We start from the raw sequence: 230,686 nt of genomic DNA on the forward strand, positions 1-230,686 counted from the left end.
AACTTTTTTGACAGCTGCCAAAAATTCTCCTTCCATAGAATACACCGTCAGCACATCGCCTTTAGGACCCCAAGTGCCCACCAATAAGAAGACACTTTTGTCATCCCGCGTTTTGACAATCGTCCGCGCGGGGCGTCCTAAATATTTTTTTTGAATGAAATATTCTGTCATCACGCATCTCCTATTCTTATGGTCGGTAAGGTTTAACTATCAGTTAAAGTTGGTCTTTAATCACTTGATAAATCGCGTCAGCTACACCATCTTCGGCATTACTTTTTGCTAAAAATTTGGCATGCTTGTGCACTTCTTCAGGTCCATTGGCCATGGCAAAACTTATGCCAGCCACTTCTAACATGGAAATATCGTTAAAATTATCACCGATTGTCATAACATTTTCCATAGCAATGCCACGACTTTCAGCGACTTTTTTTAAAGCCAAACCTTTTTGGGCATTAATATGATTAATTTCAATATTATTTTTAGCAGAACTTGTCACCGCCAAATCAGGCAATAAATTAATTTCAGCGGCTGCTTGGGCTAAACGTTCGTCTTCATCCATACTAAAAACAATAAATTTTAAAATCGAAATATGTTTATCTGCTAAAATGCCAGAAAAATCATCAACAAATTGAACGTTCAACATTTCCAAATGAGCCGCCGTCATGGCAATCGCTAATTTAGGTGAAACGTAAGGGCGGTTGCTGTGAATATAGCGGGTGGTGCTTTGAATCCGCCGAATGTGACTATCCGAATATGTGCCTTGTGAGGTAGCCAATTCAAAATACAATTGATGTTTGCGCAAAATACTAACGATTGTTTCAACAGCATCTTTTTCAAAAGATATTGTAAATAAAATGTCGCCACTTTGATCATAGACTTGGGCACCATTGACGGTAATCATTGGCAAATGCAAACCTACGCGATCTAAAACAGGATATGCTTCCATCCGACCGCGACCAGTCGCCACCATAAATTCAATCCCTTGTTCTTGGGCAAAAAGAATTGCTTCTTTGTTCTTGTCAGAAACGAGAGAACTTTCGTTTAATAAGGTTCCATCCATATCTGAAGCTATTAATTTAATCAAAAAATCCGCTCCTTATTTGTGTCGTCAATCTAAATCCATTCTAACACTTTTCTAGCGTCTTTAAAAATTTCTGCTTGGTTTAAATTTCCAAAAAGCTTAAACTAAAAGAGGAGGTGACGTGATGAACGTACTGACAGGTTGGCCACAATTGAGTCAAGAAACGGCTAAAAATTATTTTCAAAATCTCCAACAATTTTTAAAAAAAGAATACGCCGAACAAATCGTTTTTCCACCAGAAAAAGAAATCTTTCAAGCACTAGAGCTGACTTCTTTAAATCAAGTAAAAGTAGTAATCTTAGGCCAAGACCCTTATCACGAAGAAGGGCAAGCTAATGGCTTAAGTTTTTCCGTGACAGGTGAGGCGAAGATTCCACCGTCACTTAGAAATATTTATCAAGAATTACAAAATGATCTAGGTATCTCGCCGGCAAAATCTGGTGACTTAACTCCATGGGCTAAACAAGGCGTTTTACTACTGAATGCTGTCTTAACTGTTCGAGCACATCAAGCAAATTCTCATAGTAAGCGGGGCTGGGAACAATTTACAGATGCAATTATTTTAGAATTATCCGCCAGAAAGCAGCCGATTGTTTTTATTTTATGGGGCGCTTCAGCTCAAAAAAAAGCGGCTATGATTGCGCCACAACATATGATTCTTAAAAGTCCACATCCTTCACCATTATCAGCATATCGAGGATTTTTTGGTTCCCGACCATTTTCAAAAGCCAATGCCGCTTTGATTCAATTAGGGCAAACGCCGATTGACTGGCGCTTAGAAAAATAATACAACTGTCGTTAAAAATGACAACATCATTTTGTGTATTAATATAGGAACAAAGCTATTTACTATAAAAAAATGAATACAGCAAGTTATCCTGTTTTTTTAAAACAATCTAGTGTATGATTAATAGGTAAATAAATTTTTGGAGGGAACACATTTGGAACTTTTTGAAAGCTTAAAAAACAAAATTACGGGAAAAAATATTAAAATCGTCTTCCCGGAAGCAACGGATGCACGTATTTTAGGAGCAGCCGTTCGTTTGAAAGCAGACGGATTAGTAGAACCTATTTTGATTGGTAATGGCGAAGAAGTAAAAAAAATCGCTAATGAAATTGGCTACAAAACATCTGGATTTACAATTCTTGATCCTAATAATTATCCTAAATGGGATGAAATGGTCGAAAGTTTTGTCGAACGTCGTAAAGGCAAAGCAACTAAAGAACAAGCTGAAAAGATTTTGAAAGATGAAAATTATTTTGGCACAATGTTAGTTTATATGGGACTTGCTGATGGCATGGTTTCTGGAGCAATCCATTCAACCGGCGATACCGTTCGCCCTGCATTACAAATTATTAAAACAAAACCTGGCGTTTCTCGGACTAGCGGAGCCTTCATTATGATTAAAGGCCGCGACCAAGAAAAATATTTGTTCTCTGATTGTGCTATTAATGTTAATCCAGCAGCTCAAGAACTTGCTGAAATTGCTGTTGAATCTGCAAAAACAGCTGCTCTTTTTGATATCGAACCTAAAGTGGCAATGTTAAGTTTTTCTACTAAAGGATCAGCAAAAGCTGACGAAGTAACGAAAGTTCAAGAAGCAACTCGGATTGCTAAAGAACTTGATCCATCTTTAGAATTAGATGGCGAGTTACAATTTGATGCAGCTTACGTTCCTTCAGTTGCTGCTCAAAAAGCACCTGACTCAAAAGTAGCTGGTAAAGCAACCGTCTTTGTCTTCCCAGAACTAGAAGCTGGAAACATTGGCTACAAAATTGCCCAACGTTTTGGTGGCTTTGAAGCGATTGGACCAATTTTACAAGGATTAAACAAACCAGTTTCTGACCTTTCTCGTGGAGCCAATGAAGAAGATGTTTACAAATTAACTATTATCACGGCTGCTCAAACTTTAATGAACGCTTAACATAAAGAGATATACTAGATTTTAAAAAAAAGTTCGCCAGAAAAAAATTCTGGCGAACTTTTTTTTAAAGTAAAATATACTTTTTATATTTTTTTGTTATTTTTTGCAAGCTTATGTTTTCAAAAAGACCTTAACAATAAGCCGGTTTAGAGCTGATTTTATGAAAACGAACCCAAACAAAAGCATTCGAGTATGTGATTTTTTTCGCGAATTTCAAAAAAAAGATTGAAAAATAAATCTGCAAACGGTATACTTCACTTGTGCTTACTAATATATCAGTTCGACGAGAATCGAAAAGTATTAGAAGTAACAAGTGGTCTTTTTATTTCGAATTGCTTTTTCAAAAAAATGAGCAGCGGGAGGGTTGAGATTTCTTATTTGGAAAACAGTTCACATGCTACGCTAAATCACTTATATATGGAGGGTTAAAAATTGGTTAATGTAATTATTGGTTTAATTTTAATTGCATCCTTCGTTTTCATGGTCTGGTACTGTGTCAAAGGATACAATTTAATGGTCGGATTTTTCATTATGGCTACTGTTTGGACACTTCTTGCGGTCATTGGTAATTTCTTTGATCCATCAGAAGCAATGAAAGGACGAGATTGGCTTGAGGTTCTAACGTTTGTTTATGCTGACGGTCCTGCTGAATATTCTCGTTCGATTTTAGTTAACGTCTTCTTTGGTGCTTTCTTCGGTCGTGTGTTAGTTGACACCGGGATTGCTTCAACATTGATTCGGAAAGTTACCGAATTAGGGGGAGACAAACCAAAAATCACTATGGCTTTATTATGTATCTTAACATCTGTTATCTTTATGGTTAACACCGGTATTGGACCAGTTATTTCCATCGCCGTTATCGTTATCCCAATTCTTTTATCATTAGGAATTGCCGCTCCAGTTGCTTTATTTGCTTTTATGGGTTCCATCATGGCCGGGATTTTCTCAAACCCAGTCAACTTCCAACAATATCAAACAATTTACAAAGGATTTAACGAAGCTGCTGCTTCATATGACTTTGGTACTTATTTCAAATGGTCAATTATCGCAACAGTCGTTTCCTTAGTTGTTGTCTTCATTGTTTCTAGTCTTTCTATGGGTAAGAAAAAATCTTACGCTTGGGCAGCTAATGCACAATCTGGCGCTGCTAAAGATGCTCCTGCAATTTCATGGTTAGCTGTTATTTTACCAGTTATCTTAGTTTTATTCGTACCAAAAGGTGGCGAACTAAACAACGTTAACTTCCCAATCATCTTCGGGTTTATCGTAGCGGCTTTATGGGCTATGCTTTTCACTGGCCGATTAAAAGGTGGATTCATTGAAGTTTGTCGTCGTTTTGCAAAATTATTTACAGATGGTTCTATTGACGTAGCACCAATGATTGGTTTCTTATTAGCACTTGCTATGTTTAATAATGCAGCTACTTTTGCAGCTCCTTACTTTACCGCTATTTTAGGAGACTTCATTCCACATTCAGCTATTATTTTAGCGATTGTCTTTGGTGTGTTAACTCCACTAGGATTCTTCCGGGGACCTTTGAACTTAGTTGGTTCAGGTTCAGCTATTTTAGCCGTTGTTTTAGCAGCTAATCCTACTATTCCAGTTGAATTCTTATTCCCATTATTTGCCATTACAACGATTGCACCTCAACATTTAGATATTACTCAATCATGGGTTGCTTGGGGCTTTGGTTATACTAAAGTAGCTTCCGGGGACTTCATGAAAAAATCCATCCCAACTGGTTGGATTATCGGAATTATTATGGCCGCCATCACATATATCATGTATGGTAACCTTGTTTAAAATTTTATTGTAATTAGCATTTAAAAGATTTTTTGAAAAAGGGGATTTCTCATGAATCGATCAGTCAGAATGGGTATCGACGTAGGTGGTACCCATACAAAAGCGGTAGCCATCGATAATGCTACCCACGAAATTATCGGTAAAGCCTCTGTTAAGACCACCCACGATGATCCTCGTGGGGTGGCTGCAGGGGTTGTCCGGTCATTTGAAAATTGTATGAATGAAAATAATATTTTGCCTGAAGATGTGGTCTTTGTAGCCCACTCCACAACACAAGCAACCAACGCCTTAATTGAAGGTGACGTGGCCACTGTTGGGGTTATCGGAATGGCAAAAGGTGGTTTGGAAGGTTTCTTAGCCAAACGCCAAAGCCGGATTGATGATATCGATCTTGGTAATAACAAAACAATTAAAATCGTCAATTCCTTTATTCCTTTGAAACAATTGAATGAAGCAAAAGTAGAAGAAACTGTTGGTCAACTCCAATCAAAAGGCGCGCGCGTCTTGGTAGCTTCCATGGCCTTTGGGGTAGATGACGGCGAACCAGAAAAAATCGTTCACCAAGCAGCTGAAAAGAAAAATATTCCAACGACTATGGCTTCAGATATTACTAAATTGTATGGTTTAACTCGTCGGACAAGAACGGCCGCTATTAATGCGTCTATTTTGCCTAAAATGTTAGACACAGCCAATTCAACTGAAGCTTCAGTTAGAGAAGCTGGCGTTAATGTACCATTGATGATCATGCGTGGTGATGGCGGGGTTATGGAAATTTCTGAAATGAAGAAACGTCCAGTATTAACTATGCTTTCAGGTCCGGCAGCTTCTGTTATGGGTTCATTAATGTATTTGCGGGCATCTAACGGGGTTTACTTTGAAGTTGGTGGTACAACGACTAATATCGGAGTTATCCGTAATGGTCGACCAGCGATTGATTACTCAATTGTTGGTGGACATCCTACCTACATCTCTTCTTTAGATGTGCGGGTTTTAGGTTGTGCTGGTGGATCAATGGTTCGGGCAGATAAATCTGGGGTCATTGATGTTGGTCCTCGTTCAGCCCATATTGCTGGACTTGATTATTCCGTCTTTACAGATACTGATAAAATTGTTGGACCACACGTTGAATTTTTCTCTCCTAAAGAAGGCGATCCTGCCGACTATGTAAAAGTAGTAATGGAAGATGGTTCAGCGGTAACAATTACTAACTCTTGTGCAGCGAATGTCTTAGGTCTTGTACAACCAGAACACTTCTCTTATGGGAATGTGGAATCAGCTAGAAAAGCAATGCAAGCTTTAGCTGACTACTGCGGAACAACCGTTGAAGATATTGCTAAACAAATCATGGAAAAAGCTTATGCTAAAATCGAACCAGTGATTTTATCATTAGCTGAAAAATACAAATTAGAAAAAGATCAAATTTCTCTTGTTGGTGTTGGTGGCGGTGCTGCTTCATTAATCGTTTACTTCTCTAACAAAATGGGCGTTAAATATTCTATTCCAGAAAATGCCGAAGTTATTTCTTCTATCGGTGTAGCTCTTGCTATGGTTCGTGACGTGGTGGAACGGATTATCCCTTCACCAAGTAAAGAAGATATTAAAAATCTGAAAAACGAAGCTATGAACAAAGCAATTGAATCTGGTGCAACACCAGAATCCATTGAAATCCATATTGAAATTGATCCACAAACATCAAAAGTTACGGCTATTGCAACAGGATCAACTGAAGTGAAAACAACTGACTTAACTAAAGAAGTCGATGCTGATGAAGCGCGAGAAATTGCTGCTGAAGATATGCGGATGACCGATAATAGTCAAGCTGAACTTCTAGCATCTTCTGATTTCTTCTTTGTCTTTGGTGATAAAAATGCCAATGGACAAGCTGGTCCTACTCGGATTATCGACAAAAAAGGTTTCATTAAAGTTCAAGTAGGTAACGGGATGGCCGTTCGCACGACAGCCGCTAATTATTTGACTGAAATGGAACGCTTATGGGATGAAATGGCCGTTTACCAAACAGAATTAATTGCTCGTCCTGAGTATTACTTATGTATTGGTGCTCGTGCAATGGACTTTTCGGCAACTGAATTTGATCAACTTGTCTTGTTAACTGACTTAGAAGTTTCATCACTAGAGCCAGACGATGAGGTGATTGTCGTTGCCGCTAACATCAAGCAAACCTAATTTGGACATTCAACAAATATTCCAAGACTTATCTAAAGTTTCCGATGAGTCTTGGGGGCGTTATGCCATGAGTCGTGAACTCTTAAAAGATAAATTGACAACGGATCAAGTCACCACATTGATTACAGAATCTGAGGCTGCCGGGAAAAAAGCAGCTGAAGATATATTAGAACAATATCCAAACTTATCTGTTAGTGAAATTATTGAAGAACTGGGGATTGAATTTAAATATATGCCGGATGAAATTATCGGCGGTCGGGTGATGTTTGCCTTATTCACTTCGCCTAATTTAATTCAAGTAGCCCATGAACCGATTGAAAAAGTAGCTTCTTATGAGTTGCCGGAATTGCCTAAAGAAAAGGTCCAAGATTTAATTTTGGCTCACGAACTTTTCCATTATGTGGAAACGCATGATCCAGAAATCTTTACCCAAAAAACAGAAATCACATTGTGGAAGTTCGGATTTTTTTCACAGAAATCAACCGTCCGAACGACTAGTGAAATTGCCGCCATGGCTTTTTCTCAAACACTTAATCAGTTATCTTTTTCACCTTTTGTAATGGACACGTTATTGATTCATGCCTATAATGTTAAAGACGCACAAAACATGTACCAAGAAATAATGAGCTTTACTTAAAAAAATCTATTCATGAGATTTTTCTTCAAGTCCAAGTCTAACTTGGGCTTTTTTTTTATAAAATAATTCAAAAAAACAGGCTGACCGCTATGTATAAGCGATCAGCCTGTTTTGTTATCTTAGTTATTTGCCTTCTTTTTCAATGGCTTCCCATAAACCGTTGATATACGTTGCGCCTAATGCACGGTCATAAAGTCCGTAACCAGGGCGACCTGTTTCTCCCCAAATCATCCGACCGTGGTCAGGACGAATATAGCCGGTAAAGCCATTATCGTGAAGAGCTTTTAGAATTTTGTACATATCTAATGAACCGTCACTAGACAAATGTGGTGCTTCGTAGAAATCACGATTTTGGATATATTTGATATTTCTAACGTGAGCAAATGGAATCCGGTCACGTTTCGTAAATTCAGCTAAGATGGCATAAACATCGTTGCTTGGATCTTCAGCAATGGAACCAGTACATAAAGTAATCCCGTTTGATGGAGAATCCACTGCGTTACATAACCAGTCAAGGTCATTGCGATTTTTCACAATCCGAGGAAGACCGAAGATGGAGTAGGGAGGATCATCAGGGTGAATGGCCATCTTGATGCCGACCTCTTCACAAGTTGGGATAATGCCTTCTAAGAAATATTTCAAGTTTTCCCGAAGTTTATCGTCGTCGACGCCTTCGTAAGCTTTGAACAAGCTTTTCACGTGCGCCAAACGTTCTGGTTCCCAACCTGGCAAAGTATATTCGCCAGCTGATTCTTGCACTTCTTTAATAATATCTTCTGGATCGCGTTCAATCCCTTTTTCCTCAAAAGCCATAGTGGAAGAACCATCTGCTAAAATATAATCTAAATCAGTTTTAATCCAGTCAAAAATAGGCATGAAATTATAACAAATGACTTCAACCCCAAATTCAGCTAAATTACGAATCGTTGTTTTGTAGTTTTCAATATATTGATCGCGACTTGGCAAACCAATTTTAATGTCATCGTGGATATTTACACTTTCGATAACTTTCAAAGTTAAACCATGGCTTTCAACTTCTTCTTTTAAAGCTTTAATGCGATCTTTAGGCCAAACTTCACCGGCCGGGATATCAAACAAAGTCCCCACGATGCCTTTCATGCCAGGAATTTGCCGAATTTGTTCTAATGTGACTTTATCTTCATTTTGGCCGTACCAACGGAAGGTCATTTCCATATTATAAAACTCCTTTTGCTAAATATTTTTGTAAAGTGGCGCGGATGCTGCCGGGTCCTTGCAACATTTCTAGCAAGAAACCTTCAATTTTTTCACCAAGACCTGCTTGATACAAATTAAGGCTGAAAATTGTTTCGTTACTTAAGATGTCTTTGACGATGGGATGAACATCGCCGTCAAATCCTAAATGTAATGGGGCAAGTTTTTCTTGTAGTTCGCTTAAAAGTGGATCTGGAGAAGGGGTGAAACTTTCGCCATTGTCGTCAACAGCTAATAAGTAGCGGAGCCAACCGGCGATTGTAAGTGGGATAAATGTTAAATCACTAGCATCTAAAGTGGAACTTTCCACATATTTACGAATCGTTTCGCCATAACGAATGGCAACTTTTTGTGAAGTGTCAGAAGCAATCCGTTGCGGTGCATCGGGAATATTTGGATTAGGGAGACGTTTTTCTATTAATTCGTCAATAAAGTTTTGCGGATTAATAATTTTAGGATCATCTACGACAGGCAAGCCTTCATGGTAGCCGATTTGTTTAATCAAACCAACTAGTTCAGGATCGGTCATTTCAGCAGAAATGGCTGTGTAATCTAGCAGGCAACCAAAAACGGCCAGAGCGGTGTGCAAAGGGTTCAAACAAGTCGTTACTTTCATAGCGTCAGCTTTATCAACAGTAGCCCGGTCCGTTAAAATCACGCCGGCAGCAGCTAAATCTGGTTGGCCATTAGGGAAGCTGTCTTCAATAACTAAATAATGAATCACTTCAGTATTAGCGAAAGGCGCAATGTTGGTATGTTTTTCAGTGTGAATAATTTGCGCATCAACAACACCTAGTGCTTCTAATTTTTCGACAACACTTTCAGCAGGATTTGGTGTGATGCGGTCAATCATTGACCAAGGGAAGGAAACTTTTTTATCGTCTTTTAAATAATCTAAAAAGGCGGATGGTGCAAAATGATTATCGACCCAACCTTGGGCAATTGTTAAGACGGCTTCTTGGAATTTTTTACCGTTATGAGAAAAATTATCGGTAGAAACCATAGCAATTGGTAATTGACCGGCATTAAAACGAGCCAACAATAATGAAGCGACGATTGACATAGTATTTTGTGGGAAATCTGGGCCGTTTGTTAAGTCAGCTTCCACAATTGGGAAAAATTTGCCAGCGGAATCTTTTAAGCTATAGCCTTTTTCAGTAATCGTAAAAGTGGCTAGTTGTAAAGAATCTTGTTCAAAAATATGTTTCACGGCATTGAAACTTTCGGGACGCGTTGGATTGCAATAGTAGCTTTCTGCTGTTGACGCCAAGAGACGATTGTCCAAAGTGCCATCTTCGTGCATCACAACTTGTAAAAATTGGTTGTTATAAGGTTGATAAGCTTGATCGATGACCGCTTCATCATAAGTTTCACAAACTACCACACCACTATTAAGTTTGCCTAAATCCAGCAAATCTTGGGCTGTGGCAGCATGAAAGCCGCGATATAAATTACCGCCACCAAAATGGATCCATTGGGTGTCGGCTTTTTTTTTGTCAGCAGCAACTTTTGGTAAAACAATTCCTGCCTTTTGATACTCGGAAACCTGTTGAGACCAAGCTTTTTTTAGAGAAATCATAGAGAACTCCTTTCGAAAACTGATATATTAGTTTCACCTACAGACTTAATTATAGCGAAAATCCAGCTGAAGTCAATCGCTTACAGCTAAAAAATTAGATTAATTTGATGATGTTTGTCTGCTAACTAACAATCTGATATAATAGTTTTAAAGTCAAGCGATTACAAAAAGCGTAAGAAAAGAGTAGAAAAGACGATGGTAATAAATAGTGAAGGTCCAAACGAAACAAATAGCGAGGCCAATAATTTACAAGAGCAAGCTTATGAAGCAATTCGTCGCTTAATCATTCACGGCGACTTGGAACCGGGACGGAAAGTGTCGGAAAAATCATTGGAAGATATTTTGAAAATTGGGCGTACGCCAGTCCGTGAAGCGTTGATTCAATTAAGAAAACAAAAATTAATTTATGCGATTCCCCAAAGTGGGACGTATGTTTCAAAAATCGATTTGAAATCTGCCGATAACGCTCGCTTTGCCCGGGAACAGTTAGAGCGGAAAATTTTTATGGAAACGACAGCGAAAATCGATGATCAAGGGAAAAAAGTTTTAGAGGCGATTTTAGAAGAGCAAGGTGCGGCCGTTCAACGTCATGATCGGCGAAGTTTTTTTCATTTAGATAATGTCTTTCATCAAACGTGTTTTGAAATTGCCGGTAGATCAGAAATTTGGCATTGGTTAGATGCCAATAATACGAATTTGGATCGCTTCCGCTGGTTGCGTTTATCGGTGCCTGACTTAAAATGGGAAGGGATTATGGATCAACATTACGCATTACTGATGGCGATTCAAGAACGGAATGTGGATGAAGCGGAATTTTTGGCGATTTTGCATTTGCATATGATGTTAGAAGAAAAGCAAGCTGTAACAGAGGCTTATCCGGATTATTTTACCGACGAGTCGCTGATTTATTGAGGATCTTAATAAAAATATAGGAGGAACACAATGAAAAAAATTAAATTTGGAACAACGAATGAAGAAGTCTCCGCGGTCGTTTTTGGGTGCATGCGGATCAATGGTATCGAGGAAAAGGCCGCCCAATCCATCGTGGAAAAAGCGGTCGAAGTGGGCATTAATTTTTTTGATCACGCCGATATTTATGGCAAAGGAGAATGTGAAGAAATTTTTGGTCGGGTATTGAAAAATTCTTCATTAAAACGAGAAGACTTATGGCTCCAAACTAAATGTGGGATTCGTCCTGGAACGTTTGATTTTTCTAAAGAACATATTATTTCTTCAGTGGAAGGCAGTTTAAAACGATTGGGCGTGGATCATCTGGATTCATTATTATTGCATCGTCCAGATACTTTAATGGAACCTGAAGAAATTGCCGCCGCCTTTGATCAGTTGCATCAAGAAGGAAAAGTTCGTTATTTTGGTGTCTCTAACCAAAAGCCACTCCAAATAGAACTTTTGAAAAAATATGTCGGCCAACCATTACAAGCCAACCAATTACAATTTGGCATTAAGCACACCGGAATGATCGACTCAGGCATTTATGTCAATATGACCAATGAACCAAGTGTCGATCATGATGGCAGTATTTTGGAATATTCACGCCTGAATGATATGACGATTCAAGCTTGGTCGCCGTATCAATATGGATTTTTCGAAGGTGTTTTTCTAGATAATGATAAATTCCCAGAATTAAATGCGGTCTTAGCTGAAATTGCTGAAAAATATCAAATCACTAAAAATGGTTTAGCGAGTGCGTGGATTTTGCGCCACCCAGCCAAGATGCAAGTCATCACCGGAACTATGAAAGAATTCCGGATTGAAGAAATCGCCGCAGCTGCTGAAATTAATTTAAGTCGCGAAGACTGGTACAAAATTTACGAAGTAGCCGGCAATAAACTACCATAAAAAAATATGTATTTCTAAAGCTAAGAGATGCGGCCATTTGTTTGCTGTATCTCTTGGCTTTTTTTGCTGAAAACTTTTAGAAAACATGCTAAGATAAAACGTGCTGGACAATTAAAATTTTAAAGTAGATAAAGGACGTGGATTTGGTGGCAAAAGATTTGCGACGATTAGGGAAATTAGACACTGAGGCGATGTTTAAACTCGTGAGCTATGCGTTTAATAAAGAACAAACGGTGGAGCGCCGGGAACATTTTGCCCGCTTGGCTGATAACTCGTGGAATTATGGTTTATTTATTGACGAAAAGTTGGCTTCGCAAGTGATGTGTACACCATTTACCGTGAATTTTCACGGGACGCGCTATCAAATGGGGGGCATTGGCTATGTGGCTAGCTATCCTGAATTTCGCGGACAAGGCGGCATTAAAGAAACGATGCGTCAAATTATTGAAGATATGCAAAAAGAAGGCTTGGCCTTGTCTTATTTAGCGCCATTTTCTTATGGTTTTTATCGTCAATTTGGATACGAGCAAGTGTTTGAAAATCTACGCTACGAAATTACCCGCAATGATTTGCCAAAAGGACGTAAAGTGGCCGGTCAAGTGGAGCGGATGAAATTAAAAAAAGCTGAACCATTTTTAAAAAAATTATACGAAAAAAATCCTCACAATCGCCGCGGTGGCTTAGAACGCCCTGAGTGGTGGTGGCATTATATTTTATTTAAAAACAAAGAACGGAACTATGCGATTTATTTTAATGAAGAACATCAGCCAGAAGGTTACGTTGTTTATCAGATGGAAAATGCGACTTTTAAAATTATTGAGTGGAATTATTTAACAGCGGCGGCTTTTCATGGTTTAGGGAAATTTATTTTATCCCACGAAAATGCCTTTAGTTCTTTTGTTTATGAAGCACCTAATTCGGAACATTCTTTAAGTTACTTGTTAGACGAACCGTCTGCTAAAGTCGAAGTCGTGCCTTATATGATGGCCCGAATTGTAGATTTATCTTTATTTTTAACGGATTATCCTTTTTTGAAAACCGGTCAGGATCACGTCTTTTATTTAGGTGTGGACGACAATTATGCTCCGTGGAATACAGGAATTTGGCAATTATCTGTTGATGCCACTGGACAGGCGAGCGTAAAAAAAGTCAGCGAAAAATTTGCCGATGCTAAACATTTTGAACAACCTGTTTTATCTGGGGCGATTCAGGAGTGGACCCAATTATTTATGGGGTATCGCCGACCTAAAGATTTGGCATTTTATGGCCGCTTGCACGGACCACTAGCCGCCTATAATGTATTGGAAGAATTAATTCCCCGCGGCTTACCTACTTTGGTGGATTATTTTTAAAATTCCCTTTAGTCCTTAAGAAAGACTTGCCGAAAATAGGCGCGTTTTATATACTAAAGTGATTGAAGAAAGGAAGTTGTCTGTGGAAAATAAAAAAAGTGTAACAAATACAAATGGCACATCCGGCATGCGTGATTGGGTGCTCCGTTTTGTTAAAGGAATGTTTATTGGCTCGGGATTTATTTTGCCAGGAGTTTCCGGGGGCGCGCTGGCTGCGGTCTTTGGTATTTATGAAAGAATTATTACTTTTTTAGCCCATTTAACGAAAAATTTTAAAGAAAATGTTTTATATTTTATTCCCGTTGGTCTGGGTGGAATTTTCGGCGTTTTCTTGTTGTCATTTGCGGTTAGTTTTTTATTAGGCACGTATACGACAATTATTTTATGGTTTTTTGTCGGCTGTATTATTGGAACGGTGCCGGGTTTATGGCAAGAAGCTGGGAAACACGGGCGCAGTTCCAGCGATAAAATATTAATGGGAATTACTTTTGTCGTGGCTTTGATTTTACTTATTTTAGGGAATCAAAAAATTAACGGTTCCGTCGATCAAAACTTTTTCACTTGGATTATTGCCGGTGCTTTAATTGGCTTAGGGATTATCGTTCCAGGCTTGTCACCATCTAATTTTTTAGTTTACATGGGGATGTATCAGGCGATGTCTGATGGAATTAAAAATATCGATTTTAGCGTTTTGTTGCCGCTAGCTATCGGGGGTCTAGTCTGTGTTTTAGGACTTTCTAAAGTGATGGATTATATTTTTTCAGTCGCGTATAGTAAATTATTTCATTTTATTTTAGGTGTCGTCTTTGCCTCAACAATTATGATTATTCCGCTAGATTATAGTGGCATTGGTGCCTTTGGATTTGTGATGTGTGGCGTCTTGTGTCTGGCGGGGATTTTGCTAGGGCGGTTTATGTCGCAACTTGAAGAACGATACAAGTAAGTTAAATAAATGCTGTGTTTAAAGGATTTTCCTTTTTACACAGCACTTTTTTTATAAAGCGTGTATACTAGATAATTAAAGAAGTAGTAAAACGGTGAAGAAGGTGTTGAAATGGAAAAATATTTGGCGAAAATGCAAAATGAATTACCTAAAGCGAATATGCGGATCAAAGCCGGAAAATTCGCTGGCATTATTGGTTTAACTTCAAACTTATTGTTGGCTTTTGGTAAAGTGATATTAGGTTTTTTCACTGGATCGGTTTCCATTTTAGCCGATGGGGTCAATAATTTTGGCGATGGTCTTTCTAGTTTATTGACTTTGATTGGCTTTGCTGTGGCTGGAAAACCTGCGGATACGAAACATCCTTATGGTCACGAGCGATTTGAGACGATTTCTGGTTTATTTATTTCAATTATCGTCACTTTTGTCGGGCTGCAATTTTTAAAAACTTCGCTTGAACGAATTATTGATCCAGTGGCAACGAAAATTTCTTGGCTTGTTTTACTCGTTTTATTGATTTCCATCGGGGTAAAATTTTGGCAAGCGTGGGCGTATCGTAAAATTGGCGAAAAAATCACTTCTGAAACTTTGCTGGCCGCGGCCACAGATAGTGTGAATGACTGTTTAACGACAGGGGTTGTTTTATTATCAGCAGCGGTACAAATGTTTACTTCCTGGACAATTGATGGGTACGTCGGCTTGCTTTTGGCAGCTTATATTTTGTATTCAGGAATTAAGTTGTTAAAAGAATTCGTCGATTCATTGTTAGGAGAAGTGCCAGCAGAAGAAAAAATCGTCGCCATTGAAAAACAATTAAAATCTTATCCGAAAATTCTTGGCTTTCACGATTTGAATTTTCATAGCTATGGCCAGAATCATCAATTTGCTACTGTTCATATTGAAGTAGATGATCGTTACAGCTTGGAGCGCGCCCACGACATGATTGATATTATCGAAAAAGATTTCTTGGAGACGCTGAATATTCAGTTGGTCTGTCATGTGGATCCGGTTGATGTAAAAAATGCCCGCCGACAAAAAATTAGAAAAAGTTTGCGGAAATTTTTGCGTTATTTAGATGATGATTTAACATTGCACGATCTGCGTCTAAGCCAAGATGCGGATGGAGAACACTTAAGTTTTGATGTGGTGATTCCTAATAAAAGCCACTTTACAGATGAAGAGTTATTGTATCGGATTAAAAAATATTGTTTGGCGGAATTTAAATTAAGCGATGTAGAGATTGTGTTTGACCATAATTATTTACTGCAAAATTAAGACCGGGATCTCAGGTCTTAATTTTTTTAAAAGTTATTATCTAGTTTTGAAAACTAGATTGCATAGTTCTATAAATTCTGATACAATATTTTTGAAATGACTAAGGAGGTTTTCAGATGGATAAAGTCCTTCCTGCTAAAAATTTGGTTGATCGCGGTACCGAATTAAATGGATTTTCTTTGCCTCGCTGGGAAGATCTTCCAGATTTTGAATTGTACATGGATCAAGTAGTCACTTTGGTCAATCGTTTTTTACAACCGATTTTGCCAGAAAAAAGTTTACTAACCGCGGCGATGGTCAATAATTATGTCAAACAAAAATTATTGCCACCACCACTTAAAAAAAAATATCGAAAAGAACATCTGGCTTATTTATTAGCCATCAGTGCTTTAAAACAAGTTTTGTCTTTGCCAGAGTTAAAAGAGGCGTTAACGTATCAAATTAGTTTCCAAGAGAAAACTGAGAGCTACGATGCATTTTGCGCCATGTTGGAACAAGCTTTACAAGAAGTCGCTCAACAAATGAAAGAACCTCAAGCAGCGCAACTGCCATTTGACGGCACCGTGCAACGGCGGATTTTTTTACGCAGCATCACCTTATCTTTAGCACTGAAATTATTCTCAGAAGGGGTTTTGGCCTTTCCTGAAACTAAAGGAGCAAGTAATGATGAATAAACAAAAAATAGCTTTACTCGTAGATTCAGGATGTGATTTGCCAGAAAAATTTGTTAAACGGGACGATGTTTTTGTCCTACCTTTAAAAATTAGTTTTCATGACGGCCATTTTCTAGATGGTGTGGATATTACCGGCGATGAGGTTTTAGCTCGCCTGTCACAAGAAGTGCCCAAGACCGCCTTACCTGATGGACAAATGATTTTCGATACGCTAGAAAAAATTTGTCAAAAAGGGTTTGAAAAAGTGATCGCCATTACAATTTCAGCTGGGCTTTCCGGAACAAATAACGCAGTTAGACTACAACTGGCGGAATTTCCTCAATTAGAAACTTTATTAGTAGATACAAAAAATATTGGGATTGGCGCCGGATTTTCTGCGATATTAGCCTGCGAACTGATCGATAAAGGGGCTAGTTTTGAAGAAATCTCGACTCAGATTAATAAAGCCGTGCCCAAGTCAAAAATATTTTTTAGCGTAGCCACTTTAGAATATTTGAAAAAAGGCGGGCGAATCGGCTTAGTTTCGGCGATTTTAGGCAATGCACTTTCCTTGAAACCAGTAATTTCTTGTAATGATGAAGGTGTTTATTATACAGTCACCAAAACACGTGGACTTAATAAAAGCCGCGAAAAATTGCGTCAACTTATTTTAGAACGTGTTCCGCAAAAAGGACAGTTTCGTTTTGCAGTAGCCATGGCGGGTGCTAAAGAAGAAGCCGCCGCCGCTTATGCTTGGTTAAAAGAAAAATTTCCCGAAACGGAAGTTATTTATGCCCCGATTTCGCCCGCTCTTTCGGTCCATACCGGTCCAGGACTTTTAGGCATTGGTATTCAAGAGTTTTAAATTTCTAATTAGGTAAAGACAGTTTGAAAATAAAAAAGTTCCAAGAAAAAATTTCGAGATAAAAGAGTTTCAGTGAGTGAAAGGAAGTTTAAGATGGCTGAAAAAAATGTTCAAGCACCCGTGTTTTCCAAAAAATATTTAATCGTCAATGAAGTGTTAAATTCAGTGACCCACGGCATCGGCGTTGGATTTAGTATTGTCGGATTAGTTTTGCTGTTGCTTAAAGGCGTTCAGCTACACTCAACTATTCACGTGGTCAGCTATGCAATTTACGGTGCCAGCTTAATTTTACTTTTTTTATCCTCGACACTATTTCACAGTTTAATTTTTACCCGCGCTAGAAAAGTTTTCCAAGTATTTGATCACTGTTCGATATTCGTCTTGATTGCCGGATCGTATACACCATTTTGCCTGCTGGCCTTACCAAAAAAAATCGGCTGGCCAATTTTAATTGGCATTTGGGCGCTAGCTATTGCCGGCATCGTTTATAAATCTTTGACTTTACACAAAAAAGAAACAGTTTCTAAAGTTTCGACGATTATTTATTTGATCATGGGGTGGGGCGTTGCTTTCACGATTCCTGCTTTGATTAAAAGCATCGGACTGCAAGGCGCACTGCTTTTATTGTCTGGCGGGGTGGCGTATAGCTTGGGCGCTTTTGTTTATAGCCTGAAAAATGTCCGCTTTATGCATGTCGTCTGGCACCTCTTCGTCCTCCTGGCTGCCGCCTTAATGTACGCCTCAGTTTATATGTATACTTAAGGTTGTCGCAGAGTCGTTAAGAGACGTAGAGAAATAGGAAAATTTTTCGAAAATCACGCTTTTAGATTTTTAAAAATTTTATCTTTTCTCCTAGTCTCTGACTCTAAGCCACCGTCAAATAAGGTTGTCTTTTAGCTGATTTGCGCTGTAGAAAATTAGGAAAATTGAACACGAATGGAACATTCGCTGGAAATTTTATCTATTTTCCTAAGTGCAAGCTAAAAGATACCGTCAAATAAGGTTGTCTTAGAGTCGCCAAAAGACGTAGAAAATTATAAAAAAGGTCGCTAGCTCATGACGAGTTAGCGACCTTTTATTTGACCTAAGAAGTAAAAATTTATTTTTCAGCCGTCAATTCAATCAAGTTGCCTTCAGGATCTTTGATGACTGCTTCGTAGTAGCCATCGCCAGTCACCCGAGGACCGTTTAGCAAATTATTTTCCTTTTTGAAAATTTCTGTCAGCTGATCGACCTCAGATTTAGAACCTACAGATAAAGCTAAATGGGCGTATCCAAAGCAATCGACGCCGTTGTTTTCTAATTCGGGTTTATTCATTAGTTCAATGCGAGCACCGGTATCAAAGGCTAGAAAATAAGAGCGAAAATTCGTTTTAGGATTATGATACAAGTCAGATGCGTTCGTGTGAAAATTGTCATGGTAAAATTTTTTCATTTTTTCCAGATCTTTGACCCAGATGGCGAGATGTTCGATTTTGATTTGTGACATTTGAAATCCTCCAATTTTACGTGATACTCAAGTTGTACCATACTTCGCAAATCTAATACAGTCCGAACTTCTAAAATAATTTAAAATCCTCTTCTGATTTAAACACGAACAATAAAAATGTTTCTCTAACTTTCACGCGATTATTTTTGATTAATTCTAAAGCACAACGTAAACTAAGAGTTGCTTTTAAAATATAGTTCGTTTTTTGAAAGGACGATCCAGATGAAAGTTTTTGATTACGAAGATGTGCAACTGATTCCTAATAAATGCATCGTCAATTCCCGCAGCGAGTGCGATACGCAAGTGAAACTGGGAAAATTCACCTTTAAATTACCAGTGGTGCCGGCGAATATGCAAACAATCATTGATGAAACAATTGCCGAAAATTTAGCCAAATCGGGCTACTTTTATATAATGCATCGCTTTGATGAAGATCGACGGGAAAATTTTATTAAACATATGCACGACCAAAATCTGATTGCTTCCATTTCTGTTGGCGTCAAACCGACTGAATATACTTTTGTTGAAGACTTAGCTGAAAAAAAATTAATTCCCGAGTTTGTGACGATTGATATTGCTCATGGTCATGCCAATTCTGTTATCGAGATGATTGGCCATTTGAAAAAAAATCTTCCGGATACTTTTGTCATTGCTGGTAACGTTGGGACGCCAGAAGCCGTGCGGGAACTAGAAAATGCTGGAGCGGATGCCACGAAAGTTGGGATTGGCCCAGGGAAAGTTTGTATTACTAAATTAAAAACTGGTTTTGGGACTGGCGGTTGGCAGTTGGCGGCCTTAAGATGGTGTGCTAAAGCGGCTCAAAAACCAATTATCGCAGATGGTGGTATCAGAACCCACGGCGATATTGCCAAATCCGTTCGTTTTGGCGCAACTATGGTGATGATTGGCTCACTTTTTGCCGGACATGAGGAATCTCCTGGCGAAACGAAAGTGGAAAATGGCGTGTTTTACAAAGAATATTTTGGCTCAGCTTCGGAATTTCAAAAAGGCGAGCATAAAAATGTCGAAGGGAAAAAAATCTGGGTGCCGTATAAAGGGAAATTGCAAGATACGTTAGACGAAATGCAACAAGATTTGCAGTCCAGCATTTCTTATGCCGGCGGTCGCGATTTGGCGGCCTTGCGCACGGTAGATTATGTGATTGTAAAAAATAGTATCTTTAATGGCGATCAATACTAAAAAAAATCAGCTAACTTTTTTAAGGTTAGCTGATTTTTATTTTTCTTAATTGATAACGAGCGAGCATTTTTTCTAATGGTAGAAATAAAATGGTTACTAAAACAATGGTGACCGCCACATTAATAAAAGTTGCCGGCAATCTGGTGGTCGCCGAGGTGAAAGCTACTGGAAAATCAGCGCCAGCAAATAAAAAGACGACAATGTTTTTTACTTGCGTCATAAAAATTTTAGCAAGACCAGTAAAAATAGCAGTGACGGTAATTTTCCACAAATCTTTAGTAGTGGTCACTTTTTCTTTAAAAATCCCGTGGAAAAAAATCCAAGCAACGCCGCCAACAATTAAACTTTCCAAAATAAAATAAGGAGCTTCAGTGGCGTATCCGTTCATCAAATCAAAAATCGCCAGACCCATTCCGCCAGCCAAAGCACCACCGGGATAGCCTAAAAGCAAGACAGATAATAAAACGAGAACATTTCCCGTGTGAACAAACGCATTGGGTAATGGGATGCGCAACGATTGGGTGGCGATGAAAGTAAGAGCTGTGAAAAGAGCTATCATGACTAGTTTCAACGTTTTTTTATTTTGCATTTTCACTATTCTCCATCCGATTTTGGGCCTGATTATAAGCACCATGCCAAACGTGACCGACGAAGCGATTGATTTTTTGTCCATCTAAAATTGCTGCTGCGACAAAATCTTTCGCTAAACTGGTTGCTTCAAGTGGGGTCTTTCCTTTAGCAACGCCGGCACAAATAGCTGCCGCCATTGTACAACCGGCGCCATGATTATATGACGTTGCGATTTTTTCTCCCGTGAGCACTACAAAATCAGTGCCATCATGAAAAAGATCAGTCGCTTCTGGCGTGTTTAAGCGATGGCCACCTTTAATCAACACATTTTTTGGTCCCAATAAATAAATTTTACGAGCAGCTTCTTTCATTTGTTCAAGAGTGGTAAGTTCGCCGAGTTCTGATAAAATACCAGCTTCTACTAAATTAGGAGTAGTAATTAGTGCTTGCGGCAATAATTTTTCAATCATAACTTGTGCGAGTTCCGGTTGCAATAATTCAGTGGGCCCTTTGCAAGCTAAAACTGGATCAATCACGACATTTTGTTGATTGAATTTTTTTAAATAAAAAGCCGCCACTTCAGCATTTTCCGTCGTTCCAAGCATGCCGGTTTTCGCTGCGGCAATTTCGTCAATGGCAAAAATTGTTGCTAATTGTTTTTCTAAAAGAAAGGAATCGGTTGGTGTAATTGTATGATTCCAAGTTTCTGGATCCATGGTGACAAAGCTAGTAATCGCTGCTAGGCCAAATGTTCCGTATTCTTGAAATGTTTTTAAATCCGCTTCTAAACCGGCGCCGCCTGAGACATCGGAGCCAGCAATGGTCAATGTTTTTTTAATCATCAAATCACCTCCACTTTATTATACAAGATAATCAGTTGACAAAAACAGCCAATTGGCTTATTTTTACCTCAGCCAATTTTTCAATTAAGTTATAAAGGAGAGCCCATGGTTAAGAAAATAGCGAAATATCAAGAAATTATGGAAGATATTTTACAACAAGCATTAACTGGCAAAATTTTGGTCGGCGATCGTCTGAGTTCCGAGCGAAAGTTAGCCCAACATTATCAGGTGAACCGTTCCACAATTACTCATGCCCTTGATGAATTAACCGCGCAAGGTTTTTTACTTAGAAAAATTGGCAGCGGGAGCTATTTAAATAAAATCCCCAGTTCAGCGCAACTGCCGGTCTGGCGCAATTTTCCCACCAATTCTTTCCATCAACTGCTGCCTAATTTAGTCAAAAAATTACCCGAAAATGCCATCGATGGCTACACCGGCGAATTGCCGCTAGATTTAATTCCTAGAATTCCTTTGCCAAAATTCAACTGGCAAGATTTTTTACAAGCCGAAGATCACCAAGCACGCGGTTATTTACCTTTAAGACAACTGCTGGCTGAAAATAATCAAACGAAAGCTGACGAAATTTTAATTACTTCAGGAGCGCAGCAAGGGATTTTTTTGATTTTGCAAGTTTTATTAAAACCTTTAGAAAAAGTCGCGGTCCTGGCTCCTTCATTTTTTTGGAACTTGCCGATTTTTACCGCCGCTCAAATTCAAAAAGTCGCCATTCCTTTTCATCAAGGAAAAATTGATTACGAAGTTTTTGCCGAAAAAATTCAACGTCACCATCTGAAAATGCTCTTTATTAATCCGACATTTCAAAATCCCACCGGCTACACGATGTCGGTTACAGCGCGCAGAGAATTAATTGCCTTTGCCAAAAAGCAACAACTATTAATAGTAGAAGACGATGCTTTTGCCAAACTTTATTTCCCTGAAACGCCAATGCTACCCACGCTACACGAGTTAGCACCAGAGTATGTTTTACATTTAGGATCACTTTCTAAAATTCTCGGTACGACCACTAAAATCGGCTGGCTACTAGGTCCTGAAAAAATTATCCAACAACTGAGTTTTGCCCGCCAACAGTTAGACTTTTCTTTAAGTATTTTCCCGCAAGTATTTGCCACAGTTGCTCTTAGTCATCTCGAATTTCCCCAACAGTTAAGACAACTCCAAGAAAAAATCCAGCAAAGAGGCCAAGCGTTATATCTAGCCCAACAAGAAAGTCGACTAGGACAAGCCCAAAAGCCCACTGGTGGTTTTTATTTATGGCTAACAGATTTGCCAGCTGAGATTAATGAGGAATTACTAGAAAAAATGCGTCAACAAGGGATTATGGCCGCCCCCGGTTTTTTATTTGCCGGACCTAATAATAGTTTGCGAATTAATTTCACTCGGATTCCTGCAAAACTTGCGCCAATCTTTTTCCAGAAACTGCAAGCTTGTTTTTGACAAACGTATTTTTAAACACTACACTAGTAATGCAAACAAAATTAAATAACCCCGTTAGGTGAGGCTCCTATACAGAAATAGGCTACTGCGCAGAAATGTCGAGAGACACCAATGTGTAAAACAGGTCGGATCGTCAAGGTCCAACATAAAGTAGCTGAACGCTTGTTCTAAGCTGTATAGTGCTAAAGCTCAACGGTGAAAGACTGTCATTTAACTTCCTTCACCGTTGAGGGAAGTTTTTTTGTCTTAAAAAATAAAAAAGAGGTGACCGCAATGGACGACCCGGAAACGACAAGTAGCTCAAATGCACATAGACCAATCAAAAATTGCGGAAGCTTTGCGGCTTTCGCCAAGGAGGCCCATTATGAAAAAAGTAACCAAAGATCAAGAATTACAAAAACTCGCCCAACTATCCAAACGCGAATTATATATGGAACTACGGACATCAAATAACGGTTTAACTAGTGAAGATGCCAAAAAACGGCTGGAAGAATTTGGCGAAAATAAAGTCCAAGCCCAAAAACCAACGCCAGCGATTCTTTTATTTTTATCTGGCTTTAAAGATCCGTTTGTTTTAGTTTTACTACTATTAATAGTCGTTTCCAGTTTAACTGGAGATTTTGAAGCGGCCACAGTTATGATTGTCATGGTATTTCTTTCCGTGGGCATTAGTTTTTGGCAAGCTTTCAAATCGCAAAAAGCGTCTTTAGCTTTAAAAGAATTAATCGAAAATACCGCCAGTGTCAAACGCGATAATAAAATTCAAGAAATTCCCATGGAGCAAATTGTTCCCGGAGACATTGTCCAATTATCCACTGGCGACTTAATTCCCGCCGATGCCATTTTAATTTCTACTAAAGATTTATTTGTTAATCAAAGCTCACTAACTGGCGAGTCGATGCCGGTGGAAAAATTTGTCGAAGCCAATGTCAGCCACGAAACGCCAGCCAATGCCCTTGATTATCAAGATTTAGTTTTTATGGGTTGCGATGTTTTATCCGGCATCGGCGAGGCAATTATTTTAAAAACCGGGCCTCGCACTTTCTTTGGCGATGTGGCCAAATCAGCGATGGAAAAACGTGGCAACACGAATTTTGATCGGGGACTCAATCAAGTTTCCAAACTGTTATTAAAAATGGTCGCCATTTTATTTCCAATTGTCTTTTTACTAAATGGCTTTACTAAAGGAGACTGGTCGCAAGCTTTCTTCTTTGCTATTGCCGTGGCGGTAGGTTTGACACCGGAAATGTTGCCGATGATTGTTACTAGTAACTTAGCTAAAGGATCGCAAACGATGGCTAAAGAAAAAGTCATTGTTAAAGAATTGGCCGCTATTCAAAATTTAGGCGCTATGGATGTTTTATGTACCGACAAAACCGGGACCATCACGGAAGATCGCGTAGTTTTAGTAGAACACGTGGACCCGTTAGGTAAGACAGATTTAACTGTTGCCGATTATGCCTATTTAAATTCGCATTTTCAAACTGGTTGGAAAAATTTAATGGATAAAGCGGTCCTTAATTATTTTGACGAAAAAAAACGGACCCCTGCTGAAGAAAATTTTAAAAAAATCGACGAAATTCCTTTTGATTTTTCCCGCCGCCGGCTCACCGTGGTGATTGAAAATGAACAACATCAGTTAATGATTACTAAAGGCGCCGTGGAAGAAATGCTGGAAGTCACTGGGTTTGCCAAAGTCAATGGGGAAATTCAACCAATCACCCCAGAACTTTTAACTCAAATGACCAACGTCAATCAACAAATGAACGAAAAAGGGATGCGGGTTATTGCCGTGGCCATTAAAGAAAATGTCCACACCAATCCAACTTATTCCGCAAGTGACGAGTCGGCGATGATTTTAGTAGGCTTTGTGGGCTTTTTGGATCCCGCTAAGAAAAGCGCAAAGTCGGCCATAAGTGATTTGCAACGCCATGGAGTAACTGTCAAAGTTTTAACAGGCGACAATCCTATCGTGGCTAAAAAAGTTTGTCTTGATGTGGGCATTCCAGTGGATCGCGCCTTGACGGGTGCAGATATCGATCAAATGACCGCTGAAGAATTAAGTCAGGCCGTCAAAGATTATCATCTGTTTGCCAAATTAAATCCTATGCAAAAATCCCAACTGATTGAAGTCTTGCAAAAAAATGGTTCGACTGTGGGTTACATGGGCGATGGAATTAATGATGCGCCGGCTTTGCGGAAAGCGGATGTAGGTATTTCTGTTGATACGGCCGCCGATATTACAAAAGAAGCTAGTAATATTATTTTGCTAGAAAAAAGTTTGGACGTCTTAGAGGCTGGAGTGCTAGAAGGTCGAAAAGTTTTTTCTAATATGATGAAATATATTAAAATTACCATTAGTTCTAATTTCGGGAATGTTTTTTCAATTTTAGTAGCGGCCATTTTCCTACCATTTTTACCAATGCTTTCTATTCAACTCCTCGTCCAAAATTTAATTTACGATTTGTCACAACTTTTGATTCCTTTTGATCATGTAGACAAAGAAGAACTAGCAAAACCTGTCAAATGGGAACTCACCGGCTTAGTGAAATTTACTTTAACGATTGGACCAGTGTCATCGATTTTTGATTTGCTGACTTTTGCCGTCATGTGGTTTGTTTTTTCAGCCAATACAGTTGGAGAGCAGGCACTTTTTCAAACAGGTTGGTTTATGATTGGTATCACCACCCAAACTTTAGTCTTTCATATTGTCCGAACAAAAAAATTACCATTTTTAAAATCAATTGCTTCTTTACCCGTTTTATTAGGATCAGTCGGCGCAATTGGCTTAGCCTTTATACTTGTTTTAACACCGCTAGGGACATTTATTGACTTTACCTCGCTACCAACAAATTATTGGCCATGGTATTTTCTAATTGTTTTAAGTTATTTAGTCGTTACCGAATTGGCCAAACGACTTTATATCAAAATGGAGGGCGGATGGCTATAAGCCGACAAGGCACACGACCTTCGACTTTGCTCATAGCTACACGTAATTGCCTGATTTTAAAAATTGCCACACCAAATTTTTCTGTCGCACTATAAATTATACAAAAATTATATAAAACCTAGAGCTAGAAAGAGTCGCGGTCCTTTTTAAAAATAAGGACAGCGACTTTTCTGTATTAACATACCAACTGTTCTATTTTGATTTTCCTCGGACTGTATTATAAAATTATCGACTAGCAACTGAAAAGGTTTCATTGTTCAGTTAATCATTTCACAAACCTTTATTTGACAAGTCTTCGCCGATTACAAAAAAGATTTAAAAAAGTGAGCTTTTTTGCTTGCCTGTTCTAAAGAAAGATGATACTTTTAAGAAGTAGTGTTTAAATAGTAATACAGTTTTTGCATCTGTTTAAACAAAAATTATTTCTGAGAGGAATGTGTCGAAATGGCAAACAAGAAAAAACAGGCCTTAGATTTTGCTAAAATTCTTGAAACAATCAACGCAGACTTTCCGCTTTATCAAGCAATCGACAAAGACGGAAAAGTAGTGAACGAAGCTCTAATCCCTGATTTAAGTGATGAAGAATTAGTAGAATTAATGAGTCAAATGGTTTGGTCACGTATTTTAGACCAACGATCAACGGCTTTAAACCGTCAAGGACGCTTAGGATTTTATGCGCCAACTGCCGGACAAGAAGCAAGTCAATTAGGAAGTCATTTTGCTTTAGAAAAAGAAGATTATGTTTTACCAGGTTATCGTGATGTGCCTCAATTAGTACAACACGGTCTTCCATTGAGTCAAGCATTCTTATGGTCTCGCGGTCACGTTGCCGGGAACCATTACCCAACAGATTTAAAAGCAATGCCACCACAAATTATTATTGGTGCGCAATATGTTCAAGCTGCTGGAGTTGCTTTAGGACTTAAAAAACACAATAAGAAAAATGTAGTAGTTACTTATACTGGTGATGGCGGTACTTCCCAAGGGGACTTCTATGAAGCTTTGAACTTTACAGGGGCTTATAAAGGAAATGGTGTTTTCATCGTCCAAAATAACGGATTTGCTATTTCTACACCTCGTGATAAACAAACAGCTGCTGTTACATTGGCTCAAAAAGCTGTTGCTGCTGGAATTCCTGGTATTCAAGTTGACGGGATGGACGCTTTAGCTGTTTACACTGTAACGAAAGCTGCACGTGAATGGGCAATTGCTGGTAATGGTCCTGTTTTAATTGAAACAATTACTTTCCGTTATGGTCCTCATACTTTATCAGGTGATGATCCAACCCGTTACCGGACAAAAGATTTAGAAGATGAATGGAAACAAAAAGATCCATTGATTCGGATGCGTAATTATTTGACTGAAAAAGGTCTTTGGTCAGAAGCTAAAGAAGAAGAAGTCATTGAAGCAACGAAAGAAGAAATCAAAAAAGCAATTACCGAAGCTGATACAGTTGGCAAACAAAAAGTATCTGACTTCTTGAAAAATATGTTTGAAGTACAACCACAAAACATTAAAGAACAAATTGCCTACTACGAAGCGAAGGAGTCGAAATAATCATGGCACAAAAAACAATGATTCAGGCGATCACAGACGCCTTAGCGCTTGAAATTCAAAATGATGAAAATGTTTTGGTTTTCGGAGAAGACGTTGGTAAAAACGGCGGTGTTTTCCGGGCAACAGAAGGATTACAAGCAAAATTCGGTGAAGACCGGGTTTTTGATACACCATTAGCTGAATCAGGTATTGGTGGATTAGCATTTGGTTTAGCTCTTGAAGGATTCCGTCCTGTTCCAGAAATCCAATTTTTCGGCTTCGTTTTTGAAGTAATGGATGAAATTGTAGGACAAATGGCGCGGACACGTTACCGGATGGGTGGCACTCGTAATTTACCAATTACCGTGCGGGCTCCATTTGGTGGTGGTGTGCATACACCAGAACTACACTCAGATAACTTGGAAGGTTTAATTGCCCAATCTCCTGGTATCAGAGTCGTGATTCCTTCAAATCCATATGATGCTAAAGGTTTATTAATTGCTTCTATTCGCTCAAATGATCCAGTTGTTTTCTTGGAACATATGAAATTGTATCGTTCTTTCCGCGAGGAAGTGCCGGATGAAGCTTATGAAGTGCCTCTAGATAAAGCAGCTGTTACTAAAGAAGGTAAAGATATTTCAATTATTACTTATGGCGCTATGGTGCGGGAAGCTAAAAAAGCTGTCGACAACTTGGCAAAAGAAGGTATTGATGCAGAAATCATCGACCTTAGAACAGTAGCTCCTTTAGATATTGAAACAATTATTGCTTCTGTTGAAAAAACAGGCCGCGTTGTTGTCGTGCAAGAAGCACAAAAACAAGCTGGCGTGGGTGCTCAAGTGGTTTCTGAAATTTCAGAACGGTCTGTCTTATCCTTACAAGCTCCAATTGGTCGGGTAAGTGCACCTGATACAGTTTTCCCATTTGGTCAAGCCGAAAATATCTGGTTACCAAATGCAGCTGATATCGAAGAAAAAGTAAAAGAAATCATGAGTTTTTAAGGGGTAACCCAAGAAAGGAAGGATATTGAATGGCTTTTCAATTTAAAATGCCAGACATCGGCGAAGGAATTGCTGAAGGCGAAATCGTTAAATGGTTCGTTAAAGTAGGCGACACTATCAAAGAAGATGACAGTTTATTAGAAGTACAAAATGATAAATCCGTTGAAGAAATTCCGTCCCCAGTTACTGGGACGATTAAAAATATTTTAGTTCCAGAAGGCACCGTTGCAAATGTAGGGGATGTCCTGATTGAAATCGACGCTCCTGGATTTGAAGGCAACGATGCACCTGCCGCTGCTGCTCCAGTTCAAGAAGCACCAAGTGAAGTTGCGGCCCCTGCACAAGCAGCTGCTGCTGCACCTCAAGTATCTGGTGGTTTTTATCAATTTAAATTACCAGATATTGGTGAAGGAATTGCTGAAGGCGAAATCGTTAAATGGTTCGTTAAAGCAGGCGACACAATCAAAGAAGACGACAGTTTATTAGAAGTCCAAAATGATAAATCCGTTGAAGAAATTCCATCCCCTGTTACTGGGACAATTAAAAAAATCGTCGTTGAAGAAGGTACAGTCGCTAATGTTGGTGACGTATTAGTCGAAATCGACGCACCAGGACACAATACAAGTGCTGCCGCTCCTGTTCAAGTAGAAGCTCAAACAAGCCAAGCTGCTGGTCAAAACGTAGCTGCAACTGCTGCTGCGGCTCCTGTTGTCGAAGCAAAAGCTGGTTTAGATGAACCTAATAAACGCGTTTTAGCAATGCCTTCAGTTCGTCAATTTGCCCGGGAAAAAGGCGTTGACATCACTTTAGTTGCTCCAAGTGGTAAATCCGGTCGGACAACTAAAGAAGATATCGAAAGCTTCTTAGCTGGTGGTTCAAAAGCTACAACGACAAGTGCTGCTCCAGTTCAAGCTGCAAGCGCACCTGCAACAGCTTCTGCACAAGCTACAGCTCCTGCAGAAAAACCAAAAGCCTTTAAATCTAATTTATCTGATCAAGAAACACGCGAACCATTAACACCAACGCGTAAAGCTATTGCCAAAGCGATGGTGACTTCAAAACATACTGCACCACACGTTACATTATTTGATGAAGTAGAAGTAACTAAATTATGGGATCACCGCAAGAAATTCAAACAATTAGCAGCTGATAATGGCACGAAATTAACTTTCTTGCCTTACGTTGTTAAAGCTTTGACTTTAACTGCCAAAAAATTCCCAGTTTTAAATGCTTCAATTGATGATTCAACAAATGAAATCGTCTATAAACATTACTTTAATATCGGCATTGCTACTGATACAGATCATGGTTTGTATGTTCCTAACGTTAAAGATGCTGAAACAAAAGGTTTGTTTGCTATCGCCGATGAAATTAATACAAAAGCCGCTGCTGCTCATGATGGAAAATTAGCTGCTGACGATATGCGTAATGGTACCATTACTATTTCTAATATCGGATCAGTTGGTGGTGGATTCTTTACACCGGTAATTAACTATCCAGAAGTTGCCATCTTAGGTGTTGGAACAATTGCTCAACAACCTATTGTCAATAGCGAAGGCGAATTAGCTGTCGGTCGGGTCTTGAAACTTTCTCTAAGTTTTGACCATCGAATCGTTGACGGCGCTACTGCCCAAAAAGCAATGAACAATGTAAAACGTTTGTTAGCTGACCCTGAATTATTAATGATGGAAGGATGATAAAAAAATGGTTGTAGGAGATTTTGCCATTGAATTAGATACAGTTGTAGTTGGTGCCGGACCTGGTGGCTATGTAGCCGCCATCCGCGCTGCTGAAATGGGTCAAAAAGTTGCCATTATTGAACGGGAATTTATTGGTGGTGTTTGTTTAAACATCGGCTGTATTCCTTCTAAAGCTTTGATTTCTGCTGGACATCGTTATCAAGAAGCTTTAGATTCTAAAATCTTTGGTGTTTCAACGAAAGATGTAACTTTAGACTTCAAACAAACTCAAGACTGGAAAGAAAATAAAGTTGTTCATAAATTGACTTCTGGTGTTGAAATGCTTTTGAAAAAACACAAGGTTGAAATTTTACGTGGAGAAGCATTTTTCGTCGATGATCATAATTTGCGCGTGATGCATCCAGAATCTGCTCAAACATATTCCTTTAATAATGCGATCGTGGCTACTGGTTCTCGTCCAATCGAAATCAAAGGATTTCCATTTGGTCCCCGGGTTCTAGATTCCACTGGTGGTTTAGGATTACCAGAAGTTCCTAAGAAATTCGTTATTATCGGTGGCGGTGTTATCGGTACTGAACTTGGTGGCGCATATGCTAACCTTGGTTCAGAAGTAACAATTTTGGAAGGTTCACCACAAATCTTACCAACTTATGAAAAAGATATGGTGAAAGTTGTTGAAGATAGCTTCAAGAAAAAAGGCATGACGATTGTTACAAAAGCCATGGCTAAAGAAGCAATTGACAATGGCGATTCCGTAACTGTGAAATACGAAGTCGAAGGTAAAATGCAAGAAATTACTGCCGATTACGTTATGGTAACAGTTGGTCGTCGTCCTAACACTAATGATTTAGGTCTTGAACAAGCTGGTGTTACTGTTGGCGAACGTGGCTTAATTCCTGTGGACAAACAAGGTCGGACCAATGTGAAAAATATTTTCGCAATTGGCGATATTGTTCCTGGAGCTGCATTAGCTCACAAAGCTTCTTACGAAGGTAAAATTGCCGCTGAAGCTATTTCTGGCAAAGCTGCCGAAGTAGATTACAAAGCAATGCCTGCTGTAGCCTTTACTGATCCAGAATTGGCTTCTGTTGGGATGACTATTGCTGATGCAAAAGCTGCTGGTATCGATGCTAAACAATCGAAATTCCCATTTGCCGGTAACGGTCGGGCATTATCATTGAACGCAACAGAAGGTTTCTTCCGTTTGGTAACAACTAAAGATGACAATGTCGTTATCGGTTGCCAAATCGCCGGCGTCGGCGCTTCAGATATTGTGTCAGAATTATCTCTAGCTATTGAATCTGGCATGAACGCTGAAGACATCGCGTTAACTATTCACCCACATCCATCTCTAGGTGAAATCGTCATGGATACCGCTGAATTAGCACTAGGATTACCAATCCATATTTAAGAAAAAGGTTGTGAAAATAGCGGTATGTGACGTAGAGAATTAGGAAAATTTTTTGAAAATCTCGATTTTGGATTTTTAAAAATTTTATCTATTCTCCTAGTCACAGCAATTTTCACACCGCTAAAAAAAGGTTGTGTTTTGAACGGTTAATGGCGTAGAAAATTAGGGTAATGGTGTATGACTGCAAAGCAGGCAGAAGGCATTACGTCTATTTTCCTAGCCATTGTTCAAAACACACCGTCCATTAAGGTTGTCGAAGGCACGGTTAGGGACGTAGAAAAATAGGAATTCTAAGAGCGAATGGTACATTCGCCGAAAGAATTATCTTTTTTCCTAGACCCTCTGCCAGAGACACCGTCCATTAAGGTTGTCGAAAAGCCGGTTTGCGCTTTAGAAATTTAGAAAAATGGAGCAAGTCAGCTTGCTGACTGAAGGCATTTTATCTAATTTCCTAAGTGCAGGTTTTAAGACACCGTCCATCACAAACCCAACACCCGTCGATTCCAAATCGACGGGTGTTTTTTTATTTGAATTTGTTCGATTTTTAACAAGATATTTGTTAGAATAAAAGAAGTTTGAGGATATAGGGGGAAAAGAGATTGAAAAAATTTGGAATGGTTACATTAATTAGCATGAGCTTCGTGTTATTGGGCGCTTGTGGAACGGGAAATAGTGCTGATGAAGATACTTCGGCTAGTTCAACTGCGAACACAACCCAAACAAGTGAGGCAGAGGTGGTTTATTTGTCACTGGGAATGATGCCAGCGACTAATAATATTCCATTTATTGTGGCCCATCAACAAGGATTTGATGTGGAAAATGGTGTTAGTATCGATTTGGAAAATTTTAAGGCAGCTAAAGATCGGGATGCAGCCTTTCAAGCAGGCCAAGTGGATGGCGTGTCGACAGATTTAGTAGCTGTGGCGATGTACCAAGAGGCTGGTTTTGATGTGAAAGTCACTGGCGCCACTTGGGGTCAATTTGACTTAGTAGCAGCCAAAGATGTCACCGAAGTTGCTCAGTTGAAAGGGCAAAAAGTAATTTATGCGCGGAATACCGGAACAGAATTTGCAGTGGAACAAATTTTAGAGACAGCTGATTTAACGGAAGATGATATTGAAATTACCGAAGTGGCGCAAGTGCCAACTCGCTTAGAATTATTGCAAAATGATCAAGCAGCAGCGGCTATTTTGCCAGAACCATTTGTTACTATGGGGAGAATGGCCGACTTAAATGTGTTGTCTTCCACGTTAGATATTGGGCGCAATCCATTTGTGCTAGGATTCAGTGCGGAAACGATTGAAAAAAAATCTGACGCAATTATTGGTATGTATAAAGCATATGACCAAGCGATTGAATATATTCAAAGCCACGATAAAAAAGATTTTATTCAATTATTTATTGACGAAGTAGGATTTCCTGATAATATAGCGGATGAAATTGTTGTTCCTGATTATCCAAAAGCTGTGCAAACAACTGAAGAAGATTTCAATATTACATTTGCTTGGGCCAAAGAAAAAGGATTAATTACAAAAGATTTGACGAGTAAAGATGTGTTAAGCGATGTCTACTTCAAATAATCTCGTTCTTTCAGATCTTAATGTAGCCATTGGCGGCCATGATTTAATTGCTCAAATTAATTTAACTTTGAAAAAAAATAAAATTTACACAGTGATTGGACCATCGGGGACTGGAAAATCTACCTTGTTGCGAGTGTTAGCTGGTTTACAGAAAAAAACGAGTGGTACCATGACTATTAATGATCAAGCATTCGTGCCTAAAGACAAAATGATTGCGCTAGTGCCACAAAATTATGGTTTATTGCCTTGGGAAACCGCTTGGCAAACAGTTGAAAATAGTATTTTAATTGCCCAGAAAAAACGTCATTTAACTAAGGCAGAAAAAATGACAATTGAATTAATTTTTACTAGTATGCAGCTTACTGGATTGGAAAATGCTTATCCAAAACAATTATCTGGCGGTCAACAACAACGGGTGTCTTTAGCTCGTGCATTTGCTTTGTCGGCGGACTTATTGTTATTGGATGAACCATTTTCAGCCTTAGATGCATCTACTCGTGAGTCGATTCAGCAAGTTTTTTATGAAAATTGGCAAAAAAATCCCACTACGACGATTTTTGTGACTCACGATATTGAAGAAGCTTTGCTGTTGGGACATAAGATGGTGATTATGCACGATTTTCCAGGGACCGTCAAAAAAGTGATCGACAATCCTTTTGCAAATTTAAAATTAGACCAGCGCAAAGCAAGCCCCGATTTTTTCTCCACGGCGCAACGTTTGAAAAAGGAGATTGCCCCTGATGAAAATGAATAAACCAACCCAAAAAGTTGTCGGCTTAATTTTGGCTCTGTTAGCTTTACATTTTTTCTGGCAGCTGGCGGCCATCTTATTAAAAAATCCTATGTTACCAACGCCGCTTACTGTTTATCAAAATTTTCCTAAATTAGGAACTCGAGAAATTAACGTGCATCTGCTAACTAGTCTGCGCCGCGTTTTGTGGGGGATGGGCATTGGTGTGGCGGTTGGATTTATTTTAGGAATTTTAATGGGTCGGGTCGTTGTCTTAAATAAATTATTAGATCCATTGCTCTATCTGACCTATCCCATTCCCAAAATGGCTCTTTTACCGATTATTATGCTCTTGTTTGGCTTAGGTGATGCCTCAAAAATAACTTTAATTGTTTTAATTGTTATGCCGCAAGTGGTTTTAGCCGTGCGGGATGCTGTGCGCAATATTCCGGAGCACTATTATGATATTTACCGCTGTTTAAAGGCTAGTCGTTGGCAAAAATTTCGCCATATTACGTTGCCGGCTTCAGCGTTTGCTTTATTTAGTACGAGTCGGATTTCACTAGGAACGGCGATTTCGGTTTTATTTTTCACGGAAAATTACGGAACGAATTATGGGATGGGTTATTTTATTATGGACGCTTGGATGCGGCTTGATTATCCGTCCATGTACGGCGCCATCTTATTGTTAAGTTATCTCGGACTAACGTTATTTTTATTATTGGATTTTGCTAGCTGGTTCTTTTTGAAATGGGAACGAGCAGCTGACTAAGGAGGTTACGAATGAAAATGTTTGCTAAAGCATTGGCGCTGTCACTAATTTATGGCGCTATTGTGATTTTTATTTTGCGATCGGGTTTGTTTCAGACGGAAAATCTCCCAAAATTATTTGTTGGGTGGGCTGGCGTTATTTTTGTTATGGGACTTTCTACGTGGCAAAATCTTCGGCGTTTTAAATGGGAGGAAATTTTTTCTGCTTATGTAAATAAATTTAACCTAACGCCAGATGTATTGGCGCGACTCACCAATCGCAGCCTTTATGATTTTGTGACGACTAAAGATGGAACGGTGAAAATTTTTGCCAAAAGTCAAAAAGAGCGCACAGAAATCTTACGACAATTGGAAAAACAATTTGGTCCGCTAAAATAAATAAAACAAAAAAAGTTGCCGACTTGGCAACTTTTTTTATACGGCTTGAAAATTTTCGCTAAAACCAATTTCTAAACCTAAATATTCAGTTAAGTAGTCGGCTAAGCCATCTTCATCGTTAGTAAAACGAGTCGCATCATTGGCGGCACTTAGCGCTTCTTTAGTACCATTTTTCATAGCTACGCCCCAACCAGCCCAAGCGAGCATTTCCACATCATTATGTTCATCGCCAAAAGCTATGACATCGCTTTGCTTAAAGCCTAATGATTTGGCCAAATAAGCAAGACCGCTAGCTTTTTGGACACCTTTTTGTGTCATTTCCAAAATCGCATTAGGACCACCCCAGGTGCGGACGTCAACAAAATTTCCGTAGCGTTCTTGTAAAGAAGTTGCCAATTGGACGGCGTTATCCATCGTTGTTCCCAACATAATGGACGCTGGATCAGTAGTTAAATTTTTCGGCGTCAATAAATTTTCGACTGTCGCTGGACCGGCAAAGAAAGCTTCATCAAAATGATCTAAAGCATCGATGAAATAAGTTTCTTTATTTTCAGCAGCCACAAAGTTAATTCCTAAATTTTGCCGTTGTTCAATTAAATCAAAAACCAAATCACGAGCGACAAGCGATTGTTTTTCTAATTGCCAGCGTTGTTCAGGGATATGGATGATGGCGCCATTTAAATTCACCATCGGATTATTTAATTGTAATTGTTGATAAAATTGATGACTCATACGATAAGGGCGTCCGGTAGCGATAATTACTTCGTGTCCTGCTTTTTTGGCAGCAAGTAAAGTCAGTTGAGTTTTAGGACTGATAAGTGAGCGGGCATTTAAAGTAGTGCCATCAAGATCAATCGCGATAATTTTTTTCATTAAAGTAGGACTCCTTCCAAAGTTCAGCCGATTTTTAAGCGGTCGTTCGCCATTATTTTCGGCTTTGGTTTCGTTGTTTCATGATAGTGTAACAGATTTTCATAAAGATTTCCAATCATTTTTCTCATTTGTTTCTGAAAATGACAGGAAACTCTTGACGTCAAGGCCGATTTTTGATAAGATATTACTGTTGTATGTGTGTGCTAATGCCCATCTGCAACCGCTCGAAGACAGTATTAAGTCCAATTGGCGCTGTGTGAGGCGAGTCTAAGTCTAATAAAAGGAGGTGCGTTATGTACGCAATTATCAAAACAGGTGGAAAACAATTAAAAGTTGAAGCTGGTCAAGCAATTTACATTGAAAAATTAAATGTTGAAGCAGGATCTCAAGTGACTTTTGATGAAGTTATTTTAGTTGGTGGCGAATCAACTACAGTTGGAACTCCATTGGTTAAAGGAGCAACAGTTGTCGGAACCGTTGAAAAACATGGTAAAGAGAAAAAAGTTGTTACTTTCCAATACAAACCAAAAAAACATTCCCATCGTAAACAAGGCCATCGTCAACCTTATACAAAAGTTGTCATTGATGCCATTAATGCTTAATTTTTTCAGAAAGTAGGGCAAGAGATGATTAAAGGAAACTTTAAACGCGACGCTGATGGTCACTTGGTTCAATTTACGTTGACCGGTCACGCCGATTCTGGTCCTTACGGGAGCGATCTTGTGTGTGCCGCAGTATCTGCTTTAGCGATTTCGACGGTTAATGGCCTCGAAGCTTTGGCTGGATTTACACCAGAAGTGATTAGTGATAATCAAAACGGTGGATATCTTTCCATGTCGTTAATTTCAGGAATGTCCGGTGAGCAAGTGAATATCTCGCAAATTTTACTGGAAAATCTTTTATTAGGGCTACAAAGTGTAGCTGCTGAAAATCAAAAATATTTAACAGTACAGACGATTAACGAGTGAGGAGGTCAAATCAATGTTATTACAAATGAATTTACAATTTTTCGCCCATAAAAAAGGGGGCGGTTCGACTACTAACGGTCGTGACTCCCAATCAAAACGTTTAGGTGCTAAACGTGCTGATGGCCAAGTTGTTTCCGGTGGTTCGATTTTATATCGTCAACGGGGCACAAAAATTTATCCAGGTGTGAACGTGGGTAAAGGTGGCGACGATACTTTGTTTGCTAAAGTTGACGGTGTTGTTCGTTTCGAACGTTTAGGCCGCGACAAAAAACAAGTTTCTGTCTACCCAGTAGCTCAAGAAGCTTAATTTTAAAAAATGAAAACCGTGGAGCTGATGCTTCGCGGTTTTTTTTAATCAAAAAAGCGACGTCTGAAAAAAATTCAGACGCCGCTCTTTTTTATTTTTTTTCGTAAAGATGTTCTTGTTGATGGGAAAATGGTAACTGTGTTCCTTTAACAAACAGGCTCACTTGATGCATTCCCCGCGTAATCATCGTGTATAAAATTAAGCGATCGGCAGGATTGGCGAAGTTTTCTTCGTTAATGCCATAACAAATCACCGCGTCAAATTCTAATCCCTTGGCTAGAAATGCCGGCATAATGACGAGATTTTTTTTGAAGAAGTCGTCTTCTTGCGTGATTAACTGCAATTGCTCGATTTCAGGCGCTAAATCAGCATAGAGAGCTTCAGCTTCTTCAGTGGTTTTCGTTAAAATCGCCCGGCGTTTAATTTGCGGGGAGTAGGGCTCGTTTATAAAGGCGAGTAATTTTTCGTTTAAATCACTCGTGGACTCACCTAGATAGACGGCCGGTTTTTCCCCATGACGAGGGGCGTTAGTATTTTTTGTTTCCAATAAAAAGCTTTCAGCAAAAGCAGTAATTTCAGCAGTGGAACGATAGCTAGTGGTGAGTTGGTAATGTTGCAAAAACTTGCTAGGGAAAATATCTTCAATGCTGTTGACCAAAGTGGGATTGCCAAAAATTTGTTGATTTAAATCGCCACAGAAAGTAAAGTTTCCATTTTCGTGGAGTTCTTTTAAAACTTCGGCTTCTAAAGGCGTCACATCTTGCATTTCATCAATAAATAAGAAGCGGGCTTGTTGGCCGGCGAAAAATGGTGCCAGACGACGACGCAATAAAATAAATAACGGCGCGTCCGCTAAAAGCAGTTGATGATTTCTAAAATTATCTTTAACGGCTTGATGTTCAGCGGTCCATTGATCACGCGTTAAATTGTATCGTTGTAAAAATTCAGCTGGCAAATCTGATAAAAAATGCAAATATTGGCGGTTAAAAGCAATAAAAGAAAATTCATCAATTTGACGTTTGGTTTTTTTGAAATATTTCTTGACAATTTTTTGGGCGGTTTGTTTTTGTAATTTATTTAAAGTAGCAGGATCGTCGTCTAAAGAAAGGTCTTTAGAAAAAAGTTCGTTTAATTCATGCTCCACCAATTCTTTGACCCAAGTTTTTTTCTGAGCGTCTTTCATTAAACCGCCGAGTTTTTTTTGCAATTTCGTTTGCAATAAAGAAATACGTTGGTATAAAGGAAGTAACGGATTAGTTTCTTGATAATAGCCGCGAATTTTTTCTTTAGCTAAGACTACTTCACCTTTGATTTTCAAATCAATAAAGAGCGGACCTACCGGCGTAATTTTAGCGATATAATCATTTAAAATGTCCACCAAATCAAGACTTGCTTTTAATTGGGTGACGGCTGATTTTTGTCCGGAAAGGAAAGTTTGTTCAGCAGCAGATTCTTTTGTAATGGAAAACTGGGGAATCAACCGTTGAAAATAAGAAATAAATGTTTCAGTGGGAATTTCACTTTCTCCTAGTGATGGCAGGACGTCAGCGATATACTCACTAAACAGATGGTTAGGTGAAAACAGCAAAACTTGATCAGTTTTCAGCCATTTCCGATGAGTATAAAGAAGGTAAGCCACCCGTTGCAAAAGGGCGGAGGTTTTTCCGCTACCGGCGATTCCTTCAATCATCATCACTTGGCTAGCCGTGTTTCGGATAATCGCGTTTTGGGCTTTTTGAATGGTAGCGACGATATTTTTCATATGGTTATTGGAATTTTCGTCAAGAATTTCCAGCAAAAAGTCATCATTAATAGCTTCAGTCGTGTCCACCATGGAAACTATTTTACCTGCGACAATTTTAAATTGCCGTTTTAACAAAAGGTCGACAAAAATTTTGCCATCGACAGCTTCGTAATAAGTTTTCCCTGGTTCTGATTCATAATAAAGATTGGCAATCGGCGACCGCCAGTCCACCACTAAAGCTTGGTCAGCGGCATCTCTTAATGAGGCGATGCCGATATATAATTTAGTTAATTCGTCGTCTTCGGAAAAATCAATCCGGGCAAAATAAGGATTTTTTTCCATTAAAGCCAATGTTTTTTGACGGCGAGCTTGTTCTTCTACGGTGTGATAGCGAACCAACAGTTCATTTTCATGTTGACGTCTAGCAAAATAAGATTCCCATAAGGATTCTTGGGAAAAGGCGTTGACTTTATGTTCGCTATCGCCATTTTCTAAACTAGCTTGGCGAAATAAATTCTGCTCTTCTTCCTTCAACTTTTGCAATAAAACTTCCTCGCGGGTAATGAGCGCTAAAGTTTGTTCCAACTGTTGTTCTTCTAATTGACGCTGTTTCAAATAGCCATCCCCTTTTCTCAAACTACGAGGTAAAATTATAGCACATAAAAGGGTGATTGTGGGAAATATTTGTTTGGGGATATTTTTTAGCCTTAATTTTTTGATAACAAAGAAAAATTGCTGGGCAAAAAAATAGCGAAAGTATGTTCCCTATGCTATACTATTTAAGGAATTTTCTCATTTATTTAATGAAGGAAAGAGGTTTTTAGATGATTACCAGAGAAGAAAATAATACGTTTCATGTGGTTTCGAAATACCAACCGGCCGGGGACCAAATCACGGCGATTGCGCAATTAACCCAAGGAATTGAAAACCACGAAAAAGCACAAATTTTACTTGGCGCCACCGGAACAGGAAAAACTTTTACCGTTTCGGAACTAATCGCCGAAGTCAACAAACCAACTTTAGTAATTGCCCATAATAAAACATTAGCCGGCCAACTGTACGGCGAATTTAAAGAATTTTTCCCCAATAATGCGGTGGAATATTTTGTTTCTTACTATGATTATTATCAACCAGAAGCCTATGTGCCAAGCTCGGATACTTTTATTGAAAAAGATGCCAGCATCAATGAGGAAATTGATAAATTACGGCATTCCGCCACCAGTTCTTTACTGGAGCGCAACGATGTGATTGTGGTGGCTTCGGTGTCTTGTATTTTTGGTTTAGGGAATCCGCAAGAATATCAAGATCAAGTGATGTCTTTAAGAGTCGGTATGGAAATGGAACGCAATCAGTTATTAACGCAACTCGTTGAAATTCAATTTGATCGCAACGATATTGATTTTCAACGGGGGCGTTTTCGGGTGCGGGGCGATGTGGTGGAAATTTTCCCCGCTTCTAGAGACGATCGCGCCTTAAGAGTTGAATTTTTTGGCGATGAAATAGAAAAAATTCGCGAAGTCGATGCTTTAACTGGAGAAATTTTAGCTGATGTTGAGCATGTTTCAATTTTCCCAGCGACCCACTTTGTAACCAACGAGGAACAAATGGAGGAAGCGATTGTCCGGATTCAAAAGGAATTGGAAGGTCGGCTAGTTGTTCTCCGGGCTGAAAATAAATTAATTGAAGCCCAACGTTTAGAACAACGGACCAACTATGATATTGAAATGATGCGAGAGATGGGCTATACTTCGGGGATTGAAAATTATTCTCGCCAACTTGAAGGGCGGGCACAAGGCGTGCCACCTTATACGTTACTAGACTTTTTCCCGAAAGATTTCTTGCTAATTATTGATGAATCACATGCTACGATGCCACAAATTCGCGGCATGTATAATGGCGACCGAGCCCGCAAACAAATGTTAGTCGATTACGGCTTTCGTTTGCCATCTGCCCTGGACAACCGGCCTCTGCGCTTAGAAGAATTTGAAGAACATGTCAATGAAATTGTCTACGTTTCAGCCACACCAGGTCCTTATGAATATGAACAGACAGATAAAGTAGTGGAACAAATTATTCGCCCAACTGGACTGCTAGATCCAATCGTTGAAGTGCGGCCAATTATGGGGCAAATTGATGATCTCGTTGGGGAAATTAATGACCGCGCTGAAAAAAATGAGCGGGTTTTTGTCACGACCTTAACTAAAAAAATGTCGGAAGACTTGACGGATTATTTTAAAGAAATGGGCATTAAAGTCAAATATCTCCATTCAGATATTAAAACATTAGAGCGGACGGAAATTATTCGTGATTTGCGTCGGGGTGAATTTGACGTCTTAGTCGGAATTAATTTACTTAGAGAAGGAATCGATGTGCCGGAAGTTTCTTTAGTGGCGATTTTGGATGCCGATAAAGAAGGATTTTTGAGGAGTGAACGTTCACTCGTGCAAACGATTGGCCGAGCTGCTAGAAATGCCAACGGGAAAGTTATTTTATATGCCGATCGCGTGACAGATTCCATGGAAAGAGCCATGAGTGAAACGTCTCGGCGCCGGGCCACCCAAGAAGCGTATAATAAAGAACACGGCATCACGCCGCAAACGATTATTAAAGAAATTCGCGATTCCATATCCTTCACTAAAGAAGTGACCGGGACAACCGGGAGCGAAGTGCCACCGTTGAAAGATTTGTCGAAAGAACAACGCAAAGCACTAGTGAAAAAATTAGAAGAAGAGATGAAAGCTGCGGCTAAGGCCCTTGATTTTGAAACGGCTGCCACTTTGCGGGATTCGATTTTAGAAATCCGCGCTTTATAATATCGAAGAAAAATGAAGACACTTTGAAAAAGATAACGGAGGAACTATTTTGGCAAATGACCAAATTGTGATTCACGGCGCTCGCGCCCATAATTTAAAAAATATCGACGTGACGATTCCCCGGGACAAATTAGTAGTCGTTACCGGCTTATCTGGTTCGGGAAAAAGTTCGCTAGCTTTTGATACTTTATATGCAGAAGGACAACGGCGCTATGTGGAAAGTTTGTCAGCTTATGCGCGGCAATTTCTCGGCCAAATGGATAAACCAGATGTCGACTCGATTGACGGCTTGTCACCGGCGATTTCCATCGATCAAAAAACGACTAGTAAAAATCCCCGCTCAACGGTGGGGACGGTCACGGAAATTAATGATTATTTAAGACTTTTATATGCTCGAGTCGGGCATCCTATTTGTCCTAACGACCATATTGAAATTACTTCCCAATCCGTGGAACAAATGGTGGACCAAGTCTTAGCTTTACCAGAAAAAACCCGCGTCCAAATTATGGCGCCAGTCGTCAAGGCCAAAAAAGGCCAACATAAAAAAGTATTTGAAACGATTCAAAAAGAAGGTTATGTGCGAGTTAGAATCGATGGCGAACTTTACGAAATTTCTGAGCTTCCGGAATTAGAAAAAACTAAAAAACATGATATTGCCATTGTCATCGATCGGATTGTCGTCAAAGAAGGGATTCGTTCCCGCTTGTTCGATTCATTTGAAGCCTGTTTGCGTTTGGCAGATGGCTATGCTTTGGTGGATGTGATTGGCGGAGAAGAGATGCTCTTTTCTGAACATTATGCCTGTCCTTATTGCGGCTTTACGGTAGGAGAACTTGAACCACGCCTGTTTTCTTTTAACGCGCCATTTGGGGCATGCCCTGAGTGTGACGGATTAGGAATTAAATTAGAAGTGGATCTAGATCTGGTTATTCCCGATGAAAATAAAACATTGCGGGAAGGTGCGATTGCTCCGTGGAATCCCATCAGCTCCAATTATTATCCGACTATGTTGCAACAAGCTTGCGACGATTTCGGTATTGATTTGGATCGTCCTTATAAAAAATTGCCAGCAGAACATCGAGAAATTATTTTAAATGGTTCGAACGGTAAAACGTTTCATTTTCATTATGAAAATGAATTTGGTGGTGTCCGGGATGTAGAAGTGCCGTTTGAAGGGGTGGTGACTAATATTTCTCGCCGCTATAAAGAAACCAATTCTGATTTCACTCGCGGGCAAATGAAAAGCTATATGGCAGAACTCACTTGTCAATCTTGTCACGGTCTGCGGTTGAATCCCCAAGCATTGTCTGTTCAAGTCAATCACAAAAATATCGGGGAGATTTCCCAATTAGCAATTCAAAAAAATCTTGATTTTATGACAAATCTGACTTTAACGGAACAAGAAACGATGATTGCAAGTCCGATTTTAAAAGAAATCGGCGATCGGTTAACTTTCTTGAAAAATGTTGGTCTCGATTATTTAACATTGGCGCGCTCTGCGGGAAGTTTATCTGGCGGGGAGGCGCAACGGATTCGTTTAGCTACGCAAATCGGTTCGAATTTGTCAGGGGTTTTATATATTTTAGATGAACCTTCGATTGGTTTGCACCAAAGAGATAACGACCGCTTAATTGAGTCGCTGAAAAAAATGCGCGATCTCGGCAATACGTTAATTGTGGTGGAGCACGATGAAGATACGATGATGGCTAGTGATTATTTGATTGATGTCGGACCTGGGGCTGGGGCACTTGGTGGAGAAATTGTCGCCAGTGGCACGCCTGAAGAAGTCAAAAATAATCCTAACTCGATTACCGGACTTTATTTATCTGGCAAGAAAAAAATTCCTGTACCAGAAAAACGCCGAAAAGGGACTGGTAATAAAATCCGAATTACTGGCGCAACTGAAAATAATTTGAAGAATTTATCGGTTGATTTTCCACTAGGGAAATTCGTGGCAGTCACTGGTGTTTCTGGTTCCGGGAAATCGACGTTAGTCAATCAGATTTTGAAAAAAGCATTGGCGCAAAAAATTAACCATAATTCAGAAAAACCGGGGAAATTCAAAAAAATTACTGGTTTTGAAAACATTGAAAAAATTATTAATATCGATCAAAGCCCCATCGGCCGCACGCCGCGAAGTAATCCGGCAACGTATACGAGTGTTTTTGATGATATTCGCGATCTTTTTGCCAAAACGAATGAAGCAAAAATTCGCGGGTACAAAAAAGGGCGCTTTAGTTTTAATACGAAAGGCGGACGTTGTGAAGCTTGTAAAGGCGACGGCATTTTGAAAATTGAAATGCACTTTTTGCCCGACGTGTATGTGCCTTGTGAAGTTTGTCATGGCACCCGTTATAATTCTGAGACGCTAGAAGTGCGCTATAAGGGCAAGAATATTTCTGATATTTTAGAGATGACGGTAGAAGATGCAGTGGAATTTTTCCAACCCATTCCAAAAATCGCCCGCAAATTACAAACAATCTTAGACGTTGGTTTAGGCTATGTAAAATTAGGCCAACCGGCGACAACTTTATCTGGTGGTGAGGCCCAACGGATGAAGTTAGCTTCTGAGTTACACAAAATTTCTAACGGTAAAAACTTTTATATTTTGGACGAACCAACAACTGGTTTGCACACGGACGATATTGGACGCTTACTGGAAGTCTTGCAACGTTTGGTGGACAAAGGCAATACCGTCTTAGTCATTGAACATAATTTGGATGTCATTAAGTCAGCCGATTATCTGATTGACCTAGGTCCAGAAGGCGGCGATGGTGGCGGCATGATCGTTGCTACCGGAACACCAGAACAAGTTGCCAAAAATAAAGATAGTTACACCGGGTTTTATTTGAAGAAAGTTTTGGAATAGAAAAAAAGAAAAAGCGAAAATGCTGCGGCATTTTCGCTTTTCTTGATTTAGATCAATTTTTTTGACGAGATGAGGCGCTATACTTAGTTCAGAAAGAAGGAATTGAAATGAATCGACAAACATTTATTAAAGAAGAAATGCCTAAGTTAGAATTTTTCACCAGCCAAATTTTGAAAGTACATGGTGGACACCATCCAGAACTTGCCGATGTGCGGAAAGAATTTATCTTGCTAAGAGATAAAATTAGCGCGGATGCAAATGCCGACGTGACCCCGGAACTTAATCAACTAGCTCAAATTAGTAATAATTTCGCCGTGCCAGCTGATGCATGTCAGGCGTATGCGGCAACGTATCAATTGCTTTCTGAATTTAAAGAAATCGCTTAAGACAAATTCCTCGCTAACTACTGCCAAAAAAATTATAATGAGGGCAGAAAAGAAAGCGAGGGATTTTTATGTTAGAAATTGATTTTTCAAAAGACGGTCAAAATTGGCAAAAAGCAGAGTACAAAACAGCCGCTGATTTTTTGGCAGCAGAATACTTGGAAGTACCACCGTTTGAAGATTATTATCGCGTGAAACAAGTCTTGCTAGACGGTGAGGTTTTAATTTTAGAAGATGCCACAATTGGCGGATTGTTCAATGCACTGAATCACTAGAAAGTAGGTCGAAAAATGTTCATCACGGTTAGTCCAAAAGCTCGAGAAAAATTTCCGCAAAACTATCAAAATTTTTTGCTCTTGGCAAATGACGGCTCCAATCCATATTCTTCAGCAGAAGGTTGTTGTATGATTGGCGATCGCTTTTTGCTAGTGGCCATAAGTCAGGTTCCGGAGCAATACACCATTGAAATAACCGATAAAGACTTACATTTTTATTTTTCTGCTTACGAGGAAAATTTTTTGAGCGGACACTTGGTGATTGACGTGTCTGCTTCAGGGTTTCTCGTTTTGAAAAACGAAGGCGGGCTTTTGGATAATAATTTGGAAATAAAAAGAGCGTAAAATAACCGCCGAAAACAGCGAAAGTTGTTTTCGGCGGTTATTTTTTTGGTATTGTTTGACATCTTTATTGACGGTGTCTCAGCGTCAGAAACTAGGAGAAAAGATAAAATTATTTTAAAATCAAAAAACGATTTGAAAAAATTTTCCTATTTCTCTACGTTTCTAAATGACGCTTCGACATCCTTATTCAACGGTGTCTCAGGTGCAAGGCTTAGGAAAAAAGATAAAATTTCCGGAGAATGTACCATTCTTCCTCAATTTTCCTATTTTTCTACAGCCTTAATCACACCCTCGACAACCTTATTCGTCGGTGTCTCGAAGGCAATGGTTAGGAAATTAGACAAAATACTTTCAGTCAACAAGTTGACTTACACCATTTTGCTAAATTTCTACACCATTAAACGCCTTCTCGACATCCTTGGTTTTTAATCTTCTTCCATGATCATGGATAAAATCATTGGGTGGCGTTCGGTTTTTTCGAATAGGAAGGGTTGTAAGGCGTCGTTCATGGCGTCTCTTAGGCGGGCGGGGGTAACTTGTGGTTGTTGCAAGGCGCTCAAGAGGGCGTTATACAAAATGCGTTGGCCTTCTTGAATCATTTCGCCAGATTCTCGCATGTAGACAAATCCCCGCGATAAAATATCTGGTCCAGCAATCACTTCTTTTTTAGCAATATCAACAGTGACAACAGCTAAAACGAGACCTTCTTCAGATAAAATTCGGCGATCGCGCAAGACAACATTTCCAATGTCGCCAATTCCAGAGCCGTCGATGTAGACATCGTCTGCACCAAAGTGACCAGCGAAACGAACGGAGTCAGAAGTCAGTGCTAATACATCGCCATTTTCTTGGATAAAACAATTTTCCTCAGGGACACCCGTTGCTTGAGCTAAACCGGCATGCACTTTTTGCATTCGATATTCACCGTGAATGGGCATAAAGAATTTTGGTTTCATTAAACGAAGCATTAATTTTTGTTCCTCTTGACCACCGTGACCAGATGTATGGACGTTGTTGACTTTGCCGTGAATCACTTCAGCACCGGCTTCAGAAAGTAAATTAATTAAGTGATTAACACTTGTAGTATTTCCGGGAATTGGCGAACTAGAGAAAATAACTGTATCGCCAGGTTGCACAGTGATTTGACGGTGGGTCCCGTTAGCAATCCGACTAAGAGCAGCCATGGGTTCACCTTGTGATCCGGTACATAAAATCATCGTCTCATTAGCTGGCATCCGATTAATTGTTTGAGCATCGACAAAATTTTCTTCTGGAATAGTAATGTAACCAAGTCTTTGACCATTAGCAATCGCATTTTCCATGGAGCGACCAAAGACGGCGATTTTCCGACCGTTTTTCACAGCGGCTTCAGCGGCTTGTTGCAAACGGAAAATATTGGAAGCAAAGCTGGCAAAAATAATCCGGCCTTCAACTTTTTCAATAATTTTTGAAATAGATTGCCCAACAACTTGTTCTGATTTTGTAAAAGTTGGAATTTCGGCATTGGTGGAATCAGACATTAATAAAAGCACGCCTTCTTCACCGATGCGAGCCATTTTATGCAAGTTAGCAGGTTCGCCAACTGGAGTGAAGTCAAATTTAAAATCTCCTGTTTCCACGATATTACCACTTGGGGTTTTCACAACAACGCCTAAAGCATCAGGAATCGAGTGGGTGGTGCGGAAAAAACTAACGGAAGTTTTGCGGAATTTAATAATCGTTTCTTCATTAATTTCATGCAATTCAGCATCACGCAGCAAACCGTGCTCTTCTAATTTATTAGTAATTAAAGCTAACGCTAGCGGACCAGCATAAATTGGAATATTGGCTTGGCGTAACAAATAAGGGACGCCGCCGATGTGATCTTCGTGTCCGTGAGTGATGACTAAAGCTTTGACTTTAGCCAAATTTTGGATGATGTAACTGTAATCAGGAATTACATAATCAATGCCTAACAGTTCATCTTCAGGAAATTTAATACCGGCATCGATAATAATAATTTCATCTTGAAATTGAACGCCATACGTATTTTTCCCGATTTCGCCGAGTCCGCCAATGGCAAAAACAGCTGTTTCGTTATTTTTAATCGATAGTTTCATTTTAAAACTCCGTTAATGAGAAGTTCGCATTCTCTTTTTCATAAGCAAGATGTTTGTCATCTAACTCCTGGACAAATTCAATATTGTAAGGTGTATTTTGTTCCACGCGGGCGCGGGCGTCAACAATATTTTCTGCTTCGATATATAGTGATTGTGTTTGTTCCCGTTTAGGGTTCCGTTCTTTACTTACTTGATAGTAGACTTTGTATATCATATACATTCTCCTTTAAATAGTTAATTTTACTCGCATTAAGGCAACACAAATCAGGTGTACACGCCACCTGTTCATTTATCTTCGTTAAAAAGAAAAGTTTTTAACGAACAAAGACGCCTGTCTTCGTTTTTCGTAAAAATAAATTAGCAATACCCGTTTACTCGTTGCTTATATTTTAGCATATACAATTTTTATTGTATAGCGTCGGACTTTTATTTGGCGGTAAAAAAGTTTTACTCTCGGGCTTCTTTGTGCTAAATTGGAAAAAGGCGAATTTTTTTAGATTTTAGATGTCAAGAGGAGATGAGTAAATGAAATTAATGATGCGGTATTTACTACGCTACAAAAAATTATTGTTGGCCAACTTTTTATGTGTCTTTGGTTTTATTTTAATTGAACTTGGACTGCCAACCTTACTGGCGCAAATGATTGACGGCGGGATTGCCGATAATAATCCAAGCGAAATTTATCGCACCGGCGGCTTAATGGTGGTGGTCGTTGTAGTAGGTATTGTTTTAAATATTTTGCTAGGACTTATCGGCGCTAAAATGACCACCAATGTGATTCGCGATATTCGGGATGATTTATTTGAAAAAATGCAAACTTTTTCTCATACCGAATATGAAAAATTAGGTGTCAGTTCATTAATTACCCGGACCACTAATGATCCATATCAAATTATGCTTTTTTTAGGGATGGTTTTAAGAACGGGCTTTATGACGCCCATGATGTTTATTGCCAGTCTTTACTTGGTGATGCGCACTAGTCCTAATTTATCTTTGACGGTTTTAATTGCCTTGCCCTTTTTATTAATCGGGGTAGTCGTTGTAGCTAAAATTTCGGCGCCATTATCTGATCGGCAACAAAAAAATCTCGACAAAATTAATAGTATTTTGCGGGAAAACTTATCAGGTTTGCGAGTGATTCGGGCTTTTGTAAATGAAGATCACGAAGAAAAAAGATTCCAAAAAGTCAACGACGAATATACAAGTAGTTCGAAAAAATTATTTAAATTAATGGTCTCAGCGCAACCGGGATTTTTCTTTTTGTTTAATATTGTCATGGTTGTAGTAATCTGGCTTGGCGCTCGTCAAATCGGGGCCGGCACCTTGCAAGTGGGGAATTTAATTGCCTTTATTGAATATATTTTTCACGCTTTGTTTTCCTTTATGATGTTTGCGACAGTCTTTATGAGTTATCCGCGAGCTAGCGTTTCGGCGCGGCGGATTGAAGAAGCTTTTGCCACAGAACCTTTGATCACTTCCCCAGTCAATGGAGTGACGGAAACCAAAACGCATGGCGAGGTTGTATTTAACCATGTGACTTTTGCTTATCCAGGACATACGGAGCAACCGGTGATTCGTGACGTCTCATTTACCGCTAGCCCCGGTGAAACGGTGGCCTTTATTGGGAGTACCGGTTCCGGAAAATCCACGCTTATTCAATTGTTGCCAAGATTTTTTGATGTCACTTCCGGTGAAATTACAATTGATGGTGTCGATGTGAAAGAGTATAAATTAGATGCTTTGCGAAAAAAGATTGGTTACATTCCGCAAAAAGCGACACTATTTACCGGCACGATTGAAGAAAATTTACGGCAAGGGAAAATTGATGCTACGCCTGAAGAATTAGATGCAGCAATTGATATTGCTCAAGCGAAAGAATTTATTATGGAAAAACCTGGTCAACTGCAAGAAGAATTAGCAGAAGGCGGCAGTAATTTTTCCGGTGGACAAAAACAACGATTGGCCATTGCTCGAGCAATTATTCGCCGACCAGATATTTATGTTTTTGATGATTCTTTTTCAGCTTTAGATTATCAAACCGATGCCATATTAAGAGCGCGCCTAAAAGAAGTGACTCTGCAATCGACAGTCTTTATTGTGGCGCAACGAGTTTCAACAATTATGCAAGCTGATCGAATTATTGTTTTAAATGAAGGCGAAGTGGCGGGCATCGGTAGCCATCGTGAGCTATTAGAAACTTGTCCCCTTTATTATGATATTGCCTCATCGCAATTAACGGAGGAGGAATTAGCATGAAAAAAAATCTTGCAAGTTTAAACCGCCTCTTCACTTATATTAAGCCTTACCGTGGTAAATTTATTTTGGCTTTACTGGCGACTGTTTTAACAGTGGCGACTAATGCGGCGTTGCCGTATATTTCCGGCTTGCCGGCTACTAAAATTCAAGAAAATTTGACTGCCGGAGAGTCGTTAGATTTTACGTATATTTTAAAAGTATTAGGTTTGTTTTTGGCGATTGGTATTGCCAATACTATCGTGCAGTTGGTGGCCGGATTTGCCATGACCAATGTGGTGCAGTCGGCGATGGAAGATTTGCGTAATGACATTTCCAAAAAAATTAATCGCTTGCCGGTTTCATTTTTCGATACCCATCAACAAGGTGATTTACTTTCTCGGGTAACCAATGATGTGGATGCGGTCAGCGGGGCGATGCAGCAAAGTTTTATTGCCATCGTTTCAGCGTTTCTGTCGATTGTCACAGCAGTTTCCATGATGTTTTATATCAATGTCAAAATGGCGCTGTTGGCGATGTTGATGATTCCGTTGTCTTTGATTATTTCCCGAACGATTATTCACTATTCGCAAAAATATTTCAAAGGCCAACAAGATGCTTTAGGAGATCTCAATGGTTTTGTCCAAGAAAAATTAACTGGCTTTTCCGTTTTGAAATTATACGGACAAGAAGAAGAAACGTTGAATGGTTTTAAAAAAATTAACCATACTTTAAATTACTTCGGCTTTCGTTCGGCATTTATTTCTGGCTTAATGATGCCACTAGTTTCTTTAACCGCTTATAGCGCCTATATCGGAATTGCGATTTTAGGATCGCTGTCGGTGATTTCAGGCGCGATTGTGGTAGGGCAATTGCAAGCCTTCGTTCAATATATTTGGCAAGTTTCCCAACCCATGGGCAATATCACCCAGTTGTCTTCTGTTTTGCAAAGTGCATCGGCGGCGACTGAGCGGGTGTTTTCGATTCTTGATGAAGCCGAAGAAGTAGTTACGATGGACAATGTGCAACCGGCTAGTGCATTTCCAGTCAGTCAATTTTCTGGTCGGGTAGATTTTGAACAGGTCAGCTTTTCTTATAAAAAAGAGCAACCACTAATTGAAGACTTGAATTTTTCTGTCCTGCCTGGGCAAACGGTGGCCATTGTTGGACCAACGGGAGCGGGTAAAACGACTTTGATTAATTTATTGATGCGTTTTTACGATGTTGACGAAGGCGCCATTAAAATTGACGGCGTCGATACAAAACAAATGCCGCGCGAATCGGTGCGGGCCTTATTCGGGATGGTCTTACAAGATGCTTGGTTATATCACGAAACGATTATGGAAAATATTCGCTTTGGGAAACTAGACGCCGATGACTATCAAGTGGTCGACGCTGCCAAAACCGCTAACGTGGATCATTTTATTCGCACCATGCCAGACAGTTATGAAATGGAAATTAATGAAGAAGGTTCCAATATTTCTTTGGGACAAAAACAATTAATGACCATTGCTCGAGCTGTGATTAAAGATCCGAAAATTTTAATTTTGGATGAAGCAACCTCTTCTGTCGATACACGATTAGAAGGATTGATTCAAAAAGCCATGAATAAAGTGATGGAAGGACGAACGAGTTTTGTGATTGCTCACCGTTTGTCGACAATTCGCGAGGCTGATTTAATTTTAGTTATGCAACACGGGCATATTATTGAACAAGGGACACACGAAAGTTTATTAGCTAAACAAGGCTTTTACGAAAAATTATATCATGCCCAATTTCAAGAAGATGCTCCCGAATTAGTGTAAAAAGGATCATAAAATATAGTTTAAAAAGAAGGACCGGCGAAATGATGCTGGTCCTTCTTTTTAAACTAATTCTAAAGAAGAAAACACTTTCGGCTCTTTTAAGTCGTTTTCAATTCTGATGTTTGAGAAATGGTCTCAATTAGGTTAAAATAGGTCTGTTGTTTAATTGTGCGTTGAAGCATTTTTAGGAGGAAATTATGTCAGTTCTTGAAATAAAAAATCTTCACGTTGGTGTGGAGGACGAAGAGGGTACAAAAGAAATTTTAAAAGGGGTTAACCTCACCATGAAAACCGGCGAAATTCACGCCATCATGGGACCAAACGGCACAGGGAAATCTACTTTGTCGGCGGCTATTATGGGCAATCCTCATTATCAAGTGACCCAAGGGGAAATTTTGCTAGACGGTCAAGATGTTTTGGCGATGGCTGTTGATGAACGCGCGCGGGCGGGTTTATTTTTGGCGATGCAATACCCAAGCGAAATTGCCGGAGTAACTAACGCTGACTTTATGCGGGCGGCAATGAATGCCAAACGCGGAGAAGACGATAAAATTTCGGTGATGAAGTTTATTAAAAAATTAGATGAAAAAATGGAACTATTAAATATGCCTGAAGAAATGGCCGAACGTTATTTAAACGAAGGATTTTCTGGCGGTGAAAAAAAACGAAATGAAATTTTGCAGTTGTTGATGATTGAACCAACTTTTGCCATTCTTGATGAAATCGACTCCGGACTTGATATTGATGCGTTGAAAATTGTTTCTCGCGGTGTCAATGCTATGCGGGGCGAAAATTTTGGGGCGATGATTATTACCCATTACCAACGTTTGCTAGATTATATTACACCTGATGTGGTGCATATTATGATGGAAGGTCGCGTTGTTAAAACCGGCGGCGCCGAACTTGCAAAACAGTTGGAAGCACAAGGGTACGCTACGATTGCTGAAGAATTAGGCATTGATTACCGAGAAGAATTGTAGAGGTTATGATGGAAAATTTAAAAGAAAAACTCAACCTATTTTCACTGGGAAAAGAAGAGCCGGCTTGGTTTTTAGAAAAACGTCAGGAAGCTCTGGCCTTAATCGATACCTTGAAGTTGCCTTCTTTTCAAAGAGCGAAATATAATGATTTTAAATTATTGAATCAACCACTTGCAGAAAATGATTTTGAAACAAGTGAAGAATTATCAGCGAATATCTTGCCTGATTTTTTGGGGATGGAAAATCAACCTTTCTTATTTCAAACAGATAGCGTGACGAATTTTTCCCAATTACCGCAGGATTTAATTGATGCTGGTGTGATTTTTTGTGATTTGCAAAGTGCGATTGCCGACTATCCAGAGCTTGTTAAAAAATATTATATGACGACTGCGGTGAAAGCTGATGAAAATAAATTAACAGCTTTTCATTCTGCCTTTGTGGATAACGGTTCGTTTTTATATGTGCCAGACAATGTTGAAATTAAAGAACCGATTGAAGTAGTTTTTGCCCAAACTGCCACTAACCGAGCTTATGTAAAACACGTCTTAATTGTGGCTGGACGGAATGCGAAATTTTCTTATTTGGAACGATTTATTGCACCGACTGAAAGTGAGGTGGAGATTTCCGCCAATATTATCGCCGAAGTTATCGCCGGACCTGGTTCAACGGTGAAATATTCCGCTATGGATCAACTAGGCAAAAATGTGACCGCCTATGTGAATCGCCGTGGTTATTTGTTAAAAGATGCCATGATTGATTGGGCGATTGGTGTGATGAGTGATGGCAATATTTTAGCCGACTTTGATACGGATTTGGTAGGCGACGGCGCCCACTCAGAAATTAAAGCTGTAGCTATTAGTTCCGGTCAACAAAAACAAATTATCGATACCCGAGTGACAAATAAAGCTCCTCATACAGTAGGACATATTTTGCAACATGGGGTGATTATGGATCAAGCCACGTTAACTTTTAATGGGATTGGTCATATTTTAAAAGGGGCGCACGGTTCCGATGCGCAACAAGAAAGTCGAGTGCTAATGCTTTCTGACGGTGCTCGTGGCGATGCGAATCCGATTTTATTAATTGACGATAACGACGTCACGGCTGGACACGCTGCTTCGGTTGGCCAACTGGATCCATCAGAATTATATTATTTGATGAGTCGTGGCTTAAAAGAAGATCAAGCTCAACGTTTAGTGATTCGCGGATTTCTCGGTTCAGTCATTACGGCCATTCCGGTGAAAAAAACCCGTGATGAATTTATTGAAGTGATTGAAGGGAAATTACATGCCGAAATTTGATGAATTAAAAAAAGATTTTCCAATTTTATTTCAAGAAGTCAACGATGAGCCACTCGTTTATTTAGATAACGCGGCTACCACCCAAAAACCGCAAGCCGTTCTTGATGTTTTGCAAAAATATTATCAAGAAGACAACGCCAACGTTCATCGTGGCGTCCATACTTTAGCGGAGCGGGCTACTAAAGATTATGAAGACGCCCGAGAAAAAGTGCGAGCCTTTATTAATGCGGGAAGTACGAAAGAAGTTTTGTTCACCCGCGGCACGACGACTAGTTTAAATTGGGTGGCCGAAAGTTTTGGTGGTGCTATTCTTAAAGACGGCGATGAAATATTAATTTCATATATGGAGCACCATTCCAATATTATTCCTTGGCAACAAGTGGCCAAAAAAACGGGCGCCAAATTAATTTACACGAATTTAACGGCAGACGGGCAACTGGATCTCGCTGATTTCAAAGAAAAATTATCAAGCAAAACGAAAATTGTTTCTTTAGCTTACGCTTCAAATGTATTGGGTGTCGTTAACCCCGTTGAAGAGCTAACCACACTGGCCCATCAGGCTGGTGCGGTTATGGTAGTGGACGCTGCGCAAGCTGTGCCCCATTTGCCAGTGGATGTTCAAAAAATCGATTGTGATTTCCTCGCTTTTTCCGGCCATAAAATGTTAGGACCTACTGGAATTGGTATTTTATATGGCAAAGAAAAATATTTAGAGCAAATGGAGCCAATAGAATTTGGTGGCGAAATGATTGATTTCGTTTACGAAGATCATTCCACTTGGAAAGAATTGCCTTGGAAATTTGAAGCAGGGACGCCAAATATTGCCGGAGCCATTGGATTAGGTGCGGCGATTGATTATTTAAATGCGGTGGGAATGGAAAATATCGTTGCCCATGAGCAAGAATTAATCAATTATTTGTTGCCTCAATTAGAAGAAATTCCCGGACTAACGATTTACGGACCGCAAGATTCTAGTTTACATACCGGTGTCGTGGCGTTTAATCTGGTAGGATTGCATCCCCATGATGTGGCGACGGCTCTTGATATGGAAGGCATTGCCGTGCGCGCCGGACATCACTGCGCGCAAGTTTTAATGCGTTACTTAGACACGCCGGCGACTTGCCGAGCTAGTTTTTATTTATACAATACGAAAGAAGATTGCGACAAACTTGTTGCTGCGATTTATGCCACAAAGGAGTTTTTTAACCATGGGACTTTCTAAATTAGACACGTTATACCGCCAAGTCATCTTGGAACATTCAGCCCAACCTCATCATCACGGAAAATTATCCGGCGATGCGACTAACGAAATTGAGCTGAACAATCCAACTTGCGGCGATGTGATTTCTTTACAAGTAAAAATAGACGACGGGAAAATATCTGAAATTGCTTTTGACGGATCCGGCTGCTCGATTTCCACCGCCTCAGCGTCCATGATGACGGATGCCGTCTTAGGAAAAACAGTGGAAGAAGCCCAACAATTGGTTTTAGATTTTTCCAAAATGGTTCAAGGAGAAATTGAAGCACCAGATGAACTTGGCGATGCCGGCTTATTATCCGGTGTAGCAAAATTTCCAGCGCGAATCAAATGCGCCACATTGGCCTGGAAAGCTTTATATCAAGCTGTTGACAAGGAGGAACAAGATGACTGACATTAAAAATGAAGAAAATGAATACGAATATGGCTTTCACGATGACGTCACTCCTGTCTATACGACTGGTGTAGGCTTATCAGAAGACGTCATTCGCAAAATTTCTGCGGCCAAAGAGGAACCAGAATGGATGCTGGAATTTCGTTTGAAATCTTTAGCCATTTATAATAAATTAAAAATGCCGAGCTACGGACCCGATTTATCAGAGTTGGAACTAGATAAAATTAATTATTTTATCCGCTCAGCAGATCGAAAAGCCCGCTCTTGGGACGATGTACCAGAAGATATTAAAAAAACTTTTGAACGTTTAGGTGTGCCAGAAGCAGAACGGGCGCATTTGGCGGGCTCTTCCGCGCAATATGAATCAGAAGTTGTTTATCACAATATGAAAGACGAATTTTTGAAGTTGGGGATTATTTTCACCGATACTGACTCGGCGCTCAAAGAATATCCAGAATTATTTAAAGAATATTTCGCGACCTTGGTGCCGGCAGCCGATAATAAATTAGCTGCTTTAAACTCAGCATGTTGGTCAGGCGGAAGCTTTATTTATGTACCAAAAGGCGTTCGGACCGAAACACCGATTCAATCGTATTTCCGAATTAATTCGGCTAACACGGGTCAATTTGAACGGACGTTGATTATTGTCGATGAAGGAGCCAGCGTGAATTATGTCGAGGGCTGTACGGCGCCCACTTATTCGTCAGATAGTTTGCACGCGGCTGTTGTGGAAGTTTTTGTGAAAAAAGATGGTTACTGCCGCTACACAACGATTCAAAACTGGTCCAACAATGTTTACTCGCTAGAAACCAAACGCGCTGTGGCGATGGAAAATGCCACGATGGAATGGGTGGACGGCAACCTGGGCAGCAAAGTTACTATGAAATATCCTTCTGTTTATATGAATGGACAAGGCGCTCGGGGAACCATGTTGAGTATCGCTGTGGCCGGCAAAGGAATTGTTTTAGATAACGGCGCCCGGATGCTTCATAACGCACCCAATACTTCCAGCACGATTGTCAGCAAAAGTATTTCTAAAAATGGCGGCGAAGTAGATTATCGCGGCGAAGTAAAATTTGCCAAAAATTCCGCCGGCAGTATGTCACATATTGAATGTGACACGATTATTATGGATGAATTTTCTAAATCGGACACGATTCCGTTTAATGAAATTCATAATTCGAAGGTCAATCTAGAACACGAAGCCAAAGTTTCCAAAATTTCCGAAGAACAATTATTTTATTTGATGAGTAGAGGTTTGACTGAAGCCCAAGCCACTGAAATGATCGTGATGGGCTTTGTGGAACCATTTACCAAAGAATTACCCATGGAATACGCCGTTGAACTCAATCGATTAATTGGGATGGAAATGGAAGGGTCTGTGGGATAACCCTTAAATAATAGCTAGGATTGGCTTTATAGAGCCTTTCCTATCTTTTTTATTTTGTCTTAAATTAGAAATCCTATCTAAAATCCTATCTATTTGTTTATTGTGCAAGATAATTTGCTAATTTTTGGCTAGTATTTTCTGCTTGTTTAGGGGTAACGTGGCTATAAATGTTCATTGTGGTTTTAACGTCTTTGTGTCCTAAACGTTTTTGAACCTCATTAATACTTGCGCCACTTTCAAACATAAGAGAACAAGCCGTATGCCTAAAACCGTGAGGAGTTATCCTTTTAAAGGTTATTCCTTCTTTTTCTGCTTTGTCATATACCCATGTTAACCAATCGTTAGCAATCTGAGGGTGAAATGGCAACACTTTTTTTGACAAAATTTATAAGGTGTCATTTTTTGTCTCGTGTTATTATTCCGATTGCCCTTGACAATGAGCCTCCTCGGATATGATTCTCTACGGCAGAAGCTCACTCAAATGAATGAAGCCGCCTCACTCGGTGTATCATATCCGCGCTCATTATCAAGGGTTCGCTTCGCCAATCTCTGATAACGAAATCCAATTGGTGTCTCGTAACCAAGTGTCCCATGCAATCGTAAATGATTCCACCAATTGACGTAGTCAAATAATTCTAATTCTAACTGTTCCAAAGACTCAAACCGAAATTGATGAACAAATTCTACCTTCACTGACTTGTATGTAGATTCAGCTACTGCATTATCATAAGGACAACCTTTTTTGCTCAGAGAGCGAGTAATGCCAAAGGCTCCAATAATCTCTTCAATCGTTTGATTGTCAAATTCTTTTCCACGATCGGTGTGGAAGAGCTGCACTTCTGTCAATGGATAAGAAATACGAGTAAAAGCCCGCTTGACCAAGCTTGCATCTTTTCTTTTGCCACAAGAATACCCAATAATTTCTCGATTGAACAAATCAAGAATCAAACAAATATAATGCCATTTTTTCCCAACACGTACATAAGTTAAATCAGTGACAATAGCTTCCAGAGGCTCTTTATTTCTAAAATCTCGAGCTAAAATATTATCTGTTTTTGATTCATTACAGGAAGAGGAATGGTTTTTGAAATGAGCCAAAGTATAGCTCGATTTCAATCCCCGTTGTTTCATGATGCGACCGATTCTCCGACGACTCACTTGGATGTCGCGATTCGCTAAGATTTGTTTTAATTTTCTTGTGCCGTAAGCCTTGCGATTACGAACAAATTCTTCTGTGATAGCTTCTTCCAATTCAGCTTCATTTTTTACGAGTTTTGGCTGGTAATAATACGTTTGACGGGAAATTCCTAAGACTTTACACATCGCTGATATCGAGTATTTGTGCTTATTGGCATCAATTACTTGTCTTTTCGTCCGAATATCAGCGCTGCTTGCTTTAAAATATCATTTTCCATTTCTAGCTGTTGGTTTCGCTTGCGCAAAGCGATCATTTCTTTTTGTTCTGGGGTCAAGTTATCTTTCTCTTTGAAAGAACCAGAGGTTTCTGCTTGTTTAATCCATTTATCAAAAGAAGAAGCGGTTAATTCATACTCACGAATAATTTCTACCCGTGATTTTCCGGCTAGATATAGATCGACTACCTGTTGTTTAAATTCTTTTGAATAAGTTCTTCGTGGACGTCTTGACATAAAAATTCCTCCAGTGTGTTTTTTTCTATTCTACACACCTTATTTTTTTTGTCTAGTCTAGTGTAGCCGATTCAGTAACTGAAAATTGGGGTTTTGGCAAAGGTATGATGATTTCCTGGACCCGATGTAAAAGTCTGATGCCCATCAAATGCAATGGGTATTAAAAACCGTTGCACTTCGCAGGTATATGTAAATTATTTAACAAATTAAGTTAAGAAGCTCGAATTGGATTGAAATTTTGGGCTTTTTTTTTGGAGATTTTCTCTGGATGGAATAGATCACCAGGAATAAAGCTTCAATTGCTCACTTTGGAAACTGGTGAATTACTGAAATTATTTCAATGTTAAACAGTATTTTGTCATATGAGAACAGATAATAATTTTCCTAATTTAGGCTCGTAAATCGGAATAATCTACCACAGGAAAAGAAAGTAGGATCACTAATGGCAGTAGTGTGGGACAGTAAAACAACATTAGAATGGTTGCTAGAATTGAAGAAAGAAATTGAAAGGTTGGGATTGCAAGATTATCCTTCTCGAACTATTTACCAAGAGAAGTATGATAATGAAAAATTGCCGTCACCTAACAGCTACCTCAATAATACCGGGATGACTTGGTCAGAAATTTTGGAAACAATTGGTTACCCGATTGAGAAAATCCGAAGGGCTAAGTATAAGATAAAAAATACGGAAAACATGGGAAGACCTGTATTGTTTGATAAAACTAAAAGAGAAACAAAGTACGGTTTTGTTAATGATAAGCTTTTGTTCAAGGTTGGAGAACTAATTTTTAAAGAGGGAATCGTTACAAAAGAAACTTACGGTGAGAAAAGAAATGGGGAGCTACCTTCTTATGGCCCTTTAATTAAAGAGTACGGTTCCTGGAAACATGTTAAAGAATTATCGTTAAAAATTTATAGAGATGAAATGGAGTAAAAAATGGAAGAGAAAAGATTTGAAATTGAAACAGATGAGAGATTTAAAGAGACTTTTGGGAAATTACTTGGGGCATTTGGGTTAGATGTTTCGAATAATTTGTGGCCTAACGACATGGAAAAAGAACACTTTGTTATTTTGGCCAACAATATTACAATGCTTGGTTCAGAAAAAGGTAATTTTTATTGCACGGTTCGTGACTTGGAAACAAAAAGAGAATATAGCTATCAATTCAACTATTATGGACTATTAAAATATCTCTTTTTGATTTATTACTCTAAAGTCTTTGTCGAAAAACCACTCTTCTTCACTTTTTACAATTTTTTGATTGAAGTAGAAAAACAAGAAAAATCTGCTCAACTTCCTGTATGGGAGTTTTCACGTAAAGAAGTCGATCAATATGTTGAAGCGAATATCATTAGCGCTGGGATAGATGGCATGTCTACCAGAATGAGAATGCTCAACGAAATGCAAGAATTCATGGTGAATTTTGCACATATTCATAACCAAGACAATGTTAAAGGGTCACCTTGGAGACCAAAAGATATTGGGAAATATGTGAATGAAGCAAAATCTAGAGTCACAGCCCGATTGCAACTTGAAGATATTTATGAGTTAGCTAAAATTGCCGATGATATGCAGTCGGTGGTTGTTCCGCTACTTATTTTTGAAGGTGTCCGTTTTACCATCGGTGCCAAGAATGACGAATTGATTTTCATTAAAAAAACTGATATAAATGAAGATGATCGAACGATTTCTATAAAAGGTAGAGGCAAATCACCGTTGAATAGAATCATAAAGTTAACTGAAAAATCTTTCGAGATAGTTAAAGCTGCATTGCTACAAAATACTAGTATTAGCTGGGACTATTTCTCAATGGAATTCACGGATTCGCCGTTGCTAGATTCTCCATATTTGCTAAGATCCAGTCATACGCCTCGTTTTAATGAAGAAAATAAGCCAGTTTCTTCTGCTATGATAACAAGTCGAATCAGAGAAATGAGAGAACTGGTGAAAGAGATTGGAGTTGTGGAATTTACAGGATCATCTATCGCTGAAGACGGCAAAATATTTTACATCAAGAAATTTCTAAAAGAAACAGATGATATAAAAAAAGCCATAATTATGACCTTAAAGAGATTTGGAGAATGGAATTATGACCATTTAGGAGAAGCTAGTTTTGAACTAACCAACGATGGAAATAAAACAAGATTTTTTAGAATGAAAAGAAAGTGGGATGCAAAAATGCAAGAGGATGAAAGTTAGCCAGGAAGTAGTATAATTATTCTCAGCATCTATTAAGAAAGAAATGTTGAAAAATGAACTCAATGGAAAAAATCAAACAATTTATCAACGATCGTAACTGGGGTCAATATCATAACGAAAAGGATCTGGCTTTATCCATCACTTTGGAAGCTAGCGAGTTGCTGGAATTATTTCAATGGAAAACAGCTGAAGAAGGTCGAAAAGATACCGAGCGCCTGAAAGAAGAATTAGCAGACGTAATTATTTACTCGTACCAAATGGCTGATAAATTAGGCTTTGACGTCGATGAAATTATCGCTGAAAAACTAGTAAAAAACGCCGAGAAATATCCGATTGAAAAAGTTTTAGCTGAAAATGCCAAAAATCAGGAGTAAAGATACAAACGACGATTGATTTTATAAAAGGAGTTGATTATTTTATGGTCTTAGAAAATAAACTTGGGATTAATGATTCAGCCCAGCTTAGACGACAAGAAGAATTATTGACCAAGAGACGTGTTAAACAAATGTTTGAAACTGGTCAACTTAATCAGTTTGAGGTGGGTACGTTCAAGGGTTTGTCTGAGATTCACGATTACATTTTTCAGGATGTTTATAAGTTTGCTGGTCAGATGCGCAGTGTGAATATTGCTAAAGACCAGTTCAGATTTTCTCCGGTAGTATACCTGAAAGTGGCGCTGGCTAATATTGATCAGATGCCACAAAATAATTTCGATAATATTGTGGAAAAATACGTTGAGATGAATGTTGCACATCCTTTTCGTGAGGGAAATGGGCGAAGTATGCGTATTTGGCTGGATTTGATTTTCAAAAAATCGCTAGGGAAAATTATCGACTGGAATGCAATTGATAAGGATGATTATTTAATGGCGATGCAGCGTAGTCCGATTAAAGATATCGAGATTAAACATTTACTGCGTCACGCATTGGTTGATGATTTGAGTAAGGAAACTTTCTTCAAAGGCGTGGATGCTTCCTATAATTATGAAGGATATTACGAGATTAAAACAGAAGATTTAGATGGTGAGTTTGAATAAACATATCAGGATATGTTTCTGAAAAATATACTATGTTGTCCAACTGTCAATTATTAGTTGACAGTTGCGAACCACTCCGTCCATTATCTAATGAAAAAATAAAAAATTTGCCAACAAAAATGAGCTGGGAGTACTCGTTCTTGTTGGCAAGTTTTTTTAAAATAGCATAGAAAGGAGTCTCCATCATGAAAAGGATTGTTGTATCAGGGAGCATGGAATTTATCGAGAAGATGAAAAATTGTGCCAACATTTTGAGTCAAAGGGGATTTTCCGCTGTTACGCCTGAGGAGGCTGACTGGAAAAGTATTGATAAAAATAAAATGAACCAATTTAAGCGTGCGATGTCTGCCAAATATTTTAATGAGGTGGCCCATAAAACGACTGGCGCTGTGCTGGTGGTGAATGAAACGAAGATGGGAATTCCCAATTATATTGGCGCGAACACTTTTGCGGAAATCGCGATTGCTTTTTTTTCAGGCAAGAAAATATATTTGTTAAACGATTTTTATCCGCCATATTTAGATGAACTGGCGGCGTGGGGGGCTATGCCGTTGCTTGGTAAAATTGAAAATCTCTTTGAAATGGAAAGTTGATACTCTATTTCAAATTGCCGTAAATTTTTAGAGAGGGAATTTTTGAGATTCCTGCCGATTCATTTCTTAAGTTTTTCTAAAGTGCGTAATTTCGTAAAACATTTTACCTCCTTCATTTCGTATCAATAGGTGAGAAGACTTGAAATGGAGGAGAAAAATATGGAAACTACAAAACTTTCGGCGCGGCAATTTATGAATTTGAAAATGACCACCTTGGAAAAAAGAATCGTCAAATTTTATCGGGAGGACCCCAGTGATCTGCGTTTTTTAAAAGAAGTAGCATTGTTAAAAATTCGCCAGACGTTAACTGATGGCCAGAAAAAATATTTCCCACTAGGAGCGATGGTCCGCAGTATTTTGCGGCGTTTGTTAAAACGCCAGTGTCTGACAAAAATTGTCCAACGGCTGTGGCAGCTTTTAAAGCATTATTTTAAACGGGCGGAGATCTTTTTGCTGGAGAAAAAATTTCTGAAAAGCGGGCGGGGATTGTGGCAGAGACTTACGGGATTTTTGCGCCGACACTTTTTGAAAAATACTAGTGAAGTTGACCCAAAAAATAGTGAGATATTAATGCAACCACAAAACTCAGCGCCATCGTCGCTCTTTGAAAACAGCAGCTCAATCTCGCAACAGGCAAACCCGATGACACTCCCGCAACCACCACCAGCTGAGGAATTGCCAAAATTTCGCTGCTTGATCAACGGCGTAAATAAAAAGTTGGTTAGTTGAAAAAAAGTAATAACGTGTCTTAATTTTTAAACAAAGTTCGCCCAACTATCCCCGCAAATAAAAAAACTCGCCGGGCAAACGCCCGACAAGTTCCGTTTTAGTTTTTATAACAATTTTGTATATGGTGAAGATCAATCGGTTATTCTAATGTGATCAATCCACAAAAGCAATTAATCTAAAGGTTTCTCTGCTGTAACTGGAACTTTTCTGAAGATTTTCCCCTTCAAATAAAGGGACAGACCCACCACATGCCCGGCGTAAATTCCCACTAGCAGCCAGCGTAACCAAGTAAAATCCACTAGTAGAATCGGAATCAAAAAGACTAGACCCATGACAAAAAACATTTTGATCATGCTTTTAGTAGTCATTTGTTTTTGAAGAAATGGTTTTTCTACGTATTTTTGATAGTGTGGGGAAGTTACGAAACGTTGATGTAATTTTTCTGAGCTGCGGATCCAGAAAAAGCCAGTCAATAAGTAAAAGCCGGTAGTTGGTAAAATCGGCAAGAAAATTCCTAGTGTCCCTAGCGTAAAGAAAATTCCGCCAAGTGCTATGTATAAATATTTTTTCATTATTTCCATCCTTTCATCAGTTCGTCTGATTATAACAAAAATGTATAATTAAAGAAAGCTTGCAGGAAAAAATTTTATTCGCAAGTCCCAATCTCATCCAGCCCTTAATCCCTAGAAAAATTTCCAACTTTAGACTGATGTTGTGCTTCGCTTATTTTTGTATGCTTATTTCAACGAGAACAGGACAAAAATTTGGAGGTATTATGATGAATGAAAAAAGTTTAGGGCGCGGATTTTTACTAACAATGTTAATCGGGGCAGTTTGTTTGATTTTTTCTTTGACCATTATTGGCAGTTTTTTAATTATCGCCGGCTTGTCGATTCAAGCGCTATGTTTATCCGCCAAGCGCGCAGCAGCTAAGAGAGTGTCCAGCATCCAACAAACGGAAAATGAGCGCGCCTATCAACATTTAATGTAAGGCGTGATTTCATCAATGCAATGTGAAATAGCCAACACAAATAGCCCAACACAAAAAGTCTCAGCTTGAAAGAACTATCATTTAATCATGGTAATTCTTTCAATAGCTGCGGCTTATTTTTTTCGACAAAAAATTACTTTTGTCACAAACTACCTTGCCAGAAAAATTTTTCTGTGGCAAAATAACCAAGGTATGCTTTCAGAAAAGTTTTCACAAAAGTTTCATAACTTTTTCACCGAAGCTTTCATACATTTTTCAGATGCGGATTTTCCTAAAATTTCCCAACTGAAAATGATTTTACGTGGCGCTTAGACGTCAAAAAAGGAGAGAATGATGAAAAAAATTTCTACAGTATTGGGTTTGGCCGCTAGTTTATTATTTTTAGCGAGTTGCGCCCCCGACCAACCAAAAGATTCCGCAAGTTCTAGCAGTTCAACTTCCACTAACGCTAGCACTACCGAAACTTCTGCTGAAGTAGCCAGTGGCGCGTCAGCGAAAACTTACAGCGATCCGTCCACGATGGAAGATCAATACGATATTATTATTGTCGGTTCTGGCGGCGCCGGAATGTCAGCGGCAATTGAAGCCAAAGATGCCGGGTTAAATCCTGTTATTTTTGAAAAAATGCCCGTCATTGGCGGGAACACGAATAAAGCTAGCTCTGGGATGAATGCTTCTGAGACGAAATTTCAAGCAGCAGAAGGAATTACTGATTCCAACCAAGCCTTTTTCGATGAAACGTTAGCAGGCGGACATGGGACCAATGATCAAGAAATGCTTCATTATTTTGTCGATAATTCTGCAGATGCCATTGATTGGCTGGATTCATTGGGGATTCGCCTCAATAATTTGACCATCACCGGCGGCATGAGCACCAAGCGGACCCATCGCCCTGAAGATGGATCGGCTGTGGGTGAATATCTCGTGACTGGTCTTTCAAAAAATGTGCAAGAGCGGGAAATTCCGATTTTTGTAAATTCCGACGTTCTTGGTTTAATTGAAAAAGATGATCAAGTTACCGGCATAGAAGTTTCCGTTGAAGGTCAAGATGCGAAAAAAATTAATGGGTCAGCTGTGATTGTGGCAACTGGTGGATACGGCGCCAATTCGGAAATGATCGAATCGGTTCGCTCTGATCTTAAAGGGGTGGTGACTACCAATCAAGAAGGTTCCACCGGCGATGGCATTAAAATGATTGAAGCAGTCGGCGGCTACACTGTCGACATGGATCAAATCCAAGTCCATCCAACCGTTCAACAAGACAAAGGTGTTCTAATTGGCGAAGCCGTTCGTGGTGAAGGGGCGATTTTAGTTGACGCTACTGGCAAACGGTTCGTTAATGAATTAGACACCCGCGACAATGTCACTGCGGCGATTAATAATTTGCCAGAAAAATCCGCCACGCTAATTTTTGATCAAGGCGTTAAAGACCGCGCCACGGCGATTGAATTTTACCAAGAGCAAGGTTACGTGGTAGAAGGGACGACCATCGAAGAACTCGCCGAGAAAATGGAAATGCCCGCTGCTAATTTAACAGCGACTTTAAGTACGTGGGATCAAGCCGTTAAAAATCAAGACGACGCTGAATTTGGTCGGACGACGGCGATGGAAAATGATCTAAGTCATGGTCCATTTTATGCCATCACTATTGCTCCAGGGATTCATTACACTATGGGTGGCGTGAAAATTAATACTAAAACTGAAGTTCTAAAAACTGACGGCAGTTCGATTCCGGCCTTATATGCAGCCGGTGAAGTTACTGGTGGCTTACACGGTGAAAATCGTATCGGCGGAAATTCTGTTGCTGAAATTATTATTTTTGGCCGACAAGCAGGCGTTCAAGCAGCCGAATATGTAAAAAATTTAAAATAAAAATTTTTAAGTAAACTTTGTAAACTGAAAAATTTCAATGTATCTGGCGGGCCGGCTCGGTTCGTCAGATTTTTTTTGCGAAAAAACTTTTCTTTGGCGGCAATTTATGCTAAGATAGGCTTGTTGTATTATGAAAATCAACTCTGACTCAGCAAATGATTCAGGGCAAAGGAGAGAAACACATGAAAGCAGAAATCCATCCAAATTACCAACCAGTTGTCTTTATGGACTCAACAACCGGCTTTAAATTTTTGTCCGGCTCTACCAAAAAATCTAACGAAACCGTTGAATGGGAAGATGGCAACACTTATCCATTGATCCGTGTCGAAGTAACTAGCGACTCTCATCCATTCTACACCGGCCGTCAAAAATTCACCCAAGCCGATGGACGTGTCGACCGTTTCAACAAAAAATACGGTCTCAAAGACGACAACGCTCAAGCAGCAGAATAATCAAAATATCGTTTCGGCGATGTTTAATTTTAAAGAAGACAGACCACAGAAAATTGTGGTCTGTCTTTTTTGTTACTATTTTTTTTCGACATCTTCTATCAGTAATTTTTTCCGTTGTAAAATAATTAAAAACAAATTTGAAAAAACGAGTAGGACGAGGCCACTATTAATAAAAATTGGGGAGGTGGCGAAATGGTCAAATAAAAAGCCGAAAACTAAAGTACCTAGGGGCATCAGAATCATGCTAATGGTACCGACTAATGAAAAAATGCGGCCTTGCATTTGAACAGGGACTTGTTTTTGCATAAAGGTGTAAGTTGGCGTGTTAATGAAGACAAGAATCACGCCGTTTGCCAGATTGAGTAAGAAAAAGAAAATAGTATTAGCATAATTGGTCCAATTAAATAGGGCCGGTACTCCAGTCAAAACCAGAATGACGGAAAGTAAGATAATATTTCTAACGGAAACTTTGATCGGATGGCTTTTTAAGACGAGACGGCTAAGTAATAAGCCGCCAAAAAACATGCCAAGAGCAAAACCTGACTCGGTTAGGCCGTATTGTTGGTCATTGATTTTCAAAACTTCGACTAATAAAAATGGTTGGCCAACATTGACGGCTCCGAAGATAAAGTTGATGCTCGGCGTAAAAATCATTAAAGCTAGCAGCAATTTTTGTGACCTCATGTATTTGAAGCCGGCGCTAAAATTTGACCAGACGGATTCTTTTTCTAGTAACGCGGAGTCTGATGTTACTTGGTTTCTTGCAGTATTTTCCATTGCGTCAATTACAACGGGACCATTTTCAGGTACGGAAATTTCAGTCAAATCAAACCGCAAACGCAAAACCGCCCACAATGCCAGAAGTTCGAAAATTATTTCCAAAAGGGCAAAGGTGTCAATGGGCACCCAAGTGTAAATTACGGCGCCAATAATCGGAGCTAAAAAAACGGCCAACGATTGAACGGATTGGTTTAAAGAATTTACTTGTTGCAGTTGTTCAGGATCGAATAATTGTACGAGGCTGGCGGTTAAAGCGGTGCTTAAAAAATTATCCGTCACTTGCAACACAATAATTAGCCCGATTAATTCAGGATAATAATGTTGGGGCATCGCCTTAAATAACCCAGCAAAAAGAAGGAGACCGAGGCTGGTGGCTATTTGGGCGGTGATAATAATTTTGCGGCGATTTTTGGTATCCACTAAAAAACCGACAAATGGCGTCAAAACCAAAGCAACAACGGGGCCGGTAATCATGGGAATACCCATACTTAAAGCCGATCCTGTTTGGCGCAAAATATATAAACCAATCGCAAAATTTAACATACCGGAGCCAAAAGTCCCGGCGAATTTTAAAATTAACATATAAATCATTTGAGGGGACCAATTTTTAGGGTGGATCATTTTACGTCACTTTCTTTCTGACCGGTGTTGGCCTGGTAGTTAAGGATTGCAAAGTTAGGCATTGTAAAATTCGTGAAAATTAGATATAGTGGATGACAATTTCGGCGACTTTTAAACGACCGGTTAAATATAAATGCGGGCCGGTTGCTGCAAGTTTGGGCGCATTTTTTTCGCTAAAATCAATCACGGAACTTTCCAACTGATTTTCAATTTGCCAATGATGAGGAACGTAAAGATCAATTTGTCCCACCAGACCGTTAATTTCTAATTGCGCGGAATCTTGGCTAATTGTGGTGGCATCAAAAAATATTTTAATTTCGCCAATGAACAGATTTACGTTGCCATAGCGAAAGTCATCGGATTGAATGTAACGAGTGGTGCTGCCGAAACGTTGGCTGATTTCAATAGTTTGTCCGTCAGCTGTTCTAGTACTTTTAAATTTTTTCTTGGCGCTAGTCGAGAATGTCTGATCGAATTGGGTCCAGTCATCATTATCGTCGTCGTCTTTTTGCATGAAATCCTCATCGAAAACATCATCGAAATCTCCATCATCTTCGTCGTCAATAAACTCATCCTCATCTTCTACTTCATGATGGGAAACACTAGCGACAAATTGGTGGCGATTTTTAGATTGTCTTTTGCGTTTAAGTGGTGCAAAAAGTAAATTCAAACCGACAGCCACCAGTAAAGCGGCCAAAAGAATTGTCCACGGCACTAAATTTTCAATGCCCAAGTTTTTTGCGTGTAAAATTGCCAAAAATCCAAGTGAAAAGCTAAAGCCACCAAAGTTTAGATGGAATAGACTTTTTAAAGTCGTTGTTGCCAGAATTAAAGTCAATAATCCAGTCCAAAAACCAATTTTCAAATCAAACCAATCAAGTTGTTGGCCGACTAGAACAATGGCGCTAGCCACCAAAAAGATGCCCAAAAACCAATTGTCCGCTGTTTTATTTTTCATTTAATTGCCTTCTTTCTTCTGATTTTTCCCGAAATGCACGATAGTATCGACGTGCCACGTAAATTTGTTTGTGGCTATTTTGAAACGAAACCAAACAATTGGAAAGAGAACGAGTGATGGCAGAAACTTGCGGCAAAGAAACGAGAGCAGATTTTGAAATCTGCATGAAAGTTCCCGGCAGTTGATCGGCCATTTTATAAAGTGGCAGGCGACTTTCATAAATCGCTTCACGAGTGTGCACATTTAGCCGACGCTCGTTCGTTTCAATAAAGAGGATCTCACTTATCGGCAAAAAATATTCCCGTTCATTTAAAAAAACAGCGATTGTTTGCGGAGTTTTCACTGGCGAATAAATTTCAGAAAGGTGCGGGTTATTGGGATGGACGTGGAGGATAATGTCATTGGGCGGGATAGTTTCATCTAAAATAATTTCAACACTCATTTTTTCTCCTCCTTTAATAAGTATTAAACGCTAAAATAACGGCCTTGACAATAGGCTACGTCCCAACGGTCAAAAAATCCGCGTGAAAGGTTCACCAAATAAAAATACACCGACCAAATGACTTCGGCGGGGTGTATTTAAAGTTTGCTTATAGCTAGCATTAATCTAGCGTTAATGGCTGTTTTCTTCTTTTATTTAGCTCCGTAAAAGGCCTTAATAAATAGAGCCAGGTGTTCTTGATCATTTATTGAGAGCTGGCCAATTTTTTTAATTTTTAATTGGTTCAAGTCAATTGTTTTAGCAGCACCAATATCAATCCATGATTTCTTTTTCAAGCCAGCTTCTTCCCAATTTTGGATTTGATAATATTGTTTTTTAATGTGTTTCGATTTGCTTTCATACTGAGAAGTTATTTTAAAAACATGGACTAATTCGTTCTCTTTGGCAATGAGCAGAACAGGCCGTATCTTTCCTGTATTCAGCTGATTTGAAAAGGGAAGATAGCCGATAAAGATGTCATTTTTATTCATCATCATCGAGCCAGTCGTTAAGTTCCTCTAAGCTATGTGCATGAGTTGTTGGTACTAACTCGATAGCAGAAGCTAGCTGAAGCGTAATTTTTTCTTCTTTAGTCAGCGCCAAATCAAAGGGAATCGCGCCTTTTGCGGCTACACGTTTATAAAGTGCCGTAATGAGAACAGTGGGGTTCATTCCTAAAGATTTTAGAACGCTATCTACATCAGATGCTAAAGTTCGATCGATATTTACTTGAATTTTTTTCTTTTTTTCTTTTGTTTCCATAACAATCACCTCTTACTCATATTATACTCCTAAAGAGATGCTTTTTGAATGAAAATAGCTTAAATAAATTATTTTTATAGTTTAGTTTTTAAGACATCGTTGAAAAAACATTCTATCAGAGCACACCAAAAAACGCCTACCGTCTGGAATCGGTGGGCGTTTTTATAAGCAGTAATCATTCATTGGTGAAACTCACTCCTTAAGCAAATTTTTTTAATGCGCGAACTGCTTGTTCAATGGTAATACCTGAGGCGGATTTGGCTTCGTCGTTTTTATCTAATACGATAAAAAGATTATTTGCTAAATCGAACATCACACGGTATTCCAAAAGATTGTTTTTAAAAGTCATCTTAAATCTCCTTTCTAGTGTTTCGAAAGGTAACGATAACGTTCATAACGAAATTCCTTAATCAGTATAGCACATTTGTTCGCCTAATTCAAATGGAGCCAACAAAGTGTCGTTTAACTTAAGAAAAAAGCAAAGACTCGACAGATTTTCTGCCGAGTCTTCCTACAACTTGATTGACGGTGTCTCAGGAGCAACGGCTAGGAAAATAGATAAAACTTCCGGCGAATTTTCAATTCGTCCTCGGTTTTTCTAATTTTCTACGCCGTTACCGCTCCTTTGACATCCTTATCCAAAGATTTGTAGTGCTTTTGGTGTTTTAGTAAATGGAATGCAGCCATCTTTTGTGACGGTGACGCAATCTTCAATCCGCACGCCAACTTTACCGGGGATGTAAATGCCTGGTTCTAGTGAGAAGCACATGCCTTCTTCTAAAACTAAATCATTTCCTTCTACTAAAGAGGGAAATTCATGAACAGTAGTCCCGATGCCGTGGCCGAGGCGGTGATTGAAATATTCACCATAGCCGTACGAGTCAATCGTATTGCGGGCTACTTGATCTAATTTTTCTGCAGTAATGCCTGGCCGAACAGCGGCTTGGGCATTGAGTTGTGCTTCAAGACAAATTTGGTGAATTTTCCGGTCAAAATCATTTGGTTCTTTAAAACTAACGGTCCGCGTAGCATCACTACAATAACCTTTCCAAACAACCCCAAGATCAAACAAGACAAATTTATTTTCTTCTAGGACGGTGCTGCCAGGATTGCCGTGAGGTTTAGCCGCGTTGGCACCACTTAAAACAATCGTGTCAAAGCTCATTTGAGCGACACCGCGTTTTTTCAGTTGATATTCAATTTCAGCTACAACTTCGCTTTCGGTGGCACCGGCTTTAATCGCTGAAAAACCAATTTCAAAGGCGACGTCGGCCCATGATCCAGCTTCCAATAATAAAGAAATTTCTTCTGGCGTTTTCACCAATTGTAATTTTTGAATAACCGGCGTCAGATCTGCTGAAAAATCGGCGGAAAAATAACTGGTGAACAATTCGTAGTTTTTCAAAGTCAGTGAACCTTTTTCAAAGGCAAATTTATTTAAAAAATGGCTCCGTTTTTTAATGGTATCGGCAATGATTTGATATGGATTTTCAGAATCGAGATAACCGAAAATTTCATAAGGCCAACCACTTTCGCCTGCCGCTTCAACTTCTAAAGCCGGTGTGAACAAGAAAGGCTCGCCTAGTTGGGGCACAAAGAGGGCCAAAATCCGTTCATGGGGTTCAGAATGATAGCCGGAAAAATAAGCAATGTGACCAGGATCGCTCAAGTAAGCCCAGTCAATTTCATTGGCTCGTAAATGTGCCTGCAGTTCATTTAATTTATTTTGATTCATCAAAAGACCTCCTGATTTTTTATGGTGATAAAATATGTCTTAAGCATAGCACTTTTTCATAAATTTGCCGAAAAAAATGGGCGGAAATATGAATTTTTTCTGAAAACGACATAAAGCGCTTGCGAAAACGGTTCTTTTTTGTTACTATTTTCATTGAAAGAAACTTTCAGAAATCATTTTCAAGTAGAGGAGAAAAGAAAGATGATTGATAAACAAACTATAACTATTTATGACGTTGCTCGTGAAGCTGGCGTGTCCATGGCCACTGTATCGCGCGTGGTCAACGGCAACCCTAATGTGAAACCAGCGACACGCAAAAAAGTATTAGACGTAATTGAACGTTTAGATTACCGGCCAAATGCGGTAGCTCGGGGACTAGCCAGCAAAAAAACTACGACTGTCGGCGTATTAATTCCAGATGTTTCCAATATGTTTTTTGCTTCATTGGCGCGGGGGATTGACGACGTGGCTACCATGTACAAATACAATATTATTTTAGCTAACTCAGATTCTAACGATGAAAAAGAAATCAACGTGTTGAACACGTTATTAGCTAAACAAGTGGATGGAATTATTTACATGGGCCATCACATCACTGACCAATTGCGCTCAGAATTTTCCCGTTCTCGGACGCCGGTTGTTTTGGCTGGAACGGTTGATCCTAAAAATGAATTAGGTTCAGTTAACATTAATTACGAAACAGCGACTAGCGATGCGATTAATCTTTTGGCTGACAATGGCAATAAAAAAATTGCTTTTGTTTGCGGCGAATTAGCTGATCCAATTAATCATGAAAGTCGTTTAATTGGTTATAAAAATGCTTTAGCTAGCAAAAATTTGGAATACGATGATGCTTTAGTTTTTGAAAGTTCATTAACTTTTAAAGATGGTGTAAAACTATCTGAACAAATTTTAGCAAGTGGCGCAACGGCGGCATTTATCACTGATGATGAGTTGGCTTTAGGCGTGCTAGACGGCGTGTTAGACAAAGGCGTGAAAGTGCCAGAAGAATTCGAAGTAATTACTTCCAACAATTCCTTGTTAACCGAAGTCTCACGTCCAAAAATGACTTCCATCACGCAACCTTTGTATGACTTAGGTGCCGTATCGATGCGTTTGTTAACAAAATTAATGAACAAAGAAGAGACCGACGAAAATGTCGTTGTCTTACCTTACGGATTAGAAGAAAAAGGATCAACGAAAAAATAAGGTTGTCAAAAAAGCGGGTTGCCTCGTAGGAAAATAGTAAAATGGTGAATGATTGCAACGCAATCAGAAGGCATTTTGTCTTTTTCCCTAGAGGCAGCTCTTTTGACACCGTCAATAAGATTGTTGAAAAATAAAAAATCCATCACTGGAATTTCTGGTGATGGATTTTTTTTAAAAATTTTAAGATTAAAAGGTTTACATTCTTTAGTAAAAGTTTTACAATAAGTTTACTAAATAAATTTAAGAGGTGACATGATGAAAGATTTACAAGAAATTTTCACAGCAAGATTTGGAGAAGGATCAAAACCAACAGATTTTTTCTCGCCAGGACGAATTAATTTAATTGGCGAACACACAGATTACAATGGCGGTCACGTTTTTCCAGCGGCGATTACTTTAGGCACTTATGGTGTGGCGCGTCGTCGTGACGATCAAAAGATTCGTTTGTACTCAGAAAATTTTGCTGATCTTGGCGTGATTGAATTTTCTTTAGACGATTTAAATTACAAAAAAGAAGACAACTGGGCAAATTATGCTAAAGGAATGGTAAAATATTTACTAAGCGACGATTTTGCCATCGACTCCGGTTTTGAAGTGGCATTATGGGGCAATATTCCAAACGGTGCCGGCCTTTCGTCATCGGCTTCACTTGAATTATTAATCGGCGTGATTTTGCAAGAATTATTCGTTCTTCCTACTACGCGCTTGCAATTAATTTTAACTGGGAAACGAGTTGAAAATGAATTTATCGGCGTGAATTCCGGTATTATGGATCAATTTGCCATTGGTATGGGCAAAGCAAACCACGGAATTTTTCTTGACACCAATACGCTGGATTATGAAATGGTACCGGTGGAACTTGGCGAGTATGTCGTTTGCATTATGAATACTAACAAGCGTCGCGAGTTGGCCGATTCCAAATACAATCAACGTCGCGCCGAATGTGAAGAAGCGCTGAAACGTCTGAAAAAAGAATTGCCGATTGATTCTCTTGGTGCTTTAGATGAAGAAACGTTTGAAAAAAATACCGGCTTAATCGGGGATGAAGTTTTAATCAAACGGGCTCGTCATGCCGTTTACGAAAATCAACGGACCATTCAAGCAAAAAATGCTTTAACTTCTGGCGATTTGGAAACATTTGGCAAATTATTAAATGAATCCCACGCTTCTTTGAAAAATGATTACGAGGTGACCGGCTTAGAATTAGACACATTAGCTGAAACCGCACAAAAAGTTCCTGGCGTTTTAGGCGCGCGGATGACCGGCGCTGGATTTGGCGGGTGCGCCATTGCTTTAGTTCATCACGATCACTATCAAGATTTAACTGACGCAGTTGGCAAAAAATATTTGGATACAGTCGGTTATGCGGCTGATTTTTATGAAGCAAAAATTGGCGATGGCACCAAAAAGTTGTAAGATAAATTGAATGAAAGATCTTAAACAATGTTTGAATGATAGACGGTGTGTTTTGAACAATGACTAGGAAAATAGATACCATGACTTCTGCCTGCTTGGCAGTCATACACCATGGTCCTAATTTTCTACGTCATTAACCGTTCAAAACACAACCTTATTCACGGTGTCTCAGGCGCAATGGTTAGGAGATTAGATAAAATTTTTAAAAATCCGAGTTCGGGATTTTCGAAAAATTTTCCTAAATCTCTACACCATTAAGCGCGCCTTTGACAACCTTATTCACGGTGTCTCAGGCGCAATGGTTAGGAGATTAGATAAAATTTTTAAAAATCCAAGTTCAGGATTTTCGAAAAATTTTCCTAAATCTCTACACCATTAATCGCGCCTTCGACAACCTTATTAGAGGAGGAATTATTTTGACAATTTTAGTATTGGGTGGGGCTGGGTATATTGGTTCACACGCTGTGGATCAATTGATCGGCAAAAATTATGATGTAGCGGTTATCGACAATCTCGTGACTGGTCATCGCAAAGCAATCAACAAAAAAGCGCGCTTTTATGAAGGGGATATTCGCGACAAGACCTTTATGCAAAAAGTTTTCTCAACAGAAAAAATTGAAGCTGTGATGCATTTTGCAGCATTTTCTTTAGTTGGCGAATCTGTAGATAAACCTTTAAAATATTTCAACAACAATGTTTACGGGATGCAAATTTTGCTAGAAGTGATGAAAGAATTCGAAGTTAAAAATATTATTTTCTCGTCAACGGCGGCAACTTACGGCGAACCAACGGAAAATCCAATTACCGAATTAACACCAACTAATCCGAAAAATCCTTATGGCGAATCAAAATTAATGATGGAAAAAATGATGAAGTGGTCCCACTTGGCATATGGCATGAATTATGTTGCCTTGCGTTATTTCAACGTGGCTGGCGCCAAAGCCGACTCAACAATTGGGGAAGATCACGATCCAGAAACCCATCTTGTTCCGATTATTTTGCAAACAGCATTAGGCCAACGTTCCGTCATGAAAATTTTCGGGGACGATTATGATACGCCAGATGGCACTTGCATTCGTGATTATGTGCAAGTTACTGATTTAATTGCGGCTCATATTTTAGCGCTAGAATATTTGAAAAATGGTGGCGAATCGACTGCCTTTAATCTTGGCAGCGCCCAAGGTTACTCCGTAAAAGAAATGGTGGAAGCTGCACGCGAAGTCACTGGTAGAGAAATTCCAGTGGAAATCGTTGCTCGCCGTGCCGGAGATCCGAGTCGTTTAGTGGCTAGTCCTAAAAAAGCGAAAGAAATTTTAGGATGGAAACCTGAGTATCAAGACGTTAAAGATATTATTCAAACCGCTTGGAATTGGCATTTGTCACACCCAGCCGGCTACGATGATAAATAGGAAGGAAGATTTCATGTCCATTAGTCAAACGATCGCCGATTTTGTAACCGTCGCTATTGAAAATGGCGGCTATATGGAAATGGATCGACTTTATTTACAAAATAAAGTGCTAGGTCTGATCGGTGAAACAACTTTTGAACCCAGCCAACCAAAAGGCGCTGGCGTGGAAGTTGCGCCATTAATTACTGCATTATTAAATCAAGCTATCGAAAATAAAGTCGTCGGAAAAACGGCGAGCGCCCAAGATGTTTTGGTCGCGCAACTGACTGACCTTATGACGCCGCCACCTTCTGTTGTGAATGCTTTATTTGCTGAACATTATCACCATTCACCGGAAGACGCCACGAATTATTTCTTCGATTTATCCCAGAAAAATGATTACATTAAAACTGCGGCGATTGCTAAAAATATTATTTTTCCAGCAAAAACAGAATACGGCGACCTTGAAATTACAATTAATTTGTCGAAACCTGAAAAAGACCCTAAAGAAATCGCCGCAGCCAAAACGGCGCCGGCTCATGTCTATCCAAAATGTCTTTTATGTATGGAAAATGAAGGCTATTTAGGTGGCGGAGCAGCCAATTATCCGGCCCGCACAAATCACCGCTTGATCCGGTTGAATTTGCAAGGGGAGAGTTGGGGTTTCCAGTATTCGCCCTATGCTTATTACAACGAGCATTGCATTATCTTGGCCGAAGAGCATCGCCCAATGAAAATTAACGAAGACACTTTCCGTCGCTTACTGGAAATTGTCCAAGTTTTTCCTCATTATTTTGTGGGTTCTAACGCTGATTTGCCGATTGTGGGCGGATCAATTCTTAGCCACGATCATTATCAAGGGGGCCATCATGAGTTTCCAATGCAAAAAGCTGCAGCCGAAAAAAGTTATACTTTGACGGAATTTCCTGATGTTTCTTTAGAAAAAGTTCGCTGGCCCATGAGTGTCTTGCGCCTCCGTTCTGAAAATAAAGACCATCTGATTCAAGTGGCTAGCCATATTTTAACCAAATGGAAAAATTATTCTGATCCATCTGTCGACGTTCGGGCTTATTCTGGCGATGGCACCCGCCATCACACGGTCACACCGATTGCTCGCAAAGTTGGTAAGAATTTTGAAATGGATATTGTCTTGCGGGACAATAATATTTCGGCGGAATTTCCTGATGGGATTTTCCATCCACATCCTGACGTGCAACATATTAAAAAAGAAAATATCGGCCTAATTGAAGTGTTAGGACTGGCTATTTTGCCACCGCGTTTGAAAGATGAATTAGCTGAAGTGGAAAAATATTTACTAAGTGAAAAAAATCAAATCGCCGCAATCCATGTACCATGGGCGGAAGAAATTTCCAAAAAATACGCGACGATTACTTCAGAAAATGTTGAAAAAATTGTTCAAGCTGAAGTGGGCGCAGTCTTTTGCCGCGTCTTAGAAGATGCCGGCGTCTTTAAACGCGATGAACAAGGTGAAGCTGCTTTTGAAAAATTCATTGCAACACTGTAAAAATAAGATTTGCAAAAAGGAGGAAATCTGATGGCCACCATTAAAGATATCGCCGAAAATGCCGGTGTGTCTTCAGCAACGGTTTCCCGCGTATTAAATTACGACAAAGATTTATCAGTGACTGAAGAAACGAAGCAGAAAATTTTTGAAGCCGCCGAAGCTTTAAATTACACGAAACATTTGAAAAATATTCGCAACGTGCAAGCTTCACTTTTGTTGGTCCAATGGTATAACACGCAAGAAGAACTGGAAGATTTGTATTATTTGGCGATTCGTTTGGGGATTGAAAAAAAAGCTCAAGAATTGGGATTTTCCATTACTCGTTGGACTTGGGATGAAGCAGCGTTACCGGAGAAAAATTTTGACGGCGTGTTAACATTAGGCAAATTTGATCAAGCGCAACTGGCGAAATTAAGTCGCTTGAGCGAAAATTTTTTAGTAGTCGATTTTGATGGATATCAGTACGGCTATAACGCATTGATGATAGATTTTCAACAAGGCGTGGAGCAAGCGTTGAATTGTTTAGCCCAAACCTCTGCGCAAACAGTGGGAATTTTGGCTGGTGAAGAAAAAACCGCCGCTGGTCAAACACCATTGACTGATCCTCGCTTAGATTATTTTTTAAGTGAGGTTCCTTCCACTCGTTTTCAAAAAAGTGATGTAGCATTAAGCGCGCCATTTACTATTAATGGTGGCTTTAATGCCGTGAAAAATTATTTAACTGACGGGGGCAAAATGCCTGGCGCTTTATTTTGTGCCAGCGACGCCTTAGCGTTGGGCGCTTTAAAAGCTCTCCAAGAAGCAGGAATTGCCGTGCCTGATGAAGTTGCGGTGGTGGGATTCAATGACGTCTCAGTGGCAAAATACGTCACGCCGCCGCTTTCCACAGTCAAAGTTCACACCGAGTGGCTAGGGGAGATGGCGATTTCTGTTATGCAAGAATTATTAACCGAAAATCCGCCCGTTGCTAGAAAAATTATTGTTGGAACCACCTTTGTTAAACGAAAATCAGCATAAAAAAAATCGCTAGATGACGAAAATTGTCATTTAGCGATTTTTTTATCGGGTTGCGCTTATTTTAACGGGCAAATTTCTTGCAAGGTCTAGGGAAAAAGACAATCCCCATCAATAATCAAAAAGCGATTATCAACGGGGATTTCTATTTTCCTACGCCCTTAAGCGCAAAAAATTGCCCCTATTTTTTCAAGTTGTTGTTTTCCATGACGGCGTCGATTAGGCCGTAATCTTTGGCTTGTTGGGCGGTCATGTAGTTGTCGCGGTCGGTATCTTTTTCGATAACTTCTAGCGGTTGGCCAGTTTGTTCAGCCAAAATTTTATTCAAACGTTCCCGTGTTTCTAAAATATGTTTGGCAGCAATTTCAATTTCGGCTGCTTGACCTTGGGCACCGCCCATTGGTTGGTGAATCATAATTTCAGCATTTGGCAAGGCGAACCGTTTCCCTTTGGCACCGGCTGTGAGTAAGAAGCTTCCCATCGAAGCGGCCATGCCAAGTACGATCGTTTGGACATCGGCTTTAATAAAATTCATCGTGTCAAAAATCGCCAGACCGGCTGAAACTGAACCACCTGGTGAGTTGATGTACAAGAAAATATCTTTTTCAGAATCTTGAGCATCTAAGAATAATAATTGGGCAATCAAACTGTTGGCCACATCATCGTCGATGGCACCAGACAGCATAATAATCCGATCTTTTAATAGGCGCGAATAAATATCATAAGCCCGTTCGCCGCGGGAAGACTGTTCAATGACTGTGGGAATTAAATTCATAAGTTTTTCCTCCTAATGTTCAACTGACTTCTTAGCTATTTTAGCATAAAAAGAAATCATCTACGAAAAAAGTATACTGAATTGGTCAAGAAAGGTCAAATTATTTGCGCTGAGAATTCATTTTGTCGTAAGCTATTTTATACAAGCAGATTATAGTAAGTAAAAAGTTTGTAAAGTATCTATCATAGTGTATACTTTGCTTGGGGTGATTAGAATGGAAAAAATCGATACAATTAAAAAATGGGGAAACGGAAATGCCATACGAATCACAAAAGATTTGCTACTTGTGGCCCAATTTTCGGAATCTGAACCGATTGAAATCACAGCAACAAAAGGACAAATTGTTATTGTCAAACGAAATAGGAAAACGGTGCAAGAACTACTAGAAGATTATGATGGTTTCTATGAACCAAATAAAGAAGGTCAAGAATGGTTGGATATGAAACCGGTGGGAGAAGAAATTAAATGAAAAATTATTCTCCCGAAATTGGCGATATTATTTTGATGGATTTCAGTCCATCATTAGGCCATGAACAAAAAGGAAGGCGACCAGGGTTAATTGTTAGCAGCAATATCTTATCCAAAACTTCTACATTTGCTTGGATCATTCCCATCAGCTCGGGTCCGTTTGAATATCCGCTTCATGTAAAATTGGATAATCGAACCAAAACTTCCGGAACGATTTACGTGGAACGGCTGACGTCCATTGATTATAAAGCAAGAAATGTCCTATTTTTGGAGAAATTACCCAATGATTTGTTAGAAGAAGTTTTATTAAGAATACACGAGATGACGCAAGTATAGTCAATCTAGAATTCTAAATTTTTTCCGAGAGGACGTGAAGAAAACGAAAAAAGTGGGTCGTAAAGCAAAAGTTGGTATTGGCTTAGGGATTGCATTTGCCATCGTTATTGGGATTTCAATTGTAGCTGCCAACAACAATCATCAAAGTGCTGTGAAAAAATATCAAGCGCAACTGACGCAAGAGACGCAGCGCTTAAGCGGGCTAAAACAAGAGGTGGACAAATTATATCTTAATGATCAAAAAGATTTTTTAGCTCAAGAGGTCACTGGCGAAAAATTAACAGCTATGGAAATGAAAATCAATCAAAATTTTGCTATCCAGGACAAATACGCTAAAGATTCGCAAGTAGGGCAAGCAACAGCTGAAATGGCCAACTTAAAAAATGAACTGCAAGCTGATTTTTTGGTCATTAATTTAAAATACAACTTTCAAGAAAAAGCCAATAGTGGTTTTGAAAAAGAGGTTCTTTTAAGTGATGCCTATAATCCAGAGATTGCGGTAAAAGGCGACAACGATGAAAGTTTCTTCACGACACTTAAAGAAGATTTTTCGAATGATTTTCCAGTAGAAAATGATGCTTGGGTGTCTTCCATGAACAAAATTATTGCCAATGGAGAAACGCAACTGGCTGATCTAACGACGGCTCAAGAGAAAGTTTCCGCTCTATTAATCGGTGATAAAGCTAAAGAAAATGTGAACCGTGCTAGCTACGACGAGGCCAACGAACTTTTAGGCAAGGTGAAAGATAGCGCCACAAAAACAAAACTTGTGAATCATTTGAAAATTGTTTTAGCCAAAGTGGATCAAGTAGAAAAAGAATTATCTAAGTCTCAAGCTGAAAAAAAGGCGCTAGAACTAGGCGGCGTGGTGGCCGAAAATCCGGACGGGACTTTTACAGTGAAAGTAGTGGACGGCAGTGAATATTTGGCTGACAAAAATGGGAATATCACGCAAACTGTTGTCGCCAAAGTTCCAGAAGAACCGACGCCGACAACGCCACCGGTTTCAAATCCCAATCAACCGACTGAAACAGAAATTCCATACGCCCTTATTCCTTATACAGGCTTTGGCGAATTATTTTATGATTTTGGTCAGGCCGCCACCACCGCTCAGGAACGAATCGACAAATGGCACGAAAGTTACTACGGTTCAGCGAGTTACACGATCGTTCCAGAACAGTGGAGCGACGGAACAAAAAGGTATTATTTGGAAATCACTTATAAAAAATATTAAAAATCTAGCGGCGGGTTGGCAGATTTTGCTTGGCTTTTTTAAAAAATCGGCAAAAAACGCAAAATAAAATAAATTATCGAAAGTCATGTATAATAAGGATAAGTGATTTTGGCAATCATTACTTGAAGAAAATTAGAGGTGAAGTAGATGGAAAATGTGTCTTGGATTATTACAGGTGGAGCAGGGTTAGCGGGTGTTGTTGTTGGTGCACTCTTAGTTTTAGCGGCGATAAAATCTCAACGAAAATGGCAAGAGCGCCAAGAAAATAAAAAAGAAGAGATGAAAAGAGTCACTGAAGAAATTGATGTTTTACTTTTGCTGAACAAAAAAATCAATGAAATTTTGATGAAACGAAATTTGCTTTTGCCAAAATATGTTAGTTTCGATGCTTTTGACGACTGTTTTATTACAATTGACGATTATGTCTATTTGCAAAGTTTCGCGGCCCAAAATCATTTTTTGCTGCCTAATTATTTGGTGGAAGAATTTTTCAAAAATATTGCGGTGCGGCAAGTGGTATTATCACCCGAAGAAACGACTGATATCGGGGGCTACACGTATAAAGGTGGCCGGCTACTGGTGGAACAATTTTCCGACAACTTAATCTCAATTATTGAAGATCGCAAAATTCAATTAAAAAAAATGAAAAATAATGACGTGAAATAAAGTTAAAAAAAGTTTTGAAAAAATGTACGGAAAAAAGTACGAAAAAAAATTACCGTAAAATAGCAACCAGTTAAGGAGGCATTTATTGCTTCCTTTTTTAATTAAAAAAATTGGCATTGGACTAAAACTAAAGTCCAACGCCAATTCTTTTAATCATTCTTTTTATTCTTCTTTTAATTCTTCTTCGTAAACATTGGCTTCAATTTCTGCCCGTTGTTTTTGTAAAAATGGTGGCAAGGCAAAGCTTTCGCCTAATGTTTCTAGCGGTTCGTCAATGGTGAACCCTGGTTGTAAAGTGGCAAATTCCACCCGATTGCCGCCGGGTTCGCGAATATATAAGCTCTTGAAATAGCCGCGAGAAATCATTTTTTCAATATTCCAGCCTTGCTCTTTAGCCTTGTCATGGAGCGCTCTTAAGGCTTCGTCGTCTTTAACGGCAAAGGCCACGTGATCCATTGAGCCGCGACCCATATGACTTTTTTCATCAGAATTACTTTGAGTAATCGTAATAAATTCTGTCTCGTTAAAAATAATTTTATCGCCAGTCATCTTCCAGCCGAGCAATTTTTCAAAAAAGTCAGCAGTTTGCACTACATCAGGTACGTGAAATTCAGTCGAGGCTAGTCCGATGATTTGTTTGTCTTGCGGAATATCGGTGTGAGTGGCGACTTTTTCATCAGTTAAAGGGGGCAAAGTTGTTTCATTTAAAAAGACTTTCACATTATCTTCATCGAAAAATTGTAAAGTATGGTTATTTTTTTCAAAAGAAATGCCGGCGTCATTTAAACGATTTTCCCAAAAACTTAGGGAGTTTACTGGAAGTTTTAAGCCAATCGTTTGTAACGAATTTTTATTATCTTGGCGCGCACCAAGGCGCGGGACGACAAAAAAAGTCACCACTGAACCGGGACTGCCTGTGTAATCACCATAATACCAGTGGAGCATGCGGTGGTTATCTTGATTGACGGTATTTTTAACAAAACGGAGACCTAAAAGTTCCGTATAAAAGTTTTTATTGTCGTTAGCGTAGCGAGTTAAAAGTGAAACGTGATGAAATGCATTCATTACAAAACCTTCTTTCGATTTATTACTTACTAAAAATAAGTATAATAGCTGAAGGAAATTTCGTCAACTATTTGTGTTTGCCTAAAATTCTGGTGTACAATAAGGCAAGATTATAGAAAATGTGGCAAGATTTTAGAAAAGAGGAGAATCATGTTAAGCACGGAAGATTTTGATTTTAATTTACCTGAAGAACTTATTGCGCAAACGCCATTGGAAGATCGCTCCAGCTCGCGCCTGTTGGTCTTAGATCACAAAACGGGCGAAGTTACCGATCAACATTTTACCCAAATTATTGACCAATTAAATCCAGGCGATGCGCTAGTCATGAATAATACCCGCGTTCTGCCGGCACGATTGTACGGCGTAAAACCGGACACTGGCGGACATTTGGAAGTGTTGCTTTTAAATAATACCAACGGCGACACTTGGGAAACATTAATTAAACCGGCCAAACGGGCCAAAGTTGGCACCGAAATTGATTTTGGCGAAGGAAAATTAAAAGCGGTCGTTACAGAAGAATTAGAACACGGCGGCCGAATGATTGAATTTTCTTATGACGGCATCTTTTTAGAAATTCTTGAATCACTTGGCGAAATGCCGTTACCTCCATACATTAAAGAACATTTGGAAGATCCCGAACGCTATCAAACTGTTTACGCCAAGGAAAATGGATCCGCCGCTGCTCCCACAGCCGGTTTGCATTTTACAAAAGAATTATTAGCCCAAATCGAAAATAAAGGCGTTCATCTTGTGTATTTAACTTTGCACGTCGGTCTTGGCACTTTCCGACCAGTCTCAGTGGAAAATATCGCCGAACACCACATGCACTCTGAATTTTATAACTTAAGTGAAGAAAGTGCGCAAAAATTAAATGAAGTTCGGGCTAGTGGTGGCCGAATTGTCGCTGTTGGAACGACTTCGATTCGGACGTTAGAAACGATTGGCACGAAATTTGATGGAAAAATTCAAGCCGACAGTGGTTGGACGGAAATTTTCATTAAACCAGGGTATCAATTTAAAGTTGTCGATGCTTTTTCCACGAATTTTCATTTGCCAAAATCAACTTTAGTGATGCTGGTGTCGGCCTTTGCTGGTCGGGAAAATGTTTTAAATGCTTATCAACACGCCATTGACGAACGTTATCGCTTCTTTAGTTTCGGCGATGCGATGTTTGTTAAATAAAAAATTTGCACAATTGACTAGCGAAAGGAGGGCTACGACATGATTACCGCCAAAGATAATCCAAAAATCAAGCAGCTGAAAAAACTGCATTTACGGAAAAATCGCACGAAATTTCAACAATATATCATTGAAGGCTTTCATTTAGTGGAAGAAGCTCATTTTGCTCAGGCCAAAATTGAAGAAATTTATGTGACGGAAGATTTTTTACAAATAGCACCTGCTTGGCTCAGCGATTATTCTGTGCAAATTGTGGCAGAAAATATTTTACAACTGGCCTCACAATTACCCACAACACCAGGGATCATTGCTTTAGTTAAAAAAAATCCACCAGCAACAATCGCAACTCTTTCTGGTGGATTTTTATTGTTGGACCGCATTCAAGATCCTGGTAATCTCGGCACGATGATTCGCTCAGCCGATGCCTTTGGTTTGTCTGGCGTTGTGTTAGGTTCAGGGACGGTTGATTTATATGATCAAAAAGTGCTCCGGGCACTGCAAGGCTCACTTTATCATTTGCCAATTTTTGAAGGGGATTTGAACACTTGGATCCAAAAAGCCCAAGGACAAAATATTCCAGTTTACGGCACAGAATTGAATGAACAAGCGATTCCTTTGCGAAAAGTTGTCCCGACAGAAAATTTTCTAGTAATCTTAGGCAATGAAGGTCAAGGAGTGGACGAGGCGCTGTTAAAACAAACGAATGAAAATATTTATATCGAAATGAATGGCCAAGCCGAATCATTAAATGTTGGGGTAGCTTGCGGTATTGTTTTATATCATTTGTGTCAAAAGTTTTAAGAATCAGTAAAACTCACAAGAAATTTTTTTAATCCCTAGGTTTTTGAAAATTGCCGTGCTATACTTGCGGAGTTGACAGTTTGTATTATAAAATTCTAGCCAGCCAAAAGGGGAACACTGAATGACAAAAAATTGGGAAAATGATGCAGAATACTGCGCTTTAGTTGAGGATTTACTAGCAACACCAGAAGTCCAAAAACTTGCTAATTATAAACAACATATTCACTCGAATCGTTTGGAACATTCTATTTCCGTTTCTTACCGTTCTTATTTATGGGCCAAAAAATGGCACGTGGATGCCAGTGCTTGTGGTCGGGCGGGGTTGTTGCACGATTTATTTTACTACGATTGGCACACTACCAAGTTTGATGAAGGCAGTCATGCCTACATGCATCCACGGATTGCTTGTAAAAATGCGGAAAAAATTACTACATTAAACAAAGTTGAAAAAGATATTATTATTAAACATATGTGGGGCGCCACTTTGGCCATGCCTCGGTATAAAGAAAGCTACATTGTGACGCTGGTGGACAAATATTGCGCCATTCAAGAATCAATGGCACCATTTAGCCAAAATCTGCGCAAAAAATGGCACCATATGTTTGCTAAACAAAGTGTTTAAATAAAATCATTTAAATTTAAGAAAAGTTGTGCTAAAAAGAATCTTTCTTTTAACATGGCTTTTTTTGTTTGGGCAAAAATTGAATTATGCTATAATGGAAAAGTTGAAAACATCAAGGAGGTAAGGCATGGAAGGAATACTAGGTGTTTGGAAAGAAGCTGGCATGACAAGCTTTGATGTCGTTTTTAAATTACGAAAAATTTTACATATGAAAAAAATTGGCCACGCCGGCACATTGGATCCCGAAGTTTCTGGGGTGTTGCCGATTTGTTTAGGGACCGCCACAAAAATGGTAGAATTTCTGCAAGATTCCGGGAAAATTTACACCGGTTCAGTGACATTAGGAAGTACCACGACTACCGAAGATGCTCAAGGAGAAGTCGTTGAAGAATTATTTTTGACAGAAAAACAAGTTCCAGTGGAAGACGTAATCGATGAAGCTATGCGTTCATTTCTCGGAGAAATCACGCAAATTCCACCTATGTATTCGGCAGTAAAAGTCAACGGTCGCCGTTTATATGAATACGCCCGGGCCGGAGAAACGGTGGAGCGCCCGCAACGTAAAGCACAAATTACTGAATTTGTCCGGACCAGTCCATTACGTTACGATGCTGAAAAAGGAACCGTAACTTTTGATTTTCGCGTGCAGTGCGGCAAAGGAACTTACGTGCGCACTTTGGCTGTAGACTTAGGCGCTAAGCTGGGATTTCCTAGTCATATGAGCGCACTAGTTCGCCAAATGGCTGGCGGAATTACTAAAGAAAATTGTTTAACCCTTGATGAAATTCGCGAAAAAATGGCCGATGACACGTTAGCCTCGCATTTACTGCCGTTTGAATTTGCCTTAAAAGATTTTCCAAGGCAAAATATCTCGCCGGAAATTTTTGCAAAAATTAAAAATGGCGCTGTTTTGACAAATCAAGAATTGAACACGTCAGAAGAAGTGCTGGCTTTATTTTACCAAGATCAATTAATGAGTTTGTATCATCGTCACCCTGAAAAAAAAGGATATTATAAACCACTGAAAGTATTTAGAACGGAGTTGTCCTCTTGAAAATCATTCATTTGCACCATCCATATCAAAAGTCAGAAATCCCTGACGGTCCTGTTGTCTTAGTGCTAGGTTTTTTTGACGGACTGCATCGGGGCCATCAAAAAGTTATTGACGCCGGTCGCACTGAGGCTAAAGAAAAAAATGTGCCGCTAGCTTTAATGACTTTTAATCAACATCCTTCCATCGTTTTCCAAAAATTAAATCGCGAGATTACGCAATATTTAACAAATTTACCAGAAAAAGAGCGGCTCCTAGCTGATTTTGGAATCGATATATTATATGTGGTGGAATTTACATCGGCCTTTGCCGCTTTGCCGCCGCAACAATTTGTCGATGATTATTTAGTCGGACTCCATGCGCAAAGTGTGGTGACTGGTTTTGATTACACGTACGGACCAAAAAATATTGCCGACGTGGACCATTTGCCAGATTATAGTCAAGGTCGTTTTAAAATGATTACAGTCCCAAGTCTTGATGAAGAAGGAAAAAAAGTCAGTTCCACCCGGATTCGTGCCGATTTAGCTCAAGGGGCGATGGATGAAGTGACCGAATTATTAGGTCGGCCGTATCAAGTGCGGGGAATCGTGGTTCATGGCGATGCTCGCGGCCGTTTGTTAGGTTATCCTACAGCGAATTTAGAAATTGAAAAAGATGTTCGTTTGCCAATGGAAGGCGTGTACGTCACTAAAATTTTTGTTAACGATCAGTGGTATGAGGCGATGACTTCAGTAGGTCACAACGATACTTTTGGTGAAGGACGTAAGCTGACCGTGGAGGCAAATATTTTAAATTTTGCCGGCGATATTTACGGCGAACAAGTTTTGTTGGAATTTTACCATCTGATTCGCAAACAAGTTAAATTTAATTCAGCCGATGAATTAATTGAACAATTGGCCGCCGATGCTGTAGTCACGCAAAAATATTTTGGATAATAAAAAAGACACAAACAAAAAGGAGAAATTTTTGTTTGCGTCTTTTTTTTTGATCTTTGACAACCTTGCTTTACGGTGTCTCAAAGGCAACTGCTAGGAAAATAGATAAAACTTCCGGCGAATGTTCCATTCGTCCTCAGTTTTCCTAATTTTCTACGCAGTTAAGCGCCTTTTCGACAACCTTGTTTATTGTGTTAGTTCTAGTAATTTTTGTTTTAACTGGTCTTCCATTTGGGCTAGTTGGCCTTCTGCGTCGCGGCGTTTGGTTTTGCCTTCTTGTTGGATGCGCAACGTTTCTTGAATAGTTTCCACGAGATCGTCTTGGGTTTTTTGCAAGGTTTCGATATCGACAATGCCGCGTTCGTTTTCTTTGGCAGTTTCAATAGCAGAAATTTTTAGCATCTCAGAATTTTTCTTCAAAAGTTCATTAGTCGTCTCAGATACTTGGCGTTGGGCAGTGACGGCGTCTTTTTGGCGCAGTAAAGTCAAAGCAATCACCACTTGGTTTTTCCAAAGGGGAATCGCCGTATTAATCGAAGCCTGAATTTTTTCAGCCAGCGCTTGGTTGGTATTTTGAATGAGGCGAATTTGTGGTGCTTGTTGAATAGTAATTTCGCGCGCCAATTTTAAATCGTAAGTTCGTTTGTCGAGGCGATCTAAAAATTGTGTATAGTCATTAGCGATTTGAACATCCATTTGGTCGCCAGATTGTTGGGCTTTTTGCATCGCTTGGGGAATAATTGTCGTTTGGAGTTCTTCCATTTTTAATTCGCCCGCGGCAATGTAAATATTTAAAGCATCGAAATAATCTTTATTTTTATGATAAAGTTGCTCCAACATCAGATTATCTTTCAAAAGACCATCTTTTTCGTGGTCGAGTTTGACGGCGATTTTATCTATTTGAGCGCCGACTTTTTGATATTTGGCAGTCACTTCATAAATACTTTGCTTCACTTTGCCGAAAACACGTTTGAAAATATTATTTTCTTGGGCCCGTAATTCTTCGGGGTCGGCGGCGTTCAGCTGGTACATCAGTTCATTTAATGAATCGCCAACTGGTCCGATGTCTTGAATTTGGACGGCGTTAAGCATCGTTTGGGAAAATTCGCTCAGTTTTTCTTGAGCGATGGCCCCGTAACTTAAGACTGCCTGGGCGTCACTTGTATCGATTTTTCCGGCTAATTCCCGAGCTTGTTGTTGATAGTCGGCTGGTAATTTGTCAAAAACGCGGGGGGCTGTTTTTTGAGCTTTTAAGGCGTTAATTTCTGTTTGTTGGGTGGAAGTTAGGGCGTCCACCGGTGTTTGGTAAGGGCTATTTAATAAATCGTCTAACGTGTTGTTAGCTGTTGTGGCGGGTTTATTATTATCCATAAAGATCTCCTCTTTATTAATTTTTTTTGAAAATTATTTTTTCTCGGAGCTATTTTTTTCTAAACTTTGCTTAGCAATGGAAATTTCTACATCTAAATCATCTAGATCATCAGACACTAAAAATTGGTAATCTTTTAGGATTAGTTGGGCTACTTGCTCAATAATTTGTGTTGTTTCGGCCAGTGATTCATAGGTTTCTTTGTCTTTAATCGGGCGACTAGAAATTTCTAAGAATTTATCCGTCAACCCGACTAGATTTGGCAAATGGGTGTATAAAAAGTGATTGGCAATATGCAACTTTTGCGGATCTTTAACAATTTGTTGGAAAATACTTTTAGAAGCTTTGACCGTTTGATGCCGTAAGTCAATGGCTTTTAACTTGGCCGAACCATTGATATTTTTCTCCAAATGCAAAATAGCTAATTTTGTTTGGGCCATTGTTTCTCTGAAAAATTCAATATCTTCTTTTTGCAATCCTTCTTCTTGATAGTGGGATAATTTTTTAGCGGTCAGTTGCGGCAAATCGGCTGGTGTTTCCGGGGCGCGTTTGAACAAAGAAATCACCACAGCGACAATCCCTAAAACCATAGCGATTCTTAATAACGAATTGTCCACTTGAAACAAGATACCGACTAATACTAAAAGTAATCCAATTTTCATGAATAAATTTTTTTTCAAATGTTCCAACCTTCCTTCCTTCCTAACCCTCTTTTATTTTAGCATAGTCAATGATTTTTGCGGTCGGTCTAAAGTTGGATTTTAGATTCTTACAAAATTCATTAAAAAAGCACGAATTACTTTTTCATTTCGCCAAAAATCTGCTAGAATAAAGGCCAGTAGGAAGGATGTATATAATGCTAGAAGATGATTTAATGTTACAAATGGAAGAAAAAACAATCAAACGAGAAACTATTTTTAAAGGAAAAATGATTGATCTTTATTTAGATACTGTCGCCTTACCTGCAGGAGGCACAGCGACGCGGGAACTGGTTTTCCATCCGGGGGCCGTGGCGATTGTGGCCATTAACGACGAGGATCGGATTATTTTAGTGAAGCAATTTCGCAAACCAGTGGAGCAAATTTTATTAGAAATTCCCGCTGGTAAAATAGATGACCGTGACCACGATTCACCAGAAGAAACAGCTTTGCGGGAATTGGAAGAGGAAACAGGATTTACAACGGATCATTTGGAATTGGTGAGTGCAGGCTTTATGTCACCAGGTTTTTCAAATGAACGCTTATGGATTTATTTTACCGACCGATTGCAAAAAGTCGAGCATCCACGCCCCCAAGACGACGATGAAGTGTTGGCTGTTTCCACTTATTCATTAGAAGAAATACTAGAATTAATGGCTGCTGGTGAAATTGTCGACGCCAAAACGGTGATTGGCTTGCAATACTGGCAATTGAAAAAACAGAAAGGATGATCAAATGACCGAAAGTCGAAAATCCCGGAAAAATATGCGAGATGCGCCAGACAATCGAGAAGATATCCAACTTTCTAAAAAAGATGTGGCCAAAGTTCAGCGTGCGCTAGCCAAAGTTGAAGCGCAAGAAAATCGACAAATTGATAAAAAATATGAAAAAATTGAAAAGAATAGGCCGACGATTAAAAAGTCTCGTTTTCAACAACAAGAGAACAGTCGCAAAAGAAACCATTCATTAAATGTAGCAATTGCGGTGGTGGTTGTTTTACTAGCTGTGTTGGTGTATTTAGTTTTCAATTGGTAAGGAGATCCTGGTGAAAATTGGAATTATCGGCGCAATGGCCGAAGAAATTTTATTATTGCAAGAAACGTTGCAAGATGTTGCTACAATCGATGTGTTAGGTCGGAATTATTTTACCGGTCAATATTTGCAACATGAAATTATTTTTGTCGAATCTGGGATTGGCAAAGTGATGTCCGCGGTAACGACAACGATTTTAGTAGAAAAATTTGGCGCAGAATTAATTATTAATACCGGTTCTGCCGGCGGAATCGGAGCAGGTCTACAAGTCGGTGACGTGGTAATTGCTGAAAAATTGGCCTACTTTGATGCCGATGTGACGGGATTTGGTTATGCTTATGGGCAAATGCCCGGCCAACCGCTTTACTACGAGACGGCGCAAAATATTTTGCAAAAAGCTCAAATAGCCGCCAAAGCAGTAGGACAAAATGTTCGCTCTGGTTTAATTGTCACCGGCGATTCTTTTGTAGATCATCCAGAAAAAATTACGGTCATTCAAAAACATTTTCCCGAAGCTTTAGCTTGTGAAATGGAAGGAGCCGCCATAGCGCAAGCGGCTAGTTCTTTGCATGTGCCTCATTTGGTGATTCGGGCCATTAGTGACACCGCCGACCACGAGGCAACCGTCAGCTTTGACGAATTTATTATCACAGCGGGGAAAAAATCTGCTACCATGGTCTTAACTTTGCTAGGGGAACTTTAAAAATTTTATTTTTAATGAAAATGGAGATGCTGGCTAAAATTTTGGCTAGTATCTTATTTTTTTTCTTGAAGAATATGTTGTAAGACAACAGCATTATTGTGCGCTTCATCTTTGGCGGCAAATAACAAAGTAACCACTGGCTCTTTTTTGACAATTTCTTTTAATTGTTTTAAAGCTGGATTGGCGCTAAGTTCTCCTTGATATTTTTTTTCAAATTCAGGAAATTTTTCAACATCGTGGTTAAACCATTTGCGTAAATCTGTCGTTGGACCGATTTCTTTTAGCCATAAATCAAGCTGCGCTTCTTCTTTACTTTTTCCGCGGGGCCAAAGTCGATCGACTAAAATTCGATAGCCGTCGCCATGTTGAGCCGCTTGATAAATCCGTTTGATTTTTAACATGATAATCACCTCTGAATATAGTCTAGCGCAAAAGTAAAAATTTAGCTAAAGGTGGCTATTCGGCGCTTATTTTTCTAATTCTATGCTAAAATAATGGTACGATAAAAAGTAGTAAACAATAAAAAATCGAAAAAAATAATAGGTGAATGATGAAAAAAATAGTAATTCAAGGCGGCCGTCCGCTAAAAGGTGAGCTGACAATTTCTGGGGCTAAAAATTCGGCGGTGGCACTAATTCCAGCAGCTATTTTAGCTGACGATGTAGTGACTTTAGAAGGTGTGCCGGTTATTCAAGATGTCCACTCCCTAATTGAAATTTTAAATATTATGGGGGTCAAGACTAATTTTATTGGTGAAACTTTAACGATTGATTCTCGTCAAATGATTTCCATTCCTATGCCCAGTGGGAAAATTAATTCTTTGCGCGCTTCTTATTATTTTATGGGGGCACTTTTAGGAAGATTTGGCGAAGGGGTGGTGGGTCTTCCCGGGGGATGTTATCTCGGTCCGCGGCCAATTGATTTACATATTAAAGGGTTCAGAGCGCTAGGGGCCACCGTGGATAATGAATTAGGAGCGATGTATTTGCGGACGCCTGCAGGTTTAAATGGCGCGCGAATTTTTTTGGATAATGTGTCTATTGGAGCGACGATTAATATTATGTTTGCTGCTGTGAAAGCACAAGGCGTCACTGTGATTGAAAATGCCGCCAAGGAGCCAGAAATTATTGACGTGGCAACTTTGTTAAATAATATGGGGGCTTCAGTTCGCGGTGCGGGAACAGATGTGATCCGAATTACTGGCGTTTCAAAACTTCACGGAACACATCATGCTATGATTCCTGATCGAATTGAGGCGGGTACTTATTTGGCGATGGCCGCAGCGTGTGGACAGGGGATTCGCCTTAAAAATGTGATTTACGAACACCTCGATAGTTTTATTGCCAAACTCACTGAGATGGGAGTGGATTTGACGATTTCTGAAGACGAAATTTTTGTTAAACAAAGTGATAATTTGCTGCCGGTTAATATTCGCACTGCACCTTATCCAGGTTTTGCGACGGATTTACAGCAACCTATCACCCCTTTATTATTGAAAGCTTCTGGTGAGTCGGAAATTATCGATACTATTTATCCGCAGCGAGTGAATCATGTTCCCGAAATGGTTCGGATGGGAGCAGATATTTCAGTGGAAGGCGCAACCATTGTGATTAATGGACGAAAAGATGTTAAACTTGGCGGCGCTGAAGTTATGGCTAGTGATTTGCGGGCTGGCGCGGGCTTAGTATTGGCCGGCTTAATGGCCAGCGGAGAGACGACTATTTATAATGTCGATTACATTTTACGCGGCTATGATCATTTGATTGAAAAATTAAGAAATTTAGGGGCAGAGATTTCTTTAGTGGAAGAATAAGCTCAGTGCACGTCTAGTTTTTAAGTAGAAATAAAAATAAAAAATAATTAGCAAAAAACGTGGCCCAAGTGCTCGCGTTTTTTTGTTTTTATTGGCAATAAAAAAATTTTTGGTAAAGATAAAGGTTTTGCAGTTTAGTAAGGTTAATTGTTACAAAAAGATTACTAAAGCATTTCAATAACGATTGTTTTATAAAAATTTACGCAAAAAACGTCGACCTGACAAAGTTCCAACAGTGATGCGCTCTGCAAGTTAAATAACAGACGTTGTTTATTTCAGAAATTTTACATTTTAAATTTTGATGTAAAATAACGAGGATATTTCTTTTTTTCTGAGAAATTCGGCGTATTATATTTATTGTAGGGGAAAATCATGTGGGTTACCTTAATAAAAGTACAGCGGAGAGGAAGCTAAAAATGCATAACTGGATTCAAGATGTTCGACAAGGCGATGAAGATGCTTTAGTAGACAATTATCGTAAATATCATCCGTTAGTATTACGTTTGCGCAGTAGTTATTATTTACGTTTTTTTGATTTAGATGATTGGCTGCAAGAAGGATTGATTTTATTTCATCGTTCCGTTATGAACTATGACGATTCTCTGGGCGTGACATTCGGTTTGTATTTTAAAAAAAATTTCACTCGCCATATCATAAGTATTCTACGTAAAGAACAGGCTTTAAAACGGCGCGGTGATCTACAAGCAGCAAGTTTTGAAGCTGAGTTGGAATTAGGAGAGATGAATATGAAAATGAATAATTATCAAAATATTAACGACTATGCCGATATGCTCCATGTTGCTGAACAAGTTCGGAGTTTTTATCAAGTGTTAACCCCAATTGAAATGAAAATTGCTGACTTCCATTTTTCAGGCTTTGATGCACCTGAATTGGCGCTACTCTTTGGTATTACGGATGATGAAGCTAAAAAGAAAATTAAATCAATTCATAAAAAATTTCGGCAGCGGTTACGTGGAGATATTTAAAGAAAGAAGAATTGAAAAAAATTAAAAAAAATAAAAGCAATACGAAAGGAACAAAGCTAAATGACGTTATGGATCGAGGAAATCAAAGCTGGGAACACGGAACTTTTATTAGAAAAATATGTGCAACATTTCACTATTGTTAATCAACTGCGGCGAAGTTTTTACATTCAAGCTTGGGATTATTCAGATTGGCTAGATCAAGGCTTGACCGTTTTTCATGAGTCTATTCAACATTTTTCTGACCAACGAGTCATGAACTTTGAACTTTATTTTGAAAAAAGATTAAAACGAGTTGTGGTCAACCAGTTACGTAATGAAATCATCCAAAATTGGGAAAATGATCAACAATTAGATCTATTTGAAGTAGGAGAAGAGCCAGGATGCGAATCCACCCAGCTGGAACAATGGCCGCAAGAACTCCCGAAAAATTTACATCTTCATCGGATGCTAACAAATTTCGAAAAAAATATTATCGACTTTTATGTAAATGGAGTTCAAGTAGAAAAAATTGCTGCCGCTTTTTCTTGTAAAGAAGAAAAAATCCACGGTGCGCTGCAAAAAATAACTGAGAAATTCAGAAGATTAGACGACTGAAAAATAAGACATACTAAAATAAATAAAGGACAAAAGACTGGTAATAAGTGTAAGTGAAGCAAAAAAAGAGGCATTTTTATGCTTCTTTTTTTTGGTTCAAACGTCAAGGCATTCTTTTTAAAGTGCCAAAAGCTAATCAAGTTTCCTATTTATATAAAACGAATTTTTTTTTGAAAACCTCGTCCTTTTTTTTGCCGTTAAAAGTATGCTATAATCCAAGTAAATCAACAAAATAAAAAAAGATGCCATCGAAATGACATCCTAAATTGTGCTATAAACGCGCCCTGAGGGAATCGAACCCCCGTCGCAAGAACCGGAATCTTACGTGATATCCACTACACTAAGGGCGCAATGCAATATTTACTTTATACTATTTTCGGAAAAAAGACAAGGAAAATTTGAAAAAAATTTTCAAGGAGACGAACATGAGTCAGGAATTGAATTTCAGCCAAAAATTAAAACAAGGCCAAAAACTGGCCATGAATTTACAAATGCAACAATCGATTGCCTTATTGCAAAAAAATCAAGAAGAGCTTACTGATTTTGTAATGGAAAAAGCCAATGAAAATCCGCTGCTGGAAGTTGTGCGGACGATTGGACCAGTACCTGAGTCTGGCAGTAGCGCTGGAACTGGGACTGATTTTCAAACGGTGCCTGATCAATATACTTCTTTATTTGAGTATTTAATTGATCAAGTTCATCTCAATTATCGCGATACACCGATTCGCCGGGCGATGCTTTTTTTAGTGGAATATATTGACTCTAATGGTTATCTGGCCATGACCACCGCTGAGGCGATGGAAAAAACGGGCGCCGATTATTTGGTTGTACTCGATGCTCTAACGCTCTTGCAGCAATTGGATCCGGCCGGAATTGGCGCCCGCAACTTGCAAGAATGTCTAATGTTACAAACCGAGCGCGACCCAGAAGCACCGACGCTTACTTATGTAATTTTAGAAGAATGTTTTGAACAGCTAGCCAGTCGACTTTGGAATGAAATTGCCACCCGCTATAAAATAACTTTAGCCGACGTGCAACAAATTATGGATTACGTCCAAACCTTATCGCCAGCGCCTGGTGCTCACTTTGGTCAAATCGAACGCCTTTTTATCATCCCCGAAATTGAGGTCCAAGTGAAAAATGGTGAATTAAATTTAACTTATTTGCAGACAGGATTGCCGAAATTAAAATTTCAAGAAAATTATTTTAACCAAATGTCTAAAGTCGATGATCCCGAGGTTCAGGAGTACTTAAAAGAAAAAAAGCAAGAATTTCAGTGGCTGAAAAAAACTTTAGACCAAAGAAAAAATACCATTTTTGAAGTAGGACAGGCAATAATTGACTATCAAGCAGACTTTTTCTTAAAAAAAGAGCATCCGTTAAAACCATTGACTTTAAAAATGATTGCCCAAAAAGTAAATCTCCACGAATCTACCATTTCCCGAACTGTAAATGGGAAGTATTTAAAAACGGATTTTGGCATTTTTGAATTGCGGACTTTTTTTGCGTCGGCCATCGCGGGTCAAAGTACGTCCAACCAAGAAATTAAAAAACGTCTGATTGAATTGATTCAACAAGAAGATAAAACTCACCCCCATGCGGATGATAAATTAGCCGAACTTTTTGCCGATGAAGAGGTAAAAATTTCTCGGCGAACCGTCGCTAAATATCGAGAACAGTTAGGAATTCCCACTTCTAGCAAAAGAAAACGGTACGAAACAAAAGCGTAAAATTTTTGGGTGCTTTGCTTGTCAGACAACTCATTTAGTGCTATTATAATAATCGTGAATGGCAGTTGAAAAGTAAATTTTCTAGCAAGTTCACGATTTTTTTTGGGCTTGATGGGTCGTTATCAGTCTTAGTTGGACATAAAGTGCCCAGCAAAGGAGGCTCTTATGGAGCAAGAGTGGAAACTTTTTGAAATGATCGCCCCGGAGCTCACCCGCACAGTGCTGGAGCGTTATACGATTTTACGTAATCTTTATTGGATGCAACCGGTTGGTCGGCGACTTCTCGCTGAAAAAATCGGCGTCACTGAAAGAAGTTTGCGGACCGACACTGACAGTCTTAGACAACACGGACTTTTGACCGTTACTAAGTCGGGGATGCAGTTAACAGATGCTGGGACGAAAGTTTTTCATGGCTTGGAAAATTTGATGGATACCATTGCTGGTCGCAATCAGATGGAACAACGTTTAGAAAAATTTTTCAACATTCAACAATGCGTGATTGTAGCTGGCAATTGTGATACTGAAAAAAAAGTGTTGGCTGAGTTTGGAAAAATGGTCGGACAGTTATTGGACAATCATTTACCTCACAAAGACAACGTGATTGCTGTGATGGGTGGTACAACTATGGCTAGTGTGGCTGAAAATTTGCCAGCATTAGAACATGATCGGCATAATATTTTTGTGCCCGCTCGTGGTGGAATTGGTGAATTAGTCAATATTCAAGCCAATGCCATTTCGTCAGTGATGGCTCAAAAATCTGGTGGCAGTTATCGGGCGCTTTATGTTCCGGAACAAGTCAGTCCAGAAACCGCCGAATCATTAACGAAAGAGCCAACGATTCAATCTGTGTTACAATTGATTGACCAATCCGATGCCGTGATTTATAGTATTGGTAAAGCGATGCATATGGCCGCTAGACGGAAAATGCAGGCGCAAGAACTTTCCATGTTAAAAGCTAAAAACGCCGTTGCCGAATCATTCGGGTATTTTTTCAACGAGCAAGGGGAAGTTGTTTACAAAATTCCTCGTTTAGGATTGCAACTGGAAGACATTCAACGGATCCCTTTAGTGATTGCCGTCGCTGGTGGCAAATCAAAAGGCAAAGCCGTCAAAGCGTATATGAAAAATGCGCCGCACCACACACGCCTCGTCACAGATGTTGCGTGTGCAACAGAGATTTTAAGAGGGGCAACCCTTTAAAATAAAAAAACTTTTTCGATTTTCTAAAGGAGGAAATCTGCACATGACAGTAAAAGTAGGGATTAACGGTTTCGGACGTATTGGACGTTTAGCATTTCGTCGGATTCAAGACGTTGAAGGAATTGAAGTAGTAGCTATCAACGACTTAACGGATACCGCTCAATTAGCACATTTATTAAAATATGATACAACACAAGGTCGTTTCAACGGAACAGTTGAAGTTCACGACGGATTTTTCACAGTAAATGGTAACGACGTAAAAGTTTTAGCTAACGCTAAACCTGAAGAATTACCTTGGGGCGAATTAGGTGTTGATATCGTCTTAGAATGTACTGGTTTCTTTACTTCAAAAGAAAAAGCTGAATTGCATTTAAAAGCTGGCGCAAAACGCGTTGTTATTTCTGCTCCTGGTGGAGACGATGTTCCAACAATCGTTTATAACGTTAACCATGAAATCTTGACTGGTGACGAAACAGTTATCTCTGGTGCTTCATGTACGACTAACTGCTTAGCTCCTATGGCTAAAGTTTTAAATGACGAATTTGGTATCGTTGAAGGTTTAATGACAACAATTCACGCTTATACTGGTGACCAAAATACGTTAGATGCTCCTCATAAAAAAGGCGATCTTCGTCGTGCCCGGGCTGCTGCTCAAAGCATTATCCCTAACACAACTGGTGCTGCTAAAGCAATCGGCTTAGTTATTCCTGAATTAAAAGGTAAATTAGACGGAGCTGCTCAACGTGTTCCTGTTCCAACTGGTTCATTAACTGAATTAGTAACTGTTCTTGAAAAAACAGTAACAGCTGACCAAATCAATGCTGCAATGAAAGCTGCAAGCAATGAATCTTATGGTTACAACGTTGACGAAATCGTTTCTGCTGATATTATCGGCATGACTTACGGTTCATTATTTGACGAAACTTTAACTAAAGTTTTAACCGTTGGCGACAAACAATTAGTTAAAACTGTTGCTTGGTACGATAACGAAATGAGCTATACTGCTCAATTAGTTCGTACTTTGGAATACTTTGCTAAACTATAATATTGATTTTTAGCAACTGTTAAAAATGAAAAGCGGGAAAGAAATTTTTCCCGCTTTTTTAAATATTTTTTTAAATGAATTTTTAAAATGAGGAGGAATTTTTCATGGCAAAAGTAACAGTCAAAGATTTGCAAGAACGCGGCGAAATTAAAGACAAAAAAGTTTTAGTCCGCGTTGATTTTAACGTGCCGGTTAAAGATGGCGTTATTACGAACGATAACCGGATTTCAGCAGCACTACCAACGATTCAATTTATCGTTGATAATGGTGGGAAAGCAATTTTGTTCTCTCATTTAGGTCGAGTAAAAGAAGAAGCGGATAAAGCTGGTAAATCTTTAAAACCTGTCGCAGCTCGTCTTGGCGAGTTACTTGGTAAAGAAGTGACTTTTGTACCTGAAACCCGCGGCAAAGAATTAGAAGACGCCATTGCTAAAATGAACGACGGCGATGTTTTACTTGTTGAAAATACTCGTTTTGAAGATATTGACGGTAAAAAAGAATCGAAAAATGATCCAGAACTTGGCAAATATTGGGCAAGTCTTGGCGATGTTTTTGTTAATGATGCTTTTGGAACGGCACACCGGGCACATGCTTCTAATGTAGGAATCGCAACACATTTACCAAGTGCAGCTGGTTTCTTAATGGAAAAAGAAATTAAATTTATCGGCGAAGCAGTCGACGAACCTAAACGTCCTTTTGTTGCTATCTTAGGTGGCGCAAAAGTTAGTGATAAAATCGGCGTTATCGAAAATTTAATTGCTAAAGCTGACAAAATTTTAATCGGCGGCGGTATGACTTATACTTTCTACAAAGCAAAAGGAATTGAAATTGGTAATTCCCTAGTTGAAGAAGATAAAGTTGAACTAGCTAAAGAAATTATTGAAAAAGCTGGCGACAAATTAATTTTACCTGTTGACTCAATTACAGCTAAAGAATTTTCTAATGATGTACCTAATGAAACGCACCCTTGGGATGTTCCAGCAGGTCAATTAGGATTAGATATTGGACCTGAATCCATTGCTTTATTTGCCCAAGAATTAGATGGCGCAAAAACAGTTGTTTGGAACGGACCAATGGGCGTTTTTGAAATGAGCAACTATGCTCGCGGCACAATTGGTGTTTGCGAAGCGATTGCTAATCTCAAAGATGCGACTACTATTATTGGTGGGGGCGATTCTGCAGCAGCTGCGATTCAATTAGGCTTTGCTGACAAATTCACTCACATTTCTACTGGTGGCGGAGCTTCAATGGAATTACTTGAAGGCAAAACATTACCAGGTCTTGCCGCTATTTCTGATAAATAGGAGGAAAAATCATGCGTAAACCAATTATTGCCGGCAACTGGAAAATGAACAAGACAGTAGCTAGTGCTAAAGAATTTGCTGAAGCTGTAAAAAATAAAATTCCTGCAAGTGATAAAGTTGATTCCGTAATCGGCGCTCCAACTTTATTTTTACAAGAATTAGTTGAAGCTGCTGAAGGCACAGAATTAAAAATTGCCGCTCAAAATTGCTACTGGGAAAATGAAGGAGCATTTACTGGCGAAACATCACCTGCGGCCCTTTCAGATCTTGGGGTGGATTATGTGATTATCGGACATTCTGAACGTCGGGAATATTTCCACGAAACAGATGAAGAAATCAATAAAAAAGCGAAAGCCATTTTCTCAAATGGCATGTTACCAATTATTTGCTGTGGTGAAACATTAGAACAACGTGAAGAAGGCATTACTGCTGACTGGATCGCTGGACAAATTACAGGAGCGTTAAAAGATTTAACTCCTGGACAAGTTTCTTCATTAGTTTTAGCTTATGAACCCATTTGGGCTATCGGTACAGGTAAATCATCAAGCGCTGAAGATGCTGATGAAACTTGTGGCGTTGTTCGTCAAACAGTTGCTAACCTTTATGGTGGCGAAGTGGCTGAAGCAGTCCGGATTCAATACGGCGGTTCAGTAAAACCTGGCAACATAAAAGAATATATGGCCAAAGAAAATATCGACGGCGCTTTAGTCGGTGGCGCTTCTTTAGAAGCTGATTCATTCTTACAATTATTAGACGCAGTCAAATAATCCGCGGGAAAATTTGCTTTTTTAGCCGAAAAAATTTATCATAGTAGTTGAGGGAAACCCCTTAATCATACCAACACTCAAAGGAGAGGTTAAGAATATGTCAATCATTACTGACGTTTACGCACGCGAGATTTTAGACTCTCGTGGCAATCCAACAATTGAAGTAGAAGTTTACACAGAAAGTGGCGCTTTTGGTCGTGGTTTAGTTCCAAGTGGTGCTTCAACTGGTGAATATGAAGCAGTTGAATTGCGCGATGGCGACAAAGCTCGTTACGGCGGCAAAGGGGTTTTAAAAGCAGTTGATAATGTTAATAACATTATTGCTGAAGAAATTATCGGTTACGATGTCCGTGACCAAATGGCTATCGATAAAGCAATGATCGCTTTAGACGGTACACCAAACAAAGGTAAATTAGGAGCTAACGCTATTTTAGGTGTTTCTATTGCCGTAGCTCGCGCTGCTGCTGATTACTTGGATTTGCCATTGTACCATTACTTAGGCGGATTCAATACTAAAGTTTTACCAACACCAATGATGAACATCATCAACGGCGGATCTCATGCTGACAACTCTATTGACTTCCAAGAATTCATGATTATGCCAGTTGGCGCTCCAACTTTCAAAGAAGCTTTGCGGATGGGCGCAGAAGTATTCCACGCTTTAGCAAGCATTTTGAAAGCAAAAGGTTTAGCTACTTCTGTTGGGGACGAAGGTGGGTTTGCACCTAACTTGGGTTCTAACGAAGAAGGATTCGAAGTTATCATCGAAGCTATTGAAAAAGCTGGCTATGTTCCTGGTAAAGACGTTGTTCTTGCTATGGATGCTGCTTCTTCAGAATTCTACGATGCAAAAAAAGGAAAATACGTTTTAGCTGATTCTGGCGAAGGCGAAAAAACTGCCGATGAAATGATCGAATTGTACCAAAGCTTAGTTGAAAAATATCCAATCATCTCGATTGAAGATGGCTTAGATGAAAACGACTGGGAAGGCACGAAGAAATTAACCGAAGTATTGGGCGACAAAATCCAATTAGTCGGCGATGATTTGTTCGTAACTAACACTGAAAAATTAGCAAAAGCAATCGACATGGGCGTTGCTAACTCTATCTTAATCAAAGTAAACCAAATCGGTACTTTGACAGAAACCTTTAACGCTATTGAAATGGCTAAACAAGCAGGCTATACAGCTGTTGTTTCTCACCGTTCTGGCGAAACTGAAGACTCCACCATTGCTGACATTGCTGTAGCAACTAATGCTGGACAAATCAAAACTGGTTCTCTTTCACGGACTGACCGGATTGCTAAATACAATCAATTGTTGAGAATTGAAGACCAATTAGGTGATGTTGCTGAATACCGTGGTTTACAATCTTTCTACAACTTGAAAAACAAATAATCTTTAAACAAAACGAAAGCGTCGCTACTCTTCATTGGGTAGCGACGCTTTTTTCGTATTTTGAATTGTTAAATTAAGCGCAACGGTACTCCGAAAATTACCTCATAAAGATTTTTCCAGTTTAAACATTTTCTTGGTCGTAAATTTAATTTCTTAAGGTAATTGTTGTATGTTCAGAGATATGGTTCATTGACCTTGCCGTTGGTAAATACTCTCTTAATAGACCATTCGTATTCTCGATGAGCTAATTTTTTCTCAATCTTGCCACCTAATAAATATCTAGTTTTTAAATCAGTAAGGGTTAATAAACATGCACCCCCATCTTACTAGCTACGGTATCTGCCTGCCAATGTATGATTTTTAGAACAAGTATCCGAAGCCTCTGACCGTTCATGAATAGTGGGTGTTCCACTTAAAGTTTAAATTTAAGGGATAAAAAAACTGATCAAAATAATGATCAGCTTTAAAATGGTTTGCTAAATATTGATTAATGATCAGAGCTGGGCCTTTTCTTTTCATCTTTACGTCGTTCTTTTAGTTTGGTCTTTTTGACGCGGCCAATGGTTAGAGGGACGGTTTCGTATAAGACGTCAGAATATTCTAGCCCGAACCAATTTTCCGGTTGCATCGTGTGTTCTTTAATGAAGAGTTTGGCTTGCATGACTTGGCGATCCCATTTGCTTAAGACGGTATTGCTGGATAGAGATTCTTTAATCACAACAAATTGGAAATCGCCCACCTCGCGTCCTGGGGTGATGGAATAAGTTTGCGGTTGTTTTGGTAAACGGTGATATTTCATTAAGTCATGGATGATTTGGTGTAAGTAGACATTGACTTCTTGTTTGACGCGGAAGCCTAAAAATAATTTTACTTTGACAATAAAATCGGTGTCCATCATATCAATTTCAAATTCTTGGGTGTAAGGTTCGTCGGTGACCACAACATTGACAAACCAGTAGACTTTCGCCCGTTTCGGCCGTTTATCTAAAATTGAATATAAAAATTGGCGGCCAATATAATCGCCATCCATTTTAGGAACTAGAAAAACGACATTGGTTTGATACATCGGTAAACTTTCATCATCTTTTAATTGTTCCAGTTGTGGAATTTGCCCCCGCAAGTTCATATCAACAGCGGCGCGTTCTTGGATGCGATTGCCCCATTCCCAAACCACCATGAAAAATAAAATTACTAAAGCAATAGCTACGGCAACAAAACCGCCATGGAAAAATTTGGCAACACTGGAAATAAAGAAGACTGATTCGATCACGGCAAAAAATCCGGTAATCAAAAAGGAAATAATTTTTGGTTGACCACTTTTAATTAAGTAGAAAAACAGTAGGAAAGTAGTCATTAACATAGTGACGGTAATGGACAGCCCGTATGCTGCTTCCATCCGGGAACTAGTCCGGAAAGCTACCACAATTAAAGAACAAGCAATCCATAAAATCATATTGATACTTGGAATATACATTTGACCAATGGATGTTCCAGGATACATAATTTTTAAGCGCGGTAAAAGTTTCAGCTTAATTGCTTCAGATACTAAAGTGAACGATCCGGAAAGTAAAGCTTGACTGGCAATTACAGCCGCAACTGTGGCAAAAATAACGCCAAAAATCATAAGATTATTCGGGATAATTTGGAAAAAAGGATTGAGTTGTTCGATTTGTTGTAATTGAGGATTTTGGTAAGCATTCATTAACCAAGCGGCTTGGCCAAAATAATTCAGCATTAAACAAATTTTGACATAAGGCCAGGAGATGCGGATATTTAATTTGCCTACGTGGCCCATATCAGAATACAACGCCTCAGCACCGGTAGTCGCTAGAAAAATATTTCCTAAAATAAAAATGCCTAACTTGTTATCAGGACTGAACAAAACTTTGATGGCGTAGTACGGATTTAAGGCGCGAATGACTGAAAAATCTTGGGCAAAATTTACAAAACCGATAACGCCGATAAAGGTGAACCATAAAAACATCACAGGTCCAAACGCTTTACCCACCATATCCGTGCCAAAGCGTTGCAAGGAAAATAAAATTAGCAAGATGACTAAGGTGATAATCACAATCACATTTTGATTCATGGCAAAGCGATCAAAGAAAGCCGGAATTCCTCGCAGTCCTTCAATGGCGGTGGTGACAGTAACCGCCGGCGTCAACACACCATCGGCCAGTAAAGCCGCGCCACCAATCATGGCGGGGATAATGAGAAACTTTCCACCTTTGCGAACTAAGGTGTATAAAGAAAAAATTCCTCCTTCGCCGTGGTTATCGGCATTTAAAGCAATGGTGACATATTTAATCGTTGTTAAAAGAGTTAAAGTCCAAAAAATTAAAGAGACCGTGCCAATCACAAAATCAGGATCCATTTGAGCTAAGCCGCCATTGCCAGCGACAATCGCCTTCATTACGTATAACGGGCTCGTACCAATATCGCCGTAAACGACGCCCATGGCAATTAAAAGCCCGGCGGCAGTATATTTTTGGCGCACATCTTTTTTCATTTTTTTCCTCCAAGTGTGTGATAATTTACCGCAAATATCTTTTGCAAGCAAATTTCCATTTATTCAAGTGTAGCATGATGCACTTATTTAGGCTAAGAAAGCCAACGAAAGCTATTATCACTAGTTTTCATACTTTTGTCAAATAAATACGCAAAAAAAATAAGATCCCAAAAAATCCGGTGGAAATTGGATTTTTTGGGCTCTATAATTTATTGGACTGATAGAATAAAAATTCTATCGGTCCCTATTTGTATAAAAAAACAAGAAAACATACAAATTTTCCGTTAGAATAGAATCACCATCATCACATTCTGGGGAGGAAAATTTGTATGTTCGAATTAAATGATATCAAAAAATTGCTTAGAATAAAAGACTCAAATATTGAAATTCATAGTGTTGAGGAAGAAAGGGACAAAAAAGGTGGGCATCTCGTCGTCTAGGCTTCTTTAATAAATCAGGTTTCACGCTGTCCTGAGTGTGGTCAGGCGGATAAAAAAACGATTGTTAAAAATGATGGAAAACAGTCTCGAATCCTTTTGAATTCTGCGGGCAACCAGAGGACTTATCTCAATCTCAAGAAACAAAGATATCTCTGTCGCAACTGCCATAGTTATTTTACCGCCAAAACGTACCTAGTGGATCGCTTTTGCTTTATTGCTAAACAAGTATTTTACAAGGCCTTTGAGGAGCTCACTGAAAAAAATACGGCTAAAAATATCGCCAAACATTGTTTTGTTTCCAGTTCTACTTTACAAAAATCAATCGACTTATTAGCTCATGAAATCAACATTAAAAAGAATTGGTTGCCCAAATGTTTACTATTTGACGAATTTCGTTCTTTAACCACTTACAAAGGAAAATTTGCTTTTTCTTGTATGGATGGTGATACGGGCAAACTGTTTGATATTCTTCCTAGCCGCAGAAAGAACGACCTAGTGGATTATTTTATGAGCTTTGATCGACAGGCCCGGCACAGTGTTCGTTACGTGGTGTCGGATATGAATGCCCCGTATCTAAAAGTTGTTAAAATCTGTTTCCCTAACGCTAAGCTTATCATTGACCGATTTCATATTGTCCAGCACATGAACCGTTGCTTTGATAACCTGCGGGTCAGAGTGATGAAAAGCCTCAATCAAAACGATCCCGAACAGGCCAAACAATACCGGCAATTAAAAAAGCTCAATCGTCTCCTTTTAATGAGTCACGATAAATTAGATTTTCAAACATTTAAAAAAAGAGCCAATTTTAGTTGGAGCTACTTAACACAAACCGAAATCGTGGACCGACTTTTAACCATTTCTGAGGATCTTTCCCTGGGCTACAACTACTACCAAGATTTGATTTACGCCTTCAATCATAAGGATGGCGGCGAATTTTATCGTCTTTTAAGTGAGATGCCTGAAGAAATTCCCGCCGAACTACAAATATTAAAACGTACTTTCCGTAAACATGAAGCAGGCATTCGCCTGTCCTTAGAAAAATCCTATTCCAATGCGAAACTAGAAAATATTCACACCCATATAAAAGTCCTCAAAAGAGTCGCTTACGGTTATCGAAACTTCTCCAACATGCGCGCCCGTATCTTCTTAACTAACAACCTTATTTCTATTAAATAAAAAAACAGCCAAAGCAGAAAATACATTCTGCCTTAACTGTTTTAAATAATCCTATCAGTCCGATTTGACATTGAGCCATTTTTTGGGACTTGTTTTGAAGTGTTTTTGACAACCTTTTTAACGGTGTCTCAAGCGCAGCGGTTAGGAGAAAAGATAAAATCATTTAAAATCCAAAAGCGTGATTTTAATGATTTTCCTATTTCTCTACACCGCTAAACGCGCTTTTGACAACCTTTTTGACGGTGTCTTTTGGGTTGCACTTAGAGAAAAAGAGAGAATACTTCCAGAGCGCTTCACGCTCTTACACCATTCTCCTATTTTCTTACAGTGCAGAACACCCAAAAGACAACATTGTTTCGGTGTCTCAAGCGCAGCGGTTAGGAGAAAAGATAAAATCATTTAAAATCCAAAAGCGTGATTTTTAATGATTTTCCTATTTCTCTACACTGCTAAGCGCGCTTTCGACAACCTTGTTTTACAATTGGAGTTGTTTTAGTTGGTAAAAGGCGCCTTTTTTAGTGATTAGTTCGTCGTAGGTACCAAATTCTACAATGGTGCCGTGGGAGACGACGGCGATTTTATCGGCGTCACGAATTGTTGAGAGGCGATGGGCGACAATTAAAGTGGTGCGATCTTTAGTTAAATGTTGGAGCGCTTCTTGAATTTTTTTCTCAGAAACATTATCTAAAGCACTAGTGGCCTCATCTAAAATAATCACGTCAGGATGGCGAATCAAAGCGCGAGCAATGGAAACGCGCTGGCGCTGACCGCCGGACAATTTATCACCATGTTCGCCAATCATCGTTTCTAATCCTTCTGGCAGTTGCTGAATCATTTCAGATAAATTGCTAGCTTTTAAAATTGTCTGAAGTTCCTCAGAGGAAACATTTGGCAGGCCGTAAGTAATATTGTCTTGAATCGTCCCGGAAAATAAAATGGTGTTTTGCGGCACAACGGCGATTTTTTTACGGAAAGTGCGCATGTCGATTTTTGTGCTATCTTGATCATCTAAGAAAATTTTTCCTTTAGTCGGAGCAATAAAACCAATTACTAAATTAACTAAAGTAGATTTCCCAGAACCAGATTCACCGACAAAAGCAATCGTTTCACCAGGATCAATCGTTAAATTAAGATCTTGAATAATATCTTTTTCACTTTTAGGATAACGATAAGAAACGGCGCGAAATTCTATTTTCCCGCGAACAAGTTTCAGCTTAGTTTTATTTTTATAATCTTCCACTTCACCGGCATTAAGAATTTCGCCAATCGAACTGACGGACTCCATTCCTTTAGCAATGGTGGGAATTAAGGTGATAATGCTGGAAACGGCATTGACAATCGTCGTAAAATACGTCTGATACATAACGACGTCCCCCGGCAAAATTTGTCCTTTTAAAGCCAATGCGCCGGTAAAAACAAGACAAATAATTTGGAAATATTGAAAACTTGCCCAACTGACGGAACCAAAAACTGATTGTAAAACATCTAAATGAAATCCTTTTTCGTAAATTTGGTAGAAGTGATCATTCAGGCGATTGATTTCTTGCTTTTCTAAGTTGTGCGCCCGGGCAATCGGGGCTAGTTCGATGACCTCAATTACTTTAGCGCTAGTTTCTTCCATTTCCTTACGAAAATCTTGGTTGCGGGTTTTAATCCGTCGCCGGAAAAAAACGATAATTAAAGCCGCAATCGGAACGGTCAACAAGAAAAACATAAAAACTAGCGGACTTTTATACAAAGTGATGGCTAAAGCGACAATTAAGTTAATGGCGATGTTTAAACTACTAGTGAATACTTGTGAGGACAAAGTTTGTACCGCCTCAACATCCCGCATAATTTTTGATTGCAGGCGGCCGGATTGTAAATCTTTTTGGTAAGGAATGGAAAGCTCCTGTAATTTTTTAATTAAGCTACCTCGGAGCCCGGCTTCCACTTTGCGAATGGCGCGGCTTTGAAATTTCACGTAAAAATAATTAGTTAATAAATTTTGCAACACTAAGACTGCCATCAAAACGGCATTAAAATAAATAGTGCTTAACTGATTGAGATCTTTAGTAGTTGCGGCATTGATAACATTGGCAATTGTGATGGGCATTACCCAAGAAGGAATGTGTTTAATAGTAAAAAAGAGCGTCGAAAGGGCGAGATTGCTATAGTTGCCCCGATAAAGTCCTAATAAAGTTTTAAAGGTCGATTGAGGATTTTTGCGGTAACTTTCTTCAACAATTTTTTCCATATTAACGACTAGGCTTCCTGATATTTTTGCAAAATAAAAGAGCGGCTTTGTTCCAATTGATCTTCTTTGACCCCTTCAAGAGAGGCAAACATCAAAGGGCGCTGCGTTTTCATAAATTGCAATAATGGCGTGTAGTCCATTAGACCGGTGCCCACGGGAACGATTTTCACTTGATTATTTTCCATTACAAAATCTTTTAAATGAACAGCAGCAATCGCATCGCCAAAATGATCCAGCGCATCGGTGGTAAATTTCACTTGGTCTTTAAAATTATCCGGACGCACGAGATTGGCAGGATCAAAAATAATTTTCAAATTAGGACTTTGGACGTCTTGTAATAAGCGTTCAATCCGTTGCCAAGTGTGAAGGGGATGATTCAATCCGCCTTCAATGCCGACTGTAACGCCGAGTTTCTCAGCGGTTTCCACCATTTCTATTACCGAGTTTCGGGCGGTGATATAGGCTTCTTCGGTGAAATTTTTTTCAGTGTAGCCTGTTTCAACGCTACCAGTTTCCGTGCCTACTACAGTTGCACCAAAGTCGCGGGCCAAAGTTAAATGATGTTTGAATTGGACTAAAGCTTCGCGGCGAATTTCAGGATTAGCTGAAGAAATATTAACATAACAACCAAGGACCGAAATTTTAATTTGTGAAGCTCGTAATGTGTCACCTAAAAAACTAGCTGCACCAGGCGTAATTGCAGATAAAGTTGGCGCAAGTTCTGGAAAAGATTTTTTTACTGCTAATTGAATGTGGGTCATTTGAGATTGATTTAATTTTTGAGTCAGCTCGTTGATATCTTTAGCCACCAGATCATGGGCGCGGATACCTAAATTTAAGGGAATCATCTTATCTCCTTAGTAAAATTTATTTTAAAAAATTTTTTAGTTCGCCAGCCGATTTTTTAAGCTCTTCAATAACAAGCGCGGCATTTTGTTGGGCGCCTTTTTCATTGGAATGGGTATTATCCATCACGCCATCTGGATAATTGGGATGTTGGCCAGGTTGCAACTGCAAGAAAAATTGACGGCTCGTAGCATCATCGAATTGATTGAGAAAATCAATTGTCGCTTGATGAAGATCTAAGCAAACCAAATTATTTTTTTTCGCCGTTTCCATGGCGGCTGCCGGATAATCTCCTAAAAGGGTCGGGTCAATTTGTCCATTGAGATACTGGCGGCGCGTTACGGAAGTTAACATGATCGGTGTCACTTGGTGGGCGCGACAAACATCAATCATTTGCTGCAAATTTTCTTGATAAGTTGAAAAAGGTAGCGTCCCACGTTCCGGACTTTCTAATTTTTGATCATTATGACCAAATTGTAAAAATGAAAAATCTCCTGGCACCATTTCTTTAGCCAATTGAATTAAATAACCATCGGTAATAAAACTTTTGGTGCTGCGGCCGTTTTTAGCGTAATTGACCACGAGAACTTCAGGGACGAAAAAGTCTTGTAAATATTCACCCCAACCAGCTTCAGGTCGCTTATTTTCCGCTTTGTTAGCAGCAGTGGAATCGCCGGCAATAAAAATTTTCATTTATTTTCTTCTTTCTAATAACCAATTTTGGGCTAACTTCACCCATTGAAACGTGTGGGGGACTTCAGGGAGCATCCCTAAACCGTGATGACCTTGCGGGAAAATGTGAAGTTCAAAAGGAACTCCAGCGTCAGCGTAGGCTTTAGCCAATAGCAAACTATTAGCTACGGGAACGGCTTGATCGGCGGCGGTATGCCAAATAAAAGCCGGTGGTGTTTGTTTAGTAATTGCATTTTCTAAAGAGAATTTTTTTTCAGTTTCTAGATTTTGACGAGCACCTAAAAAGTTTTCCGCCGAACCTGAATGGGCAAAAGGCGGGCTAAAAGTAACCACCGGATAACAATAAAGCGTGCCGGCAATTTTTTCATGATGAAGGGCACTAAAAAGTCCTGCTAAATGAGCACCTGCTGAAAAACCCATCACAAAAATTTCGCCCACTTCTTTTTGGCTTTGTAAAAAATCAAGCACTTCAGAAATTTCCACCAGCAAGTTTTCAGTTTCAACCGGATTTACTTGGTAAGCTAAAACCGCCGCATGAAAATCCAAACTTTCTGCCCATTTAGCAATCGTTGAGCCTTCCTTTTCTCCAGATAAATGCGCATACCCGCCACCAGGTAAAATTAAGAGCAACGGTTTTTTTTCAGATGAGTTAAAGCGATAAAACAATGTGGAGTGCGTCGGGGACATTTGACTAGTTAACGTATTAAATTGATCGACAATTTTTTCCATCTTACACCTTTTCTAATACCGGAAAAGAGCGAAGCGTCATCGTTGCGCTTCACTCTTTTCTTTGTTTTTTATTGCTTAAAATTTGAAATAATGTTCAGCGTTATTGTAAGAAATAGCTTCGACTAAATCGCCAAGTAATTTTTCATCTTCAGGCGCTTCGCCACGTTCCACCATTTCACCGATAAATTCGCACAACACGCGACGGAAATATTCATGACGCGTATAGCTTAAGAAGCTACGAGAATCAGTTAACATTCCGACAAAATGTTTCAAAACAGAACCATCAGCAAATAACGTCAATTGATTGCGCATGCCAGCTCTAGTATCGTTATACCACCAGCCAGAACCAAGTTGCATTTTACCAGCGACATCTTTTTGGTAACAACCCATTAAAGCAACAAGGGCAGGGAAGTCGTTAGGATTTAAGGAATACAAAATCGTTTGTGGCAGATCATCGGTCATTTCAGCGCGGTCTAATAATTGTTGCAACTGAATCGTTAAACTCAAATCATTAATGCCATCGTAACCTGTGTCAGCGCCTAATTTTTCAAAAGCCGGCGTGTTTGTGTTGCGGTAAGCGTGAATGTGCAGTTGCATCGTCCAGTCATGTTCTTTGTAGAAATGGAATAAAGCAACTAAAATTTCTGTCCGATATTGATGAATTTCTTTTTGAGTTAATTTTTCACCAGCGAGTGCTTTAGTGAAAATAGCATCCAAAGTATCGACATCGGCTGCTTCATAAACTAAAACATCTAACGCATGGTCAGATAAACGGCCGCCATTTTGATGGAAATAATCGACACGATCGCCTAAAGCCGCAGCCATTTCAGCAAAATTCGTAATGGGTTGTTCCACTACTTCGCTCAAATGTTTTACATAGTTCGCAAAATCAGGTTTATCGATATTCATTGCTTTATCAGGACGATAGGAAGGCAAGACTTTAAAACGCGTCTCTTCGTCAGCTAATAATTGATGGTAATGCAAATCATCAGCAGGATCATCAGTAGTGCAGACAACTTTTACATTGGAATTGGCGATAATATTGCGTTTTTTGAAATCTTTGCTAGCTAATTTTTCATTAACGGCATCCCAAATAGCTTTCGCATTTTCAGGATTGACTAAAAGATCAACGCCGAAGAAACGTTTCAATTCAAGATGAGTCCAAGTGTATAAAGGATTGCCGACAGTATTAGGAACTGTTTGGCACCATGCGTAAAATTTATCCCAGTCAGAAGCTGAACCAGTAATTTTTTCTTCAGGAACGCCATTTGCCCGCAATAAACGCCATTTGTAATGGTCGCCGCCAAGCCAAGCTTCCGTCAAATTTTTAAATTGGCCATTGTCATAAATTTCTTTGGGATCTAGATGGCAGTGGTAATCGATAATTGGCATTTTAGATGCATGATCGTGGAATAATTTTTTAGCCCATGGTGTTGATAGTAAGAAATCGTCATTTAAAAACAAGTAAATCCCATCCTTTATAAATAAATTTTTTGTTGTAAACAGATTATAAGGTAACGCCATTTTTGAAAATAGCTACTTCCCGCACATCATTTTCTTCGTTACGGGTAGGTTTGCCAGAAGCCACATCGATAATAGTTTGGATAAATTCTTCCAAAACATCAGCTAACGGACGATCCAACAGTTGACCGGCGTTGAAATCCATCCAGTGACCTTTCTTTTCAAAAATTTGATTATTGGTGGCCACTTTAACTGTTGGCACATAAGCTCCAAACGGCGTGCCGCGTCCAGTGGTGAAAAGAACCATTTGGCAATCAGAAGAAGCTAAAGCAGAAGCTGCTACCAGATCATTTCCTGGTGATTGCAAAAGTGATAAACCTTTTGTACGGATTTTTTCACCGTATTGCAAGACATCAACTACCGCTGATGTACCGGATTTTTGCGTACAACCAAGACTTTTATCTTCCAAAGTCGTAATCCCGCCTGCTTTATTGCCAGGTGATGGATTTTCATAAACAGGTTCGCCGTAACTCATAAAGTAATGTTTGAAATTATTAATTAAATGAACAATTTCGTCAAATACTTTTTCATCTTTAGCGCGAGCCATTAACATTTGTTCAGCGCCAAACATTTCTGGTACTTCGGTTAGAATAGTCGAACCGCCTTGAGCAATAAGAAAATCAGAGAAGGCACCTAGTAATGGATTGGCAGTAATTCCAGAAAAACCATCGGATCCGCCACATTTTAAACCAATATTTAATTCAGAAATAGGAACAGATTGGCGCACATCATCTTTAGCAGTTTGGGCCAATTCTTCTAATAACGCTACGCCAGCTTCCACTTCATCGTCGACTTCTTGAGCAATTAAAAATTTCACCCGATTAGGATCGACTGGACCAAGTTTTTCTTTAAATTCAGTGACTGTATTATTTTCACAACCTAAACCAAAGACTAAAACACCACCAGCATTAGGATGTTTCACCGCATCAATTAACACCGAACGAGTATTGGCATGATCGTCGCCTAATTGTGAGCAACCATAAGGATGTTTTAAAATCGTAATATTATCAAATGGTCCAAGGTCTGGATGAAGACGAGAAAATTCTCGCAACATTAGTTCGGCCATACCATTGACACAACCAACTGTAGGCACAATTAGTAAATCGTTACGAATTCCGACTTTGCCATTGTCCCGCACGTAACCTTCAAAAGTTAAGTCGCGTTTATCATAATGCACTTGATGAGATAAATCAGGTGCATACGTATATTCCAACTCGCCATCTAAATTCGTTTTTAAATTATGGGTATGCAACCAATCACCAGCGACAGCATCAGCAATCGTGTGACCGATCGGAAAACCATATTTAATTACATTAGAATTAAGCGGCAAATCAACTAAAGCAATTTTGTGACCTTGGGGAATTTCTTGATTAGCAACAACCGTAAAATCACCAATCGTCAGTTTTTCTCCTTGTTCAATGGGGCGTAAAGCAACCGCCACATTATCGCGTTTATTTAAACGCATCAGAGTTTGTGTCTTTTCCATTTCTTAATGAGCTCCTTTATTTAGATCTTTAACAATTTCCCGAGCGCCTTTTGTTTGCAGCTGATCGATAAACTGTTGGACATCGCTCGTCAATCCTTTAACTTGCGTTAAATCTTGGCCCCAAAGTTGGCTACTAGCTAAAATTGTTTCGACAACCGTACTTGGATTTTTCCAAGCCTCAGCAAAAATTTCTTTAACTTCTGGATCATCATGGACTTCAAATTCATCGCCACGGTAAGCCAAAATCGTTGAAGCAAGAGCTAAAGTAATATAAGGGGGATTGGTGCCGTTGGTTTCATTAAAACGTAATAAAATTGGCAAAATCCGCGCCCGATATTTAGAAATACTATTTAAAGCGATGCTTGCTAGTTCATGTTTAACAAAAGGATTTTTAAACCGTTCTTTAATTTGTTCAGCATAAGCTGTCAGTTCAGCTTCTGGTAAAGAAAGCATTGGAATTAATTCTTGAGTAAATAATTGATCCACTAAAACGGAAAAATCAGGATCTTCCATGACTTCACCGACTGTTTCAAGTCCTGCTAAACGGGCGGTTTCTACCATAGTCGTGTGCGGTCCATTAAGCAAATGCACTTTGCGTTCACGATAAGGCGTCATATCGTCAGTCACCACAACATTTAAGCCAATTTTTTCTAAAGGCAATAATTCTTTAACCGATTGTGGTCCTTCAATGACCCAAAGTAAAAATGGTTCCGCTTTGACCATCAGATTATCTACGTAGCCATGTTTTTCATTTAACTCAGCGGCCCGATCACGAGGGTATCCAGGAACAATCCGGTCAACAAGTGAGCAGCAGAAAGTATTTTCATTTTCTAGCCAAGTAATAAAGTCTGCTGATAAATTCCATTCTTTAGCGTAACGCTCCACAAGTTGTTGCAGTTTTTCACCGTTACGATCAATGAGTTCGCAAGGAATAATCGTAAATCCTTTTTTGCCAAGTTCAAAACGACGATATAAAAGAGCCGTCAATTTAGCAGGATAACTTACAGGAGGGGTGTCATTTAATTGGTCACCAGCGTGATAACTGATCCCAGCTTCTGTTGTATTAGAAACAATTATTTCTAAATCATCATTTTCAGCAAGCTGCAAATAACTTTGATAATCTTCATAAGGATTGATCACCCGTGAGACAGTAGTAATAATTTCAGAGGTGGCAACCGTTTGACCATCCAAGAGGCCTTCTAAAATAACGGTGTATAAATTATCTTGTTCAGCGAGCATTTTGCCAAGACCTTGGGCGATGGGTTGAACGACAACAGCCGAACCTAAAAATTCGCCGTGATTATTCAGTTGTTGCAGTTGCCAATCTACAAAGGCCCGCAAGAAATTGCCTTCACCAAATTGAATGACTTTTTCCGGATAATAGGTAAAGTCGGACCATTTTTTTGATAATTGTTCCAAAGTTGTGCTCCTTTCCGTATGCTTTTTTGCACACGTAAAAATTATATTTAAACCTTAAAAAAGGTTTGTAACGAATGTTATGGAAAATAAATTAAAAATAAGATTACAACGATTGCCGAAAAATTAAACGGGTAGCTAATAATTGTTGCGGCTCTTCAATATATTTGTGTTGCAACAATTTTAAAAGCATTTCCGTGCCCACTTGAGCTATTTCAAAAATCGGTTTTGCTACTGTCGTTAAAGCAGGGGTTGTATAGCTGGCAAATAAAATATTATCAAAGCCGACAATCGCCACTTCTTCCGGCACTTTTTTATTCATGGCCGAGCAAGCTTTTAGTGCACCGATGGCCATTTCATCATTGGCACAAAAAATTGCGGTGGGCGGTTTAGCTAGTGAAAGTAATTTTTCTGCTGACGTGCGGCCAGATTCAATCGAATAATCTCCAGGGACAAAATAAGCGGGATTTTCTGACAGGCGCGCGTTTTTTAAAGCAGAAGTGTAGCCTTTTTTCCGTTCACTCGAAGAAAAGAAGCCAACCTTGCCGCCAATCATGGCAATTTTTTTATGCCCGCGAGAAACTACTGCTTCAATGGCTAGTTGCACGCCTTGTCGGTCATTACTGGCCACATTATAAATATCAGGTTGATTTAACTGGCGATTCAAGACGACAAAGGGAATATTGATTTCTTTTAAAAAGGCAATAAAGGGATCGTCATCTTCACTTTGACTCATAATAATAATTCCGTCGTAAAGCTCCGGGCGAATTGCCGTAAAGCTGACAAAATTATCGAGACCATTCACCGATAACGTATATTGATTGCTCAAACGAGCGTTAATTCCTTTAATAACTTCCACTAGAAAAGAAGCGCTCGTCCCTTGATCAATACTTGAAAAAAACAAACCAATTCGGAAGCTTCGTTGACTAACCAAACTTTTGGCTGAAAAATTCGGCACATAATGTAATTCTTCGGCCAAAGTTTTAATTTTTTCTTTCGTTTCATCTTTAATGAGGGGCGAGTCATTTAAAGCGCGAGAAACGGTGGTATGGGAGACCCCAGCCAGCCGGGCAATGTCTTTTATTGTAACCATTGTGTTTTTTTACACTCCTTATTGATTTCGTTTTCAGATTACGCCAAATTTTTAAGAAAGTCAATAGCAAATGGATTGTTCACGTGAAAAATATTTTTCTTGGAAACGGTGACAATCACTTTTAAATATGGTAAAATTAAAAATGTGAGGAAATGATCATGGTTTTATAGGGGGAGTGGAGTATTTGTTTAAGAAAAGGTCTAGCTTTTTTTATAGGATTTTTTTGCCAGTCATTTTAATTGGGGTATTTTTGATTGGTAGTTTTAGTTTGTATATTTACCGAAACACTTACAATAATGTTTTAGGAAATTTAATTGAAGATAAGCAAAATTTTACTCGGCAAATTAAAAATAACTTGGAGCAAAAAGTGCGGACGGTGGAATATGCTTTTACTACTTATTCAGCCACCAGTGATTTTAAAAAAATTATCGAAAAGCCGCTAGATTTTCATAACTATGCCGAGGTGAAAGAAGTCAGCTCAGAATTAGCTTATATTGGCATTATGGGAATTGAAAATACCGATTATTCGCTTATTTCTTTGAGTCAAAATTGGCGCATTCGGGGAGGTGGTCTCGAGCAACTTTCAGAAAGTCAAACGGAAAGTTATCAAAAATTAATTAGTCAAGCTGAAGAAAATTTATTGTGGCTACCTGAAGAAGACAAAATTCAAATGTTAGTTTCCTTGCCGATTTTTTCCCAGAACCGCTCAGGTCTTGGGATGGTGGAAATTTCTCAAAGTGTGATTACCGATTTAATTGGAGAGACCGAGGATCGTTTTTTTGATATTTATAATAGTCAAGGGGATTTATTGTATCAACATGGAGCAATGATTCCTAAAGAAATTGCCGCCACGGTGCAAAATCAAGCGAGCGAAACATTTAATCAAGTGAAGGCCAAAAATGGCGATGTTTATTTATTTCAACGGGCCAATTATAATCAATGGCTGTACGTTTCGCGTTTGCCAAAAAGTGTGATTCAACAAGCAACTTCGGGATTAAAAACCGGATTAATTGTGATTGCTTTAGTAGCGCTCATTTTATTAGTTTTATTAGCCTATATTGTCGCCGATCGCTCGGTGCGACCCTTTGCCCAAATCAAAGACCGACTATCTAAAGCTCATGGTGTTTCGGGTAAACAAGTGGAATTAACGGAAATTTTATCAGGCATCGAAAATATCGTCACTGAAAATGAAACTTTATCCACCCGCGTTCAGCGCCAAAAACCAGAACTCGAGCAATTATTTATTTTTAATTTATTTCGCGGGCGAGTCGATCGCGCTGATTTAAATGGACGATTGCAACAATTTAATTATCATTTTACTCATCAACGCTTTGTGACCATGCTCATTCAAATTGATGATCTAGGCGATCTGCGAGAAGAAAGCGCGCGGGATTTATTTTTATTGTCGATTGAAAAAGTAGTGGAAGATATTGTCCCACCGGAACACCGGATGCGTCCGATTATTTTAAATGCTGAAACGCAAAGTACGATTTTAGTTTTTGGCGAAAATGAAGACTGGCACAAAATGACCTTAGATTATGCTAATCAATTGCAGGAAACTTGTCGAAAGTTTTTGAAAGTGAAAATTAGTGTCGGGCTTTCCCACGACTATATCGATTTATCCATGAGCAAGCAGGCGGTAGACAATGCCAAAGAGGCACTGCATTTCCGGATTAATTTGGGGACGGAAGCTATTATTTTTTATAGTGAAATTGCTAGTCAACTCAATGAAACGGCGGTCCTTAAATATCCTAAAGCTGAAGAAAGTGCCTTGTTAGATGCGATTCGCGCCGGCGATGAAAAAGATCTACGAGAAAATTTCTGCCTTGTCTTAAATAAAATTTTTTCAGAAAATCATAATCCTTTATCGGTGGAAACAGCGATTTTGAAACTAACGAATAATGTGGTGCAACTAGGGCAACTATTAGGCGCCGACTTTGAGATTTTCCAACATAATCGCCATATTTATTCCGATGTCTTAAATGTCGACGATCCTAAAAAAATTGAAAAAATCTTGTATCATTCCCTGATTTTGCCAATTGTTGATACGATTCAAGATAAAACTGATCGCCAATTGAAAAGTTTATCAGAAAAAATTGTTCATATTGTCCACCAAAAATACGACGAAGACTTGTCGCTAGAAAGTATTGCCGACATGTTGCACTACAATCCCAATTACTTGAGTTCCGTTTTTAAAAAAGAATTTGGTTCAAATTTTGGCGATTATTTACAAAATTATCGTTTGGAGATTGCTAAAAAATGGTTATTAGAAACCAATATGACGGTAAAAGAAATTTCCCAACGTCTCCAATACAATAATCCGCAAAACTTTATTCGCTTCTTTAAGAAAAAAGACGGCATCACCCCCGGCGAATTCCGGCGTGAACATACAGCAGAATAAGATAGAGAACAGAAAAAGACCAGACGAAAAATCGTCTGGTCTTTGTTTTTATTTTTATCTTTGAAGATGAACACTTCAAACTTCACCTATTTAACGGGAAATTTGGAGTAACTCCTAGGAAAAAAGATAAATTTTCCGGTGAATCTGTGATTCATCCTCAAATTTCCTATTTTTCTACGGAGCTAACCACTCCAAACTTCACCTATCCTTTAACTGATCCGACCATGGCGCCTTTGACGAAGTATTTTTGGACGAATGGGTAAACGATAAGCATTGGTAAGGTGGCGATGACGATAACGGCCATTTTCACCGATTGGGCTGGTGGGATGACGTCGACTGATGCGGCGTCGGCATTCATACCGGAGCTGACGATAACAATTTGGCGCAGCAATACTTGAACGGGCCATTTGCTGGAATCATTTAAATATAAAATGGCTGATTGATACGTGTTCCAATAGTTAACGGCATAAAATAAGGAAATGGTCGCAATGGAAGGAAGACTTAGCGGCAAAATAATTCTGAAGAAAATGCCTAAAGTAGAGCAGCCGTCCATTTTCGCAGATTCTTCTAAAGAATCAGGAATACCTTGGAAAAAGTTACGCATAATAATCAAATTATAAGCTGAAATGGATCCTGGTAAAATCAGTGCCCAGAGGCTATTCATCAAGCCAAGGCTATTGACCAAGATAAATCCGGGAATCATGCCGCCGGAAAATAACATGGTGAAAACAACAATAAAGTTTAAAATGCCGCGGCCGTGCAAGTAGCGGCGAGATAATCCGTACGCCATAAAACTCGTTAGGACCATGGAAACAAAAGTCCCAATCACCGTTACAAAAATCGAAACTCCGACAGATTTAAAAATCGTTGGCGTTGATAAAATGTAGCGATAAGCATCTATTGTAAAGGTGCGAGGAATTAAAATAAATGGCCGGGTAGAAATTTCTCCAGAAGTGGCAAATGAAGAGGCCACAATATTAATAAAAGGTAGGAGACACATAAGAGTGAATATAGATAGGAAGATAATAATAAGGATGTGAATCACCCGTTCACTTTTGGTAATGGGACGATGATGGACTTTGGCTTTTTTCTTTCGTCCGAGAATTGTTTTTTCTGACATAATAACCTCCAAATTTTTTTCTGACGTTAAAAACGTTTGCATAATTAGCTTAGCATGCTCCTTTTATGAAGTATATAATCAGATTTTCACATTCAAAAAAAACGCGGATTTTTGTAAAAAAGAATTTTTTATTTAAAATAGGAAAGAAAAAAAGAAAAACCGCTTTTACGCAAAATCCTTTGTTGTTGGCGTTTTCAGTACTAGTGAAATGATTATAGACGTAATTTTAACTTCTCGGTAGACTGAAAGTAATCAAAAAACAAAAGGAGGAGTTTGCTGTGGAGAACGCGTTACCGCAACGTACTGCTAAAGAAACCAAAGCTCGTGCCAAAAAGAAAAAATGGGCCCAAATAAAAGGAAATCATGGTTTATATTTAATGATTTTACCAGGCCTACTATATTTTATCGTCTTTAAATACATTCCCATGGGCGGTCTAGTCATTGCCTTTCAAGATTATCAACCGTTCCTGGGTATCATGGGTTCACCAATGGTAGGAATGAAACACTTTATCCGACTTTTCGGCGATCCGGTCTTTATTCAACTTATTAGAAATACTTTAGTAATTTTCGGCTTAAATATTGTTTTTTCATTTCCATTTCCAATTATTTTAGCGCTGATGCTTAACGAGATCCGCAGCGTGAAATTTAAAAAAGCAGTCCAAACCATTATTTATTTGCCCCATTTCATGTCTTGGGTAATTGTTGTTTCCATTTTCTATGTGTTGTTAACAACGGAAGGTGGGGTCATCAATAATATTATTGAACAGCTAGGTGGCACGCGGATTTCATTTCTGACGAGTACGACTTGGCTGCGTCCGATGTATATTTTTCAACAAATTTGGAAAGGTGCCGGGTGGGGCACGATTGTTTATTTAGCGGCGATTACTAATGTCGATGAGCAGTTATATGAAGCGGCTGAAATGGATGGCGCTGGAAAACTAGCCAAAATGTGGCACGTGACGTTGCCTTGCATTCGGCCAACGATTGTTACTTTATTTATTTTAAAAATTGGCGATATCTTAGAGTTAGGTTTTGAGCAAATGTTCTTATTAATGAACTCTTTGAACCGCGAAGTTGCCCAAATTTTTGATACCTTTGTTTATACATCCGGGATTCAAAATGGTCAGTTGAGTTATTCGACGGCGGTGGGGTTATTCAAAGGCTTAGTTGGTTTAGTCTTAGTTGTGATGGCCAATAAATTAGCGAAAAAAGTTGGCGAGGACGGCGTTTATTAAACGTTAAACGCCAAAGCAAGAATTGAGGGAAAAGTAATGACCATGGATAAAATAAACAAAATCAATGATGTTTTGATTTTGATGTTAAAAATTGCTTATCTAAATCTGATTTGGCTAGGAATAACGATTCTTGGTCTAGGAATTTTTTCAGTCGGTCCGGCAAGTTATGCGCTAATGAAATATTATGATCAAACGTTGCGCTTAAAAAATGAATTGCCGGTCTTGCGGACTTTTTGGCAATATTTTAAAGAACGATATCGGCAAAGTGTTTTGATTTCCTGGATTTATCTAGCAGTCTGCGCAGTGTTTATCGTTAACATTTTCTTCAATCGGGTTTGGTCGTTGCAGATTATCAATGTCTTGATGTTGATTTTGGTTTTGTTTTCTTTCACCCATGTCTATACTTTGATGGCCGCCACCAAGTACGAGAAAATTTCTGAGCTGTTAAAAGGCGCTGCGTTACTAGGTTTTGGTTATTTACATTATTCGATTATTACGTGGACTATCTTAGGCGTCAGTTATTTTCTCGCCGCTCGTTTTGCGCCGGCTTTACTTTTCCTGTTTGGTTTTTCGTTTGCGGGATTCTTATTTGCTATGGCTGGCCGAAAAATTTTAAAAGAATTTTTACCAATTGAAAATGAAAACAAACCGCGAGAGATTTGACTTCTCGCGGTTTTTTCTAGTTAAAAAGTGGCTCGTGGCTAAAAATGATTATTTACGTAACCGGTAAAAAGGGCTACTCTTAAGTTAATAAACACACAAGGAGGCACTATGGAAAAAATGTGGCAACAAGCCCTCGACACGTTAGACAAGCGTTATGGTAAGCTGACTGATCTTCCGTATTATCACAATAAATGGTCCTATGATTTAGGTGTTGTTTTAAATGGCGTCAAGCTGGCCTATGAGTTGACCGGCGAAGAAAAATATTTTCATTACCTCAAGACGTCGCTCGATTATTTTATTGATGCAGACGGCACGATTCGTTTTTACGATCAAGAAAAATTTAATTTGGATTTTATCAACAATGGCAAATTATTATTTTTACTATTTGAAAAAACAGGAGATACTCGCTATAAAAAAGCGATGGATACTTTATACCAACAACTTTTGCTGCAGCCACGGACTAAACTTGGTGGTTTTTGGCATAAGAAAATTTACCCTGAACAAATGTGGCTAGACGGTCTTTATATGGCGGAACCTTTTTATGCTGAATATTTGGTGACTTTTAAAGATGGTCAGGGCCTGGAAGATGTTTTAAAACAATTTCAATTGGCTTATGCCGGCTGTCTTGATGAAAAAACCGGCTTATTATTCCATGCTTACGACGAAGAGAAAAAGCAACCTTGGGCCGATGCCACAACGGGTCACTCGCCGCATTTCTGGGGGCGGGCTGTAGGTTGGTATTTATTAGGACTCGCCGACACAATGAAAATTGTCCAAGACTTCCCGGAAATTTATCAAGGACTAGCAGAAATTTTTGAAAAAACTTGGGCGGCGGTGAAAAAAGTCCAAGATCCGCAAAGTCGCTGCTGGTATCAAGTCTTAGACCAAGGAGCGCGTCATGGGAATTATTTGGAAGCTAGTTGTTCGGCGATGTTTTTAGCGGCTAGTGCCAAAGCTTATACACTCGGTCTTATCCCTGATGAAAAAATTTTTATCGCCGAAAGTTTTGCCGGCTTTAATCAAGAATTTGTGCTGCACACTAAAGAAAATTACTTAAATGTGATTCGCAATTGCCAAGTTGCCGGGCTCGGTGGCGATGACAGTCGGGACGGGAGTTTTGTTTATTATATTTCTGAACCGATTATTACTAATGATTTTAAGGGCTATGGCGCTTATATCCAAGCCAGCTTGCTGATTGAAAATTTTATTACGATTTGAAAACGAGAGAGGAAGAATAAAAATATGTATGAATATCTAATTACTGATTTTGGGGCGACACCAGATGGTCGTTTAGTTACTGAAGAAATCCAAAAAACCATTGACGCTGCAGCAAAAGACGGTGGCGGACGCGTAGTGATTCCTAGTGGCACGTTTTACACGAGTGCGCTCTTTTTAAAAGATCATATTGAACTGCATTTAACACCAGGCGCAGTTTTGAAATTTTCCGATAACCAAGACGATTATCCAGTAGTAACTTCACGCTGGGAAGGGGTGAAACGGGAAGTTTATGCTTCTTGTTTGTATGCTGAAAACGTGAAAAATATTTCTGTAACCGGTTTTGGTTTACTAGATGGGAATGGGAAAAATTGGTGGCATTTGCAACGTAATGACTTGGCTAGTTTGAAATATCCACGGCCAAAATTAGTCAGCTTTGATTCCTGTGAGCACGTGACTTTAAAAGATTTTTCAGTCATCGATTCACCTAGTTGGACGATTAATCCGATTTTGTGTGAGAACGTAACGGTGGATAATATTAATATTAAAAATCCTGCCGACTCACCAAATACAGACGGGATTGATCCTGAATCTTGTAAAAATGTCCGGATTGCCAATTGCTCTATTGACGTGGGCGATGATTGTATTGCGATTAAAGCCGGGACTGAAGATACGGCAAGGCGCGTGGCTTGTGAAAATGTAACGATTACTAACTGTACGATGGTTCATGGTCATGGTGGCGTCGTTTTAGGCAGTGAAATGTCTGGTTCGATTCGTAATGTGACAATTTCTAATTGTGTTTTCCAAGATACGGATCGTGGGATTCGTTTGAAATCTCGCCGCGGTCGTGGTGGTATTGTGGAAGATATTCGAATTGATAATATTGTGATGGATCGTGTGATGTGTCCGATTATTTTAAATTTATATTATTTCTGTGGACCAAAAGGGAAGGAAAAATATGTTTGGGATAAAAATCCTTACCCAATTACTGAAGAAACGCCAAATTTCCGGCGCATTCATTTTGCCAATTTAACAGCACGCAACGTTCAAGCAGCGGCTGGATTTATTTATGGCTTACCTGAAGAATGTGTTTCAGAAATTACGTTTGACAATATCGCCATTGAAATGGATCCAGAAGCTGTAGCCGGAAAACCTGCCATGATGACGGGGATTGAAGAGATGAAACAGCAAGGATTTTATGTAGGAAATGCGCGGGATATTTTATTTAACCGTGTTTCAGTGACTGGACATACCGGTCCGGCGTTTCATTTGGAATATAGTGAAGGCATTGAACTAAGTCATTGCCGCTCAAAAACTTTAACGGGTGAAGAGAATTTAGTTGAGAAAGTGGATGTAAAATAAATGGATTCACGCCAGCAATTGACCGCCTTACTGGGAAAAAATGAGGCGGTGCAAGTGGAAGGGTCAGTCATTGCCCGCCGCGAGTTTGATAATTATGTGGTGGAAGAATTAATGCTGACCTTAAACACAATTGAAACAGTTCCCGGAATTTTTGCTTATCCGAAAAATGTCTTAGGACCTGTTCCAGTGGTTCTTTTCAATCATTCTCATGGCGGAAATTTTCAAAATGGCAAGCAAGAATTATTTCAAAGTACGCCTTATTTGCAAGCAGAAAGTTTTGGCGAAACCTTATTAGACATGGGTTATGCAGTGGCGGCGATTGATCATTTTTCATTTGGCCAACGCGCCGGGAAAAAAGAAAGCGAACTGGTGAAAGAATTTTTACTCACCGGCCGCACATTGTGGGGGATGCGGATTTTTGATAGTTTGCATTTTCTAGAATATTTAGAAACGCGCGTGGAAGTGGATGATACCAGGATAGCGACGATTGGCATGTCCATGGGTGGCATGATGAGTTGGTGGCTGGCGGCGCTGAGTGAAAAAATTTCCGTCTGTGTAGATATTGCCGGTCAAGGGGATTTGGAAACGTTAATTGCCGAGCGTGGCCTTGATCACCACGGTTTTTATTATTATGTCCCGCATTTATTGGAATTTTTTACTACTGGCGAGATTCAAAAATTAATTGCACCGCGTCCACGTTTAAGTTTAACGGGGAAAGATGATTTGCTTTGCCCAGCTCATGGGGTAGAAAAACTAGCCAAATATCTAACGGAAGTTTATAAAAATACTGGTGTGCCAGATGATTTTCAAAGTTTCAATCTCACTGGCGGCCATCAAGAAACAAAGGAGATGCGAGTTTTATGGCAGAAATTTCTCCAAGAAAAATTATAAAAAAAATAACAGTCGGTTCAGCGGATTTTTGTGATTTTGTTGATTTGAAACAAGCCTTTCAACAGCTAGAACCAGATTTTGCTTATGAAATAACTATTTTACAAGGAACTTATCAAGGTAATCTTTATTTGTATCATGATGATGTTTCGATTATCGGTCTCGGCGTAGTTAAGATTATCGCCGGAAAATACGCCCAACAAAAAGAAGACGGTCAAGCAATCGGCACTTTTCAAACCGCAACGTTTTTGATTAATGCTCAGAACATTCAGCTAGAAAATCTGATGATTGAAAATAACGCTGGACCTGGGGAAATCGTTGGTCAAGCGGTGGCTCTTTACTTAGAAGGAACGGAAATTTCCGTGAAAAATTGTCAGCTGCGGGCCCATCAAGATACTCTTTGTCTTGGGCCATTACCAAAATTAAATAAAGATGCCACCATTATGGAAAGTATTTTTCGCAAACGAACTTTCCTTGAACAAATTAGCACTTTTGAAAATTGTTTTATTGAAGGGACCATTGATTTTATTTTTGGGGGCGGCACGGCGACATTTTTCAATTGCGAATTATTTTCAAAAAAACGACCCGAAAATAGTAGCGCGAATTTTCTAACTGCGCCTTCTACTGCGGAACATCAAACAGGACTTATTTTTGTGAATTGTCTAATTCACGGGGATCATCCATATTATCTCGGGCGACCTTGGCGCGAATTTGGCCAGGCGACTTTTTCCGATTGTCATTTCGATGCGCACTTAGAAGTTTCCGGTTGGGACGATTGGGGAAAACCCAATAATCAAAAAACCGCCCGCTTCATAGAAAAAAATAATTATTACCAAGAAACGCCACAACGGGATTCTTGGATTTCATTTAACGAAAAGGAGCGGCTATGAATCGCAAACTCGAACAAATATTAGGCATTATCGGAGCGGCAGCCGTCCTACTTTTTCTTGGTGGCTTCACGGTGGTCACTAACGGTCTTGAAGAGGCCACATTTGCTGAAAAATACGCCGACACTTTTGCGACACTGATCGATGGCCTTGGCGTTGAAGAAGGTTTAACTGTCTTGAAAACGTTAGGCGCTTGGTTTGGCGTGACTGTATTTATCGTCTTGATTTTAGTTGCATTAGCAACTTTTTTCATCCATCACAATCGCTATCCAAAAATAGCTGGCCTTTTTTATTTATTGGCAGGCTTAGTGACGCTTTTCGGCTCGCAGTTGGTGGCTTATCCGTTGGCGTTTATCTTTTTTGTTGTAGCAGCTTTATGTTTTTTAAGAAAGGACGGGGCAAATGTTTCCAGTGAAAATTAAAAATCCAATTTTACCAGGCTTTAATCCTGATCCAAATATTTTAAAAGTGGGCGATATTTTTTATATTGCTGTTTCTAGTTTTGAATGGTTGCCGGGTGTTCGCGTTTATACTTCCAAAGATTTAATCAATTGGCAGCATGAAACAGATATTTTAACCACCCAAGTCAATCTCCTTGGTAATCCGGAAAATGCTAGCATTTGGGCGCCACAAATTAGTTTTAGCAATAATCAATTTTATTGTCTGTACACTGACGTAAAATCTACCCATCGACCATTTAAGGATTGCCATAATTATTTAATAACGGCTCCTGACATCAATGGGCCATGGTCGGACCCGGTTTATCTTAATTCTTCTGGCTTTGATCCAAGTTTATTTCATGCGCCAAATGGCAAAAAATATCTTTTGAATGAACTGTGGGACTATCGCATGACTACCGGGAATAAATCTTGTGGCATTGTGCTTCAAGAATACGATGAAAAAACCCAAGAGTTAATAGGGGAAGTTCATAAAATTTTTGATGGCACCTCTTTAGCCAAAACAGAAGCCTCACATCTTTATGTTCACGATGACTTTTATTATTTGATTACGGCAGAAGGCGGGACCGGGCGCGATCACAGTGTGACGGTGGCCCGCAGTAAAAATATTTTTGGACCATATGAAGTAGATCCAGAAAGTTTGCTGACGGCCCGCGATAAACCAGCCTCGCCTTTGCAATGCTCCGGGCATGCTAGTTTGGTGGAACATCTTGGACATTGGTATATCGCTTATCTCACCACCCGTCCTTTGCTAGGAAAAGCGGCAATTCTTGGTCGGGAAACCGCGATTCAAGAAGTCGTCTGGCAAGATGGTTGGCTGCGTCTAGCTGACGGCACTAATGGACCTGCCGAAATAACAGAAATTTTTGCCGAGAAAGAAATTATTCAAGAAAAAAATACTGACTTTCACGATGATTTCTCAGAAAGATTGAAAAAAGAATGGAATACTTTGCGACAAATGCCTGGAGCTTGGGCGGATCTTTCAAGTCGACCTGGCTATTTACGCCTGGAAAGTGGCGAGTCATTACAAAGTTTGTTTGACCAACATTTACTAGCAATTCGTCAAAAAGATTTTGTTTTCTCAGCGGCCACCAATGTAACTTTTGAAGCCCAAACTTTTAATCAAATGGCTGGCCTAACGCTTTATTTAAACGATCAAAATTATTTGTTTACTTATCTGACTTTTGACGAGGAAAAAGGACAAGTTTTACGGTTGATGCAATGCGTTGAAGGGGAATTTACTTTATTTCCTGAAATTATTCCATTGGCCTCTGATAGTATTTGTCTAAAAGTCAACGTCGATGGACCATGTGGTAAATTTTATTTCCGAGAAACAGCTAAAGAAAATTGGCAACAAATCGGTCCAGTTTTCGATCTATTATTTTTAGCTGGCGGGTTTACTGGAAATTTTGTCGGGATTACGGTAATTGATATGGATAAAAAAGCCGGTTGCTCCGCTGATTTTGATTTCTTCGAATACCATGGGAAAGATTAAGAAAATAAACAGAGGCGTTGAAATTTTTCAGCGCTTTTTGTGTGCCACATAATCAAAGGAAGTGATTACTTTCGTGCGCATTTCCTTTGAACTAGCAACTAAAGCGCTTTTTTAAAAGACTAATAAAGTGATTATGGACATTTTTTCATTTAAGCATTACATTACAGGTGTTCTTGAATTCGTTTTCTAGAAACGGGTTCCTAATAAATTTTTTAAAAAAGAATAGAAAGAAATTGGAGGGTATCCAAATGAAGAAAGGTAAAAAAATTAGTTTAGTAGCAGGTTTGTTAGTAGCCGGAGTTGTCTTAGCTGCGTGTGGGGGAGATTCAAAGGCAGCGAGTGATAAAGGGGGAAGCGAAAGTAGCGGCGATAACAAAACAGAAGAAAAAAGCGACAAAACATCTGTTTCTTGGATGACCATGTTGCACACCCCAACGCCACCATCAGGCGATGTGGAAAAACAATTAGAAGATTATACTGGGATGGATATTGAATTTAACTGGATTCCAGCTGCTTCTACAGATGAACGGATTAACGCCGCTTTAGCTTCACAAACATTAGCTGATATTGTTTCTTTGACGCAAATTTCTAGTACAACCGTCCGAAGTGCACTGGCTTCAGGTATGTTCTGGGATGTGGAACCTTATTTAAAAGATTATCCTAATTTAAAAAATATTTCTGCAGATCGATTAGAATCTTCACGGATTGACGGAAAAGTTTATGGTGTGCCTTTCCAAAAACCAATTGCCCGTTATGGTGTATTAGTTCGTCAAGATTGGTTGGACAATTTAAGCTTAGATGTGCCACATACTTATGATGATTTGAAAAAAGTTGCCCAAGCATTTAGTGAAGACGACCCTGATGGAAATGGAACAGACGATACAGTAGGTTTTGTTGATCGTCAAGAATCATATAGTGTTGGCTTTAAAGCAATTGCAGTCAACTTTGGCGCAGGAAATTTATTTGCCGTTGAAGATGGAAAAGTAATTCCTTCATTTATGCAAGATGAATACAAAGAAGCTATGGAATGGTACCGCGAAATTTACGAAAATGGTTGGATGAACTCTGACTTTACAGTTATGGCTAAAGCCGATCAAAAAGATTATATTGTTCAAGGCAAAGGTGGTATCGTTCTTTCTGGATTGTTTGATGGCCGTAATTATAAATCAGCCGCTAAAGGAACAGCCCAAGAAGATCAAGAATGGGTTTTGATTAATGATATTACAGCAGGTGACGTGGAACGCCGCACCGTTTCTGATACCAATGGTGGTATGGGTGGTTGGCTCGCTATTCCTAAACAAAATATTGAATCAGAAGCTGATTTGAAAGTTGTTTTGCAATTTATTAATGATTTAATGGATGAAGAACCATTTAATTTAATGACTAATGGGATCGAAGGAAAACATTATGAAATTACTGCTGATGGAGCTTATGAACGGACTGATGATACGGCTTGGCAACAAGAAGTGCAACCATTTGCTGGCTCTCGTCCTTCTGAATTAGTTGAAACATATAAAACAACTGATGAATTACAAAATGAATCCAATGAATTGATTGCTGATAACGAAGCATATGCAGTAATTAATCCAGCACAACCATTATCTTCTGAAACTTACGACACGCAATGGTCTACTTTAGTCGAAGGAATTGAAGATGCCTACTATAAATATATGATGGGTGAAATTGATATGGACGGCTTTGATGCTGCAGTTGAAAATTGGCAAAAAGCTGGCGGCGATCAAATTATTAAAGAATTTACCGAAAGCTACGAAAAAAATAAATAATATAAAACCTGTAAAATTTTATATTTAGTTTTACGTTAGAGCTTAATAAATAATCCAATTTGAAAATCCCCTTTTCAAATAAAGAAAACTTCCTAGAAAAAATTCTAGGAAGTTTTTTGTATAGATAACGTATTCATAAAATATCTTTTGTTATTTAATTTACGACAGATTCAGAAAACATAAAAAGATTATATAAAAAGTGAACAAACGTTGAATATCTCAGGTTTGCACGGATTTTTCCTTCATTAAAAATGATTATCGACTTTTTTTCGCGGATTGGTACGATTAAATTGTAATCGGATTCGGTTTTTGCCGGATCAAAAAACAAAATCGAAAAGGAGAATTAAATCATGAAAAAGTCGAAAAAAATGGGTATCATCGCCGGACTCTTACTTTCTGGAGTTATGTTGGCAGCTTGTGCATCAGGTTCAACGAACAATGCAGGAAATGCTGCAGGCAACGATAACGATGGAGAAACAAGCGCCAAAGATTCTATTTCTTGGATGGCGATGCTTCACACCGCCGCACCTCCTAGTGGAGATATCGAAAACAAATTAGAAGAGTACACGGGTGTTGAAATTGATTTCAACTGGATTCCTGATGCTTCTAAAGATGAACGAATTAATGCCGCTTTAGCCTCACAATCTTTAGCTGATATTGTTTCCTTAACACAAATGTCTAATACGACTGTCCGCAATGCACTGACTTCCGGCATGTTTTGGGATATTGAACCTTACTTAAAAGATTATCCGAATTTAGCTAGCATTTCACCGGAGCGTTTAGAAGGATATAAAATTGACGGAAAAATTTATGGCGTGCCTTATCAAAAACCAATTGCTCGTTATGGCGTTTTAGTGCGTCAAGACTGGTTGGATAACTTAGGATTAGAAACACCACACACATTAGAGGAATTAAGAGTCGTGGCGCAAGCTTTTACCGAAAACGATCCCGGTGGCAATGGAGTGAAAGATACAGTTGGAATCGTGGAACGGAATGAAAGTTTCAATGTTGGTTTTAGAAGCTTAACTGGATATTTTGGCGCGGGTAACTGGTGGGCCGTCACTGAAGATGATGAAGTGATTCCAAGTTTCACCCAACCTGAATACGTAGAAGCTATGGAATGGATGAAAGATATTTATGATAATGGTTGGATGAATTCTGATTTTGCGGTTATGGCTAAAAACGATCAAAAAGATTACATTGTCCAAGGAAAAGGCGGAATTGTTTTCTCTGGTTTAATGGAAGTTCGTAACTATGTAGCTGATGCGCAAGGGACACCTGAAGAGGATATGACTTGGGCGATTATTAACGATATGGTTTATGAAGATGTACCGCGGAGCATTATCTCCGATACTGGTGGTGGTTTTGGTGGTTACCTGGCCATTCCTAAACAAAATGTGGAAACCGAAGCAGATCTTGCGGTTGTCTTGCAATTTATCAATGACTTGATGGATCCAGAACCATTTACTTTAATGACGCAAGGTGTTGAAGGGATCCATTATGAAATTGATGAAAATGGTGCTTACGAACGAATCGACGATCAACTTTGGCAACAAGAAGTTCAACCATTTTCATCTTCTCGTCCATCAGAATTAGTAGAAGTTTTCAAATCGAGTAATGAACTAATTAATGAGTACAATGGTTTAATTGCCGACAACGAAAAGTTTGCAGTGATTGATCCGACCCAATCATTAAGTTCAGAAACGTATAACACGCAATGGTCAACCTTACTTGAAGGAATTGAAGATGCGTATTACCGTTTCATGATGGATGAAATTGATATCGACGGTTTCCAACAAGCTGTAACAAGTTTTAGAAATGGCGGCGGCGACCAAATTATTGAAGAGTTTACGGATAGCTATCGTTCATTAAATTAATTAAAATAATAGACCTCACAGGAAAATTAGGTCAAAAAAAGGTTCATCCTCGAAATAAACCACCGAGGATGAACAAAGGGAGATTGTAATTAAAGTTAATCGATTTTATCTTGATGAAAATTAAACTATAGAAATTCTACTAAGGTGGGTTATTCTTTCATGTGATTATTTCAAATTAATTTGTAGATCATCAAGGCAGGCGACAGGCTCTAATTAAGTTAAAATATAAAAAATTAGTTTAAAAAAAGGATCACACTTTTTGTCTGAGTGTGATCCTTTTTATTATATTCAGTTTAAATTACATGGCCGATCCAAAGAAACATCGTGCCAAATGACATAATCGCTAAAAAGAGGGCTGATTTGATTTGGTAGGAGAAAAAATTCTTCCGATAGCGATGTAAAAAAATCACCGCACCCGTTAAAAATATAATGGTAAAAGCCAATAGCAAGCCGCTAGTGTGAATCGTCAGCCAAGAAAAAATCATGGCGCTGTTCATAAATTTTAAAGTGAAAAAAGTCAGCAGCGTAATGGCGATGGTGACTAAATATGAATTTTTATGGGTCTCTTTCAAATAAATCCCTCCAATCGATAAATTAATTTTACTAAAACTTAAACAATCTTTCATCATACTAAAGTCTGATTTTACATTTCAGCAGGCGCTTGTAAGCCTAAGAGTCGCAAATCTTCTTTTAAAATCGTCGCAACAGCGTAAACTAACGCTAAACGCGCATTTTTTTGGGCATCGTCGGTTAAAATTTTGACATTACCATAATATTTGTTAAAAGCTTGAGCTAAGGCGATGGCATGTTTGGCGATGACAGAAGGTTCAAATTTATCCGCAGCTTTTAAAATGGTATCTGGATAACTTTGCAACAACTTGATCACTTCCCAAGCGTTGTCGTCGGCTAAAGCATAATTTTCGTCAGCTGAGGGAGTAAATTTTGCTTTACGCAAAATGGATTGGCTGCGAGCATACGTATATTGTACGTATGGTCCAGTTTCGCCTTCAAAGCGGACGACCTCGGCTAAATCAAAGTCAAAGTTGTTCAGGCGATCATTTTTCAAATCGTGGAAAATAACGGCGCCAACGCCGACTTGACGGGCAACTTCTTCTTTATGAGCCAAATTCGGATTTTTTTCTTCAATTTGTTTCAAAGCATCAGCTGTCGCTTCATTTAACACTTCTTCTAGTAAAATAATTTTCCCTTTACGAGTTGATAATTTTTTACCGCCGGAAGTAATCAAACCAAAAGGAATATGATAAATATCTTGCGCCCAATCCAAACCAAGTTCAGTTAAGACGGCTTTGAGCTGGCGGAAATGAATGCTTTGTTCATTACCCACCACATAAAGTGATTTGGCAAAGTTGTAAGTTTCTTTCCGATAAATGGCCGCCGCTAAATCCCGCGTAATATATAACGTAGCGCCGTCTGATTTTTTAATTAGAGCAGGATTTAAATCATATTTGCTTAAATCAACAATTTCGGCCCCTTGATCGGTTTTCAATAAATGTTTTTCTTCTAAAAGATCGATGACAGCATCCATTTTATCATTGTAAAATGCTTCGCCGTTGTAAGAATCAAAATCAACGCCTAACAAATCATAAATTTTGTGAAATTCTTTTAACGATTCTTCTCGGAACCATGACCACAAATACATCGCATCAGGATCATTTTCTTCGAGTTTTTTAAACCAAGCGCGCGCTTCATCATTAAGAGAGTCGTCTTCTTCAGCCCGTTCATGAAATTCTACATAAAGGCGCAACAGTTCTTGAATCGGATTGGCCTTAACGGCGTCTTCTGAACCCCATTTTTGATAAGCCACGATCAGTTTACCAAATTGCGTGCCCCAATCGCCTAAATGATTAATTTTAAAAGGTGCGTATCCGATTTTTTGAAAAATATTGGCTAAGGAATTACCGATAACTGTCGAGCGCAAATGACCCATGGAAATCGGTTTGGCGATATTTGGACTAGACATATCAATCGTTACTACTTGTTTGTCGCCAATCGTCGTATCGCCGAAACGATCTTGTTTCACTACAATATCATGCAAGGTCAGTTGGGAAAATTTTTCTTTGTTTAAAAAGAAATTCAAGTAAGGACCCACTGCTTTGACTTGTTCAAAATCGGGACTAGAAATTTTTTCGACTAATTCTGAAGCAATAATATTTGGAGCTTTATGCCATAATTTGGCTAGTGAAAATGTTGGAAAAGCCCAATCGCCGTGTGTGGCAACTTTGGGTGTTTCCAGTAATTGCATAATTTTTTCAGCGTCTAACTCAGGTATTGCTTGTTGCAAGGCACTGGCGACGATTTTTTTTTCTTCCATTTTTTTCCCCCATAAATAAAAAGAGTCTTTACAAGAAAGACTTCAACGTTTTAACAATTCTTGGTTATTATAGCAATAAATACTGATTTTGCCTAGTTTTTCCGCCTAAATTGTCAGGACAAAAAGCGTTTTTTTTGTTATAATTTGCTTAAAAGGGGTGTTTGGATGAATAAAGATCAGCGGAGAACTTTGATTGCCCAATTAGTGACGGAAAATGAGCTACAAACCCAAGAAGAATTGTTGCAACTATTGAAACAAGAAGGGGTCACTGCCACGCAGGCCACGATTTCTCGTGATATTCGTGAATTACATATTGTCAAAAATCATCTAGATAACGGGAAAACTATTTATCAAATGTATCAAAAAAAAGAAAATTCGCCGGTGCAGTCCAATCATTTGCAAGAAACGATTCAAGAAAATGTTTTGAAAATTGACCGAGTAGAATTTATGACGATCTTGCACACTACAACCGGTGCAGCCGATTTTGTAGCAGCCGTTATTGACGAAATGCAATTAGCAGAAATTGTTGCCACCATGGCTGGAACCGACACGCTGTTAATTATTTCAAAAAGTGTCGAAGAAGCGAAAGTTTTGGCAGAGCAGATTGAAGAGATTCACAGCTTATAACTTATGGGAGAAAACGAATTTTAGTTAAAGAGTGGTTGACAACTAACAGTTGACACCACTCGACAAGAAAATATTTGCTTTCAAATTTGGGCAGGATTGTCAGGAGGGAAGTAGTAAAACTTGCTAACATGAATTTTGTTTGCGGCAAACGAATTTCCTCGATATTTAGTAGATAAAATTATGATTTTTAATAAATAAACACGACTGCCTTCATTGGCGGTCGTGTTTATTTACGCTTATAAAAAAATTCCCTCTACATTTACAGTAATTTTCTCTTTCGTAAACGGGTGAATAAAACTTAAACTCACTGCCCGTAAAGCTAGAGCGTCGTCAGGTTTTGCTTTAGGATTATACAGAGAATCTCCTACTACCGGATGTCCATTGGAACTTAGATGGACGCGGATTTGATGGGTGCGGCCAGTTTCTAGTGAGCAGGTGACCCACGTTTCTTTTGACAAAATTTTATCTACTGTAACATGCGTAACCGCGCTTTGACCATTTTTCAAATCAACGACGCGTTTGCGCCGGTCGTGACGGTCTCGTCCAATTGGCATATCTAAGGTCAGATCGTGAATAATCGTGCCGACAACTTTTGCTTGATAGACCCGTTTGATTTCTCTTTTTTCTAACATGCGTCCTAAAATCGGCAAAATCACTGGATCTTTAGCTAGCAAAACGAGTCCACTAGTTTCTTTATCCAGACGATGAACGACATAAGGATATTTTCCTTGCGCTTGCAAATAAGCCGCCGCATCATTTAGTAAAGTATCATTTTCTGCAGGCTCATTAGGATGCGTTTTTTGTCCGGCAGGTTTATCCACCGCTAACAGATGTTCATCTTCCCAAACAACATTCAAGCGCTCCGACTGTCCTAAAGTAATATTGGGGACATCATAATCTTCAGCTAAAAAAGTCAGTGTTAAAATATCGCCACGATGAACAATTGTTTGAAATGGCCGTACTTCGCCGTTAACTAAAACATTTTTTCTCATGCGTAAAAAATGGCGCACTTTTTTTGGTAATAATAATTCTTCTTGAAGATAATTAGTGAGTTCTTTTGGAGAATCGACGGAAACAACTACAGTAATCTGCATGAAAGCTCCTTTCAAATAGTAAATTTATCGTTAAATTTTTTCTTGATTTTTGAAAAAAAATATCAGACATGCTATGCTAAAATCCAGCAAGTATCAAAAGTATAGCATATTTTTTTGTAAATAAAGGAGCAAACTTTTGGATAAAATAAAATCAACCTTAGCTAATTTTTGGCAAGGATTAAAACCGCGATTAAAAAAATTACATCAAAGTCGCAAACGGATTTGGAAAAAATATCATATTCATAAAATTTTTCTTTTAGTCATGCTGAGTTTGGTCTTAGTAACTAGTATTTATTTATTTTATTTAGCCAAACAAGCCAATGTGGCCACGTTAAAATCTGGTCTGCAGCAAGTTACTACCGTTTATGATAAAGATGAAGATTTGGCCGGTACTTTATACGGACAAAAAGGAAGCTACGTGGAACTGGATCAAATTTCAGAAAATATTCAAAAAACGGTGGTCGCCACCGAAGATCGAGATTTTTATCAACATCACGGCTACGATCTTAAAGGGATTGCCCGCGCCGGATTGAGCCTAATTACTAGTGGACACATTACCGGTGGTGGTTCGACGATTACCCAGCAGCTGGCTAAAAATGCTTATCTCACTCAAAAGCAAACATTTGACCGGAAAGCTAAAGAATTATTTTTGGCCATTGAAATTGAAAAAAATTATTCTAAAGAAGATATTTTAACGATGTATTTGAACAATGCTTATTTTGCGAACGGTGTTTGGGGTGTGGAAGATGCCAGCCAAAAATATTTTGGTAAATCCGCCGCCGAGGTTTCCATGGGAGAAGCGGCGTTATTAGTAGGGATGTTAAAAGGTCCGGGGATTTATAATCCCATCGACAATCCTAATAATGCTACTGATCGTCGGGCAACAGTATTAGGGGTTTTGGTTTCGCAAAATATCATCACCCAAGATACCGCCACCCAAGAAGAAGCCATTCCTGTCGAAAGTTTACTCCATGACACGTATGCTGGCAGTGGTGCCGGTTATAAATATCCGTGGTTTTTCGATGAAGTCATTCGTGAGGCGGAAGAAAAATATGGTATTTCAGAAACTAATTTGCTTAATAAAGGCTATAAAATTTACACTTCACTAGGACAAAATATTCAAAGTGGGATGCAACAAACATTTGATAATGCCAATCTTTTTCCAGAAAATGCTACAGATGGCGAAATGGTTCAAGCTGGATCTGTAGCTATAAATCCTGCAACTGGCGGCGTCTTAGCGGTAGTTGGCGGGCGCAACGAACATGTTTTCTTAGGATTTAATCGCGCCACCATGGCGCAAGTGCCACCAGGTTCAACGATTAAACCACTCGTTTCTTACACGCCAGCTTTAGAAGCCGGCTTTACGCCTGATGATCTTGTCCAAGATGAAAAACAAGATTATTATCCAGAAGGGAATAATTTAGGCGATACTTATTCTGGTGAAATGCCCATGTATCAAGCGCTAGCTAATTCTACAAATATGCCAGCGGTTTGGTTATTACATGAAGTCGGACTAGATACTGGTTTTAAAAAAGCGCAAGACTTTGGTTTAAATTTAAAAGAAAGTGATCGATATTACGGGTTGGCATTAGGCGGACTTACTACCGGTGTTTCGCCAAAAACCATGGCGGCTGCTTACGGCGTTTTTGCCAACGACGGCGTTAGAATTGAACCATATTTTATTGAAAAAATAGTTGACTCAACCGGCGCAGTCGTAGCGACAGCCGATCCAGAGACAAAACAAGTGACCACTAAAAAAGTTGCTGAAGAAATGACAAGCATGTTGCAAGGTGTTTTTTCTACAGGGACCGGCGTCAACGCGCAACCATACGGCTACACGATGGCCGGAAAAACTGGTTCAACGGAAACAAGTTTTGGTCAAGGAACGAAAGATCAATGGCTCGTCGGCTACACGCCTGATTTAGTGATTGCTTCTTGGATGGGCTTTGACAATTCTAGTACGGAACATTTTTTAACTACAACTAGTTCGCAAGGTTTGGCAAAAGTATTTAAAAGTGAAGCTGAAAATATGTTGCCATATACTAATGAAACTGATTTTACTGTCGCTGATGCCAGTCAAAGTAATACTCAAGAGACGACTGAAGACGATGGACCAAGTCAATGGAATGAATTTACAGATAAAGTAAAAGAAGGCGCCAGTTATTGGGGCGACAAGGTCAAAGAAGGACTAGATAGTGCTACTGAGTCGTTTTGGAATTTATGGGATGGCGTTACGGGAAATTAATGGTATAATTAAAAGAAAAAAAGGAGTGTTGAAATGAATCTTTATGATACAGCCAATCAATTGGAACAAGAATTACGTCAAACACCAGAATTTATCGCTTTAAAAAAAGCCCGGGAAGTTGTGGCGGAAAACGAAGAAAGCAAAAACTTATTTTCTGCTTTCCAACAAGTGCAAATGGAATTACAAACTAAGCAACAAACTGGTGAAGAATTCACTGAAGAAGATATGAAAAAAGCACAAGAAACAGCTGAAAATGCCCAAGGAAATGAATTAATTAATGATTTGATGGCTAAAGAACAAGCCTTCAGCCTAATCGTTAATGATTTAAACCGCATCATTATGACACCTGTTCGAGAACTTTACCAAGATTAAATAAAAAAAGACCTGACGAAAAATTTTTCGTCAGGCCTTTTTTTGCTTAAAATCTTTTTTGAAAATTAACTTTCTTATCTACCCAATACATAATTGGTGCTGAGATGGTCATAATAATTGCTTCACTTAAAGCCGTAGTAGCAAATGTTGGCCAAAATGGCAATTCAGCTGTGATATTTAACATAATGGCAATTAAAAACATGCTGGCTGAAAATAAAAGCACATTGATCACTAGACGCGTCTTAACATTTTTTACGCGATCATGTAAAAAGCTCATGACAAGTAATGCTAGTAATGTTTGACCACCACCAAAAATCACATCCATAATTCCGTAGCCAAAAAAGATATTGAAAATAACACAACCAAGAACGACACCCCAAATAAGTTTCTTGTTAAAAACCACCAAATGGTTTAAACTTTCAGAAACCCGAAATTGAATTGCACCTGATGCAGGGGCGATGAAACATAGTGCCACGTATAAAGCAGCGATTAAACCATTAGCTACTAATAGACGCGTTTTACTTCCTGTATTTTGCATAAATGTATGCCTCCTAGTTTTGTTTACGCAGGATGGTAGATGAACTGCGCGGCGATTTTTCGCACTTGTTCTATTGTAATGGCCAATAGGGCGCCTGTCTAGGGGAAAATGCAAAAAAAATCTTTTGTCTGAAAAAACTCTCTGCTATAATATGTAAGAAAGGAAGTTAAATATGTCAATTCACTATCACTTTATTATAAATGAACACGCCGCTAGCGGCCGGGCTAAAAAAGTAGCCGAACAAATTTTAAATATTGCCAAAGACACTGTCAGCTATTCGACCCATTTTTCTCAGTATGCTGGTCATGTGTATGAAATTATTCAAGAATTATCCCCGCAATTACAAGTATTTAATGAGCATGCCCAAGAGGGAAATAATGAGGAAACTATAGAGGGAAATGAAAAGGAAACCAATGAGGAAAATGTTTTTCCACTATTAGTTATTATCGGTGGCGACGGGACGCTCCATGAGGTGATGAACGCTTTGTACCCGGATCATTTAAATATCCCAGTCGCTTATATTCCATCAGGATCAGGTAATGATTTTTCAAGAGGAATTGGCTTAACGCGTGATCCTTTAAAAGCTTGGGCGCAAATTCAAAAAAATACCGCACCGAAAACAGTCAATCTTTTGACCTATCAAGAGGCGGTTTCTAATCGCTCTGGTGTTTTATTGAATAATTTAGGAGTTGGACTAGATGCATCAATTGTCCATGCTACAAATGACAGCTCCTCAAAATCAGCGCTAAACAAATATCATTTGGGCAATCTAGCTTATATGGCCTCGATTTTAAAGCAACTTTTTGTCCAAAAAGGATTTCCTATTTTAACTGAAATCAATGGGGAAGCACATCATTTTAAAAAAGCTTTTTTATGTACAACCACGAACCATCCGTATTTTGGCGGCGGGGTAAAAATTGCGCCAACTGCCACGCCTTTTGAAAAAAACTTCGATGTGGTAATTGTTGAGCGCATCGCTTTAATTAGAATTGTTTGGTTAATTTTATTTTACTTAACGAGAGAAAAACAGTTTGAAAATAAACATTTCAATCACTATCAAACAAAATCCATGCGCTTAGTTTCCACTGTTCCTCAATATGCCCAATTAGATGGCGAAGTTTGGGAAAAACAAGCTTATGATTTTAATTTTGGCGTGACCGATGGACTGTTTTGGTTTTAAAAAATCGGCTACAAAAAAAGGTGAATCCTCGGTATTGGAACAAGTCCAATTTCGAGGATTCACCTTTAATTTTTTTATTCAGGATTTCTTAAATCTTCCACTTCAATAATTTGAAAATGTTTCTTTTCTAAATGTTTGCGAATCGTTTCTAACGTATCTTCACCAACAGTAGGTGGCAAAGTAATCAAAGTCCGGCGATTCAACCCTTTTTGATCGACATCTAAAGTAATACAGTTAGCAATTTCGCTGTATTTGGCGATAATTTTAGCAATTTGTGCCAGGTCGCCGCGATTTCCAGGAGAGGCAATCGTTAAGACATAACTTCCGGTATCAACATTCCAAGCATCAGAAAGCATGGACAAAAGTTTGGAGTGCGTCAAAATACCAAAGAAATGATTTTCGTCATCAAGGACGGCGATGTAAGGCAATTCTTTAATCGTGAAAAATACTTTAAAGAACGATGTATCCAGATAAATAAATTTGGTGGCATTTTTCAGCAAATGGGTCACCGGCAAATTCATATCGCCGCCATTGGCTTTATGGCGATAAATGTGCATTTTATAAATATTTCCCCGGAAAATTTGACCGCTAGCATCAAGAATAGGCACGCAGCGGAATCCTGATTCTTCTAAAACTTCTAAGGCCACTTGTAAAGTTGCAGTTTCGTCAACTGTGGTCAACACCTGTTTTGAGGTGATAATGGATTTTAATATCATGACTTTCCTCCAAAATTCTCATTAATCTTTAGCTATATCTTAACATAGAAAAAATGAATTTGAAAATAGTTTTTAGAATTACTCGCCAATCCTATGAATTGACGGTTTGCTGCTTGACAGTTGTTCTAATAATTGATAGTCTTATGATGAAGTAAAGTTTGTGGAGGTTAATTTGGCAGCGAAAAAAGTAGCTTTAGCATGTTCCGTTTGTGGCTCAAGAAATTACACGAAATCCGTGTCAGAAGGCCATAAAAATGAACGTTTAACCATTAATAAGTTTTGTAAATATTGTCAAAAATACACTGAGCATAAAGAAACGAAATAAGGAGTATCATTATGGCAGAAAAAGAAAAAAAAGTTGGCTTTGTTAGAAGCGTCTTTAATGAAATGAAATTGGTCACTTGGCCTTCAAAAAAACAATTGCGCAAAGATACGTTAGTCGTAATTGAGTCTTCCATTATTTTTGCGGCGTTATTTGCTGTAATGGACTTTGGAATTTCTAAAGGAATTGGTCTTTTAATTAAGAAATAAGGTAGCATTTGGGGTAAAACGCAAAATTTTTTTGCGTTTTATTTTTTTCAGTGCTATAATTTGGTTGCACAAAAACGTCGAGTACTCGAGGTTTTTTTATTTTTGGAAAATTTTAGGAGGCATTATGGAATCTTTAGAAAAACAATGGTATGTGTTACATACTTACTCAGGTTATGAAAATAAAGTAAAAGCGAATATTGAATCACGGGCACACACGATGGGAATGGGCGATTACATTTACCGCGTGGTTGTTCCGGAAGAAACCGAAACTGAAACAAAAAATGATAAAGTAAAAGAAACGAAACGGAAAGTTTTCCCTGGTTATGTGTTAGTGGAAATGTTAATGAGCGACGATTCTTGGTATGTGGTCCGCAATACACCTGGCGTTACCGGATTTGTGGGTTCTCACGGAGCCGGAAGTAAACCAGCACCTCTATTGCCAGATGAAATCAACTCCATCTTGAAATCTCTTGGTATGTCCACCCGTACGACGGAATTAAAAGTTTCCTTAGGCGAAGTTGTGCAAATTATTGAAGGCGCCTTTTCAGGTCTTTCCGGTGAAATTACCGAAATCGATCACGATCGAGAAAAATTAATCGTCAATATTAGTATGTTTGGCCGTGATACACCAACCGAACTAGATTTTGACCAAGTCGATAAAATTTAATAAAATGAAAAACATCCGCCAACGAGCAAATTGTAAAAGTAAGAATAAACTTCTAAACTTTTGGGATTTGCTTAGTGCGGATGTTTTTTTACTATGGAAATAGAAAGTAAAAAAGAAAGGAAAGTTCGCTGATGAGAAAAATATTTTTTTGTTTGGGACTACTTTTAATTTTTTTAACAGGCTGCCAATCAGGTGAAGAAGATACGGCGGGAAATCGGGAGACAGAAACCAGCACAAGTCAAACGAGTGTAGTCATTCCCAATTCAAATACGGAAAACGAGACCTCGAATAGCATGTCAGAGGCATTTTCTACGCCAACTATTTTTATTCACGGTTATAGTGGGACAAAAGGATCATTTCAAGGCATGCTAGATCGACTTGGAAATGTGGGAGCTCATTTTGCTGGTGTGATTGAAGTTGCAGCAGACGGCACGGTGAGTACGCAAGGGAATCTTGATTTAACTGGCAATCAAGATGTCTTGCAACTTTTATTTACTGATAATAAAAATAATGAGTGGAACCAAGCACAATGGTTAAAAAATACTTTGCAGTATCTCGGCATAACAAAAGTGAATTTGGTGGGGCATTCCATGGGGGGCGTTGACGGCTTGAGGTATTTACTCACCATGGCCGATCCTAATATCAAAGTGGAAAAATTTGTCAGCATCGGAGCGCCGTTTAATGAATTTGAAATTCAAAATACCGATGAAACCCTGGATTCGATTTTAGCAAATGGACCACAAAATCAAAGCGCGCGTTATACTGAATTTCAAGGATTGCTAGAAAATTTTCCGCAAAAGACTGATTGGCTGAATATTGTCGGTTGCCTAGATGAAGAAAATCCTAACGATGGCGATGGCACGGTGCCTTTAAACTCAGGCCTCGCGTTAACAAGTCGCGCCCAAGCGTTGCAACTGAATTATCAAAATGAAATCATTACTGGAAATAACGCCCAACACTCACAACTCCATGAAAATCTAGAAGTTGATCAATTAGTCGAAAATTTTTTGTGGTAACACTTGACCTTGACGCAACGTCAAGGTGTACTCTTTTGAATAAGGAGGGGAAATATGGAATATACAACGGATAAATTAGCCCAACTTTCAGGCGTTAGCTCCCGGACATTGCGCTATTATGATCAATTAGGTTTATTAAAACCAAAACGCATCGCCAGCAATGGCTACCGCATATACGGGCAAAAGGAAGTCGATTTGCTGCAGCAGATTTTATTTTATAAACGACTGAATTTGCCGCTTGAAAAAATTAAAGAAGCCATTTATGCGCCAGATTTCAATTTTTCCTCCGCATTAAACGCCCATAAGGCAACGTTATTGGCCCAACAAGAAGAAATTGCGCGACTGCTTTTGACCATCGACGACACCTTGGCGTATCACAAAGGAGAAAAAAAGATGCAAGATAATGAAAAATTTGCGGCCTTAAAAGCCGAAAAACTCGCCGAAAACGAAGAAAAATTCGGCCAAGAAATTCGCAACAAATACGGAAAAGAAACGATTGAAAAATCCAACGAAAAATTTCACAATTTGAGTCAAGCAGATGTTGAAAAAATGACCGCTCTAGAAGAAACACTATGGGAACAATTAGAACAAGTGGCAAAAACTGTCGATTATCACGGGGCAGCGGCCAAACTTGCCTACCAAGCCCATCGCGATTGGCTAAAATTTTCCTGGCCAACATACACCATTGAGGCTCATCGCGGTTTAGTTGAGATGTATCTATCCGATGAACGCTTTAAAAAATATTACGACCAACACGGCGAAAATTTTGCCCAGATTTTGCATAATGTAGTATTTGCGCAAACGGATGAAGGTTAGAGGTAGTCTTGCTAGTTTTGGTGGAGTGGAATTGTTATATCTAATAAAACATATGCCGAACAGTAAAATTTGGGACTAAATAGTGAATAGTAGAGTACATCATTGAATGATTTTTTTTACTCGGCAATAATTTTGACGTAAAGATGAAACTCAAGAATATGATTGTTTAAGGATAATTATCAGGCTGGAATATTGAAAGAAATTAAATGATTGTTTAGCGTGAATCGTTCCGTCTCCAGATATAAAAAAATCATATCACTCGCTAAAAGAAAAATTCAGTGGTATGATAATTTCGAATAAGGGATGGTGTTCCCTATAAACGCGAAATGCTGATGACGCCTGCTGATATGTTTATTTGTTGTTGCAAATAAACATGTTAGCAGGCGTCATTTTTCATTTAAAATAAGGAGGAAGAAAGAATGGTAATGATTGAAAATGTAAAAGCAAGAGAGATTTTTGATTCACGAGGGAATCCAACAGTGGAAGCTGATGTTTATTTGTCAGATGGTTCACTAGGTAGAGCTGAGGTTCCTTCCGGCGCGTCCACAGGAGACCGAGAAGCGGTTGAATTAAGAGATGGCGGAAAAAGGCTTCAAGGGAAAGGTGTTTTAAAGGCCGTTGAAAATGTAAATACCGAAATCAAAGACGCTTTGATTGGCAAATCACCATTCAATCAAAGTGAAATAGATGGAATTATGATTAAACTTGACGGCACAAAAAATAAAGGTCGTCTGGGTGCCAATGCTATTTTAGGTGTTTCCATGGCTGTTGCTCGTGCTGCTGCGGCAAGTAAAAAAGTTCCGTTATATCGTTATTTAGGTGGAGTTGATTTAGAATTACCGCAACCGTTCTTTAATGTTATTAACGGCGGCGTTCATGCAGATTCAGGGATCGATGTTCAAGAATTTCTGATTACGCCGGTCAAAAGAGAAACATTTAAAGATGGGGTAGAAAAAGTTGCCAACGTCTATCATACTTTGAAAAAAATATTAGCCGATCAAGGATTGGAAACAGCAGTTGGCGACGAGGGTGGATTTGCGCCGAAACTTAAAAGCACTGAAGCAGCCATCGAGACACTGATTGAAGCAATAAAAACAGCCGGCTATACACCAGGTGAAGAAATTGCCATTGCGCTAGACCCAGCATCTAGTGAATTTTATGATGATAAAGCTAAGAAATATCATTTTGAAGGGAAATTACTATCATCTGAGGAACTACTTACTTATTATCAAAATCTCGTGAAAAAATATCCGGAAATTATTTCAATTGAAGATGGATTTAGCGAACATGATTGGGATGGATTTAAACGTCAAACGGAAACGATGGGTAGCAGTATCCAATTGGTTGGCGATGATATTTTTGTGACGAATCCTGAAATTTTCAAAGAAGGAATTAAAAAAGGAATTGGAAATTCCATTTTGATTAAGCTAAATCAAATCGGGACCGTTTCTGAATCGATTGAAACGATTAAACTAGCCCGTGCCAATGGATACACCACGATGATTTCACATAGATCTGGTGAAACGGGGGATACTTTCATCGCTGATTTTGCCGTGGCCATGAACGCCGGACAAATAAAAGCGGGTTCAATGGCCAGAAGTGAACGAGTTGAGAAATACAATCAATTTATTAGAATTGAAGAGGAATTAGCTGGATACGGAAAATTAGCTAAGTTTCCAAAGTAAAATAAAAATTGTCTACATTGAAAAATTTATCCAAAAAGTTAGCATACAAGTCTAACTTTTTGGATTATTTATACTTAAGGAGAATGAAAATTGGAATTGATATTGCTGAGGCACGGAGAGAGTCAAGCCAATAAAGACAATATATTTACTGGCTGGTTGGACGTCCCGTTGACCAAAAAAGGAATCGACGAAGCAAAAAGTGTCGGGAAATATTTTAAAAAAGAAAAAATAGAAATCGATTCTGTCCACACGTCCATATTATCAAGAGCTATATTAACAACGAATATTGTGTTGGAAGAAAGTGATCAACTATTTTTACCCGTGGGCAAAAGTTGGCGCTTGAATGAGCGGCATTACGGAAGTCTGCAGGGACTTAATAAAGAGGAAACTGCTTTAAAATATGGTAATGAGCAAGTAAAAGAATGGCGGAGAAGTTTTGATAAAAGGCCACCAACTTTACATAATGCATTAGAAGATAGGCGCTATAAAGAGATCGAAAAAAGATCTTTTATCGGTGGCGAGAGTTTGCAAGACACTTTGAATCGCGTCATTCCTTATTGGCAAGATTTTATCGTTCCAGATTTGTTAGCTGATAAAACAGTGCTTGTTGTCGCTCATGGAAATAGTTTAAGAGCGTTGGTCAAATATCTGGAAGGAATATCGGATGAAGACATTGAACAGCTGAATATTCCAACGGGAGAACCAATCATTTACAAATTTGATGCGGATTTATCGATTGTTTCAAAAGAAATTGTGAGAAAAGATTTTTAAATGAATAAAAGGAATAGACGCGGATCTTAGTAAATTTTTAAAAAAAGAATTCAAAATAAAACATCTTGGAGATATATATAGTAGGACTCCAAAATGAAAAAGGAGCTGACTAAGAATAGCGATGTGCTCCTCCTTATAAAGTAAACAAGTTAAGACAACAACGGAAAATAGTAATCATAAAAAAGGAATCAAAACCCTAAAATTACGGATTTAATCCCTGAAAATAAAATTAAAATTTATTGTGGCAAAGAAAGATAAACTAGCTGAGTGTTCTAAGATAAATAGCAGCCCATCAAAAGTAGTTAACTATCTCCAAATTTCAACTTACATAGGTCAACACTTTAATACTTTGCGCATGATTACCCCATTTTTCTCCAAATAAGGTTAATCCCCCCACGTGTTCGGTATTTTCTTCAGAAGCAATTCGAAATGTAAAATAGTCGGTATTTTCTAAATTAAGGTCGTGAATATTGACGCTCGACAGTGGAACTCCATCGATACTTGTATCATATTGACCGATGCGTATATGTTTTATCTCACCATATTGACTGCAAGTATCAGGCCACCAAATTGGAGTTAAACGACCTCGGACATCTGCATAATTTCCTTTCACCAAATCCGTTCCTAATTTTTTCCCATTAATATAATAAGTGATATCACTAGGCCAGTCATTGTTTGAAATTGGGAATTCTGAGGCGATTTCAAAACTTATATCTAATAATTCGGGATGATCATCTGCAGAAATACTATTAGGAATCTTGTATTCAAAATAGCCTTTTCCTACCCATATCAATTGAGCATTAACTCGTTGGCTGTCAAGAAATGAAATAGATTGATCTACTAAGCCAATATAGTTTTTTTCATCTGCAAGGCCACAAGTAGGCTCGACTTGGTAATCGGTGAAGTGCCCAAGCATTACATCGGTTTCGTAGAGTCGGTATTCCGGGAAAATTTTTTCTGGAAAATTGATATCAATTTCGCTGATAGCTAAGGAGACAATTTTTTGTAAGCCAAATTTTCCAGGGGTACGGCGTGTTTTGACGATACCAGCTTCTTCTAATTGCTGAACATGACGGGTAGTAATAGGATTGGAGATGCCAAGCTTTTTAGCAATTTCACCAATATTCATTTCTCCAGTGGCTAGGTTGTTAATAATTCCTAGACGAGTTTTATTGGCTAATGCTTGAAAAATCGGCAGTGAACTTTTGGAAGTATCAATTATCATAAGAAAACTCCTTTACTAAAAAGTTAAATAACAATCTTTTGAAATATATAAATGCTCATAATGTTAACTATAATGTTAAGCTGTTTAAGATTTATCCAACAGTATTGACGGACTATGAAAACCCTGTTATTCTAACTTGTATTGACGGGATAGTTAACTTCTTTTAAATTATACGTCTTTGTTAACTAAAAAGTCAAATATAATTTTTGGAGGTTATCATGATAAATAGAAGAGAACACCCACGACCACAGCTAATACGTAAAGATTGGATTTGTATGGATGGCAAATGGAAATTTTCCTTTGACGACCAAAATGAAGGACTAGTCTCTGAATGGTATAATAATTTCCCGGCTGCTCAAGAAATTGTAGTTCCATTCACGTACGAAACAGAGCTTAGTGGAATTAATGATCCCTCACATCATAAGATTGTTTGGTATGAGAGGAGTTTTGAAGTAAGCGGCACGGATAATCAAGTTTTGTACTTCGAAGGAGTTGATTTTGAGTCTCAAGTCTGGCTGAATGGTCATTTATTGGGGAGTCATAAAGGAGGATATGAACGATTTTCCTTTGATCTGGAACCGTACCTGAAAAGTGGGGAAAATATAATTACGGTTCGTGTGGAAGATTCACTTTCCAGTGAACAACCACGGGGCAAACAACGTTGGTTGAAAGACAATTTCGCCTGTTGGTATGTGCAATCTACAGGAATTTGGAAATCGGTTTGGTTGGAAAAAGCTCCAGTGCAGCGCGTTGATTATTTAAAATTGACACCTAATTTGGATTTGGATCTGCTTGAAGTCGAAGTGGAGTTAAAAGATGCCTCTGTTCTACCAGATACTCCGAATTATTTTTTGGAAGCTGAAGCGACTTTTGAAGGAGAACTGGTTAGTTATCATAAAGGACTTTTTGGACACAATAGTGCTGGTTTTATACTGGATACTCGTGTAAAAGGCGATGCAGTGGGTGGAACAAAAGTATGGGGTGTGCAGAACCCGAATCTTTATGATTTAAATGTTAGATTGTATGATGAACAAGGCAATCTCTTAGATGAAGTGGTTAGTTATTTCGGGATGCGCAAGATTGCAATTGAAAATGGACAGGTTACGTTAAATAATCACAGCTTGTACCAACGTTTGATCCTAGACCAAGGATACTGGGCTGAATCAGGTATTACCCCACCATCTGTGGATGCTCTAGAAAAAGATATCGATCGAATTTTGGAAATGGGATACAATGGTTTGCGGAAACATCAAAAATTAGAAGATGAACGATTCTTATACTTGTGTGATGCTAAAGGAGTATTGGTTTGGTCAGAAATGGCTGCTACGTATGTATTTACCGATGTTGCATTGGCTCAATACACTAACGAATGGTTACAAATTGTTAAGCAATATTACAACCATCCATCGATTATCACCTGGGTTCCGTTTAATGAAAGTTGGGGAATCAAAGGAATAAATAGTTTGGAACGTCCTCAAAAATTCACTGAGGGAATTTATTACCTGACCAAAGCTATTGATCCAAATCGTCCTATTATCACGAATGATGGGTGGGAGCATACTATTTCAGATATTTTAACCCTTCATGATTATGAGGAAACTGGTGAAGCATTTTCTAAACGATATTCTGATCATCGCGATTATGCAACAGACGGGAACTCGAATAAAGAAAAAATTGTGAATAATGGGAAGCAATTCAACCGAGATTGGTTTGCTTTTGCATCAAATTCTAGTTATAAAGGTCAGCCAATTATAATTTCAGAGTTTGGTGGGATTGCTTTCACTGCTGAAGGGGAAAAACAATGGGGCTATGGTAGCCAAGTAAAAAATGAGGCCGAATTTATAAGTCGTTTTGATAAAATTCACGCGGCAATTCAAGATATTCCGTATATTTCTGGTTATTGTTATACTCAATTGACGGATGTTGAACAAGAAATCAATGGCTTACTGACACCAAATCGAGATGCAAAAATAGACTTGAGAGAAATAAAACGAATTAATGAAAGACGCAAATAATTCACATTGATGAGTAAAAGTTAAATGTGTTATATGTTGATAATAAATTCGAATCAGTAGGTAAATTTTTCGGAAGGCCATAATCTAATCGGCTTTTTAGAGAAGTATGGTATCTTTTCTGTGGAAATATTTTCTGAATGTTTTAGTGTAATACGAATGATTTTTAATTGTCTAGATAAATTGTAAAATTTGCGATAAAAAAGAGTTATAGTATAGTAATTACTAGCGTTTAGATTTATACCTAATTTTTTTGTTAAGTTCATTTTAGTATTTCCCTTCTATTATATGTAGATCATTTAATATTAAAAATTTCATTTATCCATCTTAATTATTAGCAATAAAAATTCTAATATGGATACAGGTACAACACACATATGTACAATAAGAATTAAATATTATCTACCTCAAAAAAAACAGCATTAAAAACCCCGCCAAAGTCAGATCTCAAATCTAACTTTGGCGGGGTTTTAAGTTTTTATTTTCTTAAACTTCGGCTGCAAAGCCTAATTCCTTAGCTAGGCGCAGAGCAGTTGGCGTTTGCGCGAGGCCGCCTTCTGCAGTTTCTTTAAACATGCTAGGCATTTGTTGGCCGACTTTGTACATTGCATCGATTACTTCGTCGGCAGGAATAACACTTTTCACACCGGCCAATGCGAGGTCGGCGGAGACAAAAGCTAAGGACGATCCTAAAGCATTTCGTTTCACGCAAGGCACTTCCACCAGTCCAGCTACGGGGTCGCAAATCAGGCCCATCATATTTTTGATGGTCATGGCAACGGCCTCGCCTGCTTGTTCGACATTTCCGCCATTGAAAAGCACTAAAGCAGCTGCGGCCATCGCCGAGGCTGATCCAACTTCGGCTTGGCAACCACCTTCAGCTCCAGAAATCGAAGCGTTATTGCCGATGACTAAACCAAAAGCGCCTGCGGTAAAAAGAAAATCAATTTGCTCATCTAAAGAGAAATTTTTCTTTTCAGCAATCGCTGTTAATACGCCAGCTAAAACGCCAGCGGAACCGGCTGTAGGCGTGGCGCAGATCAAACCCATTTTAGCATTGACCTCGTTAGTGGCAATCGCATTGCGGACCGCTTTTAAAATAAGTTCGCCACTTAAAAAATCGCCATTTTCTAGATAAGTATTCACTTTTTTTGCGTCGCCACCAGTTAAGCCGGTGACAGATTTTACACCAGCGATTCCTTCTTCAACAGACGATTGCATAACTTCTAAATTCCGTTGCATCGTGTCGCGAATTTTTTTGCGGGAGGCACCGGAGAATTCTATTTCTTGAGCAATCATTAATTCAGCTACGCTAGGGAAATTTTTACTTTGGACAATTAATTCTTCAATTGATAAAAACATCGTCGGCCTCCTAGGAAAAATAATTGACGGTAAACATATTGGGAAGTTGCAGAATTTCTGGTACAACTTCGGCAATCTTTTGATCGTCAACTTCAATAATCATAATCGCTTTTTCGCCTTTTGCTTCTCGAGTCACCGTCATAGTTCCAATATTTATGTTGTGATCAGACAAAATATGGCTAACTTTAGCAATCATGCCAGGAACATCTTGATGAACCGTGACAATTGTCGGCACGCCATAAGACAAGGAAAGCTTAAAGCCGTTGAGTTCAGTCAAACGAATATTGCCACCACCAATGGAAATTCCGGTGACACTCATTTTCCGGTCTCCTTTAGTTAAAATCATTTTCACTTGATTCGGATGATCCGCTTTTTCTTTCGTTGGCACAAAAAGAACTTCCATATTTTGCTCATGGGCTAATTTCAAACTATCTGGCAGACGCCGGTCATCGGTATCCATACCTAATAATCCACCAACAAGGGCAATATCAGTGCCGTGGCCCCGATATGTTTTCGCAAATGATTCATATAAATAAATATCAACACTATCTGGCATTTCTCCAAAAATCGAGCGGGTGACTTGGCCAATGCGACAAGCACCGGCTGTATGAGAAGAGCTTGGCCCCACCATGACTGGACCAATAATATCAAAAACAGATTGAAAACGAGGAATCATTTTACACCTCCACAAAAATATTTTCACCGTAAGTGTAACATAAAAAAGTTTCCGGGAACCGGAAACTTTTTAAAAGATTTAGTTTCCGGGAATCGGAAACTTTCTTAAGATTTTACTTCTATATAGAATCGGATAGAATCGGGAATTTTTAGCTTCTATTATAATAGAAAACTTCTAACTATTCACAAATTTCCTGTAAGGTAGGGAGCAAGGCATTAAAAGACTGAATTTCCCAGTCAAAAACAGGCAATTGACCTTTTTTAATTTTTTTTCGGCGATGATTAAACCAGAGGGCTTGCCAGTCAGCGCTCTTGGCGCCTAAAACATCATTATCAAAATTATCCCCTACATAAAGAGTTGATTTTGCGTCAAAACCAAATAATTTTTCCCCTAATTGAAAAATTTCTTTTTCCGGCTTTTGCAAACCAGCCGCTTGAGAAATAATGATTTTATCCGTATCCACCCATTGCTCCAATTGGAGTTGCTTAATTTTTTTAAACTGATGATCGGTGGGTCCGTTCGTAATAATCCCAATTGGAATTTGGCGATCTCGTAAATAATCCAGCGCTTTTTTCACTCCGGCGTGCATTTTAATTTGCGTCAGTTCTTCTTGGTAAATTTTTTGAAAGTCCAACGCTTTTTCTGTACTTAAGGCGTCATAATTTAAATCGGCCAGGGAAGCTTGAATTCGGTGGCAGCGCATTTCAACTAAGGTGAGCTCGCCGGTAATTACTTTAGGAAAATTCAAGTCGCTATAATAACGGAATCTGAGATATAATTTATGTAAATCGGTTAAATGGAAATCTGGCAAAATTTTTAGGACGGCTTCTTTAAAAGGGGCTTGCTGATCGTAAATTGTATCATCGACATCAAAAACTACGGCTGAAATCAATTTTCCACTCCTGACTAATCGTCTTTTCTGAAAATTATTGTAAACAATAAACGCGTGAAATGAAAGGTATTTTCATCAATTTGTTTGAGTTAATTTTACCAATTCAACGGCAAGTAGCGGGTAATTGGTTTCACAAAAAGTTCCGTCTGACGATAAAAATATGATACACTGACTATATTGGAGTGATATCGTTGAAAGAAAATTATCAATATCCGCTAGATTTTTCCTGGACGGCAGAGGAACTATTGATTGTCGTGGCGATGTTTAACGCTGTTGAAGATGTCTATGAAAAAGGACTAGCCAAAAATATTGTGGAAAAAAGATACGCAGCTTTTAAAACAGTGGTGAAAAGTATCGGGGAAGAAAAGAAATTGGACCGCGAATTTCAAGCCCAAAGCAATTATTCTCTCTATCAAGTGGCGCAATTATTAAAAAAATCGGACAAAAAAATTTTGAAATTGGAGGTTCGCTAAATTTATGAAACAGCTGGCAAAAGAAATTATTCCGTGGTTACATGAAGCGCGGCAAATGATTTTAGAAAATCTGAATCGTCCCATGAACGTGGAAACCAAAAGTGCCGCCAATGATTTGGTGACGAGCGTTGACAAAAATGTCCAACAATTTTTGATTTCGCGCCTTTTGGAGAAGTTTCCTGAAGATAAGATTCTTGGCGAAGAAGAGGGGATGAATCAGTTAGCTGACTTTTCTGGCCGCGTTTGGGTGATTGATCCTATCGATGGCACGCTGAATTTTGTTTTGCAAAAAGAAAATTTTTGTATTATGCTGGCCCTTTATATTGATGGGAAAAGTCAATTAGGATTTATTTTCGATGTTATGAAAAATGAATTATATTGGGGCGGTGCAACAATTGGCGTTTTTTGTAATGAAAATCCTCTGCCGAAACCGAAAGATCAAACTCTTGATTCCGGACTGATGGGGACGAATGCCTTTTTATATGGAAAAAATAAATATCACGCAAAAGACATCGGCAATGCTACGATGGGTGTGCGGATGATTGGCTGCGCTGGTCTAGAAATGATTGCGATTTTAAAAGGAACGGAGCTTGGTTATTTATCCAATTTGCAGCCGTGGGATTATGCTCCCGGTTGTGCGTTACTGGATGCTTTTGCTATTCCTTATGGTTCCATGGATGGAGAAAAATTAGATTTATCTCGTCGCCAACCATTTTTAGCGGCTCAACCGACTGCCTATCAAGAAATTCAAGAGAAATTTTTCAAATAAACCCGGTTAAACGGATTCGTTTTCATTAAAATTTGCGTAGAAAACCACTAAAATCGGACTTTTTTTGAAAATAGAAAAGCTTTTACTATATTTACTGAAAACAATCTGCTATAATAACTTGTCGAAGAAAAAGTTAGCAAAGAAAATAGCCTAGGCTATTTTCTTTTTGTGAACGGACCTTTTAGCCGGAAAAATTAAGGAGACCTAAATTTGAAATTACGTACAGATATTAGAAATGTCGCTATCATCGCCCACGTCGATCACGGTAAAACTACTTTGGTGGACGAATTATTAAAACAATCCGATACACTAGATTCCCATGTGCAACTACAAGATCGGGCAATGGACTCTAATGCGATTGAAAAAGAACGTGGAATCACGATTCTTGCCAAAAATACCGCCGTTTCTTTTGGCGACTATAAAATTAACATTTTGGACACACCAGGACACGCGGACTTCGGTGGCGAAGTAGAACGGATCATGAAAATGGTTGACGGTGTTTTACTTGTCGTTGATGCTTATGAAGGGACTATGCCTCAAACGCGTTTCGTTTTGAAAAAAGCTTTGGAACAACATTTAACACCAATTGTTGTTGTTAATAAAATTGATAAACCTTCCGCTCGTCCTGAATTTGTTGTGGATGAAGTTTTGGAATTATTTATTGAACTAGGAGCAGATGACGATCAATTAGAATTTCCAGTTATCTACACTTCAGCTTTAAACGGAACTTCTTCTTATGACGAAGATCCTGAAACACAAGAACACACCATGAAACCAATTTTTGAAACGATTATGGAACATATTCCAGCCCCTGTTGATAATTCAGACGAACCATTACAATTCCAAGTATCTTTACTTGATTATAATGATTACGTTGGTCGGATTGGGATTGGCCGGGTTTTCCGTGGCGCAATTGCAGTTGGTGACAATGTTGCCTTAATGAAACTTGACGGAACGGTTAAAAAATTCCGGGTAACTAAATTATTTGGTTTCTTTGGTTTAAAACGTTTGGAAATTCAAACAGCCAAAGCTGGAGATTTAATCGCCGTTTCTGGGATGGAAGATATTTTCGTTGGTGAAACGGTAACGCCATTTGACCATCAAGAAGCACTTCCCATTTTACACATTGACGAACCAACACTACAAATGACCTTTGTCGTGAACAATTCACCATTTGCCGGTCGCGAAGGAAAATTCGTTACCGCTCGGAAAATTGAAGAACGTTTAATGCAAGAATTACAAACGGACGTTTCTTTGCGAGTTGATCCTACTGATTCACCTGACCGCTGGGTTGTTTCCGGTCGTGGGGAATTGCATTTGTCCATTTTAATTGAAAATATGCGTCGCGAAGGATTTGAAATTCAAGTTTCTCGTCCTGAAGTTATTGTTCGTTACGTGGATGGCGTGAAATGTGAACCATTTGAAGCGGTCCAAATTGATACTCCTGAAGAATATATGGGTTCAATTATTGAATCTCTTTCCCAACGTAAAGGTGAAATGCAAGATATGATTCATACTGGTAATGGTCAAATGCGTCTGATGTTCTTAGCACCAGCCCGTGGTTTGATTGGTTACTCGACTGAATTCTTGTCTATGACACGTGGTTACGGAATTATGCATCACACGTTTGATCAATATTTGCCAATGCTTTCTGGTAGAATTGGTGGCCGTCGTTCTGGCGCGTTAGTTTCGATCGATACTGGTAAAGTAACGACTTACGCCATTATGGCTATTGAAGAACGGGGAACTGTTTTTGTTGAACCGACGACTGAAGTTTACGAAGGCATGATTGTCGGCGAAAATTCTCGGGAAAATGATTTAGGTGTAAATATTACAAGAGCTAAACAACAAACCAACGTTCGTTCTGCTAATAAAGACCAAACAGCTACAATCAAAACACCAAGAAAACTAACTTTAGAAGAATCATTAGAATTCTTGAACGACGATGAATACTGTGAAGTAACACCAGAATCCATTCGCTTACGCAAACAAATTTTAAATAAAGCCGAACGCGAAAAAATGGGCAAAAAACGCAAAGCAGCCGAAAACGAATAAAAAAAAGGTTGTCGAAGGCGCGGGTAGTGACGTAGAAAAATAGGAATTCTGAAAGCGAATGGTACATTCGCCAGAAGAATTATCTTTTTTCCTAGTCACTGCGCCCGAGACACCGTAGAAAAAGGATGTCGAAAAGCCGTTCTGCGCTGTAGAAATTTAGCGAAATGGTGAATGAACGCAAAGCGGTCAGTAGGCATTTTGTCTAATTTCCTAAGTGCAGGCTTTGAGACACCGTAGAAAAAGGTTGTGTTTTGTCTGTTATGGGTTGTAGAAAATTAGGAAAAGCCACAGTGAATGGAGCATTCGCGAAGGATTTTATCTATTTTCCTAAACCCAAGACAAAACACACCGCTGATAGCTTCTAAAAAAGTTGTTCAAAAGATTTTTCTTTTGAACAACTTTTTTTGTAGAAATTTTAAAAACTGAACAGAAGAAATTATGCTATAATGTGGAAGATTGGAGTGATTTCTGATGAACGATCGAAAAAAAGGCGCACTGGTCTTATTGCAACAAGATGCTCTGCGGATTCAACAAGTAATTGAAAATCAAAAAAACAATTTATGTTTAGCCCATTGTAAAGCATTTGAAGAAATTATTGATACCCAAATGTACGGATTCTCTAAAGAAGTTAATTTTGCCGTGCGATTAGGCGCGCTGGAAGAATCTGAAGGTAAAAAAATTATTGCTGAGCTTGAGGGCCGGTTAAATCAACTTTACACCCAAGCATATGAACATAGTGAGTTGAAGGAGGAATAAGGGTGCCCCCAGAAAAAAAACATAAGCGCCATTACTTAGATTACTTTATTTTGATTCCTTATTTAGTCCTGGTCTTTGTGGGAATTATTATGGTTTATTCCTCCACCAGTTACTTGCAGTATTTATCCAATACTTCAGGGGATTCACCAGCTGAAACGACTTTAAAACAAGTGGTATTTCTTTTAATCGCATTTATTTTGATGGCCGTTATTTATAAAATGCGCACGCGAATCTTCAAAAAAAACTTTATTTTAGTTGGCCTGATGTGCATGATGGGTCTGGCCTTAGTCGCCACGCGCTTCACTTCACTTGGTGTTGAGGTTAACGGGGCAAAAGGTTGGCTAGTGATTAGTGGTTTTTCTTTTCAACCGGCGGAGTATTTGAAATTATTAATTGTCTGGTACTTGGCAACTTATTTTAGCAAACGGCAAACATTAATCTTGCAAGATTTTTGGAAAGCTGCCGGTGGTTTACTAGTAGTTGTCTTTGCTATGATCGGACTCGTGGCTATTCAACCGGATTTAGGCGGCGCAGCCATTTTAACTTTGCTAACGTTATTGATGGTAATTTCTTCAGGAATCGGCTTTCGCAAGGCGCTGGCAATTTTTATGAGCATTGTTGCTTTGTCTTATTGCGCCTTAGTTATTTTTGTTAAATTTGGACAAAAGATGACTTTTATTCCTGATTATGTTTATCGGCGTTTTGCCATTTTTACTAAGCCATTTAGCGATGCGTTGGATAGTGGGCATCAACTGGTGAATGGTTATTATGCGATTCATAATGGTGGCTGGTTTGGTCGCGGCCTGGGAAATAGTATTCAAAAAAAAGGATTTTTGCCTGAAGCACATACGGATTTTATTTTTCCGATTGTCATTGAAGAATTAGGTGTGATTGTGGCGATTTTACTGTTACTCGTTTTATTTTTCATGATTTGGCGCATGTATTACATTGGCTTTCGGGCGAGTGATTCTTTCAATAGTTTAATGATGATTGGGATTGCCAGTCTTTTCATGGTGCAAACTTTTGTCAATCTTGGCGGGGTCTTAGGAATTATCCCCATGACCGGCGTTACTTTTCCGTTTCTATCTCAAGGGGGAAATAGCGTGCTCGTTTTATCATTGGCGGTTGGTTTTGCTTTAAATATTTCAGCCGATGAGCGTCGAAAAAGAGAACGGGCGAATCTCCCTAGAAAAATAGTCAGTCAAGAAGATTCTATTTCAACTTTTCAAAATTAATTTTGACTGCTGAAAGTAAATGTAAAAAGTCTAGGGTTGGCTAGGATTTTTGTGTTTTTTGCGTATTATAGTAGTATTTTGTTATACTGAAGGAAGAGGAGGTGGGCTATTTTGAAAAAAATCGGACAATTTTTTGTAATTTTTTTGTTAGTCATTATTTTTGTTTACGGCTATGCGGCACTTTTTCCTAGTAGCAAAAATATTGTCAAAAGTCCCATCATCTCTGAAAATACAGTGAATGCGATGCCTTATACGAAAATTCCGGTGAACCAATACGCAGAATTAATTGGCGCTTCTGAAAAAAAATTGACCGACGAACTTGGGGCGGCAGAAAAAGTAACCGTCGTGAGTGAAGAGCGGACCGTCTATAGTTACGGCACGGGTTACAATGATTTTTTTCAAGTGACTGTGGAAAATAATATCGTAACTGAAATGTATTCTTTAGGGCAAAAAAATGAGAATGAACCTTTTTATTTTAAAATGGATACCGCGCAGCTCAGCGAATTGACCCCACTGGCCGCGACTTTTCGTTTAGAATTTTTGCCTGATCCAGTGGAATTTGAACTAACGGAAGAAGATTTGAATTATCGGCCGTTGGTGGCGTTTGACAATGATTCTTTTGCCATTTTTTATTTTGACGCGACTTCTGGGGAATTATTAGCGATTCGTTATCTTAGTGCTGAAAAATTAGTGGAAATTTTACCGTATCAATTGAACGAAGGGACAAAATTTCAACGAGCCGAAACGTTAAGAATGACGGAAAATGAACAAGATCTTTGGAAGTCGAATCTCTATCGCAATGCGTTGGATATTTTACGGCAACGAGAAGAATTGTCGACGTTAGGAAATTTATTTGATAATGAAATAATTGTCCGCAATATGACCCAGCAACTGGTTCAAAATAAAGAGGCCTTTTTAACGGCAGAAGAGGTTCATGATTTTAATGCCAGTCAAGTGCTATCTGATGTGCCATTAGTAATTAGCGGCAAGCGATTTGAAGAAATTAGTCAATCATTCGGGCTCGGGGAAATAAATAATGGGCAGTTACAAGTGCCGGTGAAAGATCCGCTGCAAACGGCGATTGAAGATTTCATTTTTGGAAAGATGTCTGAAAGTTATCACCAAGCGGATGCGGGGATTTTGAGTGTTGCTTTTCAAGAAGAAGTTATGGTAACCTTGTTGACAGAGACCAAACTAGTGGATACCACCAGTACAGATAGTTTAGCTAGCTCAGAAATTATAGAAGGTAATGAATAATAATGATTTATACAAGTGAAACTGCCGTTTTAGAAGATTTGGCTGAACAATTAGTTGAAGTGATTTGGCAAAGTGAATTAGGGCAAAATTATTTAGAGTGTGCTGAAATTTTAGAAAATGATTCTCAAGCTCAAAAATTAAAGCTTGAATTTCTTGAAGCCAAAGAAAATTTCCAGCAAATTAGTGAATATGGAAAATTTACGCCCGGTTTTAAAGAAGCACAACGAACGGCCCGTCAGAAAAAACGCCAATTAGATATGTGGCCAACGGTGGCTGAATTTAAAGCTGCAGAAACGGCTTTGCAAGAAGAATTAGATGTGATCGCCCAACAAATCGCCGCCACAATTTCACCGACGATAAAAGTCGATTATGGCAATCCTTTTTTCCATCAAGAAAGTCATCATCACTGCCAAGGAGGAAAATAAATGAGTGAATTTAACGTAACGCCCCTACTACCAACTTTTGAACTACAGCCTCGACGATCATTGACTGTTTTTTGCTATAGTTTGAAACAATTAAAAACGCTCCGTCGTTTCGGCTTGGTGCAATATGTGTCACGGCGGATGAAGTATGTCGTGATTTATATGGACGAAGAGATGGTTGAGGAAAATATCAAAAAAATTAACGCGCTTCATTTTGTGCGTCAAGTTTTGCCAAGTTACCGTCCAGATATTGATATGAATTTTGGCGAGCGAGTGGGCACAAAAGCCGCTTATCAAATGTCAGATGAAATGGAAGAATAATTTGCAGAAATTGAAGTATTAAAGACGGCCTTTCATTTGTTGGAAAATGAGGTCGAGATTTGATGATTATTTTTCTTTGAAAAAATTTTTAAACAGACTAAACTTCTTTATTGATAAGAGTTTAGTCTGTTTTCATTTTTTTATGATGAATGGATGGAAATCCGCAGTGAGTTTCACAAAAAATTCAAACGCCGATTAGATTTTTTTGCTATAATAAGTTCAGTTTAAAAAAGAGGTGGAGAGCATGCGAGTAGTAGCTGGCACATTTAAAGGGCGCAAATTGAAATCTTTGGCTGGAGACAATACGCGGCCAACAACAGATAAAGTCAAAGAAGCTATTTTTAATATGATTGGTCCGTACTTTTCTGACGGCCTGGCCCTTGATTTATATGGAGGCTCTGGTGGGCTAGGAATTGAAGCTGTTTCTCGTGGACTGGATCAGGCGGTGATTTGCGATCAAAATTTTGGCGCGATTCAAGTAATTAAAGAAAATGTGGCGATGACAAAAGTTCCTGAAAAATTTCTTGTTTGGAAAACGACTGATGAAAAAGCATTGGTTAAAGCCGCAACAGAAGAGCTGAAATTTGCCTTAGTTTTCTTAGATCCGCCTTATGCAAAACAAAAAATCGCCGAAATCATTGAAAACATGTTGGGAAAAAATTTACTAAGCGAAGAGGCCTTTGTTGTTTGCGAAACTGACAGCAAGACCCAATTGCCGGAAGAATTTCCTAAGATGATTAAAATTAAAGAACAAAACTATGGTGCAACTAAAGTAACGATTTATAGAAAGGAAGTTTAGTGTGAAAAAAATCGGATTATTTCCTGGCAGTTTTGACCCGTTGACTTTTGGTCATCTGGATTTGATTACGCGAGGAAGCGCGCTGTTTGACGAGTTGGTGGTGGGGATTTTTACGAATACGAATAAAACTTCTTATTTTACACCAGAGGAAAAATCGGCCTTACTCAAAGAGGCGGTTAAAAATTTACCTAATGTGAAAATTGTTTTGCAGCCACAAGTTTTAACCGTGAAAAGTGCGGAAGACTTAGGGGCGCAATTTTTATTACGCGGTGTGCGTAATGGGGAAGATTTGACTTATGAGCAAAACATCGCGGCCATGAATCACCATTTGGCGCCAACTATTGAGACGGTTTTTTTGTTAAGCGATCCAAAATACACATTTATTTCTAGTTCCATGCTAAAAGAAGTCTTGCGTTTTGGCGGCGACATTTCAACTTTTGTCCCTAAACATGTCAATCAAGCTTTAAAAGAAAAGGTGAAACAATTTGAACAATAAGAAAAAGTTTTCGGTCAAATGGCTACTGATCATTTTAGGAATTGTGGCCGTGTTAGGCGTAACAGTGGTGCCGTTGCCGTATTATTTAGAAGTACCAGGAACGGCGGAGAAATTAAATGGGGTCGTCACCGTTGACGGAAATACGGATGAAAATGACGGCTCGTTTATGCTGACCACAGTAGGCATTCGCCAAGCGACCGGCATGCAGGCCATTATGAGCCGATTCACGGATTTTACCGATTTATATTCTGAAAAAGAATTATTTGGCACAGCTACTAGCGAAGAATATAATCAAATGCAACAGTATTATATGACTTCTTCTGAAAATAGTGCCAAAAAAGTGGCGCTTGATTTAGCGCAAATTCCTTACGAATTAGTTTTCAATGGGATTTACGTTTTGGCTGTTCAAGAGGAATCAGATTTTTACGGAAAATTACAAACCGGCGACGTGGTGACCCGCATCGACGGAAAAGAATTTACTAGCTCGCAAGAATTTATGGATTATGTGAAAGAACAAAAAGTTGATCAAGAAGTAACCGTGACCTATCTAAGAGGGGACAGTGAATCTGAAGTCTCGGGAAATTTAATTGAGCTGGCCACCGATCACAAGGCGGGAATTGGCATTCAGTTGACCGATCACACGGAATTGTCCACTGAAAAAGATATTGAAATTGATGCCGGTAATATCGGCGGACCCTCTGCGGGCTTGATGTTTACGCTAGAAACGTACAGTATGCTCACTGGAAAAGATCTCCGGGCCGGCCATTTAATAGCTGGTACAGGAACAATGGAAATCGACGGAACAGTGGGGCGGATTGGCGGTATCGATAAAAAAATTGTTGCCGCTACTAATGCGGGCGCAGAAATATTTTTTGCTCCAGATGATGATTTATCAGCAGAAATTTTAGCGCAAAATCCCGGACTTGAAACGAATTATCAAGAAGCTTTGGCCGCCGCTAAAAAAATCGACTCTCCAATGAAAATTGTACCGGTGAAAACTGTTCAAGATGCGCTGGATTATTTGGAAACGTTGAGTGCATCTGTTTAGGAACTTGAGAAAAAATCAGCAAGTAATTTTTAGTGAAATGTAGCGAGGTAAAATGAAATGATACGTTGTTCTTGGGCGGAAATGAACCCATTAATGGAAAAATACCATGATGAAGAGTTTGGCGTGCCAGTTTTTGATGATCAAAAAATATTTGAAATGCTTGTGTTGGAACTCAATCAAGCGGGTCTCAGTTGGCAAACGATTTTAAACAAGCGGGAAAATTTTCGTCAGGCTTTTGGAAATTTTGATATTCAGACGGTAGCCGATTTTACACCAGAGCAAGTGGAAATTTTAGTCCAAGATGCTGGCATTATTCGCCACCGAGGGAAAATTCAAGCTGCCATTGTGAATGCCCAACAAATATTAATTATGGAAAAAGAATACGGATCTTTTCAAAGTTGGCTGTGGGATTTTTGCGGTGGAAAAGTGATAGATCACCATTTTCAAACCACCGCCGAAATTCCAAGTTTTGATAAATTGGCAGTATCTTTAAGTAAAGAATTAAAAAAACGTGGTTTCAAATTTGTTGGTCCTACGACTATGTATTCATTTTTACAAGCTGTAGGTATTTATAATGATCATGTGGTTACTTGTTTTCGCTATGGTGAAGTTTAAAAAGTTCTCGTCTAAAGAAATTTAGGCGAGAACTTTTTTTGCGTATTTTTTTATAGGAGGGATGGCGATGGATATTTTTGACAGACAACGTAAAAAGAAATGGTTAGTGATTGCTGGCGGTGTTGTAGGTTTGTTCGTGCTGTTTATTTTCGGACGGTCATTTTTTAGCACACCACAAGATGATCCATATTTATTGACGGTGCAATCTAGTAGTACTTTTCAACACGAAAGTCAAAATAGACAGTCGCCTGAATTATTTGAAGTGATTTATGTGGAAGTAAAAGGGGCCATAAAAAATCCTGGTGTTTATCAGCTGGAAAGCGGCACGCGCGTTTTTGAATTGTTGCAACAAGCAGGTGGCCTGACGGAAGAGGCGGATCAAAAAAGAATCAATCAAGCAGAAATTTTAAGCGACCAACAAGCTCTCTATATTCCAAAAGTCGACGAAGAACTCTCTGAAGAAATAATTACCGGTAGCCCAGAAACGCCAGCTGCCAGTGGAAAAATAAATATCAATCGAGCAGACAGCAACCAACTACAAACTTTGCCAGGCATTGGCGAAAAAAAAGCCCAAGCAATCATAGATCATCGGAGTCAAAATGGATCATTTAACACCCTAGAAAGTCTCATGGATGTTGCGGGAATCGGTGAGGCGACGTTTACAAATCTCCAAGAATTGATTACAATTAAATGATTGAAGAACTTAAGAAAACAAAAGAACTTCAAGAATTGAACTTTTAAAATTTTCGAAAGTAAAAAAAGAAATCACGAGAGTAGGTGTAGCATGACTGAAAAAGATTCGCGGATTCCCTGGGACCAATATTTTATGGCGCAAGCTTTGATTTTAGCACTCCGTTCGACTTGCGACCGGGCTAAAGTTGGAGCAACTATTGTGCGGGACCGGCGGATTATTGCTGGTGGCTACAATGGTTCCGTTTCTGGCGACGAGCATTGCATAGACGTCGGTTGTTATGTGGTTGACGGTCATTGCGTGCGGACGATTCACGCTGAAATGAACGCCATTTTACAATGTGCAAAATTTGGCGTGGCCACAAGTGGTGCTGTAGTTTATGTAACTCATTTTCCTTGTCTGCAGTGTACGAAAATGTTGCTGCAAGCGGGCATCACCAAAATTTATTATATGAAGGATTACCGCAATGATCCTTATGCTGAAAAACTTTTGCAAAACTTAGGAGTCGAAGCGCAGCAAGTAAGCTTAGATCCCAAATATTTTGCAGAATTAGTCGGTACAGATATTTAAAATGAAAATCCAACGCTTTTTTCAAGCGTTAGCAGGGTGGTATTTTTTCCCAATCGGGGGATGTATTGGGATTTTTTTGGCGATATTTCTCAGACAACCACTTTTTTTAGTGGTTAGTTTTTGGCTTGGTTTTAAAATCATTTTGGAAAAGAAGCGAACGCTGTTGTTTTTTACAGGGGCGCTTTTTTTGTTGGGCGGAATTTTGGGTGGACTGTTCTTAAGGTCGGTGGAACAAAAATCGGACGATCTGCCAATTGGCCAAACAATAGGGGTTTTAGAAATTTCTCCAGCTAGATTTCAACAGCGAGACGATTATGTTTGGGGAACTGGAACACTCTATCTTTCTCAAAAGAGCCAAGAAGTAAAATTCTCTTTAGAAAAAGTTTCGGAGAACTTCTCCATAGAAAATCACTATGTAATGCATGTAACAGGTACTTTAGACTACGGGGAAGAAGCGGAGAATTTTCAAGGATTTTCTGAAAGAAATTATTTAAAAGAAGAAGGAATTTATCGGGTTTTTGCAGGGCAGATAACCGGGAATTCTCAAGTGCGAACCAATAGATTTGATTTTTTAGCGCGGTTTAAAGTAAAAATGCAACAAGGATTGATTCAAAATTTACCACCACCACTGGCTTCATTTTATTTAGGAACTTTTTTAGGGATTAAAGATGATTATTTTTATCAGGAGCAATTAACGATTGAACGTAGTGGATTATGGATCTTCTTTTCATTTTCTGGTTTGCAGTTTTATTTCTTGTTAGAAGGATTTAAGTATCTCTGCTTACGTCTCGGATTCACTCAAGAAAAAACGAAAATCCTTAGTCTGTTCTTTGGTGCGCTCCTACTTTTAACAATTGGGCTGAAAGCTAGCTTACTACGGGGACTCGTTTTTTCCGCACTAAAAATTTTACCAAGAAAATATTTTTCCGGTTTAGACCGTTGGAGCCTGACACTATTTATCGGGCAACTCATTTTTCCGTATCAACTATTAGGCTTTGGCGGGCAAATGAGTTATCTCGTGACTTTATTATGGGTCATGCCAGTGACACGAAATAGAAAGTGGCAACAATTATTTGTCCCACTCATTATCACGCCATTATTTTGGTGGCATTTTTTTGAATGGACGCCATTACTTTTTTTTAGTTTTCTCTTTTTGCGACCGGTTTTTACCAAAGGACTAACGATCAGTTTATTTTTATTAGGACCACTTTTATTATTTGAACGATTCGCCGATTTCATCGCCAGCATTTATCAATTTTTATTCAGTGGACTTTCAACGATTCAACAACTTCCTTTAAACTGGATTGTCGGCCGACCGCCTGTTTTGGTGTTGCTCCTTTTTTATAGTTTGAGTTTTCTTTTGATGGCTAAATTTTTAAAACGATTCAATAAAAAATATCTATTCCTGCTTTTTGGTTTATTTATTTTTTGTAGTCAGTGGAGCCGTCTAAATCCATTGGGGGAAGTGACGTTTATTAATGTTCGGCAAGGGGACAGCATTCTTTTAAAAAGTCCTTTTCAACAAGAAGTCTATTTGATGGATACTGGCGGGCGTTTAAACTTTGGTGATTTTAAAGGTGCTAGTATTGCAGAGCAAACTTTGATTCCTTATTTAAAAGCGCAAGGGATCAAAAAAATTCATATCGTTTTTGCCAGCCACGGCGATGCCGACCATATTGGCGACCTGTTGGAGGTTACCCAACATTTTCCCATTGAAAATATTTATCTTCAACAAGGCGCTCAGCAAAATGACTTACTAGATTCTACTATAACTAATCTTCCACCAAAAACCACCGCCCGCCAGCTCAAAGAAAATCAACAATTTGCCTTTAGTTCCGGTACACTGAATTTTTTAGGACCAGTAACGGGCGAAGGATCAAATGATGATTCCGTTCAATTTTTGCTAGAAGTATTTGATCGACAATTTCTGTTTACTGGCGATGTGGAAGAATCCGGTGAAAGAAATCTTTTAGTCCAATATCCTAATTTAACTACTGATATTTTAAAAATTCCTCATCACGGATCGGCAACTTCAACCACTGAACAATTTTTAGATCAACTAGAACCAACACTGGCGATTATTTCTTGTGGGAAAAATAATCAATACGGACACCCAGCACCGGTCGTTTTAGAACGGCTTGCTCAAAGAAATATTCCTGTTTTGCGGACCGACCTTCATGGCACCATCCGTTTTCCGTTTCATTTTCAAGGGTTCAAATCATTAGAAACGCTAGTCAGTGACCAAAAAAAATGATAGCATAGTTTGAGAGGTGATTCCGTGAGTTTTCAAGCAGAAATCAAAAAAGTAAATCAAGGGGAAATTGCCCCCGTTTATTTAGTATTAGGTGAAGAATTTGCATTACAAGAACGTTTTAAACACGCTCTAGAACATGCGACGTTACAAGGCGAAGATGACGAATTAAACAAAATCGCCATAGATTTAAATGAAACCCCTCTGTCAGACGGCCTACTAGAAGCCGAATCGATTCCTTTTTTTGGCGACCGCCGAGTTATTTTTTTAGAAAATCCCACATTTCTCACCGGGAGTCCAGCAACAAATGGTCCAGATCATGACATCGATCAACTTTTAGCCTATTTGAAACAACCGGTAGATACTAGTGTGGTAGTTTTTATGGCGCCTTATCCAAAATTAGATGAACGAAAAAAAGTTGTTAAACAATTAAAAAAAACCGCAGTTTTAATCGATGCGGCACCGATTTCCGCCGGAGAATTAAAAAAATTTGGCCAGCAAGCCTTTTTAGAAGCCAACGTCTCTATTGAAGCAGAAGCTTATGAAACACTTTTGCAGCGGACAAATTTTGATTTATCGAAACTAGAAAATGAAATCCAAAAATTAACAATTTACGCGGAAACAAAAGGCCGCTTAACTACTAAAGATATTGACGCTCTCGTGCCCCGAACTTTGCAAGAAGATGTTTTCAAATTAGCCGAATTTATTTTAGCTCATAATAGTGAACAAGCCTTACAACTACTTGATGATTTATTATTAAGAGGAGAAGAAGTGCTAAAACTCAACGGGATTTTAATTAGTCAATTCCGATTAAATCTCCAAGTGAAAATTTTGCTAGAAAAAAGATTTGCCCAAGCCCAAATCGCCTCGGCTTTAAAAGTCCATCCATTTCGTGTCAAACACGGGATTGAAGCGGTGCGAAATCTACCATTAACTCGCTTAGCACAATTACAAAACGATCTGGTCCAGCAAGATTTTTCTTTAAAGCAAAGCGTGATGGACCAAAAATTAATGTTGCAACTCTTTATTTTAAAAAATACTCAAAAATAATACTTGTAAACAATTTCAGTTTTCTGTATACTTAACACATAATTTAGAAAGGAGGGAACGTTATGTTAAACATTTTAACCAACAACCAATTTAATAATGGATATTCCCTCTTTAAAACAGTCGACTTTTAAAAATCCTACACTATTGTTAGGTATTTTGCTAAAAAACTCTGCTTATTATTGAGCAGAGTTTTTTTGTTTGTTCTGTTTTAAAGAGATGTTAGAAAGGACAACTATGACACTTTTTCAACAGTTGAGAAAATATGTGCTAGAGCACAAACTCAACTACACGATTGTATTTATTTTTATGATTATTTCAAGCGCGATGTCGGTAGCGCCAACTTATATTCTCCGACTTTTTATTGATGCCATTGTCAGCAAGGATTTTTCGGTGGCGGTTTTAACGCAATATAGCAGTTATTTTCTATTAGTAATTGTCCTGGCTTATTTGGCCGATTTTATTTGGAGCTATTATTTATTTATCGGGTCCTATGATTTACAGAAAAGTTTTCGCGAAAAATTAATGGCCCACTTTTTAAAAATGGGCGCCCCTTTTTACCACCGTTTTCGCACCGGCGATCTTTTAACTCGTGCCAGTGAAGACGTGCAAGTGATGGGGATGACAGTGGGCTACGGCTTGATGACCTTGCTAAATTCCAGCGTATTTTTAGCTTTTGTAGTAGGAATGATGGCCATCACAGTTTCGTGGCAGCTGACGATTATCGCCTTATTGCCAATGCCGATTTTAGCGTATTATATTTTCAAATGGGGTTCACAAGTGGACAAAAAATTCACCGAAGCCCAAGATGCCGTTTCGCAAATGAATGCCGAAGTTTTAGAAATTGTCGACGGCTTGCGAGTGGTGCGGGCGTTTGGCTTAGAAGGGTCGACTACTAAAAAATTCCAAGAAAAAACAACAGCCACGAAAGACAAAAATAATGAAGTCTCAGAAATTGATTCGCGTTTTAATCCATTAATCACGATTGTGCTAGCAATCAGTTTTGTTTTGAGTTTTTTAGGTGGCGCTTATTTAATTAGCCAGCAAAAAATTACTGTCGGAGCAATGGTTAGTTTTCAAGTATATTTGACGATGATTGTTTGGCCGATGATTTCAGCTGGAGATTTGGTCAACGTAATGCAACAAGGTGTGGCCTCGTTTCGCCGGATTTATGAAGTGCTGAGTACCGGCGATTTACTAGAAAAAGAGGGAACACAGACTTTAGCCGAAGTTGAGACGATTACTTTTGAAGATTTTGATTTTAAATATCCTGAAGATACACGCTTAACTTTACAACAAGTAGATTTAACGATAAAAAAAGGCCAGATTATTGGCTTTGTAGGAAAAACCGGCAGCGGCAAAACTACTTTGCTGCGTCAATTTACCCATCGCTATCCTTATTCTTCCTCTGTGCCATTGATCAATGGCGAAAAATTAACCGACTATAAAACTTTTGATCTGCGGAAACAATTGGCGCAAGTGCCACAAGAACATATTTTATTTTCCCGTTCGATTCGCGAAAATTTATTATTCGGCGACGAAAACGCCAGTGATGAAAAATTGCTAAAAAGTTTGCAATTGGCAAGTTTTGATCAAGAAGTTTTAGCCATGCCCCAAGGATTGGATACGTTAGTAGGAGAAAAAGGCGTTTCTTTATCTGGCGGTCAAAAACAGCGACTTTCTTTAGCGCGGGCTTTTTTAAGAAATAGTCCCATTTTACTTTTGGATGACGCGTTATCGGCTGTCGATGCTAAAACCGAAGCTAAAATTATCGAAAACCTGAAAGAATTACCAGGAGATTTAACTTTACTCATTGTCACCCATCGCCTGTCAGCCATTACAAAAGCTGATCAGATTTTCGTTTTAGAAGATGGGGCGATTGTTCAACGCGGGACTCATGAAAGTCTGATTCAAACATCCGGTTGGTATCAAGATCAATATTTGCACCAACAATTAAAGGAGGACACGTTAGATGTTTAAAACCGTGCTCCGTTTACTGACGTATTTAAAAAATCACAAAAAAGTTTTTGCCATTTCTGTGATACTAGTAATTATTGCTAGTGGACTAGAACTTTTGTCCCCGCTAATTGCAAAGTCTTCCATTGACTCGGTGATGACGCCCGCGTTTACTACTGGCGTTGTTGCTTGGGATACTTTATTTTTACTGCTGGCCGCTTACTTAGGCATTAATTTAACGAGCGCCTTATTGCGTTATATTAGTGTTTTACATTTACGAAAAATGTCCAACCAATTAATTAAAACCATGCGCGATGAGTTGTTTGCCCATTTGCATCGTTTGCCGATTTCTTACTTTGACCAAATGCCAGCCGGTCAAATTGTTTCGCGGATAACTAACGATACCGAAGCTTTGCGCTCAAATTTTTATGTGAGTGTTTTAAGTAATTTGCTAGTCAACTTTATTCAAATTATTGGCGTTTATATTGCGATTTTTCTTTTAAATTATCGTTTGGCGCTAGGTTTACTAATTATCGGACCGATTCTTTATTTGTGGCAACATTTTTATACGAAATTTGCTAGCCGTTATAATATTGTTATTCGGGAAACCATCGCCGAAATTTCAGGGCAACTGAACGAATTTATTAATGGCATGCCGATTATCCAAGCTTTTCAAAAAGAAGATAAACTATTAGGCGAGTTTAAAAAAAAGGTCGGCAAATGGTTTCAATTTGGCCGCAAATATTTATTATTAGATGCACTGGTTGCCTGGGGCTTTGGAACTTTCTTGCGGAACTTGACGATTTTAGGAGTAATTTATACTTTGTCGCGGCTTTTTCTAGGGGATAATTTGGCTCTTTCAGTCGGTCTTTTGTACGCGTTTATTGATTATATCAACCGTCTGTTCGATCCGATTGAAGGCTTAATTCAAATTATCGCTAATATTCAACAATCATTGGCGGCTGGCACACGGATTTTTGAATTTGCTGATCAAAAAGAAGAAGAGCAGCAAGAAAAATTATTGCCAGTGAGCCTTGGCGCTGTGGAATTTTCTCATGTTGATTTTGGTTATGTCGAAGATCAAAAAGTGCTTCACGATGTTACGTTCACCGCAGCAGCCGGCCAAACACTGGCTCTCGTTGGGCAAACAGGTTCTGGTAAATCAAGTATTTTAAATTTATTGTTTCGCTTTTATGATCCCCAAGGTGGGAAAATTTTAGTGGATGGTCAAAATATTCGAGAATTTAATCGCTATTCCGTGAGAAAAGAAATGGCGATTGTCTTGCAAGATCCGTATTTATTTACCGGCACCATTGCAACGAATATCGGCATGGATGATCCTACCATTTCTAAAGAAATGATGATCGACGCACTGACGCAAGTCGGCGCTAGCTATTTATTGGAGCGCTACGAGGACGGATTAGATCATCCAGTAGTGGAAAAAGGAAATGAATTTTCCTCTGGTGAACGACAATTGATTAGTTTTGCCCGGGCGTTAGTTTTTGATCCGAAAATTTTAATTTTAGACGAAGCAACGAGTCACGTGGATACGGAAACAGAAGTCGTGATTCAAAAAGCGATGGCTATTTTGAAAAAAGGCCGGACGACATTTATCATCGCTCACCGGTTATCAACGATTAAAGATGCCCAAAAAATTCTCGTCTTAAACCAAGGGAAAATAATCGAACAAGGCACCCACACAAGCTTAATTTCCCAACAAGGAAGCTATTACCAAATGTACCAAATGCAATCCCAACAATTATAAGGGTGAAATAGTGGCGATTAGAGACGTAGAAAATTAGGAAAATCTCCGATGCATTACAGATGCGCCGGAGATTTTATCTATTTTCCAAGTCGCTGCCACAATTTTACCGTGAAATAAGGCTGAAAAAGTGGCGTTAAATGCTGCAGAAAAATAGGGAAATGGAGTATGCATGTGTAACATGCAGGAGGCATTTCATCTTTTTTCCAAAGCATTGCCACAATTTCACCGTGAAATAAAGCTGAAAAAGTGGCGTTAAATGCTGCAGAAAAATTAAAAATTTTCGCCAAACAAAAAAGCGGCTGTCTGAAATAAATCAGACAGTCGCTTTTTTATTTAAAATTATCTAGCAAGAACGCGAGCAAGACGAGCTTTATCACGGCTAGCTTTGTTTTTGTGGATTAAGCCTTTTGTTTCAGCTTGATCGACAGCTTTAACAGCTTCTTTATATAAGCTTTGCACATTTTCAGCTTTTGCTTCAGCAGCTACTTCAAATTTTTTAATGGCAGTGCGCATTGCACTTGTTTGTTGTACATTTCTAGCGTTTGCTTTTTCATTCGTACGAACACGTTTAATAGCAGATTCGATTTGTGGCATATTTTCACCTCCAGAACGTTTGAGTTACGCAAAGAGCGTCATTCAACAGACTCAATTATACAAAACAAACTGCTTCATTGCAATAAAAAAAATTAAATTTACTTCCCGAACCAGCAAAAAAAATGAAAAAATTTTTCCTTTCAAAAAAAAATCCTTGAATTTTCATCAATTTTTTTCAGAAAATCCTTTTACTCACCGGAAAAATACGTTATGATTAGTTTGTTTGAATTTACGAATGGATTTTAAATTGAATAAGTAGGTGTTCTTGTGACCATATCTTTGTTTGTAACCGTTGCCTTGGTAATGGGTGTCATTTTTGTTAATGGCTGGACCGACGCGCCAAACGCCATTGCTACGGCAGTTTCTACAAAAGTTTTGCGCCCTAACGTCGCTATTTTTATGGCGGTAATTATGAATTTTTTAGGTGCACTTGTGATGACTTTTTTCAACGCGCAGGTGGCCGAAACAATTAGTAATATTGTGACCTTTGAAGGAAGTGGCAATGCTAGCCAAGTAGCACTGGCTTCATCGCTATTTGCGATTGTTGTTTGGTCAGTGGCGGCATGGTATTTTGGGATTCCCACTAGTGAATCTCACGCCTTGATTGCCGGACTTACCGGATCAGCCATGGCTCTGGGTGGAATCGGTGCTGTCAATGGCGCTGAATGGGGGAAAGTAATTATCGGCCTTGTCGTCTCAACTGTTTTAGGTTTTGGCGGTGGTTGGGTGATTACTAAATTAATTATTTGGATTTTCCGGGGCGTCAATCGATTATTTGCTAATAAAATTTTTACAGGTGGCCAAGCATTTGGGGCTGCCGCCATGGCATTTTTGCATGGTGCTCAAGATGGTCAAAAATTCATGGGTGTTTTCATGTTGACCTTATTTTATAACGGCTTAGTGGAAAAATCCGGTAATGGTTTTGCTATTCCGATTTGGGTAATGGTGTTGTGTTCGGTAACGATGGGGATTGGTACTAGCGTTGGTGGGATGCGGATTATTAAATCGGTGGGGATGGATATGGTTAAATTAGAAAAATATCAAGGATTTTCTGCTGATATTTCCGCTGCGATTTGTTTGCTATTGGCTTCAATTTTTGGGATTCCTGTTTCAACAACTCATACAAAAACGACCGCCATTATGGGCGTGGGCGCGGCAAAACGCGTGTCTTCTGTCGATTGGCGGATCGTTAAAGAAATGGTAATGGCCTGGGTGTTAACTTTCCCTGGCTGTGGATTAATTGCTTTTGTGATGGCGAAAATATTTATGGCGATTTTCTAGGAGGAAAATAAAATGGCACGTAAAAAAGGATTCGATTATTTTCAAGCGATGGAACATTTAGCAAATAATGCTAAAGAAGCGAGCGTCGTTTTGAAAAATATTATTTCTGATTATGAATTAGATAATTTGCATGAACAAAGCGAAAAAATTCATACCATTGAACGAGACGGCGATGAAGTTGTAAAAGAAGTTATGAAAGAATTATATGTTTCTTTTATTACGCCGCTTGATCGGGAAGACATTGTTCAAATCGTTGATCGTCTCGATGATATTCTGGATGGCATTAACGGTGTGACCTATCAGTTCTATCATTTGAATGTCACTAGTATGCGAGCTGATACGGATAAATTTATGGAATTAATTACCCATGCGGTAGACTGGGTTCAAAAAGCAGTCAAAGAATTTGCCCGCTTCAAAAATTCTAAAGAACTGATGCCTTTAATCGATGAAGTCAATCGGGTGGAGTCTGAAGGGGATCGTTTTTACTCAGAAAAATTGGCGGATCTATTCCGCAATGAACCTAATGCTATTGAAGTTTTAAAATGGAAAAATGTTTATGATACATTTGAAAATATCTTAGATCGCTGTGAAGATGCCGCCGATATTATTGCCGGCTTAGTAATCAAAAATACGTAAAAAAAAATTGTCCTCCCAAAATGATTTCGGGAGGACAATTTTTTTATTTACCTAAAAACCAATAGCCAAGTAAAATCGCCCCTAAAATAATGCGATACCAGCCAAATGCTTTGAAGTCGTTTTTCTTTAAATAATTCATTAAGAATTTAATGGCAATGACTGAAACTAAAAAGGCCACGATACAACCAACCACCAGCACAATAATTTCACCAGCGTCAAAAGAGTTTCCTTTGCCGATAAATTTAATGACTTTCAGGCCGCTTGCGCCAATCATCATAGGAATTCCTAAGAAAAATGAAAATTCAGTAGCTACAAAACGCGAGCTACCAATTAAAATCGCCCCAAGAATTGTAGCTCCAGAACGCGAAGTTCCTGGAATCAGCGCCAAGACTTGAAACAAACCAATGTATAAAGCAGCTTGGTAAGTTAATTGATTTAGTGTTTCGTAACGAGGCTTCGCATTTTTATTGCGATTTTCAATGACGATAAAGGCAATCCCGTAAACGACCAACATAATGGCGACGGTTAAAAAGTTATACAAATGTTCTTCAAGATAATCGTCAAACAAAAAGCCCATAATGACACCTGGGATACAGGCGACGACCACTTTAAACCACAAAATCCACGTATCTTTTTTTTGTTTTTGTGATTTCGAGGGGGCGAAGGGGTTTAGCTTATGGAAGTATAGTACGACCACCGCCAGAATTGCGCCCAGTTGGATCACCACGTTAAACATATTCAAAAAATCGGCGCTGACATCTAATTTGATAAATTCATTTACCAAAATTAAATGACCCGTACTAGAAATAGGAAGCCATTCGGTAATTCCTTCGACAATGCCGAGAATGACCGCTTTAACAATATTAAAAAAAAGCATTTCCTCATCCTTTCAAAAAAATAATAATTTCAATTAAGTATAGCGTGATGACAGGCGTTTGCCAAGGTGTTATGAAAAAATTAAACAAGGTGACAAAAAATAAAATTTTAGGCATGCCAAACTTTTTTGTTTACGAATCAAAAAAAAAGCGTATAATAAGTTTTGTCAAAGGAGATGTTAAGTGTGGAAGAAAAAACATCAAAGAAGGTTAAGAGAGAAAATCGCAGCCAAAAAGAAAAAGTCCGTCAAGCAAAAGGAAAGTCTTTAGAAGAAATCAACAACACCGTTGAAGTGCCACACAATGCCAGTTTTTTTAAAACTTTGCTGGCTTATTCAGGACCAGGGGCACTGGTGGCAGTGGGCTATATGGATCCAGGAAATTGGATCACATCCATTGCCGGTGGAGCACAATATGCTTACACGTTACTAAGTGTGGTGCTGATTTCCAATTTGATTGCCATGTTACTACAAGCTATGGCCGCTCGTTTAGGCATTGCCACCGGACTGGATTTGGCCCAGGCCACCCGCGTTCACACGAGTAAAAAAGTAGGCTTTGTTTTATGGATTATAACCGAGCTTGCGATTATGGCTACCGATATTGCCGAAGTCATCGGCGGGGCGATTGCGCTAAATCTTTTGTTCAATTTGCCATTGATTGCGGGTGTTTTGATTACGACCTTTGATGTTTTTTTGTTATTATTTTTAACCAAATTAGGCTTTCGCAAAATAGAAGCCATTGTTTCAGGATTAATTTTTGTCATCCTCGCCGTGTTTGTTTATGAAGTTGTTTTAGCTCAGCCTAATGTGGGAGATATTTTTGCCGGCTTTATTCCTAATCCAGAAATTGCTGAAAATCGCGGAATGCTTTTTATTGCGTTAGGAATTGTGGGCGCCACGGTTATGCCACATAATTTATATTTGCATTCCAGTATTGCTCAAGCCCGCAAATACGATCGAACAGATGAAAAAGCGGTCAAAGAAGCGATTCGTTTTACGACGTGGGATTCCAATATTCAATTAGGTTTGGCGTTTATCGTCAATGCCTTGCTACTGATTTTAGGGGCGGCTTTATTTTATGGAACGAAATCTGATTTAGGGCGCTTTGAAGATTTATTTAACGCCTTGCAAAATCCCGATATCGTTGGACCTATTGCCAGTCCGCTATTAAGTATTTTGTTTGCCGTCGCTTTGTTAGCTTCGGGGCAAAATTCCACGATTACCGGCACACTTTCCGGACAGATTGTGATGGAAGGATTTATTCATTTAAAAATGCCGGTCTGGGCTAGACGATTAGTCACTCGTTTAATTGCCGTTATTCCAGTTATTGTCGTCGTCGTTTTGTACGGCGGCAGCGAAACGGCAGTGGAAGATTTGTTGCTGTACACGCAAGTATTTCTAAGCATTGCATTACCGATTTCCGTTTTTCCTTTGATAAAATATACGAGCGACAAAAAACTGATGGGGCCATTTGTCAATAAGCCTTGGGTCAAATATTTAGCCACGACCATCGCCGTTGCCCTGACGATTTTAAATGTCTGGCTCGTCATTCAAACATTTTCAAATATTGCCTAAATAAAAAGCTGCGACAAAAAAATCTTGTCGCAGCTTTTTTTACTCGCTTTTTTACAACCTTATTGAGCGGTATAAAAAAAGCTGTGATTAGGAGAATAGATAAAATTTTTAAAAATCCAAACCCAGGATTTTCGAAAAATTTTCCTAATTCTCTACATCACAGACCGCTTTTTTTATAACCTTATTTGACGGTATAAAAAAAAGCAATTCCTAGGTAAATAGATGAAATGCTTTCTACCAGCATGCTGGCATGTACCATTTCTCTAATTTACTACGGAATTACTCGCTTTTTTTATAACCTTATTTTAACAAATCGTTAGATTCTTTTTGTCCTTCTTCAATATAGGAAATATCGTTAATGGACAAAATTTCAAATTTACCATGATCGTACGAAACTTTACAAATAGATCCATTGGCTAATTTGTGTTGGAGCGGTTGTTTTGGATCGATAATATGCAAAAAATTAGAAATGGTCATGCCGTGAGAAACGACTAGCGCATTGCCGCCGCCTTGTTTTTCAACTTTTTGGGCGATGTCTTCAAAGCCGGTGCTAATTCTTTTTTTAATATCAGCATATGGTTGAGCCCAGCCAGCGGTGTCCGCTTCTAAAATGGCATTGGCTAAATCTTCATAAGAAATTTTAGTAATCATCTCGTCATAAGAAGGATACATCAAAATTCTTGGCACAACGCCCCAAAGTTCGCCATTATATCCGCCCTCTAAAGAACCAAAACACCATTCACGAATCCGTTGATCCACAAAATAATCAATATTGCGGCCTTGAGGATTTTCTCCTAAGATAAGTCGCATCGTTTGAATTGCCCGACCGGAATCAGAAGAATAAGCTAATTTAAATGGAGTATCTTTTAAACCAAGTCCAAGGTAATGAATGGTTTGCTCGCCTAGTTTCGTTAACGGTGTATCTGACCAACCTTGTGTCCGGCCAATTGCGTTAAACATTGTTTTACCGTGGCGCACTAAATATAAAATTGTTTTTTCACTCAAAATCATCACTGCCTTTCATAGGTTCAGTGTACCAAAAAAAGCAGTGAAAAGAAAATTTTCAAAAATGAATTGAAAACGAGAGAATTTGGTAGAATATTTCTTTTTTTTTTGTTATTCTTAAGTGAAAATTTCGTAAAGGTGGATTGTGGATATGCAAGCGTTAAAAAAAGAATTACATAGTAAAGATGCGTTGACCAAAGCAATCGTTATTTTATTTACCGGGCTGACCGGTGCGATTGGTTTAAATATGTTTTTAGTGCCGGCCCAGATTTTTTCTTCAGGAGCCAATGGGATCGCCCAGATTTTGTCCACTTCATTAGCGCCGACAATCCATCTGGACACGGGGTTGTTAATTTTGCTATTAAATATTCCTATTGCGATTCTCGGTTTTTATAAATTAGGAGCCGCATCCACGTTGCTTAGTTTTATTAATGTTATTGGCATTTCCATTTTTACAATGATTATGCCAGTCGTAGTTGTGACTGAAAATCCTTTGATGAACGCCATCGTTGGTGGTTTTCTAGTAGGACTTGGTGCTGGTTATTCGCTTAAATATGGTTTTACCACTGGCGGAATGGATATTGTTTCTTTAGTCTTGTCTAAAACAACTGGAAAAACGGTTGGGAATTTAATGATGGCTTTAAATGGGGCGATTGTTTTAATTGCTGGTTTCTTGTTCAGTTGGGAATCTGCTTTATACACTTTGATTTCTATTTTTGTTATGGGCTTAGCGGTGGATAATATTCATACGAGTCATCAAAAATTAACCGCCATGATTGTCACCAATCACCCTGACGAAATTTCCTCAGCGATTGCTAAACAAATGTTGCGAGGAATGACGCTCTTACCAAGTTACGGTGGCTATCGTCGGACGGAAAGTCGCATGATTATGATGGTCATTACTAAATACGAATTATACGATTTAGAAACGATTGTCGCTGAAATTGATCCCGACGCTTTTATGAACGTCTTACCAACGCAAACCGTAATTGGTCGTTTCGCTAATGAAGATGAACAGAAAAAATACAAGAGCACCGGTAATTTTCCTGAACTCAAACCACAAAAATATAAAAAATAAGCAAACAGCGAAATTTACTTTTACAAAAAAATCCGCTATGATAGACATGCAAAAGGTATCAATAGATTTTTGAATAGACAAAGGAGTGAATGCTTTGACTGAAACATTTGATTGGTCAGAAAGTGAAGTTGAAGAAATAAAAGAACGGATTTTACAAGCATTAGAAACAGTCATTGATCCAGAATTAGGCATTGATATTGTCAATCTTGGATTAATTTATGAAGTAGATTTTAACAACCAAGGAAACTGCGTGGTGAAGATGACGTTAACTACAATGGGTTGTCCTTTAGGCGACGTCTTAACCGATCAAATCCACGGTGCGCTAGCCGAAGTACCTGAAGTGAAAAATGTTGAAGTAAAACTTGTCTGGTATCCAGCTTGGACGACTGAAAAAATGAGTCGTTACGCTCGGATTTCTTTAGGAATTCGCTAAAATAAATATTAAAACCCGTCGCAAAAAAATTTGCGGCGGTTTTTTTTATGAATAAGGGAGCTCGGCTTCTTTAAAACAAGCGATCATCTCTTTTTGGATATTATTTAGACGTTTTCCTTTTAAAGTGACGGAATAATTTAACGTCTCCATCTTGTGACCAAAAATTTCCAGACTCACCAGCGAGCCATCTTCTAAATAGGGCAGGGCAAGAGGCTCAGGCAAAATGGTGACACCCAAATTTGCTTTGGCGGCCTGAATAAGTACTTCGGTATTGACACTTTCTAAGATGGGAGAAACTTCAATGCCGAGGCGATGGGTCACTTCATCAAAACTGTCTCGTAATGAACTTCCTTTTTCTCTTAATAAAAGTGGCAACGTAAGCAAATTCTCGCGCTTTATTTTATGATTTTTGGCCAATGGACTCTCTTTAGCACAAACTAAAAGAAGTGTATATTTTGAGATGATTTCTTTAGTAAATATTTGGTTAGATTCAAAGCCTTCTGTAAAGGCAATATCGATTTCTCCATCTAAAAGTTTTTGCTGAATTTGCTGGACATTTTCAGAATAAATTTTTAAAGGAGTGTCTGGATACTTGGACTTAAACTTTTCAAGTGCAAAAGGTAAAGAATTCCTGGCGATCGTTAAACTGGTTCCAATCCGCAGAGGAAGTTCTTTTTCGATTTGATGATTAAAGCCGGCCAGTGTTTTAAAATCTGCCACTAATTGATTCGCCTTGACGCGAAACATCTTGCCTGATTCATTTAAAATCAGCCGATTATCTTTGCGGTCGAAAAGGGAGACGCCAATACTTTCTTCTAATTCTTTAATTGCTTTTGAAATTGCGGGTTGAGAAATATATAAATTTTGAGCAGCTTTTGTAATAGATGAGCTGTCGCAGACGGATAAAAAGATTTCTAGTTGTCGGATATTCATAATCCACCTCATAACTGTTTAGTTATATCTAGTTTACCAGATATGTATTTTAACTCAATGAGTTAGCTTGTTATACTTTGGTTAACGGAGGGATGAAATGAATAAGAATCTTTTATTATTTAAAGTTTATTTAATGGCGGGAACATTTACATTTTCAGGTGGCATGGCGATGCTACCAGTGATTGAAAGAGAGTTATGTGTAAAACACAACTTAATTGATCGAAAGAGCCTCTATGAGTACTCCACTTTGGCGCAAACTTTTCCTGGGGTGATTGCTTTAACAAATGCTTGTTTCGTTGGAAAAAAAATTAATGGCTACTCAGGAATGTTGGCTGCAGGCATCGGGGCGATTTTTCCAGCTTATGTGCTGATGTCTTTGGCGACGATACTCTATCAACTGGTTCCCCAAGAAGGAATCGCTTTGAGCATTTTAGCTGCCGTTCGTGCCACATCAGCGGCTTTTTTATTTTCGGTGGCCATTAGTTTGGCAAAATATAATTTGACTAACAAAATAAGTAAAGGAATTGCTATTTTTTGTTTTATCTTTTCTGTATTTCATATCCTCAGCGCGCCTTGGCTAATTGGAATCGCTGCTCTTTTAGGATATGTCACAAGTAAAAGGGGAGGTAAAGTTAGTGACAATAAAAATTCTAGTCACCTTTCTTAAAATTGGATTTTTAGGTTTTGGGGGAGGATATGCCATGTTGTCCTTAATTTTTGAAGAAGTTTCAAAATTCGGGATGACCGTCAGTGAATTTGCGGATTTAAATGCAATAGACGCCATTATTCCAGGTCCCATCGCTATTAACTCAGCAACTTATGTAGGTCAATATTATGGCGGGTTTTTAATGGCGTTAGTAGCAACACTTGCTGTCAGCGTGGCTTCGTTTGTTTTTGTGCCACTTTTTATGAGATTTGAAAAAAGAATTTTAAATAATAAAGTGCTAAAAAATATGTTGTCCGGAATTAAATCAGCCTCTATTGGTTTGATTTTTGCAGTAGCATTGTCTATTTTTAAAACGGTAGTTAGTAAAAATCAGCAAGCCATTCCGATTCAGTTTTCTAACATTGACTGGATTTCTTTATCAATTGCGGGTTTGGCTTTCATTATTCAGATGCGTTTTAATATAAATCCAGTCTTCATCATTTTACTAGCGGGATTGATTGGTGGTCTGGTGTATTTGATTTGAACAAATAAAAAAACGATGCAACATTTCGCATCGTTTTTTTTGTTATTTTTAGTCTTCTAATTCTAAAAGATCATCAATTTCCACCACTTTACTATCTTGGCTCATTTGAGTGATGCCGATAATTTTACTAATATCAACGACAAAACAAATGCCGTGACCAGGCTTATCAATCGCAATGCCTTCACCAACCGCTTTTAAAATATGATTGGTCAGAGCGTGAGGCACGAGGGTGATAACAATTTCTTTTTCCGGTTCAATTTCAATGCCGAAAAATTTGCCAGTATCGTGGACACCAGAACCGCGGCCATGCAAAATTGTGGAACCTTTTGCGCCAGCTTTTTTTGCAAAATCAACCACGTCACTCCCATTTCCCGAATCAACAATCGTGATAATCATTTCATAATCTAAGCCAACTAATTTTTTCATACGGTCTCCTTTTGAGCGGTCTCAAGTAAATTTTTTTCCCGCGCTAAATCTTTTCGTTTATAAATATAGCCTAAAAGCATGGTGGTAAGAATTGGAGCTAGAGCGATTAAGGCCACCACGCCAAAACCATCAATCAAAGGATCGCGCCCGGAAATTTCTGAGGCAATCGCCACACACATAGATAAAATAAAAGTCGAACACATGGGACCTGTTGCCACGCCGCCATTATCAAAAGCCATGGCCAGAAACATTTTGTCGACTTTGCGTCCTAAAAGAAAGACTAGAGTATAACCAGGAATTAAAAACCAATAAATAGAAAATCCAACAAGCAAACGCCACATGGATAACCCCACGGCACTACCAACACCTAAGGCAACGACCATTAGCATGACGCGCGATTTAATTCGCCCAGCCGAAATTTCTTCTACTTGTTTGGTCATAACGTGAATGGCTGGTTCGGCAAATCCTACTAAAAAGCCCATAAAAAAGCCCAGTGGTACTAAAATCCAATTATTTTCCATCGCAGCTAAAGTATGACCTAAATGTTGTCCCACGGGTACATAGGCGATATTTACACCGTGTAAAAATAAAACTAGTCCGATAAAAGTTAAGAAAAATCCTTTCATCAAGTGCCAAAATTTTTGGCGTTTTAATTTAAAGCTTGTAATATTTAGAATTAAAAAAATAACAACGATCGGCGCAATGGATAGAGCAACTTCTCTAACAACCGTTACAAATCCGGCAAAAATATCAGTCCAAAAGGTCATTGGAAAATCGCCCCCAATACCATTACCGCTAAAATCGGACCAAGGGAGGCCACGCCCACCATGCCGAAACTATCATTTTCATTTTTTTTCTGGCGAACCATACTGGTGACACCGACAGCGACTGATAAAATAAAAGGCACAGTCACAGGTCCAGTCGTTACGCCGCCAGCATCAAAGGCAATCGGCATAAACTGAGGACTAGTAAAAAATGAAGCAATTAAAGTCACTGCGTAACCAATTAGCATTAAGCGATAGTAAGACCATTTGAAAATAACTCGCAGCAAAGCAAAACTAAGAAAAACACCGGTGCCGACACTGACCACCCCAATGAGTAAGGTTCTTGGGATGCCACCGTCTGAAATTGTAAATACTTGTTGAGCTAACACTTGAACGGATGGCTCGGCAATGGTAATCACAATTCCGATCACAAAGCCCAGTCCAGCCATTAATGCTAGATTTTTCTTTTTCACCATAAATTTACCAACGAGATCGCCCACCGCCATCATGGAATGCTCGGCACCAAATAAAAATAATGTCATGCCGCCAATCATCATTAGGGCACCAACAACAAATGTCGCCAGTTCAATAGCAGGTAGCGGCGCAAATGCCGCTAGTAAAATTAAAATCAAGATCGTCATGGGAATAATGGCAAAAATAACTTCTTTTAAACTTTTTCTCATAGCGCCTCCTTGAATTTCTTTCCTATATTAAGTATAGCGTAAAACGACTACGTTTTGTCAAAAAATATAAAAAGTTTTTATGGAAAATGAAAAAATAGTTAATTTTCCTATGATGATTTTGTTTTGAATATGATAAAAGCAGAAAAAATTAATTTTTGGGATATTTAGTTGATGGGCCGCTATCTTTTTCAACAGTGGCTTGAAAAGCTTGCTGAATGGCATTGATAAAGCCGTGTTCTTCTAAAGAAAAAACACCAGCGACAGTGGAGCCACCTGGAGAAGAGACTTCATCCACCAGTTGCCAAGGAATTTTTCCGGAATTTTTAGCTAAGACGCCAGAACCGGCGACAACTTCAGCGGCAATAGTAGTGGCGAGATCTTTTGGCAGGCCATATTTTACTGCCGAGCGGGCTAGAGCATCGATAAACATATAAACAAAAGCTGGCGAAGATCCGGCGAGGGCGACAAAAGTTGAGAAATCTTTTTCCGCTAGGGGATAAGTCGAGCCTAAAAGTTGTAAAAGTTCTAAAACTTCTTTTTGATCTTCGGAATCAAGTTCGGCGTTAAAGCAGTAAGCAATCGATCCAAGATTAACGGCGACATTTAGATTAGGCATAATGCGGACAAGTTTCACCGGTCCAATCCAGCCGGCCAATTGCTCTAAGGTCAGACCAGTCATTAAAGAAATAATTGTTTGCTCTTCCGGATTTACAAAAGGGGCGATTTCTGCTAAAACCTCACTAGCTGTTTCTGGATGGACGGCAATAAAAATTAAATCCGCTGCTTTGACCACCTCAATATTATTTTCCAGCGCCACTAAATGATGTTGTTCGGTGAAAATTTTTAGCGTGTCAAAATGTTTGGCCGAACAGAAAATATTTTCATGAGGAAAATTTTTGTTCAGCAGACCGGTAATTATTTGTTTACTCATATTACCGGTACCAATAAAGCCAATATTCATTTTGTTAACCTCCTTGTTTTTTTTAGTGTACCACAAACTAGCGGCCAACACTTTTGACAACGGCTATTCCATGGTACAATACTGTTGAAATGAGGATGAAAAATGGATAAATTAAAAAACATTTGGCAGTGGATCAAACGCCATAGTTTACTACTGAAAATCATCTTTTTTGGATCGGTTTTAATTTTTGTGGCCAATCAATTCGCCGAGATTATGCAAGGGATGAGTTTTGCTGAAATCGAAGAAACGATGGCTAGTTTGCCTATATATAAAATTATTTTAATGTTTGCCACCGGACTTTTTGCCAGTACTCTATTAATTAGTTACGATGCGGTAGTTCAACATTCTTTAGAAAAACAAGGGCAGACGCCGTTTAAAAAAAGGGAATGGCTGCCTTTAGCTTTTATGATTAATTCTTTAAATAATCTCGTGGGTTTTGGGGGGATTATTGGGGCGACTTTGCGGGGGAATTTTTATCAAAAGAATTTGCCTAAAGGAAAAGTATTAGCCACTGTTTCTAAAATGGCTTTTTTCATGCTCACCGGTCTTTCTGTGTTAAGTTTATTTTCTTTTGGGGCGCTATTTATTTTTCCAGTCGATGATTATTTTCGCCAATATTGGTTTTGGCTATTAGGAGGCGGCTTATATGCGCCGGCCTTACTTATTTTTGCGCATCTGAAAAAGAAATCCTTATTTGCTGAATTTTTCCCGCGGGGCGTCCGGGCCTTAGTTGGTGCGTCGGTTCTCCAATGGGCTGGTGCGGCGTTTAGTTTTATGGTGATTGGCTTATTATTAAATCTTCAATTTTCCTTAGCCGAACTTTTGCCGATGTTTTTTGCCACGAGCTTAATCGGCATGCTTACCATGGTGCCAGGGGGCGCGGGGACGTTTGATGTCTTAATGATTTTAGGCCTAGGACAAATGGGTATTAGCCGAGAAGTAGCGCTACTTTGGTTACTTTATTATCGCTTGGCCTATTATATTGTGCCCTTTATACTAGGGGGCGGCTTATTTATTCATCATACGGGGGTAAAAATTAATCATTTCTTCGATGGCTTGCCGCAAATTCTCGGGCAAAAAGCGGCCCATTTTATTTTGACGGCGGCGGTTTATTTTGCCGGGATTATGATGATTTTATTATCGACGGTCACGAATTTATCGAACGTTTCTGCATTTTTTAATTTTTTACTGCCCTTTTCTTTTGATTTTTTAGATCAAACGTTAAATATTTTAGTAGGGATTTTGCTTTTAGGTTTGGCTCGCGGAGTGGCGGCTAAAGTCCGCAAAGCCTATTTGCCAACTTTACTTGTCTTAGGTTTTGGTATTTTAAATACGATTATAAAAACCCGCGATTTGCGGTTGATTATTGTTTATTTTTTAATTTTGGTGGCCGTTTATGTATCTCGTAAAGAGTTTTTCCGAGAAAAATTAGTCTATTCTTTTGGGGCCTTTAGTTTTGATGCTCTTTTGTTAACAGTGCTTTTGATTTTATATTCAATTGCCGGACTGTACGCCCAAAAAGATTTCACTGGCGACTTTTTTTCCGGTTGGTTTATTTTATTTCCTTCTGCTACTGTCTGGTTTAGAGGTTTACTTGGTTTAGGCTTGGCGATTATTGTTCTAGTGACGTTGATGACTTATTTAATGCAAGGAGAAGATCCGTGGGAAAAATCAACGGATATTGCAGACGATTTTATTTTGCGTTATGGCACAACGCTAGACCTTGCGGAAATTCGTCAAGAAAAACGTCGCGGTTATTCGTATGTTGTAAATAACGAAGCGAAAGTTTATTTTAGTTTTGAGCGGCGGGTCAATAAATTATTTGTTTTCGGCAATCCATTTGGTCCAGAAAAATTGTGGAGTCAAGCAGTGATTCGGTTTATGAAACGGGCGGATGATTTAGGTTTTCAACTGGCGTTTTATTGTGTGACACCAGAATTTGTTTCTTGTTTACACGATCTAGGTTTTGATTATGTCAAAATTGGCGAGCTGGGTCATGTGACGGAATTTACTGCCCAGAAAAAAGATACCGCATTTCGGCAAATTCGCTTTGAAAATATTTTGCCAGCTGAAAAACAAGCTTGGCAAGAGCAACTCGCTCAAGAAGTGACGATTCAGCTAACGACGCCTTTTGAATTATTATTTGCCAAAGAAAAAATTGTCGGCCTAATTACTGAAGCTAGTGTCAACGGTGAAAAAGTAATTTTGGAAAGTTGGGCGACAGATGCCAACGCCTATCAAGTTTTATTAGAAAATTATTTAGCCGAACAAAGCGATCATCAGCAACCAGTTAACCTTGGCTTTTTGCCGTTGAAAAATGTCGGCGACTCACGATTTTCCTATTTAACCGAACGATTAGTCCATGTGATTTATCATTACGGCTTAAAAAATGCCCAGTGGTCGCAACAAAGTCAAATGAAAGAACAGTTTGCCACCAAAGCAGAAAATCGCTATGTCGCTTTTCGAAAAAATGCCAATGGTGTCATTACTCTTTATCAATTATTTTCTTTATTGAAAAAAGCCACGCCAGTCCCTTATGTGTCGATGGAAACTCTCTTGCAAGAAGATGCTCCAGAAGATATTTTGTGATAGAATAGGAACATATGTTGCCAAAAAGTGAGGGAATGAGATGTACGAGTATTTAAATGGGGTGGTGACTTTTGTCAGTCCCGCCTATCTGGTTTTAGAAGTGAATCAAGTGGGCTTTTTAATTCAAGTGGCTAATCCTTTTATTTATCAAGAAGGAGATCGGGCCAAAATTTATGTCCACCAAGTCGTTCGAGAAGATGCCCAATTACTTTTTGGATTTTTTGACCTGGCAGAAAAGGAATTATTTTTACGCTTGCTGTCGGTTTCTGGGATTGGTCCTAAATCAGCTTTGGCGATTTTAGCTGGGCGGGATCATCAAGGATTAAAAGATGCAGTGGAGCGCGAAGATGTAAAATATTTAATGAAATTTCCTGGCGTCGGTAAAAAAACAGCCCAACAAATGATTTTAGATTTAAAAGGAAAATTGGCGGTGGAAATAAATGATGCCGTTGCTGTTTTACCTGAAAAAAAACCACTAAAAGAAGCAATGTCGGCTTTAAAAGCATTAGGTTATAAAGATAGCGAAATTGCGCAAGTGGAAAAGAATTTCCAAGGACAAGATTTGGCCACGGAACAATATATTTCCGCTGGGTTAAAATTTTTAATGAAAAAGTAGGTGATTAGTTTGTCGGAACGATTAGTAGATGATGCACTGCAAGCAGAAGATAATTTGTTGGAACTTTCCTTACGTCCGCAAACTTTAAGCCAATATATTGGTCAAACAAAAGTCAAAGACCAATTACAAATCTATATTACTGCCGCTCGTCAACGGGAAGAATCACTAGACCATGTATTGCTCTATGGTCCGCCCGGTTTAGGGAAAACAACGCTCGCGCGCGTCATTGCTAATGAGATGGAAGTGGATGTAAAATCCACCACTGGCCCAGCAATTGAAAAACCTGGCGACTTAGTGGCGTTGTTAAATGAACTTTCGGCCGGCGATGTTTTATTTATTGATGAAATTCATCGGTTGCCGCGGATTGTCGAAGAAGTTTTATATTCGGCGATGGAAGACTTTTATGTGGATATTATGGTAGGACAAGGACCAACAGCACATGCCGTTCGTTTTCCACTGCCGCCATTTACTTTAGTAGGGGCCACAACTCGGGCGGGGATGTTGTCTAAACCATTGCGAGATCGTTTTGGAATTGTCAGCCATTTGGAATATTATGAAGAAAAAGATTTGGAAAAAATTTTAATGCGTTCGGCTTCGATTTTTAATACAGAACTGGTGGAAAGTGGTGCGGTGGAACTGGCGCGGCGTTCGCGAGGGACACCAAGAATTGCCAACCGTTTGTTAAAAAGAGTCCGGGATTATGCCGAAGTGAAAAGTAATGGGGTCGTTGATGAAGCATGTGCCCATGAAGCTTTGGAAATGTTAGGGGTCGACGAAGCCGGACTTGATGTGGTGGATCAAAAATTACTCCACGCCATTATCGACTTATATCACGGCGGGCCGGTGGGACTTAGTACATTAGCAGTGAATATTTCAGAAGAAACCGATACAGTGGAATCCATGTATGAACCGTATTTAATTCAAAAAGGATTTTTAAAACGAACGAAGATGGGCCGTGTGGCAACGCAAAAAGCCTATGATCATTTAGGGATTTTGTTTGTGGCCGAAAAAAATTAAAAAGTGATCTTGAGTGAAAAGAAGTAGCAAAAAGTTGTGGTGCTACTTCTTTTTTGCTATTATTTAATAAAATAAAAATGATGGAGGTGGAAAATGAATAAAAGTGGAACTGAAAATTTATTACGGCAAGCACTAGTGCGCCTATGCTTAAAAGAGCCGTTTGCCAAAATTTCGGTGAAAGAAATTACCGAAGAAGCAGGCATTAATCGCCAAACATTTTATTATCATTACAAAGATAAGGAAATGTTACTCAAAGAAGTTTATTATCACGACTGTCTTCATTATTTGGATCAGGAAATTTCTTTAGATAATTGGGAAGAGCAGACATTGCTGCTTTTAAAAGCCATTTATCAAAAATCTGCCTTTTATCAAAACACCTTGTCATCTTCCCAAGAAGCCTTATTTCATGATTTTTCGGAACTAATTGAAGCACGGTTTTTAGATTTATTTAGTCTTTTAGATCAAGATAAAATTTTGTTAGCTGAAGATAAAAATTTTTACGCCGGCTTTTTTGCGGACGGCTGTTCTGGTGTTTTGAAAAAATGGTTGCAAACCGGATTGAAAGAACAACCAATTGAAATGGCCGCCCGACTGTTCCGTTTAGCCAAAGATGTAGAATTTTTTGCCATGCGTTTATACGACGGTTATGAAAATTAAAGCACGCTGTAATGATTTGCCGTCTTTTCGTTATTTTTTCGTAATGGAATCTTAAAGTAAATTATAAGGATTTTTCCACTTATTTACGGTAGAATAAAGGTAACTAAGGGGGGGATTACGTGACGCATGATTTATATGTCCATTTAGATACAACAAATAACGCAGTTGTCACTAAAGGGATTTCCCACGAAGATTTTTATCAAGGACTTTTTCATCGTCCCAAAAATCTTTTGCTTCTGGATGAAACGACGGAAGCTGGCCAGTTTGAACCCCATACAGCGCTAAAAATGATTGAAGGACCGCAAGAAGTGGCCGCTTACTTAGCGGGTCTGAGAATTCGCCGAGAAAAAAATCCAGTGAAATGGGTGGATTTTTCAGATTTGGCGATGTTAAAACAACTGACACCTCAAGAAATTGCCGAATTGCTCTATTTTGGTCATATGAAAATGCATTTGCGGGCACCATTTTTTTATAAATTGCAAAATAACTTTGCCTATTTTGAGTTAAATCCGGAATTTAATCGCGTCTATTATCGCTATATTGAAGAATTTTACGGGATTTTAGGTCAAAAAATTACGACTTGTGTCTTAGAAAAACTCAACGAAAAGAAAAGTTTTTTCAAACGACCACAACAAGTCAGCGTCTTACCCGAAGAAGTGCTTAAAGAGTTGCGACCATTTTTATTGGAAGGCGTGGCTTTTCGTTCCTGCCAAGCAGAAGCCGGCGACCATGAATTTAAAATGCCGATGTATATCGTCGAAGATCAGATTGCCAAAGCCGATGGAGAATATCTTGATCGTCTGGACCCCGATGCATTTTTGATTTATCAAACAAAACTAAAAAATTGGCGCTTAGAATTAAATCGCCAAATCTTTTAAAAGCTCGGCTTATGCCGGGTTTTTTTTGTTATGAAAAAATCTTTCAATCCACAAAGTTTAATAAAATCCCCCAGCAAAAAATCAAAATTTCAACCAATGGACTTATCTAGACCAAAAAAATATATTGACAAATTTATTCTTTAAAGTTAATATAATAAGCGTTCTTACAAAAAAAAGAAGTAGACCAATTATTTTTAAATCGAATGGTCTAGTTAGAGGTGTCATATGTGTGGAATTGTTGGAGTAGTAGGAAATGTCGATACAAAAAATATTTTAATTAACGGGTTATGTCGTTTGGAATATCGGGGATATGATTCGGCGGGGATTTTTTTGGCCGAAGACAATCAACTTTATAAAGCGGTCGGTCCTTTAAAAAAATTACAAGAAGAAGTTCCTGCTGATGCAGCCGGTACATTGGGAATTGGCCACACGCGTTGGGCGACTCATGGCAAAGCAACTTTAGAAAATACCCATCCCCACACTTCACAATCTGGTCGTTTTGTTTTGGTCCATAATGGCGTCATTGAAAATTATCGCCAGCTGAAAGAAACTTTGTTAGCTGATGATATTTTTTACGGTCAAACCGATTCCGAAGTTGCGGTTCATCTAGTGGAATATTTTGTTAACCAAGGATTTACAGTACCAGCAGCTTTTTTGCAAACTCTTAATAAAATTGAAGGATCATACGCTTTTGGCCTGATCGATACGCAAACACCAGATACACTTTATGCGGCCAAAAATAAATCACCACTGCTAGTCGGTCTTGGCGGCGATTTTAGTTTAATCGCCTCTGATGCTTTAGCGGTCCTCGATCAAACGAAAAACTTTTTGGAAATTAAAGATGGCGAAATGGTCATTTTACAAAAAGATAGTGTAGAAATTTTTGACCTTGCTGGCCAACCAGTCGCCCGTCAACCATTTGTAACTCAGTTGGACGCTAATGATTTAGACAAAGGCGCGTATCCTTATTACATGATTAAAGAAATTGCCGAGCAACCTAGTGTCGTTCGCAAAATTATCCAACAATACTTGATCGAAGAAAATTATGTGGCGCCGGCTTTAAAAGAAGTGATTCATGAAGCGGATCATCTATACTTCGTAGCTTGTGGAACTAGTTGGCATGCTTCCCGCGTTGGGGCAAAATATTTTGAAGAAATGGCCCATATTCCAGCTACGGCTTTATTAGCTAGTGAAGCAGGATATCGGATGCCGCTCCTTTCTGCGCGTCCCGTCTTTATTTTTCTTTCGCAAAGTGGCGAAACTGCTGACAGTCGACAAGTTTTAGTGCGCGTAAAAGAATTAGGCTATCCAACGATTACTTTAACGAATGTTTTAGGATCAACATTAGCGCGGGAAAGTGATTTTGCTTTGCCCTTGTTAGCTGGTCCAGAAATTGCTGTCGCTTCAACTAAAGCTTACACCGCTCAAGTAACGGTACTTGCTTGTTTGGCGCAACAATTTGCCCGTCAAAATGAAAAATTTGATTTGGCTCACGAACTTTCGCTAGTAGCGACGGCTATGGACACGGTGATTACTGAACAAGAGACTTTGAATCTTTTAGTGGCCGATTATTTAACAGAACAGCGGAATGCTTTTTACATCGGGCGCTATTTAGATTATGAAGTGTCGCTAGAAGCAGCGCTAAAATTAAAAGAGATTTCCTATGTGCAAGCAGAAGGATTTGCTGCCGGAGAATTAAAACACGGAACGATTGCTTTAATTGAAGAAGGGACGCCCGTTTTTGCCGTGATTACCGATCCAGTAACCGCAAGTCACACGAGAGGGAACATGGAAGAAGTGAAAAGTCGCGGCGCACGTCTCTTCTCGTTAGTAAGCGAATCTTTAGCCAATGATGATGACACTTTTGTTTTGCCAAATGTTCATCCTTTGTTAACGCCAATTCTTTCCATTGTTCCAGCCCAACTAATTGCCTATTATGCAACGTTGCAACGGGGACTTGACGTGGACAAACCCCGTAATTTAGCGAAAAGTGTAACGGTGGAATAAAATTTCTCTTTCAGTCAGTGATTTTGATATATTGAAGTAATTTATAGTTATAAAATAAAAGGCGCTCTAAAAGTTAGTTTTTTTCTAATTTTTAGAGTTCCTTTTTTTTGTTCTCAAGCAATCGTCTGTAAAATTTTGTGTTTGAAAATTAATTAAATAAGAAAATATTTAATTATCCAGAAATGGTTTGCGACATCCTAATATATGGTTATATCGGATTTTTTTAGTCAAATTCCATAAAAAATTCTTTGTAATTTGAATATTATTATGAAAAAAGAAAATAAATTCAGATTATTCTTAAAAACAATTGACAGCAATAATTAAATAATTATAATAAACAGTAAGAAAGCGATAAATTTTTGAAAATAAGGAATTTTTTAAAGCGAAATGATTAACCTTAAAAAAATAAATTAGCGAAGAGGTTGCGATGAAAAATTATATTATTGATGTCAATACGGATGTTTTAATCGATGCGTTAAAGAAAAAGGGTTATGTCTATAAGGTTAAGAAAGGAAAAAACTTTTCTATCAACGAAGAAGATGGATACGCATCGGTTACCTTCCCATCTCTTGATCAAAAATCATTGGATGAGGTAATCACCTATTTTTCAGATAAAAAAATAGATTTTGTCCTGTCATTTAATGAAGATACACGAATTTTTTGGTACCAGTATTGTGAGCAAACATCGACTCCAACAAATATAAAAAAGCAATACGCTGAGGCAAAGAATAAGCTGAATACTAGACGATTGATGAATAGTGTGGTCACCAATAAAGTGAAATATTTTGAAATTCAAGACTTCTTGGCGGGTGAGCGCGTCTTTCCAATAATTTTAAAGCCGAAGATGGGCAAGGGAAGTATAAATGTTTTTAAATGTAACAATAATCGCGAACTAGAAAATATACTGCTTCAAATTGAATATGCAAATTATTTCATTGAAGAGTTTGTTGAAGGTAATGAATTTAGTGTCGAAGCACTGCATTTAAATGGGAAACATCTTATATATGGGATTACAACAAAGTTGAAATATGAAGGAACGGTTGTTGAAAAGGGACATATTTCAAATATTACCACCTTCGATGATTACCAAATAAAAGAGCTCTATCTAATTTTTGATACGCTATCATATACGGATATTTTTAGTCATACTGAAGTAATCTTAGGAAAAAAAGGGTTGATCTATGTAGAATCTCATCCACGGTTGGGAGGCGACTTAATTCCGACGCTCACTATGCCACTTTTTAAGAGTGACTTTTATGATTTATTTATGGATGCGAATCTCCGAAATAAAAGGGATGGTAAAATCAAATTAAAAGAAAAGACGACCACCAGATTTTCATATATGCCCGCACCTAAAGCGTATCCTGCAAAATTTATGATGAATAATGAGATTGAAGAAGAACTGAAAGAAAAATTTGATTGTTATATCATTATTTCTAATGCGACTGATGGACAACTTTTAACGGAAAAACCGAAGAATTCCAAAGAACGACCGTTAATTCTCGCAGCAGAGGTAGGAGATGAAAAATCTGTTTTTGAGGTAATTAAGAAGATCGATCATTTTTGTGATGAAAATATTTTTCAAAATTAAACTTGGTGGTGAGTGAATGAGTAAAAAGGGATTGATTTTTTTTAAGGCTAATTTTCCGAGAATTATTTTACTAGCGTTGTTTGTTTTAATGACTGTGTATCTAGTGGGGGCAAATTTTTGGCAAAAAGATCAACGGAGTTTGGCAGAGCTGGATTTTATGAACTATCAAGATTTTGAGTTTTACCAACAAGAAGACGCGTTGCAATTAGCAGCAATTAAGGAAGATTCTGCCGTTTCCCCAGAAGAAATCACTACATTAGAAACTCAGCAACAATTACTAAATAATGTAATGGAAGCTTATGAAAAGAACGACCGCGTAGAGTTACCAAAAGCAAAACTCAGCTACCTCAATCGAGAGGGAGATTATTTAGACTACTGGGCGCCCTTTTTAAAATATTTAGTGGCCCATGATTTGCCGGAGTACACTTTGATGGAAAATAGTACATTACCAGGATTACAAAAGATTACTTCGGAAATTGAAACCTTTAGTAAAAAGTTTTTAAATGTTTTATTGCTCCTAGCACTGGGAATTTCTTTTATCGCCACTTTTAGTAAACGGAGTAAAACAATTGATTTTGACAATTTAAGTCCAAAGAAAAAAGTTGGGCTCCTGCTCAAAAAAATCGTAACGACAGAGACTATAATTTATGGGCTGTTTCTAGGAAGCTTCCTCGTTGTTTTTTTGATTGCTACTGTTAAGAATGGTGTTGGTTATTGGAATTATCCTGTTCCACTTTCAGCACCTCAGCTGACAGTAACGACTAGTGGCGCAGTGATTTCCTGGTTTTTACTTTATTCTTTTTTGCTGATTTTTATTCTAGTAGTAGGAAGTTTTTTACTCCAGTTATTTTCTAAAAGTATCATCGCTCATTTTGGCTTTTTAAGTTTGTTTTTACTGGCCAGTCAAGCTCCTTTTTTGGGGAAATATGAAAAGTTTTTACCGAGTACGTATCTTTATTTTTACAATATTTTTTCGCAAGAGACGCAAGCTTATTATTTTTTCCGCGGTACTAAAACACCCGAAGCTTTAAAAGCTGCTGAAAGATCGTTAAGTTTTTTGCCAAAAGAACAAGGCGCGTTGTTCTTAGTTAGTGTCGTTGTTTTATTAGGACTCATTTCAGTTGTTGTCGTTAGAAAAAGGCAACGAATTTGAGCTACTTTGAAAGGTGAATCGCCCCGCGACTTTGCGTAGTCTCGGGGTTTTTATTTAAGGGAAAAAAGGAGGAAAAATATGTTAGAAGTAACTGATTTGCATTTTTCTTATGGAAAAAAAGAAATTTTAGCGGGGGTGAGTTTTGACCTTACTGCTGGTGAAATTGTTGGGTTAGTCGCACCTAACGGAACGGGGAAAAGTACCTTGTTGCGAAGTTTGACCGGACTATTGACAACGAAAAAAGGTCAGGTGCGTTTATTAGACTTTGATCGCCGGAAAAATCGCAATGATTTTTTGCAACATTTATTTTTTTTAGAAGATTCCACGCGGTTATTTGATCATTTGACTGCTAAAGAACATTTTCAATATGTCAAAGATTTATGGTCATCAAAAGTGGAAGTGAAAAAGGTTTTGCAAGTGTTACGGATGCAAGAGTACGCCAAAAAGAAAGTCGGCAAGATGTCTCTAGGCATGAAGCAACATGTTTTATTAGGAATGTATTTAATGAGCGATGCTGACTTGCTACTTTTTGATGAACCGTTGAATGGGCTGGATCCAACGAGCATTGATTTATTTACTGACATTTTTTCTCGCCTAAAAAGTCAAGGGAAAACTATGCTGATGAGTTCGCATCAGTTAGGAAATGTTTCTGAAATGTCTGATCGGGTTATTTTTTTAAAAGAGGGTCAAATTGAAATTTTTCCAGCAAAAGATTTGGATTTAGCAGAAAAATATCGGTCATTATTTAGCTTGGAATCGGAGGTTCAGCTTTGGTAAAACGACTATTAGCACTTGAAGTACGGCAATTTTTCAAAAGACCGGCTTGGCTAATTTTTGCGGCAATATTTTTCTGTATGCTCATGTGGCCCTATTGGCAAAAAACAGGAACGATTACTGAAAGTCAGCCACCAGCGGAACGTCACAGTTATTTTATTATTCGAGATGACGCCAAGGCACAACTAGCTGCTTGGGAAAAAGAGCTTCCTGCCAATTCGCCGCAACAACCGAGCATCGAAGATTTGAAAAAAGAAGTGGCCTTATTAAATCCATTGATCGACTTGTATGTTTCAGATGGAGAAACCAATCGACTAGAAATCACTAAGGCCCGCTTGGACTTTGAACAATTTTACTTGCAAGAATTAGAAAATGGTCGTTACGATGAAAATCAAACCATTTTGCAGCAAAAATTATTGGTCAGGGAACTGACAGAATTAGTCGAAAAAAATATTACAGAAGTGCGGATGCCAGATACGAAAATTCCGGCTATCAATCGCCTTACTGCCACGCTAAGAAATGATACGCCGCTAATTTGGTTGTTATTCCTTTTTGTTTTGGCGGTGAGTTTTTATATTATTGAAGATAAAAGACATCCCAGCATTGATTTTATAAATAGTTGGCCCATAGCAAAAGGCTGGATTATAGCCCAAAAACAAATTATTTTTTTGATTTTTTTTAGTTTAGGGGTGAGCATCAGTTTTTATTTGAGTTTTTTCCTGCCTGCCATAACAGAAGGTTTTGGGGACTCTTCTTATCCGTTGCCGTATTCGATCGATGGCCAAAATGTCCTTATTATGAAAAGTAGTACCTTTTTGATTTACATGATTTTATATTTCCTGGCCATTATTTTTTTCTTGACTAGTTTATCCGGGTTCATTCAACTTTTTACCAAAAATATTTTAGTGAATTTGCTTATTTTAGGAAGCCTTGTTTTCTTAAGTGGAGGTGGCCAAGCGAGGAAATTTTTACCGACAAGTTATTTTAATGTTCCTGAATTTTTATTGCCCACAGGAGGATCGGGTAATCTTTTTAGAGAAAAAGGAGGACTTTTAGTCATTGTTTTGTGGGGGCTAGGCTTGTTAATATTCAATTGTCTGATTGCACAAAGGCGCCAGCGCATATAAAAATGTAATAAAAACTTTCTCTGATGAAAATCTTTCTTGAATTATCTCGCTAAAAAAGCTAGACTAGAGTGACTTTAATGAAACGAAATATGAGGAGAAATATGAAACCGACAATTTATAATTTATTATTGAGCGATTTAAGTGCTTGGTTGACTGAAAATGGCGAGAAAAAATTCCGCGCCGCCCAGATTTGGGATTGGTTGTATCAAAAAAAGGTCACTGATTTTTCAGAAATGCGCAATTTGCCAAAAGCCTTGATTGATTTGCTGAACGAAAATTTTGTTATTAATCCACTGCACTTAGTATTAACGCAAGAAGCAAGCGATGGCACTGTAAAATATTTATTCGAATTACCCGATAAACTTTTAATTGAAACAGTTTTGATGCGTCAAGAATACGGTCAATCTGTCTGCGTGACAACGCAAGTCGGTTGTAATATTGGCTGTACATTTTGTGCGTCTGGTTTACTGAAAAAACAAAGAGATTTAACGGCCGGTGAAATTACGGCCCAAATTATGATGGTAGAAAATTATTTTGCCCAACAAGAAGATGGGGAACGCGTCACTCATGTAGTGGTAATGGGTATTGGCGAACCATTTGATAATTATAAAAATTTGGTGCAATTTCTGCATGTAATTAACGACGCCAAAGGTCTAGCCATTGGTGCGCGTCATATTACGGTGTCTACTTCTGGATTAGCTCATAAAATTCGTGAGTTTGCCCAACTGGATTTGCAAGTCAATTTGGCAATCTCTTTGCACGCGCCTAATAATGAAGTCCGTTCTTCCATGATGCGTATCAATCGGACGTTCCCGATTGAAAAATTAATGGATGCGGTGGATTATTATTTGGCAGAAACGAATCGACGGATTACTTTTGAATATATTATGCTTCATGATGTCAACGATCATTTGGAACATGCCCATCAGTTGGCGGATTTATTACAAGATAAACGCAAACTAACTTATGTAAATTTAATTCCTTATAATCCTGTTTCCGAACACGATCAATATTCTCGTTCCAGCAAAAAAGATGTCTTGTCGTTTTATGATCAATTAAAAAAACGCGGAGTCAATTGTGTGATTCGTAAAGAACACGGGACCGATATTGATGCAGCTTGTGGACAATTACGCTCTAAACAAATGAAAAAACAAGAAGTTCTTTCCTAAAAATTTTTTAAGAAGACGGCGCGTTTAGGAGAAAAGAATCATTTTTGTTATACTTAACATATTGAAGATTAAAGGGGATTGAAATGAAAAAAAGTGATTGGCTCTTTTTAATAGGTGTAGCGGCGTTATTTATTGGCTTGCGTTTATTTGTCTTTTTCCCAGCGGCAGTCGAAGGGCGCTCAATGGCTCCAACATTAGCAACTGGTCAGCGAGGAATTGTTTTAAAACACAAAACTCCCGAACGATTTGATATTGTAACCTTAGAAAGCCACGATGCTAATGAAAAAATTTATATTAAACGAGTGATTGGTATGCCGGGAGAAACTTTAGTCTACAATAATGGCGTCTTAACCATTGATGGTGTTGAGTTTAAAGAAGATTACTTGGATCAAGAGTTGGTAGTCGATGACAATGGCAACAGCTTAACAGGCACCTTCACTGTCGAAGTTCCTGATGATGCTTATTATGTTTTAGGGGATAATCGAGGAAATTCAAACGATAGCCGAAACATTGGGGCTATTAAAAAAAGCGACATCGACGGCGTTTTCGTCTGGCGCTTCTGGCCACTAAATAAAATGGAAATATTTTAAAAAAGGTAGTAAAAAAAGCGAGTAAAAAAAGGTTGTCGAAGGCACGAACAGGGACGTAGAAAAATAGGAATTATGAAAGCGAATGGCACATTCGCCGAAAGAATTATCTTTTTTCCTAGCCCCTGTGCCTGAGCCACCGCTTATCAAGTCCACCACAACTCAAAATTTAACCATAATTTTCCTAAGCATTTGATTGTCCATTTATTTTGGCGAGTCAAATGTTTTTTTTTATAAAAAAATAGTGTCAGTCTGAATGAAGACTGGCACTACCTACTTTTTGAACTTAAGCTCCTTCAACTAAATCGCGTTTTTTATAGCCGAGATAACCTAAGAAAATCAGGATCAAACTAATGACTGTCATCGCCAAAAAAGTCGGAGTAGAAAATTTTTCTACGGGCATTTGAGGAATCCAGCTTTGAATCGCTGTTTTCATAAACCAGTTTGGCAAATCCAAAATGCCACCGAAATAATTTAGCATAAATGAATAGGCGAGATAGGCGTAAATTAATTTGCCTAATTTTGGCAACCAGCCTAGCACTAGCGCGGCTAGTGCGGTACAAAATAAAACGGCAGGGAAAAAATTAAAACCGGCAGCTAGAAAGTCGCCCATATCCATCGAAGCGCCTTTTTTCATAACACTCAACGCGGTTGCGCCAAGACTTCCGGCGCTGAAGAATAGACCAATTGTTCCTGCGCCAATCGCTAAAATAATAGTTGTCCAGTACAATTGTCCACGGGTAATTTTGGTCACATAAAGTTGGCTTAAATGAAGACGAGTTTCTTCAGCGAAAAGTTTATTGACAATCGCCACGGGCAAAATCGTTGCCAAACCTGACATTACTATCATAATTGTTCCTTTAAAGGAGGCTTCAATCGAAGCGTTTGAAGCGGCAAACATTTGTTTCATCAAATCGTTACTTTCAAGAAAAGTTTGCATATCACCATAAATAGAACCATATGCCGCACCTAAAATAATAAAAGCGATCAGCCAACTAATAATGACGCCGCGATTCAGTTTAAAAAATAATCCTGGAACGGAAAGCAAAGATTTTTTTGCTCTAGGGCGACCTTGGCGCTCAGGCAAGTAGCCGGCACTCATATCACGATGACCCTCAAGAATAAAAGCAACAATCATTAGCGCCAATACAAAAATGAAAGCCCATAAAACAGGCAGCCAATTATTTTTAGCGAAAGGATAAGTCAAATAAATCCAACTTAGAGGATTAAAGGCCGACAATTTTAAATTGGAGATATCACTTCCAGCCCGCATAATATAAAGCAGCCCGATAATTCCTAAAGAAGAACCGGTAGCTCCGGTAGCATTGGGCATAATTTGGGCCATTACTAAGGCGATACTTGCGCCAATCATTCCGGCCAATCCAATGGAAGTGCCAAAAAGAAAGGCGCCTTCTGTTGTGATGGATGCCACGTTGAAACTAACCACGACACTGCTAATTAAGATGGCTGTCAAAAAATTAATGAACAAGGTTTCGACTAAGACCGCTAGCGCGTTGGCTTGTCGCCCAACTCGAAAAGAGCGAACCAATTCGGTTAAGCCGAGATCTTCTTCTTTCCGTGTGTGACTAACCACGTGCAATGCTGAAACAATCATGGCAAATAATCCACAAAAAAGTAACATTTCATGGGCATACATGGCGCCCAGTGTATAATTAGCACCATTAGTAATTGGTGTCGGTCCAACAATGGAAATCATGGCAGGATTTTGCATAGTTTCAAACATACCAAGAGCGCCTTGCCCTTTAGAAATTTCTTCAAAAGCAGGGACAAGTCCTGCTGAAAATAAGCCAATTCCTAAGACCCAAAAAATAATTTTTTTCCAATCGCGTTTTAAATATTGGACTAAAAGAACGCCCCAACGCGTAAATTTTTCATTCATTTATTTTCCCCCGTTCCAACCCTATCCTTCATAATGACGCATAAATAAATCTTCAAGCGTTGGTGGCACTGCTTCAAATTTTTTGACGCCTAATTTTGTAGCTGCCAGTAAAATATCATTGATATACTGATTATCGGCGGAAAACGTCGCTTGCTGATCGGTTTGAACAAAATCGTGGACGCCAACAATTGAAGCTAGAGTTGAAAGGTCACCACTTGTTTCAAGCGTAATTGTGGAACGGGTGAGATGGCGCAATTCGTTCAATGTGCCAGTTTCCACAACTTTCCCTTGACGAATAATTACTACTTTATCTGCCAAACGTTCCACTTCGCTTAAAATGTGGGAAGAAAGAAGAATTGCTTTGCCGGCATTTTTTATTTTTTCAACTTCATCTTGGAAAACTGCTTCCATCAATGGATCGAGTCCAGAAGTTGGTTCATCAAAAATATATAAATCAGAATCCACACAAAGAGCGGCGATTAAGCCAACTTTTTGACGATTTCCTTTTGAATAACTTTTGGCCTTTTTCTTTGGATCTAGTTCAAAACGTTCAATCAGCTGCTCTCTTTTTTTCTGGTCGCCACCGCCGTGCAATTTGATAAATAAGTCAATAATTTCGCCACCAGTTAAATTAGGCCAAAGTGCGACATCGCCAGGAACATAAGAAATTCTGGAATGAATAGCTAAACTATCTTTCCAAGCATCTTTGCCAAAGATTTCCACTAGGCCGGCATCACGCTGGATGATTCCTAGTAACGTCCGAATGGTGGTGGATTTTCCGGCGCCATTTGGACCGATAAAACCAACAACTTCACCGGCACCCACAGTAAATGAAACATCATAAAGTGCTTGAAACTTGCCGAATTTTTTTTGTAACCCTTGGACTTTTACAATTTCTGCCATACTACTTAGCTCCTTTTTAGTAAAAAAATTTAAAGCGTGCTTTTTGATTTCTAACAAAAAGAGGTTCAAAATAAAACAAATTGAAGGATAAAGTTTATTTTTAAGCTTAATTCTCTTTGTTTTAAACTAAAACTCATTTCTAAGGCATATAATATTCTCTTTTTACTAGTTAGTCAATGAGATAAGCAACAAAATTAAACTATTTTCCGCTTGATAGTTTCTAACTTGCTCTATATAATAAGAAGAGAAAAGTTGTTGACGGAAAGATATATTTTATTCTTAAAATAAAAGTTTAGTTAGAAAGTTGGAATTTAAGATGAACGGTTTTGAAAAGCGGACCGCAGAAAAGAAACACCAAGTCATTAATGCGACTTTTGAGCTGATGAATTCAGAGGCCGGTCTTGAAAATTTGACTATCGAAGAAATTGTTACCTACTCAAAGGTAAGTAAGGCGACAATTTTCAAATATTTTGGCAGCAAAGAAAAATTAATTGGCGAAGTTTTTAAACATTTTTTAAATCGGATGGGGGAAACTGCCCGGCAGATTATGGAAAAAAATCTACCTTTTGAAGAGACGATGATTGCCATGAGCCAAAATAAAATTCAGTTTTTGGAAAAAGTGAACAAACAGTTTTATCTAGATTTGATGGCGCATGTCACGCGCAAGGAAAATGATGAGTTGTCCACTTTGATGGAAGCATATAGTCAAGAAAGTTTTACCATTATGCTAGATTTATTTCATCGCGGGCGCAAGGAAGGAAAAGTTGCTTTAAAGTATTCGGATGAATTTTTGCTGCTTTACTTTGAAGCGCTGGTGGAAGGTATTTCCAATCCGAAAATTTATGAAAAAATTATGCCTTACACAAAGGAATGGACGGAATTGATGCTTAAAGGAATCGCCCCAGATTAATTGACTGCAAAAAAATTTAAAAAAATCCACCGACAAATTTTTTTGTCGGCGGATCTTTTGCTTTTTTTAACTTTCGATTTTATTTTTCATTAAGACGTCTTCATTTAGGCGGTAAACTTTAGAAGGACGGCCAATGCCAACAGGTCGTTCGCCGATTTCCACAAAGTAGCGGAGCATTCCTTTTTTAAAATTAGAATGATCAATATCTTTAAAGGAAAAGCCTAAAAATTTGGCAAATACTTTCCGCGCTTCGGTAATCGTAAACGAATTGCCGAGGACTTGGAGAATTTTTGGATCGTGTTCCATGCGATTTAAGACGTGCAAAAAGGCCGTCCAAATAATCAAATGGTGGTCAAAGGCTAAACGGTCAGGCCCAACAGATGCGCCAGTATTTAGATCCAAGATAATTTTCACATCTTCGTGACTTAAAACCAATTGATGATTGACGCGTTTGATTTCAAACCATTTTGCCGTTTTGGCATCGTCACCGGCAGTCAGCGGTTCCTCACCAATAAAAGCTAGATAACTGACGGTCACTACCCAACCACGAGGATCGCGATTCGGTTCAGAAAAAGTGTGGAGCTGCTGAATTTGATCTAAGGAAATTTCTACACCAGTTTCTTCTTTTGTTTCTCTTAGACAACTCATTTCAGTGGATTCATTAGGATTGACAAATCCACCCGGTAAAGCCCATGATCCTTGGAAAGGGTGGGTATCACGTTGAATTAGCAATACTTTTAAAGCATCTTCTTTTTTGTTGTAGCACAATAAAACATCATCCACCGTTAAAAAAGGCGATTCATATTTCGGGAAATCCTGAGATTTATACCAGGTTAAAAATTCCTCTTCACTCGCTTGGTGATTGTAATAATATTTTTCCGCTTGCTTGGTTGGAAAGTTTTTCATCTTTTTTGTGAGCCTGCTTTCTGGTTTCTCTTGCATTTATTTTAGCAAAAAAAACGGTAAATTCCAAGGCACAGCCTAATTTTGATAAAAAGGGCGTGACAAAATTTTGTTTTTTAATCGATTCGTAATAGGAAAATGAAAAAAGATACGCTATAATAACCAAGACCAAATGAAGGAAGGCGATGAACATTTTGATAATCACCAGTGGGACGATTGGCTCAGGAAAATCTTCCTTGACCACGCTCTTAAGTCAGGAGCTAGGCACCGAAGCATTCTATGAAAGTGTCGACAACAATCCCGTTTTACCACTTTTTTATTCAGATCCAGAACAATATGCATTTTTATTGCAAATTTTCTTTTTAAATACGCGTTTTGCCAGCATTAAAAAAGCGCTGAAAGACGATAATAACGTGTTAGACCGCTCGATTTATGAAGATAGTCTTTTTTTTCATATGAATGCGGAAATGGGCCGGGCCACGCAAACAGAAGTGGAAGTCTATGATAAATTGCTAGAAACGATGCTTAATGAAATTCAATTGGCGGCGCCGAAAAAAGCCCCCGATTTGCTCGTCCATATTGAAGTTAGCTTAGAAACCATGCTCAAACGGATTGAAAAGCGCGGCCGGGACTATGAACAGTTAAGTCACGACGAAACGCTATATAATTATTATGCCGAACTTAATGGCCGCTACGTAAAATGGTTTGAAGATTATGATTACTCACCAAAAATTAAAATTGATGGCGATCGTTATGATTTTATGGAAAATGCTGAAGACAGAGCAGCCGTCTTGGAACAAATTAAAGGAAAACTCCAAGAACTAGGGCGCATTTAATATTTAAGTCAAGAAAATCTTTCGGGATTTTCTTTTTTTTGCGGAATAAATTGATTTTTCCTCTCTTAATTTATGTTATAATGCTAGTAAATTGTGCCTTGGCACATGAAAATTTGAGCTAATGAACGGAGGCATTTTCGTGGCTGAAAAACAAACATTTTATATTACCAGTCCGATTTATTATCCATCAGGAAGATTGCATATTGGCAATTCTTATACAACAATTGCTTGTGACGCTGTGGCCCGCTACAAACGCTTAATGGGTTACGATGTTTTTTATTTAACTGGGATGGATGAACATGGGCAAAAAATTGAAAAAAAAGCGCTAGAATTAGAAGTTAGTCCTAAAGAATATGTGGATTCTATGGCTGTAGACATTAAAAAATTGTGGAAAACCTTAGATATTAGTTATGATAAATTCATTCGCACCACCGATGAAGCGCATGAAAAAGCAGTCCAAAAGATTTTCCAACAATTATTGGATCAAGGAGATATTTACCTTGGAGAATATGTTGGTTGGTATTCCGTTGATGATGAAGAATTTTTCACGGAAACACAGTTAAAAACTGTTTTTAAAGATGAAGATGGTAAAGTTATCGGCGGGATTGCGCCAAGTGATCACGAAGTTCAACTCGTGCGAGAAGAAACTTATTTTTTCCGCATGAGCAAATATGCTGATCGTCTGTTGAAATATTACGAAGATCATCCTGACTTTATTCAACCTGAAGCACGTAAAAATGAAATGATTAATAATTTTATTAAACCAGGTTTGGAAGATTTGTCTGTGACTCGGACGTCATTTTCTTGGGGCGTAAAAGTGCCAAGTGATCCAAAACACGTTGTATACGTTTGGATTGATGCGCTAAGTAACTATATTACGGCGTTAGGTTATGGATCAGATGATGATTCACTATTTCAAAAATATTGGCCAGCAGATGTGCATATGGTCGGTAAAGAAATTGTACGTTTCCATACGATTTATTGGCCAATTATGTTGATGGCACTAGACTTGCCACTGCCTAAAAAGATTTTTGGTCACGGTTGGTTACTAATGCAAAATGGCAAAATGTCTAAATCAAAAGGCAATGTCGTTTATCCAGAAATTTTAGTGGATCGCTATGGCCTGGATGCACTTCGTTATTATTTACTTAGAGCTGTGCCATTTGGTTCCGATGGGGTCTTTTCACCAGAAGCGTTCGTTGATCGGGTGAACTTTGATTTGGCTAATGATTTAGGGAATTTATTAAATCGTTCGATTGCGATGATTAATAAATATTGTGACGGTGTTGTGCCAAAATACGCATCTTTTGTTACGGAATATGATTCTGAATTGTCTAGCTTTGCTGCCAATGTGATTGGTCGCTATCATGAAGCGATGGAAAAAATGGAATTCAACGTAGCGTTGCAAGAAATTTGGAGTTTAATTGCCCGGGCAAATAAATATATTGACGAAACTGAACCATGGGTATTGGCTAAAAATCCTGAGTTGAAAAATGAATTGGATTCGGTGATGGTCCATTTGGCAGAAACATTGCGGATTGTCGCAATCTTGTTGCAACCAGTAATGACCAATGCGCCTAAAAAAATCTATCAACAATTAGGTTTGGACGATAAGGCGATGGACTTAGAACATTTAAGATTCGGTGATTTTCCACAAGGGATTAAAGTGGCTAGCCAAGGCGTGCCGATTTTCCCACGAGTCGATGTGGAAACTGAAGTGGAATATTTAGATCACAAAATGGCTGAAACAGCACAAGCCGCTAAGCAAAATGTCAAATGGAATCCGGAAGAAACGGAATTTTTATCAAGTAAAGATAAAGCCGTTAAATTCGAAGAGTTTGATAAAGTAGAATTAAAGGTAGCCGAAATTATCGCTGTCGATAAAGTAAAAGGCGCCGACAAATTATTACAATTTCGTTTAAGTGCCGGTGATAATCAAGATCGACAAATTTTATCCGGCGTGGCTGAATTTTATCCCGACTTTGAAAAACTTATTGGACAAAAAGTAGTGATTGTAGCTAATTTGAAACCAAGAAAAATTCGCGGTCTAATTTCACAAGGAATGATTTTGTCAGCTGAAAGTGCAGACGGAAAATTAGAAATCGTCCAAGCACCACAAAACATGCCAAACGGCGCATTGATTGGATAGGTTGTCGCAGGCGCGTTTAACGGTGTAGAGAATTAGGAAAATGGTGAATGACTGCAAAGCAGTCAGCAGGTATTTTATCTATTTCCCTAGCTACTGGACAAAACACACCGTCAATCAGGTTGTCGTAGACATTTCTAAAAGTTGTAAACATCACAGGGAGCGCATTTGCGGGCAAATGTTCTCCTTTTTTTGCAGAAAGGAAGGAAATCCCTTTGAAGATTTTTGATTCTCATACTCATTTAAATGCGGAACAATTTAATGATGATATCCCGGAAACTTTGGCGCGCGCAGCGGAGCTTGACGTGAGGGAAATGGCGGTGGTGGGCTTTGATTATCCTACTATTGAAAAGACGCTGGCTTTAAGTCAAGAGTATCCGAATATCTGGTCAATTATTGGCTGGCATCCTACTGAAGCTGGTAGTTACAATGCTGATGTTGAAAAATATTTGCAGACGCACTTGCAAGATCCTTTTGTAGTAGCCCTGGGCGAAATTGGTTTGGACTATCATTGGATGGAAGATCCTAAAGAAGTGCAAGATAAAGTTTTCCGTCGTCAAATTGCTATTGCTAAAGAATTTAATTTACCGATTTCTGTCCACACAAGAGACGCCATAGAAGATACTTATCAAATTTTAAAAGAAGAAGATGTGCGCGATATTGGCGGCATTATGCATAGTTATTCTGGATCAGCAGAATTTGCTAAAAAATTCCTCGATCTGGGTATGCATATTTCGTTTTCTGGCGTAGTGACTTTTAAAAAGGCATTAGATGTGCAAGAATCCACTCAAATGGTGCCCTTAGACAAAATGTTAGTAGAAACTGATGCGCCTTATTTAGCACCGATGCCTTATCGTGGTAAACGCAATGAACCAGGTTACACTCGTTATGTAGTGGAAAAAATTGCCGAGCTGCGGAATATGTCAACAGAAGATGTGGCGACACAAACATTTCACAACGCAGAAAAATTATTTAAACTTGAAGGAAAAATTTAATGGAAAAAATTCAAGAAATTATTGTGGTGGAAGGTCGAGACGACACGCGGCGACTGAAAGAAATTTTTGATGTCGATACGATTGAAACCATTGGCTCAGCTATCAATGAAGAAATTTTAAATAAAATTCAACTGGCTGATGAAAAGCGGGGCGTAATTATTTTTACTGATCCTGATTTTGCCGGCGAAAAAATCCGCAAAACTATCGCCGCTGCTGTTCCGCGAGCAAAACATGCTTTTCTCACTAAAAAAGAAGGCGCCGGGCAAAAAAAATATGCTTCACTTGGGGTAGAACACGCCACCACAGAAGCTATCGTCCGCGCGTTATCGCAAGTCTACACGCCAGCCACCGAAGATTTTCCGGAAATTTCCATCAGCGAACTGCAGCAATTAGGTTTAACCAATGGCCCCAATGCTAAAAAGTTGCGAGAAAAAATCGGCGAATCTTTAGGAATTGGCTATACGAACGGCAAACAATTACAAAAACGCTTGAAAATGTTTGGCATTGATTTAGCCGAATTGAAAAAAGCCTTAGCAAAGGAGGATCTTAATGACTGATAAATTAATTGCTACACCGAGTCGAACCAATGAAATAATGAAAAAGTACAACTTAAAAACTAAAAAAAGTTTGGGACAGAATTTTATTACTGATCCTAATATTTTAGAAAAAATTGTCACAACGGCGCAATTAGATAAATTTACGAATGTTGTGGAAGTTGGTCCAGGGATCGGTGGCTTAACCGAAATTTTGGCCCAACATAGTAAAAAAGTTTTGGCTTATGAACTAGATCAACGCCTGCTTCCTGTTTTAGCAGATACTTTACAACAATATGATAATATTACCGTCTTACATCAAGACGTGTTACAAGCTCATTTGGCTAAAGATTTTGCCGAAAATTTTGAAGCGGGTCCCGTGAAAGTGGTCGCCAATCTTCCTTATTACATTACGACACCCATTATGATGCATTTTTTGGAAAGTGATGTGGAAGTAGCCCAATTAGTAGTGATGATGCAAAAAGAAGTGGCTGAGCGGATTACCGCCAAGCCAAATTCTAAAGCGTACGGCTCACTATCGATTGCCGTGCAATACTTTATGGATGCTCAAATTGCTTTTATCGTGCCAAAAACGGTTTTCGTACCGCAACCGAATGTGGACTCGGCGATTTTATCTTTAGAAAAACGCAGCGAGCCATTAGTTTCAGTAGTAGACGAAAAACAATTTTTCAAATTAGTTAAAGGTGCTTTTCAATTGCGCCGCAAAACTTTGTGGAATAATTTGCTGAGCATGTATGGAAAAGATGAAGCAGTCAGAACTTGGTTAACCGAAGCTTTGCAAACAGCTGAAATCGACCCGATTCGTCGCGGAGAAAGCTTAAGTATTGAAGACTTTGCTCGTTTAAGTAATGCTTTAGTTAATAGTAAATTGTAAAAGCAAGGTGTCTTGACACCTTGCTTTTTTTTCGGTACACTTAACTCCGATAGAAATTGGAGGGAAAGTAAATGCAAAATAAAAAATCAGTTTATCAATTAACGATTTCCGCCTTACTTATTGCGCTAGGAATTTTAATCCCATTTGTGATGCCGAGAATTACGGTAGGACCGGCAAGTTTTACGTTAGCAAGTCATGTGCCGGTATTTTTGGCGATGTTTATTTCACCATTTTCAGCAGTCGTAGTGAGTATCGGAACGGCATTTGGTTTCTTTATGACCTCGACGCCTATTATTGCTATGCGAGCAGCCAGCCATTTAATTTTTGCTGTGATTGGCGCATATTATTTGAAAAAAAATCCGCAAATTGTTTTTGAACCGAAAAAATTTCTTGTTTTTAACTTAGTCATTGGCGTGATTCATTCAGCCGTCGAACTAGTAGTTATCGCCGTCTTTTTCACCATGGGAAATATGCCGCAAACGTATTACGATCAAGGATTTTTCATGTCGATTATTCTCTTGATGGGTCTCGGCGGATTCGTTCACTCATTTGTTGATTACTCCATCGCGTTTTATATTGCCAAAACTTTAGCCAAATCTCTAAAATTACCCGTTTTTGTCGCTGGTAAACAAAAAATGCAAAAGCTCACTTCAAAAGGGCTAGCGCAATAAGATAATTTAATGAAGCTAATCTCTGTTAGATATCAAGTCTAACAGAGATTTTTTTTGTTAAATTTGTTAGTTAGGGTGGAAAACGGACCAAATAGGAAATGGACGATAAAATCGTTTTCTTTTGTGCTATGATGAGCATGGAAAGAGTCGATTGACGTTGCAGATTTAACAATATCTTTTCAAAAAAAAGAGAGAAGAGGATTTTTCATGAAAAAATATTTATCTTTGTTGCTTTCTACAACTACTTTAGCTATGGTTCCATTAGGCAGTGTAACTCAAGTTTCGGCACAGGAAGTTTTACAGTAACCTACAGCTCAGATGTCAGTTGCTGCTGTTTTCCCAACCGCGTGGAGTGTCTTAAATACCACATACGGTGATAAAAAACTTGATAACTTGATAACTTGAAACAGGCAACAGGTTTAGGAATTCTAGCACAAATTTTTAAGGTTCCTGGAGCGACTATAGCTACCAGCATTGTTCTAGCGGTTATCAACTTTGAAACAGATCATGTTTATTACCGTAGCGTGAATTATATTCGCGCTTATAGCGGTGTGGAGCAACAGCGTTATTCTAAAGTATATATTTATGGTGATTCTGCTAGAACTAAATTAATCGACACATATGAAACACCAATTCAAATCATTTATCTTGGAGGATAGAGTATGGAAAAGAAAGTTAATGTTTTAATTTATATCGTCCTTTTTGGTTCTTTAATATTTTCTTGGATTGCCCGGACATTTTTTTCTCAGCTACTTTGGGATCAAATATTTTCGATTACTTTCTTTCTTTTATTCGGATTGTACTTTTTAAAAGAATTAGCTCTCCGAAAAAAATCTGGTGGTCATCTCGGGTGGATTATTACATTTGGAATAATGACCATTTGGCACTTTTGGATAGTATTAAAAGTTTTTTTCTTTTAAAAAATAGCCGCCAGCAATTGTCAAAAACGAGAGCTGGTGGCTATTTTAATGCACTAGAAACTGTTTTATTTTTGAATAATACTTCTGAGAAAAAGTCATTTTTTTAAATTTTTGTTCGCTTTACAACGCGAATGTACGTTCGTATAATAAAAGTGAGGTGAGGAAAATGACTGGATCTAGCATTGTTTTTGATTATCAAAAAGAACCGCATCGAGAAATTCTGTGTATTGATTGTCGTTCGTTTTATGCTTCGGTAGAATGTGCGCAACACGGTTGGGATCCGCTGACCACGCCGCTTGTAGTGATGAGTTATCCTAGTGATAATCCGGCTGAAGAAGGGTCGGGACTGATTCTAGCCTCGTCACCAACTGCCAAAAAATTATACGGTATTTCCAATGTTTCCCGCGCGCGCGATTTGCCATTTCCTTATCCAAAAGAATTAAAAATTGTGCCGCCGCGGATGCGTTTATACATGGAAATGAATCAAAAAATTAATCGGATTTATAAAAAATACTGCGATGAAAAAAATCATCTCGTTTACAGTGTCGACGAAAGTTTTTTAGATGTCACCGACTGTTTTTCATTATTTAATGTGACAACAGCTTACGAAATGGCGCAAATGATTCAACAAGATGTCTTTAGTCAAACGGGGATTAATACCGCCGTGGGAATTGGTGACAATCCACTTTTGGCCAAACTTGCCCTAGATAATGAAGCCAAAAAAAATACTGATCATATTGCCACTTGGCGTTATGAAAATGTGCCGGAAAAATTATGGCAGATTAAAGAAATCACTGACTTTTGGGGGATTGGTAAGCGGACTGCTCGTCGTTTGCAATTATTAGGAATTGCCAATATAAAAGAGCTGGCCGAGGCAGATTATTTTCGCTTGAAGGAACATTTTGGTGTGGTGGGAGAGCAACTGTACGCCCACGCTTGGGGAATTGATCGTAGTTTTTTAGGAGAATCCGTTACCCCAAAGTCCAAATCTTTAGGCAATTCGCAAGTTTTGCCTCGTGATTATGAAAAAGAGGCCGAAATCGAAATTGTAATTAAAGAAATGGCCGATCAAGTGGCTACGCGTTTGCGAAAAAAACAGCGACAAGCTCAAGTCATTTCTTTGTGGATTGGCTACAGCATTGGGGAAATCGATAGGCTTGGTCGGGGGAGTTTTTCTCAGCAACAAAAAGTGACCGCCACAAACTCCAGTAAAAAAATTGCCGAAATCGTGTTAGAAATTTTCCGCAAAAATTATCAAGGACAAAAAGTGCGCCAAGTAGGCATTCATTGTGGCAATTTAGTCGAAGGGTCGGCGTTGCAGTTGGATTTGTTTTCCGATCCAGACGTTGAATATAAAAAAATTAAAACTGAACACGTGGTGGATGTCATTCGCCGCAAATATGGATTTAAAAGTATTGTTCATGCTAGTTCTTTAATGGAAGGTGGCCGCGCCATCGCTAGAAGTTCACTCGTGGGTGGGCACGCTGGGGGCATGGGCGGTCTTGAAGAGCCGGAAGAAAAAAATTAAAAAAATCAGACGCCGCAATTAAGTGGGCGTCTGATTTTTATTTTCTAATTGGCTAATAGCGTGTTTCATTTTTTCGCTAAGACCGCTGTCGGTTAAAATAAAGAGCGAATCGCCAGCTCGCATGACTGTATCGCCTCGGGTTAAAATTTCTGTTTCGCCTCGGCGAATGGAAGTCAAAAGTAATTCTTTGGGCCAAGCGAAATCACGCACCATAGCACCGGCTAGGGGACTGTCTACGGTGACGGGAAATTCAATTACCGTTTTTTCTCCTTTAAAATGACCAAAGTCTGGCGCCACCATTTTTTCTAGCAAAGCTTCATAAATCGGACGTCCCGAGAAAAGATCGACTGTCATATATGCGACTAAACAAACAATTCCTAAAGGCATCAAGTGGGCGAAACTTCCCACCATTTCCGTAACTAATATTAATGCCGTTAACGGAGCTTTCCCAATGGCAGCAAAATACCCAGCCATGGAAAAAATAATAAAATTGCGAATAAACATTTCGTCAAGCCCGGTAGCTCTACACCAAGCTAGACCAAAAATCGCCCCTAAAATGGCGCCTAAAGTTAGAATTGGTAAAAAAATACCGCCGGGAAGTCCAGAGCCATAAGAAATCATGGAAAAAACAAATCGTAAAACAAACAAACCGATTAACCCCCAAAAAGAAAAAGGCATTTGGGAAAGTTGGTGGATAATTTGATTACCGCCGCCTAAAAAGTAGGGGAAAAAGATCCCCACTGGAATCAATAAAAGAAAAGGAACCAAACTATAAAATTGCGCGGGTAATTTTATTCGTTTGTACATTTGCGGTAAATGTAACAGAGTTTGTTGATAAACAAGAGCTAATAAGCCAAGAAAAATGCCTAAAACAAGCAGGCTGCCATAATGGGCCAGCGGTAAACTTTCGATGCCGTCCATATATAAGACCGGCGTTAAGCCGAAAAAGTATAAAGAAACGAAATTACTCATTAAAGCGGCGGCTAAACTAGTTAACCAAACTAGCGGCGAAAAATTGTGGTGCACTTCTTCTAACACAAATAATAAACCGGCAATCGGGGCATTGAAAGCTGCTGCCAGACCGGCTGCGGAACCGGCGGAAATTAAAATCTTTTCATTAACGATGCTTTGCCGAAAACGTTCAGCAATTCCTTGACCGACACTAGCACCTAATTGAATGGAAGGACCTTCTCGCCCTAAAAACAGTCCTGAACCGACACTTAAAATCCCACCGATAAATTTTTTCGGTAAAACTGAGAACCAACGATAATGAAGTTGTCCTTTTAATTGTCCTTCCACTTGGGGAATCCCGCTGCCTTTAATACCGGGTTCACTTTTTATTAACCAACCGTTGAGGAAGGTCAACAAAAGTGCAGCTAGGATAGCAATTGGCAAAAATGCCAAATGATTTTTTAAAAATTGAAAAAAGATTGGTAAGTATTCACCAATTTTTTCAATCGCCAAACGAAATGTTGCTACCACAAGGCCGGTGAAAAGTCCTACCACCAAACCTGCGCCTATCATTTTTAAACGTGTATCATCAATCTTTCTTTTTGTATTCAAATTTTTTCACTCACTCTCTTTTTAACCATACCAAAAATAGCTGATTTTTCAAGGGAAATTTGGATAAAATTTAGCAAGCTTTTCAAATGAGGTCAAAATTTCCAAAAAAGTGAGAAATTTTGAACTTTTTTTGCCTAAGTTATCCAGTAGAATAAAGATATAAAAAGTGAAGAGGTGAAAATATGCTTTTGACAGCAGCGCACAAAGATAATGCCACCGCGATGGAATATTACATGAAGCGGATTGCGGCATTAAAAAATCTTTTACCGGAACAATATCCATTTTTATTTACTGTAGAAACAGAACTCGTTGGCGAAGGTTTGCCTGTGACGTATATTACCATGAGTAAATTTCGCCATAAAATCAAAACTTGGGTTCTGATTATTACTGACGAACACGAGGACGACCAAACGGAAAATCGAGAATTTATTTCTTTAAAACGTTATACTAATTGGTCAAAAGTCAAGCGACACATTGTTTTAGAAATCAGACAAATGCTCGATCAAATTGAAAAATAAACTCGTCGTAGTTGTGACGAGTTTATTTTTTTTACCTAAATATAAAAGAAATTTGCAAAACCCCTTGGCAAATCAAATTAAAACGCTATAATGGTTAGTAGAAAGGGTTTGCAATTATGGGAGAATATTTAGAAATAGCAACAATTACGATGATTACTGGGGGAGTAAGTGTCTTATTGGGGAGCAATTTGTGGCTACTAGTCGCTCATGTTCACCGCCAACGTGACGGAAAAATCCAAGGTTTGAAACTTCTCGAAAAAAAAGTTCGGACCATTCAAGCAATCAGTTTAGCAAGCTTGATAAGTTTTTTCATTCTCGTTTTAATCGTCACCATCTTAACAAAAAAATAATAAAGGAGCTCCTAGCGCTACTGCACGATATTAGGGGCTTTTTGTTGTGGGCATTTTTCAAAAGGTCAGGAGTCCTCCTTGAAGTAGATAAATTTTCACGATATAATTAAAGAGATGTGAAAATTCGGGGGGAACAATATGAGTGAGAACTTTATTCCCATTATCGTGGGAACAGATATGAATGCCTATAACATGGCCATTTCTTTTCATGAAGAATATGGGATACGACCAATTTTAGTGGGGCAACAACCGCTAAGTTTTACAAAATTCTCCAATATTCCACAAACAATCGAATATTTTGACCGCCTACACGACAGCCAACAATTCCCAGAAATTTTAAAACAAGTTGCTGAAAAATATCAGCAGCCAGGGAAAAAATTATTGCTAGTAGGAACGAGTGATATGTATGTCCGTTACATTGTGGAAAATGCTGATTTTTTGCGAAAATTTTATGTATTTAATTATCCAAGTTTAAAATTAATTGATCAAGTGCAAGTCAAAGCCAATTTTTATCAGCTCTGCGCAGAACATGGGGTGGATTATCCAGCCACCGCTTTTTTTGATTGTAAAAATGAAGCGGCGACTTTTGATTCTGGAACAATGCGCTATCCTTTGATAATTAAACCAAGTGATGTAATTGATTATTTCAATATGCATTTTGACGGTAAGGAAAAAGTTTATCGGGCAGAAAACCAAGAGCAAGTGGTGGCGGTGTTGCAACTCTTGCATAAAGCCGGCTATCAACACGAGGCCATTATTCAGGAATTTATTCCTGGCGATGACACTTTAATGTGGGACGGCGTTTTATATGTTTCGCAACAAAAAAAAGTTCAGCTTGTCGCATTGGGCCAAGTAGTTTTACAAGAACATACACCAACGGCTATCGGAAATTATACGGCGATTTTAGCGCGCTATAACGAAGAATTAATGCAAAAAATGGCTGATTTTTTGACGGCCATCGACTACACAGGTTTTGCCAATTTCGATATGAAATACGATGTCCGCGACGGTCAATTCAAAGTTTTTGAAATTAATATTCGTCAAGGACGTTCAAGTTATTATGTGACGAGATTGGGTTACAATTTAGCGCGCTATTTAGTGGATGATTGTGTCAAAGGTATTGACGTTAAGCCTGTTTTTGCTCGTGGAGAATATTTATTTTCTGTTGTGCCAAAAAAAGTGCTGAAAGAACAAGTGGAAAATCCTGAAATTGCGGCGGAATGCCAGCGTCTTATCCGCGAAAAAAAATGGGGCAATCCTTTGTTTTATAAAAAAGATCACCACTTGAAACGAAAACTTTATTTATTTGCCCGCCAAGCAAATTACGTAAAAAAATATCGGACCCATTCTTGGTAAAATAAAAAACCCCCTCACCGACAAAAGACGGTGAGGGGGTTTTGGTTTGAAGTGAAGATCGGTGTGTTTTGGGTAGCACTTAGAGAAAAAGATAAAATGCCTACTGAACATAAACCGTTCATTCACCATTTTCCTATTTTCTTACAGTGCTTAACACCCAAAACACAACCTTTTTTCGGTGTCTCAAGCGCAGCGGTTAGGAGAAAAGATAAAATAATTGAAAATCCAAAAGCGGGATTTTTAATTATTTTCCTATTTCTCTACACCGCTAAACGCACTTTCGACATCCTTTTTTACGGTGTCTCAAAGGTAGCTGCTAGGAAAATAGATAAAACTTCCGGCGAATGTTCCATTCGTCCTCGGTTTTCCTAATTTTCTACGCAGCTGATCACCTTTTCGACAACCTTTTTTTAATGTGTGATGTCTGAATAGGTTGGGTTGTCGTGGGCTAGGCGGCTGGCGGCGGCAGCTGCGATGGCGCCGACGATGTCATCGAGGAAAGTGTGGACGTGGGGTCCTTCGTGGCTATTTAAAATTTTCAAAATGCCGGGTTTGACTTTGTCGATGTAGCCGTAATTCGTAAAACCAATTGAGCCGTACAAATTCACAATGGAAAAAGCGAGAATTTCATCGATACCATATAAGCCTTCATCTTTTTGGACAATTTCTTGAAGAGGTTCCATCATTTTATTTTCCTCAGCCAAAAGGTCAAGTTGGATGCCAGTTAAAATGGCGTTGTGCACTTCGCGTTTTGTCAAAACTTTATTCACGTGAAGTAAACAAGTTTCCAAATCAATATTCTCGAAGTAAGGTTTTTGTAAAAACATCACTAACTCGGCAATATCATTTTCAGTGACGCCTCGTTGATGTAGTAAATTGCGGGCAATTTGTTCCAAACTTTCGTGTTCAATAACCAAAATAATTCCTCCTAACATTTTTTTAAAGTGAAGTTGAATGTGCAGGTTGCAAGCGAGATTCCGGATGCAAATAAAAATGAATATTATTGACCGCTGTTGGCGCTTCGCCAAAACCGGTAGCAATCAGCTGAATCTTACCGGGATAACTGGCAATATCGCCACAAGCAAATAATCCAGGTAAAGCCGTAGCGCCAGTGGAGTCGACGATAATTTTTCCATCGGGACTTTGTAAATTTTCATCCACTAACGTCTGGTGGGTATTGATAAAACCGTAATTGACTAGTAAATCGTCAACCATAATTTTAAAAATATCTTTGGTTTTCACATGTCGCAAGCTCAACTCTAATTGTTGGCCGTCTTCTTTTAAATCTTCCAAAACAAATGGCGTTAAGACTTCCACTTTACTTTGCATCAATAAATTAGTGGAATGTTCCAGCGCGCGAAATTGTGTCCGGCGATGGATCAAAGAAACTTCTTTAGCAATCGACTCTAAGGCTAAGGCCCAATCCACCGCAGAATCACCGCCGCCTAAAAGAGCAACGTTGCGTCCAGAATATTTTTTTAAGTTATCCACTTGATAAAAAATTTTCTTTCCTTCCAGTGCTTTCGCTGCGCCAATTGTTAATTTTCGGGGGACAAAAGCGCCGCCGCCAGTAGTTAACAGCACGGCTTTTGAGACGTGCGTTTCTTTTCCAGTCGTCAAGAAAAATAAATCGTCTTTTTTCTCTAGTTGAGTGACCTCTTCGTTATAACAAATTGTCGCTTCAATGTTGGCTAATTGTTGGCTCAAATTTTCCACCAGTTGGCGGGCGGTAATCGAGGTAAAACCGGCGACATCTTTAATTTCTTTTTCTGGGTAAAGCAAAGTCAATTGTCCACCAGGGGCATCGAGACTTTCAATGATTTTTACTTTCATTTGCCACAATCCGGCGTAATAAGCGGCAAATAGACCTGCTGGCCCGGCACCGACGATGGTTAAATCAAAAATTTCTGCTTCCATGAAATCCTCCCTAATCTCTTCTCAGTAAATTATACCATAATTCCGCTATCAATCTGTTGAAAAATCCTTGCCACTAGCCAAAGCGTTTTTTTTTCGATATGATAAAAGAAAATAATTTTAAAAGGAGCAATAAAAATATGACTTTTCCACAACTTGATTTAGCAAATGTTAAAGGACCAAAAGCGGTAATTAAAACTAATCACGGGGACATCAAAATTCAATTATTTCCTGAACAAGCACCAAAAACGGTAGAAAATTTTGTCGAATTAGCCAACCGTGGCTACTATGATGGAACAATTTTTCATCGGGTCATTCCTAATTTCATGATTCAAGGAGGCGATCCTACCGGTACTGGTATGGGTGGCGAAAGTATTTATGGCGAAACATTTGCTGATGAATTTTCTCGCGATGTGTTTAACTTAAAAGGAGCACTTTCCATGGCCAATGCTGGTCCGAATACAAACGGCAGCCAATTTTTTATTGTTGAAAGTAATGAAGTGCCAGCACAAATGATGACTCAACTTGAAAATGCTGGTTTTCCTGCAGAAATTATTGAAGCTTATAAAAATGGAGGCACACCTTGGCTTGATTTTAAACACACTGTTTTTGGTCACGTTATTGAAGGATTAGATCTGGTTGATACTATTGCCAAATTAGAAACAGGTTTCCAAGATAAACCAAAAGAAGACGTTGTGATTGAAACAATTGAAATTTTGTAATACAGAAGAATTACTGTTGCTTTTCTTTGAAACAGTGAATCGACGTGTTTTAATTTAAAAAATTAATAAAAAATGAAACAGTTTGTGCGCGAAAATGTAGCACAAACTGTTTTTTTGTGCTATACTTATTTTTGTTAAGAAAGGAGGCTGTTTTATGTACGTCATTAAAATTTTTCATGGCTACTTAACCAAAGAAGGGAAGCGCACGATGGATGCAACCCAAGCGAAACGCTATGAACAAAAAGAAAATGCGGAAAAATTCGCCTTTGTGATTGGAGGGCGTGTCAAAGAAATTGAAAAAACAATTGCTCACGCTTAAACCAAAAGAAAAATCCTGTAAAGTTCAGCACAACAACTGAAACTTTGCAGGATTTTTTGTTTAGTTTTTTTCGACTTCGATACCCATCACAGTCAGATGTCCATTAGCAACTAACTTAATGACTAATCGGGCCAACGCATCGGGGGTCATCTGGGAATCTGCGGTCAACCACCAATGCAGCGTCCCCATAAAAATGGCGGTCATATATTCAATAATAAAATCTAGTGGAACTTCTAAATTATTTTCAGTAATCCGCAATGAGTCAAAAATATCGTGGTATTTTACATAGAGCAAGTCGGCCAATTTTTGGCGCAAAAATTCATTGGCATAACCATCTGTTAAGGTAATAAAAAATCTTTGGTTTTTCTTAACCGTAATATAAATATTAGTTAGCAAGTTTTCAATGTGTTTGAGTTTGATTGTCCGTCCGTGAATTAATTGATCTTCTTGAATAACGGAAGTAAAAGCATTGGACGCAAATTCTAAAATAGAATCATATAAATCCTGTTTATCAGTAAAATGCGCGTAAAAAGTGGCCCGATTAATCATCGCTTTATCGGCAATTTCTTGAATCGTGACAGTTTCCATTCCTTTTTCTTCGACTAATTCCAAGAAAGCATCAATGATCATTTTTTTTGTGCGAATTTTCCTTAAGTCTGTTTTTTTATTTTCCGGCATCTCGTCAACTCCTAAAATTTTTTTTGAAAATAATCAACAAATCAAAGGTCGGTGTTGTTTAAACCACAAAGTCGTGCGATTTGCTGATTGTTTTTTTTGACAACTGTTTTTACAATAGACAGTAGTATTATAACAGACAACTTGTTAGATATTAAACAAGTTGTTGGATTTTAGGAGGATTTTTTGATGACTTACCAAGCAGGGATTGACGTCGGGTCCACCACAGTAAAAATTGTCGTTTTAGATAATGAAAAAAAAGCCGTCTTCCAAAAGTATCAACGCCATTTTTCCGATGTCTTAGAAGCAACGCGAAAAATTTTAATCGAAGCTAAAGATATTTTACCGGCTAATCAACCATTAAAAATGAATATCACCGGTTCTGGCGGGATGGGACTAGCGGATGTTTTGGATATTCCTTTTGTCCAAGAAGTTATCGCTTGTACGCGAACAGTTGAAGAATTAATTCCTGAAACGGATGTCGCCATTGAATTAGGCGGCGAGGATGCCAAAATTACTTTTTTTGAAGGTGCGCTTGAACAGCGGATGAACGGCAGTTGTGCCGGGGGAACCGGGGCCTTTATTGATCAAATGGCGATGCTTTTAAAAACGGACGCCAATGGGTTAAATGAATTAGCCAAAAATTATCAACAACTTTATCCAATTGCTTCTCGTTGTGGTGTTTTTGCCAAAACAGACGTGCAACCGTTAATTAATGAAGGAGCAGCTCGGGAAGATATTGCGGCGAGTATTTTTCAAGCAGTAGTTAATCAAACCATTGCAGGTCTTGCTTCTGGCCGAAAAATTCGCGGAAATGTCGCTTTTTTAGGCGGTCCATTATATTTTATGTCAGAATTGCGCCAACGTTTTATTGAAACCTTACATTTAAAACCGGAACAAGTTATTTTTCCGGAAAATCCGCAATTATTTGTGGCATACGGAGCAGCTTTTTATGCAGAAAGTGCTGAAGAATCAACTTTAGAAAATTTACTGCATGCACTAGATAATGACGATGGGAAAAAACTAGTTAAAAGCCGGACGTTAGATCCATTATTTGCCAATGAACAAGAGTTGGCAGATTTTAGAGATCGTCATGGAAAAGCGACTGTTGCTACTAAAAAATTAGCTGAACATGTTGGGGTAACTTTTTTAGGAATTGATGCTGGATCTACTACTACCAAAGTTGTTTTAATCAATGAAGATGGGGACATTTTATTCGATTTTTATGGCAACAATGAAGGTCAACCGCTAGAAACCACGATGCAAGTCTTAACTGATTTATATGAATTAATGCCGGAAAATACTTTTATCGGCAAAGCTTGTATTACCGGTTACGGAGAGCATTTGATTAAAAATGCCTTGAAAGTTGACCTGGGCGAAGTAGAAACGATGGCTCATTACAAAGCGGCCAACTTTTTCCAACCGGGCGTTGATTTTATTTTAGATATCGGCGGCCAAGATATGAAAGCTATGACGATTAAAGACGGCGTGCTGTCATCGATTCAATTGAACGAAGCTTGCTCGTCTGGTTGTGGTTCATTTATCGAAACTTTCGCTAAATCTTTAAATTACAATGTCAAAGATTTCGCCAAAGAAGCACTTTTAGCTAAAAATCCAGTGGACCTAGGTTCACGTTGTACCGTGTTTATGAATTCTAAAGTGAAACAAGTACAAAAAGAAGGCGCCACGGTTGGCGAAATTTCAGCGGGACTTTCGTATTCGGTAATTAAAAATGCCATTTATAAAGTAATTAAAATTCGCCGCCCTGAAGATCTTGGGGAAAAAATTGTCTGCCAAGGGGGGACTTTTTATAATGAGGCCGTACTAAGAGCTTTTGAAACGATCACTGGACGAACGGTCATCCGCCCAACAATTGCTGGTTTAATGGGGGCATTTGGTTGTGCGCTTCTAGCGTTAGAAGATTATCAAGTCGGAGAAGAGACCACTACTTTAAATTTAGCAGAGTTGAAACAATTTTCAGCGGACAAAGAATTTACCCACTGCGGATTGTGCGAAAATAATTGTTTATTAACAGTAACGATTTTTTCTGACGGTCGGAAATTTATTACCGGGAACCGTTGTGAAAAAGGCGCGCAAATTAAAATTAGCAAAGAAGATCGCCGGATTAATTTAGTCGACTACAAATATCGCAAATTATTCCGTTATCGCTCATTAAAATTAAAAGATGCCCCACAAGGAGAAATTGGGATTCCCCGCGTTTTAAATCTCTATGAAAATTATCCTTTGTGGCAAACATTTTTCACTAAACTAGGATTTCGCGTGGTCTTGTCGCCAAGATCTGATAAAGAATTATATGAGTCAGGGATGGAAACGATTCCTTCAGATACCGCTTGTTATCCAGCCAAAATTACCCACGGCCATATTCAAGCGTTAATCAATCAAAAAATACCGTTGATTTTTTATCCGGGAATTGTATTTGAACGGATTGAAGATGCGAATGCTAGTAACCATTTTAACTGTCCGATCGTTCAAAGTTATCCAGACGTCATTAGAAATAACGTCGATGAAATTCGAGACGGACTGGTGGATTATCGTAATCCGTTTCTTAATCTTGCCGATGAACAATCTGTCGCTGAAGTTTTATTTAAAACATTTGCTGACAAAGGCTTCACGCAGGAACAAATTACTGAAGCGTTGCATGAAGGCTACCAAGCACTAGATGACTTTAAGGCAGATATTCAAAAAAAAGGCGAAGAAACTCTCGCTCGTTTGCAAGAAACTGGTCAAAAAGGAGTCGTCTTAGCAGGACGCCCTTATCATTTGGATCCAGAAATTAATCACGGCATTGCTGAAGTGATTACGCAAGAAGGATTCCACGTTTTAACGGAAGATTCGATTTCTCATTTGGGCGATGTCCCTAATTTGCGAGTGGTGAATCAATGGGTTTATCACGCCCGATTGTACGCCGCAGCATCGCTAGTGGCTAAATCGAAAAATCTCGAACTCGTCCAATTAAATTCTTTTGGTTGCGGTCTTGATGCGGTCACCACCGACCAAGTAGAAGAAATTATGGATCAATACGGAAAAATTTACACGGTGCTAAAAATTGACGAAGGCGCTAATCTTGGAGCGATTCGGATTCGTTTGCGCTCATTAAAAGCAGCTGTCAAAGAACGGGAAAAACAAAACTTCGAACCTCAAAAACGCTTTGATGAACCAGAAAAAATTGTGTTTACTAAAGATATGCGTAAAAAACATACACTACTCTTACCAATGCTTTCGCCTATTCACCAAGAAGGGCTGATTGACCTAGCCTTGAAATCTTCTGGTTATAATGTGGTCTGCTTACCGGCACTTGATAATGAAGCAATTGATGTTGGCTTGAAATATGTCAATAATGATGCGTGTTATCCGGCGATTATTTCTATTGGGCAACTGGTGGAAGCTTTGGAAAGCGGCCAATATGATGTCAACAATACTTCGGTGATGATGACGCAAACTGGTGGCGGATGTCGGGCCACAAACTATATTCCTTTGTTACGCAAAGCGTTAAATGATGCCGGCTTCCCACAAGTGCCAGTCGTTTCAGTTTCTATGGGTAATAAAGGGGTTGAGTCCAATCCTGGATTTAAATTTACGTTACCGATGCTTAAACGAATTGTCGTCGCCGTTTTATATGGGGATTTATTTGAACGAGTTGTTTATCGGACGCGCCCTTATGAAATGGAAAAAGGGACCATCGACGCCCTGCATGCCCATTGGCTTAAAGCAGTCGCTCCTAATGTGAAAAATGGATCCCTGATGCAATTTAACGCCAATATGAAAAAAATTATTGCCGATTTTGATACAGTACCTTTGTTAGATATCGAAAAACCAAGAGTCGGTATCGTGGGAGAAATTTTAGTGAAATTTTCCCCAACGGCCAATAACGATATTGTCCGCCTGTTGGAAAGTGAAGGGGCCGAAGCTGTTGTTCCTGATCTCATTGGCTTTATGAATTACTCGTTATATAATCAAATTTTCAAATATGAAAATCTTGGCATGAGTAAAAAAGCTAAAAATTTGGGAGAATTTGCCATTAAAATGATTGAAATGGTGGAAAAACCAATGGACAAAGCGTTGCGAAATTCCGCTCGGTTTACTGGTATTAAATCAATTTATGAAATTGCCGACGACGCGAGTCAAATTTTATCTATCGGCAATCACACGGGTGAAGGTTGGTTTTTAACTGGTGAAATGATGGAGCTATTGGAACTAGACGTCAATAATATTGTTTGCATGCAACCATTTGGCTGTCTGCCCAATCACGTGGTGGGTAAAGGTGTGATTAAAGAATTGCGCCGCCGTTATCCAAAATCAAATATTGCCGCCATCGACTACGACCCAGGTGTTTCCTCAGTAAACCAACTAAACCGCATCCGCCTAATGATGGCCACCGCCAAAAAAATGCTCGTTAAAGCATAAGGATGTGTTTTGGGTGTTCAGCAGTGTAGAAAATAGATGAAATGGTGTCTGACTGCAAAGCAGTCAGACACCATTTCATCTATTTTCCTAACTGCTACCAAAAACACACCGTCCACAAGATCCCCAATCTCATTTCACAAACTAAAAACATTTAAAAAATTCAGCTCAAAGAGCAATCTTTTTGCTGGATTTTTTTCTGTCTATTCAAAGAACTAAAAAATGTTATAATAAACTCAACTGTCATGTTAGGAAGTGAAAAATATGAAACAAGAGAAAACAAAAGAAACCCAAACGAAACCAAAAAAAGAAATAAAAACGACTGTCAAAAAAGAAACAAATACTAAATCAGCTGAGTTGGATCAAGAATTGACCCAAGCACTGCAAGAAGTGTTGGAGCCAGAAGAAAAAACGCCGCAAAAAGGTGCGCACGTGACGTTGTTGCCAGATGGACAATTATTAATTGATGAAAAACCATATGCCCTTATTTCAGATTATCGCAAAGGGTTTGATGCAGAATATTTAGGCTTGCGTTTTAGTGAAGTGCTGAGTCGCTATGATTACATTGTGGGAGATTGGGGTCACGATCAACTGCGGCTGAAGGGATTTTTTGATAACGAAAATAAACGGGCATTTCCCGATCAAAAAATTGTTACTTTGCAAGATTATCTTTACGAATATTGTAATTTTGGTTGCCGTTATTTTGTGATTGAAAAAATGAACAAGAAAAAAGATAAGGCGCCGCATCATAAAACGAAGAAAAAAAATCCGGCACCTACCGCTTTTATTGCTGAAAAAGTGCAGCCGGTCAAAAAAGTGCAACCAGTAATTCATCGGCAAGTGAAAAATACGCCTGAAAAAGAAGTACCTGAAATAAAAACGCGTCGCCATGAAGCACGAATCGAACAGCGAGCTGAAAAGCCAACGGAAAAACGATTTGAAAAACGCAATGAAAAACCAATCAAAAAGACTTTTGAAAAACCAAGTGAAAAGCGCAGCGAACCAACCGAAAAACCAACTGTCACTACCGGGTTTACTATTCGCAAACGGGAGGACTAATTGGTGAAATATCTTGGTTATTTAATTGATTTAGATGGAACAATTTATTTAGGAAAAGAAAAAATTCCTGCCGGGCAACGTTTTATTTCTCGTCTCCAAGCAGCAGGTTTGCCGTTTTTATTTTTAACCAACAACACAACGAAAACGCCCGCGACAGTGCAGCAGCGTCTAGCTGATGAATTTGATATTCATGTAGATGAAAAAACTATTTACACGGCGAGTTTGGCCACGGTGGATTATTTAATAGAAGATAATGGTGGGAAAAACGTTTTTGTCGTCGGTGAAGCTGGACTAAAATCCGCCATCACTTCTGCCGGATTTCATTTGGTGGATTCGGATGCCGATTACGTGGTGGTTGCTCTAGACAACCATTTGACCTATGAACAAATTGTCTTAGCCACATTAAATATCCAAGCCGGCGCAAAATTTATTGGCACCAATCCAGATAAAAATATTCCGACTGAGCGAGGGTTATTGCCAGGAGCCGGAAGTGTTATTGCTTTTGTTGAAGCCTCCACGCAAGTAACGCCGGTGATTATCGGCAAACCCGAAGAAATTATTATGGAAAAAGCTTTGCATCATCTGGGATTGCCTAAAGAGGAAGTTTTAATGGTAGGCGATAATTATTCCACCGATATTCAAGGCGGATTGGACTTTGGGATGGATACTTTACTAGTAACTACGGGCTTCACACCGCCAGAGGCTGTGGCAAATTTACCAATAGCGCCTAATTATGTTTTGGCTAGCTTAGATGAGTGGAGCTTAGAAAATGAATAAAGTATGGCAACGAGCGCTGGGATATTTTGCAATGTTTCTGACGATTTTAACGGCGGTAATTACTGTAACAATTAATTTTCGTCCGTTGTATCGTTTCGATATTGATTATTTGAATATTACGGAGATCACTGGTTTTTCAAAAGAAATTTTATTGAAAAATTTTGCGATACTGATGCGTTATTTGAACTTCCCGTGGATAAAAAATCTCAGCACGCCTGATTTTCCTATGTCAGAATCTGGCGCCTTTCATTTCTATGAGGTCAAACAATTATTTACTTTAAATTATGTTTTGCTTTTGATTTTAATAATTCCAGCCGTTTATTTTTTGATTCGGATGTTTAAAACGGGCCAAAACTGGCGGCTACACGGCGTTTTTAAAATTGCGGCAATTGTGCCGGTTGCCTTTGGTGCTTTGATGGCATTAGGTTTTGATCAATTTTTTGTTAGCTTTCATCAAGTGTTTTTTAACAATGATGATTGGCTCTTTGATCCAGCGACGGATCCGATTATTATGGCTTTGCCGGAAGAATTTTTTATGCATTGTTTTATTTTAGCATTTGTCTTACTGGAAGTTATTTTCATCGTGGGTCTGATTGTTACCCGAACAAAGAAAAAAGCTAAGTAAAAATAATGGAAATCCCTTTCAGTTACTGTTAAAATACTGATAGAGAAAAAGAAGGAGGAGAAAAGATGGACGGAAAAGTAATCGGTGAGAAACCCGTGAATGAAGAAGAATTGCTAGCTCAAGGTTATCGCAAGTATTCCGGAAAAGATGTCGATATTTACTACAGTGCAGCGATTTGTGCACATGTGGGTAATTGCGTCCGCGGGCAAGCCGAAGTATTTCAAGTAGGCCGCAAGCCATGGATCATTCCTGACAATGCGAGTGCCGATACAAATATTCAAGTGATTAACACGTGTCCGACTGGCGCGTTAAAATATATTGTAAAGAAGGGTAAGTCATGAAATTTAATTATGCAGAAGAAAAAAACCGCTACGCAGTAAAAAATGAAGCTGGCGAAGAAATCGGTGAAATTACTTGGTCTAATGCTGGTGAAGATGTGATGATTGTGGATCATACTTATGTAAATCCTGATTATCGCGGGAACAAAATTGCCCAACAATTAGTTTTTCAGGCCGCTGAAGTTGCCAGACGTGATGACAAAAAAATCATTCCATTATGTCCATTTGCTAAAAAAGAATTTGAAACGAAACCCGAATATCAAGATGTTTGGCGCCGTTAAAAATTTCTTCATGTCAGACTGTAAAAAATATTTTTAATTTCATTGATTAGATTACGTCAAAGCTGAAAAGTTTTGGCGTAATCTTTTTTGATTTTTCGATAATTTCTTTTCATTTTCTTGAAACTATGCTATCTTTAATGAGTGAAGATTCAAGGATTGGAGGGTCATCGTTGTATAATTTTTTATTAGGCGTCGTCATTGTTTTGTCGGTGCTAATCGTGATTGGCATTATGATGCAACCAAGCAAACAAAATAGCGCTGCGTCTGCATTTACTGGCGGAGCAGATAATTTATTTGGCCGACAAAAAGCGCGGGGCTTTGAAGCCTTTATGCAAAAAGCGACAGCATATCTAGGCGCTGCTTGGCTCATTTTATTATTGTTGCTTGCCTATTTATCTTCTGTCAATTGAATAATGCTAAAGCCGTGACAATTCTGTCCGGCTTTTTCTTTTCATTTTACTTAGGAGGAATTTATGCAAAAACCAAAAGAAATTTATGAATATCATAGTCACACCGGGGTCTTGTTGCTGCATGCTTACTCTGGTTCTAGTAACGATGTCCGTCAGTTGGCTAGAAAGCTCGGTCGGGAAAATTTTACCGTCTATGCGCCAATTTTTTCAGGTCACGGCACCGATCGACCAGAAGATATTTTAAATAGTGGACCCGAAAATTGGGAAAAAGAAGCTCAAGAAGCACTGAGTTTTTTGAAAAAAGCAGGTTGCACCAAAATTTTCATTTTTGGTTTATCTATGGGGGGCCTATTTGCGACGCGTCTACTGGAAACAAGAGATATGACTGTCGCTGGTGGCGGTATTTTTTCTAGCCCTATTTATCCTTTGAAAAAAAATAACGTGGCCGAAAGTTTTATTATTTATGCAGGCAACCTTTTGAAAGATGATCCTGAAAAAGACGCGCGTTTAGCAGAAATTTCTCAAGGAGTGAGTCGCCAACTTGTCGAAATTGAAAATATAAGTCTAACGGCTTTTGAGAATTTGTCTAAAATCACAGAACCCTTTTTTATTGGGCAAGCCGGCCTTGATGAGATGATTCCGGCTAAAGATATTTTACAAACGGTGACGACTCTGACTGAAAATAATTGCGAACTCACTTTTCACTGGTACGCTAAAAGCACGCACGTCTTAACAGTCGGCCCGCAACGGAAAGTTTTTGAGAGTGATGTATTGTCGTTTATTGAAAACAATTAAAAATTTAAAAATTTAAGAATTCAAGAAATTAAGAAAAGAGGTGGATAAATGAATCCATTAAAATCCAAAATCATTACTGTTTTACAATCTTCAGATCATGCTTTATCCATGGCTGAACTTGCCGAAAGCTTACAATTAGGCGCGGCAGGAGATTTTAAAACACTAGTAAAAACAATTAGCCAAATGGAAAAAGAAGGCGCCGTTATTTTTTCCAAAAAAGGCCTTATAAAATTACCCCAAGAAAATGTGGAGCTAACAGGTGTCTTGCGGTTAAACGATCGCGGTTTCGGTTTTGTAAATTATGATCCTGAAGAAGAGGACGTTTATATTGCTAACGATCAAGTGGGAGCGGCTTTAGATAATGATATCGTCGCCTTTGATATTCTTCATCCAGCCAATCCTTTTACCCAAAAAGGACCGGAAGGAAAAATTACCCGTGTCATTGAGCATCAACTGACGCAAATCACTGGTGAATTTGTACCTTATGATAAAGAAACGGCGACAGAGTCCGGCTATTTAGGCTATCTTTTACCGAAAGAAATTAAATTGCAAAATTATAAAATCGATCTTTTAGACAATGGTCTTCACCCAGCACCGGGAAGTATTGTTGTGGCTAGTATTAAAGATTATCCTGACGAAAAGAAACGATTTACAGCGAGTGTCATTACTATTTTAGGTCATAAAAATGATCCGGGAATGGATATTTTATCGCTGGTCGTTTCTTTAGGTATGGAGACTAAATTTTCTAAAGAAGTGCTAGACGAAGCTCAAGAAGTTCCAGAAACAATTTCTGAAAGTGAATTTGCTTCTCGAGTGGATAAAACACACGAACAACTAGTAACCATCGATGGCGCTGATGCCAAAGATTTAGATGATGCGGTCACTGTCCACAAATTAGAAAATGGGAATTTCTTTTTAGGCGTGCATATTGCCGACGTGAGCCATTACGTAACAGAAGGGACGGCGTTAAACGAAACAGCTTTAGCGCGAGGAACGTCCGTTTATTTAGCTGACCGAGTGATTCCTATGTTGCCACAACGTTTATCAAACGATATTTGTTCGCTAAATCCAGGCGTACCCCGTTTGACTTTGAGTTGTGAAATGGAAATTACCCCCAATGGTAAAGTCGTCCAACACAAAATTTTCAAAAGTGTCATAAAAACAACCGCCCGCATGACCTATCAAGCGGTGAATGAAATTTTAGAAGACAATAATGAAGAAACGATTGCTCAATATCAAGACCTTGTTCCTATGTTTAATGAAATGTCTGAACTTCATGAAATTTTACAAAAAATGCGCAGTCAACGGGGCGCAATTAATTTTGAAGACCGTGAAGCGAAGATGATTATTGATGATAAAGGAAAAGTTACCGATATTGTTTTACGTGAGCGTGGGGTTGGCGAAAAAATGATTGAGTCCTTTATGTTGGCCGCCAACGAAACAGTAGCCGCTCATTTTAAAAAATTAGATGTACCGTTTATTTATCGAATTCATGAAGCGCCTAAAGAAGAAAAAATGGAGAAATTCTTTGAATTTGTCACCGTCTTTGGCTTAAAAATTCATGGCACGAAAAATAATATTACGGCCACTGATTTGCAAGATATTTTAGCTAAAGTGCAAGGAAAACCAGAAGCTGCGGTGATTTCTACGATGTTGCTGCGGAGTATGCAACAAGCCAAATATACTACCGAACCTGTCGGACACTTTGGGTTGGGTGCTGAGGACTATACGCATTTTACTAGTCCCATTAGACGTTACCCAGACTTGATGGTCCATCGTTTGATTCATTATTATGCAGAAAATTCGACGCCAGCTAAAACAGCTATTTATGAGCAAACATTGCCAGATATTGCCCAACACGCTTCACAAATGGAACGCAAAGCAGTGGATGCTGAGCGGATGGTAGATGCCATGAAGAAAGCCGAATATCTACAAGATCATCTGGGAGAAATTTTTGAAGGCGTGATTAGCTCCGTTACGAAATTTGGCCTCTTCATCGAACTAGACAATACAATTGAAGGACTCGTCCATGTTAATAGTTTGCATGATGATTTTTATCACTTCTTAGAAGGAAAAATGGCTTTAGTCGGCGAACGAACGGGTGTAATGTATCAACTTGGCGAAAAAATCCGCATTAAAGTTGAAAAAAGTGACCCAGTGACCCGTCAAATTGATTTTAGTTTAGTAGATCGCAAAAAAGGAAATAAAGCCAATCGACCAGAAAAAGCTGGCGGCAAAAATAAAAAAAATCAACACCGATCCAAAGATCAACATAAAAATAGTAATAGTTCTAATAAAAAATCGTCTTCTAATAGTAGAAATAGTTCCAATAGCAAAAATAATTCTCCATCTAAAAACAAAAAGAAAAATAACAAAGCACCTTTTTACAAGGGAGCTAAGAAAAAGAAGTAGGTGTATGCAATGCCAAAAGGAGCAGGTAAACTTTTAGCTCAAAACAAAAAAGCTTATCACGACTACACAATCATCGAAACGGTGGAAGCAGGCATGGTTTTAGTAGGCACAGAAATAAAATCCATCCGCCAAGCCAAAATAAATTTAAAAGACGGCTATGTAAAAATTCAAAATGGAGAAGCTTTTTTGTGGAATGTCCATATTAGCCCTTACGAACAAGGAAATATTTTCAATCACGATCCTTTGCGGAGCCGAAAACTTTTGCTCCATAAAAAACAAATCAAAAAATTTACCGGTGAATTGAAAACTCCCGGCACCACTTTGATTCCTTTAAAAGTTTATTTAAAAGACGGCTATGCCAAAGTCCTTATTGGTTTAGCGAAAGGTAAAAAACAATACGATAAACGCGAAGACCTTAAACGAAAAGAACAAAAACGCGAAATCGACCGCACATTAAAGCAAAGAAACAGATAGAAAAAGGTTGGGTGGTTAAGCACTGTAAGAAAATAGAAAAATGGTGAATGACAGCAAAGCTGGCAGCAGACATTTTATCTTTTTCTCTAAGTGCTACCCCAATTCACAAGGCAATAAATAAAAAAATACTAGATGACTGCAAAACAAATTGTCAGCATGTCATCTTTTTTTCTAACGAAAATGCATAATTTGAACGTAAATCACGTTATGTTGTCATATTTGTGCCAAATGAATTGGTGAATAATTTGGACAGGTGCTGTTTTTTGTCGCAATAATTTTTTTCGATTCCCCTTTCAAAATGATAATCAGTTAAAATTTTTCTCATTTTTACAACATTAATTCCCATATTTTACTCATCAAACGATTGATTATTCACTTTACTTTGCCTTTTTAAAAAAGTCTGATAGCATATACCTAGAGCGTAAAGATTGATAAGGCAAGGTGTTTTCATGTGTTTTCAAAAGAACAAAATTATTTTTTGAACCGGCACTCATTATTGTTGTTTCATTTTCTTTTAAGAAAGCAATTATGAAAATTCTTTGAAATTTTCTTGGGGTGGTGGTACTATAATGTGCATTGAGTTGCTGAAGAAATTCAGCGCTTGGTCAAGGTAGCCTAGAAAAGAGGTGAAGGAGATTTGGAAGAAAAATCTTTGGTGTTTAAGCTTGGACCAATTTGGTTTGACGGAACCGTTTGTCTAATGATTTTCTTGACGTGTTTGTTCGTGTTCTTGTTGGTATATGGATTTAGCCGGCATCTTAGCATGAAGCCCAAAGGAAAACAAAACGCCATTGAATACTTAATTGATTTTGTACGGGGCATATTGAGTGATAATTTACCAAAAAGTGAAATAGGCAACGTGCATTTATTCGCCTTTACCTTATTTTTATTTATCTTTACTGCCAA

The 230,686-nt window shown here is 38.7% G+C and carries 221 protein-coding genes, 1 tRNA gene, 2 pseudogenes, 2 riboswitches and 1 other annotated feature (2 of these 227 only partly in view); of the genes and pseudogenes, 163 read left to right on the forward strand and 61 right to left on the reverse strand.

The window, feature by feature from the left end; all coding sequences use genetic code 11:
• Positions 1–171, reverse strand: the beginning of a protein-coding gene (locus tag BQ5341_RS04795) for an LURP-one-related/scramblase family protein (protein WP_071130909.1). It extends 339 nt beyond the left edge of the window; 171 of the gene's 510 nt are visible here — the first part of the coding sequence; it begins with the start codon at positions 169–171; its stop codon lies off the left edge, out of view.
• A 43-nt stretch (positions 172–214) separates the two neighbouring features.
• Positions 215–1,084 (reverse strand): Cof-type HAD-IIB family hydrolase, encoded by an 870-nt coding sequence (locus BQ5341_RS04800; RefSeq protein ID WP_071130910.1) that lies wholly within the window; start codon positions 1,082–1,084, stop codon positions 215–217.
• Between the two features lie 121 nt (positions 1,085–1,205).
• Here BQ5341_RS04800 and BQ5341_RS04805 point away from each other — a divergent pair, with 121 nt between their 5' ends.
• The 5 genes from BQ5341_RS04805 to BQ5341_RS04825 all read left to right on the forward strand — a co-directional run bounded on the left by BQ5341_RS04805 (position 1,206) and on the right by BQ5341_RS04825 (position 7,630).
• Positions 1,206–1,868, forward strand: coding sequence for a uracil-DNA glycosylase (locus BQ5341_RS04805; RefSeq protein ID WP_071130911.1), 663 nt, complete (start codon positions 1,206–1,208; stop codon positions 1,866–1,868).
• 154 nt (positions 1,869–2,022) lie between these two features.
• Entirely contained in the window at positions 2,023–3,006 is a 984-nt protein-coding gene (gene pta, locus BQ5341_RS04810; RefSeq protein ID WP_071130912.1) for a phosphate acetyltransferase, read from the forward strand.
• 432 nt (positions 3,007–3,438) lie between these two features.
• Positions 3,439–4,809, forward strand: a complete 1,371-nt coding sequence (locus tag BQ5341_RS04815; RefSeq protein ID WP_071130913.1) for a citrate transporter — start codon at positions 3,439–3,441, stop codon at positions 4,807–4,809.
• Between the two features lie 51 nt (positions 4,810–4,860).
• Positions 4,861–6,993, forward strand: a complete 2,133-nt coding sequence (locus tag BQ5341_RS04820) for a hydantoinase/oxoprolinase family protein (RefSeq protein WP_071130914.1) — start codon at positions 4,861–4,863, stop codon at positions 6,991–6,993.
• Positions 6,968–7,630: a hypothetical protein gene (locus BQ5341_RS04825; protein ID WP_071130915.1), complete on the forward strand. Its 663-nt coding sequence runs from the start codon at positions 6,968–6,970 to the stop codon at positions 7,628–7,630. The genes BQ5341_RS04820 and BQ5341_RS04825 overlap by 26 nt, the downstream gene beginning before the upstream one ends.
• Before the next feature lie 123 nt (positions 7,631–7,753).
• On the opposite strand, the gene uxuA is transcribed toward BQ5341_RS04825, so the two are convergent.
• Positions 7,754–8,824, reverse strand: a complete 1,071-nt coding sequence (uxuA, locus tag BQ5341_RS04830; RefSeq protein ID WP_071130916.1) for a mannonate dehydratase — start codon at positions 8,822–8,824, stop codon at positions 7,754–7,756.
• A 1-nt stretch (position 8,825) separates the two neighbouring features.
• Positions 8,826–10,442 carry a mannitol dehydrogenase family protein gene (locus tag BQ5341_RS04835; protein ID WP_071130917.1) on the reverse strand — a complete coding sequence of 539 codons (1,617 nt, stop codon included), beginning with the start codon at positions 10,440–10,442 and terminating at the stop codon, positions 8,826–8,828.
• A 195-nt stretch (positions 10,443–10,637) separates the two neighbouring features.
• Here BQ5341_RS04835 and BQ5341_RS04840 point away from each other — a divergent pair, with 195 nt between their 5' ends.
• From BQ5341_RS04840 to trhA, 8 genes are all read left to right on the forward strand, one after another.
• Positions 10,638–11,354, forward strand: coding sequence for a GntR family transcriptional regulator (locus tag BQ5341_RS04840; protein WP_071130918.1), 717 nt, complete (start codon positions 10,638–10,640; stop codon positions 11,352–11,354).
• 30 nt (positions 11,355–11,384) lie between these two features.
• The gene (locus tag BQ5341_RS04845; RefSeq protein ID WP_071130919.1) at positions 11,385–12,302 is read left to right on the forward strand and encodes an aldo/keto reductase; all 918 of its coding nucleotides are present in this window, start codon (positions 11,385–11,387) and stop codon (positions 12,300–12,302) included.
• Between the two features lie 146 nt (positions 12,303–12,448).
• Complete coding sequence (locus BQ5341_RS04850) at positions 12,449–13,654, forward strand: GNAT family N-acetyltransferase (protein WP_083378610.1); 1,206 nt, start codon at positions 12,449–12,451, stop codon at positions 13,652–13,654.
• A gap of 127 nt (positions 13,655–13,781) precedes the next feature.
• A complete protein-coding gene (locus tag BQ5341_RS04855) occupies positions 13,782–14,597 on the forward strand; it encodes a DUF368 domain-containing protein (protein WP_106396197.1) in 816 nt (271 codons plus the stop codon).
• Positions 14,598–14,708: 111 nt separating this feature from the next.
• Entirely contained in the window at positions 14,709–15,872 is a 1,164-nt protein-coding gene (locus tag BQ5341_RS04860; protein WP_071130921.1) for a cation diffusion facilitator family transporter, read from the forward strand.
• 116 nt (positions 15,873–15,988) lie between these two features.
• The gene (locus tag BQ5341_RS04865) at positions 15,989–16,546 is read left to right on the forward strand and encodes a DUF1836 domain-containing protein (RefSeq protein ID WP_071130922.1); all 558 of its coding nucleotides are present in this window, start codon (positions 15,989–15,991) and stop codon (positions 16,544–16,546) included.
• On the forward strand, positions 16,539–17,390 hold the full coding sequence (locus BQ5341_RS04870; protein ID WP_071130923.1) for a DegV family protein: 852 nt from the start codon (positions 16,539–16,541) through the stop codon (positions 17,388–17,390). Before BQ5341_RS04865 ends, BQ5341_RS04870 begins: the two co-directional genes overlap by 8 nt.
• A 93-nt stretch (positions 17,391–17,483) precedes the next feature.
• Complete coding sequence (gene trhA, locus BQ5341_RS04875) at positions 17,484–18,152, forward strand: PAQR family membrane homeostasis protein TrhA (protein WP_071130924.1); 669 nt, start codon at positions 17,484–17,486, stop codon at positions 18,150–18,152.
• A gap of 337 nt (positions 18,153–18,489) precedes the next feature.
• Here the strand turns inward: trhA and BQ5341_RS04880 are convergent, their stop codons facing one another.
• Positions 18,490–18,870, reverse strand: a complete 381-nt coding sequence (locus tag BQ5341_RS04880) for a VOC family protein (protein ID WP_071131874.1) — start codon at positions 18,868–18,870, stop codon at positions 18,490–18,492.
• Positions 18,871–19,101: 231 nt separating this feature from the next.
• Between BQ5341_RS04880 and guaC the strand changes: the two genes are divergently transcribed.
• Positions 19,102–20,079, forward strand: coding sequence for a GMP reductase (gene guaC / locus BQ5341_RS04885; RefSeq protein WP_071130925.1), 978 nt, complete (start codon positions 19,102–19,104; stop codon positions 20,077–20,079).
• 25 nt (positions 20,080–20,104) lie between these two features.
• On the opposite strand, the gene BQ5341_RS04890 is transcribed toward guaC, so the two are convergent.
• Both BQ5341_RS04890 and thiD read right to left on the reverse strand, forming a co-directional pair.
• The gene (locus tag BQ5341_RS04890) at positions 20,105–20,668 is read right to left on the reverse strand and encodes an ECF transporter S component (RefSeq protein WP_071130926.1); all 564 of its coding nucleotides are present in this window, start codon (positions 20,666–20,668) and stop codon (positions 20,105–20,107) included.
• Positions 20,658–21,491: a bifunctional hydroxymethylpyrimidine kinase/phosphomethylpyrimidine kinase gene (gene thiD / locus BQ5341_RS04895; protein WP_071130927.1), complete on the reverse strand. Its 834-nt coding sequence runs from the start codon at positions 21,489–21,491 to the stop codon at positions 20,658–20,660. Before thiD ends, BQ5341_RS04890 begins: the two co-directional genes overlap by 11 nt.
• Positions 21,492–21,596: 105 nt before the next feature.
• Here thiD and BQ5341_RS04900 point away from each other — a divergent pair, with 105 nt between their 5' ends.
• From BQ5341_RS04900 to BQ5341_RS04945, 10 genes are all read left to right on the forward strand, one after another.
• The gene (locus BQ5341_RS04900) at positions 21,597–22,946 is read left to right on the forward strand and encodes an aminotransferase-like domain-containing protein (RefSeq protein ID WP_083378611.1); all 1,350 of its coding nucleotides are present in this window, start codon (positions 21,597–21,599) and stop codon (positions 22,944–22,946) included.
• A 43-nt stretch (positions 22,947–22,989) separates the two neighbouring features.
• Positions 22,990–23,150: riboswitch (M-box (ykoK) riboswitch) on the forward strand.
• A gap of 160 nt (positions 23,151–23,310) precedes the next feature.
• On the forward strand, positions 23,311–25,896 hold the full coding sequence (gene mgtA / locus BQ5341_RS04905) for a magnesium-translocating P-type ATPase (protein ID WP_106396176.1): 2,586 nt from the start codon (positions 23,311–23,313) through the stop codon (positions 25,894–25,896).
• A 444-nt stretch (positions 25,897–26,340) separates the two neighbouring features.
• A complete protein-coding gene (gene pdhA / locus BQ5341_RS04910; RefSeq protein WP_071130929.1) occupies positions 26,341–27,453 on the forward strand; it encodes a pyruvate dehydrogenase (acetyl-transferring) E1 component subunit alpha in 1,113 nt (370 codons plus the stop codon).
• A 2-nt stretch (positions 27,454–27,455) separates the two neighbouring features.
• On the forward strand, positions 27,456–28,433 hold the full coding sequence (locus BQ5341_RS04915) for an alpha-ketoacid dehydrogenase subunit beta (RefSeq protein WP_071130930.1): 978 nt from the start codon (positions 27,456–27,458) through the stop codon (positions 28,431–28,433).
• Positions 28,434–28,462: 29 nt separating this feature from the next.
• Positions 28,463–30,130: a dihydrolipoyllysine-residue acetyltransferase gene (locus tag BQ5341_RS10770; RefSeq protein WP_071130931.1), complete on the forward strand. Its 1,668-nt coding sequence runs from the start codon at positions 28,463–28,465 to the stop codon at positions 30,128–30,130.
• Between the two features lie 7 nt (positions 30,131–30,137).
• Positions 30,138–31,544, forward strand: a complete 1,407-nt coding sequence (gene lpdA / locus BQ5341_RS04925; protein ID WP_071130932.1) for a dihydrolipoyl dehydrogenase — start codon at positions 30,138–30,140, stop codon at positions 31,542–31,544.
• A 599-nt stretch (positions 31,545–32,143) separates the two neighbouring features.
• A complete protein-coding gene (locus BQ5341_RS04930; RefSeq protein ID WP_071130933.1) occupies positions 32,144–33,124 on the forward strand; it encodes an ABC transporter substrate-binding protein in 981 nt (326 codons plus the stop codon).
• Complete coding sequence (locus BQ5341_RS04935; protein WP_071130934.1) at positions 33,108–33,878, forward strand: ABC transporter ATP-binding protein; 771 nt, start codon at positions 33,108–33,110, stop codon at positions 33,876–33,878. Before BQ5341_RS04930 ends, BQ5341_RS04935 begins: the two co-directional genes overlap by 17 nt.
• Positions 33,865–34,626, forward strand: coding sequence for an ABC transporter permease (locus BQ5341_RS04940; protein WP_205408739.1), 762 nt, complete (start codon positions 33,865–33,867; stop codon positions 34,624–34,626). Before BQ5341_RS04935 ends, BQ5341_RS04940 begins: the two co-directional genes overlap by 14 nt.
• Positions 34,627–34,637: 11 nt before the next feature.
• Positions 34,638–35,003: a hypothetical protein gene (locus BQ5341_RS04945; RefSeq protein WP_071130935.1), complete on the forward strand. Its 366-nt coding sequence runs from the start codon at positions 34,638–34,640 to the stop codon at positions 35,001–35,003.
• Positions 35,004–35,039: 36 nt separating this feature from the next.
• Here BQ5341_RS04945 and BQ5341_RS04950 read toward each other — a convergent pair whose 3' ends face one another.
• A complete protein-coding gene (locus tag BQ5341_RS04950; RefSeq protein WP_071130936.1) occupies positions 35,040–35,876 on the reverse strand; it encodes a Cof-type HAD-IIB family hydrolase in 837 nt (278 codons plus the stop codon).
• Between the two features lie 208 nt (positions 35,877–36,084).
• Positions 36,085–36,155 (forward strand) — a sequence feature (ribosomal protein L21 leader region).
• 14 nt (positions 36,156–36,169) lie between these two features.
• Between BQ5341_RS04950 and rplU the strand changes: the two genes are divergently transcribed.
• Genes rplU through rpmA form a run of 3 tightly spaced genes read left to right on the forward strand, consistent with a single transcriptional unit; the run spans position 36,170 to position 37,151 of the window.
• The gene (gene rplU / locus BQ5341_RS04955; protein ID WP_071130937.1) at positions 36,170–36,478 is read left to right on the forward strand and encodes a 50S ribosomal protein L21; all 309 of its coding nucleotides are present in this window, start codon (positions 36,170–36,172) and stop codon (positions 36,476–36,478) included.
• A gap of 24 nt (positions 36,479–36,502) precedes the next feature.
• A complete protein-coding gene (locus BQ5341_RS04960) occupies positions 36,503–36,844 on the forward strand; it encodes a ribosomal-processing cysteine protease Prp (protein WP_071130938.1) in 342 nt (113 codons plus the stop codon).
• 13 nt (positions 36,845–36,857) lie between these two features.
• Positions 36,858–37,151, forward strand: coding sequence for a 50S ribosomal protein L27 (gene rpmA / locus BQ5341_RS04965; RefSeq protein WP_071130939.1), 294 nt, complete (start codon positions 36,858–36,860; stop codon positions 37,149–37,151).
• A gap of 91 nt (positions 37,152–37,242) precedes the next feature.
• Here rpmA and helD read toward each other — a convergent pair whose 3' ends face one another.
• Entirely contained in the window at positions 37,243–39,510 is a 2,268-nt protein-coding gene (gene helD / locus BQ5341_RS04970; protein ID WP_071130940.1) for an RNA polymerase recycling motor HelD, read from the reverse strand.
• Positions 39,511–39,719: 209 nt separating this feature from the next.
• On the opposite strand from helD, the gene uvrB reads away from it, so the two are divergent.
• From uvrB to BQ5341_RS04995, 5 genes are all read left to right on the forward strand, one after another.
• Complete coding sequence (gene uvrB / locus BQ5341_RS04975; RefSeq protein WP_071130941.1) at positions 39,720–41,708, forward strand: excinuclease ABC subunit UvrB; 1,989 nt, start codon at positions 39,720–39,722, stop codon at positions 41,706–41,708.
• Positions 41,709–41,757: 49 nt separating this feature from the next.
• On the forward strand, positions 41,758–44,577 hold the full coding sequence (gene uvrA / locus BQ5341_RS04980; RefSeq protein WP_071130942.1) for an excinuclease ABC subunit UvrA: 2,820 nt from the start codon (positions 41,758–41,760) through the stop codon (positions 44,575–44,577).
• Positions 44,578–44,684: 107 nt separating this feature from the next.
• Positions 44,685–44,963, forward strand: a complete 279-nt coding sequence (locus BQ5341_RS04985; RefSeq protein WP_071130943.1) for a hypothetical protein — start codon at positions 44,685–44,687, stop codon at positions 44,961–44,963.
• 68 nt (positions 44,964–45,031) lie between these two features.
• Complete coding sequence (locus BQ5341_RS04990) at positions 45,032–45,235, forward strand: hypothetical protein (protein WP_071130944.1); 204 nt, start codon at positions 45,032–45,034, stop codon at positions 45,233–45,235.
• A gap of 15 nt (positions 45,236–45,250) precedes the next feature.
• Positions 45,251–45,580, forward strand: a complete 330-nt coding sequence (locus BQ5341_RS04995) for an iron-sulfur cluster biosynthesis family protein (RefSeq protein ID WP_071130945.1) — start codon at positions 45,251–45,253, stop codon at positions 45,578–45,580.
• A gap of 425 nt (positions 45,581–46,005) precedes the next feature.
• Here BQ5341_RS04995 and rnjA read toward each other — a convergent pair whose 3' ends face one another.
• Both rnjA and BQ5341_RS05010 read right to left on the reverse strand, forming a co-directional pair.
• A complete protein-coding gene (gene rnjA / locus BQ5341_RS05005) occupies positions 46,006–47,679 on the reverse strand; it encodes a ribonuclease J1 (RefSeq protein ID WP_071130947.1) in 1,674 nt (557 codons plus the stop codon).
• A gap of 1 nt (position 47,680) precedes the next feature.
• Positions 47,681–47,893: a DNA-directed RNA polymerase subunit epsilon gene (locus BQ5341_RS05010; RefSeq protein WP_071130948.1), complete on the reverse strand. Its 213-nt coding sequence runs from the start codon at positions 47,891–47,893 to the stop codon at positions 47,681–47,683.
• Between the two features lie 311 nt (positions 47,894–48,204).
• Here BQ5341_RS05010 and BQ5341_RS05015 point away from each other — a divergent pair, with 311 nt between their 5' ends.
• The 7 genes from BQ5341_RS05015 (at position 48,205) to sufB (ending at position 57,039) form a co-directional block, all read left to right on the forward strand.
• The gene (locus tag BQ5341_RS05015; RefSeq protein ID WP_071130949.1) at positions 48,205–49,935 is read left to right on the forward strand and encodes an ABC transporter ATP-binding protein; all 1,731 of its coding nucleotides are present in this window, start codon (positions 48,205–48,207) and stop codon (positions 49,933–49,935) included.
• A complete protein-coding gene (locus BQ5341_RS05020) occupies positions 49,932–51,716 on the forward strand; it encodes an ABC transporter ATP-binding protein (protein ID WP_071130950.1) in 1,785 nt (594 codons plus the stop codon). The genes BQ5341_RS05015 and BQ5341_RS05020 overlap by 4 nt, the downstream gene beginning before the upstream one ends.
• 197 nt (positions 51,717–51,913) lie before the next feature.
• The gene (gene sufC / locus BQ5341_RS05025) at positions 51,914–52,696 is read left to right on the forward strand and encodes a Fe-S cluster assembly ATPase SufC (protein WP_071130951.1); all 783 of its coding nucleotides are present in this window, start codon (positions 51,914–51,916) and stop codon (positions 52,694–52,696) included.
• 5 nt (positions 52,697–52,701) lie between these two features.
• The gene (gene sufD, locus BQ5341_RS05030; protein WP_071130952.1) at positions 52,702–53,997 is read left to right on the forward strand and encodes a Fe-S cluster assembly protein SufD; all 1,296 of its coding nucleotides are present in this window, start codon (positions 52,702–52,704) and stop codon (positions 53,995–53,997) included.
• Positions 53,984–55,219 carry a cysteine desulfurase gene (locus tag BQ5341_RS05035; RefSeq protein WP_071130953.1) on the forward strand — a complete coding sequence of 412 codons (1,236 nt, stop codon included), beginning with the start codon at positions 53,984–53,986 and terminating at the stop codon, positions 55,217–55,219. The genes sufD and BQ5341_RS05035 overlap by 14 nt, the downstream gene beginning before the upstream one ends.
• Complete coding sequence (sufU, locus tag BQ5341_RS05040) at positions 55,206–55,649, forward strand: Fe-S cluster assembly sulfur transfer protein SufU (protein WP_071130954.1); 444 nt, start codon at positions 55,206–55,208, stop codon at positions 55,647–55,649. Before BQ5341_RS05035 ends, sufU begins: the two co-directional genes overlap by 14 nt.
• Positions 55,642–57,039 (forward strand): Fe-S cluster assembly protein SufB, encoded by a 1,398-nt coding sequence (gene sufB, locus BQ5341_RS05045; protein ID WP_071130955.1) that lies wholly within the window; start codon positions 55,642–55,644, stop codon positions 57,037–57,039. Before sufU ends, sufB begins: the two co-directional genes overlap by 8 nt.
• Before the next feature lie 97 nt (positions 57,040–57,136).
• Here sufB and BQ5341_RS05050 read toward each other — a convergent pair.
• A pseudogene (locus BQ5341_RS05050) lies at positions 57,137–57,400 on the reverse strand (tyrosine-type recombinase/integrase); the annotation flags it as partial.
• A 116-nt stretch (positions 57,401–57,516) separates the two neighbouring features.
• Positions 57,517–58,688 (reverse strand): IS3 family transposase gene (locus tag BQ5341_RS05055; protein WP_106396145.1). Its coding sequence is split into 2 segments (ribosomal slippage): positions 57,517–58,412 and positions 58,412–58,688, totalling 1,173 coding nucleotides; the frame shifts between segments, so codons are not numbered across the junction.
• A gap of 442 nt (positions 58,689–59,130) precedes the next feature.
• On the opposite strand from BQ5341_RS05055, the gene BQ5341_RS05065 reads away from it, so the two are divergent.
• From BQ5341_RS05065 to BQ5341_RS05090, 6 genes are all read left to right on the forward strand, one after another.
• Positions 59,131–59,622: a hypothetical protein gene (locus BQ5341_RS05065; protein WP_071130957.1), complete on the forward strand. Its 492-nt coding sequence runs from the start codon at positions 59,131–59,133 to the stop codon at positions 59,620–59,622.
• A gap of 3 nt (positions 59,623–59,625) precedes the next feature.
• Positions 59,626–60,888 carry a phage lytic cycle repressor MrpR family protein gene (locus tag BQ5341_RS05070; RefSeq protein ID WP_071130958.1) on the forward strand — a complete coding sequence of 421 codons (1,263 nt, stop codon included), beginning with the start codon at positions 59,626–59,628 and terminating at the stop codon, positions 60,886–60,888.
• Between the two features lie 53 nt (positions 60,889–60,941).
• Positions 60,942–61,262, forward strand: coding sequence for a nucleotide pyrophosphohydrolase (locus tag BQ5341_RS05075; RefSeq protein WP_071130959.1), 321 nt, complete (start codon positions 60,942–60,944; stop codon positions 61,260–61,262).
• Positions 61,263–61,306: 44 nt separating this feature from the next.
• A complete protein-coding gene (fic, locus tag BQ5341_RS05080; protein WP_071130960.1) occupies positions 61,307–61,924 on the forward strand; it encodes a protein adenylyltransferase Fic in 618 nt (205 codons plus the stop codon).
• Between the two features lie 212 nt (positions 61,925–62,136).
• Positions 62,137–62,517 (forward strand): hypothetical protein, encoded by a 381-nt coding sequence (locus BQ5341_RS05085; protein WP_158661741.1) that lies wholly within the window; start codon positions 62,137–62,139, stop codon positions 62,515–62,517.
• A 159-nt stretch (positions 62,518–62,676) separates the two neighbouring features.
• Positions 62,677–63,246 (forward strand): hypothetical protein, encoded by a 570-nt coding sequence (locus tag BQ5341_RS05090; protein ID WP_071130962.1) that lies wholly within the window; start codon positions 62,677–62,679, stop codon positions 63,244–63,246.
• A gap of 170 nt (positions 63,247–63,416) precedes the next feature.
• Here BQ5341_RS05090 and BQ5341_RS05095 read toward each other — a convergent pair whose 3' ends face one another.
• Positions 63,417–63,818, reverse strand: a complete 402-nt coding sequence (locus BQ5341_RS05095) for a YbaN family protein (protein ID WP_071130963.1) — start codon at positions 63,816–63,818, stop codon at positions 63,417–63,419.
• Between the two features lie 203 nt (positions 63,819–64,021).
• Here BQ5341_RS05095 and BQ5341_RS05100 point away from each other — a divergent pair, with 203 nt between their 5' ends.
• The 3 genes from BQ5341_RS05100 to BQ5341_RS05115 all read left to right on the forward strand — a co-directional run bounded on the left by BQ5341_RS05100 (position 64,022) and on the right by BQ5341_RS05115 (position 66,561).
• Positions 64,022–64,237, forward strand: a complete 216-nt coding sequence (locus BQ5341_RS05100) for a hypothetical protein (RefSeq protein ID WP_158661742.1) — start codon at positions 64,022–64,024, stop codon at positions 64,235–64,237.
• 333 nt (positions 64,238–64,570) lie between these two features.
• Positions 64,571–66,109 (forward strand): flavocytochrome c, encoded by a 1,539-nt coding sequence (locus tag BQ5341_RS05110; RefSeq protein WP_205408749.1) that lies wholly within the window; start codon positions 64,571–64,573, stop codon positions 66,107–66,109.
• A 182-nt stretch (positions 66,110–66,291) separates the two neighbouring features.
• Entirely contained in the window at positions 66,292–66,561 is a 270-nt protein-coding gene (locus tag BQ5341_RS05115) for a type B 50S ribosomal protein L31 (protein ID WP_071130967.1), read from the forward strand.
• Between the two features lie 75 nt (positions 66,562–66,636).
• On the opposite strand, the gene BQ5341_RS05120 is transcribed toward BQ5341_RS05115, so the two are convergent.
• The 7 genes from BQ5341_RS05120 to BQ5341_RS05145 all read right to left on the reverse strand — a co-directional run bounded on the left by BQ5341_RS05120 (position 66,637) and on the right by BQ5341_RS05145 (position 71,898).
• On the reverse strand, positions 66,637–67,932 hold the full coding sequence (locus BQ5341_RS05120) for an MFS transporter (protein ID WP_158661743.1): 1,296 nt from the start codon (positions 67,930–67,932) through the stop codon (positions 66,637–66,639).
• Between the two features lie 109 nt (positions 67,933–68,041).
• Positions 68,042–68,920: a LiaF transmembrane domain-containing protein gene (locus BQ5341_RS05125; RefSeq protein WP_071130969.1), complete on the reverse strand. Its 879-nt coding sequence runs from the start codon at positions 68,918–68,920 to the stop codon at positions 68,042–68,044.
• Positions 68,910–69,362, reverse strand: coding sequence for a LytTR family DNA-binding domain-containing protein (locus BQ5341_RS05130; protein WP_071130970.1), 453 nt, complete (start codon positions 69,360–69,362; stop codon positions 68,910–68,912). Before BQ5341_RS05130 ends, BQ5341_RS05125 begins: the two co-directional genes overlap by 11 nt.
• A 191-nt stretch (positions 69,363–69,553) precedes the next feature.
• Entirely contained in the window at positions 69,554–69,898 is a 345-nt protein-coding gene (locus BQ5341_RS05135) for a type II toxin-antitoxin system PemK/MazF family toxin (protein WP_083378613.1), read from the reverse strand.
• On the reverse strand, positions 69,885–70,163 hold the full coding sequence (locus BQ5341_RS05140; protein WP_071130971.1) for a type II toxin-antitoxin system RelB/DinJ family antitoxin: 279 nt from the start codon (positions 70,161–70,163) through the stop codon (positions 69,885–69,887). The genes BQ5341_RS05135 and BQ5341_RS05140 overlap by 14 nt, the downstream gene beginning before the upstream one ends.
• 199 nt (positions 70,164–70,362) lie before the next feature.
• On the reverse strand, positions 70,363–70,512 hold the full coding sequence (locus BQ5341_RS10570; protein ID WP_162840223.1) for a hypothetical protein: 150 nt from the start codon (positions 70,510–70,512) through the stop codon (positions 70,363–70,365).
• A 285-nt stretch (positions 70,513–70,797) separates the two neighbouring features.
• Positions 70,798–71,898, reverse strand: coding sequence for an aminopeptidase P family protein (locus BQ5341_RS05145; RefSeq protein WP_071130972.1), 1,101 nt, complete (start codon positions 71,896–71,898; stop codon positions 70,798–70,800).
• Between the two features lie 204 nt (positions 71,899–72,102).
• On the opposite strand from BQ5341_RS05145, the gene ccpA reads away from it, so the two are divergent.
• The 6 genes from ccpA (at position 72,103) to BQ5341_RS05170 (ending at position 78,453) form a co-directional block, all read left to right on the forward strand.
• The gene (ccpA, locus tag BQ5341_RS05150; RefSeq protein ID WP_071131878.1) at positions 72,103–73,107 is read left to right on the forward strand and encodes a catabolite control protein A; all 1,005 of its coding nucleotides are present in this window, start codon (positions 72,103–72,105) and stop codon (positions 73,105–73,107) included.
• 48 nt (positions 73,108–73,155) lie between these two features.
• The gene (locus BQ5341_RS10490; protein WP_158661744.1) at positions 73,156–73,332 is read left to right on the forward strand and encodes a hypothetical protein; all 177 of its coding nucleotides are present in this window, start codon (positions 73,156–73,158) and stop codon (positions 73,330–73,332) included.
• Between the two features lie 27 nt (positions 73,333–73,359).
• Entirely contained in the window at positions 73,360–74,523 is a 1,164-nt protein-coding gene (locus BQ5341_RS05155) for a galactokinase (RefSeq protein ID WP_071130973.1), read from the forward strand.
• A 416-nt stretch (positions 74,524–74,939) separates the two neighbouring features.
• On the forward strand, positions 74,940–75,932 hold the full coding sequence (galE, locus tag BQ5341_RS05160) for a UDP-glucose 4-epimerase GalE (protein ID WP_071130974.1): 993 nt from the start codon (positions 74,940–74,942) through the stop codon (positions 75,930–75,932).
• A gap of 13 nt (positions 75,933–75,945) precedes the next feature.
• On the forward strand, positions 75,946–77,436 hold the full coding sequence (gene galT, locus BQ5341_RS05165) for a UDP-glucose--hexose-1-phosphate uridylyltransferase (RefSeq protein ID WP_071130975.1): 1,491 nt from the start codon (positions 75,946–75,948) through the stop codon (positions 77,434–77,436).
• A 30-nt stretch (positions 77,437–77,466) separates the two neighbouring features.
• Positions 77,467–78,453, forward strand: a complete 987-nt coding sequence (locus BQ5341_RS05170; RefSeq protein WP_071130976.1) for a LacI family DNA-binding transcriptional regulator — start codon at positions 77,467–77,469, stop codon at positions 78,451–78,453.
• Between the two features lie 178 nt (positions 78,454–78,631).
• On the opposite strand, the gene clpP is transcribed toward BQ5341_RS05170, so the two are convergent.
• On the reverse strand, positions 78,632–79,225 hold the full coding sequence (gene clpP, locus BQ5341_RS05175; RefSeq protein WP_071130977.1) for an ATP-dependent Clp endopeptidase proteolytic subunit ClpP: 594 nt from the start codon (positions 79,223–79,225) through the stop codon (positions 78,632–78,634).
• Positions 79,226–79,439: 214 nt separating this feature from the next.
• Between clpP and BQ5341_RS05180 the strand changes: the two genes are divergently transcribed.
• The 4 genes from BQ5341_RS05180 to BQ5341_RS05195 all read left to right on the forward strand — a co-directional run bounded on the left by BQ5341_RS05180 (position 79,440) and on the right by BQ5341_RS05195 (position 81,929).
• Positions 79,440–79,694, forward strand: a complete 255-nt coding sequence (locus BQ5341_RS05180) for an AbrB/MazE/SpoVT family DNA-binding domain-containing protein (RefSeq protein WP_071130978.1) — start codon at positions 79,440–79,442, stop codon at positions 79,692–79,694.
• Entirely contained in the window at positions 79,691–80,029 is a 339-nt protein-coding gene (locus BQ5341_RS05185) for a type II toxin-antitoxin system PemK/MazF family toxin (RefSeq protein WP_071130979.1), read from the forward strand. The genes BQ5341_RS05180 and BQ5341_RS05185 overlap by 4 nt, the downstream gene beginning before the upstream one ends.
• 34 nt (positions 80,030–80,063) lie before the next feature.
• A complete protein-coding gene (locus BQ5341_RS05190) occupies positions 80,064–81,263 on the forward strand; it encodes a hypothetical protein (RefSeq protein ID WP_071130980.1) in 1,200 nt (399 codons plus the stop codon).
• A gap of 165 nt (positions 81,264–81,428) precedes the next feature.
• Entirely contained in the window at positions 81,429–81,929 is a 501-nt protein-coding gene (locus BQ5341_RS05195; protein WP_407920134.1) for a hypothetical protein, read from the forward strand.
• Positions 81,930–82,091: 162 nt separating this feature from the next.
• Here BQ5341_RS05195 and BQ5341_RS05200 read toward each other — a convergent pair whose 3' ends face one another.
• Positions 82,092–82,994: a VOC family protein gene (locus BQ5341_RS05200; protein WP_071130982.1), complete on the reverse strand. Its 903-nt coding sequence runs from the start codon at positions 82,992–82,994 to the stop codon at positions 82,092–82,094.
• A gap of 150 nt (positions 82,995–83,144) precedes the next feature.
• Between BQ5341_RS05200 and queA the strand changes: the two genes are divergently transcribed.
• The 5 genes from queA to ribF all read left to right on the forward strand — a co-directional run bounded on the left by queA (position 83,145) and on the right by ribF (position 87,582).
• Positions 83,145–84,176: a tRNA preQ1(34) S-adenosylmethionine ribosyltransferase-isomerase QueA gene (queA, locus tag BQ5341_RS05205; protein ID WP_071130983.1), complete on the forward strand. Its 1,032-nt coding sequence runs from the start codon at positions 83,145–83,147 to the stop codon at positions 84,174–84,176.
• Positions 84,177–84,215: 39 nt separating this feature from the next.
• Entirely contained in the window at positions 84,216–84,974 is a 759-nt protein-coding gene (locus tag BQ5341_RS05210) for a TrmH family RNA methyltransferase (protein WP_071130984.1), read from the forward strand.
• A 121-nt stretch (positions 84,975–85,095) separates the two neighbouring features.
• Positions 85,096–85,596, forward strand: coding sequence for an HD domain-containing protein (locus BQ5341_RS05215; protein ID WP_071130985.1), 501 nt, complete (start codon positions 85,096–85,098; stop codon positions 85,594–85,596).
• Between the two features lie 127 nt (positions 85,597–85,723).
• Positions 85,724–86,650 (forward strand): tRNA pseudouridine(55) synthase TruB, encoded by a 927-nt coding sequence (gene truB, locus BQ5341_RS05220; RefSeq protein ID WP_071130986.1) that lies wholly within the window; start codon positions 85,724–85,726, stop codon positions 86,648–86,650.
• Positions 86,647–87,582, forward strand: a complete 936-nt coding sequence (gene ribF, locus BQ5341_RS05225; protein WP_071130987.1) for a riboflavin biosynthesis protein RibF — start codon at positions 86,647–86,649, stop codon at positions 87,580–87,582. Before truB ends, ribF begins: the two co-directional genes overlap by 4 nt.
• A gap of 186 nt (positions 87,583–87,768) precedes the next feature.
• Here the strand turns inward: ribF and BQ5341_RS05230 are convergent, their stop codons facing one another.
• Both BQ5341_RS05230 and BQ5341_RS05235 read right to left on the reverse strand, forming a co-directional pair.
• Complete coding sequence (locus BQ5341_RS05230) at positions 87,769–88,953, reverse strand: toxic anion resistance protein (protein WP_071130988.1); 1,185 nt, start codon at positions 88,951–88,953, stop codon at positions 87,769–87,771.
• Between the two features lie 33 nt (positions 88,954–88,986).
• On the reverse strand, positions 88,987–89,631 hold the full coding sequence (locus tag BQ5341_RS05235) for a 5-bromo-4-chloroindolyl phosphate hydrolysis family protein (RefSeq protein ID WP_235836372.1): 645 nt from the start codon (positions 89,629–89,631) through the stop codon (positions 88,987–88,989).
• A gap of 176 nt (positions 89,632–89,807) precedes the next feature.
• On the opposite strand from BQ5341_RS05235, the gene BQ5341_RS05240 reads away from it, so the two are divergent.
• From BQ5341_RS05240 to BQ5341_RS05250, 3 genes are read left to right on the forward strand one after another with little or no spacing between them, the layout of a single operon-like run.
• On the forward strand, positions 89,808–90,380 hold the full coding sequence (locus BQ5341_RS05240) for an NUDIX hydrolase (RefSeq protein WP_106396177.1): 573 nt from the start codon (positions 89,808–89,810) through the stop codon (positions 90,378–90,380).
• A gap of 4 nt (positions 90,381–90,384) precedes the next feature.
• Positions 90,385–90,684: a guided entry of tail-anchored proteins factor 1 gene (locus BQ5341_RS05245; protein WP_071130989.1), complete on the forward strand. Its 300-nt coding sequence runs from the start codon at positions 90,385–90,387 to the stop codon at positions 90,682–90,684.
• A 10-nt stretch (positions 90,685–90,694) separates the two neighbouring features.
• Positions 90,695–91,384 (forward strand): 5'-methylthioadenosine/adenosylhomocysteine nucleosidase, encoded by a 690-nt coding sequence (locus BQ5341_RS05250; protein WP_071130990.1) that lies wholly within the window; start codon positions 90,695–90,697, stop codon positions 91,382–91,384.
• A 53-nt stretch (positions 91,385–91,437) separates the two neighbouring features.
• Here BQ5341_RS05250 and BQ5341_RS05255 read toward each other — a convergent pair whose 3' ends face one another.
• Positions 91,438–91,785, reverse strand: a complete 348-nt coding sequence (locus BQ5341_RS05255; RefSeq protein ID WP_071130991.1) for a DUF488 domain-containing protein — start codon at positions 91,783–91,785, stop codon at positions 91,438–91,440.
• Positions 91,786–91,934: 149 nt separating this feature from the next.
• Here BQ5341_RS05255 and murA point away from each other — a divergent pair, with 149 nt between their 5' ends.
• The 3 genes from murA (at position 91,935) to BQ5341_RS05270 (ending at position 94,777) form a co-directional block, all read left to right on the forward strand.
• Positions 91,935–93,197, forward strand: coding sequence for a UDP-N-acetylglucosamine 1-carboxyvinyltransferase (gene murA, locus BQ5341_RS05260; protein ID WP_071130992.1), 1,263 nt, complete (start codon positions 91,935–91,937; stop codon positions 93,195–93,197).
• A 416-nt stretch (positions 93,198–93,613) separates the two neighbouring features.
• Positions 93,614–94,183: an ECF-type sigma factor gene (locus tag BQ5341_RS05265; RefSeq protein WP_071130993.1), complete on the forward strand. Its 570-nt coding sequence runs from the start codon at positions 93,614–93,616 to the stop codon at positions 94,181–94,183.
• 60 nt (positions 94,184–94,243) lie between these two features.
• A complete protein-coding gene (locus BQ5341_RS05270) occupies positions 94,244–94,777 on the forward strand; it encodes a sigma-70 family RNA polymerase sigma factor (protein WP_071130994.1) in 534 nt (177 codons plus the stop codon).
• A gap of 278 nt (positions 94,778–95,055) precedes the next feature.
• On the opposite strand, the gene BQ5341_RS05275 is transcribed toward BQ5341_RS05270, so the two are convergent.
• Positions 95,056–95,127 (reverse strand) — tRNA-Arg (locus BQ5341_RS05275).
• A gap of 75 nt (positions 95,128–95,202) precedes the next feature.
• Between BQ5341_RS05275 and rpoN the strand changes: the two genes are divergently transcribed.
• From rpoN to eno (BQ5341_RS05305), 6 genes are all read left to right on the forward strand, one after another.
• On the forward strand, positions 95,203–96,507 hold the full coding sequence (gene rpoN, locus BQ5341_RS05280; RefSeq protein WP_071130995.1) for an RNA polymerase factor sigma-54: 1,305 nt from the start codon (positions 95,203–95,205) through the stop codon (positions 96,505–96,507).
• Positions 96,508–96,672: 165 nt separating this feature from the next.
• Complete coding sequence (locus tag BQ5341_RS05285; protein WP_071130996.1) at positions 96,673–97,707, forward strand: sugar-binding transcriptional regulator; 1,035 nt, start codon at positions 96,673–96,675, stop codon at positions 97,705–97,707.
• Between the two features lie 43 nt (positions 97,708–97,750).
• Positions 97,751–98,752: a type I glyceraldehyde-3-phosphate dehydrogenase gene (gap, locus tag BQ5341_RS05290; RefSeq protein ID WP_071130997.1), complete on the forward strand. Its 1,002-nt coding sequence runs from the start codon at positions 97,751–97,753 to the stop codon at positions 98,750–98,752.
• Between the two features lie 104 nt (positions 98,753–98,856).
• Positions 98,857–100,056, forward strand: coding sequence for a phosphoglycerate kinase (locus BQ5341_RS05295; RefSeq protein WP_071130998.1), 1,200 nt, complete (start codon positions 98,857–98,859; stop codon positions 100,054–100,056).
• An 11-nt stretch (positions 100,057–100,067) separates the two neighbouring features.
• Entirely contained in the window at positions 100,068–100,823 is a 756-nt protein-coding gene (gene tpiA, locus BQ5341_RS05300; protein ID WP_071130999.1) for a triose-phosphate isomerase, read from the forward strand.
• 97 nt (positions 100,824–100,920) lie between these two features.
• Positions 100,921–102,219 carry a phosphopyruvate hydratase gene (gene eno / locus BQ5341_RS05305; RefSeq protein WP_071131000.1) on the forward strand — a complete coding sequence of 433 codons (1,299 nt, stop codon included), beginning with the start codon at positions 100,921–100,923 and terminating at the stop codon, positions 102,217–102,219.
• Positions 102,220–102,706: 487 nt separating this feature from the next.
• Here the strand turns inward: eno (BQ5341_RS05305) and BQ5341_RS05310 are convergent, their stop codons facing one another.
• Complete coding sequence (locus BQ5341_RS05310) at positions 102,707–104,728, reverse strand: KUP/HAK/KT family potassium transporter (RefSeq protein ID WP_071131001.1); 2,022 nt, start codon at positions 104,726–104,728, stop codon at positions 102,707–102,709.
• Between the two features lie 329 nt (positions 104,729–105,057).
• On the opposite strand from BQ5341_RS05310, the pseudogene BQ5341_RS05315 reads away from it, so the two are divergent.
• Positions 105,058–106,344 (forward strand): annotated as a pseudogene (locus tag BQ5341_RS05315) (ISL3 family transposase).
• 475 nt (positions 106,345–106,819) lie between these two features.
• On the opposite strand, the gene BQ5341_RS05320 reads toward BQ5341_RS05315, so the two are convergent.
• The 8 genes from BQ5341_RS05320 to BQ5341_RS05355 all read right to left on the reverse strand — a co-directional run bounded on the left by BQ5341_RS05320 (position 106,820) and on the right by BQ5341_RS05355 (position 116,364).
• The gene (locus BQ5341_RS05320) at positions 106,820–108,580 is read right to left on the reverse strand and encodes an ABC transporter ATP-binding protein (protein WP_071131002.1); all 1,761 of its coding nucleotides are present in this window, start codon (positions 108,578–108,580) and stop codon (positions 106,820–106,822) included.
• 8 nt (positions 108,581–108,588) lie between these two features.
• The gene (locus BQ5341_RS05325; protein WP_071131003.1) at positions 108,589–109,428 is read right to left on the reverse strand and encodes a sugar phosphate isomerase/epimerase family protein; all 840 of its coding nucleotides are present in this window, start codon (positions 109,426–109,428) and stop codon (positions 108,589–108,591) included.
• A 19-nt stretch (positions 109,429–109,447) separates the two neighbouring features.
• Positions 109,448–110,119, reverse strand: coding sequence for a rhamnogalacturonan acetylesterase (locus tag BQ5341_RS05330; RefSeq protein WP_071131004.1), 672 nt, complete (start codon positions 110,117–110,119; stop codon positions 109,448–109,450).
• Complete coding sequence (locus tag BQ5341_RS05335; protein WP_071131005.1) at positions 110,120–110,848, reverse strand: alpha/beta hydrolase; 729 nt, start codon at positions 110,846–110,848, stop codon at positions 110,120–110,122.
• Between the two features lie 75 nt (positions 110,849–110,923).
• Positions 110,924–112,312 (reverse strand): glucuronate isomerase, encoded by a 1,389-nt coding sequence (gene uxaC / locus BQ5341_RS05340; RefSeq protein ID WP_071131006.1) that lies wholly within the window; start codon positions 112,310–112,312, stop codon positions 110,924–110,926.
• A 43-nt stretch (positions 112,313–112,355) separates the two neighbouring features.
• Positions 112,356–113,855: a UxaA family hydrolase gene (locus tag BQ5341_RS10400; RefSeq protein ID WP_071131007.1), complete on the reverse strand. Its 1,500-nt coding sequence runs from the start codon at positions 113,853–113,855 to the stop codon at positions 112,356–112,358.
• A gap of 3 nt (positions 113,856–113,858) precedes the next feature.
• Positions 113,859–115,274, reverse strand: a complete 1,416-nt coding sequence (locus BQ5341_RS10405; protein WP_071131008.1) for a tagaturonate reductase — start codon at positions 115,272–115,274, stop codon at positions 113,859–113,861.
• Between the two features lie 103 nt (positions 115,275–115,377).
• The gene (locus tag BQ5341_RS05355) at positions 115,378–116,364 is read right to left on the reverse strand and encodes a LacI family DNA-binding transcriptional regulator (protein WP_071131009.1); all 987 of its coding nucleotides are present in this window, start codon (positions 116,362–116,364) and stop codon (positions 115,378–115,380) included.
• A gap of 223 nt (positions 116,365–116,587) precedes the next feature.
• Between BQ5341_RS05355 and BQ5341_RS05360 the strand changes: the two genes are divergently transcribed.
• A complete protein-coding gene (locus BQ5341_RS05360) occupies positions 116,588–118,765 on the forward strand; it encodes a helix-turn-helix transcriptional regulator (protein WP_158661745.1) in 2,178 nt (725 codons plus the stop codon).
• A gap of 202 nt (positions 118,766–118,967) precedes the next feature.
• On the opposite strand, the gene BQ5341_RS05365 is transcribed toward BQ5341_RS05360, so the two are convergent.
• Entirely contained in the window at positions 118,968–119,885 is a 918-nt protein-coding gene (locus tag BQ5341_RS05365; protein ID WP_071131881.1) for a carbohydrate ABC transporter permease, read from the reverse strand.
• A 242-nt stretch (positions 119,886–120,127) separates the two neighbouring features.
• Here BQ5341_RS05365 and BQ5341_RS05370 point away from each other — a divergent pair, with 242 nt between their 5' ends.
• The 10 genes from BQ5341_RS05370 to BQ5341_RS05415 all read left to right on the forward strand — a co-directional run bounded on the left by BQ5341_RS05370 (position 120,128) and on the right by BQ5341_RS05415 (position 131,749).
• Positions 120,128–121,120 carry an ABC transporter permease gene (locus BQ5341_RS05370; protein WP_083378615.1) on the forward strand — a complete coding sequence of 331 codons (993 nt, stop codon included), beginning with the start codon at positions 120,128–120,130 and terminating at the stop codon, positions 121,118–121,120.
• A gap of 36 nt (positions 121,121–121,156) precedes the next feature.
• Positions 121,157–121,783, forward strand: coding sequence for a YesL family protein (locus BQ5341_RS05375; protein WP_071131012.1), 627 nt, complete (start codon positions 121,157–121,159; stop codon positions 121,781–121,783).
• 108 nt (positions 121,784–121,891) lie between these two features.
• On the forward strand, positions 121,892–123,001 hold the full coding sequence (locus BQ5341_RS05380; protein ID WP_071131013.1) for a glycoside hydrolase family 88/105 protein: 1,110 nt from the start codon (positions 121,892–121,894) through the stop codon (positions 122,999–123,001).
• A 24-nt stretch (positions 123,002–123,025) separates the two neighbouring features.
• Positions 123,026–124,360: a glycoside hydrolase family 28 protein gene (locus tag BQ5341_RS05385; RefSeq protein WP_071131014.1), complete on the forward strand. Its 1,335-nt coding sequence runs from the start codon at positions 123,026–123,028 to the stop codon at positions 124,358–124,360.
• On the forward strand, positions 124,361–125,251 hold the full coding sequence (locus tag BQ5341_RS05390) for a dienelactone hydrolase family protein (RefSeq protein WP_158661746.1): 891 nt from the start codon (positions 124,361–124,363) through the stop codon (positions 125,249–125,251).
• A complete protein-coding gene (locus tag BQ5341_RS05395; protein ID WP_071131015.1) occupies positions 125,221–126,138 on the forward strand; it encodes a pectinesterase family protein in 918 nt (305 codons plus the stop codon). Before BQ5341_RS05390 ends, BQ5341_RS05395 begins: the two co-directional genes overlap by 31 nt.
• Positions 126,135–126,557: a DUF4064 domain-containing protein gene (locus BQ5341_RS05400; RefSeq protein ID WP_071131883.1), complete on the forward strand. Its 423-nt coding sequence runs from the start codon at positions 126,135–126,137 to the stop codon at positions 126,555–126,557. Before BQ5341_RS05395 ends, BQ5341_RS05400 begins: the two co-directional genes overlap by 4 nt.
• On the forward strand, positions 126,538–128,088 hold the full coding sequence (locus BQ5341_RS05405; protein ID WP_071131016.1) for a glycoside hydrolase family 43 protein: 1,551 nt from the start codon (positions 126,538–126,540) through the stop codon (positions 128,086–128,088). The genes BQ5341_RS05400 and BQ5341_RS05405 overlap by 20 nt, the downstream gene beginning before the upstream one ends.
• A gap of 248 nt (positions 128,089–128,336) precedes the next feature.
• Positions 128,337–129,872: an extracellular solute-binding protein gene (locus BQ5341_RS05410; protein ID WP_071131017.1), complete on the forward strand. Its 1,536-nt coding sequence runs from the start codon at positions 128,337–128,339 to the stop codon at positions 129,870–129,872.
• A 350-nt stretch (positions 129,873–130,222) separates the two neighbouring features.
• Positions 130,223–131,749, forward strand: a complete 1,527-nt coding sequence (locus BQ5341_RS05415) for an extracellular solute-binding protein (RefSeq protein ID WP_071131018.1) — start codon at positions 130,223–130,225, stop codon at positions 131,747–131,749.
• Between the two features lie 293 nt (positions 131,750–132,042).
• Here BQ5341_RS05415 and BQ5341_RS05420 read toward each other — a convergent pair whose 3' ends face one another.
• Together BQ5341_RS05420 and argS are read right to left on the reverse strand one after the other, a co-directional pair.
• Positions 132,043–132,321: a hypothetical protein gene (locus BQ5341_RS05420; RefSeq protein ID WP_071131019.1), complete on the reverse strand. Its 279-nt coding sequence runs from the start codon at positions 132,319–132,321 to the stop codon at positions 132,043–132,045.
• 71 nt (positions 132,322–132,392) lie between these two features.
• Positions 132,393–134,081 (reverse strand): arginine--tRNA ligase, encoded by a 1,689-nt coding sequence (argS, locus tag BQ5341_RS05425; RefSeq protein ID WP_071131020.1) that lies wholly within the window; start codon positions 134,079–134,081, stop codon positions 132,393–132,395.
• A 165-nt stretch (positions 134,082–134,246) separates the two neighbouring features.
• Here argS and argR point away from each other — a divergent pair, with 165 nt between their 5' ends.
• On the forward strand, positions 134,247–134,708 hold the full coding sequence (gene argR, locus BQ5341_RS05430; protein WP_071131021.1) for an arginine repressor: 462 nt from the start codon (positions 134,247–134,249) through the stop codon (positions 134,706–134,708).
• A gap of 236 nt (positions 134,709–134,944) precedes the next feature.
• On the opposite strand, the gene BQ5341_RS05435 is transcribed toward argR, so the two are convergent.
• Complete coding sequence (locus tag BQ5341_RS05435; RefSeq protein WP_071131022.1) at positions 134,945–135,802, reverse strand: RluA family pseudouridine synthase; 858 nt, start codon at positions 135,800–135,802, stop codon at positions 134,945–134,947.
• A 136-nt stretch (positions 135,803–135,938) separates the two neighbouring features.
• Between BQ5341_RS05435 and BQ5341_RS05440 the strand changes: the two genes are divergently transcribed.
• Together BQ5341_RS05440 and BQ5341_RS05445 are read left to right on the forward strand one after the other, a co-directional pair.
• Positions 135,939–138,047, forward strand: a complete 2,109-nt coding sequence (locus BQ5341_RS05440; protein ID WP_071131023.1) for a PBP1A family penicillin-binding protein — start codon at positions 135,939–135,941, stop codon at positions 138,045–138,047.
• Between the two features lie 33 nt (positions 138,048–138,080).
• Entirely contained in the window at positions 138,081–138,419 is a 339-nt protein-coding gene (locus BQ5341_RS05445; protein WP_071131024.1) for a YlbF/YmcA family competence regulator, read from the forward strand.
• 46 nt (positions 138,420–138,465) lie between these two features.
• Here BQ5341_RS05445 and BQ5341_RS05450 read toward each other — a convergent pair whose 3' ends face one another.
• On the reverse strand, positions 138,466–138,957 hold the full coding sequence (locus BQ5341_RS05450) for a QueT transporter family protein (protein WP_071131025.1): 492 nt from the start codon (positions 138,955–138,957) through the stop codon (positions 138,466–138,468).
• A gap of 172 nt (positions 138,958–139,129) precedes the next feature.
• Here BQ5341_RS05450 and BQ5341_RS05455 point away from each other — a divergent pair, with 172 nt between their 5' ends.
• Complete coding sequence (locus tag BQ5341_RS05455; RefSeq protein ID WP_071131026.1) at positions 139,130–140,137, forward strand: diacylglycerol/lipid kinase family protein; 1,008 nt, start codon at positions 139,130–139,132, stop codon at positions 140,135–140,137.
• A 74-nt stretch (positions 140,138–140,211) separates the two neighbouring features.
• On the opposite strand, the gene cbpA is transcribed toward BQ5341_RS05455, so the two are convergent.
• Positions 140,212–140,853 carry a cyclic di-AMP binding protein CbpA gene (cbpA, locus tag BQ5341_RS05460; RefSeq protein ID WP_071131027.1) on the reverse strand — a complete coding sequence of 214 codons (642 nt, stop codon included), beginning with the start codon at positions 140,851–140,853 and terminating at the stop codon, positions 140,212–140,214.
• Positions 140,854–141,025: 172 nt separating this feature from the next.
• Here cbpA and rpmG point away from each other — a divergent pair, with 172 nt between their 5' ends.
• The 7 genes from rpmG (at position 141,026) to gpmA (ending at position 146,339) form a co-directional block, all read left to right on the forward strand.
• Positions 141,026–141,178 carry a 50S ribosomal protein L33 gene (rpmG, locus tag BQ5341_RS05465; RefSeq protein WP_071131028.1) on the forward strand — a complete coding sequence of 51 codons (153 nt, stop codon included), beginning with the start codon at positions 141,026–141,028 and terminating at the stop codon, positions 141,176–141,178.
• Between the two features lie 11 nt (positions 141,179–141,189).
• The gene (secE, locus tag BQ5341_RS05470) at positions 141,190–141,384 is read left to right on the forward strand and encodes a preprotein translocase subunit SecE (protein WP_071131029.1); all 195 of its coding nucleotides are present in this window, start codon (positions 141,190–141,192) and stop codon (positions 141,382–141,384) included.
• Between the two features lie 124 nt (positions 141,385–141,508).
• Positions 141,509–142,051 (forward strand): transcription termination/antitermination protein NusG, encoded by a 543-nt coding sequence (gene nusG, locus BQ5341_RS05475; protein WP_071131030.1) that lies wholly within the window; start codon positions 141,509–141,511, stop codon positions 142,049–142,051.
• A 131-nt stretch (positions 142,052–142,182) separates the two neighbouring features.
• Positions 142,183–143,067 carry an alpha/beta fold hydrolase gene (locus tag BQ5341_RS05480; protein ID WP_071131031.1) on the forward strand — a complete coding sequence of 295 codons (885 nt, stop codon included), beginning with the start codon at positions 142,183–142,185 and terminating at the stop codon, positions 143,065–143,067.
• 54 nt (positions 143,068–143,121) lie between these two features.
• Positions 143,122–143,883: a MerR family transcriptional regulator gene (locus BQ5341_RS05485; RefSeq protein WP_071131032.1), complete on the forward strand. Its 762-nt coding sequence runs from the start codon at positions 143,122–143,124 to the stop codon at positions 143,881–143,883.
• Between the two features lie 290 nt (positions 143,884–144,173).
• A riboswitch (Fluoride riboswitch) is annotated at positions 144,174–144,232 on the forward strand.
• A 70-nt stretch (positions 144,233–144,302) separates the two neighbouring features.
• Positions 144,303–145,568: a phosphopyruvate hydratase gene (gene eno, locus BQ5341_RS05490; RefSeq protein WP_071131033.1), complete on the forward strand. Its 1,266-nt coding sequence runs from the start codon at positions 144,303–144,305 to the stop codon at positions 145,566–145,568.
• Between the two features lie 90 nt (positions 145,569–145,658).
• A complete protein-coding gene (gpmA, locus tag BQ5341_RS05495) occupies positions 145,659–146,339 on the forward strand; it encodes a 2,3-diphosphoglycerate-dependent phosphoglycerate mutase (protein ID WP_071131034.1) in 681 nt (226 codons plus the stop codon).
• A gap of 319 nt (positions 146,340–146,658) precedes the next feature.
• Here the strand turns inward: gpmA and BQ5341_RS05500 are convergent, their stop codons facing one another.
• Complete coding sequence (locus BQ5341_RS05500; RefSeq protein ID WP_071131035.1) at positions 146,659–147,564, reverse strand: ArsR/SmtB family transcription factor; 906 nt, start codon at positions 147,562–147,564, stop codon at positions 146,659–146,661.
• A 275-nt stretch (positions 147,565–147,839) separates the two neighbouring features.
• Here BQ5341_RS05500 and BQ5341_RS05505 point away from each other — a divergent pair, with 275 nt between their 5' ends.
• The gene (locus tag BQ5341_RS05505; protein WP_235836373.1) at positions 147,840–149,579 is read left to right on the forward strand and encodes a glycoside hydrolase family 2 protein; all 1,740 of its coding nucleotides are present in this window, start codon (positions 147,840–147,842) and stop codon (positions 149,577–149,579) included.
• A 483-nt stretch (positions 149,580–150,062) separates the two neighbouring features.
• Here the strand turns inward: BQ5341_RS05505 and sdaAA are convergent, their stop codons facing one another.
• From sdaAA to BQ5341_RS05520, 3 genes are all read right to left on the reverse strand, one after another.
• Positions 150,063–150,938, reverse strand: a complete 876-nt coding sequence (sdaAA, locus tag BQ5341_RS05510) for an L-serine ammonia-lyase, iron-sulfur-dependent, subunit alpha (protein ID WP_071131037.1) — start codon at positions 150,936–150,938, stop codon at positions 150,063–150,065.
• A 10-nt stretch (positions 150,939–150,948) separates the two neighbouring features.
• On the reverse strand, positions 150,949–151,614 hold the full coding sequence (sdaAB, locus tag BQ5341_RS05515; RefSeq protein ID WP_071131038.1) for an L-serine ammonia-lyase, iron-sulfur-dependent subunit beta: 666 nt from the start codon (positions 151,612–151,614) through the stop codon (positions 150,949–150,951).
• Between the two features lie 178 nt (positions 151,615–151,792).
• Positions 151,793–152,506: an HAD family hydrolase gene (locus tag BQ5341_RS05520; protein WP_071131039.1), complete on the reverse strand. Its 714-nt coding sequence runs from the start codon at positions 152,504–152,506 to the stop codon at positions 151,793–151,795.
• Positions 152,507–152,697: 191 nt separating this feature from the next.
• On the opposite strand from BQ5341_RS05520, the gene BQ5341_RS05525 reads away from it, so the two are divergent.
• The 18 genes from BQ5341_RS05525 (at position 152,698) to BQ5341_RS05610 (ending at position 171,032) form a co-directional block, all read left to right on the forward strand.
• Complete coding sequence (locus tag BQ5341_RS05525; RefSeq protein WP_071131040.1) at positions 152,698–152,979, forward strand: UPF0223 family protein; 282 nt, start codon at positions 152,698–152,700, stop codon at positions 152,977–152,979.
• Between the two features lie 4 nt (positions 152,980–152,983).
• Positions 152,984–153,748, forward strand: a complete 765-nt coding sequence (locus BQ5341_RS05530) for an inositol monophosphatase family protein (protein ID WP_071131041.1) — start codon at positions 152,984–152,986, stop codon at positions 153,746–153,748.
• Between the two features lie 210 nt (positions 153,749–153,958).
• Positions 153,959–155,803 carry a translational GTPase TypA gene (gene typA / locus BQ5341_RS05535; protein WP_071131042.1) on the forward strand — a complete coding sequence of 615 codons (1,845 nt, stop codon included), beginning with the start codon at positions 153,959–153,961 and terminating at the stop codon, positions 155,801–155,803.
• Between the two features lie 471 nt (positions 155,804–156,274).
• Positions 156,275–156,559, forward strand: a complete 285-nt coding sequence (locus BQ5341_RS05540) for a DUF1507 family protein (protein ID WP_071131043.1) — start codon at positions 156,275–156,277, stop codon at positions 156,557–156,559.
• Between the two features lie 2 nt (positions 156,560–156,561).
• Positions 156,562–157,794: an FtsW/RodA/SpoVE family cell cycle protein gene (locus BQ5341_RS05545; RefSeq protein WP_071131044.1), complete on the forward strand. Its 1,233-nt coding sequence runs from the start codon at positions 156,562–156,564 to the stop codon at positions 157,792–157,794.
• A 111-nt stretch (positions 157,795–157,905) separates the two neighbouring features.
• Positions 157,906–159,051 (forward strand): CAP-associated domain-containing protein, encoded by a 1,146-nt coding sequence (locus BQ5341_RS05550; protein ID WP_071131045.1) that lies wholly within the window; start codon positions 157,906–157,908, stop codon positions 159,049–159,051.
• Positions 159,052–159,053: 2 nt separating this feature from the next.
• Entirely contained in the window at positions 159,054–159,476 is a 423-nt protein-coding gene (locus tag BQ5341_RS05555) for a YlbF/YmcA family competence regulator (protein WP_071131046.1), read from the forward strand.
• A complete protein-coding gene (locus BQ5341_RS05560) occupies positions 159,477–159,794 on the forward strand; it encodes a YlbG family protein (protein ID WP_071131047.1) in 318 nt (105 codons plus the stop codon).
• A gap of 235 nt (positions 159,795–160,029) precedes the next feature.
• The gene (gene rsmD / locus BQ5341_RS05565; protein ID WP_268873195.1) at positions 160,030–160,593 is read left to right on the forward strand and encodes a 16S rRNA (guanine(966)-N(2))-methyltransferase RsmD; all 564 of its coding nucleotides are present in this window, start codon (positions 160,030–160,032) and stop codon (positions 160,591–160,593) included.
• A 1-nt stretch (position 160,594) separates the two neighbouring features.
• Complete coding sequence (gene coaD / locus BQ5341_RS05570) at positions 160,595–161,089, forward strand: pantetheine-phosphate adenylyltransferase (RefSeq protein WP_071131049.1); 495 nt, start codon at positions 160,595–160,597, stop codon at positions 161,087–161,089.
• Positions 161,079–162,137, forward strand: a complete 1,059-nt coding sequence (locus BQ5341_RS05575) for a SepM family pheromone-processing serine protease (protein ID WP_071131050.1) — start codon at positions 161,079–161,081, stop codon at positions 162,135–162,137. The genes coaD and BQ5341_RS05575 overlap by 11 nt, the downstream gene beginning before the upstream one ends.
• Before the next feature lie 81 nt (positions 162,138–162,218).
• Positions 162,219–162,752: a DNA-3-methyladenine glycosylase I gene (locus tag BQ5341_RS05580; RefSeq protein WP_328585388.1), complete on the forward strand. Its 534-nt coding sequence runs from the start codon at positions 162,219–162,221 to the stop codon at positions 162,750–162,752.
• 67 nt (positions 162,753–162,819) lie between these two features.
• Positions 162,820–163,446, forward strand: a complete 627-nt coding sequence (locus BQ5341_RS05585; protein ID WP_071131052.1) for a ComEA family DNA-binding protein — start codon at positions 162,820–162,822, stop codon at positions 163,444–163,446.
• Positions 163,447–163,536: 90 nt separating this feature from the next.
• Complete coding sequence (locus tag BQ5341_RS05590; RefSeq protein WP_071131053.1) at positions 163,537–164,013, forward strand: ComE operon protein 2; 477 nt, start codon at positions 163,537–163,539, stop codon at positions 164,011–164,013.
• A 187-nt stretch (positions 164,014–164,200) separates the two neighbouring features.
• Complete coding sequence (locus BQ5341_RS05595; protein ID WP_158661747.1) at positions 164,201–166,267, forward strand: ComEC/Rec2 family competence protein; 2,067 nt, start codon at positions 164,201–164,203, stop codon at positions 166,265–166,267.
• 24 nt (positions 166,268–166,291) lie between these two features.
• Complete coding sequence (holA, locus tag BQ5341_RS05600; RefSeq protein ID WP_071131055.1) at positions 166,292–167,314, forward strand: DNA polymerase III subunit delta; 1,023 nt, start codon at positions 166,292–166,294, stop codon at positions 167,312–167,314.
• 234 nt (positions 167,315–167,548) lie between these two features.
• The gene (locus BQ5341_RS05605) at positions 167,549–169,291 is read left to right on the forward strand and encodes an ABC transporter ATP-binding protein (protein WP_071131056.1); all 1,743 of its coding nucleotides are present in this window, start codon (positions 167,549–167,551) and stop codon (positions 169,289–169,291) included.
• Positions 169,284–171,032, forward strand: a complete 1,749-nt coding sequence (locus BQ5341_RS05610; protein ID WP_071131057.1) for an ABC transporter ATP-binding protein — start codon at positions 169,284–169,286, stop codon at positions 171,030–171,032. Before BQ5341_RS05605 ends, BQ5341_RS05610 begins: the two co-directional genes overlap by 8 nt.
• Positions 171,033–171,371: 339 nt before the next feature.
• Here BQ5341_RS05610 and rpsT read toward each other — a convergent pair whose 3' ends face one another.
• Positions 171,372–171,626, reverse strand: a complete 255-nt coding sequence (rpsT, locus tag BQ5341_RS05615; protein WP_071131058.1) for a 30S ribosomal protein S20 — start codon at positions 171,624–171,626, stop codon at positions 171,372–171,374.
• 303 nt (positions 171,627–171,929) lie between these two features.
• Between rpsT and BQ5341_RS05620 the strand changes: the two genes are divergently transcribed.
• A complete protein-coding gene (locus BQ5341_RS05620) occupies positions 171,930–172,907 on the forward strand; it encodes an inorganic phosphate transporter (protein ID WP_106396200.1) in 978 nt (325 codons plus the stop codon).
• 12 nt (positions 172,908–172,919) lie between these two features.
• Positions 172,920–173,543 (forward strand): DUF47 domain-containing protein, encoded by a 624-nt coding sequence (locus BQ5341_RS05625; RefSeq protein ID WP_071131060.1) that lies wholly within the window; start codon positions 172,920–172,922, stop codon positions 173,541–173,543.
• 43 nt (positions 173,544–173,586) lie between these two features.
• Here BQ5341_RS05625 and BQ5341_RS05630 read toward each other — a convergent pair whose 3' ends face one another.
• Positions 173,587–174,420, reverse strand: a complete 834-nt coding sequence (locus tag BQ5341_RS05630; RefSeq protein WP_071131061.1) for an undecaprenyl-diphosphate phosphatase — start codon at positions 174,418–174,420, stop codon at positions 173,587–173,589.
• Positions 174,421–174,594: 174 nt separating this feature from the next.
• On the opposite strand from BQ5341_RS05630, the gene BQ5341_RS05635 reads away from it, so the two are divergent.
• Positions 174,595–175,992, forward strand: a complete 1,398-nt coding sequence (locus tag BQ5341_RS05635) for an Nramp family divalent metal transporter (protein WP_071131062.1) — start codon at positions 174,595–174,597, stop codon at positions 175,990–175,992.
• Positions 175,993–176,292: 300 nt separating this feature from the next.
• Here BQ5341_RS05635 and BQ5341_RS05640 read toward each other — a convergent pair whose 3' ends face one another.
• The gene (locus BQ5341_RS05640) at positions 176,293–176,997 is read right to left on the reverse strand and encodes a histidine phosphatase family protein (protein WP_106396201.1); all 705 of its coding nucleotides are present in this window, start codon (positions 176,995–176,997) and stop codon (positions 176,293–176,295) included.
• A gap of 151 nt (positions 176,998–177,148) precedes the next feature.
• Here BQ5341_RS05640 and BQ5341_RS05645 point away from each other — a divergent pair, with 151 nt between their 5' ends.
• A complete protein-coding gene (locus BQ5341_RS05645; protein ID WP_071131064.1) occupies positions 177,149–178,075 on the forward strand; it encodes a YitT family protein in 927 nt (308 codons plus the stop codon).
• 94 nt (positions 178,076–178,169) lie between these two features.
• Positions 178,170–178,508 carry a metal-sulfur cluster assembly factor gene (locus tag BQ5341_RS05650; RefSeq protein WP_071131065.1) on the forward strand — a complete coding sequence of 113 codons (339 nt, stop codon included), beginning with the start codon at positions 178,170–178,172 and terminating at the stop codon, positions 178,506–178,508.
• Between the two features lie 45 nt (positions 178,509–178,553).
• On the opposite strand, the gene BQ5341_RS05655 is transcribed toward BQ5341_RS05650, so the two are convergent.
• Positions 178,554–179,441, reverse strand: a complete 888-nt coding sequence (locus BQ5341_RS05655) for a LysR family transcriptional regulator (RefSeq protein WP_071131066.1) — start codon at positions 179,439–179,441, stop codon at positions 178,554–178,556.
• A 97-nt stretch (positions 179,442–179,538) separates the two neighbouring features.
• Here BQ5341_RS05655 and BQ5341_RS10310 point away from each other — a divergent pair, with 97 nt between their 5' ends.
• Positions 179,539–180,108: a chromate transporter gene (locus BQ5341_RS10310; RefSeq protein ID WP_083378678.1), complete on the forward strand. Its 570-nt coding sequence runs from the start codon at positions 179,539–179,541 to the stop codon at positions 180,106–180,108.
• 34 nt (positions 180,109–180,142) lie between these two features.
• The gene (locus tag BQ5341_RS05660) at positions 180,143–180,631 is read left to right on the forward strand and encodes a chromate transporter (protein WP_235836374.1); all 489 of its coding nucleotides are present in this window, start codon (positions 180,143–180,145) and stop codon (positions 180,629–180,631) included.
• Positions 180,632–180,679: 48 nt separating this feature from the next.
• Here the strand turns inward: BQ5341_RS05660 and BQ5341_RS05665 are convergent, their stop codons facing one another.
• The 4 genes from BQ5341_RS05665 to proC all read right to left on the reverse strand — a co-directional run bounded on the left by BQ5341_RS05665 (position 180,680) and on the right by proC (position 183,465).
• Positions 180,680–181,057, reverse strand: coding sequence for a P-II family nitrogen regulator (locus tag BQ5341_RS05665; RefSeq protein ID WP_071131068.1), 378 nt, complete (start codon positions 181,055–181,057; stop codon positions 180,680–180,682).
• Positions 181,054–181,824: a DUF1538 domain-containing protein gene (locus BQ5341_RS05670; protein WP_071131069.1), complete on the reverse strand. Its 771-nt coding sequence runs from the start codon at positions 181,822–181,824 to the stop codon at positions 181,054–181,056. Before BQ5341_RS05670 ends, BQ5341_RS05665 begins: the two co-directional genes overlap by 4 nt.
• Positions 181,821–182,504 (reverse strand): DUF1538 domain-containing protein, encoded by a 684-nt coding sequence (locus tag BQ5341_RS05675; RefSeq protein ID WP_071131070.1) that lies wholly within the window; start codon positions 182,502–182,504, stop codon positions 181,821–181,823. The genes BQ5341_RS05670 and BQ5341_RS05675 overlap by 4 nt, the downstream gene beginning before the upstream one ends.
• A 148-nt stretch (positions 182,505–182,652) precedes the next feature.
• Positions 182,653–183,465, reverse strand: a complete 813-nt coding sequence (gene proC, locus BQ5341_RS05680; RefSeq protein ID WP_071131071.1) for a pyrroline-5-carboxylate reductase — start codon at positions 183,463–183,465, stop codon at positions 182,653–182,655.
• A 102-nt stretch (positions 183,466–183,567) separates the two neighbouring features.
• Here proC and BQ5341_RS05685 point away from each other — a divergent pair, with 102 nt between their 5' ends.
• The 12 genes from BQ5341_RS05685 (at position 183,568) to lepB (ending at position 197,633) form a co-directional block, all read left to right on the forward strand.
• The gene (locus BQ5341_RS05685) at positions 183,568–186,054 is read left to right on the forward strand and encodes a phosphatidylglycerol lysyltransferase domain-containing protein (protein WP_071131072.1); all 2,487 of its coding nucleotides are present in this window, start codon (positions 183,568–183,570) and stop codon (positions 186,052–186,054) included.
• A gap of 40 nt (positions 186,055–186,094) precedes the next feature.
• Complete coding sequence (ruvA, locus tag BQ5341_RS05690; protein WP_071131073.1) at positions 186,095–186,670, forward strand: Holliday junction branch migration protein RuvA; 576 nt, start codon at positions 186,095–186,097, stop codon at positions 186,668–186,670.
• A 9-nt stretch (positions 186,671–186,679) separates the two neighbouring features.
• Positions 186,680–187,687: a Holliday junction branch migration DNA helicase RuvB gene (gene ruvB / locus BQ5341_RS05695; protein ID WP_071131074.1), complete on the forward strand. Its 1,008-nt coding sequence runs from the start codon at positions 186,680–186,682 to the stop codon at positions 187,685–187,687.
• Positions 187,688–187,780: 93 nt separating this feature from the next.
• A complete protein-coding gene (locus BQ5341_RS05700; RefSeq protein WP_071131075.1) occupies positions 187,781–188,344 on the forward strand; it encodes a TetR/AcrR family transcriptional regulator in 564 nt (187 codons plus the stop codon).
• 119 nt (positions 188,345–188,463) lie between these two features.
• Positions 188,464–189,222 (forward strand): hypothetical protein, encoded by a 759-nt coding sequence (locus BQ5341_RS05705; RefSeq protein WP_071131076.1) that lies wholly within the window; start codon positions 188,464–188,466, stop codon positions 189,220–189,222.
• Positions 189,223–189,447: 225 nt separating this feature from the next.
• Complete coding sequence (gene glmS / locus BQ5341_RS05710; RefSeq protein ID WP_071131077.1) at positions 189,448–191,229, forward strand: glutamine--fructose-6-phosphate transaminase (isomerizing); 1,782 nt, start codon at positions 189,448–189,450, stop codon at positions 191,227–191,229.
• Positions 191,230–191,656: 427 nt separating this feature from the next.
• A complete protein-coding gene (locus BQ5341_RS05715; protein WP_071131078.1) occupies positions 191,657–192,820 on the forward strand; it encodes an ATP-grasp domain-containing protein in 1,164 nt (387 codons plus the stop codon).
• A gap of 16 nt (positions 192,821–192,836) precedes the next feature.
• Complete coding sequence (locus BQ5341_RS05720; protein WP_071131079.1) at positions 192,837–193,973, forward strand: hypothetical protein; 1,137 nt, start codon at positions 192,837–192,839, stop codon at positions 193,971–193,973.
• 78 nt (positions 193,974–194,051) lie between these two features.
• Positions 194,052–194,750, forward strand: a complete 699-nt coding sequence (locus BQ5341_RS05725; protein ID WP_071131080.1) for an ABC transporter ATP-binding protein — start codon at positions 194,052–194,054, stop codon at positions 194,748–194,750.
• Positions 194,744–195,874, forward strand: a complete 1,131-nt coding sequence (locus BQ5341_RS05730) for a hypothetical protein (protein WP_071131081.1) — start codon at positions 194,744–194,746, stop codon at positions 195,872–195,874. Before BQ5341_RS05725 ends, BQ5341_RS05730 begins: the two co-directional genes overlap by 7 nt.
• Before the next feature lie 101 nt (positions 195,875–195,975).
• Positions 195,976–197,043, forward strand: a complete 1,068-nt coding sequence (gene rlmN, locus BQ5341_RS05735) for a dual-specificity RNA methyltransferase RlmN (protein WP_235836375.1) — start codon at positions 195,976–195,978, stop codon at positions 197,041–197,043.
• Between the two features lie 83 nt (positions 197,044–197,126).
• On the forward strand, positions 197,127–197,633 hold the full coding sequence (gene lepB, locus BQ5341_RS05740) for a signal peptidase I (RefSeq protein ID WP_071131083.1): 507 nt from the start codon (positions 197,127–197,129) through the stop codon (positions 197,631–197,633).
• A gap of 283 nt (positions 197,634–197,916) precedes the next feature.
• On the opposite strand, the gene BQ5341_RS05745 is transcribed toward lepB, so the two are convergent.
• Positions 197,917–199,530, reverse strand: a complete 1,614-nt coding sequence (locus tag BQ5341_RS05745) for an ABC transporter permease (protein ID WP_071131084.1) — start codon at positions 199,528–199,530, stop codon at positions 197,917–197,919.
• 21 nt (positions 199,531–199,551) lie between these two features.
• Positions 199,552–200,433 (reverse strand): ABC transporter ATP-binding protein, encoded by an 882-nt coding sequence (locus tag BQ5341_RS05750; protein WP_071131085.1) that lies wholly within the window; start codon positions 200,431–200,433, stop codon positions 199,552–199,554.
• A 316-nt stretch (positions 200,434–200,749) separates the two neighbouring features.
• On the opposite strand from BQ5341_RS05750, the gene BQ5341_RS05755 reads away from it, so the two are divergent.
• Positions 200,750–201,343 carry a TetR/AcrR family transcriptional regulator gene (locus BQ5341_RS05755; RefSeq protein WP_071131086.1) on the forward strand — a complete coding sequence of 198 codons (594 nt, stop codon included), beginning with the start codon at positions 200,750–200,752 and terminating at the stop codon, positions 201,341–201,343.
• Between the two features lie 66 nt (positions 201,344–201,409).
• Here the strand turns inward: BQ5341_RS05755 and BQ5341_RS05760 are convergent, their stop codons facing one another.
• Positions 201,410–202,249 carry an NUDIX domain-containing protein gene (locus BQ5341_RS05760; protein WP_071131087.1) on the reverse strand — a complete coding sequence of 280 codons (840 nt, stop codon included), beginning with the start codon at positions 202,247–202,249 and terminating at the stop codon, positions 201,410–201,412.
• 182 nt (positions 202,250–202,431) lie between these two features.
• Between BQ5341_RS05760 and BQ5341_RS05765 the strand changes: the two genes are divergently transcribed.
• The 9 genes from BQ5341_RS05765 to BQ5341_RS05805 all read left to right on the forward strand — a co-directional run bounded on the left by BQ5341_RS05765 (position 202,432) and on the right by BQ5341_RS05805 (position 210,770).
• Positions 202,432–203,082: a deoxynucleoside kinase gene (locus tag BQ5341_RS05765; RefSeq protein WP_071131088.1), complete on the forward strand. Its 651-nt coding sequence runs from the start codon at positions 202,432–202,434 to the stop codon at positions 203,080–203,082.
• Between the two features lie 139 nt (positions 203,083–203,221).
• The gene (gene metG / locus BQ5341_RS05770; protein ID WP_071131089.1) at positions 203,222–205,231 is read left to right on the forward strand and encodes a methionine--tRNA ligase; all 2,010 of its coding nucleotides are present in this window, start codon (positions 203,222–203,224) and stop codon (positions 205,229–205,231) included.
• A gap of 218 nt (positions 205,232–205,449) precedes the next feature.
• The gene (locus BQ5341_RS05775) at positions 205,450–206,223 is read left to right on the forward strand and encodes a TatD family hydrolase (RefSeq protein WP_071131884.1); all 774 of its coding nucleotides are present in this window, start codon (positions 205,450–205,452) and stop codon (positions 206,221–206,223) included.
• Complete coding sequence (gene rnmV, locus BQ5341_RS05780; RefSeq protein WP_071131090.1) at positions 206,223–206,780, forward strand: ribonuclease M5; 558 nt, start codon at positions 206,223–206,225, stop codon at positions 206,778–206,780. The genes BQ5341_RS05775 and rnmV overlap by 1 nt, the downstream gene beginning before the upstream one ends.
• Positions 206,773–207,651 carry a 16S rRNA (adenine(1518)-N(6)/adenine(1519)-N(6))-dimethyltransferase RsmA gene (rsmA, locus tag BQ5341_RS05785; protein WP_071131091.1) on the forward strand — a complete coding sequence of 293 codons (879 nt, stop codon included), beginning with the start codon at positions 206,773–206,775 and terminating at the stop codon, positions 207,649–207,651. The genes rnmV and rsmA overlap by 8 nt, the downstream gene beginning before the upstream one ends.
• Positions 207,652–207,722: 71 nt before the next feature.
• Positions 207,723–208,322, forward strand: a complete 600-nt coding sequence (locus BQ5341_RS05790) for a hypothetical protein (protein ID WP_071131092.1) — start codon at positions 207,723–207,725, stop codon at positions 208,320–208,322.
• A 401-nt stretch (positions 208,323–208,723) separates the two neighbouring features.
• Positions 208,724–208,981 (forward strand): hypothetical protein, encoded by a 258-nt coding sequence (locus tag BQ5341_RS05795; protein ID WP_071131093.1) that lies wholly within the window; start codon positions 208,724–208,726, stop codon positions 208,979–208,981.
• Between the two features lie 3 nt (positions 208,982–208,984).
• Complete coding sequence (locus tag BQ5341_RS05800; RefSeq protein ID WP_071131094.1) at positions 208,985–209,242, forward strand: hypothetical protein; 258 nt, start codon at positions 208,985–208,987, stop codon at positions 209,240–209,242.
• A 166-nt stretch (positions 209,243–209,408) separates the two neighbouring features.
• Positions 209,409–210,770, forward strand: a complete 1,362-nt coding sequence (locus BQ5341_RS05805; protein ID WP_071131095.1) for a Y-family DNA polymerase — start codon at positions 209,409–209,411, stop codon at positions 210,768–210,770.
• An 18-nt stretch (positions 210,771–210,788) separates the two neighbouring features.
• Here BQ5341_RS05805 and BQ5341_RS05810 read toward each other — a convergent pair whose 3' ends face one another.
• Positions 210,789–212,294, reverse strand: coding sequence for a ClC family H(+)/Cl(-) exchange transporter (locus BQ5341_RS05810; RefSeq protein ID WP_071131885.1), 1,506 nt, complete (start codon positions 212,292–212,294; stop codon positions 210,789–210,791).
• Positions 212,295–212,515: 221 nt separating this feature from the next.
• Between BQ5341_RS05810 and BQ5341_RS05815 the strand changes: the two genes are divergently transcribed.
• From BQ5341_RS05815 to BQ5341_RS05830, 4 genes are all read left to right on the forward strand, one after another.
• A complete protein-coding gene (locus BQ5341_RS05815; protein ID WP_071131096.1) occupies positions 212,516–212,851 on the forward strand; it encodes a hypothetical protein in 336 nt (111 codons plus the stop codon).
• Positions 212,852–212,967: 116 nt separating this feature from the next.
• The gene (locus tag BQ5341_RS05820; RefSeq protein ID WP_071131097.1) at positions 212,968–213,201 is read left to right on the forward strand and encodes a hypothetical protein; all 234 of its coding nucleotides are present in this window, start codon (positions 212,968–212,970) and stop codon (positions 213,199–213,201) included.
• Positions 213,202–213,339: 138 nt separating this feature from the next.
• The gene (locus tag BQ5341_RS05825) at positions 213,340–214,557 is read left to right on the forward strand and encodes a carboxylate--amine ligase (protein ID WP_071131098.1); all 1,218 of its coding nucleotides are present in this window, start codon (positions 213,340–213,342) and stop codon (positions 214,555–214,557) included.
• 51 nt (positions 214,558–214,608) lie between these two features.
• A complete protein-coding gene (locus BQ5341_RS05830) occupies positions 214,609–214,929 on the forward strand; it encodes a hypothetical protein (RefSeq protein ID WP_071131099.1) in 321 nt (106 codons plus the stop codon).
• 38 nt (positions 214,930–214,967) lie between these two features.
• Here the strand turns inward: BQ5341_RS05830 and BQ5341_RS05835 are convergent, their stop codons facing one another.
• Positions 214,968–215,474 carry a phosphatidylglycerophosphatase A family protein gene (locus BQ5341_RS05835; protein ID WP_071131100.1) on the reverse strand — a complete coding sequence of 169 codons (507 nt, stop codon included), beginning with the start codon at positions 215,472–215,474 and terminating at the stop codon, positions 214,968–214,970.
• Positions 215,475–215,496: 22 nt separating this feature from the next.
• Entirely contained in the window at positions 215,497–216,474 is a 978-nt protein-coding gene (locus BQ5341_RS05840) for an NAD(P)/FAD-dependent oxidoreductase (protein WP_071131101.1), read from the reverse strand.
• 137 nt (positions 216,475–216,611) lie between these two features.
• Here BQ5341_RS05840 and BQ5341_RS05845 point away from each other — a divergent pair, with 137 nt between their 5' ends.
• Both BQ5341_RS05845 and BQ5341_RS10575 read left to right on the forward strand, forming a co-directional pair.
• Positions 216,612–217,193 (forward strand): peptidylprolyl isomerase, encoded by a 582-nt coding sequence (locus tag BQ5341_RS05845; protein WP_071131102.1) that lies wholly within the window; start codon positions 216,612–216,614, stop codon positions 217,191–217,193.
• Between the two features lie 154 nt (positions 217,194–217,347).
• The gene (locus BQ5341_RS10575) at positions 217,348–217,512 is read left to right on the forward strand and encodes a hypothetical protein (RefSeq protein WP_162840224.1); all 165 of its coding nucleotides are present in this window, start codon (positions 217,348–217,350) and stop codon (positions 217,510–217,512) included.
• Positions 217,513–217,572: 60 nt separating this feature from the next.
• Here BQ5341_RS10575 and BQ5341_RS05850 read toward each other — a convergent pair whose 3' ends face one another.
• A complete protein-coding gene (locus BQ5341_RS05850; protein ID WP_071131103.1) occupies positions 217,573–218,190 on the reverse strand; it encodes a TetR/AcrR family transcriptional regulator in 618 nt (205 codons plus the stop codon).
• 186 nt (positions 218,191–218,376) lie between these two features.
• On the opposite strand from BQ5341_RS05850, the gene BQ5341_RS05855 reads away from it, so the two are divergent.
• From BQ5341_RS05855 to atpB, 11 genes are all read left to right on the forward strand, one after another.
• A complete protein-coding gene (locus tag BQ5341_RS05855; protein ID WP_071131104.1) occupies positions 218,377–222,612 on the forward strand; it encodes a 2-hydroxyacyl-CoA dehydratase in 4,236 nt (1,411 codons plus the stop codon).
• Positions 222,613–222,873: 261 nt separating this feature from the next.
• Complete coding sequence (locus tag BQ5341_RS05860) at positions 222,874–223,668, forward strand: YutD family protein (RefSeq protein ID WP_071131105.1); 795 nt, start codon at positions 222,874–222,876, stop codon at positions 223,666–223,668.
• A 3-nt stretch (positions 223,669–223,671) separates the two neighbouring features.
• Positions 223,672–224,445, forward strand: a complete 774-nt coding sequence (locus BQ5341_RS05865) for a TIGR01457 family HAD-type hydrolase (RefSeq protein WP_071131886.1) — start codon at positions 223,672–223,674, stop codon at positions 224,443–224,445.
• Positions 224,438–225,070 (forward strand): TIGR01906 family membrane protein, encoded by a 633-nt coding sequence (locus tag BQ5341_RS05870; RefSeq protein ID WP_071131106.1) that lies wholly within the window; start codon positions 224,438–224,440, stop codon positions 225,068–225,070. Before BQ5341_RS05865 ends, BQ5341_RS05870 begins: the two co-directional genes overlap by 8 nt.
• A 65-nt stretch (positions 225,071–225,135) precedes the next feature.
• Positions 225,136–225,411: a (4Fe-4S)-binding protein gene (locus BQ5341_RS05875; RefSeq protein WP_071131107.1), complete on the forward strand. Its 276-nt coding sequence runs from the start codon at positions 225,136–225,138 to the stop codon at positions 225,409–225,411.
• Entirely contained in the window at positions 225,408–225,689 is a 282-nt protein-coding gene (locus BQ5341_RS05880) for a GNAT family N-acetyltransferase (RefSeq protein ID WP_071131108.1), read from the forward strand. Before BQ5341_RS05875 ends, BQ5341_RS05880 begins: the two co-directional genes overlap by 4 nt.
• 170 nt (positions 225,690–225,859) lie before the next feature.
• A complete protein-coding gene (gene secG / locus BQ5341_RS05885; RefSeq protein WP_071131109.1) occupies positions 225,860–226,099 on the forward strand; it encodes a preprotein translocase subunit SecG in 240 nt (79 codons plus the stop codon).
• Positions 226,100–226,162: 63 nt separating this feature from the next.
• Positions 226,163–226,894, forward strand: coding sequence for an alpha/beta hydrolase (locus BQ5341_RS05890; RefSeq protein ID WP_071131110.1), 732 nt, complete (start codon positions 226,163–226,165; stop codon positions 226,892–226,894).
• A gap of 48 nt (positions 226,895–226,942) precedes the next feature.
• Positions 226,943–229,306, forward strand: a complete 2,364-nt coding sequence (gene rnr, locus BQ5341_RS05895) for a ribonuclease R (RefSeq protein ID WP_071131111.1) — start codon at positions 226,943–226,945, stop codon at positions 229,304–229,306.
• A 9-nt stretch (positions 229,307–229,315) separates the two neighbouring features.
• Positions 229,316–229,780: an SsrA-binding protein SmpB gene (gene smpB, locus BQ5341_RS05900; RefSeq protein WP_071131112.1), complete on the forward strand. Its 465-nt coding sequence runs from the start codon at positions 229,316–229,318 to the stop codon at positions 229,778–229,780.
• Between the two features lie 637 nt (positions 229,781–230,417).
• Positions 230,418–230,686: the 5' end (the start) of a F0F1 ATP synthase subunit A gene (gene atpB / locus BQ5341_RS05905; RefSeq protein WP_071131113.1), read on the forward strand. Its footprint extends 454 nt past the window's final position; only the first 269 of its 723 coding nucleotides appear in the window; its start codon is at positions 230,418–230,420; the stop codon falls past the right edge of the window.

The sequence above is a fragment of the Enterococcus timonensis genome, from assembly GCF_900104595.1.
Lineage (GTDB): Bacteria > Bacillota > Bacilli > Lactobacillales > Enterococcaceae > Enterococcus_J > Enterococcus_J timonensis.

Bases quoted from the DNA above. Each gene is read 5' to 3' on its own strand.
- BQ5341_RS04805 (WP_071130911.1), top strand. From the start codon at position 1,206: ATGAACGTACTGACAGGTTGGCCACAATTGAGTCAAGAAACGGCTAAA.
- BQ5341_RS04820 (WP_071130914.1), top strand. From the start codon at position 4,861: ATGAATCGATCAGTCAGAATGGGTATCGACGTAGGTGGTACCCATACA.
- uxuA (WP_071130916.1), bottom strand. From the start codon at position 8,824: ATGGAAATGACCTTCCGTTGGTACGGCCAAAATGAAGATAAAGTCACA.
- BQ5341_RS04835 (WP_071130917.1), bottom strand. From the start codon at position 10,442: ATGATTTCTCTAAAAAAAGCTTGGTCTCAACAGGTTTCCGAGTATCAA.
- BQ5341_RS04840 (WP_071130918.1), top strand. From the start codon at position 10,638: ATGGTAATAAATAGTGAAGGTCCAAACGAAACAAATAGCGAGGCCAAT.
- BQ5341_RS04845 (WP_071130919.1), top strand. From the start codon at position 11,385: ATGAAAAAAATTAAATTTGGAACAACGAATGAAGAAGTCTCCGCGGTC.
- BQ5341_RS04855 (WP_106396197.1), top strand. From the start codon at position 13,782: ATGCGTGATTGGGTGCTCCGTTTTGTTAAAGGAATGTTTATTGGCTCG.
- BQ5341_RS04860 (WP_071130921.1), top strand. From the start codon at position 14,709: ATGGAAAAATATTTGGCGAAAATGCAAAATGAATTACCTAAAGCGAAT.
- BQ5341_RS04865 (WP_071130922.1), top strand. From the start codon at position 15,989: ATGGATAAAGTCCTTCCTGCTAAAAATTTGGTTGATCGCGGTACCGAA.
- BQ5341_RS04870 (WP_071130923.1), top strand. From the start codon at position 16,539: ATGAATAAACAAAAAATAGCTTTACTCGTAGATTCAGGATGTGATTTG.
- trhA (WP_071130924.1), top strand. From the start codon at position 17,484: ATGGCTGAAAAAAATGTTCAAGCACCCGTGTTTTCCAAAAAATATTTA.
- guaC (WP_071130925.1), top strand. From the start codon at position 19,102: ATGAAAGTTTTTGATTACGAAGATGTGCAACTGATTCCTAATAAATGC.
- BQ5341_RS04890 (WP_071130926.1), bottom strand. From the start codon at position 20,668: ATGCAAAATAAAAAAACGTTGAAACTAGTCATGATAGCTCTTTTCACA.
- thiD (WP_071130927.1), bottom strand. From the start codon at position 21,491: ATGATTAAAAAAACATTGACCATTGCTGGCTCCGATGTCTCAGGCGGC.
- BQ5341_RS04900 (WP_083378611.1), top strand. From the start codon at position 21,597: ATGGTTAAGAAAATAGCGAAATATCAAGAAATTATGGAAGATATTTTA.
- mgtA (WP_106396176.1), top strand. From the start codon at position 23,311: ATGAAAAAAGTAACCAAAGATCAAGAATTACAAAAACTCGCCCAACTA.
- pdhA (WP_071130929.1), top strand. From the start codon at position 26,341: ATGGCAAACAAGAAAAAACAGGCCTTAGATTTTGCTAAAATTCTTGAA.
- BQ5341_RS04915 (WP_071130930.1), top strand. From the start codon at position 27,456: ATGGCACAAAAAACAATGATTCAGGCGATCACAGACGCCTTAGCGCTT.
- BQ5341_RS10770 (WP_071130931.1), top strand. From the start codon at position 28,463: ATGGCTTTTCAATTTAAAATGCCAGACATCGGCGAAGGAATTGCTGAA.
- lpdA (WP_071130932.1), top strand. From the start codon at position 30,138: ATGGTTGTAGGAGATTTTGCCATTGAATTAGATACAGTTGTAGTTGGT.
- BQ5341_RS04935 (WP_071130934.1), top strand. From the start codon at position 33,108: ATGTCTACTTCAAATAATCTCGTTCTTTCAGATCTTAATGTAGCCATT.
- BQ5341_RS04940 (WP_205408739.1), top strand. From the start codon at position 33,865: ATGAAAATGAATAAACCAACCCAAAAAGTTGTCGGCTTAATTTTGGCT.
- BQ5341_RS04945 (WP_071130935.1), top strand. From the start codon at position 34,638: ATGAAAATGTTTGCTAAAGCATTGGCGCTGTCACTAATTTATGGCGCT.
- BQ5341_RS04950 (WP_071130936.1), bottom strand. From the start codon at position 35,876: ATGAAAAAAATTATCGCGATTGATCTTGATGGCACTACTTTAAATGCC.
- rplU (WP_071130937.1), top strand. From the start codon at position 36,170: ATGTACGCAATTATCAAAACAGGTGGAAAACAATTAAAAGTTGAAGCT.
- BQ5341_RS04960 (WP_071130938.1), top strand. From the start codon at position 36,503: ATGATTAAAGGAAACTTTAAACGCGACGCTGATGGTCACTTGGTTCAA.
- rpmA (WP_071130939.1), top strand. From the start codon at position 36,858: ATGTTATTACAAATGAATTTACAATTTTTCGCCCATAAAAAAGGGGGC.
- uvrB (WP_071130941.1), top strand. From the start codon at position 39,720: ATGATTACCAGAGAAGAAAATAATACGTTTCATGTGGTTTCGAAATAC.
- BQ5341_RS04985 (WP_071130943.1), top strand. From the start codon at position 44,685: ATGAATCGACAAACATTTATTAAAGAAGAAATGCCTAAGTTAGAATTT.
- BQ5341_RS04990 (WP_071130944.1), top strand. From the start codon at position 45,032: ATGTTAGAAATTGATTTTTCAAAAGACGGTCAAAATTGGCAAAAAGCA.
- BQ5341_RS04995 (WP_071130945.1), top strand. From the start codon at position 45,251: ATGTTCATCACGGTTAGTCCAAAAGCTCGAGAAAAATTTCCGCAAAAC.
- rnjA (WP_071130947.1), bottom strand. From the start codon at position 47,679: ATGAAACTATCGATTAAAAATAACGAAACAGCTGTTTTTGCCATTGGC.
- BQ5341_RS05010 (WP_071130948.1), bottom strand. From the start codon at position 47,893: ATGATATACAAAGTCTACTATCAAGTAAGTAAAGAACGGAACCCTAAA.
- BQ5341_RS05015 (WP_071130949.1), top strand. From the start codon at position 48,205: ATGAAATTAATGATGCGGTATTTACTACGCTACAAAAAATTATTGTTG.
- BQ5341_RS05020 (WP_071130950.1), top strand. From the start codon at position 49,932: ATGAAAAAAAATCTTGCAAGTTTAAACCGCCTCTTCACTTATATTAAG.
- sufC (WP_071130951.1), top strand. From the start codon at position 51,914: ATGTCAGTTCTTGAAATAAAAAATCTTCACGTTGGTGTGGAGGACGAA.
- sufD (WP_071130952.1), top strand. From the start codon at position 52,702: ATGATGGAAAATTTAAAAGAAAAACTCAACCTATTTTCACTGGGAAAA.
- BQ5341_RS05035 (WP_071130953.1), top strand. From the start codon at position 53,984: ATGCCGAAATTTGATGAATTAAAAAAAGATTTTCCAATTTTATTTCAA.
- sufU (WP_071130954.1), top strand. From the start codon at position 55,206: ATGGGACTTTCTAAATTAGACACGTTATACCGCCAAGTCATCTTGGAA.
- sufB (WP_071130955.1), top strand. From the start codon at position 55,642: ATGACTGACATTAAAAATGAAGAAAATGAATACGAATATGGCTTTCAC.
- BQ5341_RS05065 (WP_071130957.1), top strand. From the start codon at position 59,131: ATGGCAGTAGTGTGGGACAGTAAAACAACATTAGAATGGTTGCTAGAA.
- BQ5341_RS05070 (WP_071130958.1), top strand. From the start codon at position 59,626: ATGGAAGAGAAAAGATTTGAAATTGAAACAGATGAGAGATTTAAAGAG.
- BQ5341_RS05075 (WP_071130959.1), top strand. From the start codon at position 60,942: ATGAACTCAATGGAAAAAATCAAACAATTTATCAACGATCGTAACTGG.
- fic (WP_071130960.1), top strand. From the start codon at position 61,307: ATGGTCTTAGAAAATAAACTTGGGATTAATGATTCAGCCCAGCTTAGA.
- BQ5341_RS05085 (WP_158661741.1), top strand. From the start codon at position 62,137: ATGGAATTTATCGAGAAGATGAAAAATTGTGCCAACATTTTGAGTCAA.
- BQ5341_RS05090 (WP_071130962.1), top strand. From the start codon at position 62,677: ATGGAAACTACAAAACTTTCGGCGCGGCAATTTATGAATTTGAAAATG.
- BQ5341_RS05095 (WP_071130963.1), bottom strand. From the start codon at position 63,818: ATGAAAAAATATTTATACATAGCACTTGGCGGAATTTTCTTTACGCTA.
- BQ5341_RS05100 (WP_158661742.1), top strand. From the start codon at position 64,022: ATGATGAATGAAAAAAGTTTAGGGCGCGGATTTTTACTAACAATGTTA.
- BQ5341_RS05110 (WP_205408749.1), top strand. From the start codon at position 64,571: ATGAAAAAAATTTCTACAGTATTGGGTTTGGCCGCTAGTTTATTATTT.
- BQ5341_RS05115 (WP_071130967.1), top strand. From the start codon at position 66,292: ATGAAAGCAGAAATCCATCCAAATTACCAACCAGTTGTCTTTATGGAC.
- BQ5341_RS05120 (WP_158661743.1), bottom strand. From the start codon at position 67,932: ATGATTTATATGTTAATTTTAAAATTCGCCGGGACTTTTGGCTCCGGT.
- BQ5341_RS05125 (WP_071130969.1), bottom strand. From the start codon at position 68,920: ATGAAAAATAAAACAGCGGACAATTGGTTTTTGGGCATCTTTTTGGTG.
- BQ5341_RS05130 (WP_071130970.1), bottom strand. From the start codon at position 69,362: ATGAGTGTTGAAATTATTTTAGATGAAACTATCCCGCCCAATGACATT.
- BQ5341_RS05135 (WP_083378613.1), bottom strand. From the start codon at position 69,898: ATGATGATGAATAAAAATGACATCTTTATCGGCTATCTTCCCTTTTCA.
- BQ5341_RS05140 (WP_071130971.1), bottom strand. From the start codon at position 70,163: ATGGAAACAAAAGAAAAAAAGAAAAAAATTCAAGTAAATATCGATCGA.
- BQ5341_RS10570 (WP_162840223.1), bottom strand. From the start codon at position 70,512: ATGACTTTTAAAAACAATCTTTTGGAATACCGTGTGATGTTCGATTTA.
- BQ5341_RS05145 (WP_071130972.1), bottom strand. From the start codon at position 71,898: ATGAATCAAAATAAATTAAATGAACTGCAGGCACATTTACGAGCCAAT.
- BQ5341_RS10490 (WP_158661744.1), top strand. From the start codon at position 73,156: ATGATTGCAACGCAATCAGAAGGCATTTTGTCTTTTTCCCTAGAGGCA.
- BQ5341_RS05155 (WP_071130973.1), top strand. From the start codon at position 73,360: ATGATGAAAGATTTACAAGAAATTTTCACAGCAAGATTTGGAGAAGGA.
- galT (WP_071130975.1), top strand. From the start codon at position 75,946: ATGTCCATTAGTCAAACGATCGCCGATTTTGTAACCGTCGCTATTGAA.
- BQ5341_RS05170 (WP_071130976.1), top strand. From the start codon at position 77,467: ATGGCCACCATTAAAGATATCGCCGAAAATGCCGGTGTGTCTTCAGCA.
- clpP (WP_071130977.1), bottom strand. From the start codon at position 79,225: ATGAATTTAATTCCCACAGTCATTGAACAGTCTTCCCGCGGCGAACGG.
- BQ5341_RS05180 (WP_071130978.1), top strand. From the start codon at position 79,440: ATGGAAAAAATCGATACAATTAAAAAATGGGGAAACGGAAATGCCATA.
- BQ5341_RS05185 (WP_071130979.1), top strand. From the start codon at position 79,691: ATGAAAAATTATTCTCCCGAAATTGGCGATATTATTTTGATGGATTTC.
- BQ5341_RS05200 (WP_071130982.1), bottom strand. From the start codon at position 82,994: ATGAATGCATTTCATCACGTTTCACTTTTAACTCGCTACGCTAACGAC.
- queA (WP_071130983.1), top strand. From the start codon at position 83,145: ATGTTAAGCACGGAAGATTTTGATTTTAATTTACCTGAAGAACTTATT.
- BQ5341_RS05210 (WP_071130984.1), top strand. From the start codon at position 84,216: ATGATTACCGCCAAAGATAATCCAAAAATCAAGCAGCTGAAAAAACTG.
- BQ5341_RS05215 (WP_071130985.1), top strand. From the start codon at position 85,096: ATGACAAAAAATTGGGAAAATGATGCAGAATACTGCGCTTTAGTTGAG.
- truB (WP_071130986.1), top strand. From the start codon at position 85,724: ATGGAAGGAATACTAGGTGTTTGGAAAGAAGCTGGCATGACAAGCTTT.
- BQ5341_RS05230 (WP_071130988.1), bottom strand. From the start codon at position 88,953: ATGGATAATAATAAACCCGCCACAACAGCTAACAACACGTTAGACGAT.
- BQ5341_RS05240 (WP_106396177.1), top strand. From the start codon at position 89,808: ATGCTAGAAGATGATTTAATGTTACAAATGGAAGAAAAAACAATCAAA.
- BQ5341_RS05245 (WP_071130989.1), top strand. From the start codon at position 90,385: ATGACCGAAAGTCGAAAATCCCGGAAAAATATGCGAGATGCGCCAGAC.
- BQ5341_RS05255 (WP_071130991.1), bottom strand. From the start codon at position 91,785: ATGTTAAAAATCAAACGGATTTATCAAGCGGCTCAACATGGCGACGGC.
- murA (WP_071130992.1), top strand. From the start codon at position 91,935: ATGAAAAAAATAGTAATTCAAGGCGGCCGTCCGCTAAAAGGTGAGCTG.
- BQ5341_RS05265 (WP_071130993.1), top strand. From the start codon at position 93,614: ATGCATAACTGGATTCAAGATGTTCGACAAGGCGATGAAGATGCTTTA.
- BQ5341_RS05270 (WP_071130994.1), top strand. From the start codon at position 94,244: ATGACGTTATGGATCGAGGAAATCAAAGCTGGGAACACGGAACTTTTA.
- rpoN (WP_071130995.1), top strand. From the start codon at position 95,203: ATGAGTCAGGAATTGAATTTCAGCCAAAAATTAAAACAAGGCCAAAAA.
- BQ5341_RS05285 (WP_071130996.1), top strand. From the start codon at position 96,673: ATGGAGCAAGAGTGGAAACTTTTTGAAATGATCGCCCCGGAGCTCACC.
- gap (WP_071130997.1), top strand. From the start codon at position 97,751: ATGACAGTAAAAGTAGGGATTAACGGTTTCGGACGTATTGGACGTTTA.
- BQ5341_RS05295 (WP_071130998.1), top strand. From the start codon at position 98,857: ATGGCAAAAGTAACAGTCAAAGATTTGCAAGAACGCGGCGAAATTAAA.
- tpiA (WP_071130999.1), top strand. From the start codon at position 100,068: ATGCGTAAACCAATTATTGCCGGCAACTGGAAAATGAACAAGACAGTA.
- eno (WP_071131000.1), top strand. From the start codon at position 100,921: ATGTCAATCATTACTGACGTTTACGCACGCGAGATTTTAGACTCTCGT.
- BQ5341_RS05310 (WP_071131001.1), bottom strand. From the start codon at position 104,728: ATGAAAAAAGATGTGCGCCAAAAATATACTGCCGCCGGGCTTTTAATT.
- BQ5341_RS05320 (WP_071131002.1), bottom strand. From the start codon at position 108,580: ATGGAAAAAATTGTTGAAGAAAGTTACCGCAAAAATCCTCAATCGACC.
- BQ5341_RS05325 (WP_071131003.1), bottom strand. From the start codon at position 109,428: ATGATTCCCTTAAATTTAGGTATCCGCGCCCATGATCTGGTGGCTAAA.
- BQ5341_RS05330 (WP_071131004.1), bottom strand. From the start codon at position 110,119: ATGAAAATTTTTATTGCCGGCGATTCCACTGCTGCTAACAAAGCGGAA.
- BQ5341_RS05335 (WP_071131005.1), bottom strand. From the start codon at position 110,848: ATGGAAAAAATTGTCGATCAATTTAATACGTTAACTAGTCAAATGTCC.
- BQ5341_RS10400 (WP_071131007.1), bottom strand. From the start codon at position 113,855: ATGGAAAAGACACAAACTCTGATGCGTTTAAATAAACGCGATAATGTG.
- BQ5341_RS05355 (WP_071131009.1), bottom strand. From the start codon at position 116,364: ATGGTTACAATAAAAGACATTGCCCGGCTGGCTGGGGTCTCCCATACC.
- BQ5341_RS05365 (WP_071131881.1), bottom strand. From the start codon at position 119,885: ATGTCAGAAAAAACAATTCTCGGACGAAAGAAAAAAGCCAAAGTCCAT.
- BQ5341_RS05375 (WP_071131012.1), top strand. From the start codon at position 121,157: ATGACCATGGATAAAATAAACAAAATCAATGATGTTTTGATTTTGATG.
- BQ5341_RS05380 (WP_071131013.1), top strand. From the start codon at position 121,892: ATGGAAAAAATGTGGCAACAAGCCCTCGACACGTTAGACAAGCGTTAT.
- BQ5341_RS05385 (WP_071131014.1), top strand. From the start codon at position 123,026: ATGTATGAATATCTAATTACTGATTTTGGGGCGACACCAGATGGTCGT.
- BQ5341_RS05390 (WP_158661746.1), top strand. From the start codon at position 124,361: ATGGATTCACGCCAGCAATTGACCGCCTTACTGGGAAAAAATGAGGCG.
- BQ5341_RS05395 (WP_071131015.1), top strand. From the start codon at position 125,221: ATGGCAGAAATTTCTCCAAGAAAAATTATAAAAAAAATAACAGTCGGT.
- BQ5341_RS05400 (WP_071131883.1), top strand. From the start codon at position 126,135: ATGAATCGCAAACTCGAACAAATATTAGGCATTATCGGAGCGGCAGCC.
- BQ5341_RS05405 (WP_071131016.1), top strand. From the start codon at position 126,538: ATGTTTCCAGTGAAAATTAAAAATCCAATTTTACCAGGCTTTAATCCT.
- BQ5341_RS05410 (WP_071131017.1), top strand. From the start codon at position 128,337: ATGAAGAAAGGTAAAAAAATTAGTTTAGTAGCAGGTTTGTTAGTAGCC.
- BQ5341_RS05415 (WP_071131018.1), top strand. From the start codon at position 130,223: ATGAAAAAGTCGAAAAAAATGGGTATCATCGCCGGACTCTTACTTTCT.
- argS (WP_071131020.1), bottom strand. From the start codon at position 134,081: ATGGAAGAAAAAAAAATCGTCGCCAGTGCCTTGCAACAAGCAATACCT.
- argR (WP_071131021.1), top strand. From the start codon at position 134,247: ATGAATAAAGATCAGCGGAGAACTTTGATTGCCCAATTAGTGACGGAA.
- BQ5341_RS05435 (WP_071131022.1), bottom strand. From the start codon at position 135,802: ATGCAGATTACTGTAGTTGTTTCCGTCGATTCTCCAAAAGAACTCACT.
- BQ5341_RS05445 (WP_071131024.1), top strand. From the start codon at position 138,081: ATGAATCTTTATGATACAGCCAATCAATTGGAACAAGAATTACGTCAA.
- BQ5341_RS05450 (WP_071131025.1), bottom strand. From the start codon at position 138,957: ATGCAAAATACAGGAAGTAAAACGCGTCTATTAGTAGCTAATGGTTTA.
- BQ5341_RS05455 (WP_071131026.1), top strand. From the start codon at position 139,130: ATGTCAATTCACTATCACTTTATTATAAATGAACACGCCGCTAGCGGC.
- cbpA (WP_071131027.1), bottom strand. From the start codon at position 140,853: ATGATATTAAAATCCATTATCACCTCAAAACAGGTGTTGACCACAGTT.
- secE (WP_071131029.1), top strand. From the start codon at position 141,190: ATGGCAGAAAAAGAAAAAAAAGTTGGCTTTGTTAGAAGCGTCTTTAAT.
- nusG (WP_071131030.1), top strand. From the start codon at position 141,509: ATGGAATCTTTAGAAAAACAATGGTATGTGTTACATACTTACTCAGGT.
- BQ5341_RS05480 (WP_071131031.1), top strand. From the start codon at position 142,183: ATGAGAAAAATATTTTTTTGTTTGGGACTACTTTTAATTTTTTTAACA.
- BQ5341_RS05485 (WP_071131032.1), top strand. From the start codon at position 143,122: ATGGAATATACAACGGATAAATTAGCCCAACTTTCAGGCGTTAGCTCC.
- eno (WP_071131033.1), top strand. From the start codon at position 144,303: ATGGTAATGATTGAAAATGTAAAAGCAAGAGAGATTTTTGATTCACGA.
- BQ5341_RS05500 (WP_071131035.1), bottom strand. From the start codon at position 147,564: ATGATAATTGATACTTCCAAAAGTTCACTGCCGATTTTTCAAGCATTA.
- BQ5341_RS05505 (WP_235836373.1), top strand. From the start codon at position 147,840: ATGGATGGCAAATGGAAATTTTCCTTTGACGACCAAAATGAAGGACTA.
- sdaAA (WP_071131037.1), bottom strand. From the start codon at position 150,938: ATGTTTTTATCAATTGAAGAATTAATTGTCCAAAGTAAAAATTTCCCT.
- sdaAB (WP_071131038.1), bottom strand. From the start codon at position 151,614: ATGATTCCTCGTTTTCAATCTGTTTTTGATATTATTGGTCCAGTCATG.
- BQ5341_RS05530 (WP_071131041.1), top strand. From the start codon at position 152,984: ATGAAACAGCTGGCAAAAGAAATTATTCCGTGGTTACATGAAGCGCGG.
- BQ5341_RS05540 (WP_071131043.1), top strand. From the start codon at position 156,275: ATGAACGATCGAAAAAAAGGCGCACTGGTCTTATTGCAACAAGATGCT.
- BQ5341_RS05555 (WP_071131046.1), top strand. From the start codon at position 159,054: ATGATTTATACAAGTGAAACTGCCGTTTTAGAAGATTTGGCTGAACAA.
- BQ5341_RS05560 (WP_071131047.1), top strand. From the start codon at position 159,477: ATGAGTGAATTTAACGTAACGCCCCTACTACCAACTTTTGAACTACAG.
- BQ5341_RS05580 (WP_328585388.1), top strand. From the start codon at position 162,219: ATGAACCCATTAATGGAAAAATACCATGATGAAGAGTTTGGCGTGCCA.
- BQ5341_RS05585 (WP_071131052.1), top strand. From the start codon at position 162,820: ATGGATATTTTTGACAGACAACGTAAAAAGAAATGGTTAGTGATTGCT.
- BQ5341_RS05590 (WP_071131053.1), top strand. From the start codon at position 163,537: ATGACTGAAAAAGATTCGCGGATTCCCTGGGACCAATATTTTATGGCG.
- BQ5341_RS05605 (WP_071131056.1), top strand. From the start codon at position 167,549: ATGACACTTTTTCAACAGTTGAGAAAATATGTGCTAGAGCACAAACTC.
- BQ5341_RS05610 (WP_071131057.1), top strand. From the start codon at position 169,284: ATGTTTAAAACCGTGCTCCGTTTACTGACGTATTTAAAAAATCACAAA.
- rpsT (WP_071131058.1), bottom strand. From the start codon at position 171,626: ATGCCACAAATCGAATCTGCTATTAAACGTGTTCGTACGAATGAAAAA.
- BQ5341_RS05620 (WP_106396200.1), top strand. From the start codon at position 171,930: ATGGGTGTCATTTTTGTTAATGGCTGGACCGACGCGCCAAACGCCATT.
- BQ5341_RS05625 (WP_071131060.1), top strand. From the start codon at position 172,920: ATGGCACGTAAAAAAGGATTCGATTATTTTCAAGCGATGGAACATTTA.
- BQ5341_RS05630 (WP_071131061.1), bottom strand. From the start codon at position 174,420: ATGCTTTTTTTTAATATTGTTAAAGCGGTCATTCTCGGCATTGTCGAA.
- BQ5341_RS05635 (WP_071131062.1), top strand. From the start codon at position 174,595: ATGTTAAGTGTGGAAGAAAAAACATCAAAGAAGGTTAAGAGAGAAAAT.
- BQ5341_RS05645 (WP_071131064.1), top strand. From the start codon at position 177,149: ATGCAAGCGTTAAAAAAAGAATTACATAGTAAAGATGCGTTGACCAAA.
- BQ5341_RS05655 (WP_071131066.1), bottom strand. From the start codon at position 179,441: ATGAATATCCGACAACTAGAAATCTTTTTATCCGTCTGCGACAGCTCA.
- BQ5341_RS10310 (WP_083378678.1), top strand. From the start codon at position 179,539: ATGAATAAGAATCTTTTATTATTTAAAGTTTATTTAATGGCGGGAACA.
- BQ5341_RS05660 (WP_235836374.1), top strand. From the start codon at position 180,143: ATGTTGTCCTTAATTTTTGAAGAAGTTTCAAAATTCGGGATGACCGTC.
- BQ5341_RS05665 (WP_071131068.1), bottom strand. From the start codon at position 181,057: ATGAAAAAATTAGTTGGCTTAGATTATGAAATGATTATCACGATTGTT.
- BQ5341_RS05670 (WP_071131069.1), bottom strand. From the start codon at position 181,824: ATGACCTTTTGGACTGATATTTTTGCCGGATTTGTAACGGTTGTTAGA.
- BQ5341_RS05675 (WP_071131070.1), bottom strand. From the start codon at position 182,504: ATGAGAAAAAGTTTAAAAGAAGTTATTTTTGCCATTATTCCCATGACG.
- proC (WP_071131071.1), bottom strand. From the start codon at position 183,465: ATGAATATTGGCTTTATTGGTACCGGTAATATGAGTAAACAAATAATT.
- BQ5341_RS05685 (WP_071131072.1), top strand. From the start codon at position 183,568: ATGGATAAATTAAAAAACATTTGGCAGTGGATCAAACGCCATAGTTTA.
- ruvA (WP_071131073.1), top strand. From the start codon at position 186,095: ATGTACGAGTATTTAAATGGGGTGGTGACTTTTGTCAGTCCCGCCTAT.
- BQ5341_RS05700 (WP_071131075.1), top strand. From the start codon at position 187,781: ATGAATAAAAGTGGAACTGAAAATTTATTACGGCAAGCACTAGTGCGC.
- glmS (WP_071131077.1), top strand. From the start codon at position 189,448: ATGTGTGGAATTGTTGGAGTAGTAGGAAATGTCGATACAAAAAATATT.
- BQ5341_RS05715 (WP_071131078.1), top strand. From the start codon at position 191,657: ATGAAAAATTATATTATTGATGTCAATACGGATGTTTTAATCGATGCG.
- BQ5341_RS05720 (WP_071131079.1), top strand. From the start codon at position 192,837: ATGAGTAAAAAGGGATTGATTTTTTTTAAGGCTAATTTTCCGAGAATT.
- BQ5341_RS05725 (WP_071131080.1), top strand. From the start codon at position 194,052: ATGTTAGAAGTAACTGATTTGCATTTTTCTTATGGAAAAAAAGAAATT.
- rlmN (WP_235836375.1), top strand. From the start codon at position 195,976: ATGAAACCGACAATTTATAATTTATTATTGAGCGATTTAAGTGCTTGG.
- lepB (WP_071131083.1), top strand. From the start codon at position 197,127: ATGAAAAAAAGTGATTGGCTCTTTTTAATAGGTGTAGCGGCGTTATTT.
- BQ5341_RS05745 (WP_071131084.1), bottom strand. From the start codon at position 199,530: ATGAATGAAAAATTTACGCGTTGGGGCGTTCTTTTAGTCCAATATTTA.
- BQ5341_RS05750 (WP_071131085.1), bottom strand. From the start codon at position 200,433: ATGGCAGAAATTGTAAAAGTCCAAGGGTTACAAAAAAAATTCGGCAAG.
- BQ5341_RS05755 (WP_071131086.1), top strand. From the start codon at position 200,750: ATGAACGGTTTTGAAAAGCGGACCGCAGAAAAGAAACACCAAGTCATT.
- BQ5341_RS05760 (WP_071131087.1), bottom strand. From the start codon at position 202,249: ATGAAAAACTTTCCAACCAAGCAAGCGGAAAAATATTATTACAATCAC.
- BQ5341_RS05765 (WP_071131088.1), top strand. From the start codon at position 202,432: ATGAACATTTTGATAATCACCAGTGGGACGATTGGCTCAGGAAAATCT.
- rnmV (WP_071131090.1), top strand. From the start codon at position 206,223: ATGGAAAAAATTCAAGAAATTATTGTGGTGGAAGGTCGAGACGACACG.
- rsmA (WP_071131091.1), top strand. From the start codon at position 206,773: ATGACTGATAAATTAATTGCTACACCGAGTCGAACCAATGAAATAATG.
- BQ5341_RS05790 (WP_071131092.1), top strand. From the start codon at position 207,723: ATGCAAAATAAAAAATCAGTTTATCAATTAACGATTTCCGCCTTACTT.
- BQ5341_RS05800 (WP_071131094.1), top strand. From the start codon at position 208,985: ATGGAAAAGAAAGTTAATGTTTTAATTTATATCGTCCTTTTTGGTTCT.
- BQ5341_RS05805 (WP_071131095.1), top strand. From the start codon at position 209,409: ATGACTGGATCTAGCATTGTTTTTGATTATCAAAAAGAACCGCATCGA.
- BQ5341_RS05810 (WP_071131885.1), bottom strand. From the start codon at position 212,294: ATGATAGGCGCAGGTTTGGTGGTAGGACTTTTCACCGGCCTTGTGGTA.
- BQ5341_RS05815 (WP_071131096.1), top strand. From the start codon at position 212,516: ATGCTTTTGACAGCAGCGCACAAAGATAATGCCACCGCGATGGAATAT.
- BQ5341_RS05820 (WP_071131097.1), top strand. From the start codon at position 212,968: ATGGGAGAATATTTAGAAATAGCAACAATTACGATGATTACTGGGGGA.
- BQ5341_RS05825 (WP_071131098.1), top strand. From the start codon at position 213,340: ATGAGTGAGAACTTTATTCCCATTATCGTGGGAACAGATATGAATGCC.
- BQ5341_RS05840 (WP_071131101.1), bottom strand. From the start codon at position 216,474: ATGGAAGCAGAAATTTTTGATTTAACCATCGTCGGTGCCGGGCCAGCA.
- BQ5341_RS05845 (WP_071131102.1), top strand. From the start codon at position 216,612: ATGACTTTTCCACAACTTGATTTAGCAAATGTTAAAGGACCAAAAGCG.
- BQ5341_RS10575 (WP_162840224.1), top strand. From the start codon at position 217,348: ATGTACGTCATTAAAATTTTTCATGGCTACTTAACCAAAGAAGGGAAG.
- BQ5341_RS05850 (WP_071131103.1), bottom strand. From the start codon at position 218,190: ATGCCGGAAAATAAAAAAACAGACTTAAGGAAAATTCGCACAAAAAAA.
- BQ5341_RS05855 (WP_071131104.1), top strand. From the start codon at position 218,377: ATGACTTACCAAGCAGGGATTGACGTCGGGTCCACCACAGTAAAAATT.
- BQ5341_RS05860 (WP_071131105.1), top strand. From the start codon at position 222,874: ATGAAACAAGAGAAAACAAAAGAAACCCAAACGAAACCAAAAAAAGAA.
- BQ5341_RS05870 (WP_071131106.1), top strand. From the start codon at position 224,438: ATGAATAAAGTATGGCAACGAGCGCTGGGATATTTTGCAATGTTTCTG.
- BQ5341_RS05875 (WP_071131107.1), top strand. From the start codon at position 225,136: ATGGACGGAAAAGTAATCGGTGAGAAACCCGTGAATGAAGAAGAATTG.
- BQ5341_RS05880 (WP_071131108.1), top strand. From the start codon at position 225,408: ATGAAATTTAATTATGCAGAAGAAAAAAACCGCTACGCAGTAAAAAAT.
- BQ5341_RS05890 (WP_071131110.1), top strand. From the start codon at position 226,163: ATGCAAAAACCAAAAGAAATTTATGAATATCATAGTCACACCGGGGTC.
- rnr (WP_071131111.1), top strand. From the start codon at position 226,943: ATGAATCCATTAAAATCCAAAATCATTACTGTTTTACAATCTTCAGAT.
- smpB (WP_071131112.1), top strand. From the start codon at position 229,316: ATGCCAAAAGGAGCAGGTAAACTTTTAGCTCAAAACAAAAAAGCTTAT.